The following is a 224,841-nucleotide window of genomic DNA, read 5'->3' as shown; positions in this document are numbered from 1 at the left end:
GCGCCTTGCGCCGCTTCCAGCAGCGACTGGGCGTTGGCCAGCCGCGTGTGGCTGGCATTGAGTTCGTCCCACTCGTCGGCGCCCGGCGCGAGCTTGTCCACTTCGCCGATCTGCCAGGCGAGGCGCTCGCGTTCGCGCTGCAGCGAGTCCTGCGCGGCGCGGGCCTCGGCCAGCGTCTTCTGGGCGTCACGCCAGCGCTGCCAGGCCTTCAACATGGGCTGTGTGTCCACGCCGGCGTAGGCATCGAGCAGGCCGCGCACGGCGTCGGGCCGGGTCAGGCTCTGCCAGGCGTGTTGCCCGTGGATGTCCACCAGCAGGTCGGCCAGTTCGCGCAGTTGCGTGGCGGTGGCCGGGCTGCCGTTGATCCATGCGCGGCTCTTGCCCTGCTTGTCGACGCTGCGGCGAAGCAGCAGCGCCTCGTCGTCATCGAAGCCGGCGTCCTGCAGCCAGGCCGCCAGCGGCGCGGGCACGCCATCGAATTCAGCGCTGATCTCGGCCCGGGCCGCGCCTTCGCGCACCACGCCGGCATCGGCGCGTTCGCCCAGCGCCAGCTGCAGCGCATCCACCAGGATGGACTTGCCGGCGCCGGTCTCGCCGGTGAGGACGGAAAAACCCGATTCCAGGTCGAGTTCGAGTTCGCGCACGATCACGAAGTCGCGCAGCGAGATACGGCGCAAAGCCATCAGGAATGTCCCTCGTTCCAGTGCATCTTCTTGCGCAGGGTGTCGAAATAGTTCCAGCCGTGCGGGTGCAGGAAGCGCACCCGGTGCTGCGAGCGCTTGACCGTGATGCGGTCGCCGTGCAGCAGCGAGGCGAGCGACTGCATGTCGAAATTGGCGCTGGCATCGCGCCCGGACACCAGCTCGATCGTGACCTCGGCGGCGTCGGGCAGCACGATGGGCCGGTTCGACAGGGTGTGCGGCGCGATCGGCGCCAGCACCCAGCCCGGCGCGGACGGATGAAGCAGTGGGCCGCCGGCCGACAGCGAGTAGGCGGTGGAGCCGGTGGGCGAGGCCACGATCAGGCCGTCGGCGCGCTGGTTGGCCACGAAATGGCCGTCGACCTCGACTCGCAGCTCGACCATACCCGAGGTCGTGCCGCGGTGCACCACGACGTCGTTCAGGGCGGTGGCCTCGAACACGCACTCGCCGTCGCGCACCACGCTGGCCTGCATCATGCTGCGGTGGTCCTCCTCGAACTGGCCCGCGAGCATGGGCTCAAGCGCGGTGCGGAAGCGCCCGAGCGGGATGTCGGTGATGAACCCGAGGCGGCCATGGTTGATGCCGATCAGCGGCACGCCGAAGCGCGCCAGCTGCCGCCCAATGCCCAGCATGGTGCCGTCGCCGCCGACCACCAGCACCAGGTCGCAGTGCTCGCCGATGCCCGGCACGTCCAGGCTGGCGTAACCGGTCAGGCCCGAGGCGGCGGCGGTCTCCCGCTCCAGCACCACCTCGCAACCCCGGGAGGCGACGAAATTGGCGATGTCCTCCAGCGCGGCGCGGATGGTCGCGGCCTGCGAACCCGCGACGGCGGCGGGGTACTTGCCGATCAGGGCCACCTGGCGGAACAGGGGTTTCATGGGCAAATTACATCATCAAACGGGCTGCCCATCTAATGGGAACCGTGGATTCATGCCGCCATTGGCTGACCCTGTCGCTAAAATCCTATCGACATGCTCGATGACCGCGCCAAGTTGCTGTTGAAAGCCCTGGTCGAGCGTTACATCGCCGAAGGCCAGCCGGTGGGTTCGCGCACCCTTTCGCGTGCGTCGGGGCTGGAGCTGTCCCCGGCCACCATCCGAAACGTGATGGCCGATCTCGAGGAGCTCGGGCTCATCGCCAGCCCCCATACCTCGGCCGGGCGCATTCCCACGGCGCGCGGCTACCGGCTTTTCGTGGACACCATGCTCACGGCGCAGCGCGAGCAGATGCAGGCGCCCAGCCTGCGGCCGGACCAGCCGCAGAAGGTGATCGCCAATGCGGCGCAGCTGCTGTCCAACCTGTCGCAGTTCGTCGGCGTGGTGATGGCGCCGCGCCGCACCTCGGTGTTTCGCCACATCGAATTCCTGCGGCTGTCGGAAAAGCGGCTGCTGGTGATCATGGTCTCGCCCGACGGCGACGTGCAGAACCGGGTGGTGTTCACCGCCACCGACTACACCCAGTCGCAGTTGATCGAGGCCTCCAACTTCCTGAACACGCACTATGCGGGCCTCGCCATCGAGGACGTGCGCGAGCGCCTCAAGGGCGAAGTGGAAAAGCTGCGCGCCGAGATCGCCACCCTGATGCAGACCGCGGTGCAGGTCAGCTCCGAGGCGCTGCGCGAGCAGGACGAAGTCGTGATTTCGGGCGAGCGCAACCTGTTGGCTGTGAGCGACTTCTCCAGCGACATGAGCCACCTGCGGCGCGCCTTCGAGCTGTTCGAGCAGAAGGCGCAGCTCATGCGCTTGCTCGACATCTCCTCGCAGGCCGCGGGCGTGCGCATCTTCATCGGCGGCGAGAGCCAGGTGGTGCCCTTCGAGGAGCTTTCGGTCGTCAGCGCCCCGTACGAGGTGGACGGCCAGGTGGTGGGCACGCTGGGCGTGATCGGCCCCACCCGAATGCCCTACGACCGCATGATCCAGATCGTGGACATCACCGCCAAGCTGGTGAGCAACGCGCTGAGCCACAAGCAGTAGCGACCTACAATCGCACCCGGTCGGGCCGTTAGCTCAGTTGGTTAGAGCAGGGGACTCATAATCCCTTGGTCGCAGGTTCAAGTCCTGCACGGCCTACCAATGATTTCAACGGGTTGCGTCGGGCCTCGTGGTGTAGCCCGTTTTCGCCTCACCCTGTTTCTGACCCCGAACGGGTCAACGGCTTGCGTGCCTCGCCCACGCTGGATCGCACATCACCTACACGGACGCAAGCGATTTGCTTCCAACGTGGCGGCGCAGAGCAGACTCGATCTCTTCTAGCACTGCGGCGATAGGATTTCCTGTCGGAGCAGCGGGACCCCATGGCTGGGAAGTCCATGAAATACCTGAGCATTAACGGAACGCTCTACGGGATGCCGGAAAAGAAGTGGACTTCGGTGTGTGTTATCGCGGCGGAGGAGGGTAAGTCAGTGCCCCAAGTCATTGACGAGAGATTCAGCCTGAAGCCTCTTGGCGAAGTGACCAATGTGACGAACTGGACGCCAGCCGATGCCACTCACGAACTCGTGTTGATGCGAACGCGTACTTGGGTCATCACGCGATGATCGCCTGCGTCAATACCTTGCCTTGTCGTTCAGCCCCTTGATCTCGTAAGCGCTACGCGTGTCGAAGGCGCCGGTACGGGTGGCGAACTCATTGGGCGACGAGCGGCGGCGGAAAGAAACTGCGTGCTGCGACAGCACCCTTGGGCCGATAGAACCGGAAGGTCAGGTTGTAGTCCTTGCCCTTGGGCGTGGGCAGCCAGTTGCCCTGGGGTGCATCCTTCGGCTGTGCATCGGCGAAGTGCAGTGTCAGTGAGCCATCCGGATCGTATTGCAGCTTCGACTCCTTGTTGAGCAAGTATCGCTTCAACGCATTGGGCAGCACGCGTCGCTCGACCGTGTCGACAGCGATCACCGACCAGAAGTGGGTCGCGAATTGCGCCGGCAGCTGTTCCTTCGTGAAGTGCAGGGTGTACGCGTGGTCGCCCGACAGCGGGCCGCCGGCCTGATCCGCGAATGCCTTGTAGTAGATGACCTCTTCGGGCGTGTTGGCCCAGATGCCGGCGTAGTTGACCAGCGTACGCACCAGCCAGTCGCCGCCGTAGGCACCCGAGGTCGACGGCAGTGCCCAGCCGTTGCTCACCTTGCCGTGCCCGACGTTGGGCAGTGCCTTCTTGAAATCGGCGAACGCTTTCGCGCGGATCACCTGGTCGATGCGCTGACGCTCGCTCGGGTCCTTGATGGCCTCGGCGATGGCGCGCGTTGCGGCCTGCAGTGCGTCCATGCCCGGGTTGATGTCGGCCTCGCTGTCGAGGGCCAGCACGGCCGAATCGAAGGCCTCGACACCTGGCAGGGCAGCCAGCTCGAACATCACGGTCTGCGGCACGGCCGGCAGTGCCGGCTGGCCGCTGGGGCGGATCTCGAACTGCCGCTGCAGCGCGACCGCCTCCTCCCAATTCGTGCCTAGTTCGACGCGCGACAGCACGCGCATGCATTTGACCGGCACATCGACGCGCTGAACGCCGGCGGGCAGATCAAGCTTGCTGCCCTTCAGGCACACGGCAAACTGTCCGTGCGGGTGCTGGGGAAACAGGCGTTCGTTGAGGTTGGCCACCGTTTCGCCCCAGCCGTTGAGGAATTGCACAGTGTAGTAGCGGCCGGTGACCTTCGGCACCGTAACCAAGGCGCAGCTTTTCTCATCGACGGCCACCCAGGCTTCGGAGTACGCGACATCGAGATTGGGATTGGGCCAGTCGACCTCGCCGGGTTTGCGGTGAATGAGCTGGTTCCACTGGAAGCCTTGCTTGAAATCCAGCTGCTGCTGCCGCAGCACGAGCAGGCGACTGAGCAGGTAGATATAGGCATCGCTGATCTCTTGATCCGTCGGTGCTGATTTCATCAATCTCTCCTATGGCAATGCCTTGGCACGCACCACGTTCGGCAGGCTGTAACTGCCTTCCAGCAGTGCTTTCGTGGGCACATAAGCCCGCACCAGCAGCGCGAACTGGTCTTCGGGCGCCGGCAGCCAGTTCGCCTGATCGTCCTTGCCGGAAGGCGCCGCATGGGACAGGTGCAATGTCAGCGAGCCATCGGCGGCGAACTTCAGCTCGTCGGCGTCGAGGTTCACCGTGCCGATGTTCGTGCGTCCGTTGGGGCTCCTGGCGAGCATGAAGTAGTGGCGGTCATACATCGACAGCGACCAGAAGCCGCCGAGGTCGCGATCGACCGGCGGCAGCGCACCCTTGGGGAACGTGATGGTGTAGCGGTAGCGCCCCTGCAGCAGGGCACCCTTGTCGTCGGTGCCCCGGATGAAGTAAATCGCCTCGTGGAAGTCGTTGACGTAGATGTAGATGACGGCCGCCTGGGCCCGGCCGAACCAGTCGCAGCCCCAGGCACCGCCGCTGTCCTGGCGCTGCCAGCCGCCGCCCGCGTCGACGCCGACCTGTTCGTACCTGGCACTGTCGTGCAGTTCAGCGTCGGCTGCGAGAGCGGCGCGGTCGAGCAGCGCGCCCCACGAGGCGTCGGAAGCCCGCAGCGCCAACAGCGTACGGGCCTGGGCCGCCATTGCTGCGTCATCGGCGCTGACCTCCGGGTTGGACGCGAGCGCTTTCGCGAGCTGGTCCCAGAACTGGGTGGGGTTCACCGGCCGGGCGCGAAGCATGTCGGGGTCGGCCGCCACCATCTCGGGCGTCACGCCGGGCGGGAATACCTTGTTGCGCGCGCTCGCCTCGCAATCGAAGTGCAAGGGCCCGGACTGGTCACGGCTTTGCGCGACCAAGCCGATCTGATTGAGCACGGCCCGGGCGCGTGCTTTCGCTTCGTCGGTGTGTGCCGCGAAGCTACGCCCGAAAATGCCGGCGATATTGGTCGGCATGCGCAGCACGTCGATGAATCCCTTGGGCTTCTCGCCCTTCCAGTTCGGACCCACCAACAGGAACTTTCCGCCGGGCGTCTTGCTGGCCGCCCCCAGCTGGTGGATCACCGTGGTGAACAGGTCGCAGATCTGGATCGTCCAGTAGTGGCCCTTGGGCACGTCGCTGGGCGTCTGAACCACCACCGCCTCCTCGGTGAGGTCGGCGAAGCTGGCGCCGTAGATGGTGTCGCTGTTGGGCGTGACCACCTTGCGCTGGGCCGGCGACATGTGGTCGTCGAGATAGCCCATCATGTTCTTCGGCGCCCCGGGGAACAAGCCCATCGTCGCGCCGGGCCCCGCAGCCTTCATCACTTCCCAGGCACTGGTCCGACCCAGGGCGTCCACCGCGGGATAGCCCCAGTAGTAGACGACCCGCGCGAGCGAGTCGACGTAGCGCTCGTTGGCCAAGCGCGCCGGGACTCCGGCCGCGTCAGCGAGATCGGGGTGCGCTGGCGTGAACTGGCGCGCAAGGTAGGGAACGCGGGATGCATGGGCCATGTACTGCTCGGTTCGACGGACACTTGCCCGGGCGTGCGATGGTCCGCACGCGCGAGGCAGCCGTCTATTGGCCCATGGTCCTACCTCCGGGTTGAAGGCCGGACAGGAACAGCCCGCCTCACCGCATGACGCCGAAAGTACTGCTTGTCAGCCCAGGCTGCGCGCGATTATCAGCTTCTGGATGTGGCTCGTGCCTTCGTAGATCTTGGTCACGCGCACGTCGCGGTAGTAGCGCTCCACCGGGAAGTCGGTGAGGTAGCCGTAGCCGCCATGGATCTGAATGGCGTCCGAACAGACCTTTTCGGCCATCTCGCTGGCAAAGAGCTTGGCCATGGAGGCCTCCTTGGCACAGGGAATGCCGGCCTCGCACAGGCGGGCGGCATGCAGCATGAACTGGTGCGCCACCTCGACCCGGGTGGCCATGTCGGCGAGGTCGAACGCCACGCCCTGCAGCTTGATGAGGGGCGCGCCATAGGCCTCGCGCTCCTTGGCGTACTTCACCGCGGCCTCCAGCGCCGCCCGCGCCGCGCCGATCGCCACCGCCGCGATGGCCACCCGCCCTTCGGACAGCGAGGCCATGATGCGCTTGTAGCCGGAGCCTTCCTCGCCGATGAGATCGTCCACCGGCACGCGGCAGTCATCGAGCTGGATCTGCGCCACATGGGCCGAACGCTGACCGAGCTTGTGCTCGACGCGAGCGACCTGGTAGCCCGGGGCCTTCGGGTCGACGATCAGCAGGCTGCTGCCGTTCTTGCCCGCGGCCTTGTCGGTCACTGCCAGCACCAGTCCCACGCCGGCTTCGCTGCCGTTCGAGATGAACTGCTTGCTGCCATTGAGCACGTAGTGCGAGTCCTCGCGGCGCGCGAAGGTGCGGAAGGCCGCGGTGTCGGAGCCGGCATGCGGCTCGGACAGCAGGAAGGCGCCGATGTGCTCGCCGGTCGCCAGCTTCGGCAGGTACTTTTGCTTCTGCGCCTCGGTGCCGGCTTTCGAAATCATGAAGCCGACCGAGTTGTGCACGTGCATCAACGTGGCAAAGCCGGCGTCTGCGGCGGCGAACTCCTCGATCGCCAGGCAGTACTCGACGAAGCTGGCGCCGGAGCCGCCGTAGGCCTCAGGCGTGAGCATGCCCAGGAAACCGAGCGCGCCCACGGTCTTCAGCTCGTCGCGCGGCCAGACGGCCGTGCGGTCGCGCTCGGCGGCGGTGGCGGCCACGACCTCTTGCGCGACCTTGCGCGCCGACTCGCGGATCATGAGTTCCTGTTCGGTCAGGAAGGTGGTGGATGTTTCGTTCATGTCGTACCTTGTCGTTCAGCGACTGCGCTTTCCCTTGAGTGTGAGCGCGACCGCGGGATACGCGCCCACCACATTGGGAGGGGGTGATGGGTTGGGGGTGCGCGTTTGGCGCACCCCCAAGCCCCTCGGCGCTAAGCCGCCTTGGCCCGCGGCGTGCCGCCGGCGTCGAGGACGGACGCGCGTGCGCTGCGCTTGCCCACGCGAGGGAGCAGAAAGTGCGACAGGGCCGGGATCAGCACCAACGCGCCCAGCATGTTCCAGAGGAACATGAAGGTCAGAAGAATCCCCATGTCGGCCTGGAACTTGATCGGCGAGGCGGCCCAGGTGATCACGCCGGCAGCCAGCGTCACGCCCACCAGCGCCACCACCTTGCCGGTGAAGCGCAGCGCGTGGCGGTAGGCATCAGCAAGGCTTGCTCCGGCGCGCTGCTGCGCGAGCTGGATGCTCAGCAGGTACAAGGCGTAGTCCACGCCGATGCCCACGCCCAGCGCGATCACCGGCAGCGTCGCCACCTTCACCCCCATGCCCAGCGCCACCATCAGCGCCTCGCACAGGATCGACGTGATGGCCAGCGGCACGACGGCCACGATCACCGCGCGCCAGCTGCGGAAGGTGATGAGGCACAGCACGATCACCGCCGCATAGACGTACAGCAGCATGGTGACGTTGGCCTGCTTCACAACGATGTTGGTGGCCGCCTCGATGCCGGCGCTGCCGGCGGCCAGCAGGAACTGGCGGTCCGGCGTGCTGTGCGCGCCGGCAAACTCGTCGGCCGCCTTGACCACGCGCTCGAGCGTCTCGGCCTTGTGGTCGGCCAGGTAGGCGATCACCGGCATCACCGAACACTCCCGGTTGAACAGGTCGGGGTTGCTGGTGACGGCGGTGCGTGCGCCGTAGTTCAGCACGTCCTGGTTGGGCGAGATGGTCAGCCACTTGGGGCTGCCCTCGTAGGAGCCGGCGGTGATCTTGCGCACCGCATCGGCCAGCGAGACGGTGGTCTGCACGCCCGGCACCTGCTGCAGCGCCCAGCCGAGGCGGTCGGCCTCCACCAGCGTCGGGTACTCCAGGCAGCCCTCGGCCTTGGTCTTGACGATCACCGCGAACTGGTCGCTGGACAGCGAGTAGTTGCCGGTGATGTAGGCGTTGTCGCGGTTGTAGCGCGAGGTGGGCCGCAGCTCGGACGCGCCGGGGTCGAGGTCACCGATCTTGAGTTTCGTGCTGACCGCAAAGCCGGCGGCGGCCACTACGGCAGAGACGGCCAGTGCTCCCAACGCCCAGCGCCGTTCGGTGAAGCGCTCCAGCAGCGTCCATGTGCCGCCGCCGGCCTGCTGCTGCTCGGCGCGCAGGCTGCGCTCGGCTGCCGCCGGGCTGACGCCCGTGTACGACAGCATCACGGGCAGCAAGACGAGATTGGTGAACACCAGCAGCGCCACGCCGAGGCTGGCGGTGATGGCCAGGTCCTGGATCACCGGGATGTCGATCAGCATCAAGACGGCAAAGCCCACCGCGTCGGCGGCCAGCGCCGTGAGGCCCGCCAGGAACAGCCGGCGGAAGGTGTAGCGCGCCGCCACCAGCTTGTGCGTGCCGCGCCCCACGTCCTGCATGATGCCGTTCATCTTCTGCGCGCCGTGCGACACGCCGATGGCGAACACCAGGAAGGGCACCAGGATCGAGTACGGGTCCAGCTGGTAGCCCAAGAGCGTCACCAGCCCCAGCTGCCACAGCACCGCCACCAGCGAGCAGGCCAGCACTAGGGCGGTGGACCGCACGCAGCGCGTCCAGGCGTACAGGATGGTCGCGGCAATCAGGGCGGCCACCGCGAAGTACAGCACCATCTGCGCCAGCCCATCGAGCAGGTCGCCCACCACCTTGGCAAAGCCGACGATGCGGATGTCGACGTCGGCGCCGCCGGGCGCCTTGGCGTACTTGGCGCGGATGTCTTCCAGCCGCTTGGACAGCTCCCAGTAGTCCAGGGGCTTGCCGCTGGCATCCTTGTCCAGCAGCGGCACGATGATCATGCTGGACTTGTAGTCGTTGCCCACCAGGCTGCCCAGGATCTGGGCGCGCGCGATGTTCTGTCGCAGCTGGTCGATCTGCCGCGGCGAGCCGGAGTAGTTGTCCGGCATGACGGGGCCCCCGGTGAAACCTTCTTCGGTCACCTCGTTCCAGCGCACCACCGGCATCCACAGCGACTTGACGTTGGCGCGGTCCACGCCCGGGGTCAGGAACAGCTCGTCGTTGATCTGCTTGAGCGTCTGCAAATACGCCCGGTCGAAGATGTCGCCCTGCCTGTTCTCCACCACCACCCGCACCGAGTTGCCCAGCCCCTTGAGCTCGTTCCTGTTATCCAGGAAGTTCTTGATGTAGGGCTGGTGCTGCGGGATGGTCTTCTCGAACGCGGCGTTCAGCGTCAGGCGCGTGGCCTGCCAGCCGAGCACGAGCGTGGCCAGCACGCAGGCCAGGACCACGAACAGGCGGTGGTTGAACACCAGCCGTTCCAGCCAGTTGCCCGAGGCGCGGTCGAAGTCCTTCAACTCGCGGACCACGGGCATGTCGATTTGAGTCGTCGTCACCATTTGCTTATTGCTTCACTTCAGTGATTCGAGCCGCACGCCGCCGAAACCGGCCATGGCCACGTTGCCGTTGCCGGCGTCGGCCAGCGTGAACACGGGCGCGGGGTTGGGAAGGGGGATGCGACGGAAGGTGGCGCCCTCGTCGACGCTCAGGAGCAGCTGGCCCGTCTGGCTGGCCAGCAGCACCGAGCCGTCGGTACGCACGACGCCGCTGGTCAGGCCTGCCTGCAGGCCGGTTTCGACCTTGGTCCAGCTGGCGCCAGCGTCGGTAGTGCGAAAGGCGTTGCCGCGCAGGCCGAACACGAGAGCCATGTTGTTGTTGCCGGTCACGCCGAACAGCGTTCCCTGGTAGGGCAGCGCCACCCGGGTGAAGCGCTGGGCCGCCCGGTCGAACTTGAGCACCAGGCCCTGCTCGCCAACCATGAACAGCGTGCCGGCCGCCGGCCGGATCGCGTACAGGTGCATGGCCTTCGGGTTGTCGACGCGATCGGCCCAGGAGGCCCAGGTCTTTCCGCCGTCCTCGGTACGCAGGATCAGGTTGAAGGCGCCGATGGCAAAGCCCTTCTTGTCGTCTTCGAACCAGACATCGAGCAGCGGCTGGTCGGGGCCGGCCGGCTGGCCGGTCTGCCTGGCCAGGAGATCGGCGATGCGCGCGCCCTCGAGCTGCTTGTGCCAGGTCGCCCCGCTGTCGGCAGTGTGCAGCACGCTGCCTTCGTGGCCCACCGCCCAACCCAGCTTGGGCGTGGGAAAGGACAAGCCCGTCAGGTCCGCGCTCAGGGGCACCGCGGCCTGCGCCCAGGTCTTGCCGTCATCGGAATGCAGGATGTGCCCGCGCTGGCCGGCCACCACCAGGCGTTTGCCCGCCATCGCAATGGAGTTCAGCGGCGCGCGGATGGCCAACCCGCTTGGGGTCGCCGGCAGCACGAGAGGGGATTGAAATGCGGGCTCGGCAGCCGCCGCGCCCGCCATCGTTGCGGCCCAGATGGCGATCTGGACCAGGGTCAGTTTGTTGCGCACGTGTTTGCTTTCGCGAACGTCGATCCGGAATGAAAAAACGCCGCGGCCCAAGCGTTTTGCGCTCTCGGCCGCGGCGCAGTCAGCGACTACCGCTGGTCAGCGATTGCCGCCGGTCAGCGGACGCCTTGCCCCGCCAATGCGTCGGCCGTCCACGCCAGATCGGGCGTGAGCTGCTCCATCACCTTGACGCCGCCGGCGCCCGGCCAGATGTTGGCGTAGTAGGTGCCGGCAATCAGGTCGTAGTGACTGGCCGTGGCACTGATGGTCGATGCGTCATACAGGGGCGCCAGGTAGTTGAAACCCGCGCGCCACAGTTGACCGCGGCCGTCGTACTGGTCGCTGGCGACCACGTGCCAGCTGTCCTCGTCGATGTAGAAGGTGCGGCGTGAATAGACGTGGCGCTGGCCTTCCTTCAGCTTCGCATCGACCACCCAGACCCGGTGCAGTTCCCAGCGAACCACCGAGGGATTGATGAACCTGGACTGGAACACGTCCTCCGGCTTGTCGTTGAACGTGAAGCGGTAGGTGTTGTAGGGAACGTAGATTTCCTTCTTGCCCACCAGCTTGAAGTCGAAGCGGTCCAGCTTGCCGTTGAACATGCTGGTGTCGTCGTAGGTGGCCATGCCCGAGGTGCCGGGGTTGGGCGTGTCATAGGCCAGGTCGGGCGCCAGGCGCACGCGGCGCTGCCCCGGCAGGTACGACCAGGCGCGCCGCCCGTTGTCCGAGTAGCTCACCGGATCCATCACCATGGCGGCCTCGCCGGCACGGCGCGCCGGACCGGTGTAGTTGGCACGCACCCGGGTCAGCCAGACGGGATCTTCCGTCTTGGTGTCGCCGTAGTAGACGCTTTCGGTCAGGTAGCTGCCCTGGTTCGACAGCACCAGCTTGCCGGCGGCATCGACGTTGTAGGCCGTGAACTTCGGCACGACGTTCGCGACGCCCTGGAAGCGCGCCGCGTAGTTGAGCATGACCTCGTTGCCGTTCTTCGGAATCGGGAACGGAATGCCGGCGCGCGCGCCACGCATGCTCAGGCCGTCATCGGAAGTCTTCGCGCGCGTGGCGTTCTTCACCGTGTTGTCGAGGACGAACTTCGGGAAGGACACGGTGCGGTGCGTGCGGTACACGTCCATGCGCCAGTCCGGGCGGGCCTTCATCAGGGCCTTGGCGCCTTCGGTCATCTTGTCGCCGTAGCGGTCCATGTTCTTGGCGTCCACCGAGAACAGGGGCTTCTCACTGGCGAAGGGGTCGGGCCGGACGGCACTGCCCTTCTGGAAGCCCGCCGGCGCCGTGGTGAGGCCGCCGGTGTACTCGGGAATCGTGCCGTCCTTGTTGCCGGCCTTCTCCGCGCCGATCGCGGTGAGCGTGGTGCCCAGCTGCTTGGCTTCGTCTGCCGTCACCGCCGCGTGCAGGGCGGTGAGGTGCGCGGCAAACAGGCCTGCGCCAATCAATGCCGTTGCGAGTTTTTTCATCCTGGAGCTCTCTTAGAAAGTGGTCTTGAAGGTGAAGAAGACCGCGCCTCGGTCTTCCAGCAGCGCCGGCGTGCCGTTGGGCACCGTGATGCCGCCGGCCGCGTTCTTCGTGGACTTGCCGAAGAAGTCGACGTACTTCAGGTCGAAGCGGTACCTGCTGTAAAGATCCAGGCCCAGGCCGATGGCCCAGTTGCCCGCATCCTTGTTGCCGCCCGAGGTGACTGCCGAGTTGCCCGACAGGCCCGCCGAATAGCTGACCGGCAGGGACAGGTCGGCCCCCGGGAACACCTGGAACCAGGTCGGCGTGAAGTTCAGCGCCAGGCCGACGAAGTCCTTGCTGACCTTGTCGATGGCCGTGTAGCTGGCGCGACCCTTGAAGACATTCATTCCCTGGGACACCGACAACCAGCGGTTCCAGGTCAGTTCGGCCGCGTAGGAGGCGCTGTCCCACAGCGGGGTGGCAGGCGCCGAGCCGATCGCGTTGAGGACGGCGTGCACGGTGTTGCCGCGTGCGCCCAGCATCTCACCCTGGGCAGGCAAGGCCGCCAGCGAGGTGACCGGGATCACGCTCTCGCTGACCAGGGGCATGTTCTTGCGCCAGTTCAGGTCAGCGCCGAAGCTGATGCCGGCGATCTGCTTGGCCAGGCTGATGCCGTACAGGTCGATGTCGTCGCCGTAGTTGAAGAAATACTGCCGCGGCGGGGCTGCCATCAGGATGGCCTGCGGCAACTTGTCGGAGAAGTTGCGCACGTAGAAGCCCATCGTGCCGTCCAGCCACTGCGGGCTCCAGCGCGCCGCCACGCCCCAGTCGCCGCGGTTCTTCGGCGTGAGGTCCTTGCCGTGGATGGCGCGCACGCCCGGCCCGACGATCAGCGACTCGCCGCCGTTCAGATAGTGGTCGGCGAAGCCCAGATAGGTGCCGCTTTCCGGCACGCGGCTGTTGTCCCACTCGAGGAAGTACTGCGCCGCGAAGGACAGCTCCGGCGTGGCCTGCAGGTTGGCCGAGATCTGGTTCAGCGGGCGGTACAGCTCCTTGGCCTCGATGCCGGGGGTGGCCAGTGCCTTGGCCTGGTCCAGCGGCGCCTGCGCGTAGGTGATGCCGTGGATGGCGCCGCCACCCAGCAAGGCCTCACCCCAGTTGACCGTGTGCCGGCCGGCCCGTACGCCCAGGGGCATGTCACCCAGCTCGAAGTTGCCGAAGACGAAGGCGTCGAGCAACTCGCCGGAAGCACCCTTGAAGTAGCGCTTGGTGACGTGGCTCAGGCCGAAACCCGGCGTGCTGCCCTCGAAGTGGTTGGTGGTGGCCAGGCTGGTGTTGTCGAAGCCACCGGCATAGGCCTGGTCGTACCACCCGGCGCCGGACACGCGAACGCCGAACTTCTTCTGGTAGACGGCGTCGAATTCGGTCAGCAGGTCGACCCGGTTGGTCACCGTGCTGCCCTTCTTGAAGTTGCGGTCGCCGTCGTCCGAGTTGACGGCACCCAGCACGCCGGGGCTCTGGGCTTCGACCCGGCGGCCGAAGTTGTAGCGCACGGTGTTGTCCAGCCGCAGCTGGACATCGTCGTTGCCGGTATCGAACTCGATCGCGTTCGCCGTCCCGCATGTTCCCGCGCAGAGCGCGATCACCGCAGCAGCCAATGCGTGTCGTCGCGGTGCCTTGAATCTGGTTTGACTGATTTCAGCCATTGGTTTCGTTCTCCTCACACTGTTGATGGAAAGTGCCCCTCAAATGGCGGCACACGGTCTCTCCGCATGCGCCGATGCATGTCTCGGTTAGTTCGTCATGCAGTTCCTTCCGGCACATGGCCTACCCATTCGGACAGCACGGTGTCGGTGTGCTGTCCGCGCACCGGTATGCCTGCCGGTGGCCCGGCCGGCGTGCGAGAGAAGCGCGGGGCCGGGTTGGCCTGCAGCACGCCGTCGATGCGGCTGTAGATGCCACGCGCCGCCATGTGGGGATGCGCGGCCGCGTCGTCGGGGTTCAACACCGGTGCAAAGCACGCATCCGAGCCCTCGAGCAGGGCGCACCATTCGGCACGGGTGCGGGTGGCAAAGAGTTCGGCGAACTGGCGATGCAGCTGCGGCCACGACGCGGGGTCATACGCGACGCGCGCGTACGCGGGGTCGTCTGCAAGCCCCAGCTTCTCCAGCAGCAGGCGGTGGAACCGGGGTTCGACCGATCCGACGGAGATGAATTCGCCGTCGGCGCAGCGGTAGCTCCGATACCAATGCGGACCGTCGAGCAGGCTGCGCCCGCGCTCGTTGTGCATCTGACGGGCCGACTTCAGGCCCAGCAGCAGGTTCATCATGTGGGCGCTGCCGTCGACGATGGCTGCATCGACCACCTGGCCCTGTCCAGTGGCGCGCGCGTTCATCACGCCGGCGAGCACGCCCACCGCGAGGTACATGGCGCCGCCGCCGATGTCGCCCACCAGGCTGGGCGGCGCCATGGGTGCTTCGCCCGGCTGGCCGGAATACCAGAGCGCGCCGGACAATCCGATGTAGTTGATGTCGTGGCCGGCCGCGTGGGCGAGCGGGCCGTCCTGGCCCCATCCGGTCATGCGGCCGTACACCAGCCTGGGGTTGCGAGCCAGGCACACGTCGGGGCCCAGGCCCAGGCGCTCCATCACGCCCGGGCGCATGCCTTCGATCAGCACGTCGCAGGCCTCGATGAGACCCAGCACCGTCTCCACGCCGGCCCCGGACTTGAGGTCGACGGCGATCGAGCGCTTGCCGCGGTTGTGGACGGCGTGGGCGCCGAGGTCCGTGTCTTCGGCGCCGGGCTGCAGGCGGTCGACCAGCACCACGTCTGCGCCCAGGTCCGCCAGCAACATGCCGCAGAAGGGCGCCGGGCCGATGCCGGCGATCTCCAGCACCCGCAGCCCCTGCAGCGGGCCCGTCCGCAAGCTCATGCCTTCAACCCGGCCATCGCGGCTTGGAGCAGCACCTGGACCTGCTGGTTGGAGTCTTCGTAGCCGCGTTGCGTGTCCCAGTCCGCGATCTGCGCGAAGTGCTCGGCCAGTGCCTCGGGCGAGACCTGGTCGCGGCGGAAATACACGGGCGCCGTGTCGACGATGCGGGCCGCGGAGAACGATCCCCCGCCCGCCGACACCGTGGCCTTGGTGGGCGCGTTCTCGCTGACCAGGAACAGTGCCGCCGGCGTCACCTGGTCGGGCGTGACCGCCTCGAGCACGGCCGCGGGGAAGATGTCCTCCGTCATGCGCGTCGCCGCGATCGGGGCGATGGTGTTGACGCGGATGTCGTTCTTCTTGCCTTCGATGCACAGCATGTGCATCAGGCCGACCAGGGCCATCTTGGCGGCGCCGTAGTTGGACTGGCCGAAGTTGCCGAACAGGCCCGACGACGAGGTCGTCATCAGGATGCGGCCGTAGTTCTGCTCGCGCATGATCTCCCACACCGCTTTCGTGCAGTGCACCGAGCCCATCAGGTGCACGTCCATCACCGCGCGGAAGTCGGCCATCTCCATCTTGGAGAAGGTCTTGTCACGCAAGATGCCGGCGTTGTTGATCAGGACGTCCACCCGGCCGAATTCGGCCTTGGCCTGGGCGACCATGGCCTGCACCTGCTCGAAGTCGCAGACGTTCGCGCCGTTGGCGATCGCACTGCCTCCGGCGGCGCGGATCTCCTCCACCACCTTTTGGGCGGCTTCGGAAGACCCGCCCTTGCCGTCGCGGCTGCCGCCGAAATCGTTGATCACCACCTTGGCGCCGCGGCGGGCGAGTTCCAGCGCATGCACGCGGCCCAGGCCATTGCCCGCGCCCGTCACGATCGCCACCCGGCCGTCAAATCGAATCGTCATCTCAATACCTTCAGCAAAAAATCAAAACAAACGCTTTCTCCCTCCCCCACCGGGGGAGGGCTGGGGTGGGGGCGCTGCGGCCTCAACGAAGCGCCCCCATCCCCACCTTCCCCCGGAGGGGGAAGGAGAAAAACCTAGAAGCGGCGCGTGATGGACTCCGCGACACACACCGGCTTGTCCGAACCTTCCATCTCCATGGACACCTCGATCGTCAGTTGCGCGCCGTTGTCGATCGCATCCCAGGCCAGCAGCCTGAAGTGGCCGCGCACACGGCTGCCCGCCGGCACCGGCTGGATGAAGCGCACCTTGTTGAGCCCATAGTTCACGCCCATCGCGCTCTTGCGGATTTCGAAGCCGCTGTAGAAGAACGCCGACATCAGGCTCAGGGTGAGGAAGCCGTGCGCGATCGGCTTGCCGAACGGGCCGGTCTTGGCGCGCTCCACGTCCACGTGGATCCACTGGTGGTCGCCAGTGGCGTCGGCAAACAGGTTGATGCGCTGCTGGTCGATCAGGATCCAGTCGCTGGTGCCGATCACCTCGCCCACGAGGGGTTTCAGGTCGGCCAGGGTTTCATAACTCTTCATTGAACTGCTGCCACATGGCTGGAAAGCGCGTCAGGTTATGGGCGGGGCTTCGCCCGCCACCCCACCTGATTTGGAGGGGGTCACAGGGGGGGCCACCCGGATCCCCCCCTTACCGGGTTGGCATGCACCTTTGGCTGGCTACCTAGACTGCCCGCATCGCCTAGCAACGCCGCCGCCAGTCACGCGCGCTGGCGTTCAGGGCTATTCAGGAGACATTGACTCATGAGCGTGTCGCACGCCAAAAACGGTCCGGTTGGCTGGATCACCCTGGAACGGCCGAAGGCCATGAACGCGCTGAACCGCGAGATGGCGGCCAGCATCACCGCCACGCTGACTGCTTGGCAAAGCGACCCGGAGGTCCGGGTCGTGGTCGTGACCGGTACCGGCCCGGCGTTCTGCGCCGGCGCGGACCTGAAGCAGGCCTCGGCGCCGGTCGGCCCCGGCGAGCCGGACTTCATGGACGTCCTTGCTGCCTTTTTCGACACGCTGCGGGCATTCCCCAAGCCGGTGATCGCAGCGGTCAACGGGCTGGCACTGGCCGGCGGCCTGGAGACGGTGATGGCGTGCGACTTCGTGATCGCGGCGCGCAGTGCCACCTTCGGCGACGCCCATTCCAACTTCGGTGTGTTCCCGGGCGGCGGCGGCGCGGCGATCCTGCCGCGCAAGGTGCCGGCGAACGTGGCCAAGTACATGCTCTTCACCGGCGACTCGCTGTCGGCCGAGGACATGAAGACCTACGGCCTGGTCAGCGAGGTGGTCGCCGACGCGGAGCTTTCCGCGCGCGCGCAAGCCATCGGCGAGAAGCTGGCCCAGAAGAGCCCGCTGGTGCTTGCCCGCATGAAGAAGGTCGCCAACGAAGCGACCGACAAGTCGACAGCCGATGCGCTGAGACACGAGTTGTTGGAGCTGCGCAATCACCAGCGCTCCTACGACATCCAGGAAGGCCTTCGCGCCTTCGCCGAAAAGCGCAAGCCGCAGTTCAAGGGGTATTGATATATGGAAAACATCTACATCATCGGCGCCGGCATGACGCCCTTCGGCCGTCACATGGACAAGAGCGTCAAGCAGCTCACCGCCTGGGCGGTGGAAGACGCGCTCAAGGACGCCGGCTGCGACCGCAAGCGCGTGCAGGCCGCCTTCTTCGGCAACACCACGCAAGGCCACTTCGACGGCCAGCACATGATCCGAGGCCACGTCGCGCTGCTGCCGCTCGGCCTGGACGGCATCCCGATCTACAACCTCGAAGGCGCCTGCGCTTCCTCCAGCTCGGGCTTCAACCTGGCCGTCAACCAGTTGCGCGCCGGCGCGGCCGACGTGGTGCTGGCCGTGGGCGCCGAGAAGATGTATTCCAAGGACAAGGCCAAGATGTTCTCGTGCTTCGAGTCGGCCTGGGACATCGAGACCACGGCAGACAACCAGGCCCTTCTGATGGAGCTGGGCAAGGACATCGTCCCGCCGGAAGGCTCGCAATCGGACAAGCCCTACAGCCCCTTCATGGACGTGTATGCGGCGCTGGGGCGCAACCTGATGAGCCGCTTTGGCATCACGCAACGCCAGGTCGCCGCGGTCGCATCCAAGAACCACGGCCATTCGGTGCACAACGAGCGCTCGCAATACCGCATGCCGATGAGCGTCGAGGAGATCCTGGCCGCCCCGCCGATCACCTATCCCTTGACGCTGCCGATGTGCTCGCCGATTTCCGACGGCGCGGCCGCCATGGTGCTGTGCACCGAGACGGCGCTGAAGAAATACGGCTTCGACCGCAGCCGCGCCGTGAAGGTGATGGCCAGCGTGATGCGTTCGGCATCGGCCCGTGCCGCAGACGACCACGAGAACGGCTGCACGCGGCTGGCCGCCAAGCAGGCCTTCGAGCAGGCCGGCATCGCACCGAGCGAAATCAACGTGGCCGAAGTGCACGACGCCACCGCGATCGGCGAACTGCTGGCCTTCGAAGCGCTGGGGCTGCGCGAACCCGGCATGAGCGGCATCCTGGCCGAGCGCGGCGAGACCACGGTCGGCGGTTCGATCCCGGTGAACCCGTCCGGCGGCCTGGAATCCAAGGGTCATCCCATCGGCGCGACCGGCCTCGGACAGGTGTTCGAGCTGGTGTCCCAGCTGCGCGGCGAATGCGGACCCCGTCAGGTGGAGGGTGCCCGCTTTGCGATCCAGGGCAATGGCGGTGGCCTGTGGCGGGTCGAGGAAGCGACCGAGCACATCGGCATCTTCACTCGCGCCTGATGACGGAAGTCCTGTCATGAATTTCCAGTCGCCCACCGAAGACCAGCGTCTTGCAGTCGAAAGTTTCCGCAAGTTCCTGGAAGCGGAGATCCGCCCTGTCGCGCGCCAATACCGCGACCGGCACATCCCCAAGGAGAAGATGCGCGAGATCACGCAGGCCATCGCCGAGTTCGGCTTGCCTGGCGCCTCGCTGCCCGAGAAGTTCGGCGGCATGGGCCTGTCGTACGTCACCGAGGCCATGCTGTTCGAGGAGCTGTGCACCGTGTCGGTGGACATCGCGCTGTGCGTGATGATCAACAAGGGCTTCGCGCTCGTGCTGTCGGAGCAGGCGCCGGCGATCCGCGACCGCTACCTGCCGGACTTCCTGGCGGGCCGCGCCTTCGGCGGCTTCTGCATCAGCGAGCCCGACGTGGGCTCGAACGTGGCCGACATCAAAACCCAGGCCCGGCGTGACGGCGATCACTTCGTCATCAACGGCGAGAAGACCTGGATCACCAACGGCGACTACTCCGACATCCTCATCGCCACGGTGCTGACCGGTCCGAACGAGCTGTCACATGTCCTGGTCGATCGCAAGGAGCACGGCTACGAGTCGCGCAACATTGAGAAGATCGCGCTGAACTCGCAGTCGACGGCGCAGATATTCTTCTCCGACACGCGCGTGCCCGTGAGCAACGTCGTCTGGGAGCAAGGCGCCGCGCTCAAGAACACCCTGCGCCTGTTCGAGAAGGCACGTGCCAACGTCGGGATGCTTTCGGTGGGCCTGATGCGCGCGTCGCTGCAGGAGTCCATCGCCTATGCCCAGGAGCGCAGGCAGTTCGGCAAGCCCATCGCGGGCCACCAGCTCATTGCCGAAAAGATCGCCGAGATGGCGACCCTGGTCGACGCCGCCCGCCTGATGTGTTTCCGCGCCTTCGCGATGATGGACGCCGGCGTCCGCTGCGACGTGCAGTCGTCCATGGCGAAGTGGTACGCGACCGAGATGGCCGTGAAGGTCTGCCGCGATGCGGTGCAGCTGCACGGCGGCAACGGAGTGACCAAGGAGTTCAACGTCGAGCGCTACGCGCGCGAGGCGATCGTCATCCCGGTGCCTGACGGCACGACCGAGATCCAGAAGCTGATGATCTCGCGCGCACTCACCGGCATCGGCGCGTTCGCCTGACACACACATCACAAGGAGACATGGACATGACGCGCAAGATCGTCGTTGCCGGGGTCGGCATGATTCCCTTCATGAAGCCGGGCGCCGCGGAAGCCTACCCCGTCATGGGTGCCAAGGCGGTGCGGCTCGCGTTGGCCGATGCCCAGGTGGGGTACGAGTCGATCCAGCAGGCCTATGCCAGCTACATCTATGGCGACTCCACGAGCGGACAGCGGGCGCTGTACGACGTGGGCATGACCGGCATCCCGGTCGTCAACGTCAACAACAACTGCTCCAGCGGCTCGACGGCCCTCTATCTGGCGCGACAGGCCATCGCCAGCGGCGAGGCGGACATCGTGCTGGCGTTCGGCTTCGAGCAGATGAATCCCGGGGCCCTGGGTGTCAACTTCCACGACCGGCCGTCTCCGCTGGAGCTGTTCGACCAGCAATGCGACACCCTGATGGGCCAGTCCGACGTGCCGATGGCGCTGCGCCTGTTCGGCGGCGGCGGCATGGAGCACATGAAGCGCTTCGGCACGCCGCTTTCGACCTTCGCGAAGATCCGCGCCAAAGCGAGCCGCCACGCGGCCAACAATCCGATGGCGGTGTTCAAGAAGGTCGTCACGGCGGAGGAAGTCATGGCCGACCAGGTGGTGTGGCCGGGCGTCATGACGCGCCTGATGGCGTGCCCGCCGACCTGCGGGGCTGCGGCCGCGGTGCTGTGCAGCGAGGAGTACGCGCGCAAGCACGGCCTGGATACGCGTGTATGGATTGCTGCCCAGTCACTGGCCACCGACGGCCCCGAGTCCTTCCAGTCCGGCGACATGCGCTACGTCTGCGGCTATGGCATGTCGCGCGCGGCCGCGAACAAGGTCTACGAGGCGGCCGGCATCGGTCCCGAAGACCTCGACGTCGTCGAACTGCATGACTGCTTCGCGCACAACGAGTTGCTGACCTACGAAGCCCTGGGCCTGTGCCCGGAAGGCGGTGCGCAGAAGTTCGTCGATGACGGCGACAACACTTATGGCGGCCGCTACATCGTCAACCCCTCGGGTGGGCTCTTGTCCAAGGGCCATCCGATCGGCGCCACCGGGTTGGCGCAGTGCACCGAGCTGGTTCAGCAGCTGCGCGGCCATGCGCAGCAGCGCCAGGTGGAAGGCGCGCGCATCGCGCTGCAGCACAACGTCGGTATCGGCGGCGCCTGCGTGGTCACCATGTACCGCAACTGATCGGTCATCCCGGAATTATTTCGAAATGGACTTTCTTCCTGATCCCGGCCTGGAGGCCTTCCGCCAGGAAGTGCGGCAGTTCCTGCAGGCCCATGTGCCCGCGGAGTTTGCCGCACGGCCGCGGGGCTTGCGCTCTTCGCGCGAGGAATTCGTGGCCTTTCAGCAGGCACTGAACAAGCGCGGCTGGGCGGCACCGTACTGGGCCAAGCAGCATGGCGGCACCGGCTGGTCGGTGGCCCAGATCCTCGTGTTCGATGAGGAGTGCACGGCCGCCGGCACGCCGCCCCTGGACACGTTTGCGCAGAAGCTGCTCGGTCCGGTGATGAACCAGTTCGCTACGCCCGAGCAGTTGGCCGAGCACATGCCGCCCATCTTCAACGGCGAACGCCTGTGGTGCCAGGGCTTCTCCGAGCCCGGTTCAGGTTCTGACCTGGCGTCGCTGCGCACGCGCGCCGAACGCGATGGGGATCACTACGTCGTCAACGGCCAGAAGATCTGGACGACCTATGCGCACCTGTCCGACTGGATCTTCCTGCTGGTGCGCACCGACCCCACCGTGAAGAAACAGGCCGGCATCAGCTTTCTGTTGGTCGATATGAAGACCCCGGGCGTCACCGTGCGCCCGATCCGCAGCATCGACGATGCGCACCACTTGAACGAAGTCTTCTTCGACGACGTGCGGGTGCCGGTGGCCAACCTGATCGGCAGCGAGGGCGGCGGCTGGAGCATCACCAAGTTTCTGCTGAACAACGAACACGCCAGCACCGCCGAGTTCCCGATGCTGCAGCGCTACCTGCGCCAGCTGGCGCAGCTGGGCGAGACGCAGCAGGTGGACGGCGAGCGGTTGGGCGAACGGCCCGAGTTCAAGCTCAAGGTCGCGCGCTTCAAGGCGCAGGTGCAGGCCATCGGCTGGATGACGCAGCGCGTCGCCGCGATGGAGCAGGACCACAACCCCGCGGCCCATGCGCTCGGTTCGATGCTGAAGATCCGCGGCACCGAGCTGCAGCAGCAGATGACCGAGTTTCTGGTCGACTGCCTCGGTGACCACGGCGCGGTGACCTATGCCGCGCCGCACAACGACCCGGCAGCCCAGCGCCCGCCGACACCGTCCGGCCTGCCGGACGGCATCGCGGCCGAAATGTTCTTCCGCCGCGCGTCGACCATCTATGGCGGCACGAGCGAAGTGCAGCGCGGGATCATTTCCTCGCTCCTGTTCAGGGCGTGACGCCCTTCTCGAATCACTGAATACGCAGGACCAGAAGCGTGGACTTCAATCTCAATTCGGAACAGCAGCTGCTGCAGGACAGCGTGCGCCGCTTCATCGACAAGGCCTATGCCTTCGAGGCGCGCGCCGCGATCGTCAAACAAGGGCAGGGCGGCAGCACCGCCCACTGGGGCACCTTCGCCGAGAACGGTTGGCTGGCGGCAGCGTTGCCGGAAGAGTGGGGCGGCCTGGGCGGCTCCATCGTCGAAACGGCCCTCATCGCGCACGAGTTCGGCCGCGGACTCGTTGTCGAGCCTTACCTCGGCTGCGCGGTCCTGGCCGCACAGACCGTGATGGCCGGCGGCACGGCGGCACAGAAAGATCGCCTGCTGCAAGTGCTGGCGGACGGTTCGCGCCGCATCGCGCTCGCCTACAGCGAGCCGGCCTCCCGCGGCATGCCGCTGCCGGTGGCGACGATCGCGCAGCGCAGCGACATCGGCTACGTCTTGCAAGGGCGCAAGTCCCTGGTGCTCGGCGCCGGCCAGGCCCACGAGTTCATCGTCTCGGCGCGCATGGCCGGGGCGGCGGAGGATGAGATCACCCTGTTCCTGGTGGGTGCAAACAGCCCGGGCCTGCAGCGCCACACGCTGCCGCTGCACGACGGCACCTGGGCCGAGGACCTGGTGTTCGACGGCGTCAAGGTGACGGCCGACAAGGTGCTGGGCTCGGCGGGCCAGGGCCTGGAAGCGTTGCGCACGGGCCTGGCGCACGGCACGGTCGCCCTGTGCGCTGAACTGGTCGGCGCGATGGAGAAGGCGATCGAAGTGACTGCGCTCTACCTCAACACGCGCAAGCAATTCGGGGTGGCGATCGGGAGCTTCCAGGCGCTGCAGCATCGCCTCGCGGACATGGCGGCAGAGATGGAGCTTGCCCGTTCCATGCTGTACGCCGCCTTGGCGTCGGTCCTGAATGACGACGCCGCGACACGGCAAGCCACGCTGTCCGCCGCCAAGACCCTGATCGGCCGCGCCGCGAAGACGGTCTGCGGCCAGGCGATCCAGTTGCACGGGGGCATCGGCATGACCGAGGAGTACCTCGTCGGCCACTATTTCAAGCGCGCCGTCGTCGCGGAGCTGTTGCTGGGCAGCAGCGAGCGGCACGAAGCCGCTTGCGCCTGAGTTCGCCAGATAGTCTCCGAGCAGTTCGAGAACGCATGAACAGCTATCGGTCCATCTTTCGGCCCGGACTGTTTGAAGGGCAGGTGATCATCGTCACCGGCGGCGGCAGCGGCATCGGCCGCTGCACCGCGCACGAGCTGGCCAGCCTGGGCGCGCGCGTCGCACTGGTCGGGCGCAAGCCCGACAAGCTGGCTCGGGTGCAGGCGGAGATCGAGGCCGGCGGCGGCCAGGCGAGCACGCACCTGGCCGACATCCGCGACGAGGCCGCGGTGGCCGCCACGGTCGAGGCTGTGCTGGCCAGCCGTGGCCGCGTCGACGGACTGGTCAATAACGCCGGCGGCCAGTTTCACTCGCCGCTGAAGGACATCTCGACCAAGGGCTTCGAGGCCGTGGTCCGCAGCAACCTCGTCGGCGGCTTCATCTTCATGCGCGAGGTCTACCAGCGCTGGATGGCGCAGCATGGCGGGGTTATCGTCAACATCACCGCGGATATGTGGAACGGCTTGCCCGGCATGGCCCATTCGGGCGCAGCGCGCGCCGGCATGAACTCGCTGACCGAGAGCGCGGCCTGCGAGTGGGCCGCCTCCGGCGTGCGCGTGAACAGCGTCGCGCCGGGCCTGATCGCCTCCAGCGGGTTCGACAACTACACCGGCGATGCCGTCGCCGGCATCCTCGGCTACGCCGCAAAGACCCCGGCGCAGCGCTACGGCACCGTGGCCGAAGTGTCCGCGGCGATCGTCTACCTGCTCTCGCCCGCAGCGGCCTTCATCACGGGCAGCTGCATTCGCGTCGACGGCGGCGGCCCGAACGCACGCGGCGGCTGGAAGCTGCAGCCGCCCCGGAACAGCAAGCCTTTCGACGGGTTCCACTTGGAATCCCTGCCCGAGCTGCTGCAAAAGAACATCTGACAGATCAATACGGAGACATCGATGAACGACAACACCTTGGTCGATCGCTTCCTGCGCTGGGAGCGGACCCAGCCCGACGCGGTGTACTTCACCCAGCCCTACCCTGACGGCTCGGTCGTCGACTACACCTGGCAGGAAGTCGGCAGGCAGGCCCGCAGCATGGCGGCCTACCTGCAATCGCTGCAGCTGCCCCCGGAAAGCAATATCGCGATCCTCGGCAAGAACAGCGCGCACTGGATCATGGCCGACCTGGCCATCTGGATGGCTGGGCACGTCTCCGTGCCGCTCTACCCGACGCTGAATGCCGAGACCGCGCAGTACGTCTTCGAGCACTGCAACGCCCGCGTGCTGTTCGTCGGAAAACTCGACGGCAAGACGGATGGCTGGAACGAGATCCGTCATGTGATCCCCTCGCACATGACCATGGTCGCCCTGCCCATGTCGCCGGCGATGCCCGAATCGCAGCATTGGGACGCCATCGCCGCCGCCCACCCGCCGTTGCAGGAGGTCAGCCTGCCTGCACCCACGCAGCTCGCCACCATCATGTACACGTCGGGCAGCACCGGCAGGCCCAAGGGCGTCATGCACAGCTTCGGCACCATGAGGGTCTATGCGAGCTTGGCCGGCGAATTTGCCGGGTTCAACACGAGCGACCGCCTCCTGTCCTACCTGCCCCTGGCGCATGGCGCCGAGCGCTCGTTCGTGGAATCCAATTCGCTGTTCCATGGACTACGGGTCTACTTCTCTGACACCCTGGAGAGCTTCGTTGCGGACCTGATGCGCGCGCGCCCCACGGTGTTCATCTCGGTGCCGCGGCTGTGGACCAAGTTCTACATCGGCGTGTGCGCCAAAGTGCCGCCGAACGCGCCCCTTTCGGACCAGGCCAGGAAAGCCATCCTCGCGCAGCTCGGCCTGGCCGAGGTCCGCCTGGCCTTCACCGGCTCGGCCTCGCTGCCCGCGCACATCATCGAGTGGTATCGCAAGCTCGGCCTGGAACTGCTGGATGCCTATGCCATGACGGAGGACTTTGCCTACTCGCACTACGCTCGCCCGGGCCAGGTGCGGGTGGGCTATGTGGGCACCCCCTTGCCCGGCGTGGAGCGCCGCATCGCGGACAACGGCGAGATCCAGGTCAAGTGCCCGACGCAGATGATGGGCTACTACAAGCAGCCGGAGCTCACGGCCGAAAGCCTGACGCCGGACGGCTTCTTCAAGACCGGTGACCGTGGTGAAACGGACGAACTCGGGCGCCTGAAGATCACGGGCCGGGTGAAGGAACTGTTCAAGACCAGCAAGGGCAAATACGTCGCGCCGGTACCCATCGAGAACAAGCTCACCCATCCGAAGATCGAGGCCGTGTGCGTGACGGGGCCGACCCAGCCCCAGCCCTTCGCGCTGGCGATGCTGGCAGCCGATGCCGTGAAGGAAATCGAGAACGCCGATGCGCGCGAGGCGCTGCGCGCCGAACTCCAAGCCCTGCTGGAGGAAGTGAACGCCACGCTCGAAAGCCACGAGAAGCTGGCCAGCCTGGTGGTCGTGAAGGAGCCCTGGTCCATCGACAACGGATTCCTGACGCCGACCATGAAGATCAGGCGCAACGTCATCGAGGAGCGCTACCTGGCCAAGGCCAACGGGTGGGGCGAACTCGGCGGCAAGGTCGTGATGGAAGCGGACTAGCGCTGAATTTCTCCCTCTCCCTCAGGGAGAGGGAGCTCAAGACAACTGACTTTTTCTGGAGGAGACTGATCATGATCACCCGTTCGCTGCGCGCGCTTACCTATGTTGGCGTCGCCCTCGCTGCCCAAGCCACCTGGGCGCAAAACGCCACGCCGAGCTCGCCCACCGTGGCGGTGACGGCCGAGAACTTCGTCCGCGCCGAGTCCGACAGGTACTTCAGCAACTTCGTCAGGCAAGGCGCGTTCGGCAAATTCATCCACTACCGCGACCTGCTGCCGATCGACAAGATCACCGTCGTCCGGGTCAATCGCGACACGCTCTACTCCTTCGGCGTGTTCGACCTGGACGCCGGGCCGGTGACGGTGACGCTGCCTGACGCCGGCAAGCGCTACATGTCCATGGTCACGCTGAGCGAGGACCAGAACGTGTCGGCCGCTACGTATGGCGCGGGCACCCATGTCCTGACGAAGGAAAAGGTCGGCACGCGCTATGTGGTGGCTCTCGTGCGCACGCTGCTCGATCCGGCCAGCGCCGAGGACCGGCGGCAGGCCAATGCGCTGCAGGACGGTATCCAGAGCAGCCAGGCGGCTGCCGGCCGCTTCGAGGTTCCCAATTGGGACCAGGCCAGCCTGAAGAAGATGCGCGAGGCGCTGATGGTGCTCGGGGCAACCTACCGCGACACCCGGGGCATGTTCGGCACCCGGGAGCAGGTCACGCCCGTGCGTCAGCTGATCGGCGCCGCGATCGCCTGGGGCGGGCTGGTGGAGAAGGACGCGCTCTACGAGTTCGTCAATCCCAGCCAGAACGACGGCGCGACGACCTACCGGCTCAAGGTGAAGGACGTGCCGGTCGACAGCTTCTGGTCGATCAGCGTCTACAACGCCGAAGGGTGGTTCATTCCCAACAAGGAGAACGCGTACACGATCAACAACATCACGGCGAAGCGGGGCGCCGACGGTTCGGTCGCGGTCCAGTTCGGCGGCTGTGACGGCACCGTGCCGAATTGCCTGCCCATCACCCAGGGCTGGAACTACATGGTGCGTCTGTACCGTCCGCGCGCGGAGATACTGAACGGCCAGTGGCGCTTCCCCGAGGCGCAGCCGGCCGCGCGTCCGTAAGCAACGGGGCCGTGGGGGCTCTGGCCCTCACGGCCGGGGAGACCTGCATGACCGCCGAATATCGACAGTACCTGATCCAACGATTCGACGAAGAGGTCGAGGGCGAGTCGTTCTTTCGCGGCTTGTCGGTGCGCGCTGAGGGCGCGGACCGCAAACACAAGTGGGCGGTGCTGGCGCAACTGGAAGCGGAAACCAGGGAGCACCTGCGCACGGCGTTGAAGGAATTGGGCGTGGAACCGGCCGATCAAGCCCATCGTGTCGAGCGCGGCCAGAAGCTGGCGGAGCGGTTCTCGGCCATGCCGTGGCTGGAGTTCCTGCTGATGTTCCGGACGACGTTGGAAAACTTCATGTCCCAGTTCAGTGCCGCCGAGAAACTGGCGCCCGAAGAGGGCAAGGAGCGCGCGCTGCTGCGCCACATCACCCGGCACGAACAGGCGCTGCTGGCGTTCGTGGTGCGCGAGATCGACGGGCGGGGCGACGTGTCGACCGACGCCGTGCTGGCGCTGCTCGGCAAGCCGATCCAATCCTAATCGCGTCGATCCACCGGCGGCGGGACCCACGACCCATCGACGACCGAGGTCTGCGGCCAGTACGCCCGGAGGTACAGGGAGAAGTCCCCCTTGGGCGCGGGCAGCCAGTTGGACCGTTGCGCCTGCGGCGGCGCTTCGGCTTGGACGCAGATCGTCAGCGCACCGTCGCCGTCGGTCTTCAGGTCCTTGTTCTTGGTGCCGAGCGAAAAGCGATGGAGCTCATTCGGCACGAAGAAGTGGTCGGCGTCGTAGAGGGTGAGCGACCAGAATCCGGAGGCGGGCGGCGTCTGGCCTTTGGCGAAGGTCACCGTGTAGCGGTGGGCTCCGTTCAGCCGCCGCCCTTGGGCGTCGAGGTCCTGGTAGATGTACTTGGTTTCGCGTGGTGCGTTGACCAGGATGTTGGACCTGGCGGCGGCCGTCCGCGAGAAATAGTCGGTGCCGAAGGCGGCCGTGTTGTCGAGCGAACTCCAGTGGTTGCCCATGGGAATGCCCCAGTTCCGGAACTGCAGCAAGGGCTTGACGAGCTCCTCCTCGCACTTCGTCGCCTCGTCGACCATCGCCGCCTCCAGCACCGGGTCATGCAGGGCGGCCTCGATCACGGCGAGGATCTGCGCGTAGCGGGCCTCTTCGCCTGGCAGCGGCGGGGCGTCGGCCATCACCTCGGGCAACTGCTGGAGGAATTTTTCCGGGAATACCCATCGCGATTCGCCCGCTTCTGAGCCCGCGGCAGCCGGCGGGGACTTGGGCAGTTTCGCCCAGTCGCGCAGCTTCATCTCGCCGTCGTACTCGGCCAGTGGATAGAGATCGATGCCCGCGATCGCCGACTGGATGGCCTTGCGGTCCTGGGGCGTGTCGTCCTGGAACACGCGAGGCACTACGAAGGCGGTATTCGTGCTCGAGCGGAACACCTGCGTGATGCCCCGGGGCACCTCGCCTTGCCACTGGGGCCCCACGAGTAGGTAAAAGCCGGGCGTGGTGCCGTGCATCTTGCCGATTTGGGCGAAGGAGTCGGTGCGCAGGTCCACCACCTGGTAGACCCAGAAGCGGTCCCCGAAGTCCGGCACCTGCACGACGACCGGCGAGAGGTCCATCGCCGCAATGCTGCCGCCGTACACCACGTCCTGGTTGGGACAGGCGACGAAGCGCTGCTCCGGCGCGATGTAGTCGTGCAGCATCGACAGCCTGTTCAGCGGCGCAGTCGGCAGAACGCCGTTCGCCAACATGGGCTCGGGGCAACGCGCGAAAGCCAGTCGGCGGTTGTAGATGTTGACCATCGGCCAGGCCCAGAAGTAGGCGTCGCGCGCGACCATGCGGGCGTAGGCCTCGGTGATCTTCACGCGCGCATCGGGTGCGGGGGCCATCGCCGCGGCCCAGGCGGGCGAGGGGGTGAGGGGGTTGGGCTTGGGGGCCGAACCCTTCTCGGCCTTGCGGGACGTCGCCATGACAATGCTCCTTTGTCCGTGCGACGGTCGATGTTCTGCAGCCTGCGGTTGCCGGCCATTGGACCAAGGTCCAATGTTGCTGCCCGCTCAGCACCAGTGCTCCCCTGGCAAACGCACGAACCACCCCGCAAAGGGGGGGTGCACGCGGGGATCTGGGGCCGGATCATGTTCTGTTTTCCCGAAGTGACTCGAATGCCGATCCAGAACCGACTTCTTGTAGCTCTTGCAGCCCTGGCCTGCCTGGGCGCGTGCAGCAGCCAATTGCCCAGGCCCACGCCTGCGAGCGAGGTGCCGGAGATCCGCCCGGGCGTCCTGGCCGGCTACTTGCCGCGCAACGCCTTGCCCAACAGCCTGACGCTATTGGCTGCGCCACCCGCATCAGGCACCGCCGCCTTCGCCGTTGACGAGGAGGCCTATCGCAGCACCCGCAGCCTGCAGGGTAGCGCGCGCTGGAAGCAGGCCAGTGAAGACGCCGTGCTGCGCTTCCCGCAGGCCGCAGCCGCATTCTCATGTGCAGCGGACTTGCCAATCACCGAGAAGGACACGCCGCACACCTACCTGCTGCTGCGTCGCACGATGGCCGATGCGGGGCTGGCCACCTACGCCGCCAAGGACAGCTACAAGCGCAAGCGGCCCTTCGCCACCTACAACGAGCCCACCTGCGCGCCGGCCGAGGAAGCGAGCCTGGCCAAGGACGGTTCCTATCCTTCCGGACACTCGTCGCTGGGGTGGGCCTGGGCCTTGGTGCTGGCCGAGATCGTGCCGGAGCGCGCCGATGCCATCCTCAAGCGCGGCGAGGCCTACGGCCAGAGCCGCGTCATCTGCGGCGTGCATTGGCAGAGCGACGTCGATGCGGGGCGCCTGGTGGCGGCTGGGGTGGTGGCGCGCGTGCACGCCGAACCGGCGTTCCTTGCCGAGGTCGAGGCCGCCCGCAAGGAGATTCGCGAGGCACGCAGCAAGAAGCTCGCTCCGTCGCGCGACTGCGGGGCCGAAGCGCAGGCGCTCGGCACACGCTGATTTGTCTTCCTCCTTCCCCCGGAGGGGGAGGGAGAGGGAGCCTAGGGTGCCTTCACGAGCTGGGGCGGGAAGTACTTTCCTTCCATCAGATCGTCCGTGGCCCCGTAGAACCGGTAGGTCAGGTTGTACTTGCCCTCCTCGGGGGTTGGCAGCCAGTTCGATTCGGGATGGTTGTCAGGCTTTTTCGGCGCGTACACCAGGGTGAGCGAGCCATCGGCGTTGAACTTCAACGGAGACAGGTTGCTGCTCAGGATGTGGCGCTTGAGCGGATTGGGAATGACGTGGAACTGCTTCGCATCGACGGCCGTAACCGACCAGTAGTACTTGGCCTTGCCGTTCGGCAGTGCCTCCTTGGGAAAGGTTTGCGTGTAGACGGCGCCGCCATCGAGCCCACGCGCCGCGTAGGCAACGTATTCCCGGGCATTGTTGGCCCAGATCCCGGCGATGTTGGTCAGGGTGCGGGCGGGGTAGCTGCTTCCATAGTTGCCGAGCGTGGGCTGGGACCAGCCGCCCTGCGTCTTGCCCAGCGTAGCGCGGTACTTGCCAAGCGCCGGCACGCCAAGTTCGCGGATCGCCTTCTCCACCCTCGCGCGGCCTTCGGGCCCCGACTTGACGATCGCCTCTGCCGCGCGCACGTACGCACGGACCGCGTCCATGCCGGGATTGATGTCGGATTCGCTGGCCAGGATCGCCGACGCCTGCTCGAACGCTTCCGCACCGGGCAACTGTGCGAAGGTGAACAAGGGCACCTGCGGCGGCGGCTCGATCTTCGGCTGGCCGAGCGGGGTGAGCTTGAACTGATGCTGCAGGCGCACGGCCTCCGCGGCATCCTTGCCCAGCTCGATGCGTGCCAGCACGCGACTCGTCCGGCTGGGCAGGTCGATGCGCAGCGCACCCGCAGGGACTTGCACATTCGCACCCTTCAGGCACAGGGCGTAGCGGCCATGCGGTTGCTGGGGGAAATTGCGGTCGTGGATGTTGAGGACGGTCTCGCCCCAGCCATTGAGCATTTGCCAGCCGTAGTAGCGGCCTGTGATCTTGGGGATCTCCAGCAGCACGCAAGACTGTTCGTCCACGGCGACCCACGCCTCGCTGTAAACGACGTCCAGGTTGGGGTTGGACCACTTCACGCCACCCGCCTCGCGGTGGACGAGCGTGTTCCAGGAAAGGCCCTCGCGCTCGAAGTCCAGGCGCTGCTGACGCAGAACCAGCAGCCGGCCGAGCAGGTACACGTAGGCCTCCGAGATCTCCTGGTCGGTCACGGCGGCCGGCGCGGATTGGCTTGCTGCCGTCCCGGCGTCACTCGGCTGCGGCGACGTGGCGGCATGGGCTGGGGCGAATGCCGCGAGCAGCAGCGCAGGCACGAGCAGCCGCTTGGGTGGCGTCGTAGTTTCCATTGTCATCGTTGGTTCCAAAGGGTTGTGGGTGCCGGAGAATCTATGGCCCGGTTGCGCCCTGCCGCCCCACCCAAAGCGAACTGGGGCGGGTTTACGATAGGTGGGGTCATGGCACTGTTCACCTTGCCCCTGGAAGTGCGTTCCTGATCGATGAATTTCGACAAGCTTTTCATTTCCACGAAGTTCGCGCCGCCGCAGATCGGCGCGCGATATATCCATAGAGGACATCTGCTGGAGTTGCTGCGCAGCGAGCAGCGCTGCACGCTCGCGCTGATCACCGGCAGCGCCGGCTTCGGCAAGACGGTGCTCCTGGCGCAGTGGCGCCAGGAGCTCATCAAGAACGGCGACGAGGTCTCCTGGCTGTCCCTGAGCCACGACGACAAGGATCTCGCGACCTTCTGTGCCTATCTGCTCGCGGCCTTGCGCCGCCTGGGCATTCCGGTCGAAGACGACGCGCTGCTTGACGGGGACATCGGGAAATCGACCGATGTCGTCGTCGCCGCCATCGTCAACGCCGCGGCCGCGAGTTCCTCATCCAAGGACCTGTACCTCATCGTCGACGACTACCACCATGTCAGCGATCAGCGCGCACATGGGCTGATGCAAAAGCTGATCGACCACTGCCCCCCGAACCTGCACGTCGTGATCGCCTCGCGCACCACGCCGCCCCTGACCGTCAGCCGCCTGCGGGTGCTGGGGCGCCTGGCGGAAGTGGGGTTCAGCGAGTTGCCCTTCAACCTGGAAGAAACGCGGTCCTTCTTTGACCGCAACCTCGGCGCGATGAAGCTGGGGCCGGACGAAGTGCGGCTGATCCACGACAAGACCAGCGGCTGGCCCGCCAGCCTGGAACTCATGGCGATCATGCTGCGCACGCGGCCCGAAACGCGCACCGGCCTGCGGCAATTGGGTGGCAATTCGAGCGAGCTTCAGGCCTACCTGGCCGAGGACGTCCTGGCCCACCTGCCGGCCGCATCGATCGACTTCATGGAGCAGACGTCGGTCTGCCGCCGCTTCAACGCCGACCTGGCGCAGGCGGTGACCGGGCAGTCGAACGCGGCAGAGCTGATCCAGCAGGCGGAGGAACAGAACCTGTTCATCTACCGCGTGGAGTTCGAGGACGACCTGCTCTGGTACCGCTTCCATCCGCTGTTCGGCGATCTCCTGTTCACGCGCCTGAAGCGTCGCGGGCGAGCGGTCGTCGAGCAAGCCAACCGGCGCGCCAGCCGGTGGTTCGCCGACCGCGGCCTGCTCATAGAAGCCGTTCGACACGCCATCCACGGCGGTGACCTGGACTTTGCCGTCGGGGCAATCGAGAACGCCGCCCCGGCCACCTGGAGCCTAAGCTACATCCGCCTCATGCTGAACCTGCTGGAACGCGTGCCGCAGGAAACCCTGCACGCGCATCCGAACCTGTTCTTTCTCGCGTGCCTCTCCTTCGCGTTCTCGGCCCGTCCCGCCGAGGGTGAACGATGGATCGCCAAGATGCGCGAGAGCGAGGCCGCGACGATACCGGCCATCTCGTCCAAGCTGCCCCTGGTGGATGGCGCCGTGGCCTTGCACCGCGACGATTCCAGGCGCGCCCTCGACCTGCTGGAGCCCATGAGGGACCAGGTGTTCGAGAACCGGTTCCTGCGCCACTCGTACCTGGTGCTGATGATGTCGGCGTATTCGGCGGTCGGCCGCTATGCCGACGCGTACCGGTTGCTCGACCAGAACCCGATCGCCCCCGAAGACCGCCTGAGCGACATGGCGATCCTGGCCGAAGCCACGCGCGCCTCCCTGATGCTGCAGGAGGGCAACGCCAGGGAAGGGGCACGCCTGATTACGATCGAGCTCGCCCGCAGCATCAGTGCGCATGGGCGCCAGTCCGCCTGCGCCGACATGTGCGCCGCAACGCTGGCCGATGCCTACTATGAACTGGACCGCATCGACGATGCGCGCGAGACGGTCTCCAACCGTGTCAGCATTCTTCGGTCGGCCATGCCCTCCCTGATGATCTCGGCTGCGCTTTGCCACGCCCGATTGGATGGCCTGCAGGAGTCGCCGGACAAGGCGCTCGCGTTTCTCGATTGGCACGCCGCGCACTATCACAGCCTGGGCCTGGACCGTCCGGTGGCCTACATGCTGGCCGAACAAGTCCGCGTTCTGCTGCAAAAGGGCGACCGCGCACGTGCCGCCGACCTGTCGGCCCGGCTGAACGGGCTGGGCGAACGCCACGCCAACGCCGAGGGACTGCGCGCCGAGATACCGGCGCTGGCCGCTTTGGCGCGTGCCCGCCTGTCCCTAGTCAACAGCGACCCCGAAGACGCGCTGCGCGGGCTATCGACGGTGCGCCAAGTGGCCCAGCGGTATGGGCGCGGCAGGATGGTGGTGTCGGCGGACATTCTTTCCGCGCTCGCACTCGACTATTTGAGGCGGGACTCTGAGGCCGACGAACTGCTGCTCCACGTGCTGCACGCGGGGGCTCGATTCGGCCTGGTGCGGACCTTTGTGGACGAAGGCCCGCGGGTCGGCCAACTGCTGGCCCGGCTTCAAGGACACGCCCAGCTCGATGCCCAGGCCTCCCAATACCTTGCCGATTTGCTCTCAAGATTCGGCGGCGGCAGCACCAAAGCCCCGGAGGCGGTGAAAAAGCAAGCGGCCTCGGCCCGCGTCGACCCCACGGAGGAGCGCGTCAGCCTGACACCGCGCGAGTTCGAGATCTTGACCTTGATCTCGAAGGCCATGTCCAGCAAGCGCGTGGCGCAAACGCTGAACATCGCCCCCGAAACGGTGAAGTGGAACCTCCGCAACATCATGGCCAAGCTGCGCGTGTCGAGCCGCTACGACGCGTTGGCCCGGGCGCGCAAGCAAGGGTTGATCGAGTAGCTTCGGCAGGCAGTACTCCACTTCAATGGTGTCATGACGCAGATCCCGATCATCGACATTGCCGCCTTGCAGTCGGCCGACCCCACCCGTCGCGCCGCCGTCGCGGGCGCTATCGGTGCAGCCTGCCGGGACACCGGCTTCTTCGCCATCACGGGCCACGGGGTGGCGGGGGAGCGGATCGCCGACACGTTTGCGGCGGCCGCGCAGTTCTTCGCCCAGCCGCTCGAAGCGAAGCAGCGGCTGGCCATCGGCACGCACGGCCACAACCGCGGCTACGTTGCGCTCGCAACCGAATCGCTCGACGAGAAGGCGCAGCCCGACCTGAAGGAGGCTTTCAACGTCATCTGGACCGACGAGGCGACCCGGCCGCCCAACGTGTGGCCGGCACTGCCCGGGTGGCGCGAGCGGGTCCAGGCCTATTTCGACGCCGTGCACGCCGTCGGCCGCCGGCTGCACGCGGCGTTTGCCCTGGACTTACGCTTGCCCGAGGACTTCTTCGCCGACAAGATTGACCGGCCACAGGCCACGCTGCGGCTGCTTCACTACCCGGCAGCCTTCGCATCCGACGCGCCGGCCGGCCAGGCGGGCGCCGGAACCCATACCGACTACGGCAACGTGACGCTGCTGGCAACCGACGGTGTCGCGGGCCTGCAGGTCCGGCGCCGCGACGGCGGCTGGATCGACGTGCCGCCGCTGCCGGGTGCCTTCGTCTGCAACATTGGCGACTGCCTGATGCGCTGGTCCAACGACGTGTACGTCTCCACGCCGCACCGCGTGCTGCCTCCGCGCCAGGAGCGCTACTCCATCGCTTTCTTCCTGGACCCGAACCCGGATGCACTGGTCAGCGCGCTGCCGGGCTGCGTGCCGCCGGGCGAGGCGCCGAAGTCCCCCCCGGTGACGGCCGCCGACTACCTCCAGCAGCGTTTTACCGAGACCTACAAGCATCTGTCCGGGAAACGCGCAGGCGCCTGATCTGACCTGCCCCGGCGCGCCGGAAGCCCGCGACACGCGAATCAGTAAATCATCACCGGTACCAGCGGCCGCGAGATGGGCATCAGCGTGTCGAGCAGCCTGCAGCCGTGCACATCGTCGAAGTCGTAGTCGATCTGGTTGATCGGCGTCTTGTAGCGGGTCTTGATGCCGCCGTCGAAGTTCGAGGGCGACAGGCGCTGGAAGAGCTCGAGACGGTTTTCGTACGGCAAGAGGTTGACGTAGGCGTCGCTGAACTTCGGCCAACTCGGCAGCCCCGAGCCATTGGGATTGCCGGTGCGGGCGAAGTTGCCCCAGTACTTTCGCATCTTCGCAGCCAGGTCCAGCTGCGAGGAGCTCAGGGCCGGCATCGGGTCGCCATTCAGGACGTTCCTGCCGTGATTGAACAGGTAGTGGAGTTCGTCGACATGCGCGGAGCCCGTCAGCCCGACGCGGGTCGGATGGATGCCCGGGGAGTTGGGATCCTCGAACTCGTAGCCATAGACGGCGGTTTGGGGCGCCAGGCGGCGACGGAACACTGCGGCGGGGCATGAGAAGTCGAAGCCGGACACGCCTTCCGACAACACACGGCCATAGTCGTTGCCATAGAAGGCAGGCGGGTACAGGGTGTAGACCATGGCTTGGAGGGAGAAGTCCACCAGCCCGTCCAGCGCATAGCCATGCACGAAGGCATCGAGTGCCTGGTCGACGTCGGCCTTGACGACCTGGCGGCCCAGGCCACGCTCCATCGTGGCGACGACCGCATGGCCTTCCCTGCGGTTGCTGCCGATGATCATCGGCACCTTGGCGATCTGGCCGGTGGTGATGGCATCCATCGGGTTGATCGGGAACACCACGCCATCGACCACCGGCGCATGTTTCAAGCCCTTGTTGGCCAGTGCGCTGCCGAGTGAGAACACCGCGGTGCTGGTGATCTCATCGGCGGTCCTGCTGCGCAGGCACGCCAACTTGGCAGCGTCGCCACTGACATTGCAGCCCATGGCCGCCGTCATCTCGTTGGCGCGTTCAACGGCCAGCCAACCTGGCAGCACGTTGCCGATGAGCAGTTGCGCCGGGCTCTGGGCGATCGCCTTCTGGAACAGGCCGCGCGACCTGGGCGACGAGAGATGCAGCATGACGCTGATGCCGCCGGCCGATTCCCCTGCGACGGTCACGTTGTTGGGGTTGCCGCCAAAGGCGCCAATGTTGCTCCTGACCCACTTCAGTGCCTCGACCTGATCGAGAAAACCATAGTTGCCAGTCGAGTGGTCCGGCGCCTCGCGGCCGAGTTCGGGCAGGGCGCTGAAGCCCAGGGGCCCCACGCGGTAGTTGATCGTGACCACGACCATGTTGTTGTCGGTCGCCAGCGTGGAGCGTTCGTAGAGGCCCCCGGTGCCAATGGCAAAGGCGCCACCGTGGATCCAGAAGAAGACTGGCAGGTTCGAACTGGCTGTGGTGCCGGCCGGGCGGGACACGGTGAGGTAGAGACAGTCTTCGTCGCCGACCGTGATCTCCTGCGTGGTGCCCGACGGCATGGCCTTCTGCTTGCACATCTTGAGGGACGGGTCGGAGCCGTTGTGGGTGCCACCTGCAAAGGCGCCGGCTGGGATCGGCGCCTTCCAGCGCAGGTTGCCCACCGGCGGCTGGGCGTATGGGATGTTGCGGTACACGTCCTGGCCGGTACTGTCGGTTCCCAGGACTGCGCCTTGGGCAATGAAGACCGACGGCGCGGCGTGGGCCAGCAAGCTGCCAGTCAGGGCGGCCGCAGCCACGATGCAGCGGGCATTGCGGATGATTCGACTCATGTCTCTTATCTCCATGGTGACCACGCCGGTTGTTTCGAAACCTCCAGTACTACTTTGGCGTAGCGGCGCACAGACTAAGAGGGAAGGCGGGACGGCCAAACCCCCCGAAACGGGTAGGCGAGTTAACCACTAGAAGCGACAGCCGACGGCCGTGGAAGGTCGTCACCGGCGATGTCAGACCACAGCGCCGGGCCCGTGTACTCGCGCCATCAGGGGTTGCCCGCCCCTCCAGAAAGGGGGGGCCTCGTTCAAAGGTGTATCGCCTAACGTTGCTGGCCGCACGTGAGGCGCGCCCTTTGCGCCCACGTCCAACGTGACTTGGAGCAAACCCATGAAACCCGTCATCGCCCTTCTGGGGCTTGTCCTCGCGCTGCCTGTCGCCGCCCTGGCCCAAACCCAGGGTGTCAGCAAGACCGAAATCCTCGTCGGATCGATCCAGGACCTCTCCGGCCCGGCGGCCGGCTTCGGCAAGCAAGCGCGTGCTGGCATGCAGCTGCGCGTGGACGAGCTCAACGAGCAGGGCGGCATCCACGGACGCAAGATCCGCCTGCTGGTCGAGGACTCGGCCTACGACCCGCGCAAGGCAGTGCTCGCGGCACAGAAGCTGGTCAACAGCGATGGCATCTTCATCATGGCCGGACACGTCGGCACGGCGCACAACATCGCCGTGATGCCGCTGCTGTTCGAGAAAAACATCGTCAACTTCATGCCGCTGACCGCCGCGCGCGAGATGTACGAGCCGGCGCACAAGCTGAAGTACGCCTTGAACGTGTCGTACTACGACGCGCTGTTCGTCACCGCGCCGATGCTGGCGAAGGAAAAGGGCCTGAAGCGGCCGTGCATGCTGTACCAGGACGACGAGGGCGGCCTGGAGATGCTGCGCGGGGCCGAGGACGGCCTGAAGAGCATCGGCCAGCAGCTCGTCGAGAAGACCTCGTACAAGCGCGGGGCCACCGATTTCTCGTCGCAGGTGGCGCGCATGAAGGCGGCCGGCTGCGACTTCGTCGTGCTCGGCACCATCATCCGCGAGACGGTCGGCGCGATGGCCGAGGCGCGCAAGACCGGCTTCAGCCCGGTGTTCCTGGGCACCACCGCCGCCTACACCGACCTCGTCCCGAAGCTGGGCGGCCCGGCCGTGGACGGTCTCTATGCCGCGATGGGCCCGCAGCAGCCTTATGTCGACGACGGCTCGCCGGCGCTGCGTGCCTGGGCCGGCAAGTACAAGACGCGCTTCAACGAGGACCCTAGCGTGGTCTCGGTCTACGGGTACGTGCTGATGGACCTGTTCATCAAGGCGGCCGAGAAGGCCGGCCCGAATCTCACCACCGACAGCTTCGTCAAGACCATGGACGGCATGAGCTTTGCGCCCGACATGTTCGGCACCGACGCGTTGACCTTCTCGCCGACCAAGCGCCTGGGCAGCGACGCCGCGCGCTTGTCACAATTGCAGAACGGGCGCTGGAAAGTGCTGACCGGCTACACCAAGCCGGCCCGCTGAAGACGACGCGAGGGAGGCCGGCTTGGAGGTGCTACAGACTTTCGTCAGCGGGATCGCGCAGGGCTGCATATACGGCCTCATCGCGCTCGGCTTCGTGCTGATCTACAAGGCCACCGAGACGGTCAGCTTCGCCCAGGGCGAGCTGATGATGCTCGGCGGGTTCGCCGGCCTGGCGCTGACCACCGTGCTGGGCCTGCCGTTCTGGGCCGCGCTGCCGATCGTCGTCGTGGCGATGGCCGGCTTCGGCATCGGCCTCGAGCGCGTCGCGCTGCGGCCGGTGCTCGGCCAACCGACCTTCGCCGTCGTGATGCTGACCATCGGCATCAGCTACATGGCACGCGGCGCCATCACGATGGTGCCCTCCATCGGCACCGACACGCACCGGCTCGCCGTGCCGTACAAGGACGAAGTGCTGCGCCTCGGCGGCATGGTCCTGGCAGTGGAGCAGCTGGCGGTGATCGTTGCCACCGCGCTGCTGTGCGGACTGCTGTACCTGCTGTTCAGCCGCAGCCGCATCGGCATCGCGATGCAGGCGAGCTCGCAGAACCAGCTGGCGGCTTACTACATGGGCATCCCGGTGCAACGCCTGAACGGGCTGGTCTGGGGCCTGGCCGCCGCCGTGGCGGCCGTCGCCGGGCTGCTGCTGGCGCCCATCACCTTCGTGCACGCCAACATGGGCTTCATCGGCCTGAAGGCCTTTCCGGCCGCCGTGGTCGGCGGTTTCGGCAGCCTGCCCGGTGCGATCGTCGGCGGGCTGCTGGTCGGCCTGGTCGAAGCCTTTGCCGGCTTCTACCTGCCCGAGGGGCTGAAGGACATCGCGGCCTACGTGGTCGTGCTTGTGATGCTGGTGATCAAGCCGAACGGCCTCTTTGGCGAAAAAACACTTAAGAAGGTCTAAGAACATGGGCCCCCACGCTCGTCACTTCGTGTACTTGCTGGCCTTGCAGGCCGCGGCGCCGCCCGAGGCAGCGCCTCTTCGGGCTGTCCAAGCCTGCGCGGGCAGGCCTGGAGCCGCAGTCCTCAGCCCCTCGGGGGCCTCAGCCTCCTTGAGGCGGCTCGGCGGAGGCTGAATGCGTTTCACGTTCAAAACGTCCTACGACCAGGACATCGCCCTCGCCAAGCATGGCGGGCATCGCTTCTGGTACGGCGCGCTGCTGCTGGCATTGCTGGCAGCCCCCTGGTGGCTGGGCAACTACGGCCTCGCTCAACTGAGCTTCATGCTGATCTATTCGATCGTCGGCCTGGGGCTGATGCTGCTGGCCGGCTACACCGGGCTGTTCTCGATCGGACACGCGGCCTTCCTGGGTGCCGGCGCTTACGTCGAGGCCAAGCTGGCGGCGGCAGGGGTGCCGTTTCCGGTGTCGGTCTCATGCGCCGCGCTGCTGTCAGCGGCGGTCGGCGTGGTGGTGGGGCTGCCCGCGCTGCGCGTCAAAGGCATCTACCTCGGTATCGCGACACTGGCCTTCGGCCTCATCGTCGAAGAGGTGTTCGCGCGGTGGGAGGGTGTGACCGGCGGCAACGCCGGCCTTTCCGTCGCCGGCCTCCAGATCTTCGGCTGGCGCGCCGACAGTGCGGCGTCGTTTTACTTCGTCTGCCTCGCGTGCACGGTGTTGGCGACGCTCGGCGTTCTGAACCTGCTGCGCGCGCCGGTCGGGCGCGCGTTCGTCGCCATCCGTGATTCGGAGATCTCGGCGCAGAGCATGGGCATCCGGCTGGCCTACTACAAGACGCTGGCGTTCGCGGTGTCCGCTGCGCTGGCCGGCATCGGAGGCGCCTTGTACGCGCACCAGATCCGCTTCATCTCGCCCGACCAGTTCGGCATCGTGCAGTCGATCGACCTGCTGCTGATGGTGGTGATCGGCGGGCTGGGTTCGATCCACGGCGTCTTCCTCGGCGCGATCTTCCTGATCGCCATGCCGCAGGCGATCGCCGCCGTGAAGGACCTGTTGCCGGCCGCGATCGGGCAGGCGCCGGGGCTGCAGGCCTTTGTCTACGGCGCGGTGCTGGTGGCCTTCGTGCTGTTCGAGCCGTACGGGCTGTACGGCCGCTGGGTGAAGGTGCGGACCTGGCTGCAGATGTTCCCGTTCTACCGGCGCGGCATGTTCGCGCGGCAGAAGAGTTTCCAGAAGTCCGAGAGGGTTCGATGAGCGGTGCTTCCCAGACGACCGCGCCACTGCTGTCGGTGCGCGATCTGTGCGTGCAGTTCGGTGGCGTGCGCGCCGTCGACGGTGTGAGTTTCGACGTGCAGCGCGGCGAGGTATTCACGCTGGTCGGCCCGAACGGCGCCGGCAAGACGACGGTTTTCAATCTGATCAGCCGGATCTACAACGCCAGTGCCGGCAGCATCGAATACGAAGGCCGCGCGCTCGGTCAGGTCGCCCCGCACGCCATCGCCCGCCTGGGTATCGCGCGCACCTTCCAGAACATCGAGCTGTTCGAGCACGCGACGGTGCTGCAGAACCTGTTGATCGGCCGTCACGTGCACCATGCGCACGGCTTCTGGAGTCAATTGGTCTTCAGCCCTGCCGTGCGGCGCACCGAACGCGCGACGCGGCGCAAGGTGGAGGAAGTGATCGAATTCCTCGACCTGCAGCACTACCGCGACACGCTGGTCACGGGCCTGCCCTACGGCGTGCGCAAGGTGGTCGAACTCGCGCGGGCACTGGCCACGGAGCCGAAGCTGCTGCTGCTGGACGAGCCGTCTTCGGGCCTGAACGTCGAGGAGACTGGCGACATGGCCTTCTGGATCCAGGACATCCGCAACGACCTCGGCATCACCGTGCTGATGGTCGAGCACGACATGTCGCTGGTCTCGCGGGTCTCGGACCGTGTGCTGGCGATGAGCCAGGGCAGGGTGCTGGCGCTCGGCACGCCGGCGCAAGTGCAGTCGCATCCCGGGGTGATCGAGGCCTACCTTGGCACGGCGGGCGAAGCCGAGTCGCTGCGGCGACCGAAGCTGGTGGCCGAGCCGGAACGCGTGCCGGAGGCGGAGGTGATGCAATGAACGACGCCATCCTCACGCTGTCCAACGTCGAAAGCGCCTACGGCCCGGTGAAGGCCCTGCGCGGCGTGAGCCTGCGCGTGCGTGAAGGCGAGGTCGTCACGGTGCTCGGCGCCAATGGCGCCGGCAAGTCGACGATCCTCAAGACCATCTCCGGCATCATCGACCCGCGCAAGGGAACGATTGAGTTCGCCGGCAATGACATCACAGCGCGCGACCCGGCCCACATCGTCGGCCTGGGCCTGAGCCACGTGCCCGAAGGGCGCGAGGTGTTTCCGCTGCTGTCGGTGGGCGACAACCTCGCGATGGGCGCGTTCACGCGCAAGGACCGCGACGGCGCCGCGCGCGATCTCGAGGCGGTGTATCGCTACTTCCCGATCCTGAAGGATCGGGCCAGCCAGCCGGCAGGCCTGCTGTCGGGCGGGCAGCAGCAGATGCTGGCGATCAGCCGGGCGCTGATGGCCGACCCGCGCTTGATCCTGCTGGACGAGCCCAGCCTGGGCCTGTCGCCCAAGCTCACGAAGGACATCTTCGAGATCGTCGTGCGCATCAACCGCGAGCGGGGCACCACCATGCTGCTGGTGGAGCAGAACGCCCAGATGGCGCTCAATGCCGCCGACCACGGCTATGTGCTGGAGAACGGCCGCATCGTCATGGAAGACCGCTGCGAGGTGCTGCGCGAGAAGGACGACATCAAGGAGTTCTACCTCGGCATGAAGGAAGCCGGTGCCCGCGGGGAGCGGCGCTGGAAGATGAAGAAGAACTGGAGGTAGCATGGCCCACATCGGTTCGTGCGCAGAGGGCGACACCATCACCGCGATGTTCTGGAACGGCGTGGCGCGCCGCGGCGAGCGCGTCTTCATGCGCGAGAAGGAACTCGGCGTCTGGCGCAGCTGGAGCTGGGACGAGACCGCGCAGGCCGTGCGCGAGACCGCGATGGGTCTCGCATCTCTGGGATTCATGCCGGGCGATTGCGCGTCCATCCTGTCGAACACGGTGATCGAATGGGTGATCGCCGATCTCGCGGTGCTGAGCGCCGGTGGCGTGTCCAACGGCATCTACCCCACCGACGCGGCGAGCCAGGTGCAGTACCTGTGCGCCGACTCGCGCACCACGGTGCTGTTCGTCGAGGACGAAGAGCAGCTGGACAAGGCGCTGGCCGCGCGCGAGGAACTGCCGCTGCTGCGCCACATCGTCGTCTTCGACACCACGGGCTTGCAGCACTGCGACGATCCGATGGTGATGAGCCTCTCGGCGCTTCGCGACCGCGGTGGCGCGCACGATGCGGGCCAGCCCGGCGAGTTCGACCGGCGCCGCCAGTGCCGCCAGCCGCAAGACCTTGCCATCCTGGTCTATACCTCCGGCACCACGGGCAAGCCCAAGGGGGCGATGCACAGCCACGCCGGGCTGATGCATTCCGTGCGCGGCGGGAACGCCGCGCTGCCGCAGCACGAGGGCGACCAGCGGATGTGTTTCCTGCCGCTGTGCCACATGGCCGAACGCCTGGGCGGCGAGTACATCGCCATCTACACCGGCACGGTGCTGAACTTCGTCGAGAACCCCGAGACGGTGCCGGAGAACGTGCGCGAGATCGCGCCGACCGTGTTCCTCGCCGTCCCGCGCGTGTGGGAGAAGTTCTATTCCGCGGTGAACCTCGCCGTGGCGGAAGCCGGCGCGGTGCAGCAGTGGGCCTGGCGACGGGCCATCGCCGTCGGCGAGCAGGTCGCCGATCGCCTGCTGGCCGGCCAGCGCCCCGCATGGGGCTTGCGGGCGCGCTTCGCCGTCGCCAAGGCGCTGGTGCTGAACAACGCGTGCCGGATGATCGGCATCCATCGCGCGCGCTTCCTTGTCACCGGCGCCGCGCCGATCTCGCCGAACCTGGTGCGCTGGTACCTTGCGCTCGGCGTGCCCATGCTCGAATGCTGGGGCCAGACCGAGTCCGGCGGTGCGGCGACCTCGATGCCCTTCGACCGCATCCGGCCCGGCTCGATCGGCCGCGCCTGCGCGCACAACGAGGTGAAGGTCGATCCTGCGACCGGCGAGTTGCTGATCCGGGGTCCGGGTGTGTTCATGGGCTACCTGAACCAGCCGGAGAAGACCGCCGAGACGATCGATGCCGACGGCTGGCTGCACACCGGCGACGTCGGCAGCGTGGACGACGAAGGATTCTTCAGGATCACCGACCGGATGAAGGACATCATCATCACGGCCGGCGGCAAGAACATCACGCCCAGCGAATTCGAGAACGAGCTGAAGTTCTCGCCCTACATCACCGACGCGGTGGTGATCGGCGACCGCCGCGCCTACCTCACGGCGCTGATCATGATCGACCAGGACAACGTCGAGACCTGGGCGCAGCAGCACGACGTGCCGTTCTCGAACTACCAGAGCCTGGCACGCGCTGCCGAAGTCCGGGCCCTGATCCAGGCCGAGGTCGACAAGGTCAACCGCAAGTTCGCGCGCGTCGAGCAGGTGCGCGCCTTCCGCCTTCTCGAGACGCGGCTCACCGCCGAGGACGAGGAACTGACGCCGACCATGAAGCTCAAGCGCAGCTTCGTGCAGAAGAAGTACGCTGCGGTGATCGATGGCATGTACCAGGGCCGATAGCGATAGCGATCGCGTGCTCGGTGCCCACCCCAAAGTGGAGGGGTAAACCCGAAGCAAGACCGCGTAAGCTGACTTCGATGAAGGAATTCACGTTCAGCACGCGGACTGTCAGGCAGCTTTTCGATCTCGAAGGCAAGACCGCGGTCATCACCGGCGGCTCGCGTGGGCTCGGCCTGCAGATCGCGCAAGCGCTGGGGGAACAGGGCGCGCGCGTCGCGATCACGGCGCGCAAGCAGCATGAGCTCGACGAGGCGGTGTCACTGCTTCGCGCCAAAGGGATCGATGCCTGCGCCGTGGCCGCCGACCTGTCCCGGGAAGCGGCAGTCGCGCCGCTGCTGGCGGCCATCATCGAACGCCTGGGGCATGTCGACATCCTGGTTAACAACGCCGGCGCCACCTGGGGTGCCGCGGCGGAAGAGCATCCGATCGAGGCCTGGGACAAGGTCATGAACCTCAACGTCCGCAGCGTGTTCCTGCTCACGCAGGCGGTGGGCAAGCAGTCGATGATTCCCCGCCGGCAGGGGCGGATCATCAATGTCGCTTCGGTGACCGGCTTGCGCGGCAACGCGCCCGGGACGATGAAGACGGCGGCCTACAACACGTCGAAGGCGGCGGTCATCAACCTCACCCGCGTCCTGGCGGGCGAGTGGGGACTCTACGGGATCACCGTCAACGCCATCGCCCCCGGCTTCTTCCCGACACGCATGACGGCCGCCCATCTCGAGAAGGAGTCCGACGGTTCGCTGCAGGATCGCGCGCCCTTGCAGCGGCTCGGCGACGATGAAGACCTGAAAGGCGCCGCCGTCCTGTTTGCGTCCGACGCCGGCAAGCACATCACCGGGCAGGTCCTGGCTGTCGACGGCGGCGTGACGGCGGTGCTGTGAACGAGCCCTAACGGCGCAACGCGTGGCGACGGTGTTTCAGCTTCGGTAGCTCGAATCGATCCGGTCGAGCTTGCGCAGCAGCGCCGCCCACTCCATGAGCCCGTAGGGCCGCCTCGTGCCGGGCTGGTAGTTGTTCCAGGTTTGCTCCAGCACGTGCGGAGGCACGTCCCGCAGCTTGGTGTTGCACGACATCGCGGCGATCTGCGAGCGGCATGCCAGTTCGAGCCGGTGCGTCCAGTTGAAGGCCTCGCCGCTCGTGCGGCCGACCACCAGCGCACCGTGGTTGCGCAGGATCAGCGCTTCACCGGTGCCGAGGTCGCGGACCAGTGACGCCTTCTCGGCCTCGTCCAGCACCACGCCCTGGTACTCGTGGTAGCCGACCTTCAGGAAGCGCATCGCCGTCTGGGTGATCGGCAGCAGGCCGCAGTCGAGCGCCGACACCGCCATCGACGCCCAGCTGTGCGTGTGGATCACGCAGCCCACCTCGGGACGCGCTTCGTGAATGGCGCTGTGGATCACGTAGCCGGCCTGGTTGATGCCGTAGTCCAGCGCGCCGAAGTCCGGTTTGGAAATGATGTTGCCGGCCAGGTCCACCTTGATCAGTGAAGAGGCCGTGATCTCCTCGTACATCATCCCGTAGGGGTTGATCAGGAAGGACTCCTCGCCGGGAACGCGCACCGAAATGTGGTTGGCCATCATGTCCGACATGCCGTAGAGGTCCACCAGGCGATAGCAGGCGGCGCAATCCACGCGCGCTTGCCACTCCCCGGCCGAGCAGCGGTCCTTCATCGACGGGATCTGCAAGACGCCTTCGCTCATGTCGGTCGCTCCTTGTCGTCAATCGCTGCCGAGCTGCAGCCGGTTGGGTTGCCTGCGCTCCACCGCCCATTTGAGCAGGGCTGCGCCGCGGTACACCGCGTGCGCGAACTTGCCGTAGGGCAGCGTGAGGAACAGGGCCAACACGGTCGCCAGGTGGATGGCCAGCAGCAGGCCCATCGCCCGCGTGTCGCGCAGGGCAAGCAGCAGCAGCCCGGTCAGGCTGGTGGCCAACAGCAGCACCATGAAGCCGCGATCCATCGCGCGCTGGCGCGGGTCGCCGTGCGACGGGTGCCGGCGCAGATGGAGCCACAGCAGTCCGGCGGGTCCGACCAGCAGCCCGATGCCGCCCGCCGTGCCGAGCAACACCGGCAGGCTGGTGACCGGATAAGGCGCGGGCTGGGCGAACACGTAGTGGTAGAGCGTCGCCACGCAGGTCGAGGCGAAGCACAGCATGAAGCCGTAGAACGTGAAGTGGTGGAACTGGCGGCGCGCGAGCGTGAACCGGTCGTCCGACTCGTTGCAGCCATCGCCGTGGCCACCGTCCAGGTAAGTCAGGGCCAGCGCGTGGCGGGCGGCCTCCGCCGCCGAGGCGCCGGACACCGCGCCGGGCGCCTGCCCGCGCCAGAAACGCATGGCGCCGATCGCAAGCGCCAGCACCGCCCAAGCGAAAGCCAGCCCGAACATCGTGATGAGAACGTTGTGCGGAAAGATGGCGTAGAAGTTGCCCGCCAGGGGTGGGTGGAACAGCGATCCACGCGCCGCCAGCAGCAGGACCAGGAACAGGGCCAGGCTGCCCGCCGTCGCCGTCGCCAGCGCGAGCGTCACGCCATTGCGCCGGTAGAGCGCGCCGAGCGGCGCCGGCCAGGCGTATTCCGCGTAGGTCTGCTGGCGCACCTGCGCCATCGCCTGCGGCACGTTCACGGCGAACTCGTGCGGCGGCGCGTATTGGCAGGCATGCAGGCAGGCCCCGCAGTTGTGGCACAGGTTGGCGAGATAGTGCGCGTCGCTCACGCTGAACTCGAGCCGGCGCGTCATCGCGGGAAAGACCGCGCAGAAGGTTTCGCAATACCGGCAGGCATTGCAGATCTGCATCTGGCGCGCGACCTCGGCGGTGGCAGCCTGTCCGTTGGCCAGGGCGACGGCGTCGCGGGTGAGCGCCTCAAGCGAGGGCATGCCGAGCCTCCTGCGTGGCGGCCTGGGCGGCTTCGTGGCCCGCGATGCGGCCGAATGCGGTGCCTATGCTCATGCCGACGCCGGCCGTGTAACCCTCGCCCAGCACGTTGCCCGCCATCATCTCGCCGGCGACGAACAGATTCTCACTGGGCTCGCCACCGAAGTGCACCCGGGCCCGAGCGTCGGTCTTGAGGCCCAGGTAGGTGAAGGTGATGCCGGGCCGCAGCGCATAGCCATAAAAGGGCGGCGTGGCTATCGGCCGTGCCCAGTGCGATTTCGGCGGCACCAGGCCTTCGGTGCGGCAATCGTCGAGGACGGTATGGTCGAAGCGGCCCACCCGGCAGGCCGCGTTGTAGCGGTTCAGCGTGTCCATGAAGGCTTGCTGGGGCAGTTCGAGCCTGGCCGCGAGTTCGGGGAGCGTGGCCGCTTTCACGCCGGGGAACACGGGCGGCATGAAGCGGCCGATCGCCTGGCGGTCGACGATGCAGAAGCCGATCTGCGCCGGCTGCAGCGCGACGAGGCGGCCCCAGATCGCGTAGCGCTTGGGCCAGAAGTCCTCGCCTTCGTCGTAGAAACGCAGACCCTCACGGTTGACCATGATCCCGAGCGACACGGCGTCCACCCGCGTGACGATGCCGCCGTCGTAAAGCGGTGCGCGGGCATCGATCGCCACGCAGTGCGCCTGGGTCGGATCGCCGATGATGTCCGCGCCCTGGCTCATCATGTGCCGGATCAGCACTCCCTGGTTGAAGCGCGTGCCGCGGATCAGGAAGTTGTCCGCCGGCCATTCGCCGCGTTCGTTGCGCCCCCAGGCCTCGCGCAGCCACTCGCGGTTGGACTCGAAGCCGCCGGCGGCGAGCACGCAGGATTTCGCCTCGATCCGCTCGCCCTTCACGACCGCGGCGACGAAGCGGCCGTCGCGCAGTTCGAGCGCATCCACGGGCGAGTCGTAGCGGATGTCGACCCCGAGCCTGGCCGCGCTGCGGTAGTAGGCGTTGACCAGGGCCTTGCCGCCGCCCATGAAAAAAGCGTTGGTCCGCGACAAGTGCAGGGTGCCCGGCAATGCAGGCTGGAAGCGCACCCCGTGGCTGCGCATCCAGGGACGGCAGGTCGAGGAGGCGCGGATCACCAGCCGCGCCAGCTCTTCGTTGGTATTGCCGCCGGTAACCTTCAGCAGGTCCTGCCAGAACTCCTCTTCGGGATAGGCGTCGACCAGCACGTCCTGCGGCTCGTCGTGCATGCAGCGCAGGTTGCGGGTGTGCTGGGAGTTGCCTCCCCGCCATTCGCGCGGCGAGGCTTCGAGCAGCAGGACGCGGGCGCCGGCCTCGCGGGCCATCAGCGCAGCGCACAGGGCGGCATTGCCGCCCCCGATCACCAGGACATCGTGCATCGCCCCGCAGATTACACCGTGGCTGGTCCGTGGACACCCCGGACGGCTGCGGAACTTCACCGTGGCGCGCCGCGCCGGCTTGTGCTTTGATCGGATGAAATCCCAAGCTGCAGGAGTGGAACGGATGAACAGACGAAAGACCCTGGCCGCTGCGGCCCTGGTGGTGGGAGCCCTGCTCGCCGCGGGCGGCGTGGCCGCGCAGGACTTTCCGCCGAAGAAGCCGGTGACCCTGCTGGTGGGCTTTGCCCCCGGCGGCGCGGCCGACTACGCCGCGCGCCTCATCGCGAAGCGGCTGACCGAGAACACCGGGCAGTCGGTGGTCGTCGAGAACAAGGCGGGCGCCGGTGGCAACATCGCGCACCAGCTCACCGCGCAGGGGCCGGCCGACGGCAGCTTGCTGCTGCTCGGATCGATCGGGCCGCTCACCATCGCGCCGCACATGATGAAGGTCGGCTACGACCCGTTCAAGGACCTGGCGCCGGTCTCCGGCGGGGTGCACTTCCCCAGCATCCTGGTCGTCAGCCAGCAATCGGGGATCAAGACACTCGCGGACTACGTCGCCGCTGCCAAGAAGGAAGCCGGCGCGGTGACCTACGCATCCACCGGGCCCGGGTCGGCCTCGCACCTGACCGGTGAGCTGTTCGCCAAGCGCGCGGGCGTCGAGATGACGCACGTCCCGTATCGCGGCGGCTCGGCGGCCATGCCCGACCTGATCGCCGGCCGCTTCACTTCCTACTTCGCGGCACCCCCGACGGCGCTGCCGCAGATCGAAGCCGGCAAGATCGTTCCGTTGGCCACCACCGGCCTGACGCGTCCCGCGAACATCCCCAACATTCCAACCGTGGCGGAGCTGGGGTTCCCGGGCTTCGAGGCGCTGAACTGGTACGCCTTCGTGGCGCCCGCCAAAACGCCCGCAAGCCTCCTCGATCGCTGGAACGCCGAGATCGTCAAGATCCTGAACGAGCCCGCCGTGCGCGAGGATCTCCTCAAGCACGGCGTGGCGCCTAATCCGACGACGCGCGACCAGCTCGCCGCGTTCATCCGCAAGGAATCCGCGCAGTGGGGCGCGATCGTCCGTGAGCGCAAGATCACGGGCGAGTGAGCCGGGAGCTAGTCGCTACTTCGCAACTGGCGAAAGCGTAGACCCACGGTCCCGGTCGGCAGGTGCGCCGGGTTCAGCACGCAGGTGCCTCGTCCCGAGCTTCCAGGCAAGATCGCTCTGCCACCAGCATGCCACGGCAACGACCATCGCCAGGACGGTCCAGACGCCATCCAGGCCCAGGAGCAGGTCTGACACCGAGTAGGCGCCAATCAGCACCAGCAGCGTCACGCTGCGGAAAATCAGCCTGGCGGTTTCGCTTCCCAATTGATCGATCTTCATGCCGTCTTTTTAGCAATGGGCGGCAACGCCGTCCTGGGACTTCTGTCCCAGCCAATGGAGGAGAACCCTCCCGCCTGCCGGACCTGCGTCAAGTCGCCTGGCCTTGCAGCGCCGTCCACTTGTGCGTGCTCGATGCCGACGCCAGCACCGCTTCGATGAAGTGCACGCCCCGCGCACCGGCTGCCACGTCGGGGTAGTCGGCCAGCAGCGGGTCGGGCACTTGCCGCCCTGCGTGCGCGCGGATGGCGGCCGCCACGCCCAGATACACGTTGGCAAAGGCCTCGATGAATCCTTCCGGGTGGCCCGGCGGTATCCGTCCGGCCAGGCGTGCGGACTCGTGCAGCCAGGGCGCGCCGCGCGTGAGCAGCCGCGGCGGACCATCGAGCGGGAAGTGGGTGAGCCGGTTCGGCTCTTCCTGCCACCACTCGATGGTGCCCAGGGTGCCCGCAACCCGCAGCCGCAACCCGTTTTCGATGCCGCTGTTGATCTGCGAAGCCACCAGAACGCCGCGGGCGCCGCCCTCGAAGCGCAGCAGCATGCTGGCGTCGTCGTCCAGCGTCCGGCCGGGCACGAACGATGTCAAGTCCGCGCACAGGCTCTCCAGCTTCAGCCCGGTGACGGTTGCCACGAGGTTTTCCGCATGCGAGCCGATGTCGCCGATCGCGCCGGCGCCGCCGGACTGCGCCGGGTCATTGCGCCAGGCGGCCTGCTTGTTGCCTTGCGCTTCCAGCCGCGTCGCCAGCCAGCCCTGGTTGTATTCGACGACCACCTTGCGGATCTCGCCCAGCTCGCCGGCGCGCACCATCTCGCGGGCCTGGCGCACCATGGGGTAGCCGCTGTAGTTGTAGGTGACGCCGAACACGGTGCCGCGCGCTTGGACTGCCGCGACCAGTTCGTCGGCCTGCGCGCCCGTGTGCACCAGGGGCTTGTCGCACACGACGTGAAAGCCCGCGTCGACGAAGGCCTTGGCCACTGGAAAGTGGATGTGGTTGGGCGCGACGATAGACACCAGGTCGATCCGGTCGCCCGAGGCGCGTTTCAGTTCGTCGGCCAGCAGGGCCGGCCAGTCGCCATGGTTGCGGTCATGCGCCAGGCCGAGTTCGCGGCCCGAGGCGCGCGCCTTGTCGGGCGTGGACGACAGTGCGCCGGCGACCAACTCGTACTGGCCGTCCAGCGCCATGGCCTGGCGGTGCACCGCGCCGATGAAGGCGCCCTGGCCGCCGCCGACCATTGCGTAGCGCAGCTTGCGTGCAGGCTGGGTCACTGCTTCTCCCGCGCGAATGCGGCGTCGAAGGCGCCGGCGGCCGGCTTGAAGTCGAGCCGGCGGCAGAAGGCCGCGCTCTCAGTCGCGCCGTGCACGCGGTCCATGCGGCTGTCTTCCCATTCCACCGACAGCGGGCCGGCGTAGCCGATGTCGTTGAGCGCGACGATGATGGCCTCGAAGTCCACCATGCCGCGGCCGACGCTGCGGAAGTCCCAGAACCGGCGCGCGTCACCGAAGCTGGTGTGGCCGCCGAACACGCCGACCGTGCCATCCCCCTTGCCCCACCAGACGTCCTTCATGTGGGCGTTGTAGATGCGGTCGGGGAAGCTGCGGATGAACTTGACGTAGTCCACGCCCTGGTAGGCGAGGTGGCTCGGGTCGAAGTTGAAGCCGAAGCGGCGATGGCCCTTGACCGCCTCGATGGCCCGCTGGGTCGAGGCGATGTCGAACGCGATCTCGGTCGGGTGCACCTCGAGCGCGAAATTGACATCCGCTTTCTCGAACACGTCGAGGATGGGCCCGAAGCGCAGGCCGAAGTCGGCGAAGCCCGCGTCCCAGAACTCCTGCGTCGTAGGTGGGAAGGCGTAGGTCGCATGCCAGATCGACGAGCCGGTGAAGCCCGTGACCGTCTTGACCCCGAACTTCGCTGCGGCCCGCGCGGTGTCCGCAAGCTCCCTGGCCGCGCGCTGCCGCACGCCCTCCGGCTCGCCGTCGCCCCATACGTGATCCGGCAGGATAGCCTGGTGGCGCGCGTCGATCAGGTCGCACACCGCCTGGCCGACCAGGTGGTTGCCGATGGCCAGCGAGGTCAGGCCGTGCTGCTTCAAAAGCGCCCATTTGTCGCGCACGTAGGCATCGCTCGCCAACGCCTCCTGCACGTTGAAGTGGTCGCCCCAGCAGGCCAGCTCCAGGCCGTCGTAGCCCATGCGCTTGGCCAGCGGGGCCAGTTCAGTCAGGGGCAGGTCCGCCCATTGGCCGGTGAAAAGAGTGACGGGTCTTGGCATGGTCGCTCCTGCAAAGGATCAAACTCCCTCTCCCGCTTGCGGGGGAGGGTTGGGGTGAGGGTGATGGCGCGCGTGCCCCTCACCCCTGTTCTCTCCCCAGAGGGGAGAGGGAGAAACCCCCTCAGAACGGAGAGTTGGGGAAGTAGAAGTCCTTCGCGTTCGCCTTCGTGATCAGCACCGATGGGACGATGTTGTTCGCGGGCAGCTTCTGGCCCTTCAGGCGCGCCTCGCCGGTCATCTTGATGGCGTCGTACATGAACTTGGGCGAGTACGACACGTTGGCCTGGATCAGCGGGTCGCTGCCGTCCATCAGCGTCTTGATCGCGCCCTTGGCTCCGGCGCCGCCGAACACCAGCTTGATGTCCTTGCGCTTGGCCTGCTCGATGGCCTTGAGCACGCCCACCGCCATGTCGTCGTCGGCGGCCCAGATGACGTCGATTTCCTTGAAGCGCGTCAGGTAGTCCTGCGTCACCTTGAAGGCGTCGTCGCGGTTCCAGTTGCCGTGCTTGGCGTCCAGCAGCTTGATGTTGGGGTAGTTCTTCATCACGGCGTTGAAGGCGTCCATGCGCTCGTTGTCGATCGTGGTCGGAATGCCGCGCAGCGCCACGATGTTGCCCTTGCCGTTCAGGAACTTGGCGATGTACTCGGCCGGGATCTTGCCGAAGGCGGTGTTGTCGCCGGACACGTACGCGTCCTGTGCGCTGGTGTCGGTCAGGCCCCGGTCGACCACAGTCACGTAGATGTTCTTGGCCTTGACCTGGGCCACGGGCTTGGTGAGCGCGGCGGACTCGAACGGGAACACCACCAGCGAGGTGATCTTGTTGACGGTGACCAGGTCCTGCAACTGGTTGGCCTGCTCCGAGGCATTGGCGGCCGTCTTCACGATCACCTGGATGTTGGGGTTGGCCTTCTCCAGGTCCTTCTTGGCCTCGTTGGCCCAATACACGGCCCCTGCCATGAAGCTGTGCGTGGCGGCAGGCATGGACACGCCCAGCACCTCTTTCTTTGCCTGTGCAAAGGCCGGCGCCATCGCCAGCATCGTCGCGGCGGCCGTGGCGGCCAGCGCCAGCCTGCGGGTCATTTTCAGCATGATGTCTCCTTGAGGGTGGATGGTGGCCTTTGCGGCCGGTGGAAGAACTCTGGCTTCATCGCCTGCCCCTTTGCAGGAAGGCGACGATGATGATCACGAAACCCTGCACCGCCGCGTTGAGGTACACGCTGATGATGCTGGTGAGGTTGAGGATGTTGCTGATGACCGAGAGCAGCACGGCGCCCACCACCGTGCCGGTCACGCTGCCCGCGCCGCCCTTGAGCGCGGTGCCGCCGACGATGACCGCCGCGATGGCCTCCAGCTCCCAGAGCAGGCCGGTCGTCGGGGAGGCGGAGCCCAGGCGCGGCACATACAGCAGGGTGGCGATCCCCACGCAGAGCCCCAGCAGCATGTACGTGATGATCTTGAACTTGTCCACGTCCACGGCGGCGTAGCGCGCCACCTGCTCGTTGGAGCCGATCGCCTGCACGTAACGGCCATAGGCCGTGCGATTGAGCACGAAGCCGCCCGCGAGCGCGACCACGGCGAACACCCAGACCGGGAAGGGTACGCCGAGCAGGCTGCCGTAGTAGACGGGGCTGTAGACATCCGCCAGCTCGTTGCCCAGCGTGATGGCGCCGCCGTTGGCGAAGTAGGTGAGGTAGGCGCGGAAGATGCCCAGCGTGCCGAGCGTCACGATGAAGGGCTCGATGCGGCCCTTGGTGATCAGCAGGCCGTGGGCCAGCCCGAACAGCGGCCCGAGCACCAGCGCGACCAGCATGCCAAGGCCGACGACCAGCACCGGCGACCCGATGGTGCCGGCGGCGTGGTTCATCACCAGGATCACGCAGCCGGCGATCAGCGCGGCCATCGAGCCGACCGACAGGTCGATGCCGCCGCTGATGATCACGAAGCACATGCCCACCGCGATGATCCCGATGAAGGCGGTGCGCGTCAGCACGTTCAGGCCGTTGTCGATGGTCGCGAATTCGGCATTGAGCAGGGTGCCCGCGACGCACAGCAGCGCCAGCCCCACGACGGGGCCGAAGCCGTGCAGCTTGCCCCACCAGGCGGCGGCGCGGCCCGGTGTGGCTTCAGCGATTGCCGGTGGCATGGGCGATGAGTTCCTCTTCGTTCAGGTCTTCGTCGGACAGGGTGGCAGTGAGTTGCCCGCTGCGCATGACGGCGACGCGGTGGCACAGGCCGATCAGCTCGACCAGCTCGGACGACACCACGATCACCGCGCGGCCTTCGCGTGCCAGCCGCTGGATCAGGAAATAGATGTCGCGCTTGGCGCCGACGTCCACGCCGCGGGTGGGCTCGTCCAGCACGACCACGCGGGGCTGCGGCTGCAGCACCTTCGCCAGCGCCAGCTTCTGCTGGTTGCCGCCGGACAGCGCCGAGGCCGGCTGGCGCGGGTCGCCGGTGCGGATGCCGAAGGACTTCAGCGATTCCGCCAGCGCCTGCAGCTCGCGCGCCGGCGACAGCACCGGCGTCGCATACGCCTTCAGGTTCATCAGCGTCAGGTTGGGCGCCAGGCCGAAGTCCACATGCAAGCCCTTGCCCTTGCGATCCTCGCTCAGGTAGGTGATGCCCTCGTTCGCGGCTTCGCGCGGGTTGCGCAGGCGCACGACCTTGCCGGCCACCGCCACCTCGCCGTGCGCGGGGCGCAGGCCCAGCAGGCCCTCGAACAATTCGGTCCGGCCGGCGCCGACCAGGCCGGCGAAGCCCAGGATCTCGCCCGGCCGCACTTCGAAGCTCACGCTTTGCGCCCAACCGGGCACCGTGAGTCCGCGCACGCGAAGGAGAGGCTCGCCTGCAGGAGCCGGTTCCTTCGCCGGATACAAGTCCGCGATCTCGCGGCCGACCATCAGGTTGGCCATGGTGTGGCGCGTGAGCGCCGCCGTGGGCTGGCGCGTGACGAAGCGGCCGTCGCGCATGACGATCACCTCGTCGGTGATGCGTTCCACTTCCTCCAGCTTGTGCGAGATGTAGAGCAGCGTGACCCCTTCGGCTTTTAGCTGCGCCATCAAGGCGAACAGCCGATCGGTCTCGCCGGGCGTCAGCGTGGCGGTGGGCTCGTCCATGATCAGCAGGCGCGCCTTGCGAACCAGCGCCTTGGCGATCTCGACCAGCTGCTTCTCGGCCACGATCAGCTGCCGCACGCGCGTGTCCGGGTCGGCGTCGAGTCCAACCTGGGCCAGGGCCTCGCGCGCCCCCTGCCGCATGGCGTCGTCGTCGAGCACCCAGCCGCGCTTCTTCTCGTGCCCCAGGTAGGTGTTCTGCGCGATCGTCAGGTCATCGGCCAGGTTGAACTCCTGGTGGATGAGGACGATGCCCTGGGCTTCCGCTTCGCGCGAGCTGCGGAACCGGCAGGGCGTCCCGTTCACCCGGATTTCGCCGCCGCCCGAGGGCTCGAGATAGCCGGCCAGCATCTTCATCAAGGTCGACTTGCCCGCGCCGTTCTCGCCGATCAGCCCGTAGACGCGGCCCGGCTCGAGCGCGAAGCTCACGCCGTGCAGCACCTCCACCGGCCCGAAGCTGTGGGTGATGTCGCGAAATTCGACCTGAAGGCTCATTCCCGCACCCCATGCAGGCGCAGCGACTCCTGCATCGCGAGCGCGCCGGCGCCCACCAGCCCGGCCTGGTTGCCCAACGGCGTGTACTGGATGTCGAGATGCCGCGTCGACAAGGCGAGCGAGCGGTGGTAGACGCTTTGGCGCACCGAGGCGAGCAGCAGCGGACCGATCTGCGTGACACCGCCGCCGATGAAGACGTGCGAGGGGTTGAAGAAGTTGACGACCGACGCCAGCATCTGCCCGATCAGGCTGCCCGAGCGCTGGATGATGGCGTTGGCCGCCGCGTCCCCGTTGCGGCTGGCCTGGCCGACCTCCATGGCCGTGAGCTTGCCGTTGGCCCGCAGCAGCTGCGCCAGCGCCGGGCTCTCGCCGGCCTGCGCCGCTTCGGTGGCCATGCGCACGATGGCCGGCGCCGCAGCCATCGCCTCGACGCAGCCGAAATTGCCGCAGTGGCAGCGCGGCCCGGCGAGGTCCACGCAGATGTGCCCCACGTCGCCGGCCGACCCGGTCGCACCGCGATAGACCTCGCCGTGGCAGACGATGCCGCAGCCGATGCCCGTGCCGATCTTGATGACCATGAAGTTCTGCAGGCTGCGCTGCAGCCGCCAGAGCTCGCCCAGGGCCATGAGGTTCACGTCGTTGTCGACAAAGACGGGCGCCGTGAAGGTCTCGCCCAGGTACTCGCGGATCGAGAAGGCGTCCCACTCGGGCATCAGCGGCGGGTTGACCAGCTGCGCGCTGGCGAAATCGACGGGACCGGGCACGCCCATCCCGATGCCGATCACTTTCTTGGGCGAGACGCCGCAGCGCGCGAGCAGTTCGCGGATCAGCTCGCGCACGCGCGCCAGGACGACGCCGGGACCGGCCCGCACGTCGGCATCCTCGGTGTGGTGGGCCAGGATGCCGAGGTCCGGCCGCATCACGGCGACATCGAGGCTGGTGGCGCCGAGGTCCACCCCGATCACCACGCCCAGGCTGCGCGCGAGCTGCAGCATTTCGGCGCGGCGGCCGCCGGACGATTGCTGGAGGCCGATCTCTTCGAGCAGGCCCTGTTCGATCAGGCCGGCCGTCAGGGCGTTGGCCTTGCTCTTGGAGAACTCCAGCCGGTCGGCGAGCGCATGGCGCGAGCTTCCCGTCGACCAGAATACGGTCCGGAGCAGGTGCATTTCTGCGCGCGAAAGCTGGTCCCAGCGGGTCACGCCGTTTGTCTCCTGCCCGGTCATGACCGCCGGGCTTGATGGGATGCTATTCGCGCTACTTTAGCCGGGCAAGGCTGATGTTTGGCCAAAAACAGGCCGAAGAGGCTGCAGAGCTGGTGCGTGTCAGCGCACCGCTTCCCACCATCGCGTCGACTTGAACTCCCGGTCGGCATCCACCCATTCGCCCAGGCGCGGCGTCACCAGCTCGATGCCGGCGCGCGTCGCTTCGTCCAGGGTGCGGCGGATCGGCTCGTCCCAGTCGTGGTAGGCGAGATTGAAGGTCGACCAGTGGACCGGGAACATGCGCTTGCCGCGCACGTCGCGGTGCACCTGCACTGCCTGCTCGGGCGGCATGTGGATGTCGACCCAGGAGGCGCCGGGTCCGTAGGCGCCGATCTTGATGAAGGCGATGTCAAAGGGACCCAGGCGCTCGCCGATGTCCTTGAAGTGCTTCGAATAGCCGGTGTCGCCGCTGTAGAAGAAGCGGTGCTGCGGGCCGATCACCGACCAGCTCGACCACAGGGTGGGGCTGCGGTGGCGCGGGTCGCGGCCCGAGTAGTGGCGCGTGGGCGTGGCTACGATCTGCACCTTGCCCAGGGTGCGCTGCTGCCACCACACCATCTCCTCGATCTGCGCGGCCGGCACGCCCCAGCGTTCCAGATGGGCGCCGATGCCCAGCGGCACATAGAAGCGGGCGCCGCGGCTGGCCAGCTGGCGCACCGCGTCCATGTCCAGGTGGTCGTAGTGGTCGTGCGAGATGAGCACCGCGTCGATGCGCGGCAGGTCGGCCAGCGCGATCGGTGGCGCATGAAAGCGCCGCGGGCCGACGGGCAGCGGCGACACCCGCTCGGCGAACACCGGGTCCAGCAGCAGGCGCAGCCCGTCGAGTTCCACGTAGGTGCTGGCATGGCCGATCCAGAACGCGCGCAGCCCGCTGGGGGCCGGCGCGGAGGCCAGCGCGGCCTTGTCGACGGCCAGCACCGGCAGCGGCGCCGGCGGCTCGCGCACCTCGTTGCCGGAGAACTGCCGGACGATGTAGTCGCCCAGCGCGGCCGTGCTGGTCGGGGTCTCCGGCTCCAGGTTGGTGAAGCGGCCGTCCTTGTACTGGGGATTGGCCAGGGCGCGGGCCAGCCGCGGGCCGGCCATGGGCGCGCCGAACTGCGGCAGCGACAACACCGTCCAGCCCGCCGCCACGAGCACCGCCACCAACGCCGCCAGGAAGACGGTCGCGCGCAGCAGCCAGCGTGCAAGACGGGATCTCATTCGTGGTGAAGTTGCTGCCGATGCCGTGGGGCACCGGCGCGCCCAGTGTGCCGCAGCCGAGGGCCTGGACTCAACCCCAACCGAGGGGCGCGAATCGGCTGGCGGGCCTAGGCGTTGCGACGCGCCACCCAGTAAACGGCACCCGCATCGCCGTAGCGCTCGGTGTGCGGGGTGCCCGCCGCCAGCTGGAAGGTGTCGCCCGGGACCAGGCGGCGCTCGACGCCGTTCTCACCGAGCCACATCTCGCCCGCGACGACGACGGCGTCGGCGTCGAAGGGATGCGTGTGCGTCTCCAGCACGGTGCCGGGCTTCCATGAGCGCTCCAGCGCCTCGTCGAAGCCACGGGCCAGGGCCTGCGCGCGGAACTCTTCGAAGGTGGGCAGCTTGTCCATGGGGCAAGTCTAGACCGCCGCTCCGGATGAGCACATCCGGTGGTCCTGTCCCGCTTGCATGGGCTTCAGCATGGGTCGAACATGTGCTGCGGCCCCTGAGGCTGCGGCTGACCTTGAAGTCCTAGGAGGTCCGATGAACGCGCAACTTTCGATGGCTGCCGGGTTGTTGGTGGCCGCAGCAGCGACAACGAGCTGGGCGCAAACGCCGCCACCGGCGGGTGCGCCGGCACCACGATCCGCCGTCGCCATGGTCCCGATGGACGGGGTGGACACGAACCGGGGCAACATGGCATGGGGATACTTGGTCGTGCGGCCGGACAGCAGCGACTTGATCGTGAAGGCAGGGAGGCCGGCTGACGTACTGGCGCCGGCGCACTTGTACACCTACGTGCAGCAGGGTTCGTGTGCCAGCCTCGGCCCGCCCGCGATCCGGGCCACGCGCCGCGTCCTGGCCTACTCCGACACGCTCGGGTTCTTGACCGTGTCGAACACCGTGCCGGGCAACCTGGACAAGCTGCGCACCGGCCCGCACGCGCTGACCGTGCGTTCCGCCCCGGCGGACGGGAACAAGCTTCTGTACTGCGGCGACCTGCGCCTGACCTGAGGCGGTTGGCGTCCGGCGATCCGGCCTTGCGCACTGGGGCGGGTACCCGGTGGGAGACGATTCGACCCACAAAAAACGACCTGAAAAGGTCTGGCCCGGCAGGTGCCCGTCCAGCTGATATAATCATGGGCTCAGCGCGGCTGTAGCTCAGTTGGATAGAGTACTTGGCTACGAACCAAGGGGTCGTGGGTTCGAATCCTGCCAGCCGCGCCAATTTCTACAGAGGGCCAGCACGTTCCACGCGTGCTGGCCCCTTTTCTTTTGCGGCTCAGCCGTAGACCACGCTGGAGCTTGGTCCAGTAGACGAAGGCACCGCCACCCCTCGCCATGAGGGGCGTCTGCTGCCCGAGCGCATTCCAGAATTTCGGGTGGCGTATGTCGCGCCTGAGGAGCATTCGTGAACGCCGTACCGGTCGGATCCACCGATGAACTGGCGCCCGGCCAGCGCAAACTGGCCTTCATCGATGGCCGCAGCATCGTCCTCTTCAACATCGACGGGCAGCTGCACGCGATCGACAACTCCTGCCCGCACAACGGGGCGTCGTTGGCCAGCGGCGAGCTCGACGGCCATCTGTTGCGCTGTCCGGCTCACGGCCTGCGCTTCGATGTGAAGACCGGCTGCATGCCGGGCGCGCCCAGCATGTGCCTCGAGACCTTCCCGGTGCAGGTCAGCGAAGGCCGCGTGCTGGTGGATCTCCGTCCGTCGTCGTAGGCCGAGGCGCGCCAATCCCCTGACATCCCGGGACGCGATTCAGGCTCCGGGGACACCGATGGTTCAGACGGGGCGCTCGTCAATCTGCTCCCGTCGCGACAACATCGGTGATCTCACTAAGTGGAACGGGCTGCGCCACGGGTCTAATCCAGGCTCAGCTAGCCCGTCCATCGACCGAGGAGCGCCCATGGGGAAATTCATCGAAAAAGCCAGGCAGGCCACGATGCTCGTGTGCGCAGCCGCGCTCCTCGCCGGATGCGCCGTGCCCCAGCACGCGAAGCCGGCCGATCCTCCGCCGTTCGATCTGCAGGGCCACCGCGGCGCACGCTGGTCGTACCCCGAAAACTCCTTGCCCGGCTTCGCCTATGCGCTGGGGGTGGGCGTCAGCACGCTCGAACTCGACATCGCGATCACCAGGGATCGCGTCCTGTTCATCTCGCACGACTCGCGCCTGAATGCCGACATCACGCGGGACGCGGACGGCAAATTCCTGGCCCACCAGGGAGCGGCGTTCGTCAGCCTGAACGCCGCCGACTTGGCGAAGTACGACGTGGGCAGGATCAAGCCCTCGTCCAACTACGCCAAGACGTTCAGCGAGCAGCAGCCGATCGACGGCACGCGCATTCCCCGGTTCGCCGAGCTCGCCGCGCTGGTGAAGAGCGCCGGCAACGAGGAGGTGCGCTTTGCCATCGAGACCAAGATCACGCCGCAGGCGCCTGCCGATACGGTCGGCCCCGAGGAATTCGCGCGGCTGGTCATCGCCGCCATTCGCCAGGCCGGGCTCGCCCGGCGCTCGTCCATCCTGTCCTTCGACTGGCGCACGCTGCAGGTCGTGCAGAAGGAAGCGCCCGAGATCCCCACCGTCTACCTGACGATGCAGCAGTCGCGTTCCATCGACAACATCATGGTGGACAACCCGGCCGGCTCGCCCTGGACGGCGGGCTTCCAGCACAAGGACTTCGGCTCGGTCCCGAAGATGATCAAGGCCGCGGGCGGCCACACCTGGTCTTGCTTCTGGCGGGACCTGACTCCGGAGCAGGTGAAGGAAGCGCAGGCGCTGGGCCTGAAAGTGCTGGCCTGGACCGTCAACGATGCGGCGCAGATGAACCGGATGATGGACATGGGCGTCAACGGGATCGTGACCGACCGGCCCGAACTGCTGCGAGCCGAGATGCAGCGCCGGGGCCTCGCGCTGCCGCGGCCCACGCCGGTTGCCTTGCCCAAAGACCTATAGGGGCTGATATCGTGAACTAGGGCCTAGCGCCCCAGTCTGCGAAGTAGATGGCTGCCGCCAAGGTCAGGCCCATGGCCGCGAGGCTCAGGGCGATCACGCCGAACAGGGTTTCGGGCGGGGCTGCAAGGATGTGCACCGCGGCATAGCCGGCAATGGCGACGATCAGCAGCCGCACGGTGCTGGCCAAGAGCGGCCACGCGAGCCGGCCGGCGCCTTGGGAGGCGAAGAACAGCGCGAGCCCGAGCCCGAAAAAGCCGTAGCAGCCGCCCACGATGCGCAGGTAGGTACTGCCCGCGGCCTGCACCGCAGCATCGGAGGTGAACAGCGTCATCCACGCCTGCGGCCAGAGCGCGGCCCAGACCCCGATCAAGCCGGTGACGGCCCACACCATGCCGGCGCCGGCCCAGGTCACGCGCTTGGCCCGCGCCGGCTGGTTGGCGCCCAGGTTGGCTGCCACCATCGCAGTGAGCGCACCACCGAAGCCGAAAGCGATGGGCACGAGGATGTATTCGAGACGCGCGGCGATGCCGTACGCGGCGACGCTCAGGCTGCCAAAGGTTGCGACGAAGGCGGTTGCGAGCGCGATCGAGCCGTTGCTCAGAATCGGGCTCATGGCGGACGGCAGCGCGATCCGCAGTACGTGCTGGAACGCCGCGCGCTCCACCTGCCAGCGCGCGCCGAGTATGCGCACGGGCTTGCCCGGGCGAGAAAGCCACGCCAGGAGGCCCACGGCCGACACGGCATTGCAGGTCACGGTGCTCGCCGCGGCACCCGCCACGCCCAGAGGTGGCAGGGGACCAGCGCCGAACACCAGCAGTGGGCACAGCGTGAGGTGCATCGCCGTGGTCGCGACCAGCGCGAGCGCCGTCGCGCCCATCTGCCCCGTGCCGCGTGCGATGCCGGCCAGCACGTTCACCGACCAGATCGCCACCGCGCCGGCGAACAGCACGCCTGCATAGCTCGCCGCCTGCGCCAGCACGCCGCCGCGGGCGCCCAGCAAGACATACGCCGCAGGACCGGAAAACAGCAACGTGAACAGCAGCGCTGCTCCGATCCCCAGCAGCAGCGCGTGCTGCGCGAGGCGCGTTGCCTGGTGTGTGTCGCCGGCACCCAGCGCGCGCGCAACCACGGAAGTCGTGCTGCCGCCGAGACCGCCCGCCGACATCTGCAACATCAACATGGCCAGCGGCAGCACCACGGCCACACCCGCCAGCGCTTCCGGTCCGAGCCGGCCGACGATGTAGCCGTCGAAGCCGATCACCACGGTATTGGCGAACAGGCCCAGCACATTGGGCGTGGCAAGACCCAGCAGGGTAGGCAAGACCGGACCGCGCAGCATGCGCTGCGTCGCGGCCGATGCGGGCAGGGCGGCGGCGCTCATGATGCTGCGAGGTAAGCGGCCTGGGCGCTCGCCAGCGACTGCTTCGTCTGGCGCGTGGTTTCGTCGGCGAGCACTTCCGCCAGCCCCGCCTCGAGGCCATCGTAGCGGGCGGCCGCATAGACGAGGCGCGCCCCTCGGGCGAGGGCCCCGCGCGCGAAGGCGAGGCCAATGCCCCGGTTGGCCCCGGTGATCAGAACGGTGGCGTTGGCGATTTGCATGGTGTTTTCCTGGTTCATATGATGTTCGTCATATTCGTGGCCGTAGGTAACTCGCGTCCTGGCAGCGCGCGTTTTGATTTAGTCGAATTGCTCCAGCAGGAAGCGGCGCACGGCCGCCAAGTGTTTGCGGCCTCGGGCGTTGTCGCCGAGCGTGCGGGCCAGCTGAAGAGCCCCTGCGAGCTGGCTCGTCACTACGGCTGCGGTGTCCGTATCGTGAGCGGGTGGCAGGCACTCTTGCACGTAGGCGACCAGGGACTGCACGCGATGCGCAGCCGCCTCTCGCACCAGGTCCGACTGCCGCGGCATCTCCGAGGCGAGGGCGGCCACAGGGCAGCCGGAATCCGGCGCCTTCAGGTGTCTATCGGAGAGGTAGCTCTCGACCAGCGCCCGGAAACGGCTCATGCCCTTGGCCTCAGCGGCCGCGATCGACTTTTGCAAACGCAGCCGGCTGTCCGCGCCGGCACGCTCCAGCGCTTCCGCCAGCAAAGCCTCGCGCGAGGGGAAGTGCGCGTAGAAGCCGCCGTGCGTCAGCCCGGCTTTTTTCATGATGTCCGCCACGCCTATGCCGTAGAAGCCTGTATCGCGCAGCGCGCGCGCGGCCGTGTCCAAGATCCGGTCGTGCGTCTGCTGCTTGCGGCTGGGGATGGCGGTTTTGGTTTCCATGGCGGCAGTCTACGCCGAAATATGATGCCCGTCATATGATAGTCGTCATACGAACAGGGTCAAGCGGAAACCTGGCTGGGTGCGCCCCTGAGCTTCAGGCGCGCAAAAGCTGCGCCTCGAGCCCGCGTCGCGGCGCCGGCGCGATGTCAGGCCCGTAGCCCAGGCGGGCCCACATCTGCACTGTTTCGTGCAGGGGTTGCGCGCCCAGCAGAGCGTGAATGGCCGCATATGGCCCGGCTTGTTCCGGATACTCCTGCAGGGCCTGCGAGAGCGGCTGCATCGCCAGACCCTGCGCGGTGGCGGCCAGCTGGGCCCGAGCGTAGGCGCGGCCGGCGTTGACTTGGGTGCGGCGGTCGTTGCCCGCCGTCACCAGCCAGAAGAAGGATGGCGTGGCCTGCAGCTTCGCGTTGAAATCCTCGATCTGTTGGCGGGTGACGCGGCTGCCGGGCGCCGGCGCGCGGCTGCGGTCGAACAGTCCGACGGCATCGGCCAGGCGCACCATCGGCTCGTTGATGGAGAGGCCGTCGCGGTGTTGCGCGATCTCGGAAGGGCCGATGCGCATCCAGCGCAGCGATTCGAGGATGGTGCGGGGCGTTTGCAGCTCGATGCGCCAGGCTTCGGCGGCGATGGCGCGGTGCCGCTGCAGTTCGGCTGGATCGCCAGCCGCGAATCCGACCCGCACGCCCGGGCCGGCAGCCTGCGCGATCGCCTGCAGCGCCGCCGCGGAAGGCTGCCGCGGCGCATAAGCCTCGCGATTGGTACGGCGGCGCGGGATCTGGGTGAAAAGCGGGTCGCGTGCGATGCCGGGCGCCTCGTGCAGGCGGATGCGCGCCACCGGCCGCTGGTCCGGCCACTCGGGGCCGAACTCGCCCTGCGGGAACAGCACGACCTCGGCTCGCTGCCCCCGTTCGCGCGCGGCCAGGTCGAGCAGCTCCAGGAAGGTGCCGTGGCTCATCATGATCTGTCGCGCCTGCGGATCGGTCTGCGGCAGCAGCCGCTGCAGATCGCAATGGAGCACGATCTCACCTGGCGTGCGCAGGTCGGCGATCCAGGATTGCAGGTTGTGCGAGTGCGGCGCCAGGATCGCGTGTGCGAGCGCCCAGCGGCGCGGGTCGGCCTCGCCGGCCCCTGGCTCGCGCCAGGCAACTGTCGCGCTCTCCGGCATCGCGCTCGAGCCGCTCGAGCAGCCGGCGGCTGCCGCGAACACCACGCCACCACCGGCAATGCGAATGAAGTTGCGACGGTCCATGATGCGCTCTCTGGAAGTGGTGAGCGGATTGTGCGAAGCAAGCCGCTTGGCCACAATTGCACAGGACGCAATATCAGCTATGCAATTGTGAATACACCCTTCGATTGGAACCTGGTGCGCTCCTTCCTGGCCGCGCTGGATCATGGCAGCCTGCTGGGGGCGGCGCGGGTGCTGGGCGCCAGCCAGCCCACCCTGGGCCGCCACATCGAGGCGCTGGAGGCGCAGCTGGGCGCGGTGCTGTTTGAGCGCACGGGGCGCGGCCTGGTGCCGACTGCCACCGCGCTGCGGCTGGCGGAATCGGCGCGCCAGATGGAAAGCGGGGCTGAGCAGCTGGCCCGACAGCTTGCGTCGGCCGACGCCGATGAAACCGGCACGGTGCGCATCAGTGCCAGCCAGCCCCTCGCCTGCTTCCTCCTGCCGGCGGTCCTGTCACAGATGAGGCTGGCGCTTCCGCAGGTGCAGGTCGAACTCGTGGCGAGCGATGCGGTGAGCAATCTCTTGCGACGCGACGCGGACATCGCCCTGCGCATGGTGCCCCCAGAACAAGCCAGCCTGGTGGCGCGGCGCATCGGCAAGGTGACCCTGGGCGCCTACGCCCACCGCGACTACCTGGCTCGGCACGGCAAGCCGCGCGAGTTGGCGGACCTGCTGCAGCACGACGTGATTGCCGGCGATCGCAACGAAGACGTCTTGTTCGGCTACCGCCAATCCGGTCTCACGGTCGGCAAGGAGGCCTTCAGCTTGCGCAGCGACGACCTCGTTGTTCAATGGCAGGCAGTGCGCGCCGGGCTGGGCGTGGGATTCATTGCCGACTTTGTGGCCGCCACCGACGCGAACGTGCTGCCGGTTCTGCCACTACTGAAGATTCCGCCGATTCCGATGTGGCTGGTGGTGCACCGTGAGATCCGCAGCAATCGCCGGATCCGCGCGGTCTACGACTTCCTGGCACGGTCGGTGCCAAGGGCCCTGTGAGCGCGGTCGTGCCCTGGGTCCTGATCTCAACGCAAGTTATCGCCCTGGGCTTGGGCGGGCTCTGCGTTGTTCGACGGATCGTTGGCTGCTGCGGTACAGGCTGGCCATCACGATGTGGCCGGTTCCGAAGGTGACGGAGAGGCCTTCGAAACCGTCCTCGGGGTGCTCGGCCGTGTACTTGACCTTGATGTCGCAGCTGTGGCCGGCTGCCAGCGTGGAGGGACAGGCTTTCGAGTCGACGGTGAAGCCGCCATACCCGGGCCAAACCTTGGCCAATTCCAACGCCGCTTTGCCATTGTTCGACAGCTTCAGTGTTTCCCATCGCGTGGGGGCCATCACGGGATCGCCGAACTCGACCAGGCTGGGGGTGAGGCTGACCTCCGCCGGGGGGTCGGAGGATGTTCCATGGATGCCGGACACGAGCACCACGCCGCTGGCGGGGTGGTCAGAGTCGGAAAGGATGCGCCGCACTGTGCTGAGGGCGCCGGCATCGGTCGGCGAATACACGGTCTCGAACGTGCAACTGGCGCCGGCGGCCAGGGGCTTGCCTTGGCAGGTGTTCTTGCCTGACGCCGCGAACTCGACCCAGACCTTGGCAGCCGCCACCTTGCCGAAGTTCGTCAACGTCTGCGTGATGCGTGCCGTCTGACCGACAGGGGTGTGCGCGAACACGGCCTGCGGCGGATCCAGGGACAGCAGCACCTGGGGCGTAGTCTGCGCCCAGGAGCCGAGGCTGAGTGCAGCCATGGCAAAGCCGGCGAGGCGATTCAAACGGGGCATGTGGTGTGAGGAATGAAGTGGAGTTCTGGGTATAGAGGCGAATGTCGGCCGCCGCTTTGCGCCGCATCAGCAAAACGTTTGGAAAGGCTGTCCCGCAAGAAGCCAGAGCGCTGGCGGCCAAGGTGCAGGGCGAGATCGCGGGTGAGCTCAAGCATGGCGGGGACGCAACGCCTATGCGCGTCTACCTTTCGGCAGCGCTCAGCAAGCTGTGCATCACTCCCGCCGTTGCGCTCAAGTCGCCAGGCTGGCGCGCGCCGTAGCGGGCCGGAGCGCGTCCAGGAATGCGCCCATCGACGCGCCGCGACGGTGCCTATGTTCCCGATGCGTGATAGATGCTCGCGATGGATGCGTCCAGAGCCCGGTTGAACGCTCCCTCGCTCTGCTGCGCAGTGAGCCCTTCGGTCAACGCCCGTGAAAAACTCGCAATCACGCCATGGTTACGCGCCAGCAACGTGTTCGCCTCCTCGCGCGAGTAGCCTCCCGAGAGGGCGACCACGCGCAGCACATTCGGATGCGCCACGACATCCGCATATAGGTCGTCGACGGAATCGTGAGCTTCAGCATCAGCTGTTGCTCCGGCCCGAGCGTGTCGAGGTGTCTGAGTATGGCCGCCTTGAGCCGACGCTCGGCGCCTGGCTTGTCCGGAGCGTGGATGTCGACTTCTGGTTCGAGGATGGGCATGAGGCCCGCAGCCCGGATCTGCTTGCCGACTGTGAACTGCTGGCCGACCCAAAGTAGCCCAACTTTGCGAGGACGCCAGGCCGCAAAGGACGGCGGCTCATCCCCCAGCGAATTTCGCCAGAGCATCACCGGCAAGGCGGTACCGCACCCATTCGTCCAAGGGCACCGCGCCGATCGATCTGTAGAACGCGATGGCAGGCTCGTTCCAGTCTAGGACGCTCCACTCGAAGCGACCGCAGTTGTTCGATAGAGCCAGGCGCGCCAGGTATTGCAGCATGGCCTTCCCGGCTCCCGCGTTTCGGTGGGCAGGCGAGACGTAGAGGTCTTCGAGGTACAGCCCTTGCCGGCCTTGCCAGGTGGAGTAGTTGAAGAAGTAGACGGCAAAGCCAGCGTCCACACCCGCCACTCGGCAGACCAGGGCACGTGCTCGAGCCCCTTCCCCGAACAGTGACGCGCGGAGACTAGCCTCGGTCGCTACAACTTCATGCTCAGCCTTCTCGTACGCGGCAAGTTCCTTGATGAAACGAAGAATCAGCGCAACGTCCCCGACGCTGGCCGGGCGGATGTCGATATGCGGTGAGCCAAGCATGGACGAATTATGTTTGGATGCGGCGGCAGGGCCGCTTCTGGCCGAAAGCGGACGTGCACACGACGGAGCCCAAGGCCTTGGGTCAGCATGAGAACTTCGTACAAACCATCGCACCTGACCGCGCTGGCTACTCTTGCGCAGGCGGCGCGCAGTACCATTGCCGATTCAGCGGCTCAACGGCGTCGAAGATCCGAGCGGACGGTGCCTGGGGTGCTTCGCACGCCCACTGCCGCTCATGTCGAACGTTGGGTCCTACAAAGATGTCCAAGTCTTCAGCGCTTGATCCATTCTTGGCCAAGTATGACGAAGGCATTGCGACGCAAACTCGCGCAGTCCGCGAGCACTTGGTTAAGCTCTTTCCGCGCGGCTACGAACTTGTCTACGACAACTACAATGCCTTGGCATTTGGCTTCAGTCCCACGGATCGCGCAAGCGACGTGGTGGTTTCCGTTGCCGCCTACCCAAAGTGGGTGACCCTATTCTTCCTCCACGGCGCATCGCTTCCTGATCCGCACCGTGTGCTGCAGGGGACCGGGAGTAGGGTGCGTAGCGTTCGGCTGGCGCCTGCTTCAGTACTGCACTCTGCTCCCGTTCAGGAGCTGCTTCGGCTGGTCGTCGCGGACGCTCGCTCGGCGTTCGCACTTGCGCCAACGTTAAGCAGCGTGGTGAAGTCCGTATCCGCCAAGCAGCGCCCGCGCAAGCCGTCTGCCGCAAAGGCTCGCTCATCGAGTGTCCCTAAGAGGGCTAAGCGCAGCGGGGCCTAACCAGTCGTTGCAGCCGACGTCCGGCTCGTTGCCTCGCTCCACACCGGCCGCGTCAGGGGCCGGCCGTCTTGGGCAATAGAACTGCGCACGCCGCTTCCGGAAGCACAAGTTCCACAACGGAGCTGGTGGCGAGTCGATCGATGGTGCTGGGCCGAGAGCGACCCAAAACGAGGATGTCAGCGGGTAGACGACTCACTTGCGCCAGAATTTCCTTCGCAGGGTCACCAATCAAGACTTCCAACTGAAGGGAAAAGCCTGCGCGGAGCGCCATCGGCTCTAGGCGCCGCAGTCTCTGCAAAGCAGACCGCCGCTCCGCCTCCAACTCCACTCCATTCGCATACGCCGACTGATCGATCACCGTCAGGACTTGCAACGTTGCCCCGAGACCGCGAGTGAGGTCGCAGGCCAGGTTCAGCGCGTCTTCCGAACTTGGACTCCCGTCGTACGCAAGCAGCACCTGACGCAACATGTGGCCTCCTAGATCGCATCCCGGCTCGCACGCTTGGTGAGTCCTCACTCTATTTGCGCTCGACAGCTTCGAATGATGGCTCCTTCATTCGACGCCTGAAGATACGTGAGAGGACAATGCCCGCGACGCTGCACCTGTCATTCGGCTGGAGCGCCGTGCTGCGGGCCATCCATTGTCGGCGCTCACAGGCAATCGTGGTAAGCGCAGCACCGAGGACGGCACGCATAGCTGAGAATGCGGCCCAGGATCAGCCGGTGTCCGACGCGCGCAGCGCCGTCACGAATTTTCTGAATCTGTCCTCGCTCAGGTCCAGCGGCTGAGTCCGCCCCGACGCCAATGAGCAATCCGGAACCCCTGGTCGGCGGCAAACCGGGGAGGCAATTCGGTGCCGATCGATTTCATTCAACACGGCCGGATCCTTTATGCCGGCGGCCGCACTGACCGCTTCGAAACTCCCTCCGCGCTGCAAGGCTCGCGACACCTCCAAAGACTGGCGGCGGGGCCGGGGCGGCCCAGGAGTTGTGTTGTCCCAACGGCCCCGGGGTTTATTGGCGGCCGCCTTTCATCAACTTGTCACCAAGTTGTCACCAACTTGTCACAATGGATGAGCCTGAAGGGGAGGAAGCCAAGTGAAGCAGTGGATCGTCGTCTGTCTCGTCGCCGGCCTGGCTGGCGTTCTCCACGCACCGATTGCGGCGGCCCAGACGCTGAGTGGCGCGGGCTCCTCCGCGGCGGCGCCTATCTACCGGGCGTGGGCGCGTCAGTACCAGAAGGCCGTGGGCACGGCGGTAGCGTATGAGCCGGCCGGCTCGAGCGCCGGCGTGAAGATGGTGCGGGCCGGGGAGGTTGCCTTCGGGGCGTCCGACGTCGCTCCCGACGAAGCGGAGCTTGCGGCCAGCGGCCTTGCCATATTCCCGGTGGCGATCACCGGCATCGTGCCCGTGGTGAACTTGCCGAAGGTCTCCGACGGCCAATTGCGGCTCTCGGGCGAGGTGCTGGCGCGCATCTACATGGGCGAGATCGACAAGTGGTCGGCGCCGGAGATCGGCCAGCTCAACCCCGGGGTCGCGCTACCGGAGCTGCCGATCAAGCTCATCGTACGTTCCGACGGGTCCGGCACTACCTACAACTTCGCCGACTACCTGGCCAAGGTCCATCCGGCGTGGAAATCACGCTTTGGCGTCAAGACGACCATCGCCTGGCCCGCCTCCGTCATCGGAGTGAAAGGCAGCGAAGGCGTCGTCAGGGCGGTGGCGCAGACCGCCGGCGCCATCGGCTACGTCGACTTCGGCTACGTGGCCGACAACAAGCTGGCCGGTGTGCAGATGCGCTCGGCGGACGGCGAATTCGTGCGCGCTGGCGTGCTGGCATTCAAGGCGGCTCTCGCGCATAGCGACTGGTCCAGCCGCGGCACCTTCGGCGCCACGCTCACCAACGCGGCGGGCAAGAGCAGCTGGCCGATCACCATGGGCACCTTCGTGCTGGTGCCGCGCGTGACGGACAAGCCCGAGCAGACGCTGGCCGCGCTCAAATTCTTCGCCTGGGCGTTCAACCACGGTGACGCGCTGGTTCAGGAAGCCAGTTTCGTGCGCCTGCCCGACCGCGTGCAAGCCGCCGCCTTCAAGGTGATCACCGGCGTGCGCGACAAGAGCGGGCGGCCAATCGGGCTGAACGTGCTCTAGGGCGGTGCTCCAGGCTCCCACAAACACGCTTGATCCGTTGCAAGCGGGCGAAGCTCCAGTCGAGTCCTGAGAGCGACCCTCAGCCTCCATTTTTCAGAACGAACTGCCTCGCCTTGCCTTCGCGAGCTCGATGAACTCGCGCGTCTTCTTCGGCGGCTCGCCTTGTCCCGGCCAGGCAGCATAGAGCGTCACCTGCGGCAGCTTGACGTTCGGCAACACGCGCACGAGCCGGCCGGCGGCGACCTCGGCCTCCAGCACGAAACGCGGCGCAGCGTAGATGCCCAACCCCGCCAGCGCCAGCGCGCGGCCGCCCGCGGTGCTGGACGTGCTGACCGTGCGCTGCAGGCGCACCGATTCCTTGCCGTCCCGGGTCTGAAGCGTCCATGGATGAGGGATGGGCGTGAAGGCGATCCACGCATGCGAGGCCATGTCCGCCAGGCGCCGCGGTGTACCGCGCTCGTGCAGGTACTCCGGCGACGCCACGCTCCAGACGTCGAACACCGCGAGGTTCACCGCCCGCAAGCTGGAGTCGCGCCGGCCGGTCGTGCGCAGGCTCAGGTCCATGCCTTCGGCCACGAGATCCAGAAGGCGGTCGCTGGGCCGGTATTCGACGTGCATGCCCGGATGGCGCCGCACATACTCAGCAACCACGGGTGCGACCCAGCTGGCGGTGTCTTCCGCGGACGTGAGGCGCAATACGCCGCTGAGCTGCGCCGACTGGTGCCGGGTGCGCTCCGCCAGCCGCTGAGCCTGTTCCAGCAGGGCTCGCGCTTCGTCGCGCAACGTCGTGCCGGCCTCCGTCAAGGTGAGACGGCGCGTGGAGCGGTGCAGCAGCTGAACGCCAAGCTCCCGCTCCAGCGCGGCGACGTGCTGGCTCGCCGCGGACTTGGTGATGGCCAGGTGGTCGGCGGCCCGCGTGAAGCTGCCGGTAGCGCACACGTTGACGAAGACCTCCAGGCGCGCAAGGTTCATCTGTCCAGTATCCACGAACAATCGATTCCGGAAAAGGCACTTTTTCCTGACGATGCGAACGGCCACGATGCGAGGCATCCACACCCTCCTCGAAAGGAACCGCCATGTTCGTCCTGCTCGGATCCAACGGTCAGATCACGTCCAAGCTCGCCCGCCTGTTGCTGGCCGGAGGACACCCCATCCGCGTCGTGGGACGCAATGCAGACGCTCTCGCGCCGCTCGCCAGCATCGGTGCGGAGGTTGCTGCCGGCGACGTCGGAAACGCCGCGTTCCTGGAGCGTGCCCTCGCCGGTGCGAAGGCCGCCTACACGATGATCCCGCCGTGCTACGGCGAGGACGACATGCGTGCGGCGCAGGACCGCATTGGCGCAGCCATTGCGCGCGCCCTGGACACGGTGCGGGTGCCCCGCGTCGTGAACCTGTCCAGCATCGGCGCGGAGCTGCCCCGGGGCACCGGCCCCGTCGAGGCGCTGCACGCCCAGGAACAGCGGCTGCTGGCGGTCCGCGGCATCGACCTGCTGCACCTGCGGCCGGGCTCGTTCATGGAGAACCTGCTGCCCGCGGCGGCGGTGGTGGCCGCCGAGGGCGCGCTGTCTGGCATGGAGGCGCCGGACGCAGCGATTCCCATGGTCTCCACTCGGGATGTCGCGGCGGTTGCCGCGCGCGAGCTGGTGACGCCGCGGCACCACGGCGTGTTGCTGCTGCACGCCGCCCGGCACGTGACCATGCGAGAAGCGGCTGCCGTGCTCGGTGCGGCCATCGGCAAACCTGGGCTCGCCTACGTTCAATCCACGCCCGCCGAGGGCAAGGCGGCGCTGCGCGCACACGGCTTCTCGGCCAGCGCCGCTGACCAGATCGAAGCGCTCGCCTGCTGGCTGTCGACGTCGCCGCTCGCGTCGGCAAGCGTGGCGCCTGTCGCAGTGCAGCCGACCACGATGGAAGCGTTCGCGCGCGAGGAGTTCGCGCCGGCGTGTGCGCGGCTGGCCATGGGTGTGGCTTGAACGCGCGCTGGTGAGCGAGGCCCGAGGCAATCAGGTGTTCGGCTCAGGGAGTCATCATCGCTGTGTAGCGTCGCTGCATCTCGTCGGGCTCGATCTTCTCGATCGAGTGCCCGAGCAGCCAGGTGTGGCCGAATGGATCGCGCAGCCGGCACGACCGTTCGCCGTAGAACTGGTCGCTGGGCGGCATCAGCATGGTGGCGCCGGCCGCGACCGCTCGTTCGCCCATCGCGTCGGCGTCGTCCACATGCAGGTGGATCGTGCAGCCGGTGAACTGGTCGCCTTGCGGCCCCAACATTCCGTATTCGGGGAATTCGTCGCACACCATAAGGACCGAGGGGCCCAGCTGCAGCTCCACGTGGCCGACGCGGCCTGAAGGCTCGACTAGCCGGAACAGCTCTGTCGCGCCGAAGGCCCGTTGGTAGAACGCGATAGCGGCCTTGGCGTCACGCACCATCAGGTATGGAAAGACTTCGTGAATCTCGTCCATCGGGTTCTCTCCTTCATGCGGCGACATGCCGCCAGAACCACAGCCTATGCGGCCGGGGGGCAGGCCGTATTGGATATTTTTTCGGCTTGGGTTCAGCGCTCCACGGCCACGTGCGTCGGCTGGTCGGCTTGCACCGGCACATAAGCCCCCGGCGCGATGCCAGCCAGCTCGCGGAACTCGCGGATCAGGTGGGATTGATCGTAGTAGCCGGCGCCCGCCGCGATCTGTGCCCAGTCGCGCGGCCCGCAGCGCACCAGCGACGGCAGCAGCACGCCAAAGCGCAGCACGCGCGCATAGCGCTTGGGCGTGAGCCCCACTGCCTGCTCGAAGCGGCGGATGAATTGCGCCGGCGTGCAGCCGCTGCCCTGCTGTACCGGCTCGACCCGCGCGCGGGCCGGGTCGCGGTGGAACGCAACGATCGCAGCGGAGACCAGCGGATCGGGCGGTGCGGCATCATGAAGGCGCTGCAGCAGGTACCCTTGCAGCAGTTGCAGCGCGCGACGCGCCGACCCGGCGTCCTGCAACTGCTCGCGCAGATCGCGTGCGGCCAGTCCCCACAGGTCTTCCAGCAATTCGGTGCGATTGCGCAACTCGGGCAGCGCGCCGCCGAAGAAGGCCGCCGCGCCGCCGGGCTTGAAGTGCACGCCGATCACGGCCGACGGACCTTCGGTGCCGCGCACGCCGAAGCGGTCGCTCGCACCCTGCACGACGGCGCCGCGCAGCCACCGCGCATGGGAGACCGCCGGTTCGGGGTCGTAGCGGATCAGGTGGTCCTGCAGCAGCGGCACGACGATGTCGGCGCAGCCGGTGGGCAGGCTGCGCTCGCGCGTGTGCGGCAATGCTCCGCGCTCGCTGTACCAGAGGCTGTCGACGCAACGGGCCAGCAGGCCGGAAGGACGGTGACGCAGGAGCATGGCTTCTTGTAGCGCGGATGTCATCCTGGAGCAAGTGCCGCAGCGCGACAGCGAGCGTAGCATCCAGATTTCGGGGAACAGCACCACGTCGCCTGTGGCGCTACCTGCGGGACGGCAAGACCATGGTAGCTGTGTGGCCCGCGCCGACCGTGTAGCGATTCACACCGTCATCGATGCTGATCTGCCATTGTTTGTCGCCGAGCTTTAAGCTCATGTACAGAGCGGTCAGCTTCTCGCCGCTCCGGCCGCACCGCGCTCAGGCCGCATCAAGGGCTGGGGCCTCCAGCCAATGAGGAGGTGCCACCCCAGCGAAGCATTCCAGGGCCTGCTGGTCCAGGCTTTCTACCCGGCCATGGCGCAGCGTAATCAGCCCCTTCTCGTGCAGTGCCCGCAGCGTGCGGTTGGCGGTCTGCCGCGACATACCCGCGAGGGCGGCCAATTCGTCCTGGCTCAGATTGAGCTTGCGCAGCCCCGGCCAGAAGTGGCGGCTCAGATAAATGGCGAGCCGCTGCTCGGGCGAGCGCCTGCGGTCGGAATCGATGACCGCCATGGCCTGGGCAACACGCTGGTTCATGCGTTGAAGCACAGCACGGTTGAAGGGGATGCTCGTCGCCAGCAACTCGTGGAACAACCCGCGCGGCAGACAAAGAAGCTCGGAGTCGCGTAGCGCGCGCACTTCGTAGCGACGCGGCGCGGACTGCAGCACGCTGCCCTCGCCGAACCATTCGCCACCGGACAGAGCGAGGTAGCTCGTGCGCGAACCGCCGCCGGCACTCTGCAATTCGACTAGTCCCCAGAGCACCGCATACCAGCCGTCCGCGGGCTCGTTCGCGGGAATCACCACGTTGCCCTTACGAGCGCGCAGCGTGCGCATGGTGCGCAGGGCCTTGTCCTGGGCCTCGACGGACAAGTGCGTGAACCAGGATTGTTGCTGGAGGAATCGCGCGGCCACCAGCCGATCGATGGAGGTGATGCTCATGCCCCCGATTTTCTGTGTGGCGAGCACACACGCAAGGGCGTTGCACGCCACTTGACTGACTTTGCGCGCCGCGGTGAGAAACGCCAGCAATTTGGCCAAGTCAGGTCATTGAGGCTGGTGGGGGGCCGGCCTAGAGTGCGCCGCAGTCCCGCGCCGCGGGACGCAACCAGGAGACAACGATGCAGATCCACACGCTGGCACGCAGGCTGGCCCTCTGGCTGATTCCTGTCGCCACGCTGCTGGCCGCAGGCCCCGCCATGGCGGGCAACTGGGTATTCGGCACCTACGCCAACATCTGGGGCGCCCGCGAATTTCAGGCATGGATTCCCTCGAACTACCGACCGGATGTTCCGGTGCCGGCCGTGCTCATGCTCCACGGCTGTCTGACCGAGCCCAACAGCATGGCCGCGGTCTCGCGGTTTAACGAGCTGGCGGACCTCGAAAACTTCATCGTCATCTACCCGAGGCAAAACGTCACGTCTAATCCCGAGCGCTGCTGGAACTTCATGCTGTCGATCAACCAGTCGCGCGGTGCCGGCGAGCCGTCGATCCTGGCAGGCATCTTGGGCTGGGTGCGTGGCCGCTACAACATCGACCCGACGCAGATGTATGTCACGGGAATTTCTGCCGGCGGGGCCATGACTTCCATCATGGCAGCTTGCTACTCGGATCTTTTCGCCGCGGCTGCCGTCCATTCGGGCGGCATGTACAAGGGCGGGGTCGGGCTGGCCACGAGCGCGGAGTCGCTGCTGGCTGGCAGCCCCTACGACCCGGACCAACGCGGCCGCGACGCCTGGAACTGCGGGGGCGCGCCGCGTCGGCTGATGCCGATGCTGGTCTTCCACGGCACCTCGGACATCGTCGTGAATCCCGTCAATGGCGACCAGACCGTGCGCCAGTTCGTCCAGACCAACGACCTGGGCGACGATGGCCTGGACAACGACACTGCGCGCTATTTCGCTTCGAGCATCACGCGTGAGACCACGCCTGTGCCGGGCGGCCGCAGCTACACCGTCGCGACCTTCCGCAACAGCGCGGGCGTCGTCGTGGCGCAGAAGTACACCGTGGAAGGCATGAATCACGCGTGGAGCGGCGGGCCGCCGCTCTGGCCGTTCAGCGACGAGCTTGGCCCGGACGCGACCGGGATCACCTGGGCGTTCTTCCGGAACTACCGCCGGTGAGGGTGCTGGCGGCTGCCGCGCTGGGCACGGTGTTGTGCCTGCCCTGCGTCATCCCGGCACCGCACCTGGCCGCCGACGGGGCCAGTGCGCCGACCGGACCGGTCCAGGTGAAGCAGTGGCCTCCCGCTACCGAAGCGCAGGCGGGAGCCACGTCCCTTGCACACCGCGCCTCGGCGTCGCCGGGACCGGCGGCTCCTATGGTGATCGATCACCGGACCGGTGAGTGGATCGACGCCGCGCTGGAACGCTCGGACATCGATCCCGGCTTGACAGACGTGAGGCTCACCGCGGGGCTGTCGCCTGAGTCCGCCACGCGGCTGGCTGCGCTGATCGTGGCCTTCCGGGAGTACCGCGCGCAGCGGGCGGAGCTGCTGGCCGCGTCACGGGCCGCGGAGGATCTCGCGTCGGCTCGCGAACGGTTTGCCGCACTCCAGGTGCTTCGGCGGCGCCTGTTCGGTGAAGAAGTCGCGCAGGTGCTGTTCGGCGACGACGAGAGGCGCACGCTCGAGGCGCTGCAGCGGCTGGCGGCCGAAAGCTCGTGAAGCGCAGCGTCAGTCGTCCTCATTTGCGGGCTGGGCGATGATCCGGCGCCGATACTGGCCGGGCGGCTCGCTGAACCAGCGTTTGCATGCGCGAAAGAAATTACTCTGGTCAACGAACCCCAGCAGGTCCGCGACCTGGTTGAGGGCGTAGCGTTCCTCAGCGAGATACTTGCGCGCCAGTTCGCGCCGGGCTTCGTCCAGCAGATGCTGGAACGACGTGCTTTCCTCCTGCAGTCGCCGCTGCAGCGTTCGATCGGCGAGCGCGAGGCTGGCCGCGATCTGTTCGCGCCGCGGCTCGCCGCGGTGCAGCCGGCGCACGATCTCCTCACTCACCCGGTAGCTGATGCTGGTGTTGCCCAGGGCTGTGATCCGTTCTCGCAGGACGTGCTCGTGCATTGCCAGCATCTTCGGATTGCGCGAAGGCACTGGCGCGGCCAGGTCGTCTGCCGCCAGCAACATGCGGTTCTCGGCTTGGTCGAAGCGCAAGGGACACCGGAATGCCTCGTGATAACGCTGCACTTCGGGCGGGCGCGCGAACTTGAATTCGACGGCCAGCGGCTCGACCGGCCTGCGAGTAACCCATTGACAAGTCGTCACCAGCGCCAGCATGCCGAATGCGTAACGCTGGCGCGGCACGGGCCGGCTGTTGCCAACGCTGCCCAAGACCAGCCAGGCATTGGGGCCCTCCGGCAGCAGTTCGAAGGTGGCCGCGTCGGAGACGACGGCCATGTAGCGCGCGACGGCCCGAAGCCCAGCGCGCAGGTCGGGACTGGACGCCATCGCGAAGGCCAACACGTCGGCGTTCACGTACTTCGAAGTCAGCTCGCGGTCGAGCCCCAGCGCGGCGTCGCCCGTCTCGGCCACGGCCAGCTCCCACAGGGCGCTGACCTCGTCGGCACCGAATCGCTCGTTGGGATTCTCGAGCCGCACGGGATCGATACCGGCACGCCAGACGGCCGCGGGCACGTCGACACCGCGCGCGGCGAACATCTCCAAGACGCCCTTGACCCAGGAACAAGAACTCGTGCGCTGCATTGCTTCGTGGCTTCGTGCGGTCAATAAATTGGCCGCGTTGCGATAGCGCCGACTCCCTGGCCCGTGCCTACACTTTTTTCAATCGATTGGCCGGCGGCACGGAAGCATTCGAAAGGATTTCCACCGCTCGCACAAGCGAGATTTTCCCGATTGAGGAGACAGACATGGATGTGGGCGGGCTGAAGCGGCTACTGGGGGCGGGCGTGTGCGCATTGTTGATGGCGTGCGGCGGCAATGGCGGGGACGACCCGACGGTTCGCCTACTGCCTCAAGGGGCGGTAGCGGGATCGAGCGACGCCGCGAGCGGCACGTACTCGTGGAAAGGCATTCCGTACGCCCGCCCACCGGTGGGTGCGCTGCGCTGGCGCGCCCCGGCCGAACCTGATGCCTGGGGCCGCCTGGACGCCACGCGCTTCGGCAGCGCTTGCATCCAGAACGGCCGTATCTACGGGCCGGGCTTGAACAACACCTACGACGCGACGATCGCCACCTCACTCAACACACCGGTAGGCAGTGAAGAATGCCTCACGCTCAACGTGTGGCGCCCGGCGAACGATGGCGCGGGCCTGCCGGTCATCTTCTTTGTGTATGGGGGAAGCAACATCTCCGGGTATTCGGCCGACCCCGTGTACGACGGCGCGGCGCTGGCCAAAGCCGCAAATGCCATCGTGGTAACTGCGAACTACCGCGTAGGTCCGCTTGGGTTCTTCAATATGCCTCAGCTCAAGACCGGGAATGCGGCGGAAGATTCGGGCAACTTCGCGCTGCTGGACATCATCCAGGCACTGAAGTTCGTCAAGAACAACATCGCGACGTTCGGCGGCAACGCCTCGAACGTGACCTTGATGGGTCAGTCGGCCGGTGCGATCAACACCTGGGCTCTCGTTGCATCGCCCATGGCTGCGGGCCTGTTCCATCGCGCCATCCCGATCTCAGGCGGCATCTCGCTGGCATCGAACCTGCCCGCAGGCTCGATTCCCACGCTCAACCCGGCCAGCACCTACGCCGCGCAATCGGGCGCGCTGCTGACCCGGCTGCTGATCGCCGACGGGCTGGCCACCGACGCCGCGAGCGCCCAAGCCTATGTCGCGGGCAAGAGCAGTGCCGAAGTCGCGACGTACATGCGCGGCAAGGATGCCAGGGTGATCCTCAACACCTTGCTGGCCGCCGGGCTCACCGGCTCGGGGCCCATCCCCGATGGTTCGGTGCTGCCGGCCGACCCGATTGCCGCCATCGCGGCGGGCAACTACAACAAGGTACCTGTGCTTGCGGGCAACACGGCTGAAGAGGGCAAGCTGTTCGCGCCGTTCCTGACCCTGCTGGGTGGCCCGCCCGGGTTCAAGATCGGCGACGCGGCGCGTTTCAACATGATGGCGACGTTCAATCCCGACGCCGCACCGACGCTGACCGAAGCAGACATTCTCGACCCAGGCTACGTTCCGTCCAGCGCTCCCGGCACGGGCTGGACTGCGAAGGCGAATCTGCTCGGTTCCGTGTTCATGGCACCGAGCCGCGACAACGTACTCAATACCCTCAAGTCGCGGCAGGCGGAAGTCTGGTACTACCGCTTTGACTGGGCGCAGGAACCCGCGCCTTGGAACACCGTGTATGGCGCGGCGCATGCGTTCGACCTGCCCTTCCTGTTCGGCAACTTCGGCCCCTCGCTGTTCAGCAATGCAACCAACAGCACGACCAACCGACCGGGTCGCCTGGCGCTGTCGGCCGCAATGATGGCCACCGTCGCCGCTTTCGCGAAGAACGGCGACCCCAACAACGCGTCACTCGGCCGTACCTGGGCGTCCTGGCCGTCGCGGCTGGTCTTCGACGCCACGCCGACACAGGCCGTGATCTCGACCCAGTGAATCGGGCCGGCGGCGCCTCGCGGTGCGACGTCCGCCCGGCAACAGTGGAGCGAGAGCGCAAGCACCTGTCCTGACCATAAGGAGTATCGAGTTGGACACCATGAAGAGACGCACATTCTGTGCCGCCGCGATGGCTGCATCGCTTGCGCCAGCAGCGCGGGCGGCCGAAGCTGGGATCAGTGACCGCGAGATCGTGTTGGGCCAGATCATCGCTTTGTCAGGGCCGCTTGCGGCTTTGACGCCTGACATCGTGCAGGGATCGGCGGCCTGGTTCAACTCGGTGAACGAGAAGGGTGGTGTGCACGGCCGCAAGATCCGCGTCATCACCCTGGACGACGGCTACGTGCCCGCCAATACCGTGAAAGCAGCACAGCAACTGATCGAGGAGGAGCAGACCTTCGCCCTGCTGAACCTGACAGGGACTGGCAACGTGGCGGCCATCCTGCCGTTGCTTGAGAAGGAGGGCATGCCCCTGCTTGGCCCGATCACGGGCGCCAATGCCCTGCGCAGCCCGACGCCGCCCAACGTATTTCATTTGCGCGCAAGCTACGGCGACGAGACAGAAAAGATCGTGCAGCATCTGGTGACTGTCGGGATCCAGCGTATCTCTGTGGCGTACCTCGACAACGGCCTGGGCAAGGACGGGCTCGCCGGCGTCGAGCGGGCCATGCAAAAGCGCGGGCTGAAGGTCTACTCGAGCGCTTCGGTCCAGCAGGACGCGTCCGACGTCGACAAGGCCGTGGCCGCGCTGCATCACACCCGGCCGGAGGTGGTCATCATGATCACCACGGGCAAGGCGACGGTGGACTTCATCAAGAAGTACAACGCGACACGGCGCGGGATGCGCTTCTACGCGCTATCAGTGATGGGCACCCAATCCACCCTGAGAGCGCTCGGCCCGGACGGGGTGGGAGTCATAGTCACCTCCGTGGTGCCGTTCCCGTGGAGTGCGAGCAGCCCGTTGGCACGTGACTTTCGCGCCGCCATGCTGAAGTCCGGCTACGAGAACATCTCTTTCGCCGGCTTCGAGGCCTACCTGAACGCGCGGACCATGACCGAAGGGCTGCGCCGCGCCGGCCCCAACCCCACACGAGCGCGCTTCGTCGCGGCGCTGGAGTCCATGAAGCAGGTGAATTTCGGCGGGTTCGAGGTGGGATTCTCGAAGGAGAACCACCAGGGATCGCGGTATGTCGAGCTGACGATCATCGGCCCTGGGGAGCGTTGGACGAAATAGCCGGAGGCGGACACTGAAGGGTTCAGCACCAGCCGGACGGCCAAGGCCGCTGAGCTACGCGCCCAGGCAGCCGCATGGCCTATAGCGTGTGATCAATGAGGCGAGGCTCTGTCAAAGGGGTGATCAGCCCGATGGGAGTGCGAGCCATGATTGGACGCGGCGAATCTTCGAGGAAAACGATCTCCGCATCGATCATTCCAATGTCTTGCCGCAGATCGCGGCGTCTGAACTCGAACTCCCATATGGGGACTCCATAGAGCCAGACGTGTGCGAGAAAGAGTTCTCGGCGCGTCTGCCTTCCCGGGAGCACTTGCACCCAGCCGGACAGAAGCATCTCACGGTCCCGCTCGAGTGATAGCTGCAATATCAGTACGGCCCGCTGCAGAGACCATAGCGCGCTTCGAGCAGCCAATGCCAAACTCGCTAGTGGCCGTGCGCGGAGGAGTTCTTGAACAGGGGTTACTTGCATCAAGGGCTCTGGCACAGTGCCCCATTGCTGGGTTAAGGCTCGATGTCTTGAAGCAGCGAAGACGCTGAATACTGCGTCTTCTGCATGACATATTGATGACAGTTGTTGTCCGCAAGGTGGATTGATCCAGCGATTCAGCGGCATCCACCCGGACGATGGACACCGCCTGACACGCTGCGGACGAACCGAGCGGGACGCGCGCGAGGTCGGTCGGATTTCATCTGAAATGAATACCGGCCGCCGCTGCAACGATCGGGCAACCGGTCGAATTGAAGCTGTGGCGAGCGAAGGACAAACCTGCCGTACGTCAGCGGTCAACGCCTGCCGGTGGCTCGCAGCCTGTTCGCCCCCGAACACCATCTGGAAGGCGCCAACCACATGCCCGCACCCGTTAGACAACCAACATCTCGCTGGAAGGCGAGTACGGTCCGCGCGGCATTGCTGCACGCGGCGATCGTACTGGCGAGCCTCATCGCCGCGTCCATCACGCTGGTCGCCTGCGAACCCAGCGCTTCGCACGCGCAGGGCCCCCCCGGCGCGGGCGGACCGCCGCCCGCGCCGGTGGCTGTGACGTCGCTGGTTGCCACCAACCTGGCGATGAACTACGAATACGTGGGCCAGACGGCCGGCTCGCGCGACGTGGAAGTGCGTGCGCGAGTCGCGGGCATCCTGCTGACGCGCAACTTCACCGAGGGCGGCAGCGTCAAGAAAGGCCAGTCCCTGTACAGCCTGGACGCGGCGCCGTTCCAGGCCGCGTTCAATCGCGCAGACGCCGAAGTGGCCGCCGCCGAAGCCAGGCTTGCGCAGACCACGCGCACCTTGAATCGCCTGAAGCCGCAGTGGGAGGCGCACGCGGTGAGCCGGCGCGAATACGACGATGCGGCATCGGCCGAGCAGGTGACGCGCGCAGAACTCAAGGGCGCGCAGGCGCGCCGCGCCGAGGCCGCGTTGAACCTGGGCTACACCAAGGTCGAGGCACCGGTCTCCGGCGCCGCGGGCCGCTCACAGGTGAGCGAGGGAACGCTGGTGGCCGGCCCAGGCACGCTGCTGACAACGCTGACGCAGACCGACCCGATAAAAGTACGCTTCGGCATCGCCGACACCGATCAGATGAAATGGCGCGGCGAAGTGGCCGCGGGCCAGCTGCAACTGCCGCCGCACGAAGCGTTCACTGTCGAAATCAAGCTCGCGGACGGCAGTGTGTACCCGCGCAAGGGGAAGCTGCTGTTCTCCGACACGCGGGTGTCGGGCGTCACCGGCACGGTAGAGGCGGAGGCCGAGGTGCCCAACCCGGACGGCGTGCTCAAGCCCGGCCAGTTCGTGCGGGTGCGCCTGACCGGCGCCACCAAGCCCAGGGCGTTGATGGTGCCCACGCGCACGGTGCTCGAGGGGCCGCAGGGCAAGTTCGTCTATGTGGCGGTCGATGGCAAGGCTGAACCCAAGCCGGTGCAGGTGGGTGACCAGATCGGCGGCGACTGGATCATCAACTCCGGGCTCTCCGAGGGCGACCAGGTGATCGTCGACGGCATGGCGCGCATCTTCTTCCCCGGTGCGCCGATTCAGATCGCGCAGGCTCACGCGGGCGGCGCGAACGCGGCTGCAGGTGGTGCGCCGGCACCTGCGCCGGCCACCCAGTCCTCCAAGTAGGACCCAACTGAACCGTCAAGGGACCGCGCATGTTCTCGCGTTTCTTCATCGACCGGCCGATTTTCGCGGCTGTGTTGGCGCTCTTCATCGTCATCGCTGGCCTGTCGGCAATCCGTTCGCTGCCGATCGCGCAATACCCCGAGATCGCGCCTCCAGTGGTCACCGTCAGCGCCATCTACCCCGGCGCGAGCGCCGAGGTGATAGAGCAGACGGTGGCCGCGCCGCTCGAAAACGCCATCAACGGCGTGGAGCACATGATCTACATGAGCTCCACGTCCACCAGCAATGGCGTGGTGCAGATCCAGGTCACGTTCGACATCGCCAGCAATGCCGACCAGGCGGCCCAGGTCGTGAACAACCGGGTCAAACAGGCCGAGACCAAGCTGCCGCCAGAGGTGCGCCGGCAGGGCGTCACGGTCGAGAAGGGTTCGTCGTCGTTCCTGCAGGTGTTGGCCTTCTATTCCGACGACGGGAGCAAGGACGACCTGACGATCAGCAACTACGTGACGCTCAACGTGCTCGACGCGCTGAAGCGTGTGCCGGGGACGACCAACGTGCAGATCTTCGGCGCCAAGGACTACGCGATGCGCATCTGGCTGCGGCCAGACCGGCTGGCGCAGCTGCGCCTGACCACAGGCGATATCGCGCGTGCGATCAACGAGCAGAACGCGCAGTTCGCCGCCGGCAAGGTGGGCCAGGCGCCCACCGGCGGCGCGCAGGAGATGGTCTACACGATCACCACGCAGGGGCGGCTGGCGGACCCCAGGCAGTTCGAAGAGATCATCTTGCGGGCCAACCCTGACGGCAGCACGCTGCGCCTGAAAGACGTGGGCCGCGTCGAGCTCGGCTCGAAAGACTACGACTTCATCGGGCGCGTCAATGGCAGATCCGCCACGCTGGTGGGCATCTTCCTGCAGCCAGGCGCCAATGCGCTCGAGGTCGGCAAGGAGGTCCAGCGCACGGTCGAGGGTTTGAGCAAGAGCTTCCCCAAAGGCATCGTTCAGTCGGTGGTGTACGACACCACACGCTTCGTGAAAGTGTCGATCAAGGAAGTGGTCATCACGCTGGCTGAGGCGATGATCCTCGTCGTCCTGGTCGTGTACCTGTTCCTGCAGAACTGGCGTGCCACGTTCATCCCGGTGGTGGCGGTACCGGTGTCGCTGATCGGCACGCTGGCCGGGTTGCTTGTGATGGGCTACTCGATCAACACGCTGACACTGTTCGGCATGGTGCTGTCGATCGGCATCGTGGTCGATGACGCCATCGTCGTGCTGGAGAACGTCGAACGCATCATGCACGAGGAGAGGTTGAGCGCGCGCGAGGCGGCGCTGAAGGCGATGCGCGAGGTCTCGGGCCCGGTCGTTGCAATCGTGCTTGTGCTGTGCGCGGTGTTCGTGCCGATCGCCTTCCTGGGCGGCCTGTCGGGTGAGCTGTACCGGCAGTTCGCGGTGACGATCTCGATGTCGGTGGTCATCTCGGGCATCATCGCGCTCAGCCTCACGCCGAGCCTGTGCGTGCTGATCCTGAAGCACGAGCACAAGAACCCGGGGCGCTTGTTCCAGGCATTCAACCGCTTCTTCGCGCGTGTCACCCAGCGCTACGTTGGCGGCGTCGGCTTCATGGTGCGGCGCGCCGGCATCGGGCTGGCGCTGTTCGCCGGCATGGTGGTGCTGGCGGCTGGCTTGTGGCGCACCACGCCAGGGTCCCTGGTGCCCGACGAGGACCAGGGGTGGTTCTTCTCGGCCGTGATCCTGCCCGACGGCGCATCTCTCGAGCGCACCGACAAAGTGGTGCGCCAGGTCAGCGAGATCATCAAGTCCAACACTGCCAATCAGGACGTCATCGCCTTCACCGGCTTCGACTTCCTCGGCGGCGGGTACCGCAACAACGCGGCGACGATCTTCGTCACCCAAAAGCACTGGGACGAACGCACACAGCCGGTGCCGGCACTGGTGGGCGAGGTCTTCATGAAGACGGCGGACACCAAGGAGGCACTGGTGCTGGCTTTCAACCCGCCGCCGATCTTCGGCCTTGGCACCGCGGGCGGCTTCGAGTTCTACCTGCAGCAGCGCGGCGAGGGCGGTGCCAAGCGCCTGGCGGAAGTGTCGCAGCAACTCCAGGGCGCGCTCGCGCAGAGCAAACTGCTCGCAGGTGGCGCCCAGACCTTGTGGCGCGCCACGGTGCCGCAACTGCATGTCGAAGTCGACCGCGAACGCGCCAAGGCGCTCGGCGTTCCGGTGGACGAGCTGTTCAATACGCTGTCGGCAACGCTTGGCAGCTATTACGTGAACGACTTCAACAAATATGGGCGCACCTGGCAGGTGTTGATGTCGGCCGAAAGCGGCTTTCGCAAGCGCCCCGATGACATCGGCCGCATGTGGGTGCGTGCTGGCTCGGGCGAGATGGTGCCGGTGTCGGCGCTGGCCACCGTGAAGTACTCTGCGGGGCCGGAGATGCTCGATCGTTTCAACAACCAGCCCGCGGTGAAGCTGATCGGCCAGGGGGCGCCGGGCGTCAGCTCCGGCCAGGCGATCGCCGAGGTGGAACGCATCGCGCGGGAAGTGCTGCCCCCGGACTTCGGGTTCGACTGGGGCGGCGCTTCGTATCAGGAGAAACGCGCGTCGGGCACTTCGGGCCTGGCGCTGCTGCTGGGCGCCCTGATGGTGTTCCTGATCCTGTCGGCGCAGTACGAGAAGTGGTCGCTGCCGCTATCCGTGATGCTCGCGCTGCCGTTCGGCACGTTCGGCGCGCTGGCGGCGGTGTGGCTGCGCGGCATGAGCAATGACGTGTACTTCCAGATCGGCCTGGTCACGCTGCTGGGCCTCGCGGCAAAGAACGCGATCCTGATCGTCCAGTACGCATCGCACAAAGTCCACGAGGGAATGAGCGCGTCGGCAGGGGCGCTCGAGGCGGCGCGGCTGCGCTTCCGGCCGATCATCATGACCTCGCTGGCGTTCATCCTCGGTGTGCTGCCGCTGGCATTCTCCACTGGCGCGGGCGCTGGTGCGCGGCGCTCGGTCGGCACGGGCGTGATGGGCGGCATGCTCGCCGCCACCTTCCTGGCGATCTTCTTCGTGCCGATGTTCTTCAGGATCATCACGGCGCGCCGGCTGCGCGAACAGCGCAGCACCGAAGAGATCCAGGCCGAGGCCGAGGCGCATCAGGCGCACCCGCACCGCAGCCCGCCCGGGTCGCACCGTCATCCGCATCACGAACAGCCTGGCGCGGGCGGGGAGCTGGCGTGAAGCCCCGTCACGTCACGACCCGCGCTGTCGCGTTTGCGGCGACTGTGGTGGCCGGGTGCGCCGTGCCGCCGGACGCGCGCCACGAGACGCCGCAGCTCGAGCTACCCGTAGTCGCGGCGTTGGTGCCCGACGTCCCTATCGAGTGGTGGAAGAGCTTCAACGACGTGCGGCTCGATGCCTTGGTGGCCGAGGCGCTGACCAACAACCGCGACCTGGCCCGCGCGATGGCGCGCATCGACGAGTCACGCGCCGTGCTGCGCTTGGCAAAGGCCAACCAGCTGCCCAGAGTCGATGCCAATGTGTCGGGCAGCCGGCAGCGCTTCGGCGAGAACGCACCGCTGACGATCGGCGGCAATCAGTTGACCTTCAACGATTTTCGCGCCAACCTGAGCGTGGCCTATGAGGTCGACCTGTGGTCGCGCGCAGCCAACTTGAGCGCGGCGGCGCGTGACGAACTGCTGGCCAGCGAGTACGCGCGCGACACACTGCGCACAGCCTTGGCGGCGCAGGTGGTGCAGTCGTATGCCACGCTGCAGTCGCTCGACGCGCAGCTAGTGCTGTACGGCCAGGCAGTGCAGGCGCAACGCGACAGCCTGAGCCTGCAGCGCCTGCGCTTCAGCGCCGGAGACATCTCCGAGCTCGACATCCAGCAGCTGGACGCCGAGCTGATCGACAACGAATCACGGCTGCCCAAGCTCGACCGCGCACGTGGCGAGGCCGAGCGCGCGTTGGCGCTGGTGCTCGGCCGTTCGCCGAAAGACCTGATCGAGCAAGGCGTCGTGCGCAGCGAGACGCCAACACTGCGCGCCGGCGGCGTCCCCGAAGGTTTGCCGTCCGACCTGCTGCTTCGCAGGCCCGATGTGCAGGCCGCTGAAGCGCGGCTGCGCGCAGCCGGTGCGCGCGTCGACGCAGCGCGCGCGGCGTATTTTCCCGGCATCACGCTGACCGCCGCCTACGGCTTCGAGAGCACGGAACTGTCCAACCTTTTCGATGGGCGCTCGCTGGCCTGGAGCATCTTTGCCGGGCTGACGCAGCCGATCTGGGACGGCGGGCGCATTGGCGCGCAATACGACGCCACGCAGGCGCGCCGCCGGCAGGTGGAGCTGGACTACCGCGAAAGCGTTGCGACAGCCTTCAAGGAAACGCGGGATGCGCTCGGTGCCTACGGCGAGGCCAACGTCTCGCTGCAGAGCGCGCAGCTGCGCTCGCAGGCATTGGCGCGCGCCGCCGACCTCACCCGCGTCCGGTATGACGGCGGCCAATTGAGCCGGCTCGACGTGATCAACGCCGACCGGCTGGCGCTGACCGCCCTGGCGCAGAGTGCCGATGCGACCCGCGCCCTGACCGAGGCACAGGCCAATGTGTTTCGCGCGTTAGGTGGTGGATGGCAGGTTTCGTCGTTGCGTTAGGCTGCCTACCAGTACTGCGCCACCGGCCGCACCTCGATCGCGCCTCCAAGACGCGCCGCCGGAATCCGCGAAGCGAGTTTGACGGCCGCGGTGAGGTCGTCGGCCTCCAGGAGGAAATAACCGCCCACGGCGCCACGCTCATCGACGTAGGGCCCGTCGCTGACCTGCGCGCTCCCGTTCGTCGCGCGCACGGTCTTCGCGTCCTTCGGCAATCCGAGCGGAAGGCCGGGTGTGACGCCGGGCGCCTTGTTGAGTTGGCCGTACTCCGCATAAACGCGCCTTTGCTCTTCCTCGGGAAGCGCGTTCCAACGATCGGTTCCCGGCAGAGGAGTCGTCCCTTGATAGATCAGCAGCACGAATTGCATCTTCATCTCCTCGGAAATCGGCCCGGGATGGGCCTCCCCCGCATGACGTGCCGGCGAGGCAAACTGTGACCGGTCACGTTTCCCGCCTCTGATTCGTCATATCTCAATGAACAACGGTAACGACTGGCTGGCGCAGCGGTTCGAGGCCCATCGCGGACACCTGCGGCGTGTGGCCTACCGGATGCTGGGCTCGCTCGGCGAGGCCGAGGACGCGGTGCAGGAAGCCTGGCTGAAGCTCGCACGCTCCGAAGCCAACGACATCGACAACCTCGGCGGCTGGCTCACGACGGTGGTCTCGCGCGTGTGCCTCGACATGCTGCGCTCGCGCAAGGCGCGCGGCGAGATATCGCTCGACGAGACTCCTGCCGTAAGCGCTGCGGCGATCGAGCCTGCCGCGGATCCCGAGGAGGAAGCGCAGCTCGCCGATTCGGTGGGGCTCGCGCTGCTCGTGGTCCTCGAGATGCTCGAACCCGCCGAGCGGCTCGCCTTCGTGCTGCACGACATGTTCGACTTGCCGTTCGAGGAGATTGCCGCGATCGTCGGCCGTACGCCGACCGCGGCGCGGCAGCTCGCGAGCCGCGCGCGGCGGCGCGTCCGCGGCGTGCAAGCATCCGACTCGGCCAGAATCGGGCGCGAGCGCGAGCTTGTCGACACATTCATCAAAGCGCTGCGTGCGGGCGACTTCGAAGGCCTGGTGGCGATCCTCGACCCCGACGTGGTGTTCCGCGTCGAGGCGGCTGGCCGCCCGGGCGCACCCGTCGAAGTCCGCGGGGCGCGCAACTGGGCGAAGGGTGCAATCGCCTACGCCCAGGCAGCGCGCTTCATGCGGCCGGCGCTCATCAACAGCGCCGTCGGCCTCATTCTGGCGCCACGAGGACGGTTGCAGCGCGTGCTCGTCTTCGAATTCGACGCCGAAGGACGAATCCGGGCGGCCGAAATCATCTCGGATCCCGCGCGCCTCGGCGGGCTCGACCTCGCCGCGCTGCCATGAAGCTCCAATCGATTGGCTGGATTCAATCGTCGCTGCGCGACGTCGCTGCCGCGCCGAAGCAAGGCTCCGAGGGTGCGCCGGATGCGTGGGTCGAAGTCAATGCGCCCTTCGCGCGAGCCCTCGCCGGATTGAAAGCCGGAGACGAGATTGTCATCATCACGTGGCTGCACCTCGCCGATCGCAACACGCTCGATGTCCATCCGCGCGACGATCCGCGCAATCCGCTGACCGGCGTCTTCGCGACGCGCTCCCAGGACCGGCCAAATCCGCTGGGTTTGCATCGCGTGAGTCTGCGCGAGATATCCGGCACGCGCCTGCGCGTGGGCCCTATCGAGGCGGTGGACGGCACCCCGGTGGTCGACATCAAGCGGCCGGCATGACCTTCCCCCGCCTCAACAACCATCGATTGACGAACAGCGCGATGGCGCGAGGCGGAAGTTCGCCGGAGAAAGCGAACAACTTCGCGGTGAACCCCGGAATAACCGTCAGACGCCCTTTCATCAGCGCGCGGTACCCAGCCTTCGCCACCGAGTCGGGCTTTGTTTGCGGCACAAATCGATAGAGATACGTTTGGCTCGCCCCGGCCCTTTCTTCGAAAGCGGAAACCGTCACGCCGGGGCAAAGCGCCGTGACCGAGACCCCGGTTCCAGAGAGCTCCTTGGCAAGGCCTTTGGTGAAGGACAGGACGTAGGCCTTGGTGGCGTAGTACACAGCCATCCCCGGACCTCCGGGCTGATAGCCCACGATCGACGCCACGTTCAGGATCCGGCCGCGCCCGCGGGCGACGAGACCCGGCAGCACGAGCCGGGTCAAGGTAGTGAGGGCCACGACGTTGAGCGTCTGCATTCGCGTCAGCTCATCCACCGGCTGCTCATGAAAGTCTCCGTATAGACCGACGCCAGCGTTGTTGATCAGGACGTCGACGGCGTGCCGACCTGACACGTCTGCCCAAAGTTGTTCCGCGGCGCCCGGCTCTGACAAGTCCTTTGTGTAGACACTGACTTGCACGCCGTACTGGAGCTCCAATTGCTTGGCCGCAAGGTCGAGTTTCTCGCGATCCCGCGCGACCAATACGAGGGCATGGCCGTGAGCGGCAAGCTCACGAGCAAGTGCCAGCCCGATACCGGATGATGCCCCGGTGATCAGCGCAGTATTCATGGTGCCTCCCCGAGTCGATCGACGAGCGACCCACGCGTTTCATTGCGCGTCGCTGGAAGCAGCTTGTCGGACGGCACTGCGCGCATCCCGCCTGCACGTGGCATCGCAAGAATCAATTGCGCAACCTGCGCAGGCTCATCCATCTGGACAAAGTGCCCTGCACCTGGAACAAGAAACAGCTCAGATGCCGGAAACAACTCATGGAAACGCTGTGCGACACCTTTGTTCAAGTACGGATCCGCGTCGCCAAAGATGATCCGGACCGGCCGTCCGAACTCCCTGAGCTTCGGAACCTGCTTAGTTCCCGACCTGACAGTGCGCAACAAGTCTTCGTTCAAACGAAAGAAGGCCGGACGGGCGCTTGGCGTGGCATCGAACTGTCGGTAAAGCAGTGGCACGAATTTGTCCCTGACTTCCGCGTCCCTGAAGAATCTCCCAACCTGCCACCGATACATGCGACGGAAGATCCAGTGACCAAACATCTGCGACATGGGCCGCGCGATGTTCCTGACCACCGGCGTCGAAAACAGCCAAATGGCTTCCGGCGGGCGAAGCGTCGGCATTGCACAGTAATAGGTGTTCAACAGCACCAGCCCCGCTACGCGATCGGCGTTGGCAAGAGCCCAGTCGATCGCAGGCGGCCCCGAAGCATCGTGCGCGACAAGGATGACTTGCTGAAGGCGAAGTTGGGCGATGACGGCATCAAGGTCGTCGACCTGACTCGTCGCGGTGTACGCAAAGCCAAGGGGTTTGTCCGAAGCACCCCACCCCAGGAAGTCGAAGGCAATGACTCGACGAGGTGGCGAAAGATAGGAATACAGGCGGTCGTAGAGATGCAGATTGTCCGGGAACCCATGCATCAAGATGATCGTCGGCTCCTGTCCCGGGTACTCGCGGACGTGGATTCGATGTTGGTCCCGACGTACAAAGCTCTCTCGGTAATCCATCATTCCCTCCGGATGGGATGTCCCGCCGCCACGATCAGCTAGAGATCTTGGACTCGACGAGCTTGGCCAGTTGCTCGAGTGACTGCTGCCAGCCCAGATAGCACGTCTCCACTGGAATGACCTCCGGAATTTCCTCCTGAACGATGGCCAGCTCGGTGTTGCACGAAACCTGCCGCAACGAAATGGTTGTTCGCATTTCTCCGGGGAGGTTTGGATCGTCAAAGCTATCGGTGTAGCCAATTCGCTCATTCGGAACCAACTCGCGATACTCGCCGCCGAACGAGTGCCTATTTCCGGTAGAGAAGTTCGTGAACGACATCTTGTAAGTTCCGCCGACTCGCGCGTCGATGTGATGAACCTTGCAAGTGAATCCAAACGGCGGCAGCCACTTGGCCATGGCATCCGCGTCCAGGAATGCGCGGTAGACGCGCTCGGGGAGCGAACGAAGCACCCGATGAAGACGAACGGTGCCGGTAGTCATGAGGGACGGTCCTTTCGCCGGTACAGTGTGTCGATCGGCTAGCTCCGCGCGAGGCCGTCGATGAACGCTGCGAGCGCGGCGGAGACGATGACGGCACAGACGGCGCTGGCCACGCGTTGCGCCGGATGGGACAGGCGGAACTGGTTCAAGAGCTCGCGGCGCGAACCATGCGCGAGCTGACCGTAGCCGCCACCGATGTGCAGGAATTCGCCTGGCTCGAGCCGCGTCCGCCGCTTGTCGAATTGCCGGTCCATCTGGACTCCCCTTGCTGAATGCCGTTCTGGGCATCGTCACGGGGAGCCATGACGCCGGTGTTTCAAGCGGCGGCGCGGGGATTTCAGGTGCAACCGCGCCGCGTTCCAGCCACGTCTGTGGCGGCGTGGTTTCAGCGCACGGCCTGTACGTCGGCGTCGAACAGGTACCCGGCGCCGCGCTCGGTCTTGATGTACGTGGGCTTCGCAGGGTCCGGCTCGATCTTGCGCCGCAGTCGCAGGATCTGCACGTCGATCGAGCGGTCGTACACCTCGGCGTTGTGCAGGCGTGAGAGTTCGAGCAACTGATCGCGGGTAAGCACCCGCTGGGGTGCAGACAGGAATGCGGTCAGCAAACTGAACTCGCCGTTCGTCAACTCAACGATTGAGCCATCGATCGCCTTCAGCCTGCGCAGCCCGATGTTGAGTTCCCAGTTCCCGAAGCGGTAGCAGCGCACGCGCGCGATAGCGTCGGCCACCGTGGCCTGCGCGCCGGCGCGGCGCAGCAAGGCGCGCACCCGCGCCAGCAGTTCGCGCGGACTGAAGGGCTTGGTCAGGTAGTCATCGGCGCCGAGTTCCAGCCCCATCACGCGGTCGGCCTCTTCGGAGCGACCGGTGAGCATCAGGATCGGGAGCGACGAGGTGCTGTCGCGCAGGCGCCGCGCGATCTGCATGCCGTCCTCGCCGGCCAGCTTGAGATCGAGTACGAGCAGGTCGATGGGGTCGCGTGCGAGGGTCGCGTCGAGTTCACGCCCGCTGGCCAGCGTCGTCACCCGCAGGTCGTTTTCGGACAGGTATTCGGCCAGGAGTTCGCGCACAGCGGGATCGTCGTCGAGCGCAACGATGTGCGGCTGCCAATGCGAAACGGCTGGCATAACAAATGCTACCTGCGAGACTGCCATGCTAGCGCGATTTCAAACGTAATGCCGGCGATTCGTTTCGGCATGCGACGGCGGGCACAATGATCCCATTCTCAACAAACGGCCACCGACCGAAGGGACGCGATGCCGGATGCGCGCAACGTGCTGGTGCTCGTAACCGACCGGGCAACCCGCTCGCTGTTTGTCGAGTGGTTGAACGGTGAGGGCTGGCAGGTCGTCGATACCTCGTCGGCCGACGCGGCTGCGCCGTTGTCGCTGATCGTGCTCGAGCTGGCATTTCTGCGCGAGGGTGGGCTGCAGCCACTGGCCGAAGCAAAGCGCCGCTACCCCGGGGTGCCGATCGTCGTCGTCTCGCCCACGGTCTTCGCCAGTGTCGGCTGCTGCGGCCCTTGTGCGGCCGCCCTGGGCGTCGCCGGCGTGCTGCCCAAGCCGATCGAGCGTGCGGCACTGATCGAAGCGGTGCATCATCTGGCGCGCGCGGCATCATCATGAGGGTAAGCCCCCACCGGGTAGCGCCGACGAATGGCTCAGTCGTGCAATGCATCGGCCAGGCTGCGCGCGATGTCGCGTGCTGCCAGCGGCTTGGCCAGCACATCCTTGATGCCGATCTGGCGCGCGCGGTCAATCAGCGCCGGCGTCACGTAGCCGCTCATCAGCACGATCGGGATGTCGGGCCGGATGCGGTGGATCTCACGCGCCAGTTCGGAGCCTGTCATCCCGGGCATCGCTTCGTCGGACAACACCGCGTCGAAACGTTGCGGCGAATCGCGGAAGGTCTCCAGCGCCGCGGCGCCTGATGCGAAGCCCACCGGCTCGTAGCCAAGCTCGGCCATCATCTCCTCGCCCAGCCGTACCAGCGCTTCCTCGTCGTCGATCAGCAGGATCGTCTCGCCGGTGCCGCCGGCGATCGGTTCGTTTCGTGCCTCGGTCGCCTGCGCGCTGCCCTTCCACGGCAGATAGACGGTGAACGTGCTGCCGGCGCCGACTCGGCTATGGACATCGACACCGCCGCCCAGGTCCGCCACGATGCCATGCACCAGCGACAACCCCAGCCCTGTGCCCGTGCCGGCGGCCTTGGTAGTGAAGAAAGGATCGAAGATGCGCTCGACAACCTGCGGCGCGATGCCGCTGCCGGTGTCGCGCACCGCGAGCGTGACGTAGCCGCCGGCCGCCAGCTGCGTGGTCGACACGCACCTGGCTTCGGCCAGGTGGCTGGTGTGCAGGGTCACGACCAGCGTTCCGCCCGCACGCATCGCCTGCACCGCGTTCGCGCACAGATTCATCACCACCTGATGAATCTGTGTCGCGTCGCCGAGCACCGCAGCATCACCAGCGCTGAGGTCACACTCGAGCCGCACCTGCGGCGGCAGCGACGCGGCGGTTGCCACCAGCGCTTCGTCGACGACCGATTGCACATTGACCCGCACGCGTTCACCGACGCCGCTGCGGCTGAACGCCAGGATTCTCTCGACCAGCGACTTGGCGCGCAACGCGGCGCTCATCGCGGCATCGATGTGCCGCCGCAGCGGCGTCCCTTCGGCGCACTCGCCCTGCACCATCTCGCCGTAACCGAGGATTGCGGCGAGGATGTTGTTGAAATCATGCGCGATGCCGCCGGCCAGGGTGCCCATCGCCTCGAGCTTCTGCGACTGGCGCAGTTGCGATTCGAGCCGGTCGCGCTCGGCCTCGGCGTTCTTGCGCACGGTGACGTCTTCGAGCGAACCGGCCATGCGGTACGGCCGGCCCTGCTCGTCCCGCAGTGCGACGCCCCGCTCGCGGAACCAGCGCCAGCTGTCCGAACTGTCGTGGTGGAGCCGGTATTCGACCTCCCAGTGCGCAGCACTGCTGCCGTCAAGGTAGGCTTTCAACCCCTCGTGCACGCGCTTCTCGTCGTCCGGGTGGTAGTGGAACAAGCGCCACCATCCCTCGCACGGGCGCATCGGTTCGCTGGGCTCCAGGCCGAGCAGTTCCTGAGCGCGGGCGGAGAAGAAGAAGGTCTCGTTGCGCATGTCCCAGTCCCACATGCCTTCATTCGAGCCGGCGACCGCCAGTTGGTAACGCTCCTGCGACTCGCGCAGCGCCTGCTCGGTGCGCTTGTGCGCGTCGATGTCGCTGATCGACCCCGACCAACGCGTCGCCCGACCGTTCGAGTCGCCCATGTGGCGGCCGCGAATGCGCACCCAGCGCCAGCTGCCGTTGCCCTGGCGCACCCGGCAGTCGGCCTCCTGCGCGTCAAGGCCGCCTTTCGGCTGACGGCGAAAGATCCGTCTCACGGTGGGCTTGTCGTCCGGATGGATGTCGAGAAGCGCCAGCCACTCGTCGTGCGTGCGCACGGCGAAGAACGAGTCAATACCGGCGATGCGCATCGCGCGCTCGGAGGCGAACATCTGGTCGTTCGTGATGTCCCAGTCGAGGATGCCGTCGTTGGAGCCTTCGACCGCGCGTGCAAACCGCTCCTCGCTCTCGCGCAACGCCTGCTCGGCGCGCTTGCGTTCGGTGATGTCCAGCGTCGAGCCTGCCACGCGGTCGGGCCGGCCGTCGGCGTCCCGGAAGCACTGGCCGCGGCTGTCGATCCAGCGCACCTCGCCGTTGGCCGGATCGATGATGCGGTATTCAACACTCAGGCGCGGCGTCACCCCGGCGAGGTGAAGGTCGACTGCATGCTGCGTGCGTTCGCGGTCGTCGGGATGCATCGGCACGCGCGCTCTCCATTCGCTGCGTGTCGCCGGGGGCTCGCCGTCGATACCGGTCAGCCGGTGCAGTTGCGGCGACGAGAACAACTCGTCGGTCTTCACGTTCCAGACCCAGTGGGCCTCGTCGGAACCGGTCATTGCAATCGCGTAGCGCTCCTCCGACAACCGCAACGTCTCCTCGGCGCGGCGCTGCGCGTCGATGTCGACCACCGAGCCGGCCATGCGGTACGGCTGGCCTTGCGCGTCGCGGATGCACAGCGCTCGCACGCGCACCCAGCGGTACTGGCCGTCGTCGTGCCGCACGCGGTAGTCGACTTCGTGGGCCGGGGTTTCGCCCGCGAGGTGTGCGCGGATTCCCTCGGCGCGCCGCGGCGCGTCGCCCGGATGCACGCGCAGCGACGCGACCAGTTCGTCCAGCGGCTGCAATTCGGGTCCGGGCGGCAGGCCCTGGATCTCGCGCGCGCGAGCCGATTCGAACGCCAGGCCGGCTTGCAGGTCCCAGTCCCATATTCCGACGCCCGAGCCGGCGACGGCAAGCGCGAAACGCTCCTCGCTCACGCGCAGCGCCTCTTCGGCGCGCCGGCGTGTATCGATATCGCTGACCGACCCGGCCATGCGCAGTGCCACGCCGCCGGCGTCGCGCACGCACAGACCGCGCGCGCGCAACCAGCGGTACTGGCCGTCCTGATGCCGCACCCGATACTCGAACTCGTACAACGGCGTCTTGCCTGCCATGTTCGCTTCGATCGCGGCGAGCCGGGGCGCGACGTCGTCGGGGTGCACCTGCACTTGCTCGAGCCACTCCTTGCGTGGTGTCGTCTCGGGCCCGGGTGGCAGACCATACAGCTCGCGCGCCCGCGGCGATGCGAAGATCGCGTCGCTCTCGCGCTCCCAGTCCCAGATGCCGTCGTCGGAACCGGCCACGGCGAGCGCGAAACGCTCGCGCGAATCCTTCAGGGACTCGTGCGCGGCGTCGAGCCGGCGCAACTGGCGCGCAAGAATCGCCAGCAGAAGCGCCGCCAGCAGGCTGAGCGCGAGCGTGCGCAGTGTGGTGCCGATTGCCTGGGCGCGCCATTCGGCAAGCGCGGGCTGAACGTCGCGCAAGACGACAACGGCCAGCGGGTAGTCGGGCACGTCCCGCACGACGACGAAGTGCTCGACGCCGTCGATGGGACTTCGCGCGCGCAAGGGCCCGGCATCGCCGGTGCCACGCGCCGCGAGCCTCGCATTGATCGCCGGGTACGCCTTTCCGAGCGAGCCCTCGACCGGCGGGTAGCGTGCGAACAAGCGCCCGTTGCGGTGGAGCAGGGTCACCTTCGTTCCGGGGTTGACCCGAATGTCGCGGTAGAAGTCCTGGAAGTACGAAACCAGCCCACGTGCGCCGACCAACCCGTCGAATTCGCCCGACGGCTTCTCCAGGCGCCGCCCGAGCGGCAGCGCCCACACGCCGTCGTCGGCGCGCATGACGTTGGCAATGCCCAGTTCGGCCTGCGGGTCGGCGCGCATTGCGTGAAATCCCGGCAGGTCGGCGATGCTGCGCATGGTCGTGTCCGACGGCCCCCACGACAGCGCGACCGCGTTGCCGTTGGCGTCGTACAGTCCGAAGCCGTCGATCTGCTTCAAACCGACCGATAGCTCGCGCAAATAGTGGTGCAGTTCGTCGGGGCTCAGCCGGGCGAGGCGGCCGCGCTTGTACTCGGTGGCGACGTGGCGTAGCACCACGTCGACGGCCTGCAAGCTGCGCGCGGTCTGTTCGGCGATCACGCGCGCCTGCGTCTCCAACTCGCGATCGGTGTCCTCGGCCGCGACGTGATAGCCGCGCACGACGTCCCACACTGCCATTGCCGCGATCGCGGCAATGAACAGGCCGCCGAACCAGGGGATGAGCTGCCACGACCGGCCACGCGGCTTCAACGTTTCGGTCGACTCGGCAAGGCTCATCTCGCGGGGCGCCGGCAATTTTGGCGAATTCTCCTGCACGCGACGGCTTCTAGAGAATCACTTGCGATGCAGCCACCACGGTCTGCACCCGTCTCATCGATTGCGCGTTGCGGCCCTTGCATTCGGCATTCTCCGCGCGGCGCGGTTGCGCTCACGTTTCGACGGGCGGTATTTGCATTACATCTGTAATTTGATGCGCGCGCGGCGACCCGCAACTCCGTCCAGACGCCGCCGATGAGTTCGGCTCTCGCGCCCGGACATGTTGCCGTATTGCAATCGAAATTGGCGTGGCAGCGCGGCGAAACCGTCACGCAATGGGGCCCCCTTGCAATAAAGGCCTGTTCCAATCCTTTGGGGGATGTCGTGAAGGACGAGATCTTGCGTGCCGGCAGCGGCGTCGTGCTCCACTTCGTAGCGCCGCCCGACGGCAGGTCGCGCCCCGAAGCGGCAACGGGACCGATCGAGCGCGTCGTGGCAACGCTCAGGCAATGGCGCCAACGTGCGCGCTCGCGCCGCGAGCTGGCCGGTCTCGACGGCTACCTCCTTCGCGACATAGGAGTGTCGTGGTCGCAAGCGCAGTTCGAGAGCGGCAAGCGCTTCTGGCAAGCCTAGACACCGCTCCACGCCAGTGGCCCACGCATCAGCGATTGGCGTTTCCAAAGAGGAGAGCCATGGATCCATTGACCGCCGGTTTGCTTGCATGGATCGGCGTGAGCGTGATCAGCCTCGCGGCTGTCGCGCTGATCATCGTGGCCGAAACGCGCGATCATGCTCGGCTGTCTGGCGGGGCGAGCGCCGCCTCCGCAAAACAGCGGCGGACACCAGCCGACGTGCATGGTCATGATCGCCATGTCGGCGCATCGAATCCATCCACCTTCACCCCAGGAGCGCACATCATGCCCACTACCCTGACCCCCTACTTGAGTTTTGGCGGCAACACCCGCGACGCCTTCGCCTTCTACGAGAAGGCGCTCGGTGCCAAGATCGAGACGATGATGAGCTATGCCGAGATGCCCAGATCGGCCGCAGGTGACAGCGGTTGCGGCGACGGTCCGCCACCTGGCGGCGACAGCATCATGCATGCTTGCCTGGCGCTGCCCGGCGGTGCGAAGCTGTTTGCCGGCGACACCCCGCCAAGCATACCGTACGAGGGCGTGAAAGGCGTGATGCTCGCCATCGAGTACGACACCATAGCCCAAGCACACAGCGCCTTCGATGCGCTGTCGCAGGGCGGCCAGGTGACGATGCCGCTGGCGCCCGCGTTCTGGGCCAAGACTTTCGGCATGCTCACCGATCGCTTCGGGGTGAGCTGGGCCGTCAATGGCGAACCCATCAAGTTCGCCTAGTTGCGTGGCAGGAGAACGCGGCGCTCGACCCACCATGCCCTCACAGTCCGACAAGCGTTCCGCGATGGCGACCTCGACATCCGCCCACCGGGCCACCCGCCGCGAATGGATCGGCCTGGGCGTCATCGCGCTGCCCTGCCTGGTCTATTCGATGGACCTCACGGTCCTCAACCTGGCGTTGCCCGCGCTCAGCGCCGAGCTCAAGCCGACGAGCTCGCAGCTGCTGTGGATCGTGGACATCTACGGCTTCCTGGTGGCTGGATTCCTGATCACGATGGGCACGCTGGGGGATCGCATCGGGCGTCGCAAGCTGCTGCTGATCGGCGCGGCGGCGTTCGGCGCCGCGTCTGCCATCGCAGCCTACTCGCGCAGCGCCGAGATGCTGATCGCGATGCGCGCGCTGCTTGGCATTGCCGGAGCGACGCTGGCACCCTCGACGATGTCCTTGATCCGCAACATGTTCCACGACGAACACGAGCGCCAGTTCGCGATCGGTGTGTGGATCGCGAGCTTTTCGGTCGGCGGTGCGATCGGGCCGCTGGTGGGCGGCGTGCTGCTGCAGTTCTTCTGGTGGGGTTCGGTGTTCCTGGTCGCCGTGCCCGTGATGGCTCTGCTGCTGATGGTCGGGCCCGTGCTGCTGCCCGAGTACCGCGATCCGCAAGCCGGCCGGCTCGACCTGCCCAGCGTGGCGCTGTCGCTGTCGGCTGTGCTGCCTGTCATCTACGGTCTCAAGCAGATCGCGGAGCACGGCACCGTGTCGGCGGTGCCGGCGGTCCTGGTGCTCGCCGGGCTGGCTTTCGGTGCGGCCTTCGTGCGCCGGCAATCGCGCATCCCGTACCCGCTGATGGACCTGAAGCTGTTCCGGCAGGCGCGCTTCAGCGCGGCGATAGCCGCCTATGGCCTGTCGTGCCTGGCGATGTTCGGCGTGTACATCTTCATCACGCAGTACCTGCAGCTCGTCCTCGGCCTTTCGCCTTTGTACGCAGGGTTGGCGACCGTTCCGTGGGCGCTCGCGTTCGCAGTCGGTTCGCTGCTGGCGCCCCGGCTGGCACGGCACCTGGCGCCGGTGTCGGTCCTGGCGTGGGGACTGCTGGCGTCGGCTGTTGGCTTCGGCCTGCTCACGTTGGCCGACAAGAGCTTCGGGCTCGCGGCCCTGGTGGCGGGGACCGTGGTGATGAGCCTTGGCATGGCGCCCGTGTTCACGATCGGCAACGAGATGATCATCACCGCGGCACCGCCCGCACGCGCCGGTGCGGCATCGGCGCTGTCGGAGACGGCCTCGGAGTTCAGCGGCGCTCTCGGGATCGCGGTGTTCGGCAGCATCGGGACGGCGCTCTATCGCTCCACCTTGTCCGGTTCGATGCCGGACGGTGTGCCGTCGCAAACGGCTGCCGAGGCGATGGCGACGCTCGGCGGCGCCATGGCAGCGGCGCAGTCGGTGAGCGCCCCCTACGGCGATGCCTTGATCGACGCATCGCGAGCAGCTTTCGTCAATGCCCTGCAGCTCAACGCCTGGATCGGAGCGGCCGTCGTCGTCGTGGCGAGCGTACTGTCGGCGCGCATTCTTCGACGCGCCGCGCGTGATCAAGCTGCAGCACATTGATGTTCGTCTTGCATCGACGCAGTCTCGTTCTTGGAGATCTTCTATACCGGAGTATCCGCATGATGAACACTCTTCACTCCGTCGTGACTGGCCATTCCTTGTCATCAGACGGGCCTTGGATTTCCGAAGGCCCGGGAAAGTGGTCGCGACCCCTGCGCTTCCTGAAAAACGGTCGAGGCTGGGTGGAACTGATGCGCCTCGACCCGGGCGTCAAGATCACGCTGCACCGCCACACGGGCGAGGTCCACGCGTACAACCTTCGGGGGCAGCGCCGGCTGTCCTCCGGTGAAGTGATTGCTTCCGGCGACTACGTGCACGAACCCGCCGGAAACGTCGACTGGTGGGAAGCCATCGGCGATGAGCCCCTGGTGGTAATGGTCGTCGTCATGGGGGCCGTTGAATACATCAGCTACGACGGTATTGTGAAACAACGCATCACGACGGCCGACCGCATCGCGGACTATCGGCGCTGGTGCGAAGACACAGGGACGTCGCCGCTGAACAACCTGTTCGAATGACATCATGTTGTTGGGACGCCCAAGAGCCGACTCGGAACGATCAACATCGACGCAGCTAGCAAGCGGCAGACGAACCGGCCCCCCGGAATCGGGCACAAGGAAGGCGCGGCGTACGGGCCCAGGCACCCAAGGCTGCGCAGCGTCGCTTCCACCGCCGCCTCGTCGTTCCGGTTCATCGTGTCGCCGAGCTGTTCCTGTCGGTGTTTCCCAAAAAAACTGCCAGGCGGGTTGTTCCGCCTGGCCGAACGCGTATCTGTTCGATGAACTTACAGCGACGCGAGACGTCGATGAGACGCCTTGGAGAACTCAGTGCACGAGCGGCTCGTCGAGGGCTTTGGGCGGCGTCTGCCACAGCGATTGACGCAGCAGCCGAATGCGCCGGTTCAGAAGGGCGGTGCTGATGCTCCAACTGGCCTGGTCAGCCCAGTGCATCCGCGGGCACAGCCCGCGTTCCGCCAGTTGAGCCGTGTCGTCATACGGCCCCAGGTCGGCTACGGGCACGCTGGTCGGATCGTGAACGTTGAAGGACCCCAGGGCATCGGCTGTCCCGTCCCAGGCGACCTGGCCGTTCATGTGGACGCCAAAACCCATCCTGCGGCCTTCCCGCAGCAGGCGGGCCCGCGCGGCCAGACCCAATGGCACGTCCACGCAGTAGGCGTCGACGCGCATCCAGCGGCCTTCTAAGTAGACTTCGCTCAGCGCGTGGCTGACGCTGCGACCGCCGGTGTCGAGCAGGCCGTTCAGAAATGCCGGCCCCAGGTGGACCAATCGAAGCCGGGCCGGGATGCCCAGGCACCGCAGCATGGCGATGAACAGCAGCCCCTTGGTGTGGCTGTCCCCCCAACGCATGGTCAGGACGTCGATAGATGTGACGCCCATGGGATCTGGCAGGGTCTTGAACGGCAGCGCCCTGACGAAGTGGAAGCAGGCCAGCGCCATATGCTGTGCCGTACTGCGAAGCTGCGTGAGCTTCATCACCTGGATCCGGAGCTTTGGGTGGCCAAGCTGCAGCCGCGGGGTGTCGTGCAGCCATCGTTCAGGCTTGTCCTCGTCCAAGGCACGCCAGGGTCCGCTGCTTCTGTTTTCGACGGTGAGGAGCATGAGCTTTCCCCTTTCTGGTCAGTCGGTCAGCGGTAGCCGGGGACCTGGGCGCCCTCCGGCTGCAGCCGGCTGTGGATGTAGTCGCGGAGCTCGTGCAGGAAGACGTCGATGTGGGAGGCAAGCCGGTCGAAGTTCGCCGTCTTCTCGAACGTTGCTTCGTTCATGTAGATACCGCGGTTGATCTCGATCTGAACGCTGTGCCGGTTTTGCAGGGGCTTGCCGACCCGCCGGATGATCTCGCCGCCCTTGTACGGGTGGTTGACAGCGACCTGGTAGCCCCACTTTGCCTGCCAGACGTCGGCAACCCACTGCGTGAATGCCGGGTCGCAGGAAGTCCCCTCGGCATCGCTGATCACAAGGTCGGGCCGCGACTGGCCGGCGTCGGCGTTCATGGCGTTGCCGACGCTCTTCATCGAGTGACAGTCGATATGCCATGCCTGTCCGAAGCGGGCGACGGCTGCATCCATTGCGGCGTTCAGCCGCTCGTAGTAGGGCGTGTGAAAGGCATGAATGCGGTGCTGCACCTCGCGCACGGTGAGCTTGCGGTCGTACATGGGCACACCCGGCAACGCGAAACGGCGAATCAGGCCCATGCCGCGCCGGGCCTCATTGGATGTCTGGGTCAGCGTGGGCCACGGCGTTTCCAGCATGTCCTGATCGATGTCCAGGGCGCTGCGATTGGCGTCGACGAAGCAGCGGTGGAAGTTCGCGCAGAGCAATTCCCCGCCGACATAGGGCACCGACGACCAAAGCTCGTCGACGTAGGCGTCGACGCCCGTCATCAACGCAGTTTCCGGGGCGATGCATCCGATGACGGGGGGCATTGCGCGGCAGCTGTGGGGTGAGTCCACGACCAAGGGAAGCGCGTCATCCGTGGCCGATGGGTACAGCGAGTAGGCGGCGGTCGATTTCTGTGGAAGCCTGGGGAGCCTGGAGTTCATGCTTGTGCCGCGGCGTTGATTGAGGTGGCACTCTGACAAGTGATGCTCCTTCGCGCCACGCGCCCGCATCGACGCGACTCTTCGCCCGTTCGCTTGTCCCTTCGGATTTCTGACATCTCGTTCACTCCGGTTCGTGAGCCAGACCGGGCCCACGCAATTGCACCCACGGCCTGCCACACAGGCGGGCCCACTTGTCCACGTCGCCGCGTCGCCATCGACCGACTCGCCGACTTGTCGGATTGCGCTTGACAGCTCAACCGCGTTTATGGTCTAGTCGTTTTGTCGTTCGAGACAGTGTATCAAGGAGCGATACGAAAGACAAGCGATTGTTTTTCGGGAGAACCAGACGGTTGGGGGAATACCGGGCGTTGGAGGGGCAACCGCAAGAACGTCCTGGCGTGCCAATGGGTGGCGCCGAACCCGCCAGAAACAAACCAGGAGTGAGCAATGAAGAGAAAACTGACCAGCCTTGTCGCGCTGGCCGCTTGCGCAGGCGCCCCGATGGCTGCCCAAGCCCAGAGCAACACCGCTGCACAGAACGGCAATGGCGATCCACCCAAGGAAGTGAGTCGCGTCGGTCAAAGTGCGACCATCTACGGCCGAATCGATCTCAGCGCGGACTATTCGAAGAACGGTTCGGTGTCGCAGATGCAGTTGCGCGACAACGCGTCGCGCCTGGGCTTTCGCGGCACCGAAGACCTCGGCGGCGGCCTGGTGGGCACGTTTGGACTGGAGATGGGCATCAATGCCGACAGCGGCCTCCCGACGACCCCCTTCTTCCGCAACTCGTACGTCGGACTGGTGGGTGGCTTCGGCGCGTTCGCGATGGGGCGCCTGGACTCGGCCAACCCGACTGGCTCGCCGATCTACACACTCGTGACACGGCACAGCGAGTTCGTGATCCACGATGCCGGCGCCACGGCGGTCGGCACGTCGGTTCTCAACGCCCGCAACCGCGTGTCGAACGCGTTCGGCTACCAGAGCCCCTATTTCGCCGATCTGGTCTTCCGGGCGCGCTACTACATGAACGGCGAGGGGGTCACCGAATCGGCGACCGGGCCGATCCGGTTCGAAAGCGACTTCAAGCAGTTCGATGTGTCGCTGAGTTATGAGCCCCAAGGGCCGCTGGGCCTGGGCATCGGCTACGGCAAGGACGACCGCCGCGGCGGCATCCCCACGAACGGTTTCAAGGACAAGTGGCTCGCAGTGGCCGGGTACAACTTCGGACCGGTCCGGGCCTGGGCCATCGTCGGCCAGGACAACTACAACGGCACAGCCACGACACGCAACAAGGTGGACATCCGCTACATCGGGGCGTCGGCGCCGCTTCCCATCGGAAAGGTCAGCGCCAACTACAGCACGCGCGATGTCCAGACCGATCGCAACGGCCAATTGACGAAATTCTCCATCGGCTACTCGTACCCGCTGAGCAAGCGCACGCAGCTCTTCGCGATCTATGACCAGCAGGACCCCAACAACAAGGTGGTGGACAACACGCTTCGCACGGTGAGCCTGGGCATCCAGCACAACTTCTGATCCACGCTGGTGATCGGGACGGGTCCCGGTCGCCAGCTTCGGTGGCCCAGGTGCGCCGCTCGACCTGGACAGTAAAATGCTCGGTTAATTCGATGCATTCGATTGACGGGGAGGGATGATGGCTTACACCGTCGAGTCTGTGGACGAGGCACTGGGCCTACTCAGTCTGGTCGCCCAGGCGCCAGGGCTGGGCGTGACGGAGCTGTCCAAGCGTTCGGGAATCACCAAGGCCCGGGCCTTCCGGCTTCTCACAACTTTGGAAGAACGCGGGTTCGTGCAACGCCAAGCCGAAGCTGCCACCTATCAGTTGGGCAGCGCCTCTCTCCTGATCGGGATGGCGGCCGTGGAGCAGGTCAGTCTGGTGCGCCAGGCTGTCAAGCACCTCGAGCAACTGGGCGCGAAATTCAACGAAGACGTGCAGGTGCGAATCCGTAACGGGCTGGAGACCTTGTGCGTGGCGCGCTGGGAATCCACGCACGACCTTCGCTTCCACACTCCAATCGGCTCGCGGCGGCCCTTGCATGCGGGCGCCTCCGGCAAACTCCTGCTGGCCTTCGCCCCGGAAGCGGTTGCCGCGGAGATCCTGGCGGCGGATGTTCCCAGGTACACGCCGCAGACCCTTTCGCGGACGAAACTCTCGCAGGAGCTGGGCCGCATTCGCAAGCAGGGCTACTCAGTGTCCCACGGCGAAATATCGGCCGATGTGGTCGCAATCGCGGCACCGGTGCGTGACGGCAGCGGCCAGGTGATCGCGGCCATCAGCATCGCGGCGCCGGCGAGCCGGGCACCCGACAAGGGCGAAAAGTTCATCCAGCCCCTGTTGGGAGCCGCCCAGGCGCTGTCCGCGGAACTCGGCTTTCGCGCGCCTGCATGAGTCGCCTGGCGGCCACAGCAGGCGAAGCGGTCCTTACTCGTCGATGCTGAGTTTCTTTTCCTTGATCAGCTTGCTCCACGCGTTGATGTCGTCCTGAATCATCTTCGCGAACGCCTTCGGCGAAGATCCCGCCGGGTCGGCGCCCTGGATGCGCATCTGCTGGACGGTGCTCGGTTCTGCCAGCACCTTTTGGATGTCTGTGCTGACTTTCTCGACGATCGCGGCCGGTGTTTTGGCCGGAGCGAATATGCCGTACCAGATCAGGTATTCGAAGTTGGGAACCCCCGATTCGGTTGCCGTCGGAACATTCGGCAATGCGGGATCGCGTTTCGCGCTGGCGACCACGATGGCTGTCAGCTTCCCGGTGTTGATGTACTGCAGCACGGTGGGCGTGGCATTGACGCCCAGCTGTACATGGCCTCCCATCAAATCCTGGACGGCAGGTGCGCCGCCCTTGAAGGGCACATGTGTCATGTCCGTGCCCGTCAGGTCGGTGAACATTTCCATCATCAAGTGGCTGGGGCTTCCCTTCCCTGCCGAGCTGTAGGCCAATGCGCCGGGCTTGCTCTTGGCCAGGGCGATCAGCTCCTTCAGCGTGCGGACCTTGAGGGAGGGGTGCACGGTGAGCACCGGGGTGTTCGTGAGCAGCAGGCTGACGGGCGCGAAATCCCGCTGCGGGTTGTACGCGAGCTTGGGATTCATCAGGGGCGCAGTGACGATGTGGGAGCCGGCGCCCAGCAGCAGGGTGTAGCCATCCGGTGCAGTGTTCGCCGCGAACACCATTCCAGGGGCGCCCGGCCGGTTCTCGACGATCGTGGGCTGCCGCCATATCTCTCCGAGCCGCTGTGCCACCGTGCGCATGGTGTTGTCTGCGGGGCCGCCCGCCGGAAAGGGGACGACGAATCGGACGGGTCGCTCCGGCCACGCGGCCTGGGCGGCGAATGCAAGAAAGCCCAGGGCCAGGGCCAGCAAGCGGCTGGATTGACGTTTCATTGGAACTCCAGTGTTTCAGTTTGGTGGTTAGTAGGCAAACGCGGGTGAGGTGCTTCGATGGCGGCGGCTAGGTCCTTTCCGCCTTCGGCACGATGGGAAGCACGACATACGAAGGGCTTCCCGAATCCATGTGGATGCGATTGCTGGCCGGCTGCGTTCGCTGTGCCCGCGCCTCCGCTTCACCGGTGTTCGGATTGACGTCGAACTTGGGGAAGTTGCTGCTGGAGATGTCCAGCCTGATGCGGTGGCCTCGCTTGAAGAGGTTGCTGGTCGGCAGCATGCGCACCGTGACCCTGTAGATGGCGCCTGGCTGCAGCAGCTCGGGGCTCTCCCAGGAGTCGCGGTAGCGGGCGCGAATGATGCCGTCGGTCAGGTTCAGGGCATAACCTTGGGGATAGTCAGCGCTGGGTGGATAGACGTCGATCAGCTTTGCAGTGAAATCCGTGTCCGGGCAATTGGTTGAGACGTGCAGCACGACTTCGATGTCGCCGGTGACCTCGAGATCCTGTTGCAGCGGTGCCGTCTGGAACACGAGAACGTCATGGCGATCCGCCAACGGGCGCCCGGGCGATTTGCAACCGAAGAAGTCGGCGCGTTCCACCTGGTCGAAACCGCCCGCGAAGATGGCAGGGGGGCGTGAGACCACACTGCCGCCGATCGTGGGCACGGGGTCCAGCGGATCGAACACGTATTCGCGCGCGGCTCGCGGCTCCGTAGGCCGCGTGGTGGCGAGCGTCCCGTCCGCGTGCAAGTGGAGCGTCGTCTTCTCGGTGCTCGGGATGGGCCATTGCTCTTCAGCACGCCAGCAGCCTCCGTGGTCCAGCCGGCCGTCCGCGTTCTTTCGACCTGTCCCGCCGCCCATTACGAACAGCATCACGGGCGGCTCATGGTTCGCCCCGTTGCAGCATCCCTTGAGCCAGCGGTCGAACCAACGCCGCCGGAATTCAAGAAGGCTGGGCGCCAGGTTGCCCTCGAAGCGCGCCGCCGGTCCGAAGTCCACATCGCCGGCGTAGGTTTCCCATCGGTTCCCGTGGGTCCAGGGCCCCAGGATCAGGCGCTTGGGCGCGCCATCCGCGATCGTTCCGCTGAAGTTCTCGATCGCCGTGCGTGAGTACACGTCATACCAGGACGAGATGTGGATAACCGGCAGGTGCCACAACTGCGGGTAGTAGCCTTGGGCGTAGATGCCGGGCTGCTTCCAGAACTCGTCGAAGCTGCCACGCTCCCATTGGTCGAACAGGAATTCCTCGTACTGCGGGGTGGGCGTCAGTGGAGAGTGTCCGCGGCGCCAGGGCATCCGTTTGAACCAGCGGTCGAGGTCCTCGGGGCTTAGCTCCAATCCGGCATGCTCGGCAGCGAACATGACGGCCCACGCTGCCTGCTTGAGCTCATAGGCGCCGCCCTGGCGGATTCCGCTCTGGAAGCCGTTGGAGAACCCTCCCGAGTCGACGACCATCGCGCGCAGACCCGGGGCGCCGGCGCTCGCGGCGGCCATCTGGGTGTGCGCAGCGTAGGAAAGCCCTTTCGTTGCGATCGTGCCGTCCGACCAGCCCTGCGAAGTGATCCAGCGGCAGGTGTCGTAGCCGTCGTTTGCATCATCGAGGTACTTGGTGAATTCGCCACCCGACTTGTGTCGTCCCCGGCAATCCTGGTAGATCACCACATACCCGTTTTTCACGAAGTACCCGGCGACCTCGCGTCGCGTCAGCGGCTCCGTGTCCGTTGAATCGCGCTCTGACCGGCTGGGCTCGCCTTTTCCGTACGGGGTCCGCTCCAAAATGCAGGGATAGCGCCCCGGCGCGCGCTTGCCATCGGTCGTGGGAAAGTAGATGTCGGTGGCCAGCGCGATGCCATCGCGCATCGGGACCATCACATCGGACTCGACGCCCACGCCGGCTTCGAACTGCCCCCCAGTTGAATTTCTCATCTTCTTCTTCGAAACGGGACAGGCCCTAGTTCATGAGCCTGCCGTCGTTGGCGAGGATGCCGATGTTGACGTATGAAGCGCCCGAGTGGCTCTTCGGACTGAAGTGGATGACGACGCCTCCGGCATCGAAGTTGCGCAGGGTCTCAAGGCCGGCCCGCAGGCGGGCCGGGGTTGGATTCGGCCCCGCCCTGCGCATGCCCTCGACCAGCACCTTGGCGGCGAGATAGCCCTCCATGGCGCCCTGTGTCAGCTCGAATTTGTCGTCCCTGAGTTTCCTGGCGTGGTCCTGGAACTCCCGCACGAGGGCTGACTTCCGGTTGGCGGGATCAGGCACCACTTGCGCGATGCCCATACCGCGCGCGTCGCTGCTTCCGATCAGTTTCACGACCGTGGATGCATCGACCGTGGAGAAGGCGAAGACCTGCACCCGTGGCGCGCCGCTGTTCCGCAAGCTCTTGTACAGTTCAGCCACCGCAGGGCTGAGGCCAGCCGCGACTACTGCATCGGGTGCCACGGCGGACAGCGAGCGGATCGCCGGCTGGACGTCGGTGCTGTCCGTCTCATAGGTGGACGTCGCCAGTGGCCTCATTTTCGCTCGCTCCAGTGCCGCCAGGGTGTGCTTGAGCGCCTCCTTGCCGAAGGCGGAGTTCTCGTGAAACACCGCGACCCTTTTCAGGCCGATGGTGCTCAGGTGGCGCACGATCTTGTCAGCCTCGGCGGCATAGCTCGCCCGGGTGTGGAACAGCCAGGGGTTCGTCGGCTCGTGCAGCGAGCTTGCGCCGGTGCGTATGCCCACGATGGGCAGGCCGATCTTGTCGACCACGCCTTCCTTGATCAGCGCCTCCATGGGGGCCGTCCCCGGAAGGCCGATCAGCGCGATCGGCTTGTGTTCATCGACAAGGTCCTGGGTCTTGGCGATGGCGTCAGCGGCCGCCGTCTTCCGTTCCCTCGCCACCAGGCGGATGCTGTTGCCGTGAACGCCTCCGGCCCGGTTGATCGCCTCCAGGTACAACTCGATTCCGCTCTTCATCTGGTACCCCGGCAAGAGCGGGTCCTGAAGGTTCGCCGCCACTTGGCCTACCACCAGTTCCTTGCCACTTGCCTGAAACGCCAACAGGGCGCAAAGGCAAGCCAAGCACTTCCATCCGTTCATGGGAACTCCTCGAATCGTTTTGTACAATGATACAGTGTATCAACTAACAATACTACTTCAAGATGAGCATCACCAGGACAGCACGTGCCGGCCCCGGTCGGGGCACCGGGGTGGCAACAACGTAGCAATGGAACCCCAGCCAAGGTCGCGCAGCGAAACAGAAGCGATGCACGGTTCCCCTGATAGGCTTTGGTTTTCAACCAGCCGTGGTCCCTCACGACGACACGCCCGCGGCCAGTGCAACTGCGTCCGCCCCCGCAGGAAACCGCAGCTGTCCCGACGTGTCGTTCGCCGCGCGCCACACGGCCTCGGCGACGTCACTCTCCGTGGTCACCGCCGCCGTCTGCGCCAACGCATCGAAGATGGATTGCGCGAATGGCGCATACGACTCGGGAATCAAGCCTCGCATGCGCTCACCGCCGTTTTCGGTTAAGCGGGTCGTGGGCGCGTACCCCGGCTCGACCAGCTTCGCCCGAACCTGGAAGGCGGCGAGTTCATGGGCGAGCGAGGCAGTGAATCCCTCGATGGCTGTCTTGCTGGCGGTGTAGACGGCGACCATCGGCATCGGCGCCAGCGTCGCGCTCGACGTCACGTTCACGATCGTGCCGGACTTCCGGCCACGGAACAGGGGCAACACGGCCTGCGTCATCGCCATCACGCCGAAAGTGTTCGTCTCGAAGAGCTCGCGCGCAGTCGCCATCGGCGTCGCCTCGAACGCGCCGAAGAGACCGATGCCGGCGTTGTTGACGAGCACATCGATGGGGCCACTCGCTTCGAGCGCGGCGGCGATGCTCGAGGGCTTGGTCACATCGAGCGGCACCACGCGCATGCGGGGTGAAGCCGGGAAGAGGTCGTCGCGCGGCGTGCGCATGGTGGCGACCACGTTCCAGCCCCGGGCGTGGAAGTGGCGCGCGGTCTCCAGGCCGTAGCCAGACGAGCAGCCGGTGATCAGGACGGTTTTCATGGGAGTTCCTTCAGTGGGGGTGTGGGTGAAGCCGCCACGATATCGGTCACTTGCCGGACGATCTACAATTTGGAGTCCTGCTCACGTTTGCGAGAGTCCAGCCATGGCCATCGACCCGCTGTCGGAAGTGATCGCGCTGCTCAGTCCGCGGACGGTGTTCTCCAAGGTGATCAGTGGCGCAGGCCGGTGGGCCGTGCGCTATTCGGACTTCGGCCAGCCGAGCTTCTGCGCCGTGCTCGACGGCAGCTGCCTGCTCGCGGTGGACCGACAGCAACCCCTCACGCTGGGGGCCGGCGACTTCGTGCTTCTCCCTGCTACGCCCAGCTTCACCATGACCAGCTTCGAGCCCGGGACACCCGTGCACATCGATCCGCGGGCCGCGGCCGCGGGCACTGGCGAAGTCCGGCACGGCACGCGCGGCGGCCGCCCCGACGTGCGGATGCTCGGCGGCTATTTCGAGTTCGACTCGCCGGACTCCGCGTTGCTCGTGTCGCTGCTCCCCGCCGTGTTGCATGTGCGTGGCTCGGAAAGTCTGCCACTGCTGGTCGGGCTTGTCCGGGAGGAGTCGCTGGACCGGCGGCCGGGGCGCGACCTCGTGCTCACCCGCCTGGTGGAAGTGCTGCTCATCGAAGCGCTGCGAGCCACGCCGGCAGAACAGGCCACACCGGGACTCTTGCGCGGCTTGGCCGACAGGCGCCTCGCCGTCGCGTTCCGGCACATGCACGGTGACCCTGCGCGGGCCTGGACCGTGGAGCAGCTGGCGCAGAAGAGCGCGCTATCGCGCTCGGCGTTCTTCGAACGTTTCACCCGTGCTGTGGGCCTGCCGCCGATGGAGTACCTGCTGGCCTGGCGGATGGCGGTGGCGAAGAGACTTCTTCGCCGGAAGGATCTGGCGATTGCCGAAGTCGCCGAGCGGGTCGGCTACGGGTCGGCCAGCACGTTCAGCACCGCATTCAGCCGGCACGTGGGCCAGCCGCCGGGCCAGTACGCGCGCACGCCTTGAAGCACTTAGAGCGCGCTCACGGCCCCGGTGGGGGCCGGCGGGCTGGACCTATAGGAACCAGCCGGTTCCGTCGAGGGCGATCTCGTCCTTCGTGCGCGGCAGGTACTGGTCGAAGAACAGCCGCGACACGAGCTCGCTGCGGCTGCGCACGCCCAGCTTCTCGTAGCACTTCTTCAGGTGGTCCTCCACCGTGTAGCGGCTGACGAACAGCAGCTTCGCGATCTCTTCGTTGCCGCAGCCCGCCGCGACCAGCCGCGCGACTTCCGCCTCGCGCGCCGTGAGGCCGTACGCGCCGGTCAGGACCTGCGCAATCTCGTGCGGCCGGCTGGGCTGCAGGATGAGCGAGATGGCCTCGGAGGGCGCGGCCGCCTCCGCATGCGCGGTGAGCCAGCGCCCGGCGCGGGTGCGGATGCGCGCCACGGCGTGGCCGTCGCGGCTGGCGTTGATGGCGAGGGAATACAGCGCATAGGGCAGCGGCCCGGCGCTGCTGTCGTCGACCTGTTCGATCCAGTGCTGCGCGGTGGCGCTTGCATGCCGCACACGCAAGCCGCTGTCCGCTCCGGCCTGCGGGTCGGCGCGCTCGAGCAGGATCAGCGCCGGCGCTCCTGGGTCGGCGTGCGCATGCATCTCGGCCAGCAGCAGCAGGCGCCGCAGCGCCCGCGTGACCGGCTCGTTGACCGCCGCCAGCAGCTCGACTTCGCCGGCGTCGAAATCCGGGCGGTCGCCCGCGCGCAGCAGGACCATGGCCGCCCACGGACCGTGCGCGTCGCGGAACACGGCGCGCAGCTCGTGCCGGATGCCTTCCGGCGCGAGCACTTCGCGAAAGCGCGCGCTCGTTTCGACGCGGCCCTGGGTGGCCGCCGACAGCGTGTTCACGGCCGTCTTGCCACGCGCCAGCGCGGCCAGCTTGATCGCGTCATCCGGTCCGCCGAATTCGAGATGCAGCAGGCGCTGCCCGCCTGCCGGGCTGAAGCCGCGCTCGTGCACGCCGCCGGTCGGCAGCGAGGTCGCGGGGTCGAGCGTCATCGCGCACCAGCGATCCACCGGCAGCTGCGGCTGCAGTGCCTGCTGCACGGCGGTGAACAGCCCGGCCGGCGTCGTCGCCTGCCGGCAGGCGTCGAGCACCTGCCGCTGGGCTCGATCGGACGCGGAGCTCGCCTTGGCCATGCGGCGCATTGTGGACCAGGCTCGTGTGCGCGCAAAACCCCAGATTTCAGGGATGGTGCGGCTGCGGTGGGCTGTCGATCATCACGGCCCATGAACACGCCCACCACCTTCATCGCTTCCCGCACCGCCAGCCTGCTCGGCGAGGTGCTCCGACCCGGGGATGCCGGGTATGACGCCTCGCGCGCCCTCTGGAACGGCGCGATCGACCGCCGCCCGGCGTTCATCGTGCGCTGCCGCAGCACGCGTGAAGTCGCCGCCGCCGTACGCTTCGCCGCCGACAACGGCCTGCTGCTTGCCGTGAAGGGCGGCGGCCACAGCATCCCCGGCTGGTCCGTTTGCGAGGGCGGGCTCATGATCGATCTCTCGCCGATGAAGGCGGTGCACGTCGATGCGCAGCAGCGCATCGCCACGGCCGAGCCGGGGCTGCTGCTGCGCGAGTACGACGCGGCGACCCAGGCGCACGGCCTCGCGTCCCCGGGCGGCGAGATCTCGCACACCGGCGTGGCTGGGCTGACGCTCGGCGGCGGGCTGGGCTGGCTCTCGCGCAAGTACGGCCTGGCCTGCGACAACCTCATCGAGGCGGAAGTGGTGCTCGCCGATGGCTCAGTCGCGGTGGCCAGCGAGCGGCAGAACGCGGAGCTGTTCTGGGCACTGCGCGGCGGCGGCGGCAATTTCGGCGTGGTCACGAAGTTCAGTTTCCGCCTGCAGCCCGTCGCGCCGATGTTCGCGGGCTTCGTGATGTACCCGGCGGCGCAGGCGCCCGAAGTGCTGGCGCACTACGAGCGGCTCACGCGCAGTGCACCTGATGAGCTTTCGCTGATGACCGCGCTGCTGAGCGCGCCGCCGGCACCCTTCGTGCCGCCAGCGCTGCACTTCCAGCCGGTCGTGGGCATCGCGGCCTGCTACGTGGGGCCCGTCGAGGAGGGAGAAAGGGTACTGCAGGCGGTGCGCGGCTTCGGGCAGCCGGCCGTGGACACCTTCGGCGTGCAGCCGTACACGGCGATCCAGCAGTGGTTCGACGCCAGCGTGCCGCACGGCCTGCACTACCACTGCCGCTCGGAGTGGCTCAAGCCGCTGGAGGACGGCGCGCTGCAGGCGCTGGCGCGGGCTGCCACGGAGCGCAGCTCGCCGATGTCGCAGGTGCTGGTGCGGCACATGGGCGGCGCCACCGCGCGCGTCGATCCGGCGGCGACCGCCTTCCGCTTCCGCGACGTGCGCCACATCCTCACGGTGGCGGCGTGCTGGGAGCCTGGCGATCTCCGCGCGGAAGAGCACCGGCAGTGGTGCCGCGATGCCTGGGCCGGGCTGCGCCCGTGGTCGGCCGGCGGCAGCTACGTGAACCACCTCACCGAGGAAGGCGCGGATCGAACCCGCGAAGCCTATGGCGCGGAAACCTGGGACCGGCTGGTGGCCGCCAAGCGCAGGTACGACCCGGCCAACCTGTTCCGGATGAACCAGAACATCGATCCGGGGATCTGAGCAATACAGGGTGGAAGGGAACGCGACGGGTGAGCCGGCACTCCAATCGCGGAAGGAGACCGCGTGATGACACGACATTCTTTTGCAACCGCCGCCCTCGCGATCGCCGCATCCAGCCTCGCCTTCGCCGCCGAGCAAGCGGTGCCCTTGCCGGCGCCCGCACACGATGTCACCAGCACCGCGGCCACGGAGACGGCCGTCTTCGCCGGCGGCTGCTTCTGGGGCGTGCAGGCGGTGTTCCAGCACACCCAGGGCGTGCTCAATGCGGTGTCGGGCTATGCGGGCGGCGACCAGGCCACGGCGCACTACGCGGTCGTCGGCTCGGGCCTGACGGGCCATGCCGAGTCCGTGCAGGTCACCTATGACCCCAAGCAGGTTTCGTACGGCACGCTGATGCGGGTGTTTTTCTCGGTGGCCCACGACCCCACACAATGGAACCGCCAGGGGCCGGATAGCGGCCCGCAATACCGCTCGGCCATCTTCTTCGCGACGCCGCAGCAGAAGGACGCGGCGGAGAAGTACATCGCGCAGCTCGAGACCGCGAAGGCCTACCCGAAGAAGATCGTGACCCAGGTCGCGCCGCTCAAGGGCTTCTACCCGGCCGAGGCCTACCACCAGGACTACGCCACGCTGCATCCCGATTCGCCGTACATCGCGAGGTTCGACCTGCCGAAGATCGCGAACCTCAAAGCGGCGATGCCGAAGCTCTATCGCGCCAAGCCGGTGCTGGTCTCGCAGACGAAAGGCTGATGCCGGCCGGCGGCGCTGCGGCCTCAATTCAACGCCCGAGCGCCCCCATCCCAGCCTTCCCCCGGAGGGGGAAGGAGCAAGACCTTCAGGCGGTCGCCTCAGGTGCAACGTGGACGAAGCGTGAGTGCTGCGGCTTGCCCGCACGCGCGCTCGCTGGCAGACTCGGCTCAGCAGCAGGGGCGCAAGTCTCGCCCGCATCACTGCACTGAAAGGGGCTCCATGTTCATCGCCGCACCCGAAGACTCCGCGGAGACCGGGAAGTTGTACAAGTCCAGCACGGACTCGCAAGGCTTCGTCATGAACCTGATGCGGGCCTGGGCTTGGCGCCCCGAGGTCTTCGACGGCTTCACGGCCCTGCGCAGCCAGCTCACGAGCAAGTCTTCGCTGAGCAAGCGCGAACTGGCGGTCCTGGTGTGTGCGGGAGCTTCTGAACTCGGCGACTCGTACTGCTCGCTGGCTTTGGGCAAGACACTGGCACGCGAGGCCGGCGCGACGGCCGCCGCCGCAGTGATCGCGAACAAGGCGGCCGAAGAGCTGACCGAGCGCGATCGCGCCCTGGCCGCCTGGGCGCGCAAGATGGTCGCGAACCCGAACGCCACGACACCGGCGGACGTCGATGCCTTGCGCCAGGCCGGCCTCAGTGAAAGAGAAATTTTCGAGGCCACGGTGTTCGTGGCATTCCGGCAGGCCTTTTCCAGCGTCAACGACGCGCTCGGCTTGAGTCCGGACCGGATATTGGCCGAGCAGGTCCCCCCGGAAGTACGCGCAGCGGTCACCTACGGCCGTCCCGTTGCCGATGTTTAGGACGCGTGGCATTCGTCATGCGAAAAGGCTTTCCGGCATGGAACGATCGGCCGGTGCGTCACCCATGATTCAGCGGCTGTGACCATGGAGGCATTGATCTTGAGGCCGCTTTTGCTGCCCGCCCGGAGGAACGTGTAATGGCACTTCTCGGCCGCGCGGCACTCGCCATGTGGTGGGACATGGCACCGGCGATGCGCAGCGAGTTCCAGCAGTGGCATTCGCAGGAGCACTTCCCGGAGCGCCTGGCGCTTCCGGGATTCCTGCGCGCCACCCGCTGGGCCAGCGCCGATGGCGGGGAGGGCTTCTTCGTGATGTATGAGGTCGCGGACCTGGGGGCGCTGGAGTCCCCCGAGTACCTTGCGCGCCTGAACGCGCCTACGCCATGGTCGACCCAGCTGATGCCGCATCATCGCAACATGGTGCGCTGCATGAGCACGGTGGTGGAGAGCCACGGCGCCGGGGTGGCCCGCCACGCGCTCACGATCCGCAGCAAGGAGGGGCGGGCCGAGGGCGACGCCGACCTCCAGCGCTGGCGCGAGGCGGCGGGGCGCTGGTGCGATCAGCCCGGTGTGGCCGGCGTGCACCTGTTGCACACGCAGAAGCTCACGCTGGACGTCACCGCCGAGCAAAGGATCCGCGGCCTGGCGGATCGCACGGTCGACGCCATCCTGGTCGCTTGCGCCTGGGAGTCCGAGGCCCTGACGGAAATGCAGGCGAGTCTCCAGTCAGCGTGGCCTGAAGCGAGCTTCGCGCGCTACGAGCTGGCGATGTCCCGGCACGCGAGTGAAGTCGGCCAGCCCGGCCAGCGCTGAATCCCGAAGCGCTTTACGCCCGCAGGAACGACAGCAAGGCCTCGTTGAATGCCTGTGCGTGCGACACGTTCAAGCCGTGCGGCGCACCGTTGACCAGCACCAGTTGGCTGTGCGGGACGGCAGAGTGCGTGCGCAGGCCCGAGCCCTCGACCGGCACGATCGCATCCGAGTCGCCGTGAATCACCAGCGTGGGCACCTTGATCATCTTCAGGTCTTCGCGGAAGTCGGTGGTGGCGAACGATTCCATGCAGGCCAGCGCCGCATGCTGTGCAGACTGGTGGCACAGCGCGACCGCCTCGCCGCGCAGCGGCTCCGTGACCTGCAGTGCGCCGTTGGCCGAGAAGAAGTCCCGGGTGAACTGGTTGAAGAAGGCACTGCGGTCCTGCTCGAGCGATTGCGCCATCTGTTGCGCCTTCTCGGGGCCGAGCGGGCCTTCGGGGTTGTCGCCCGTCTTCATCAGGTAGGGCGGTATGGCCGCGGCAAACACCACGCTGTGCAGGCGCGTTTGGCCGTGGCGTGCGATGTAGCGTGCGACTTCGCCGCCGCCCATCGAGAAGCCCACCAGGGTCGCGTCCTGTAGCCCGCATTGCTCCATGACGCGCTGCAGATCGTCGGCCAGCGCCTCGTAGTCGTATCCGGACTCCGGCTTGTCCGACCTACCAAAGCCTCGTCGGTCATAGGCCACCACGCGGTAGCCGGCGGCGCGCAACACGGAAACCTGCGGCTCCCAGGCCTGGGCGGACAGCGGCCATCCATGGATCAACACCACGGGTCGGCCGGGGCCACCGCTATCCTCGATGTGCAGGCGCACCACGGAGTCATTCGGGTTCATCATGCTGCCGGCCGCAGCGGCGCCCAGTGCGCCCGCGACGGCACCCGCAGCGCCGCCCACGACCACACCGACCGGACCGGCCACCGCGGCGCCGGTGGCAGCGCCGGTGGCAGCGCCGGCCAACACGCCGCCACCCATCAGTGCCGACTTCGACTCGCGCTCAGCCTCTTCGGGTTGCAGTGGAACCTGTGCCGCGGGACTGGGATCCTGCGACGGAACGCCGTGGCCGGGGCGGGCTTGCTCGGCCAGGTCCGGGTCGGCCGGCGTCGGGCGGGACGGAGGGGTGGCGGGTGAGTTCATTTGCATCTCCCAAAGACAAGTGACGATGAAGCGAGCTTCCCCCCAACACATATCACGCTGTATCGCGCCGATGGCGCCATCCCTCGAGCCGCGACGGTGTAGGACATGGCTTGCCCGGCTGACCGGCGATGAGGACTGACACAAGACCTGCCATCTCGCCGCTGCTCCCTGGCACTCAGGCTTGCATGACACAGCGGCCCGTGCCTACCGGCAATGGGGGCGGCGGCGTTCATCCGTCACCTGGCCCGCAACCTAAGCTGCGTACATCTCAATGGAAGGAGATTCCAAATGCCTGTCATCCTCTGGCTTCTGGGTGTCCCGCTGGTGGTCGTGGTGTTGCTGATGCTGTTCAACGTCATCTGAGGCGGCATCGGACGAGCGCGGTTCAGTCTTCGGGCACGGCGCTTTCAGTGGCGCTTGGCGAACTTGCCTCGGGCCCGGCCCTGCCCGCGCTCGCGTTCAACATCAGCATTTCCTTCATCCAGTTGGTCAGCAAAGACGTGTACGTCAGCTGCCAATCCTTTTCGCTCAGGCCGTGGTCGGCAGTGGCAATGACGCGGTACGTGACCGATTGCGCCATGGAGAAAGCCTCCACGTAGTTCTGGATGGTCTGGTGCGGCACGACCCAATCGTCCTCGGACTCGACGATGAGCACATCCCCCTGGAACTCCGAACACGCTGCCAATGCCCGGTTCTCCGTGGGATGCAGCCTGGTCCGTCGCAGCGCGTTCAGGCGGTCGCGCTCCAGCTGACTTTTCGGAACCTGCCAGTCGGCATCCTCATAGAGCGCGGGCACGCGCAACGCGAGCCAGCGGATGTCGCGCATGGACGTCAACAGGGCCGCCAGGTAGCCGCCATAGCTGCTGCCCACCACTGCAATCGCATTCGGGTCGACTCCGGGCTGGGTGGCCAGCAGATCGTACGCGGCCAGGAGATCGCGCAGGTTCTCCTCGCGCGAGACCTTGTCGCGATCGGCCCGGTGGGCCGCGTGCCCCCGCAGATCGAAGGTCAGGCAGATGCAGCCCATGCTGGCGATCCCGTGGGCTCGCTCGACGTACTCCTCCTGGCTGCCGTCCCAGCCGTGCACGAGCACAACGCCCGGCACCATGGCGTCCGGCTGCACCAGGGTGCCGGCGAGGTGCTTGCCGTCCACCGGGATCGCGACCAGGTCAGCGCGGGTTGTCATCGGGTCGAAGCACCGTGTACTTGGTCAGCGCGCCGGCGTCGGGATCGATGCCCCGGAAATACACCACGGCATGCGGCGGCGGCAGCGGGCTTGCGCCAAAGATCTCGAAGCAGGACGCACGCACCCGGCGCTTCGCCGGATCCGCGAGAAAAACCTCGAGCGCCGCGATCTCGGCACCGGTGGCGCCTCCCACGCGCCAGGATTGTTCCAGCACGGCGGAGCGCTGCGCGCCCTGTGCATCTCGTCCCATCAGGATGTCGTAGTTGGCGCGTGACATGTACAGGCCGGGAAAGCACGCCTGTGCGGCCACGTGAAATCGCATCGCCTGTGCTATGGCCTGGCGGATCTCCGGACTGGCAACCACCTCAAGCAGCTCGTCGAATCCGCCCCGCACGAGCATGAGATCGGAGCCGCCGTACACCGTCGCGCCGCGGTTGTTTCGGGTCTGCCGCTGGGTGCCGACATAGCTGGCCATGAGCCGGGGTACCCTGACCTGCCCGACGCTGAAGGTGCTCATTTCACACAAGTTTTCCTCGAGCACGAGCCCGTGCTGGGCGGTCTCGTCCGGGTCGAGTGCGCGCAGCACCGTTTCGAGCGATGCCAGGTCCGATGCCACGAACTGACCGCGCCCCGCATTGGCTCGTGTTTTCTTCACGCGCAGGGGTCCGCGCGCAAGCAAGCGCTCGGCCGCGATGCGCGCGTCGTCCACGGCGAAAACGGTAAAGCCGGGAAGGACGATGTCCTCGATCGCCGGGGCGAAGGCGTCGTTCCAGCCGATCACCGCGGCAGCGCCGGAGCCCACGAGCGGATGGCTGATCGCCTTGGAGGCGACGAATGAATGAGGCACGACGCCACCGAACAAGTCGTCGACGCAGGTGATGCCGAGTTGCGCGGCCTCGGCGGTCGTCAGCGTGCTGATGGGGACGAAGTATCCTTGCCCGCCGCCCCCGTGCAGGCCGCCATCTTCGGATCGGAGCAATGCCGCCAGTCGCGCTGCGAAGCCCAGCAGAGAACTGCGCTCGTGCTCCGCTGTTGTTGCCACATCGGACACATGCGCATACACGACGGGAGGGAGGCGCCTGGATTGCTCGATGCCGTTCATGCTTTCGCGCCGGCCGTGCCTCCGCGGCCGCTGGGAGGCACGCTTCCGAACATGGGGGCGAGTTGGGCAATTCGCATGGCCACATCCTCTGCCCGTCGGCCCTTGCGCTACGTAGTACATCCCGCCGAGGTTGCCGCGGAAATCGACTCGCGCGAGATTCAGAAGCCGGCTGACAGGGCCAACGCACAGTCGGCGTTATCGAAGGGGACATCGAAGACGCAATAGGCGCCATCGGTAGGCGCACACCGACCATGCATGCGACGCTGCTCCTACCGCGGCGCACCTGGCAAGCCGTTAACTTGAAAACAGGTTCGCGACTGACGCGGCCATAGAAGGAGTTTTCTTATGAACGAAGATCGAGTGGAAGGTGCCTGGAAGCAGGTCAAGGGAAAGGTCAAGGAACAGTGGGGCAAGCTCACCGACGATGACCTGGATGTGATTGCGGGCAAGCGTGACCAGCTGTTGGGACGCATTCAGCAACGCCACGGCTTGGCCAAGGACGAGGCCGACCGGCAGGTCAAGGATTGGGAGCGGCGCAACCCCGACTACAAACTCGAAAAGTAGACAGGTGTCATTCGGCCGGCGCTCGTCGGCCGGGCTTAACAACCGCCGGCACAATCTGTGCGCAGGTCGGGCGTGACGCCGAATCCGGGCCGCCGAGGGTGACTGCACCCTCGGCAAGCCTGGCAAGCGGGCCCATGATCTCCTTGCGTAGGAGGTTCGGGTTCGCGTGATCTCGTCGCCCCTCGGCTGGGACCGAACTGTCCCCCTTCAGTGAGGCGGTCCTTCGGCGGCGGCCAGCGGAGGCTCCGGACGGATCCGAAGTGCCCAGACGACGCCGGCCACCAGCAGCGCGATTCCGGCAATGGTGGTCGCTGGGGGGGACGAACCTCGAAGGACGAACGCGTAGGCGAGCGCCGCGAGGGTCTCGAAGACGATCAGTTGCCCCACGAGCGTTGTTGGAAGCCGCTGGCTTGCCTCGTTCCAGCAAAGCGTGCCCAACCAGGACGCGAACAGCCCGAGCGCAGCCATCAGCCCGAGAAAGCGCCAGGGCGTCGGTCCGAAGGGCAGCGCGAAGCCGGTATCACTGGCAGTCTGCCAAGCGAGCCAGGCTGCGTAGCCGCCCGCGGCGATGGGCAAGGTGGCTAGGCCCTGGGCAGTGGCCCAGGTGCGCGGCGAGCGGTCAGCGTGGGCGCGCAGCCAGTCGGCATTGCGCAGCGGGTACCAGGTCCAGCAGGCGACGGCCCCGATCGCCAGAAGTGCCCCGCTGGAATACCGGCCCAGATCCACGTCACCCAAGGCGCGCAAGGCGTGCAGTTCCCCTATGTTCACGAGACCGATGCCAGCCGCTATCAAACCCAGGGTGGGCGCGAGTCTCAACCAGGGCAGCCGACCGTCGCGCGCGGCATCACGCCGGTTCGAGACCAGCGCGATGACCACCGGCAGCGTGCCGATGATCATGGTGGGCAGCGGACCGCCGGCGCGCTGGATCGCGCCGGCGAGGCAGAGGTAATACAGCAGATTGCCGATGAGCGACAGTTTCAGCGCCTCGATCCAGTCCGCCCGCGACAGCGCCGCAAGCCCGCGCCGATCGGCTGCCGCAAGCGGAAGTGCAATGAGTCCGAACGCGAGATAGCGTCCGAACGACAGCAATACCGGTGGATACTCCGGCAGCAGAAGCGGTGCGACGAAGACCAGGCCCCACATGAGGCCGGCGGCGAGGGCGAAGGCAGTCCCGGTCCACATGGCGGCGCGAGGCGAGCGGTAGCCAGAGTTGTCTATTGCGCGGGACAGGCGCCGTCCAGGCCCGCCAGACCGGCCAGCTTCTGCAGGCGCGAGCGCTGCTCCAGGCAGGCTTGGCGCTGCGCTTCGGCCGCCTTTTGCTGCGCGAGGCGGGTGGCCTGTTCGCGCGACGCCTGCAGCTGCGCGATGCGCTCGCGGATCTGAGGCATCGCAGCCAGGGCGGCTTTTTCGCCTTCCAGAATGGCGTTGGCACGCTGCGTGAAGTCGGCCCCGCCAATGTCGAGTACCTGCGGGCGCACGATGACATCGGCTCGAGCCAGTTCGGCCTGGCCGAGCTTCTGTCCCATGATGGCAATCGACTGGCCGAGCGTCCCCAGCATGCCGGCGGGCGTCTGGCCGCGCGCCTTGCTCGAGATGTCCACCGCGACCACAACGTCCGCGCCCAGCTGGCGCGCCGCATCGACCGGCACGGGGCTGACGACGCCGCCATCGACGAAATGGTATTTGCCGATGGCCACGGGCTGGAACACGCCTGGCACGCTGCTGGAGGCCCGCACGGCCTGGCCGGTGTTGCCCAGCGCGAACACCGTGCGATCGCCGTCCTCCAGCCGCGTCGCGACGGCCACAAACGGTTTGGCAAGCCGCTCCAGCGGTTGGCGGCGCACCTGCTCGTTCACGTAGTCTTCGAGTTTTTGCCCCAGCAACAGCCCGGCGGAGGACAGCTGCAGGTCGCGGATCTTGGCTTCATCGAGCGCGATGGCCTTTTCCTGCAGCTCGAACGCGTTCATGCCGCTGGCATACAGGGCGCCGACCACGCTGCCAGCGCTGGTGCCTGCCACCACGGCAGGGGCGAAGCCGTTGGCCTCCAGCATCTTGATGACGCCGATGTGCGCGAAGCCCTTGGCTGCGCCGCCGCCCAGGGCGATGCCCACCTTGATGGCTGGCATGGGAGAGGCGACCGGTGCGGGCGCCGGGGCGGCCTGGGCTACGGTGGTGCTGGCGGGTGGGGTGCTGCTACAGGCGGTTACAGCCAAAACACTCATGAGGCCCAGTGGGCGACACAGGGCGGCCAGGGCGGAAAAGGCGGTCGGAACGGTCAGGCGCATGCCGGGAAGGACGCTGTGGGGCAAACGCAGGAGTTTATCGGCCGCCCGAAGGCGACCGACCGCGCAGCGCTCAAACGGACCGTGTCAGCCCGCCGTCCACGCGCAAGTTCTGGCCCGTGATGTAGGCCGCACCCTCCGAAGCGAGGAAGGCGATGGTCGCGGCGATCTCGTCGCTCGTTCCGTAGCGTTTGAGGGGGACACTTTCGCGCCGCGCCTCGGTGGCCGGAAGGCTGTCGATCCAACCGGGAAGGATGTTGTTCATCCGGACGTTGAACGGCGCGTGGGTATCGCTGAAGACCTTCGTGAATGCGGCCAACCCCGCCCGGAAAACACCGGAAGTCGGAAACTGCTCGCTTGGCTCGAAGGCCCAAGCCGTGGAGATGTTGATGATCGCGCCGTTGTGCTGCGCCTTCATGATCGGCGCGACCAGCCGCGTTGCGCGCACCACGTTCAGCAGGTAGGTTTCCATGCCTTTGTGCCAATCCTCGTCGGAGATCTCGAGGATCGGCCCTTTGGGCCCATGACCGGCACTGTTGACCAGGACATCGACTCGGCCCCAGCGTGAGAACGCCAGGTCGACGAGCCGGCGAAGCGCCTCGGTCGACTGATTCGAGCCCGTGACGCCCACGCCGCCCAGTTCGTGGGCCAGCGCCTCGCCCTTGCCGGACGATGACAGCACGCCCACATTGAAACCGTCAGCCGCAAGGCGGCGTACCGCGGCAGCGCCCATGCCGCTTCCGCCGGCGGTGATCAATGCAACTTTGTTCGTCATCTTCGAATCTTGCTTGTCGATGGCCCGGCAACCTTAGCCGGGCCGGCGATTCAACCGCCCATGGCCTCACCTGGGCGTGGTTGCCGGATGGCTAGTCAGTCAATTCGCCGCGAAGCAATAGAGCCGCCCATCCCCGCCCGTTGGCCGGATGCGCTCCATGCTGCAGCCAATCGTCGGGTGGCTCGAATTCCAGGACTGCGCCCACGGTATGGCGAGCGGGCCGGCTTTGTCGAAGTGGCCGAGCATCGCGGCGCCTTCGTTCGTGCCTTTCGTCCAGTTGCCGCAGGTCATGTCGGGGAAGGGCTGGCCGGCGACCACACCGCCGGGAAAGGCCGTTCCGTCGGGTCGCGAGCCGGTCAGCACGTCGTGATGGGACGGCTGCTTGGTGCGGTCGTTCACCGGGTTGCCCTTCTCGTCGAGGGCGGTGTCCTTGTTCACGTTGTTCGCATCGGAGTGCAGCTCAGCGACGTTGCGCGCGATGAGCACGCCCTTGACGTTGTACCAGGGGCCGGAGCCAATGCGGTCGCGCGCGTTGACGAACGCCGGACTGTTCAGTGCAGGCCCCTGCGTGCTCAGGTAGGCGCGCCAGGTGCGATTGCCCGCGCCGGCGGCTTGCGCGAGCGACTGGCAATGCCTGTCGGCGCCTTCGAGGCCGCCGAGGTCTCCGCCCTTGCCGGGGTTTGAGCTGGTAAGAAAGAAGCTCATGGGGCCCGTGGCGGGCGTGGTGGGTCCGCTCGGGGCCGTGCTGCATCCTGCGATGCCAATGGCGGTGACAGTGGCTGCGAGTGCGATCCCATGAATGCTGCGCATGGCGTGGCTCCTTGTTGTTGGGGGCGAACTGCCATCGTAGGACAGCCGTGGCGAACCTGGGCCGGGGTTCCCCCTAGGCGGCGGCACAACGGAGGCGGAACTGCTCGACGTCCGTAGACTCTGCAATTGATGCGCTGGCCGCAGTGCGACGAGCTTGGTTGTCGGCCGGATGCCTTCAGTCAACAAGTGCAGCCCTCGCCCTCATCATCCAACTGGCGCACCAGCGGCGACCGAGGCAGGCATTCCAAACCGGTCGAAGTCTCACAAGTCGATTGATCCAGAAGATTCAACCGTATGGCGGTCAGCGTCTGAGCGGAAGCGACGGCCCGTCCATCGGTCTGCGCTCCTTCTCGCGACGGTGCCCCACCGCCAAGCTGAAAGCCTACAAGGAAAATGGCCAGCGAAGCGAGGACCGCTGGAGCAGCAGCCGTCCCACGGGGCAAGGAAGATTTCAGATTGCAGTTCATGGCGATCTCCTGTGAGGGAGGATCGGCATCCAGACACAGCGGCGGGGCCGCTCGGGGCCCGTCTGTCCATCCGGTGCCAATCACCAGGGGAGGGAAATGACAGGCAAAGTATGGAAGCTGGTTCTCGATTCGCAATCCCACCGACGTCTAGCCGAAAGGCATTGCCAGCGCCCATCTTGGCTTAGCGGCGGGTGGCCGATGAGTGGCGAACCTGATCGGCACTTCTTCAAATCCTCGCTCGGCCGTGCTGCGGCCGACGAGCTTCGCTCCGCGGGAGCGCTCGATGTCCGCCCCTGCCGCTCAGCGCCTCCTTTGTCGCTGCGGGGGCACCGGCGAGGTCCACCTCCTATAGTCGTGCCCAGACACAGGAGAACATCATGGACAGGATGCGCGACCTCGGCACGCCGGCTGCCGTCATCGACATCGGGCGGATGCAGGCCAACATCGAACGCATGCAGCGGCACATGGACGCGCTGGGCGTGCGGTTCCGCCCGCATGTGAAGACGTCCAAGTGCCTGCCCGTCGTCCAGGCGCAGATCGCGGCAGGTGCTCAGGGCATCACCGTGTCCACACTGAAGGAAGCCGAGCAATTCTTCGCTGCCGGCATCACGGACATCCTCTATGCCGTGAGCATCGCCCCGACGAAGCTGCCGCAGGTCCTCGCCCTGCGCCGGCAGGGCTGCGACCTGAAGATCATCACCGACAGCGTGGCCGGTGCGCAGGCGGTGGCCCGCTTCGGCAAGGAGCAGGCCGAGGTCTTCGAAGTCTGGATCGAGATCGATGTCGACGGCCACCGTTCCGGCATTCCACCGGAAGGCGAGGCGCTGCTCGCGGTCGCTCGCGCGCTGCACGATGGCGGCATGCGGCTCGGGGGCCTCATGGCGCATGCCGGCGCCAGTTACGACTGCGACACCCCCAAGGCGCTGCGCCACATCACCGAGCAGGAGCGGGGCGGGACGGTGCGGGCCGCGGAGCGCCTGCGGCAGGCGGGCCTGCCCTGCCCGGTGGTCAGCGTCGGGTCGACGCCGACCGCGCTCTCGGCCCAGGACCTGCGCGGTGTGACCGAGGTACGCGCGGGCGTCTACGTGTTCTTCGACCTGGTGATGCACAACGTGGGCGTCTGCGCCATGGAAGAGCTCGCACTCTCGGTGCTTACCACCGTCATCGGCCACCAGGAGGAGAAAGGCTGGGCCATCCTCGACGCCGGCTGGATGGCGATGAGCCGGGACCGCGGCACGCAGAAGCAGAAGCACGACTTCGGCTATGGTCAGGTGTGCACCGAGGACGGGGAGCCGGTCGCCGGCTATGTCCTCGGCAGCGCGAACCAGGAACACGGGATCCTGTGCCGCGCGGAAGGCGTCGATCGCGAGATCGCTGCCCGCTTCCCCGTCGGCACGCGCTTGCGCATCCTGCCGAACCACGCCTGCGCCACCGGTGCCCAGCATCCGGAGTACCACGCCCTGCGGGCAGACGGCTCGGTCGAAACCTGGCCTCGCTTCTATGGATGGTGACGCCCCATAGCAATGGGGTCCGAGCTGCAGGAACACGTTCATGAACACGATCACTCACGTCAATCCCAGCGGGAGCGCGGCGCCCGGCGGCCATTACTCGCATGGCACCGTCGCCAACGGCTTCGTCTTCGTTTCCGGTCAGCTGCCCATCTCGCCGGCCGGCGAGAAGCTCGCACAGGCCAGCTTCGCAGAGCAGGCCAGGCAGGCGCTAGCCAACGTGGAGAGCGTGCTGAGGGCATGCGGCAGTGGCATCGACCGGCTGGTGCAGGTGCGCGTTTACGTCGACAGTGTCGAGAACTGGCCGGAGTTCAATGTCATCTATGCGCAATGGGCCGGCACCAGTCGGCCGAGTCGCGCGGTCGTTCCGACCGGCGAACTTCACTACGGGCTGAAGATCGAGGTCGAAGCCATCGCCGTGCAGGCTTGAACAGCGCCAGATGGGGCCCCTGAGCGGCAACGGGGGACATTGGCGTCGTGACCAAGGATGCTCGATCGATGTATTGAGCCGCGGCGGCGCCCATCGAAACTGCCGGAGACATCAGCAGGCCTGCACGTGGACCTGAGCTCTGCCGCACCGGCGGTTGATGTTTCGCGGCAATCGGCGCCCAATGGCGGTCAAGAAAAACCGTCAGGAGATTCGCATGGCGATCTCGCGCCGCTACCTCGTCGCATTGCCCGCGGCCCTGTGGCTGCCGGCTGCGCTGGCACAACAAGCACGGCCGCTCACGGTCGGTGTTTTGGTCAACGGCGCGGCGGGCACGCCGTTGGCCGCACGGGTGCGGGATTTGCTCCAGGACGCATTCACTGCCTTGGGCTATGGGCCGGAACGCGTGGCACTGAAATTCAGCCACGCCGACGGCAAGCTCGAACGCCTGCCTGCCCTGGCGCGTGAGCTCGCCGCAGCGGGGGTCGACATGATCTTCGCCCTTGGCGGACCGGCGTCCCGTGCGGCGGCGGATGCCACCAGCACGATACCGGTGGTCTTCTCCATCGTCACGGATCCGGTGGCGCTGCGGCTGGTCGACTCGATGCAGGCCCCGGGGCGCAACGTCACCGGGGTGACGAACCTGGACCGCGGACAGGCGACAGCGCAGATGCAGTTGCTAAAGGAAGCCGCGCCGCTGGTGAGCCGCGTCGCCGTCCTCAGCGACGCGGATATCCCCGGTAGCGACAAGGACGGCCATGCCCCGATCGATCGCGACAACCTGCAGGCGGCGCAAGGTGCCGGCCTGGCGGCCACCGTGATCAAGCTCAAGGGCCCCACGCCCGACCTGGACGCGGCCTTCGCAGCTCTGGCGAAGGAAGGTACGCAGGCGATCATTGCCCTGGAGGTGCCGGTGGTGCTGTTCCATCGGGAGCGCATCGCGCGGCTGGCCTCTTCCCACCGGATGGTGAGCCTGTTCCCGGGCGGGACTTCCGATGCGGGCGGCGTGCTCACTTTCGGGACCACGGTCATGGACACCTGGAAGCGCATGCCGGCGATTGCCGATCGCATCGTCAAGGGAACGCCTCCCGCCACGATCCCTGTGGAGACCGTCATGCGACGCGAGCTGGTGGTCAACACCAAGGCGGCCAGCGAGATCGGCTTGACCTTGCCGCAGCAACTCATAGCACGCGCCGACAAGAGGCTCGATTGATCTGGCCGGGTCCCGGCGCTCCCATTTGTCGCAGATCAAAGGTTGGGCCCCTGCCGCCCAGTGCCGGGGCCTGCCGCCCGGTTGTAATAGCTCCGAGACCATGAAACTGAAGCAGACCCTCATCACCGTCCTGGGCGCCGCTTGCGCGGGCGTCACCCTCTTCGCGCTCGAGGCCGGCGCCACCGGACCGGTCGTGCAACCGCCCGCTTCTGCGCCCCGCGCCATCACGACCGCGCTCGGGGTGCCGCCCGTGCCGGACCCCGGCAATGTCTATTCGGAAACCGGCGCCGGCCGCCTCAGCGAAGCCGTCAAGGGCCACCTGGAGCGGGTCTACGTGCCGCTCCTGCGCGCCAACGAGGTGTGGGTCATCGACCCGGAAACCGCCAAGGTCGTGTCCAAGTTCAAGGTGGGCCGCGCTCCGCAGCACGTGGTGCCCTCGTGGGACCTGCAGACGCTCTGGGTCGGCAACAACGCCGAGCGCCACAAGGACGGCAGCTTGACGCCCGTCGATCCGCGCACGGGCAAGCCGGGCCCGGCCGTGCCCGTGGACGATCCGTACAACATGTACTTCACGCCAGACGGCAAGTCGGCCATCGTGGTGGCGGAGGCGGAAAAGCGGCTGGACTTCCGCGATCCCCAAACGATGAAGCTGCAGTATTCGATCAACACGCCTGGCTGCGGCGGCATCAACCATGCCGACTTCTCGATGGACGGCAGCTACGCGATCTTCACCTGCGAGTTCAGCGGCCAGATCGCCAAGATCGACCTGGTGCAGCGCCGGGTGACGGGCTACCTGAAGCTGAAGATGCCCGCGACGCGGCTGAAGGAGGGCAGCTCGGTGGCCGATCCGCAGACCGAGATCTGCACCGCCACCAAGGGCATGCCGCAGGACATCCGCATCTCGCCGGACGGCAAGCGCTTCTACATCGCCGACATGGACGCCGACGGCCTGCACGTGGTCGATGGCGAGTCCCTCAAGGAAGTGGGCTTCATCGCCACCGGCCTGGGCGCCCATGGCCTGTACCCCAGCCGCGACGGCAAGAAGCTGTACGTGGCCAACCGCAGCACGCACAAGATCCATGGCAAGAAGGGCGGGCCGGGCAGCGTCGCCGTGGTCGACTTCGCCACCGAGAAGGTGGTGGCCCGCTGGCCCATCCCGGGCGGCGGCAGCCCCGACATGGGCAACGTCAGCGCCGACGGCCGCTGGTTGTGGCTGTCGGGACGCTACGACGACGAGGTCTACCGCTTCGACACCACGAGCGGCACCGTCACCAAGATCAAGGTTGGCGCGGAGCCGCACGGCCTGACGGTGTGGCCCCAGCCCGGGCGCTACTCGCTGGGCCATACCGGCAACCTGCGCTGACCCAATCCTCTCCGCGGCCCCGGCCGGGGCCACATGGCAAGGGCGGCAAGACATTGCCGCCCTTTATCGTTGGGCGGCGGTGGCGCGCTGGATGCTCGAAACCGAGGCGTCGATGATCTGCTGCACGCCCAGCTGGCCCAGCTCGGCGGTGGCGCGGCGCGGGTCGCCATGGACGCCGTGGGCAGCATCCAGCTGCGCGCCACGCGCCAGCGCCTCGGCGCGCACCAGCGACTTGTCGACTGCCAGCGCCAGCGCGGTGTCGCTGAGGCCCGCGTGGGTGCCGATCTCCGCCGCCCCGTAGCCCTTCTGCCGGAGGGCGTCGACATAGCCGGTCTGCGCCACCTCGTAGTAGTCCAGCAGGGCGTGCACGCGGCAGGCCGGATCGTTCTTCCACTCGCGATTGAGCTTGTCGGCCACCCGCTGCTCGCTCTTCTGGTAGCCGCCGTGGTCGCCCAGGAAGAACACGTCGCGAAAGCCATGCTGCTTGAAGCTGCGCGCCGTGGCCTCCAGTAGCGATTCGAAGGTGGACTCCGGGATCGAGATGGTGCCGGTGAAGCGCATGTGCGCGGCCGGGGGCGTGATGGCGCCCTCGGGCACATAGGCGATGACCGGCGCGACGACGGCGTTGCCCAGGCGGCGCGCGATCTCGCCGGCCAGCAGCCGCGCGCGTACGTTGTGCTTGCCCAGCACCATGTGCGGTCCGTTCTGCTCGGTCCCGCCGATCGGCACCAGCACCGTGCCGGCACCGGCGGCAATGCGAGCCTTCAGCTCCGGCCAGGTCATCTCCTCGATCTCGACCGGGCCCGGCCCGGCGGCCTGCGCCTGGGCCGCCGCCAGCGCGGCCACCATCAGGCCGACGCGCACGGCGTGCAGCAAGCGAGAAGGGGGGCGGTGCATCGCCGCGAGTTTAGACCCGGTGCGCGCCCGCTTGCAGCCAAGGCGGTCGTCCTGCATCCTTTCGGCGCCGGTTGCCGGCATCCATCAACAGGTCCCGGAGATGCACACATGATCCGAACCCGTCCGCTGTTCGAAATGCGGCTGCAGGTGCCCCAGATCGTCGACATGGGAGACACGCCGCTCGGCCGCCGGCGCATCGCCACCGTCACGGGCGGCAGTTTTCACGGCGAACGCCTGCGGGGCGAGGTGGTCGGCGCGCCCGCCGGCGACTGGCTGCTCCAGCGCAAGGACGGCGTCACCGTGCTGGACGTGCGCCTGCTGCTTCGCACCGACGACGGCGAGCACATCTACATGTCGTACCGCGGCGTGCGGCATGGCCCGGCGGACGTGATGGCGCGGCTCGCCGCCGGCGAACCGGTCGATCCGGGCAGCTACTACTTCCGCATCGTGCCGGTGTTCGAGACGGCGGCGACCCAATACGAGTGGATCAACAAGATCGTCGCGGTGGGGACGGGCAGACGGGAGCCCAGCGGGCCGGTCTACGCCATCGAGGAGCTGCTGTAGCCGCCGCCTTCGGTGCGATGATCGCAGGATGAAGCCTCCCCGCCTGGTCGACCTGTCCGGCCTCGAAGCCGCCCTCCAGACGTTCGCGGACGAGCGGGACTGGAACCGCTACCACTCTCCGAAGAACCTGGCGATGGCGCTGACCGGCGAACTGGGCGAGCTCGTGGAGCTGTTCCAGTGGCTCACCGAGGACGAATCGAAGCGCGCGGGGCAGGATCCGGCGACGGCGCAGGCCGTGCGCGATGAACTTGCCGACGTCCTGATGTTCCTCGTTCGGCTCGCGTCCGTGCTCGAGGTGGATCTCGACGAGGCTGTCCGGCAAAAGCTGGCCGCCAACGCGCAGAAGTACCCGGCCGGCGACTCGACGCCGTCGCGCTGAATCGCCGCGCTGGGCGTCCACCACCGGCGCGCCTTGTACGCGCCCATCTGCCGCGGGGACAACCGATCAGTCGTCGCCTCTCATGTCCGCGAGATGGCGACCTACAGTCAAGCAACCGGGTTGCCGCCATATTGGCGCCATGGACGCGTTCGAGCCAGGTGCGAGCAGCTTGAAGAAGGCCGCAAGCGAACTGCACTGCCTGGTCGCCGCGCTTGCGCGCGGGCCGGTCCCGGTGGAGGTGCCGGCCGCGGTCGACCCGTCCCAGTTGCAGGAGGCTAAACGATAGCTGCGTCGACGCCGCTGCCGGGAGCCGGGGCGAAGCCCCGCGCCAAAGACGGGCGGAGTCCGCGTATGGCCGCGACGAGGTTCCGATGCCTGCCCTCATGAAGCCATCGGTGGCACACCCTCACTTCCTGCAAGGTGGCGGGAAAGTGGGTGCCTTGATGCGTGCCCACGACTGGTCGGACTCGCCGCTGGGGCCACCGGAACAGTGGCCGCAGGCCTTGCGCACGGTCGTCGGCCTGCTCCTGCAATCGCAGTTTCCGATGTTCGTCGCGTGGGGCGAGGAACTGGGTTTTCTCTACAACGATTCCTACGCCGAGATCCTCGGCGCCAAGCATCCACGGGCACTGGGGCGGCGCTTCCATGACATCTGGGCGGAGATCTGGACGGACATCAGCCCGCTGATCGATGCAGCGATGGCCGGGAAGTCGAGCTATCGCGAAGACCTGCCGCTCGTGATGAATCGCAAGGGTTACGACGAGCAGACCTGGTTCACCTTCTCGTACTCGCCCATCCGTTGCGACGACGGGAAGGTGGCCGGCATGTTCTGCGCCGTCTCGGAGACGACCCGCCGCGTCCTGGCGGAACGCGGACAGCGCGAGCTCAACGAGACGCTGGAACGCCGCGTGAACGCAGCCCTGGCGGAACGCAAGCTCCTGGCCGACATCGTGGAAGGCACCAACGCGTTTGTCCAGGTGGCTGACCTCGAGTATCGATGGCTCGCGATCAACCGGGCCGCGGCCGACGAATTCGAGCGCATCTTCGGCATTCGCCCCCGGGTCGGCGACAACATGCTGGAGCTGCTGGCGTCGCAGCCGGAGCATCAGGCTGCGGTCAAGGCAGTGTGGGCTCGCGCATTGGCGGGCGAGGAGTTCGTCGAGATCGCGGAGTTCGGGGACCCGGCCCGGGATCGCCGGTTCTACGAAATGCGCTACAACGCCCTGCGCGATCGCGCAGGCCAGCGCATTGGCGCCTACCAGTTCGTCTACGACGTCACGGAGCGCCTGCACGACCAGGAGCGGCTGAGGCGCGCGCAGGAGGCGCTTCGTCAGTCGCAGAAGATGGAATCGCTGGGGCAGCTGACCGGCGGCGTCGCACACGACTTCAACAACCTGCTCGCGGTGTTCGCAAACGGTCTTCAGCTGCTGGAGCGCGATGTGCCCGCCGAGCAGCGGGAGCGGGTGTACGCCAGCATGCGCCGCGCCGTGGCGCGGGGCAGCGGACTGACGCACCAGCTCCTGTCGTTCTCGCGCCGGCGCCCGATCAATCCCGAGGCGATCGATCTCGCCGCTTGCCTCGATGGCATGCGCGCGCTGCTCACTCAATCCCTGCGCGGGGACATCCAGTTCAGGATGGAGCTGAAGGACGGCCTTTGGCCCGTGGAGATCGACGTGGGCGAGTTCGAGCTCGCGATGTTGAACCTGTGCGTGAACGCGCGGGACTCCATGGCAACGGGGGGCGCACTCACGATCTCTGCCGAGAACGTCTCTGAGCCGGGCGAACAGCGCCTGCTCGACGACTTCGTGCGGCTGTCCGTGCAGGACAGCGGGTGCGGCATGCCGCCCGAGATCCTGGCCCGCGTCTTCGAGCCTTTCTTCACCACCAAGGACGTCGGCAAGGGCTCGGGCCTGGGTCTGCCGCAGGTCTATGGTTTCGTGCAGCAATCCGGAGGCCGGCTCGCCGTCGACAGCAAGGTGGGCGAGGGGACGGTGCTGACGCTGTTGCTGCCCCGCTCCTTGCGGCAGCCCGTCGAGGCGTCCGATGAATCGAACGCGGGTGTCGCTCCCAGCGATCCACCGCGGCGCGGACATGTGCTGCTGGTCGAAGACGACCCCGAGGTCGCCGCGCTGACGCGGGAAATGCTGGGCGAACTGGGCTTTGCCGTCATCCACGCCGCCAGCCCCGCGGCCGCGCTGGGAGCGCTGGCCAATGCCCGGACCGTCGACGTGGTGCTCTCGGACATCATGATGCCCGGGGGCATGAGCGGGCTCGAGTTGGCTCGCGAAATCAGGCGCCGCCAACCGGGCCTGCCGGTCGTGCTGACCACCGGCTATTCGGAAGCCACTGCGGGGGCGGGGAGCGCGGAGTTCAGGTTGCTTCTGAAGCCCTACAGCCTTGACGGCCTGTGGAAGGCGCTGAGCGTGCAGCGGAACTAGACCACTGCAGGCCCTGCCCGTGGCGGGTGCGCGCCCGCCACGAGTCGCGAGCTTCAAGGCACCAGTGGGTACTGCTGCGAGACGAGCTGCGAGCCGACCTGGGCCAGGACGACGAAGCCGCCGTCGGCCGTGGCCGCCACACTGCCCGGCTGGACCTGCATCACGGCGGAGTTCGCTTGTCCGTTCGCGTCGAAGGCCTGGGCCGTGCTGCCGGATGCGACCAGGAAGCCACCGCCGGCCAGGGCCATGACGCGCGCGCCCGGCGCTGCGTTCGGGAACGTGAGCAGCCCCGAAACGGCCCGCGCGCCCGAGGGCGAGCTCGGGTCGGCCGCGAAGAGCTGCCCCTGCACCTGGTTGACGCCCTGGACGGTCCAGAGGGCCATGAAGTTGCCGTTGACCAGGCCCGCCACGCCCGGCTGGGTGTGGCTGCTTCCGAGCTGGCCCAGGCTGACGCCGAACAGCGGGTTCAGCCCCGAGTCGAACACGGTGGCGCCTTGCAGACCCGCGCCCGAGCTGTGGGTGAGCATGGACGCGGCCACCAGGCGGCTGCCGGGCGCCGCGGCGCTGGCCAGGTCGTCGACGACGGCCGTGTCCCTCAGCAGGACCGGGCCGCCCACCGCAGCGCCGCCCGCGTCGAACTTCTGCGCATGCAGCGCCGTGGGGACGTCGGTCGGGATCGTCGCGGTGTGCTGCACGATGTAGCTCGCGGCATAGCTTCCATCCTCGAACGCGTACACGCCGCCGCCGCCCACGAGCACCGGATTCGCATTCGGAATGCCCGCATAGTCCAGCGTGACCTGGGCCAGCGTGCGCACGACCGAGGCCGGGCCGGCCGGGTCGCCCGCGGCGGTCACGGCCTGCACGAACACCGCTTGCGGCGTCTGGTATTCCACGACGAAGCCGCCCGCCGGCAAGGCGGCCACGCCCGAGAAGGTGCCACTCGCCGCCACGGGCACGACCCCTTGCACCAGCGCGCCCGACGCATCGAAACGCTGCGCGTGGACGCCGCTCGCATCGCTCCAGGCCGCCACGCGCGCTCCGCCGCTGAGCACGGCCACGCCCCTGGCGTTGCTGATCGTGTTGGCGATCACCTGCGCCCCACTGGGTGCGGGCGCCGGGGCTGGAGCCGGAGCCGGTGCTGGTGCTGGTGCTGGTGCTGGTGCTGGTGCTGGTGCTGGTGCTGGTGCTGGTGCTGGTGCTGGTGCTGGTGCTGGTGCTGGTGCTGGTGCTGGTGCTGGTGCTGGACCCGGCGCCGGAGCCGGAGCCGGAGCCGGGGCGGGTGAAGGGGCGTCGGAAGGCGCCGTGATGGCGCCATCACCACCACCACCACCGCCGCAAGCTGCAAGCACCAGCGCCGACAACACGCCGGCGATGCGCAATCTCGTCGAACTCCACACGCTGCGCTCCTTGTTCCGATGCGTTCATTGTTGTGGCGCAAAACGGTGGATGTCAGAACGCTTTCGCCTCATTCGTCGCAAACCTTAACCGTGCGACCCGGCGAGTTCCAGTGAGTGGCGCCCTCGCGCGGCCCGCTCTTTCCCGCGCGTTCACGGCGAGTTGGACCGCAATAGGCCTCCAGCGCCGCGATGTTCTTCCCAATGTCGGCGCAGCTCCGCCTGCTGATGAGAAAACAATTGCTAGAGCTTTGAGCGGGGCCGATACTTTTGCGCCGGTCCTCGAACAACTGCGGACCCGCGCGGCTGATATAAGCACAGGCATGCGCAGCGCGGAAGCGGCTGCGCCTTCCGCGCGCGCGTGCTGTCGCTTCTGCCGGGTGGGCGCGCCGTGCGTAGGTCCTGAATGATCGTGCAAGGCTCACCGGCCTTGCTGGCCGGCGCGGCCAGCGCGGGCAAGCGGCGGATGAAATCGGACTTGGGGGAGTTCATGCAGCCTCTCCCGGCTGCATTGAACCGATTCTTCACTGGGGGCAACCCATGGGCGGAGGGCGAGCATCCCGCAAGCCCCACGCGCTCACTCCCAGGAGAACATCATGCAAGTCGCCCGCAAAGCCCATATCACCATCGCCCTTGCCCTGGCCTTCGGCGCTGCCATGGCCAGCGAGGACAACGCCGCATTGATCCAGGCGCAGAGCGGTGCTGTCATCCAGCCGCTCCTCGCCCATGCGACGGATGCGACCATGCTCAAGCCCCTGCCGCCGCCGCCGAAGCCCTATCCGCTGCCGTACCCGCGTCCGCGTCCGCCGATCCCGCCGACGTTCCCGTATTGACGTGAGCCCATCTGCCGGCCCATCGCCGGGCTCGAGGTCTGTCTCGCCGCCCGGCGCTCTGGCTGGCACTTTTCGGTTCCCTGACTAAAACGTTGCGAAGCTCGGCCGAGCAAATTTCGAGCTTAGGTTGTATGCTTCACAGCCACCGCACAGCCACCGCCGCATGGACAACGACGAGGTCAATCAGCTGCTCGTGCGCATCGGTCGAGAAGACCAGGCAGCGTTTCGTCAGCTGTACAAGGCGTTCAGCCGAAAGGTCTACGCCTACGTGCTCAACATGCTGAACGACCATGCGCGGTCCGAAGAAGTCGTGGCGGACACTTTTTACGAGGTCTGGCGCTTCCCCCTGCGCTTCCGCGGCGAATCGAAGTTTTCCACCTGGCTCATCGGCATCGCGCGCAGGAAGGCGCTGATGGTTCACCGCGCGCGCCGGCCGGACGAGTTGCACGACGGCCTCGAGGACATCGCCGAGACCACCCCCTCGGACTCCCCCGACGGTTATGCCGAGCTGGCAGACAAGCAGCGGCGCGAGGGCGTCGCGCACTGCATGGGCAAGTTGTCGGAAGAGCATCGGGAATGCCTGCACCTGGTGTTCTACGAGGGCATGGGCGTGGCTGAGGTAGCGCAGGTGCAGAACTGTCCCGAGGGAACCGTCAAGACGCGCCTGTTCCATGCCCGCCAGAAGATCAAGAATTGCCTGCAGGCTCTGCTGCGCCGCGAGGGGTCCGCGCCGGACGCCAAAGGCGCGCTGGCATCCTGATGGGTTGGGGGAGACCAGCGTGCAAAAATTCTTTGAACCGTTCGCCGGCCTCACGCAACACAAGGCCGATATGGGCAATGTCCCGTACAGCTAAATGGCAGAGGCATCATGAAAGAACGTTTCGAAGAGCTGCTTCCCTGGTATGTCAACGGTTCGCTGGAAGCCGAGGACCGCGCCTTCGTCGAGACCTACCTGGAACAGCATCCCGAGTCGCGCAGCGAGCTGGAGTGGTACCGCTCGCTCCAGCAGCGCGTGCAGGAGAACGCCCCGGCCGTGCCCGCGACGATCGGCCTGGCCCGCACCATGCGCCTGATCCAGGGCGACCGTCCGACCCTGGGCGAACGCATCGGCGCCTTCTTCGGCAACCTCGGGCTGCGCCCGAGCTACGCCATCGCCGCGCTGGCCATCGTGGCGGTGCAAGGTGGCGTCATCGTGAACCTGCTGGGTGACGTCCGCGAGAACGCCGACGAAATCCGCGCGCTGCGCGCGGTTCGCGTCGAAGAGGGGCCGATGCTCAAGGTCAACTTCACGCCCGAAGCCAAGGAGACCGACATCCGCATGCTGATGGTCCAGGTTCGCGGCGAATTGGCCGGCGGCCCCGGCCAGCTCGGCGACTACTACCTGCGTGTGCCGGCCGGCAGCGAGGGCGCGGCGCTTGCCAAGGTGCAAGCCGCGCCCATCGTCCAGGCCGCCTCGCTGGCCCCCGGCGTGCCTCCGCGGGAGTAGCGCCATGCTGCTGAACCGTCGAACGCTGCTGTGCGCACTGGGCGCGGCGGCCCTGCCGGTCGCACCCGCCATCGGCGCGCCGGTCAAGGCCGAGGGCACCGGATCCCGCATCGCCCTGGTCATCGGCAACGGCGCGTATCGCGCGGCCCCGCTGAAGAACCCGACAAGCGATGCCAACGCCGTTGCGACGGCGTTGCGCGGCCTGGGCTACGAGGTCACCCTGCGCCAGAACACGCGGCTCAAGGAACTGATCGAATCGCTGCGCGAGTTTTCGCTGCGCGCGCCGAAGGCCTCGGTTCGCATGCTCTTCTACGCCGGCCACGGCGTGCAGGTGAAGGGCCGCAACTACCTGGTGCCGGTCGATGCCGACCCGAAGTCCGAAGAGGACATCCAGCGGCAGAGCGCCGACGTCGGTGAGTTCGTCGATCGGCTGAGCGCCATCCGCACTGGCACCAACATCGTGGTGCTCGACGCCTGCCGGGTGAACCCGTTCGCCGGCGGCGTCATCGTCGGCCCGGACGGGCGGCGGCTGAAGTTCCGCGGGGCGACGCCGAGTGGCCTGGCGACGCTCGACGCGCCGGTGGGCACCCTGGTGGCCTTTTCGACCGCGCCCAACGGCGTGGCGCTGGACGGCTCCAGCGGCGAGCACAGCGTCTATACGCGTCACCTGCTGGCCAACATGCCGACGCCGGGCTTGCAGATCGAGCAACTCTTCAAGCGGGTGCGCATCGCGGTGGCCGACGACACGGGTCGCGTGCAGGTGCCCTGGGAATCATCGAGCCTCACGGCCAACTTCTGCTTCAAGCCGGACGATCAGGGGCGTTGCGGATAGTCCCTTCTCCTTCCCCTTCCCGGGGGAAGGTCGGGATGGGGGCGCTCGGAGCTTTCAATTCGGCCGCAGCGCCCCCACCCCAGCCCTCCCCCGGCGGGGGAGGGAGCAGCGTTCATGCATGGTCGTCGATGAATCGCTGCAGTTCGCGCGCGAAGCGAAGCGGCTCGCTCACATGGGGTGAATGGCCGCCACGCGGGTAGATCGAGATCTGCGCGTGCTTCACCGTGTCGCGGTACCAGGCATCGAGCGGCACGCCGGCGTAGTGCGGACTGCGCGCCCCCAGCACCACCAGCAGCGGGGCGTCCAGGCGTGACAGCGAAGCGCGGAAGTCCGCCTGGGCCATCGACTCGGCGAGATCCAGCAGCGGCCGGACGTCGATGCGGCTCAGGCGCCGCCGCAGCATGCGGCCGAGCGCTTTTTCGACACTGAGCTGCTTGCGCAGCCAGGCGCCCCCGAGCGCGCCGACCTCGTTCAGCAGCGTCTCGGCCAAGTCCTGTCGCGCACCCGCGATCAGCCCCGACAGCATCGCCGCGCTGCAGCCGCCGAACAAGCCGAGGCGCCAGCTGTCGTCGGTCACGATGCGCGGCGACTGGTCGACCAGTGTCACTGCCGCCACGCGCTGCGTGCCATTCGACTGCAGGTATTGCATCAGTATGAGGGCGCCCATGGAGTGTCCGACCAGCACCGGCCGCTCCAGCCCGAAGTGGTCCAGCATCTCGGCCAGGTCACGAGCCAGCCGCTCCAGCGTGATGGAGCCGAGTACCGGGCGGCAGCGGCCATGACCGCGTGCGTCCCAGGCCAGCACGCAATGGCGCCGCGCCAGCCGCCGCGCCACCGGCAACCAGTCGCGATGCGAGCAGCCGACGCCATGCACCAGCACCAGCGGCGGGCCGTGGCCCAGCACGCAGACGGGAACCACCTGCCCATCGCTGGCGGTGAAGCTGTCGTAGTCGCCGGCTGTAGGAGCGGCCCCGCCCGCCAGCCCCAGGTTTCGCAACGCGACCCAGACGCCGCGCAGGCCGGTGAGCCGCGGCGGACGCGAAGGTGGTTCAGGCGGCGCACTGTCGAACATGGGGGTGTTTCCACGCCGGCGCCCAGGTGGGTCGAACTCAGCTCCCGCCAAGCTCAGGCACAGCCGCCGGCATCCCTCACTATGCGCCCGCCGGCAAACCTCGTGCAAACCAAACAGCCTCCTGCGCAGCAGCCGTCGATCGTTTGAACCGATTCGGGAGTGGCCGCAACCCATGGAGCGGAAGGCAAGCATTTGCAAGCCTCCACTCCCTCCCAACCACCACTCTCAGGAGATCAACATGAAAGTCCGCAATGCTTCCCTCGTCCTCGCCCTCGGTCTCGCCTTCACTGGCGCATTCGCCGGCGAAATCCTGGGCACCACGGTGAACTCCTCCGGCGCCTCCAACACGTCGGCCGGCATCTCGTCCACGGCGCGCCAGAACATCGGCTTGGCCGAGCAACAAGGCCGGCTCCTCGGCGGCAGCGTGACCGCCAACAACGTATCGAACACCGCCGCCGGCATCAGCAGCACCGCCGTGCAGGAAGTGGGCTTCGCCAGGGGCAATGGCGTCGTCCAGAACTCAACGGTGGTCGCCAACGGCGCACGCAACCTCGCAGCAGGCCTCGGGGCCACGGCAATCCAGCAGATCGGCGGCGCAGAAGGCAACGGCAGGCTGACGAACGCGACGGTCATTGCCAATAACGCCAGCAACACCGCGGCCGGCTTCAATTCCGACGCCACCCAACGTATCGGCGTTGCCCGGTAAGAACGATAGCTCCCCCGCCACCCGACCCGCCCGCCCAGGCGGGTCTTTTTCATGGTTGGCGTGGCCCCGAGCGCCGCTGCGACTGCAAATCCGCTTGAACCATTTCCCCATCCGCCGCAACCCATGGAGCGCCGGCAAACCAGCCCGCCACCGGAGACACGCCATGAACTCAACGCTCGCCCGCACATGCCGCTTCGTCCTCGTTGCCATCAACCTGACCGGCAGCGTCCACGCATTCGCGGGCCAGGAACTGATCGACCTCGACGCGTCGTTCCGCGCGAGGATCGCGAAGGAGAAAGTCCGCAGCGCGGCCCTGCAGCGCAAGATGGAGGCACAGGAAAAGGCTCTCGGTCTAAGCGGCAAGTCCCTGGACGAGAGCAACTGCGGCAGCCAGAACATCGGCAACGTCGACACCGGCGAGCGCGGAGCCGCCAACGCACCGCCGCGCGACGTGTTCGTGTTCGCTCCCAATGCCATCAACATCGTCGGCCAGGGCGGTTGCCGCTGAGCTGAGCGTCGCATTCCCACGAAACCGGAGATCCCATGAAGCCGCCCCATATCCTGCGCCACCTCGCGCTTGCCGCCCTGGCGACGCTTGCCGGCTGCTCGACGCTCGAAGTGAAGCAACCCACGGTCGAACAGACCGCAGAGATCCGCAAGGGTCCCGAGGACAAGCCGCAACGCTCGATCACCGGCTTTTCGCAGGCGCTGCGCTGCATGGACACGCTGATGCTCGACTACGGCGTGCATGACGTGACCATGCTGACCGAAGAAATCACCGACGAAACGAAAAAGATGAATGCCGGGACGCGCGACATGCTGATCTCGGCGGTGTCGGACATGTCGCGGCGCAGCCGCGCGGTGCGCCTGGTGGCCTTCGGCAAGGACACGGTCAACGTGATCGGCTACCTCGCCAGCGCGCAAAGCGCGGCCGTCTACCAGGCGATCCCGCTGTACGACATCAAGGGCTCGGTGTCGCAGTTCGACGAGAACATGATCAAGAACCAGAAGGACCTCGGCTTCGGCATCTCGCCCTACCTCAACCTCGGCGTCGCGCGCGATGCGGCCTCCAGCATGCTTGCGCTCGACCTGAGCGTGATGACCACCAGCAACATGTCCGTGCTGCCGGGCGTCACCTCACGCAACTCGGTTGTGATCCTGAAGCAGGGCAGGGGTTTCACCGGCGATGCCGCGTACGAGAAGTTCGGGATCAACTACAGCATGAACCTGGCGCGCTCGGAGGGCCAGACGCAGGCGCTGCGTGGGCTGGTCGAACTGGCGGTGGTGGAGCTCGTCGGCAAGTTGACGAAAACGCCGTATTGGAGCTGCCTGAACGTGCCGGATCCCCGGGCGAACGAGGAAACGCGTCTCGAGGTGTTCGACTGGTATCACTCGATGGCGGCGACGCGCGTCGAGCTGGTCGCCTACTTCCAGAATCAGCTGCGTCGCCGCGGGTTCTACGAAGGTCCGATCGACGGCGAATTCAATCCGGCCATCGACGAGGCGATCTCGAACTACCGCGGCGCGCTCGGCCTCAGCCGCGAGGCCGTGCTCAGCGAGGACTTCTTCTATGCCTTCCTGGCTGCCGACCACACCAAGATCAAGCGCCCGGCGCAACCGGCCCGCTACGTCGCGGTGCCCCCGGCTGTGACGGCCTCCGGATCGCCGCCCGCTCCTGCGCCTGCGGCACCGGCGCCCCTGAAACTGTCACTGACGACCCCGAAGCAGCAGACGCGCTTTGCCCGCGGCGAGTCGATCAGCCTGGCCCTCGCGCCTTCGCAGGATGCGCATGTGTACTGCTATCTGCAGGATGAGAACGCCAAGGTCATCCGCTTCTTCCCCAATCGGTTTTCCCGCGACTCACGCATCGCCGCCGCCCAGCCGCTCACCTTGCCCGGCACGATGCGCTTCCAGCTCACGATGAACCCGAAGGGTGTGCCCGAGACCATCTCATGCTTCGCCACGCCGGACGACGTGATGGCTTCGCTGCCGCAGGGCGTCATTGGGACCGATTTCGAACCCCTGCCCGGCGTCACCCTCGACCTGATCCGCGTCGCCTTCGACAAAGCCAGTGGCGGCAAGCTCGCCCAGGAGAACTTCCGTGCTCAAGCCAAGTGATTCCGCTCTCACCCGCGCAAAGCGGCTCGGCGGCCGGGTGGCCGTGATGACGGCGGCAGCTGTGGTCGCTGCCACCGGCCTGCTGCTGCAGCTACCGCTCGGCGCGGCGGTAGGCATCGCCGGCGACCGCGGCGCGCCCCGCGACCCGCCCCGGCCTCCCGCGCCGAGCCAGAAGGCGCCGCCCGCCTACCAGCTGCGCTGCTGGCAGCACGGCCGCCTGCTCTTCGATGAAGCGCCGGTGACGCTGGGCCCCGAGGTTCGGCAGGGAGCGAGGCTGGTGGCGATCGACCGCAACGGCGCGCCGCTGATGGTGACCGTGGCCGGTGAGACCACCTGCCAGGTCCGCCCCTACCTCAATGTGCCCAACCTCGCGCTGCCGCACTGAGCCAGGAGCCGCACCATGGACGGATTCACCCGTGCGACTGCCCCCAGGCGCACGCGCCGCGCCATCGCCCTGACCGCAGTCGCGGCGGCGCTGATGGCCTCGCCGCTTTCGCAGGCGGCGCTGATGGCCACGGAAACGCGCAGCGTCGCCGACTTCGACACCGTGGTTTTCGCCGTGCCCGGCGAAGTCCGCATCGAGCAGGGGGCCCGTGAAACGCTGACCCTGGAGTGCGAGAGCGCCGTGCTGCGCAAGCTGACGAGCGAGGTTCGCGGCCGGCAGCTGATCATCGGCGTTGCCGCGCCCGGCCGCATCGAGACGCAGCAGCCGATCCGGATCAAGCTGGGCGTGCGGACCCTGCGAGGCCTCGAGTCACGCGCCCCCAGTGCGATTCGCACCGGGCCGCTGCGCACCGATTCGCTCGCGCTGGTATTGGCCGGCGGCGGCTCGATCCGCGTCGAGCACCTGGAGAACGCGAGCAGCCTCGACGTCAAGATCACCGGCGCCGGCGACGTCGCCGTCGGGGGCGGCCGCGTGAAGGACCAGCAACTGGCCATCCGAGGCATCGGCAGCTATGCGGCATCCCGGCTCGCCAGCGAAAGTGCCGACGTCGCCATCGATGGCAACGCCGACGTCCAGCTCGCCGCCAGCAGCACGCTGGCCGTGCGCATCGGCGGCATCGGCCATGTGCGCTACCACGGCAACCCGGTGGTGGCGCGGTCCATCCGCGGCATCGGATCGATCGAGAAAGATTGAACCGGCCGCACGGCGCGTGCAACCCAATGGTGTCTGCGAATCCATTGCCCAAGGAGCCCGACATGACCCGCAACACCGCCATCCGCTGCCCCGGCATGACCCGCTACTTCGGCACGCTGGCCCTGGCCCTCGCTGCCGCCGTTTTGACTCCCGAGGCGAAGGCCGAGAAGGTGGTCGTCTATCGCGAAGGCCAACTGGTGGAGCCGCAGGATGTGGCGGCCGTGCTCGGCAACAACACCCGTTCCATCCGCCTGCTCGATGAGGGGCCCGCGGCGCCCAAGACCTTCACCGCGGTGCCACCGTCCTCGCTGGCCAAGACTTCGGCAGCCTCGCCGGCCCGGGCGCCCAAGGCGCGCCCCGATTCGAAGGCCGACGCCTCGGCGCTCTCGCTGCCGGTGCGCTTCGACTTCGACTCGGCTGAGATCCTGCCGGCGGCGCGCGCTCAGCTGGACGCGCTGGCCGAAGGCATCAAGCTGCTCAAGCCAGACCGCATCGTCACGGTCGAAGGCCACACCGACGCCGTCGGCAGTGAGGCCTACAACCTCGAGCTGTCGCAAGCCCGTGCCCGCGCAGTGCGCGACTACCTGGTCCAGCGCCACGGCATCGAGGCGGCGCGCCTGAAGACCGTGGGCTACGGCAAGGACCGTCCCATCGAATCCGATCCCTACGCCGCCGTCAACCGGCGCGTGCAGTTCCAGGGTTCTTGAGCCGTTGCCGGCGTTCGGCCGAAGACGCTGGCGCGTTGAGCTGACGCTCGATTCATTCACAACGCCTGCGAGGGGTGACGAAATTCACCCCTCGCGCTCTTTGGTCCGACGCCCCGGTCCTTGCTGCTGGCTCGTGATGCTCTTCCATGGGCGCCCGGTGCAGGCGCCGCCTCTTGTGCCGCCGCAGAGCGGTACCCACAATGGATGTCCCGCCGCCGCACCTTCATTGCCGCATGAGCCCCGACCGGCCGCCCGAAAGGGCTCGCACCGCTGTGCGAAGCACGGAGCTCGTCCCATGAGTCGCCGTCGCCTGCTCGCCTGCTTCGCCCTCATGCCCGTGCTGTGGCGCGGGGTCGCCCACGCGCAGGCTCAGGCGCAGGACAAGGTCGCGGCCAGCGGGCAACGCCGCGTCGCGCTCGTGATCGGCAACGGGCGCTACCCTGAGCTTCCGCTGAACAACCCCGAGCACGATGCGCGCCTGGTCGCGCAGACCTTGCGCTCGCTCGACTTCGAAGTGGACGAGCACCTCAACCTCACTGCCCGCGACTTCAAGCGCGTGCTGCGCGAGTTCGCGCGCCGCATGGACGACGACCAGGTGGCGTCGGTCTTCTACTACGCCGGCCACGGGGTGCAGATCGGCGGGCGCAACTTCCTGCTGCCGGTCGATATCGCGCTGCGCGACGAGGCCGAAGTGCGCGACGAGGCCATCGACCTGCAGGAAGCGCTGCTGGCGCATGTCGACCGGGTGCGGCCACGTGCCCGCATCTTCATCATCGACGCCTGCCGCAACGACCCCTTCGCGGCGCGGGGGCGGGGGTCGCGCAGGGCCGACGGCCTGGCCGAGATGGCGGCGCCGGGCGCGCTCATCGCCTTCTCCGCGTCTCCCGGCCGGGTCGCCGAGGACGGCCCGATCGGCGGCAACAGCATCTACACGCGCCACCTGGCCACCGAGCTGCGCACCGCCGGCGTCGAGGTCGAGGAAATGATGAAAGCGGTGCGCGTCAAGGTGCTGCGCGACACCGCCCAGCGCCAGATTCCGTGGGTCAACACCTCGATGGTCGTGAACTTCATGTTCAACCCGGGCGCCGCGCCGGCGCTGGCCAGGCCCAGGCGCAACCTGCAGCTGCACGTGCAGGCGCAGCGCAGCCTGAACACCGATGCGCGCAATGCCTCGGCCTCGCTGGCGCTGCGCATCTACGTGCTGCGCGACGCGAGCGCCTTCGAGAAGGCGAGCTTCGACAGCCTGTACGACGACGATGCGGCAACCCTCGGCTCGAACATGCTGGTGCGCGAGAGCCTGCACCTGCGCCCCGGCGAAGCGCGCGAGCTGACGGTCGAGCTCAGCGGCGACGCGCGCGCCGTCGCCGTGTTCGGCGCCTTCCGCGAAATCGAGCATTCGCAGTGGCGAGCCGTCCTGCCCGTGCCCGAGGGGACGGTGGCGCCGCGCGCGCGCGTGGAGGCGCAGGCCCGCCAGCTGCAAGTGGGGTGGGCCAAATGACGGGGCGCGGCGCCGCGCCCGGCGAGCCGGACGGCGTCGACGAGCCGTCCGCCGCGCGGGCGCTGCGTGCCGAAGCGCTGCCGCTGGTCGCCCTGTTGGCCCGGCTGCGGGACTCGAGTCCCGCCGACCCGGCGCAACTGCGCCGCACGCTGGCCGTCGCGGTCGACCGTTTCGAAGCCCATGCACGACTGGCGGGTGTCGCCGAGTCCGGCATCGCGGCCGCGAGCTACCTGCTCTGCGCCTGGGGCGACGAGCAGTTCGCTGCCGCGCCCTGGGGCGCGGGGGGCGCCGGGCTGCTGCAGCGCTTTCACGACGAGGAGCAGGGCGGCGACAAGTTGTTGCGCCTGCTGGCGCGGCTGGCCGAAAGCCCGCGCGAGCACCGCGCGCTGCTGGAACTCTTTCACACCTGCATGAGCCTCGGACTGCGCATGGGCATGGCGCCGGGCGGCGTCGAGCACGAAACGCTGCGCGCGCGTGTGCATCTCGCGCTGCAGCAGGCGGCACCGGCCCCGCCGCTGGTGGCGCCCTGGCATTGCGCGCCTGCCGCCGCCCGCCCGCCGCGGACGCCACGCGCCGCCCTGCCGGCCGTCCTGCTGCTGGGCGTGCTGGCGCTGGGCATCTACAGCGCCAGCCAGCTGCAACTGGCCGCGCGCGTGGACGGTGTGCTGGCGTCGCTGCAGCGGCTGATACCGGCGCGTCCCGCCGCGGCGTCGCCCGTCGCGGCCCAGGCCGCGCCCGCGCGGCTGGCCGCCAGCCTGCAAGAGGACATCGCGGCCGGGCGGCTGGCGGTGCGCGACGAGGCGGTGCGCAGCGTCGCCGTGATCGCGGTCGGCGCAGATGCGCCGGGCGAGGGCACGAGCGCCTTGACGCGGCTCGGCGCCGCGCTGGCGAAGCAGCCGGGCAAGGTGCTGGTGGTCGGCTACACCGATGGCAGCGACTCGCCGACGGCGCGAACGCCTTCGTCCTGGCACCAGGCGATGGAGTGGGCACGCGGCGCCGCCGACGCGCTGCGGCCCCAGGTCGGCGACGCGCGGCTGGCGGTCGAGGCCCGCGTGGACGCCAGCGGCGGCCAGCCGCGGCGCCGCGTCGAGATCGTGCTGTTCCCGGAATGAAAGCACCGGCCCGCTTCCTGCAAAGCGCGGTGAACCTCGGCGCCGCCGCGGGCTTGCTGTGGTTCGCGGCGCCGCTGGTCGCCATCGGCAGCTGGCATCCTTTCGACGATGCGCGCGCGCGCATCGCCTTGCTGGCACTGGCCTCGCTCATGCTGGCGGGCCTGCGCGGGCTGCGGGCGATCTGGGCCCGCCGCCGCAACACGCGCCTGCTGAAGGGCCTCGAGTCCGGCGATGCCGGTCCCGAACTGAGCCAGCGATTCCGCCAGGCGCTGGCGATGCTGCGGCAGGGCATCGAGGCGCAGGGCTCGGCGGGGTGGTGGCGCCGTCGCCGGCAAGTGCAGCAGCTGCCCTGGTACCTGATCATCGGCGCGCCGGGTGCGGGCAAGACCACGGCGCTGCTGCATTCGGGCCTGCGCTTTCCGCTGGCCGAAAAGCTGGGGCGCGACCCACTGGCCGGCGGCGGCACCCGCCAATGCGACTGGTGGTTCAGCCAGGACGCCGTGTTCATCGACACCGCAGGCCGCTACACGACGCAGGACAGCGACGCGGCAGCCGACGCCCGTGAGTGGCAGCAGTTCCTCGCGCTGCTGCGCCAGCACCGGCCGGTGCAGCCGATCAACGGCGTGATCGTCAGCGTGAGCGTGCCGGACCTGCTGCAGGGCGGCGCGGAACTCGCGCGTCAGGCGGATGCGGTGGCGGCGCGACTGCAGGAGCTGCGCCGCCGGCTCGACCTGGCCTTTCCGGTCTACCTGCTGGTCACCAAGGCCGACCTGCTGGCCGGATTCATCGAAACCTTCGGCGATCTCGATGCCGTGCAGCGCGAGCAGCTCTGGGGCGTAGTGTTCGACCCCGACGTCACCGGCATCCCGGCCGACCTCGGGACGCGCCTGGCCGACCTCGGGCAGCGGCTGGCGCGGCGCGGCCCGGACGCGCTGCAGCATGAACGCGCGGCGGCGCGCCGTCTGCCGGTCTACGCTTTCGCGGCACAGTTCCAGGCCCTGCTGCCATCCCTGGAAGCCTTCGCCCGCCAGGCCTTCGCCGGTATCGCGGCCGAACCGGCGCAGCGTTTGCGCTCGGTCGCGCTCACCAGCGGCACCCAGGAGGGCAATCCGATCGATCGGGTGATCGGCGAACTCGCGCGCAGCCACGGCCTGGCGCTCACCCCGCTGCCGCGACCCGATGCCGGCGGCAAGTCCTTCTTCCTTGGAGCGCTGCTCAAGCAGCTGGTGATCGCCGAAGCGCCGCTGGCCGGCCAGCGGCTCGCGCGGCTGCGCTGGCGCCGCCGCGCCGCGCTGCTGGGCGCGGGTCTGGCCGGCGCCGTGCTGCTGTCCGCCTCGGCCCTGTGGTGGCAGAGCTTCCGGCGCAACCTCGACTATGTGGACGCCGTGCGCACGCGGGTCGAGCAGCTGACCCAGCGGATCGGATCGCTCGAATCGGCCGGCCTCGAGCAGATGTTGCCGCTGTACTCGCTGCTCGAACGGTTGGCCGCCAACGACGGCATCGATCCGGCCGAGCCGCCCGCGGGCTTCGGCTTCGGGCTGTTCCAGGGGCCGCGGCTGGCCCGCTCGGCCGAGCAGGCTTACCGTGAGATGCTGGATCGCAGCCTGGCGCCGCTGCTGATCCAGCGCCTGCGCCGCGACCTGCGCGAGGCGGCGGACAGCGCCGCGCGCTACGAGGCGCTGCGCGCTTCACTGATGCTCGCCAACCCCAGCCGGCTGGTGCGCGGCGATGTGCGGCGCTGGGCCGAGCAGGCGCTGGTGCAGGCCGGCGGCGCGGCCGAGCGTGCCGAGTGGTCGCGCCATGTCGGCAATCTGCTCGAGCGCAGCGGCTTGCCTGAGGCCATGCGCGCCGACGATGCCGGCGTGCAGGCGGCGCGCAGCGCCTTGGCGGCGCTGCCGCTGGCGCAACGCGTGCATGAGCGCTTGCTGCGCCGCGTGCCCGACCCCGAACCGCCGCAGGACCTGCCGGCGCGACTCGGACCGGGCGCCCCCCTGGTGTTCGCCGCGTCGAATGCCGGGCCGATGCCGGCGCATTCGAGCGCCAGCGACTGGCGCCGCAACCTGTTGCCGGCGCTCGATCCCACGCTCGATGAACTGGGCAACGAGGCGGACTGGGTGCTGGGCGATACCGGCGGCCAGGTGCGGCGGCTGCAGAAGGACCGCGCCTGGCGCGACGAGATCGCGGCGCAGGTCGGCAAGCGCCATGCCCAGCGCGTGAGCGCCGCCTGGTCGAAACAACTCGAAGCCCTGGCGCTGGCCCCCGCCACCGATGCGCCGGGCGCCTCGCGCCAGGCGACCGAGCTCACGGGACCCGATTCGCCGCTGCGTCGCTTGTTGACGCGTCTGGCCGACGAGTTCAGCGCGGCGCCGCGCGGCGCCGGCACCGCCGAGGGGGCCTTCGACACCGAGTTGCGCGGGCGCTTCGGGCCGCTCGGCGATTACGCGGCTGGCGCCGGCCCGCAAGCGCTGGACCGGCTTCACGCCCTGGCCAGCGGCAAGCGCGACGAGGCGGCCGACGCCGAGCTCGACGCGGCCTTGCGCGCCGAAGCGGCACGCGCCCCGCCCGAGCTGCGCAGGATCCACGGCAGCCTCGGCACCTGGATTCGCACGCGCCGCGGCGCCAAGCCCGGTTTCGACGCCGCGCTGGCCGAACTCGCCCAGGCCTGCAGCGCGTTGACGCGCGAGCGCTTCCCCTTCGCCGCCACCGCGTCTCGTGACATGGCGCCGGCCGACTTCGCCCGCCTGTTCGGCCCCGGCGGCCTGTTCGACGAGTTCCGGCGCAACCAGTTGAACGAACGCGTGGACACCTCCAGCCGGCCGTGGAAGGCGCGCAGCACCGAGGCCAGCCTGCCGGGCGCGTTCGAGCAGGCGGCGGCGATCGGCGCGCTGTTCTTCCCGGGCGGCGCGCCGCTGCCGGCGCTGAAACTGCGCCTGACGCCGCTGCACATGGACGCCGAACTGCTGCAGTTCAGCGTGGATGTCGACGGCCAGCTGCTGCGCTTCGAAAACGGCCCGCCGCGTGCCAAGGAACTGGCTTGGCCGGGACCGGCGTCGACGCAGAAGGTGATCCTGCGCATCCTGCCGCCTGGCGCCGGCGGCGTCGGCGCCGAAATCCATGAGGGTCCCTTTGCCTGGCTGCGCGTGCTGCTGCGCGGCGACTGGAAGGGCGAGGCGGGCGCGCCGGCACGGCTGGCCCTGGTGGTGGACAAGCGCGCCCTCGAGGTGGAAGCGAGCGCACCGGCCAGCCCCGAGGCCGATGTCTGGACCTTGCAGGAGCTGGCACGTTTTCGTTGCCCGCAAGCACGATGGTAAAGCCGATGGCGAAGCCGCCGCCGCGTCGCGTGTCCTGGTGGGGGAAGTTGCCCGCGCGCGGGGACTTCGTCGGCCGTGGCCTGCCGCCGCGCTGGCGCAGCGATTGGGACGGCTGGCTGCAGGGCGGCCTCGCGCTGGCCGCCACGGTGCTGGACGGCGCCGCGCTGCGCGAGCGCCTGGGCACCTTCGCGCCATGGCGCTACCTGGCGCTGTCCGCGTCCGGCGAGACGTGGTGCGGCATCATCGCGCCGTCCTGCGATCGCGTTGGACGCGCATTCCCATTGACGCTGGCCGAGCGGCTGGCCGCGCCGGCATCACCGCGCGACGCCGCCGCGCGTCTGGCCTCGCTGCTCGGCGCAGCGGCGGAAGGACCCGAAGCGCTGGAGGCCCGGATTGCCGCCTTGCCGCCGCGCTCCGCGCCGGCCGCCCCGCCGGCGCAGGCCTGGCCGCCGGGGCCGTGCAGTCTGTGGTGGCCGCTCGAAGCCGCGGATGAGGCCGCTGCCCGCGCCGCGGCCTGGCCGCCGGGGCCCGAGCTGCTGCTTGAACTGCTCGACATTCAACCCGCTGCGCACCAGATCGCGAGCGCGGAATAGTTGTCCTGGTCGCTGCGCCCGGCCTGCTGCACGCCCGCTTCGAGGCGGTCGACCCAGGCCTGCACGCCGCTGCAGCCGGCCATGGTGGAGGTCATCGCGGCATCGTCGAGGGCCGACCACAGGCCGTCGCTGCACAGCAGCAGCGCATCGCCGGAAGCGAGCACCTGCGGCCGGTCCAGCACTTCGAAGTCGAAGCCTTCGGCCGAGCCAAGCGCCGAAGTCAGTGCGCCCGCGGCGGCGGCGCTCGCGCGCAGGCCGGCGTCGCGCAGGCGCTGTTCCAGGCTCTGGTCGCGCGTGTGGCCGAGCAGCCGGGCGTCGCGCCAGCGGTACAGGCGCGAATCGCCGGCGTGGGCCCAGAGCGCCGCGCCGGTGCGAAGGTCGAGCAGCAGCACGACGATCGTGGTGCGCATGTCGGCCGTCAGGGTGCCGGCCACCTGCTGTGCGACCACCGCGTCGTTGGCGCCGCGAACCAGCCCTTGCAGCGCGTCCACGTTGACCTCGGGGTGGGGCGCGAAGGCATCCAGCACATGCGTCACGGCGATGCGCGAAGCGGCCTGGCCGCCGCCTTGACCACCGACGCCATCGCAGAGGACGGCGACCAGGGCGCCGGCGCCTTCCCAGTAGCCGTAGGCGTCTTCGTTGCACTCGCGCCGGCCGGGTCGCGACAGCGCAGCGAGCGACACGGTCAGCGCGCGCCCGTCCATGGCGGCTCGGGCAGGGTGGGGTTGGCGCCGGCGTCGGCGCGCGACTGCGCTTCATAGGCGCGCAGGAATTCGCGCCCGAAGATGGTGTCGAAATCGTCGTCCAGATGTTCGAGCAGCTCGGCATGCTGCAGGCGGTGGCGCTCCCAGAGCGCCTCGGCGCGCAGCCACGGCAGGCGCGCCATGCCGTGCGCCGGCCCTTCCGCTTCCTCGGCCGCCTCCGGACCCAGCCGGGAGAACAGCTCGAACACCGCCGCGCGCATGCCGGCCACCATCGCCACCTGGTGCACCAGCAGGTCGCGGTGCGCGTCGTGCAGCGCGGCCACGGGCTCGAGGAAGCCGGGGCTGCCGTCCCGCTGCAGCATGCGGGTCAGGGCCTCGGTCGCATCCGGCGAGAACTTCAGCGGGTTGTTCTGGCGCGGCGCGATGTGCGTGCCCTCGGCGCGCATGTGCCGCTTGGCGATCGCACGGCTCTGCAGCAACGCCAGCGTGCCTTCGGCCGTCGCCCGCATCAACGCGCCCAGGTGCTCCATCCATTCCGGCGTGAGCTGCGCCACATCGGCGCGCAGGCCGGCGCCGCGGCCGAACGCCGCGGCCAGCTCACTCAGTTCGGGCGACAGGTCTGGCGAACGGCGAGGCCCTCGCCGCGCGGCAGGTGCGCCCGCGGCCACCGCGCCTTTGGCCGGTGCGGGGGGCAGCGGCACCGTCGTTGCCGCAGCAGTCGCCGGCGGGGTCAGCGCCTGCGGCGCCGGGGGCGCCGGGGGCGCGGCGGCGTCGACCGTTTCGGCCGACGCCATGGCCGCGCCCTTGGGCAGCACATGCCGGCTCGTTTGCCAGGACACCACGGCGCCGGGCGCCGGTGCCTGCGGCGAAGCTGCCAGCGGCGGCAGCGAAGATCCGGCCGCCAGCGGATCGGGCGCGCCATCCAGGTCGAACCAGCGCTCCAGGCGCGAGCGATGCACGGCCTCGGCGGCCACCGGCTCGACGGCGAGATCGAACCGGCCGATGCGCAGGCAGTCGCCGACGGACAAGGGCCGCTCCGCGCCGGGTTCGAGCTGCTGGTCGTTCACCCACAAGGGCGCGCTGCTGCTGACGCAGCGCACGCGTGCCGAATCGCCGTCCACCATCACTTGCGCATGCTGGCGCGAGACCAGGCGCAGGGGGTCGGCCAGCACCAGCCCGCAATCCTCGGCGCGGCCGATGATGAGGTCTCCGGGCGGCAGCGGCAGCGCCGTCGCGTCGGGTTCGGAGGCGCCGGGCCGGCGCGTGACACGCAGCGCGATCATGTGGAACTCAACCGAGTGCGCGCCACAGGTCGGCCTGCACGCGGCGGGCGTCGACGCTGGGCGCGAGCTGTTCGAGCACGCTGGCGACAAATTGCTCACGGGTATTCGAGGTCGCGGCGCAGCGTTTGGCGACGACCCGCGCGATCGGTCCCAGCGAAGGAAGGAGCGCGGCGGCCGCCTTGTCGACGTCGCCGCCTTGCATCGGCAGCCCGCTGACCGGTTCCCCTCCGGCCGTCGAGGCAGGGGCCTGGCCGGCCGTGGCCGGGACTGCGCTCTTGCGCAGCGCGCCCGCCTTGGCCAGGAAGCGCTCGCGCGCGTCGATGTCGATGATCGTGGCCGCGACGGCGTGCCGGACCGCCGCCACCGAGCTCAAGCCCCGCGCCGCGCGGCGCACCACCACGCGAGCCACCGGGCCGACATGCACGGCCAGCTCGCGTTCGATCTCGGCCAGCGCCTCGCTGTCCCAGCCGGTCGGCACGGGCGCCGAAGGCGGGCCGGTGCCGGGCTGCGACCTGGCCGCGGAAGGCGGCGCCGAGCCGGGCTGCGAGGCGACCGGCGGCGCCTGGCGGGCAGGGCCGGACGAGTCGCCCGGCCTCGCCTCGAATCCATCGAGCGCAGGCGGGAGCACGATCTCGGCCGGAAGCAGGTCCGGCACGCCATCCGGGGCGAGCAGCTTCAGCGCCGTTCGCATCGCCAGGGCGCTCGAATAGCGCTGCGCCGGATTCTTCGCCAGCGCCAGGTCGATCACCGCATCGAAGGGCTGTAGCGCGGCGTCCTTCGTCACCTCGGTCAGGGGCTTGTGCGGCTCGTAGACGATCTTGTACATGATCGCCTCGTCGGTGCCGGCAAACGGCGTCGTGCCGCTGAGCATCTGGTAGAGCAGCACGCCGGCCGAGAACACATCGACGCGCCGGTCCACGCTGCGGTCGGTGTACTGCTCGGGCGCGATGTAGCCGGGAGAGCCGACGACGAAATTGGCGCGGGTGAGTTGCGACGATTCGGTGCGCGCGATGCCGAAGTCGGTGATCTTGAGCCGCCCGTCGTCCGCGATCAGCAGGTTGGCCGGCTTGATGTCACGGTGCACCACGCCGCGCTCGTGGGCGTAGTGCAGGCCGTCGAGGAGCTGCAGCATCACGCACAGGACCTGCGGCACGTCGAGCTTGCGCGGCGCATGGATGTAGTCACGCAGGTTCCGCCCGGGGACGTACTCCATCACGATGTAAGCGCAGTCCTCGTCTTCGCCGAACTGGTAGACCGAGACGATGTTGCGATGCGTCAGCCGCCCGGCCGCCTGCGCTTCCACCCGGAAGCGCGCGGCCACGCCCGGTTCGTCATCGCTCGATTCGAGCAGCCGCCGATGGATGGTCTTGATCACCACCGCGCGGTCGATGGCCGGGTCGTGCGCCAGGTACACCACGCCCATCGCGCCCGAGCCGATCACCCCGCGGATCAGGTACGGACCGACATGCGACGGGACGGGTGCGGGCATACGCGGCGTGGACCTCAGGCGTCGAGCATCTTCATCGCCTGGTCGAGGCTGTGGCGCATGCGCTCGAAGGCCTGCGCCAGCTTGCCGATCTCGTCGCGCCGGCGGGTCGCGAAGGGCGGCACGTCCTGTTCGCCCAGGCTCACGCGGTTGGCCAGCTTCGACAGCGCCGTCACCGGCCGGATCACGAGCAGGTAGAGCATCAGGTTCAGCACGATGCCGATGGCCACGAAGATGCCGATGAGCGAGGCCATGAACACCCGGAACGCCTGCTCGGCGCGCGCCAGCGGCACCGACATGGGCACCGACACCACCTGCGCGCCGATCACTTCGTTCATCTGCCAGCCGAAGCCGTTGGCCGGACCGTACTTGTCGATCAGGGTGCGCGGCGCCGCCTCGACCGTGCTGTGGCAGGCCAGGCAGGCGGGGTTGGTGATGCGCAGGGGGCGCGCGATGTAGAGCGTGCGACCGGTGCCCGATTCGCGCTCGCCGACGAACTCCTTCTGGTTGGCCTGGTTGCGAAAGCGGTTCACGATGTCGGCCTCCCAGTCCACGGCCCGGTCGCGCGGGTTGGTCGGGTTCAGGGTCGCTTCCTTGTACGTGTAGTCGGGGAAGGTCTTGGCCAGCGTCGCCAGCACTTCGGTGGCGGAGTAGGCCGGCACCGTCTGCGGCAGGAAGGTGTACTTCATCTGCGTTTCGAGCAGCGGGCGGATCTGTTCCTGGGTATAGGCGCGGATCGCCGTCGCCTTCTCCATCGTCAGGCGCGCGTGGTCCAGCACTTCCTGTTTGGCATTGCTTTGCAGCATGTCATGGGAGACCTTGCCGGCGCCGAGCACGCCGGCGACGAAGACAAGCAGGAAGATCAGGTTGAACTTGAGCAACAGGCGCATGGCACGCCCTCCAGTCTGTGGTTTGGCTACTCCCTGTGTTGCTGCGCGACGCGTGGCGGTTCACGGAGATTGGCTCCCGTCGACGCCGCCGGCCGGGGCGCGCTGGCTGCCGAGGCGGCCCGCTGGGCTTGCCGCGCCGCCTCGCGCTCGCGCCGCCGCTCGGCTTCCTCGGCCATTCGGCGGGCGTAGCCTTCGGGATCGGCATAGGGCTCCCATTCGGGGTGCAGCGCCAGGTTGGACTTGGCTGCCGCGCGAAACGTCAGGTCAGAGGCGCGCGCCTTCCACAGCGGCAGCAGCGGCAGGCGCAGCCCGGGCTCGGTGCGCAGCCAGGGCGCCACATCGGTGTAGGCGATCTCGCCGAGCGCCTTGGGTGCGACGTTGCGCTTGGCCAGCTGCTCGCCGCGCGCGGGCAGCCGGTCGCGGAACTGCCGCGGCAGCGCGGCCAGGAACTCGGGCGCGGGACGGCGCCCGGCCGCCGGCGCGGCGCCTTCACGCCGCTGAGCGAAGTCGCCGCTGGCCAGCTGCAGCGTGTGCGCGCGATCGCGCGACACCAGCTTGGCGCTGCCGCTCTCGAGGAAGACCGCGTATTCCGTGCCTGTGGCGTGGACGACCGTGGTGGCAGCCTGGGTCGCGATCTCGAAGGCCGGGCTGGTGTAGCCGAAGGCCCCGCTGCCGCTGGTCTTGAGCCAGCCCTGGAGCAAATACAGCGGCATCGCAGCCAGGCCCTTGGCGACGCGAGGCCGGAACATCACCTTCGTCGATTCGCCGAGGCCGACCAGGAGGCCCCCCGGAAGCTCGACCTGCACGAAGGCGCCGGGTGCCGTCTCGACGATGTCCTGCTCATTGAGCACCACGCCCTCGGCGAGCGTGTAGCGCATCGTCTGGCGGATCAGGGTGGCGTTGCCTTCGACGATGCCGACGACGCTGGTGGACTGTGCGCCGGCCAGCGAGGACGCGAGCAGGCCCGCGACCCAGAGCAGCATGGACCTGAACCAGATTTCCGTGGGCCGCACGACGTACCTCCGCTGGCAGAGGGCATCATTGAACTCCGGCTGTAGGCCAGAGGATGGCATTGATGGTAGGTCAAGTCCTCGCGGAGCAATTCATCTTTTTGCAACCCATGAGTTCGCTTGCAGATGAGGCGTGGCTCGGTGCACGGCGGCGCCAACGGCTCATCAGGACTGGCTGAACCGGGTGGACGAGCCGAACCCGTCTCCGCTCGCGGTCGCCGCGTAAGGTGACTGAACGATAGGCTGCATGCCGCGGCGGTGCCGCAGAGCAAGACCGCGCTGCTCGCGCGCGCCGTCACTCAGGGATGCCAGCGCGAGACGGCCGCGGGTGTCGCCGCTGACCGGCTTCCCGCCAGCGCATAGGACAGCTGGTTCGCGGCCCGCATGACGACTTTCGCGTGTTTCTCCAGCTTGGCTTTCGTCAGGCGCGAACTGGGGCCCGATATGCACATCGAGCCGAGCAGGCGCCAGTTCAGGCTGAAGACCGGCGCGGCCACGCTGGCGACCTCCGCCTCGCGCTCGCCGAGCGAGATGTGAAAGCCGCGCTCCCGGATGGACTCGTAGGGCTCTCCGGCGGCGCCGCTGAACGCGAGGATCACGCGGCCGGGAGCGCCCTTGTTCAAGGGCAAGCGCTCGCCGATGCGAACGTTGTGGCGCACGGACTGGGGCCCTTCCACGCGGGCCACGCAGGAGCGGATGTCGCCTTCGCGCACGTAGAAGGAGGCGCTTTCCCCCGTCTCCTTCACCAGCTGGTGCAGCGCCGGCTCGACGACGTTGTTCACGTCGAAGCCGGCGTGGTAGCGCGCACCCAGCCAGCCGGCCGCGGGGCCGAGCCGCCACTGGCCGTCGTCGGTCTGCACCATGTAGCGTGACAGAGCGAGGGTGCGGGCCAGCCGCAGCGCGGTCGTCTTGTGCATGGCCGCGCGCCGGCTCAGTTCGGCCAGGGTCAAGGTCGATTCGCCCACTTCGAACGCTTCCATCAGGGCCAGCGCCCGCGTGACCGCGGCCACGCCTGCTTCCGCGCCGGCGGCGTCCCCTTTCCTGGCTGTCGTGTTGCGCATGCCGCACCGTGGTCCGTTGTATGAAACGGCATTGTATGCTGCGCAACGCCGATCTACAGTGCTTCCATGGCGCCGCAAGCGCCGCCACTGGAGACACACCCATGCAGCTTTCACGTCGTGCGGCCTTCGCCATCGCGGCCGCCTCGCTCGTCACCTCGACCGCCTTCGCGCAGGGCTGGCCCAGCCGGCCGATTCGCCTGATCGTGCCTTTCCCGCCCGGCGGCGGCACTGACATCATCACGCGCGAAGTCGCCAACAAGGTGGGCGGCCCGGGCTACACCTTCGTCATCGACAACAAGCCGGGCACCGGCGGCAACATCGGCGTCGATGCCGTGGCCAAGGCGCCCGCGGACGGCTACACGCTGGTGATGGGCCAGACCAGCAACCTGGCGATCAACCCCACGCTGTATCCCAAGCTGCCCTATGACCCGCTGAAGGACCTGACCCCGGTCAGCCTGGTGGCCAGTTCGCCGCTGGTGATCGTCGCCAGCGCCAATTCGCCGTTCCACACCCTGGCCGACGTGGTGAAGGAAGCCAAGGCCCATCCGGGCAGCATCAACTTCGCGTCGGCCGGCAACGGCACCGTGGGCCACCTCGCGGCCGAGTCATTCCAGAAGGTCGCCGGCGTCAAGTTCACGCACATCCCCTACAAAGGCGCGGCGCAGGGGGCCACCGACGTGATCAGCGGCCAGGTGCAGCTGTACTTCTCCACCATTCCCACGCTCATCGGGCACATCAAGAGCGGCAAGGTGCGGGCGATCGCCGTGACCTCGTCGACGCGCGTCGACGACCTGCCGCAGGTGCCGACCATTGCCGAATCCGGCTACAAGGGTTTCGAGGCCGTCACCTGGTTCGGCATCCTCGGCCCGGCCAAGCTGCCGAAAGACGTGGTCGACAAGCTGAATGCGGACATTAACAAGGCCCTGAAGGATCCCGTGCTGGCGAAGAAGCTGGGTGCCCAGGGCGCGGACGTGGCCGGCAGCACGCCCGAGCAGTTCGCCAAGCTGATCCAGGACGACATCTCCCGCTGGGGAAAGATCGTCAAGGAATCGGGCGCCAAGCTCGACTGACTTCCGGCGGCCGCCTGGCAGAGCGGCACACGCTTCCCGCCCCCCTCCCATGCCGGCCCGCAGCGGCGCCGGCGGGGGTGCCTTCACCCAGGAAAGACCCGTATGAACACAGACATCGTCCGCGACTTCGAGCGCGTGTCCCCGGACCTGGTGCGCCAGGCCGCCCAATTCCAGGCTGCCGTCCTCGCCGACGTGGCGGGGCGCCGCGGGGCTTTCCACGGCCGCATCGCGGCGCTGCGGCCGCGCATGAAACTGGCCGGCCCGGCGCTGACGGTGGATGTGCGCCCCGGCGACAACCTGATGATCCACGCCGCCATCGCGCTCGCCCGGCCCGGCGACGTGCTCGTCATCGACGGCAAGGGCGACCGGACGGCGGCCCTCATGGGCACCATCATGATGAGCGCCTGCCAGCAGCGTGGACTGGCCGGCGTGGTGATCGACGGCGCCGTGCGCGACACCCTCGAGATCGACGAGATGGACTTCCCGGTGTTTTCGGTGGGCACCAATCCCAACGGCCCGACCAAGAACGTCCCCGGCCGCATCGGCCATGCGGTGTCCTGCGGCGGCGTGACGGTGCGTTCGGGTGACCTCGTGCTGGCCGATGCCGACGGCGTGGTGGTGGTGGAGCGCGAGCGTGTCGAAGGCCTGTTGCCGCTGGCACGCAAGAAGGTGGAGGACGAGTCCGCCCGCATCGCCCAGATCAGGGAGGGCAACACGAGCGCTGCCTGGCTGGCCGCGGCGCTGCGCACGGCCGGCGTGCTGAAGGAAGGGGAAAGCCTGTGAGCCCGCGCCGCGCCGTCCTCGTCACCGGGGCCGACCTGGCGCCCCAGGCCCTGGCCCTGCTGGCGGACTTCGACGTGGTCTATGCGGGCAAGACGCCGCAGGAAGCGGACCTCGTTGCCCTGTGCCGCCAGCACGACCCGGTGGCCATCATCGTGCGATACGGCGGGGTCGGCGCCGCGGTGATGGACGCCGCGCCCTCGCTGCGCGTCATCTCCAAGCACGGCAGCGGCACGGACACCATCGACCAGGAAGCCGCCAGGGCTCGCGGCATCGAGGTGCGCGCGGCGGCGGGCGCGAACGCGGCAGCGGTTGCCGAGCAGGCCCTGGCGCTGCTGCTCGCCTGCGCCAAATCGGTCGTGCGCCTCGACGCCCGCATGCGTGCCGGCCACTGGGACAAGGCGACGCACAAGAGCGTGGAACTGAACGGCCGCACCATCGGCCTGGTGGGACTCGGCGCCATCGGCCAGCGCTTCGCGCGCATGTGCGATGCGCTGGGCATGAAGGTGATCGGCCACGACCCGTTCGCGCGGGACCTGCCGCCGTTCGTCCGCGCCGTGGACCTGGCCACCCTTTGGTGCGAGTCCGATGCGATCTCGCTGCACTGCCCGCTGACGCCGGTGAACCGCGAGCTGGTGAATGCACCGGCGCTGCGGGCTTGCAAACGCGGCGTGCTGCTGGTGAACACGGCGCGCGGCGGTCTCATCGACGAAGCCGCGCTGCTGGCAGCCGTCCGCTCGGGGCAAGTCGCCGCCGCGGGCCTGGACAGCTTCGCCGTGGAGCCCCTGGCCGTGCCGCATCCGTTCCAGGCTGAGCCGAACATCATCCTCAGCCCCCACATCGGCGGGGTGACCGGCGACGCCTACGTCAACATGGGTCTGGGCGCAGCGCGCAATGTGCTCGCTGCCCTCGAACTGGCCGGCGCCGCCGGTTGACGGCGCTCTGCTCTAAGGCGGGGCCGCCGGCACGGGCTCCCCAGCCCGGCGGGTCACTGGCCCGGCGAACCGATGGCGGTCGCGGCCGCGGGTTGCGCGAACCCGCCGAGCACACCCACGGTTGCGGCGCGGTAGGTCGGCGAGGAGGTCGACACGCCGTCCCACACGGCCGATGACACCGCGCTGCCGCCGAAGGCGGCGCCCGCATGGTTCGGCATCGTGGCGGTGACGCCACTCGACGCGCCGGCGGCGCCGATCGCGGTGCCGTCGCTCGCGGTCTTGGAGCCGCCGCTGTAGTTGAACCAGGTCACGGCCTTGCCGCTCGTGTCGAACAGTACGATCATGTCGCCGTTCCCCAGGCCCGGGCCGCCGGTGCCGATCACCGGGACCGAGGCGCCCAGGCCCCATGCGGCCCGGAAGGCGGCGACGTCGGTGGTGTTCACGACCACCAGGCGCGCGCCGGCCGGAAGCGTCACGGCCGGGAAGGCGGCGTTGCCCGCATCGGAGAACGAGGCGGAATCGTCGTCCCACTTCCAGCCGGTGAGGTCGATCGGCGTGGTGCCGTAGTTGTACAGCTCCATGAAGTCGCCGCCGTTGGCGTTGGAGTTCACCTCCGTGATCAGCACCTTGGGCGTGGCGTCCGGCGCCGCGGCGGTCGCGAAGTTCAGCGTCGTGGTCGAGGTGATGCCGGCGAACGGGTTGCCGGCGGCGTCGCGGATGACCCCGCTGGCAAGCGTCACGCTGTAGGTCGTGCCCTTGAGCAGGTCGGCGCCCGGGTTGATGTTGGCGGTGTTGCCGCTGAAGCTGACCTGCGTCGCGTCACCCACGGCAATGGTGCGCGTGTCCGTGCCGTTGCTGATGATGATGTTGCCGCTGCCGGCGACCACCCGCTCGTTGAAGTTGAGCAGGATCCGGCTGCTGGTGATGCCGGTCGCGTTGTCGACGGGGCTGGTGGACACGAGCGTCGGCGGCGTGCTGTCCAGCGATCCGGCGGCGGTGAAACTGAAGGTACTGGTGCTGGCGACGGCCGGCGCGGTATTGCCCAGGCTGTCCTTGAACACGCCGGCAGCGTAGGTGAGGCTGTAGCTGGAGCCGGCCTGCAGGTCGATGGCGGGATTGATCGTTACCGTCTTGCCGGAGATCGTGACCTGGGAGCTGTCGGTGACGGCGATGGTGCGGGTGTCGCCGGCGCCGTTGCTGATCGTGATGCTGCCGGTGCCGGCGACCACGTTCTGGTTGAAGGTCAGGTACAGGTTGGACCCCAGGCCGATCGCGGCCTTGCTCGCCGTCGGCGCGAACACCAGCATCTCGGGCTTGCCGGCGCCGCCGCCGACTTCGCTGACGACGTAGAGGTTGCCGCTGGCGTCCATCACCATCCCTTCGTTCTGGGCGGCCGAGCCCACGTCCAGCGTGCCGAGCAGGTTGCCGCTGCGGTCCATCTTCACTACCTTGCCGGCCGGTGCGCTCAGGATCAGCAGGTGGCCGTAGTCGGGCGCGCTGGACGCGACGATGTTGGACAGCGCGAACACATCGTTGATGGCGGTGAATCCGATCTTCGCCGGATCGAACAGGTTGATGGCGTTTTCCGCGCTGGCGGAGCCGTTCGACGCCGCGCCCGTGGCGAAATCGATGGTCGTGTGGAACACGCCCATGGGGCCCGATTCCTTGACGGCCACATAGCCGTTGGTGGACGGATCGAAACTGATCCCCTCGATGCCGATGTTGCCGATGGTCGTGCCGAGCTTGGCCGTGCGCACCTTGCTGCCGTCGAGGGTCGTGTTCGGCACGTAGGTGAACTCGTTGACCTGGCGGAAGCGCTCTTCGACCAGCACGAACTTGCCGTTGCCGATGTAGGCGATGCCCTCCGGGTCGTAGAAGTAGGTGCCCTGGCAGCACTCGGCCTTGGACGGGTCTTGCGCCAGCGTCATGGAGTCGACCAGCACGCCCTGCTTGGTCACCTGGGCGATGGAGGTGCCGCCATCGCCCACGACGAACAGCGTGTCGGTGTCCTTGTTGTAGGTCACGCCCGAGGCTTCCTCGGCCAGCAGGTTGGTCCCACTGCCGACCGGCAGGCTGTAGCGGCCGGTCTGGATGTAGTTCGAGATGTCGTAGGTCTGGTTCGGCGCGGTGAACGCGAGGGCGGGAGTATCGAAGGGGACCGCGGCGAGCGCCGGCGGTGCATCGTCGCCGCCGCCGCAGGCGCCGAGCAGCGCCAGCAGGGACACGGCCACGAGCGGCCGCAGCTTGGAAGGAGAGGGCATCATGTGTATCTCAACCGTTACGAAGTAGCTGAACGGTATGCAGGCGGTGTGACAGCGCCGTGACGATCCAGGGACAGCCCTTCAGCCCCCTCGCTGACGCTCGCTGGCGCCCGGACGCCGTGCCATCTCAGCCCGTTGCAATGTGCGGTGTCGCGCTGATTGGCGCGGCGCTCTGGACGTTGCGGTGCCCTGAGTAACTCAGCGCCGTGCCATGGGGTGCCGGTGCGCGATCAGCAGGTACAGCGCGGCGCCAAGCACCAGCAGCCCGGTGGCGATCCACAGCGAGGTGCTGAATCCTGCGGCCGCGCTCGCACTGCGCGCCACCAGCCCGGCGGCCAGCGGTGGCCCCAGGATCTGGCCGAGCCCGTACGAGGCGGTGAGCAGGCCCATGAAGCTGGTGGCTTGCAAGGGCTGCACCCGGCGCGCTTCCTGCATCGCAAAAAAGGAAATGGCGGTGAAGGGCAGTCCCAGCAACAGGCTGCCGGCCGCGAAGCCGGCCAGCGTCGGGCTCACGAGGCTGGCAGCCACCCCGGCGGCCTGCAGCAGGTAGCAGACCGCCAGCCGCAAGCGCAGGTCAGCCTGGGGCTTCAACCTCGACGCGCCCAGCGCCCCGAGCATCACGCCGACGCCGAACAAGGGCCAGAACAGGTCCAGCCAGTGCGACCCGGGCAAGGTCTGGCGTGCAATCACGGGCAGGAAAGTCGCAGTGATGATGTAGCCGATGCCGGCGAGTCCGTAGGCCAGCGTGAGCAGGCTCATCTCGCTGGCGCCGGCGGAGGCTTGCGGCAAGTCCTGGCCGTGGGCCGCATGCCCGGCGGCCGGTGCCGGCGCCGCGAGGCCGCGGGTCAGGTCGAAGACGCGCCACACGGCGGCCGTCAGCAGCGCGGCCAGCAATCCAAAGGTGAGCCAGCCTGCGGCGGCGGGCGCCTGCAGCTGCACCAGCACGGTTGCTGCCAGCCCGCTGGCGACGATGCCCAGGCCGGGCCCGACATAGATCAGCGCGCCCATGGCCGGCACGCCCCGGCGCGCCAGCTGCTCGAGGCAGAAGCCCGAGGTGTAGAGGAAGACGACGGCGCTGGCCACGCCGGCGGCGAAGCGCAGCAGGGTCCACGCCGCCGGCAGCTGCAGGGCCATGCCCAGCGTCAGCAGGACCGTGGCGACCAGCCCGCCGCGCACCAACCGGGGCCCGTTGACGGTGCTGGCCCATCCGCAGCGGCGCCAGATCCAGGGCTGGGACGTGCAGGCCACGGCACCGATGAGATACCCCAGGTAGTTGGCACTGGCCAGCAGGCTGGCGCCGGTGAGGTCCACCGAGTGCTCTGCCAGCATCAGGGGCAGGAGCGGCGTGAACGCGAAGCGGCCGATGCCCATCGCCACGCCGAGCGCGATGAGGCCGGCAAAGGCAACAGTGAGGGGCGTCAGCGGCCGGGCGGTCGTCATCCGGCGGGCAGTGTCTCAGCTTTTGCGACAGCGCGTGCCCGCCCGTTTACATGTCCGCGCGCGGACATGGCCTGAACCGTGCCGGGTTGGCCTACAGTGGCTTTCCGTCCCACCATGAGGAACCGCCAAATGCCGATTCGTACTGCATCGTTGACCAAGCGGATTTCTGAGAACGGCCAAGCGCTGCATCGGGCCATGATGAGCCGTACGAAGGCCGACCAGCCGTCGGAGGCCGAGCAGGCCCTGACCGAGGAGCGCCGGCTGCTGAAGGAAGAGCGGGACAAGCGCCAGGCGCAGGCGTCGCAGCCCAAGCCCAGCGCCGCCGACCGGATGCTGCGCACGCATCACGCGCAGGCCAAGGACAAGCCGAAGGCTACCAAGGAAGCGAAGGATGCCAAGGACGTCAAGAAGCCCAAGCCGCGCAGGACGCGCGCCGAGAAGCATGCGGAGAAGGCCGCCGCGCTGGAGGCCGCGCGCAGGTCGCCGAAGAAACCGGCGAAGTGAGCAGACGTCCTCAGCCGCGTTCGCCCGGCGGCCTTCGGCTGTCGAGCAGCGTCGCCCCATAGATCGCCTCGACCCGTTCGCGCTGCGCCGGGTCGAGCAGCTCTTGAAGCTTGGCCCAGCGCGCCATCAGATCGGACGAGGCTTCGGCCTATTCGCGCGCGTAGGCCTGCGATTCGGTCAGATCGCGCTTGAGGTCGACGGCGGCGTGCACCGTCCGCATCAAGCCCACGCGGTCCCGAACATGCCGGTCATCCAGCGCGGCGAAGTCCTTGAGATCGCGTACGAAATCGCTCGTGGCCGCCGCGGCTGCGGGCGTGAGTGCCAGCGAGGGTGCTTCCTTCGCGAGCGCCGCGGCGAAAAGGCCCAGGACGTGCGGCCGCAGCGCCGGTTCGCGCATCCCGGCTGCATCACCGCGCGGGTCCGCGTGGTTGATGCTGCGACTGTGGTTCATCCCGCCGCCGCCAGGGTAGCCTTGCGAACTGGCTGCCAGCGCCAAAGCACCGAGCGTGAGGGCGACCGCGATCGATCGCATGCGGATGACCTTCTTCATGCACGGATGCTAGCGGCCAAGCGTCGGCCGAATGTGAGGGGCAGGTAAAGACCGGCCCGGCGTGCTCGGGATTCAGTGTCCGAAGCACGGCTCGCGTAGCCGCGGCCGGGCGCGGCGTGAACCGCGCCGGCGCTCAGCCCATCTGAACTTCCTTCTTCAGGCTGGAAGCTTCCTGGTGTGCCCGTTGCACGGCCTGCTGCAGGCGCGAATCGACATCGCGCGCCTGGCGGCAGGCGTCCATGGCGCGGTCGCCGGTCTCTTCGAGCTGCGCGACCATGTCGCGCAATCGGCTCGCGTCGCCTTGCTGCTGTCCGCCGCTGCTGCTGCAAGCCTGCTGCAGTTGCCTGGCCTGTTGGTGCATCGTGTCGACGCGCTGGCGCAGGTCCGCCGGCACCGATCCGGCTCGCATGGCCTGTTCGGCGTCATCGGCGCATTGCTCGATACGGTCGACCCGTTGCTTCAGTTCGCTCATCTGCATGGAATCCTCCTTGAAGTGCGAACAGTCAGCCTAAGCACTTGCCGGGTGACGCCGCGCCGTCCAGGGGCTATTGCGATGTAGGAGAGGTGCCGACACGGCCGCACGCCGCCGATGGGTTCAACTCGAGAAGCTTGGCTCGAATCCGCGCAGCATCAGGTTCGTCAGGAGATCCACGACGACGGGCCGCTCGACGTTTTCGTTTTCGATCCACCACTTCGCCAGCTGTTCTGCCGCTCCAGAGAGTGCGTGGGCCTGCATCTGGACCTCGGTGAGCGCGATCTGGGGCATGAGCGGGGAGAGTAGGGCCGTGATCTTTGCCACCGTGTCGAACCGCAGTTGCCTGGCCTCGCCGACGACGGGCCCGGCCACCGCGGCGCCGCCCCCGAACAGCAGGCGCCACGCCGCGCGGTCCTGTTCGACGAAGCGAAAGTAGCCGTCGATGCCCGCGCGCAAGCGCGCCTGGCCATTGGCGTGCGCGCTGGCCGCCTCCGCCAGGCGCTCATCGAGCTGTTGCCGGGCATCCCGCAGGCAGGCCAGGTAAATGGCGTCCTTCGAGCCGAAGAGGTTATAGACGATGGGGCGGGAGACGCCGGCAGCCTCGGCGATGTCTTCCATCGACGTGCCTTGGTAGCCCTTGGAGATGAACAGTTCGAGCGCAACGCCCATGATCTGCAGCGCACGCTCGGCACGCGGCAGTCTGATCTTCTTTGGCCTGGGGGGATTCAATGAGGCGCTTTCGAATGGGGCGGTCCGGGTCGGTATTGTGTCAGGCCGCAGGATCGCGACTTCGCGCCTGCTGTCTGCCAGGAGCAGCGACGGATTCCCCTGGCGGCGGTTCCGAACGTCATCGGCCTCGCTCAAAAGAAAAGAGCCGGGATCGAGTGCTTTCCACCCGATCCCGGCCCGGCTTGGGGCTTACTTCGTTGCGAACATCTTCACGGTTGCAGCCCAGAGGTCATCCACCAGGTCCCATCCGGCGGCATTGGTTTCCTCATAGTGGCCGGCCGGCTTCGCGATCTGGGAGCCCACGACCTGCCCGTAGTAGCAGATCGCCTTGACGGCCGGACCGTCCGCGCCCAGCGCGGCGAAGAATGCCGGGTCATCGAACACCTTCTGGCACTTGAGGCCACCGATCCAGGTGGGCGACTCGATGACACCGCGAGCCGCCAGGTCGGCGCAGCTGGCGCCCGGCACCGCGGAAAGGGAAATCGCGTGGCACTGCAGGCGGTAGTCCGAAGCCGGCACGAAGTAGCCCAGTTCGTCCGTACCCAAACCGACGAAGAACGTGACGGGCTCCTTGACGAGCGACAGGTAGTTGCCGGGAATCGCGAACTTGTCCGCCGCGACATGCTCGGCCGGTGCCGTGAAGTACTTGGAGGACGCGGTCGTGAAATCGCTCGGCAAACCCACCACCAGTTCGCCGGGCAGTTCACCCGGGACGAACAGCATGCCCACGTCACCGAAACTGACATGCGCCACGCGCGACTTCAGGACGTCGCCCTTGGACAGGCGCAGGCCCATGGCCGGCGTCAGCACCGGATCGCTGACCGTCTCGGTCGCCGCCGCGGCGACGCAGTTGGCATCGGTGAACGGCTTGCCGGTGCAGTTGTAGGACGGCATGGGCTTCCAGCCGAGCCCGCCCGTAGCGATCAGCGCGCGGAAGCCGAGGTTGGTCAGGCGGCTGTAGAACTCCTGCTTGCGAACCGTGATGGTCTGGAAGGGCGTGACGCGACGGGTAGCCAGCAGCGCAGTGACGGCGTTGGCCAATTCGTTGCCGACGGACTCGGTCTTGGCAAAGGACTGGCACTCATACTGGTTGGTCTTGGTGCAGGTGGCCAGCGGGACCGCCCCGGCCGGAACAGTCGTTCCGTTGCCCACCGGGTGGTCCTTGTCAACCACCCAGGTCGAGGCATGCAGCGGGCTCGCGAGGACGCCCAGGGCACCGTTGAAGTACGCGACTTCCCCGCCGCGACTTGCCTTCAGTCGTGTTTCGAGTACACCGACGAAGTCGCCGGTGAAGTACCGGTCCTTCGTCGTGCACTTGCTTCCGGTCCAGCCCTTGGTGGCGCAAGCTTCGGTCAGACCGGCGGGGGCAGGCGGCGTCCATCCCAGGGTGGTCTCGGGATGCGAGTTCCACTGCACCATGGTGGCGATCGACCTGCCCGTCGCGCTGGAGTCGAACGCCAGCACGTTGAGCCGGTTGTCATAGATGAGCGGATCGCGCTGATCGAACGTTCCGTAGTTGTGCACGCCGTTGGCCACCGAGGCCGTCGCCGGTTCGACCGCTGCCGCAGCAGCCACCGCCGCCTTGACGAACTGCCCTGCCGCCATCTCGAACCACTTGGGGTTCGGGCCGAACGCCGTTTCGGGACCGTGGTGGTTGTGCGAGGACGAGATCAGCACTTCCGCGTCCGCCCACTTGGTGGGCAGCGCGGCATGGATGCGCTGCGAGATTTCGTCGACGTCCGCCTTCAGGATCATGTAGGTGTTGTTGGTGATCAGGATCAGGCGCTTCCCATCACGCTCCATCGCAACGGCAGTGACGCGAATGTCGTCATGAACCCACGATCCGTCGCTGTTGCCATTGCCGACATTGATCACCCCCTGGTCCCATGCGGGGACGAACACGCCGGGGTTGTCCGGGTTCAGCTTGGAGGCTGCAGGCCAACCCGGCGCGCTCGCGAGATAGGCGCGCCCGCCATTCACCGTCGGCAGAAGACTTTCGCTCGCGGCCCCCACGAGAAGGGGCGGTGTGGCAGGTGCGGCTGCGACTGGCGGTTCGCTGCTGCCACCGTTGCCACCGCAACCGGCGAGTGACGTCAGCACGAGGCAGCCTAACAAGGCGGTGAGCTTTCTCAATTTCAGTTCCTACTTGAATGCACGCCCTCGCTTCCCGAGGGCCAGGGTCAAAACTCCGACTGGGCCAATCCTTTGGGCTTACAAGTTGCGAACCTGTAAGTTACACAACTGTAAGTTCAAAGCTCATCAGCAGGAATCGGAGAAAACCCGACCAGGCAGCGCTGGCAGGGCGGGAATTCCTGACCCAGCCTGCTCGCGGAGTTGAAGTAGAGCCAGCGTCAGGAATCGACGCTCTTCGGCGGCTCGATCTTGATCAGCTTGGGCACAAAGCTCACCAGCACTGCCATGCCGATGCCGAGCACCGTTTCGGCGAAGCGAAACAGCGCGTACACCCAGGGCTGGTCGCCGTGTTCGAGCACAACGATGCCGCAGACGTAGCCGGCAATCTTGGCGGCCGGCTGCAGGCGGAGCAGGCCGCTGATGAACATGGCCACCAGGATGCTGGCTCCGATGGCGATTGGACCTGCGGGGAGGAATTGAGTGAACACGGCGCCCGCGACTGCCCCCACCACCGTCCCCGCCAGCCGCCGCCAGGCCAGTTCGCGCGTTTGCACCGGCGAGATGTCGGTGACGATCACTGCGCCGACCAGCGCATAGAGCGGGTACTGCAGCCGGAGAAGGTGTGCGATGGCCACGCCCAGCGCCGCCGCCAGGGACGCGCGCACGGCCAATTGCAGGGCGGTCAACAGAGTGGGGGACAGGATCACTTCACGACCTCCGCGCAGGATCAGCACAACTGACGCCGGCGAATCAGCCTTGACAATGCAGCCCATGACGGATGCATTGACGCGGCTGGTGCAGGTGCAGATGCCTTACGGCAAGCACAAGGGCACTTTGATTGCCGACCTGCCGGGAGGCTACCTGAACTGGTTCGCGCGCGAGGGGTTTCCGCCGGGGGAACTGGGGCGCCTGCTCGCCCTCATGCATGAGATCGACCACAACGGGCTGAAGCACTTGCTGGCGCCGCTCCGGAAGGGCGGGGGCGGGGAGTCCAGGTAGATCTGCGCGATCCGCCTGTTCGACGGCCCCGCAGCAAGCCGCAGGGCCGCCTTTTATTGGCATCGACCGTTGAACGGCGTCTCAGAACTGCGGTGGCATGGGCTCGATGGGGGCTGACCGTTGTTCTTCGACGAAGAACGACGGCAGGTAGGCTGCCTGCGCGTTGGTGTCCCCGGGCCCTTCGTGTGATCGCTCGCTCTGCACGTTCGGTTTCGGAACTTCTGCATCGGTGTGATGCCAGCTGGCAATGGCCGTGGCAGCGAGGGCAGCGGCTACGGCTGTGAGGGTAAAGGCCTGGTAGGTCAGCATGTCCTTGACTCCTTTGCCGCTCCTTGTCTCTGGGACTGGCCAACGTGGCGGCGGCTTCGTGGCAGGTCCTTGGTCACATTCACCGTCAGCAGACCTGGCAGTCCCGGTCGGAGAGTTGGCTGGGACTGCCGGGCGTTTCAGCGCTGGGAGCCGGCCATCATCAGGTCGTGGCGGGCGGGCTTGGAGGCGAGGTAGGACGAGCCACTGTCCTCACCGGTGAGCGCCCTCACTTCGTCGCGCGAGCCGATGTACTCGTCGCGCACTTGTTCGCGCGAGAGGCTGCTCTGGAAGGGCGTGTCGGCCGGCGCTTCGCCATAGGCCATCCGGAGTTGTTCCGCTTGCCCCATGACCTCGGCGCGGACTTCCGCGCGGGTCTTCGAGCTGACGAAGGGCGCGGTGTCGATCGTGATGTCTTCGGCGTAGGCGCCGGCGCTCGTCATCGCGGCGAAGGCGAGGGCAGCAGCGGCCGTTCCGGTGATGATCAGGGCAGATTCGAGATTGCGGTTCATGACGATCTCCTGCGAGCGGTTTGACATCTAGACATTGGCGGGCCCGCTCTATCGCCCGTCCGTCCGCCCTGGTGGGTATCACCACGGGAGAGAGAAATGACAGGCGAAGTATGGAAACCGGCTCTCGAATCTCAATCCCACGGACGTCTATCCAGAAGGCATGGCGGCGCCGGCCAAGGTTTGGCAGATGGCCGGCGGGTTGGGTGATTGCGGACTCGATCAGCAATCCAATGAGCCCGCGCAAGGGGCGGCGTGCGTGCGCCGGCCGAAGTGGCCTGGGTGGGTTCCCTCCGAACCGAACCGGTTTGGCCAAAGGTTTAGGCGCGCCGAAAATGGATTAGCTCGTCGGGCCGAAGGTTTATTTGTTATCCAGTGCGCGCTGCCTATCATTGGTTAGCCCCTGACGGGCGACCGAGGCTCGCGATGCACATCCTGATCGTCGATGACCATCCGCTCTTTCGCGAAGGGTTGAAGACGCTTCTCACCGCGCTGGATCCGGCTGTGCGAATTTCGGATGCCGGCAGTGTCGACGAAGCGGTTGCGTTGCCGGCGGCGGAGGCGCCTGACCTCATCCTGCTGGACATGAACCTGCCCGGGGTCAGTCGGCTGGACGCCCTGCAGCAGGTGAAGGCCGCCCACGAGGGGGCTTCGGTCGTGGTGGTCTCGGGCGACGAAGACCCGCTGCTGATTCGCAGTGTCGTCGATGCCGGCGCCGCCGGATACATCCCGAAGACCACCGATACCTCGCTGACCATCCAGGCGCTGCGACTGGTGCTGGCCAACGGCATCTACCTGCCGCGCATCGCATTGAGCACGGGCGGATCCGCCGCGCCGGCAGCGCCGTCAGCGAAGGCCGCCAATGTGCCCGAGTTCAGCGGCCGGCAGCTCGCCGTGTTGCGATGCCTGTTGCAGGGCAAGGCCAACAAGGTGATCGCGCGCGAACTCAGCATTGCCGAGGGCACGGTCAAGGCCCATCTGTGGTCCATCTACCAGGCCCTGGGCGTCAACTCGCGGGCCCAGGCCATGTACCGCGTTCATGAGCTTCACATCGGCGGCCTGGCCACCTGAGGCCGCGATGAAGTCCAACGGCCAGGCCGGCACCGAACGCATCGGTCCGGAGCCCGCCCAGGAGTTGATCGAGCTGCTCGCTCGCGAGGCCCGGCGGGTTCCCGTGCCGGTGTTCCTGTCTTCCCTGCTGATCGCCGCCATGGCGTGGCAGCGGCTCGGCGGCGTGCTCCCCTGGATTTGGCTCGGCGTGGTGGCCGTCGTGCTGATCCTGCGCTGGAAAATTCTGGGCGGCCTGCCCACGGCTTCGCTGAACCTTCCCGACAAGCTGCGCGTGGCCGTGCTGATGAGCGCAGTCAACGGCCTGGTCCAGGGAACCTCGGTCGGTTTCGGCGTGGCGCTCGACACGCCCGAGCGCGCGGTGCAGTCCATTCTTCTCCTGACCCTGTGCGTCGGCTCGGTCGCGACGACCGGCGGCTACCGCCCGGTGTTCCTGGCATTCATCGCGCCGACCCTCCTGCCGCTAAGCGTCATGTGGGCGCTAGGCACCCCGGTGGGCTCTCCCCACTGGGTGGACTTCTTCGTGGCCTCGCTGGTGCTTGTTTTCGGGGGGCTGATGCTGCAGCTGGCCCGCGACACGTTCCGGCTGCTGAAGGAGTCGTTCGCGATCCGGCGGGAACAGGCGGAGCTCAACCGCCAGCTTCGCTCCGCGCTGGAGGAAGCCGAAGCCGCCAACCGCGCGAAGACGCGCTTCCTGGCCTCGGCCAGCCATGACCTGCGCCAGCCGATGCACACGCTCTCGCTGTTTGCCGCGGCGCTGACGATGCGGCCCCTGGACGAGCCGACGCGCCAGATCGCGAACCACATGAACACGGCATTGCAGACGCTCAACGCCCAAGTCGACACGCTGCTCGACGTGTCCAAGCTCGATGCCGGGGTGGTCCCCGTCAACCCGACGACTTTCTCGATGTCCGATTTCCTCGCGCGCTTGCGCGATGAGTACCTGGAGGTGGCGGGGGCGAAGCACCTGGCACTCACGACGCAATGTCCGCCCGATGCCTATGGCGAGACGGATGAGGTCCTGCTCGCCCGCATCGTCAGGAACCTGATGGAGAACGCCATCAAGTACACACCAAGCGGCGGCATCGCGGTGCGCGTCGCGGCGGCGGGCGACTATCGTTGGCTGCTCAGCGTGGAGGACACCGGGATCGGGATCCCCGAGGCCGAACACCACCGCGTGTTCGAGGAGTTCTATCAGCTCCACAACCCGGAGCGGGACCGCACCCGTGGGCTCGGGCTGGGGCTTTCGATCGTCCGCCGCCTGGCACAGCTGCTTGAGCTCACGATCGAGCTGCATTCATCGCCGGGCCTCGGGACGAGATTCGATATCACGGTGCCCAGGGGCCGCCGGACGAGGGCGGCTGCCGCGGGCGCCGGCCGCCCCTTGGACGCATCGCATCCGAGCGCGTCGCTGGCAGGAACGCGAGTGCTGGTGCTGGACGACGAAGAGGCCGTCCGGACGGGAATGGAAACCTTGTTGCAGGCCTATGGCTGCGAAGTGCGGTTGGCGGGCTCCATCGCCGAAGCCGTCACGCAGTGCCAGTCGATCACGCCCGACATCCTGCTGGTGGATCTGAGGCTGCGGGGAGAAGAGAGCGGCATCACGGCCATCGAGCAGCTGCGCGCCCTGCATCCGGCCGTGCCGGCCATCCTGATCAGCGGGGACACCGCCCCCGATCGCATCAAGGATGCGCATGACGCGGGGATCGCGATGCTGCACAAGCCCGTCTCGCCGGAGACGCTGCACCAGGCCATCACCTTCGAAGTCAGTGCAAGGAGCGCGAACCATGAGCAAGAAATCGCCGCCCGGCAGCATGGACACGCCTGAGCCGAGAGCCACGCGCTGGCTCTCGAAGGGCTTTGAAACGCTGGTGGCGCGGCTGGAGCAAGATTCCGGGCGCACGGTGGACAGCATCGACTTCGACGTGGTCATCGTCGGCACCGGCTACGGCGGCTCCGTCGCCGCCGCGGAACTGGCGAAGACTCGAGGGGACCGGCGCATCTGCGTGCTGGAGCGTGGCAGCGAGCATCTTCCGGGGTCGTTTCCATCCCGGATGGCCGAGCTTCCGGGCCATGTTCGCTTCTCCACGATGAAGGCGCACCATGCGCGCGGCATGCATAAGGGGCTCTTCGATGTGCGCATCGGCGATGACCTCTGCGCCGTGGTGGGCAACGGGCTGGGTGGTGGGTCCTTGATCAACGCGGGCGTGATGGCGCTGCCGAAGAAGGAGGTTTTCGCTTCCCTGCGCTGGCCGGCAGCGCTCCGCCAACAGGGGACCGTTGACAGCCTGCTCAAGACTGGAGAGGCCCTGCGGCAGCGCCTGGGCGCAATGCACACGGTGAAAGACGTGGCCGGCCCCCCGCCGCTCAAGTACCAGGCCATGGGCAAGTTCCACGAGGGCGTGCGGGTGGATCCCCTCCCGATCACGGTCGCCCTGACCGATACGCCGGCCCAGGGATTCCACACCGATGCGGGCATCCGGATCGATGCGTGCGTCCGCTGTGGCGATTGCGCGACCGGCTGCAACCACAACGCCAAGGTCTCGCTCGATGTGACGCTGCTGGCGGAAGCCAGGCAATACGGAGCTGAACTGTTTACCGGCGCGACCGTCCTGAAGATCGACAAAAAGCTCGACCTGGCAGAGAAGCCCGTGTGGCAGCTGCACGTGGTTCACACCGACCGCCAGCTTCGGCGCCGACAAGGGGAAGCGACGGTGATTCGCACCCGCCGCGTCGTGCTGGCGGCCGGAACCTTCGGCTCGACCGAGATCCTGCTGCGCTCGCAGGGCGAAGGCCTCAGGCTGTCCAACAAGCTCGGGCACCAAGTGTCGTCCAACGGCGACCTGATCGCCGCTGCCTACGACGGCCCCGAAAAAGCCAACTGCGCAGGCAACGAAGACGAGGACCCGTCCTCGGTCCCCGCTGCCAGGCAAGTCGGCCCGACGATCACGGGGATGGTCGATCTTCGCGACCGCGATACCGACGGCATGGTCATCCAGGACCTGGCGGTGCCCGGCCCGCTGCGGTCCCTGTTCGAACAGGTCGTCACCACGTCGGCCGCGGTTCACCTCCTGGCGAAGTCGGACGAAGACCGGCACAAGCAAGATATGCCGGATGTTGTTTGCGCCGTCGACCCCGCGAAGATCAACAAGACCCTGGTCGTCGCCATCATCGGCCACGACAGCGCAGACGGTGTGATGAAGCTCAATGCGAGCGATGCCTGGGACAACGGCGACGGTGCCGCGACCATCCAGTGGCCCACGCTCAAGAACGATCCGCAGCTGCTGGCCCGGCATGAGCGATACCAGAAGCTGTTGAAAATCTCGCGCCCAGGCGCCTCGCCCGCCCGCGCATTGCCCAACCCGATGTGGCGAATGCTTCCCGCGGAACTCAACGATCTGCTGGGGGGTGAGTCCGGCCCGCTGCTGACCGTGCACCCGCTTGGCGGGTGTCCGATGGGCGATGACGCTGCTTCCGGCGTCGTCGACGCATGTGGCCGTGTCTTCGACGCCGCGTCGCGCGCGACGGGCGCGGTCCATGAAGGGCTGGTCGTCCTCGACGGCTCCATCGTCCCCGCCTCGCTCGGCATCAACCCCGCGCTGACGATCGCCAGCCTGGCACTCAGGGCAATGGGGCAACTGCGAAGCGAGTGGGGCTACACAGCGACGACCCCGAAGGACGACAAGATCCGCTGCCGCCCCTATTTCATCAAGGCGCCGGGACTCAAGGCGCCGGGACGTGCCGAGGCTCCGCAGGACACCAAGGTCGAAGTGCTCGAGCGCCTGTCCGGCCCGGTGGCCATCCGGGGCATCCCGGGCTCCGGCGGCTCGGCCCCGCACGTCGAACTGACCTTGCGCTTCGACCCGATCGCCATCAAGGACCTGATGTCCGGGACCCAGGCCGCCACACTCCACGCGCAGGCCGCTCACGGGCTGCTGCGCGTATTCGCGGAAAAGCAGCCCGAGGACAGCGAGCCGCCGAAAGACAAAGCCCTCCTGACCGCGACGGTCGAGGGATCGCTCAGGGTCTTCAGTTACAAGCCGACATCGCCCTTGCGCCGCCGTTGGCGAGGCCTTTGGGCATGGTTGCTCAATCGAGGCCTTCGCGACTCGGTGCTCTGGACCATCGATCGATGGAAGGCCGGGGGTCCCGCGCCGGAGAATGACAAGGGCCTTGCGCAGGAGGTCATCGAGCGGGTCAAGAGCCTGTGGGCCTTGAGTTCACGTGCAGGCGGCGCGCGCCTGTTCGAATACAAGCTCCGGATCGTCAAGGTTGAATCGCCGACCTTGCCGGCCGATGTCCGACAGTGGTTCGAAGGCAAGCCGATCGAGGGCACCAAGGAGCTGACCTACTCGAGGCGCGCGAATCCCTGGCGGCAGTTGTCGGAGGTGTCGCTGACGAAGTTCCCGCGCATGCGGGGCAGTCCTGTCCTCACGCTGGATCTGGGCTACCTGGCGCGCCAGCAGGTCCCCTTGTTCAGGATCGTGCAGCAGCAGGACCACGTGAAGGCGCTGGTCGATGTGGCCTCCCTCGGCCTCTACCTCACCAGGATCCTGCTTCACATCCACGCCTGGAGTTTCAGGCTGCCGGACGAGCCGCAGCCGCGCGACATTCGCCGGCTTCCGGGCTACGTGCCGGGCCTGCCGCAGCCGCAGATCCACGAGTTTCCGGTCGACGGTCCGCGCAACGGCCAAGCCGTGATGGTGCGGCTGACGCATTACCCGCACTCCGGCCGCAAGCGGGCGCAAGCGATCAAGGCCAACCGGGCCGCGCAGCAGGCGATCGAGACACCGATCCTGCTCATTCATGGATACAGCGCGAGCGGCACCACGTTCGCCCACCATGCGGTGCAGCCCAACATCGCCACCTCCCTTTGGGAACGCGGCCGCGACGTCTGGATCGTCGACATGCGCACCAGCGCCGGCATGCCGCATGCCAAGGCGCCGTGGAACTTCGAGCAGGTCGGAATGGCCGACATTCCGGTGGCGGTACATCAGGTTTGCTCGATGACCCGTGCCAAACAGATCGACGTGTTCGCGCACTGCATGGGTTCGGCGATGCTGGGCATGGCGCTCCTGGGCAACAAGGGCTCGCGCTACGACCGTTTCCCGGAACTGCGGCAAGAGCTGCCGAACAGGATCCGGCGCCTGGTGATGTCGCAGGTGGCGCCCGCCGTGGTGTTCACGCCGGCCAATACCTTCCGCGCCTACGCGATGCAGTATCTCAGGCACTTCCTGCCGCTGGGCGACTACGAGTTCCGGCCGACCGGCCAGCGCACGCAGTTCGACCGGATGGTCGACCGGCTGCTGGCCACCTTGCCCTACCCGGAAGAGGAGTTCGACCGCGAGAACCCGTTCTGGCCACCCTGGCGCCGGACGCCCTGGGTCGGCACGCGCCATCGCATGGATGCGCTCTACGGCCGCGATTTCAACGTCAACAACGTCACGACCAGGATGCTGGACTACATCGACGACCACTTCGGTCCCCTGAGCATCGAGACGGTGTCGCAGGCGGTGCACTTCGCGCGCGTTCGGGCCATCACGACCAAGCAAGGCTTCAACGAATTCATCCGGCCGGATCGACTGTGCGACAGCATCCGCTTTCCCGTCATGCATGTGCACGGCTCGAACAATGGCCTGGCGTCGAACCGCACGCCGGAGCGCTATCGGAAGGTTCTGCTGGACAGTGATGCCAGGTTCAACGGCAGCTTCCTGCGCAAGCTGTACGAAGCAGGGCACCAGGACCTGCTGATCGGCAGTCCCGCCACGGGCATGCTCAAGGACGTGAACGGCTTCTTCGAAGGCGCGTTCGATGCCATCACGGCAGCCGAGCCCGCGGTCGTCCAGGACGCCTTTGCGGCACGCATCCCTGCCTATGGCGTACGCGCGCCCCTTCCGTTGGCCGGCGGCGAGCGCTGCTCTCTGCGCGACGAGAGCGCCAGCGGCGCTCCGGTGGCGGCGCTGCTGGTTCCGGTGAGACGGAGCGTAGACCGGAGCGGAGACCGCTATCTGCCGGTCGACGCCAACGGGCAGGCGGTGGAGCCCACCTCGGATCGGCTCGTCGAACTGGTCGCATGGAGGGCGCTCGAACCGGTGTCCCGGAACAATCCGGCGACCCGCTACACCTTCGAGCTGAATGACTACGCCCTGCCGGCGGGCGCATCCGGGATTCTGGTCCTGGTCCTGTACAGCCAGTCGGCCGCCATTCAGCCCGGCATCGACCACGCCAGCGATGCACTGGCTGCCCACATTGCCGGGACGAAGACAGGTGGCATGGGGCTGGCGGGCTTGGCTGCGATCGCCGCCGATCCAGAAGGTGTGACCCTGACCGACCGCGGCGTGTCGAAGGAGCTGGCCGGCATGGCGCTGGAGATGGCGGATTCGGTGCAGCGCACGCTGCGCAGCGCGAGCAGCGTCGAGCTTGGCCTGGGCGTCCTGTACCTGACCCACCGCCGTCTGTCGCAGGCATCCACCTCGCCCAGAAGCTTCGCGCTCGCGAGCTGCCAGTACCCTGGGGGCATCCTGGATCGCACGCCTCCTGGCACACCGGACAAGGCGCCGGGAGGCCCGAGCGACGCTTCCTACCGGCGCCTGCTGGACTGCCTCGAGGACAAGCGCGCCGCGGGCGGGGAAGCCGAGCCGCCGAAACCCGATTTCCTGGTTCTGGCGGGCGACCAGATCTATGCCGATGCGACGGCGGGCCTGTTCGATGTCCGGCGGCTCGATGACCGGTATCGCGTTTCCTATGAGGCCTTCTTCGGGGCGAGAGGTCCGCGATCGGTCTTGTCCCGGCTGCCGACGGTGATGCGGCTCGATGACCACGAGATCGATGACAACTGGGAACCCGACCCGGCCGGCGCCCATGACGGCAGGGAAACCGAGCGCCTGAAGCGCAGGGGCATCCGGGAGTTCCTTCGCAACCAGTGCGACACGGAGTTCGACGCGGCGTCACCACCGAAGCTGTGGGATGACAAGCTGGTCCACGGATTTCCCTTCTTCTGGGCCGATGCGAGAACGTCGCGCGATCCGCGCACGGCCTGCTCGGTCGGCACCGCGAGCATGCTGGGTGACGATCAGACCCTGGCCCTGGACCGGTGGCTGGCGGACAAGAGCGTCCCGGGCCCGCGCTTTTTCGTCTCCGCGCCGATGGTGCTTCCGCGTCATCTGGAGACGCGCGGCGCCGGCGTCGCCGCGGCGCTCCGTTCGGACGGCTGGGATGGGTTCCCGGCATCGCTGCATCGCCTGCTGGCCAGGGTCTATCAGCGCGGGATCGACGATGTCATCTTCCTGTCGGGGGATGCGCACGTGTCCAATGTCGCCCGCATCGAGATCAGCAAGGTGGGAGTCCCCGGCGTGGCGGTCGTCGCGCACTCGATCCACAGCTCGGCGCTGTACGCGCCCTATCCGTTCGCCAACGGCATCGAAGAGGACTTCGCGGGCAGCGAGACATTCGATTTCTCGCATGAAGGGCAGGACTACCGGTGCTGCGTCGAGACCTGGTCCCCGTCGCGCGGCGACGGCTTCGCGGTGGTGACCGTCTCACACGATTGCGACGGCTGGCTGGTGAAGGTGCGCTTCGATCGCGCCAAGGGCTCGCCCTGGGATCCGGCGAACCGGATCGGATTCTGTGTCGGCGCGGCGGCGGCGCCGGCGAAAGGCTCGAGGGTGCACGGAAGGGACAAGCTGCCTGTTTGACCCGGCGCTGGCCTTCGACCCGGCTGCCTTGCTTGCAGGAGCCGATCACGACCCCGCGCGACTTCAGGGACTCGCGAACCTTGTCCGTGCGGTCGCCGACGGCCCCGGCGACGCTTGTACGAACGGCCCTCGCAGGGCACACTGCGCTTGAGCCCGCCGTGGCGACGCACGGGGTGTGACTGTCAGCCAAGGACCCATCGGACCATGTTCGCCGACATCAACGGTACACGCTTGTACTTCGAGCGCCAGGGAAGCGGTCCGACCCTGCTCTTCATCCACGGCACGACGCTGGATCACCGGATGTGGCGCCGGCAGGTCGAGGCGTTCGCGTCGCGCTACGACGTGATCACCTACGACGCACGGGGCTTCGGGCAGTCGGCGCTCCCGACCGGGGCGTTCTGCCACTACCAGGATGCCGGGGCGCTGCTCGATCACCTGGGCGTCCAGCGCGCAGTGGTTGTCGGCCACTCGAGCGGCGGCCTCTATGCGCTGGAGCTCGCGCTCGCGCGGCCCGAACAGGTCGCCGCTTGCGGCCTCATCTGCGCTGGGATCGGTGCCGGCGCGCCGTTTCCGGCGGATCTCCAACTGCTGGTGGCTCAACTGCGCTCGGCCGCTGCCGAGCGCGGCGTCGACGCGGCCAAGGCGATCTGGCGCTCGTGCAGCCTGTTTGCCCCACTGCGCGGGATTCCTGCGGCGCGCGACGAGTTCGACGCGATGATCGCCGACTACAGCGGCTGGTATTGGCTTCACGGCAGTCCCGCCGGCAACCTTGCACCGCCGGTCCACGAGCGTCTCGAATCGATTGCGGTTCCTGCGCTGGTGGTGGATGGTGGCCGCGATCACGCCTACAACAACGCCATCGCCGATGTACTCGCGGCCCGCATCCCGGGCGCGACGCGCCTGCGGCTGCCGCAGGCCGGTCACATGGCCAGCATGGAGGAGCCGGCAGCCGTCACCCGGGCGCTTGCCGAGCTGGCCGAAGTCGCGTTCGCCTGATCGGCGCGTGGCCCACCAGGGCGCGGGCGCTGCGCGGCCGAGCGGCCGCTAGACGCCGCCGTGCGGGTGCGTCGGGTCCACCCAGAGCACCTGCTCGGGCTGCTCGGCAGGCTCGATGTCCAGGCTCACCGCCACGGCCTCGCCGTCGCTGCGGCACAGCACGCATTCGAGCGTTTCGGTCGGGCTCGCGTTGATCTCCTGGTGCGGCACGTAGGGCGGCACGTAGATGAAATCGCCCGGGCCGGCCTCGGCTGTGAACTCGAGGTGCTCGCCCCAGCGCATGCGGGCGCGGCCCTTCACGACGTAGATGACGCTTTCCAGGTGGCCGTGGTGGTGCGCCCCGGTCTTGGCGTTGGGGTGGATGCTGACGGTGCCGGCCCAGAGCTTCTGCGCCCCCACGCGGGCGAAGGTGATCGCCGCCTTGCGATCCATCCCCGGCGTCTGGGCCGTGTTCGGGTCGAGCTGGTGGCCGGGAATGACGCGCACGCCGTCGTGCTTCCACCGCGGGTCGCCATGGTCATGGCCATGGGAGGGGGCTGCTTCGGTGTTCATCGAGAAAGCCTAGTGTCCTGTCTCAGAAATAGCTTGCATTTCGCGGCGCCGTATCGGGGCGCAGGCAAGGCGCGGGTGCGGGTCAAGCCTGGGCGGCTTGACCCGTGGCCGCAACGCGGCATGCGCCCCGATACGGCGCCGCCCGAAGGGTTCGGCACCTGCGGGGCCCTCGGCGTGCGTCCAGAGGGGGTCAAGACGCCCAGTCTTGACCCCCTCTGGCCACCCACCGATCATCCCCGCAGGCATCCGAACGAAATGCAAGCTATTTCTGAGACAGGACACTAGCATCGCATGGCCTTCCGCGCCGATTGCTTGTAACATTTGAATGCCGCCGACGCGAAGGAGGCAACATGAAGAAGATCCTGGCCGGCCTGGCGCTGGTCGTGATTGCGCTGGCCGCCTATCTGGCGCTCTGGCCCCTGCCGGTGGAACCGGTCGGATGGCCCGCGCCCACCGCACCCGGCTACGCCGGCGCGCATGCCGCGAACCAGGGCCTGGCCCGGCTGCAGCACATCGACCTGAAGGGTGAGACCGGTCCCGAGCACGTTGCCATCGGGCCCGACGGCAAGCTGTATACGGCGGTGGACGGCGGCAAGATCCTGCGCATGAACGCCGACGGCAGCGGCCAGGAGGTGTTCGCGCGGACCGGGGGTCGTGTCCTCGGCTTCGATTTCGACGCGGCAGGCAACCTGATTGGCGCCGATGCGTTCCGGGGCCTCGTCTCGATCGCCGCGGACGGCAAGGTGACTTTGCTGGCCGACAAGGTGGATGGCGACCCGATCCGCTTCGCGGACGCGGTGGCCGTGGCGCGCAATGGCCGGATCTATTTCAGCGATGCATCGACCCGATTCGGCCCGCGCGAGGGCGGCGGGATCATGGAGGCGAGCATGCTGGAGCTCATCGAGCAAGCCGCCTCCGGCCGGGTGCTGGAGTACGACCCGGCGACGAAGGCCACGCGGGTGATTGCCCGCGGATTCTCGTTCGCCAACGGCATCGCGCTGAGCCAGGACCAGCAATCGCTGTTCCTGGCGGAGACCGGCCGGTTCCGCATCTGGAAGCTGTCCCTGCAGGGCGACAAGCCGGCGCAGGTGGCGCTGCTGGAGAACCTGCCCGGGTATCCGGACAACCTGATGCGGGGGCTGGACGGAAAGATCTGGGTCGGCCTGGTCAAGCCGCGCAACCCCGACGCCGACAAGCTGTCTGACCAGCCTTTCATGCGCAAGCTGATCCTGCGCCTGCCGCGGGCGCTGTGGCCGTTGCCCAAGGACCATGGGCACGTCTTCGCGTTCACCGAGGACGGCAAGGTGGTGGCCGACCTGCAGGATCCCACCGGCGCCTATCCGGAGACCACGTCCGTCACGGAAACCCCGGACCGGCTGTACATCCAGAGCCTGCACGGCAAGACGCTGGCCTGGATGCTCAGGCCGACGGTCCAGGCCGGCCAGTCGAAGTAGTCAGGCCCTAAACGTATAGTGGGCGCATGCTGATCCTGCAGAATGACCGGCACCGCGAGCATGCCGGCCGCCACGAGATGTACCGTGGCCGGCTGGTCGAGTGCGTCGAGGTGCCCGAGCGCGCGGAGCTGGTGCTGGGCGAGTTGCATCGCCGCGGTTTCGCGCGGGTGGAGCGTCCTGCGGTCCGCGCCGACATGACGGTTGTCGAGTCGGTGCACGACCTCCGCTACCTGGCGTTTCTGCGCCAGGCGTGGGACCACTGGATTGCGCTGGACTCGGCCAACGCGTCCTTCGACATACTGCCTTCGGTGTGGCCCAACCAGGGGCTGCGACGCGACGCACCCACGCAGAATTTTTCCGCGCAGGTAGGCCGCTATGCATTCGACGCCGGCTCACCGATCACGCGCGGCACCTGGGACGCCTGCCTGGCCGGCGCGGCCAGCGCGATCGAAGCCGCGCGCCGCGTGGCTTCCGGCAGCGAGCGCGGCGCGCTGGTGGTGACCCGTCCCCCCGGACACCATGCCGGCCGCGATTTCTTCGGCGGCTACTGCTTCCTGAACAATGCGGCCCTGGCCGCGCAGACGCTGCGTGATGCCGGACACGCGCGCGTTGCCATCCTCGACGTCGACTATCACCATGGCAACGGCACGCAGAGCATCTTCTACCGGCGCGCCGACGTGCTCACCGTCTCGATCCACGGCGACCCGGCCACCGAATACCCGTTCTACCTGGGCTACGCCGACGAACGGGGCGAAGGCGAAGGCGAAGGCTTCAACCTGAACCGGCCGCTGCCCAAAGGCACGGCGTTCGATGCATGGCGGCGCGAACTGGACATCGCGCTCGAGGCGGTGGCCCGCTTTGGCGCCTCGGCACTGGTAGTGGCGCTGGGCGTGGACGCCTACAAGGCCGACCCGATCTCCGGCTTCCTGCTGGACAGCGCTGACTTCACGACGATCGGCAGCCTGATCGCTTCGGCCCGCTTGCCGACCGTCTTCGTGCTCGAAGGCGGCTACGCGGTGGCCGAGATGGGCATCAACGTCGCCAACGTGGCAGAAGGCTTCTCGCTCGCGGGTTAGTTCCCTGTCCCACAGGACACTGGCTACTTCACCCGCTGCTTTTCCAGTTTGCGGGCCAGCGTGCGGCGGTGCATGCCCAGGCGCCGCGCCGCTTCCGAGATGTTGAAGCCGGTCTCGGCCAGGATCTCGTGGATGCGTTCCCACTCCAGGGTCTTGATCGAGGTCTTGCGCTCGGTCAGCCCCACATCGGGATCACCCTCGGCGCGGCCGAAGGCCGCCTCGATGTCGTCGGTGTTGGCCGGCTTGGCCAGGTAGTGGCGGGCGCCCAGCTTGATGGCCTCGACCGCGGTCACGATGCTGGCGTAGCCGGTCAGCACCACGATCACCATCTCCGGATCCTGCCCGTTCAGGTACTCCACGCAGGCCAGGCCCGAAGCGTCGCCGGCCAGCTTGAGGTCCACCACGGCATAGCCCGGGGGGTCGTCTACTGCCATCAGACCCTTCACGTCTTCCAGGCTCGCTGCGCGCAGCACGCGGTAGCTGCGCCGCTCGAACGAGCGCTGCAGCGTGCGCGCGAAGGCGTCGTCGTCCTCCACGATCAGCAACACGCGCTCAGCTTCCATCGCTCATTTCAATGATTCGGCGGACAGCGCCGCCAGCGGCAGGGTGATCACCACCTCGGCGCCGCCGTCGGGCCGATTGTGCGCCTGGATCTGTCCCCCCAGCACGCGTGCGACATTGAAGGCCAGGAACAGGCCCAGCCCGCGGCCCGGCTTGCCCTTGGTGGACTGGTAGGGGCGGCCCAGGCGCTGCAGGATGGCGGCGCTGAAGCCCGGACCGCGGTCGCGCACGCACAGCCTCAGCGCGTCGTCGTCGCAGCTCACTGCCAGCTGCAGCGGCGCGCCGGCCGGCGCCGCCTCCAGCGCGTTGTCCAGCACGTTGTGGATCATCTGCTTGAGCGCCGCGTCGGAGATGAAGGGCATGTCAGGCAGATCCTGGCGCTCATAGGCGAGGGACGCGACGCTGCGCGTGCGGCGCCAGTCTTCCACCAGGCCGTCCAGGAAGGCATGCAGCGTGGTCTCGGCGGCGGCCTCGCCGCGCGTTTCGCCGGCGGCCGTGAGGATGCCGCTCACGATCGACTTGCAGCGCTCGATCTGGCGCTGCATTTCCTCGATCTCCTCGCGCAGCTCGGGTTCGCCCGCGAACGGCGCCATGCGGGCCCAGTCGCCCAGGATCACCGACAGCGTGGCCAGCGGCGTGCCCAGTTCGTGCGCCGCACCGGAGGCCAGCAGGCCCATGCGCACGATGTGTTCTTCCTCGGCGGCCCGCTGGCGCAGCTGGGCCACCTTGGTATCGCGCTGGCGCAGGTTGCGGCTGATGCGGCCGATGAAGACCACCAGCAGCGAGGCCACGATCACGAAGCACAACAGCAGGCCGCCCAGGTAGTCGGTCGACAGGTTTTCCGCGGCCAGCCCCGGCACGGCCAGTGGGCGGTGCCATTGCGTCAGGGCCACGAAGCACAGGACCGTGGCGGCCACCATTGCCCACACGTAGCGGCGCCGCAGCAGCACGGAGCCCAATACCACCTGCAGCAGGTAGAGGAAGATGAAGGGATTGGTGATGCCGCCGGAGTAGTACAGCTGCCCGGTCAGCACCGCCACGTCGACCAGCAGCGTGCCGAACAGCTCGCCGTTGCGCAGGGGAAGGGACAGGCGCGCGCGCAGGATGCTGGCCACGTTGAAAATGGCCAGCCCCGCGAGCAGCGTCAACATCTCCACCAGCGGCAGCCGCACGCCCAGCGAGAAATGCACGAGCAGGATGGTGGCCAGCTGGCCGGCCACCGCCAGCCAGCGCAACTCCGCCAGCTGCAGCAGGTTCTTGCGGCCCGCAATCCGCTCGGGCGCGCTGCCGGGCGGGGGACGCAGCATCAGCGCGCTCCCGTCAACCGGCGCAGGCGCCGCTCGTCGATCACCAGGTAGGTCATGGCGCCGGCCATGATAGCGGCCAGCGCGAACCAGGTGAGGGCGTAGACGAGGTGGTCGTTCTTGAACTGGACGACGGTCAGCCCCGGCCGCGGCCAGGCGGCTGCCGTGGCCGGCGTGGCCTGCAGGTCGATGAAGAAGGGCGCGACCGGGCCGGCCAGGCCTTGCGCCTGCGCGATGGAGGCGACGTCGCGCGAATACCAGCGGCCCTCGGCCGGAACATTGGCCTGCAGCACGCTGCCGCCCGGCTCGCTGAGGCGCAGCAGGCCGGTCACCGACGCGCTTTCATCACTGCGGGGAATCTGAGCGCGTTGTTCCGGCGGCACGAAACCCCGGTTGACCAGCAGCCAGGAGCCGTCGGCGCGCTGCAGCGGGGTCAGCACCCAGTAGCCGGTGCCCAGCGCAGTGGCCGCTCGCACCGTCACTTCGCGGCCGTAGTCGAAGCGGCCCTGCGCGCTGACGCGGCGGTATTCGTCGGCTTCGCGCGTCAACGTGGCGTTGGAGGAAGGCGCGGGCACGGGCGCGGCCCGCAATTGCCGGTCGACGCGGTCGATCAGCGCGTCTTTCCAGCCCAGGCGCTGCAGCTGCCACATGCCCAGCGCCACGAAGCCGATGAACGCCAGCAGCGCGAAGCCCAGGACCAGCGCCAGCGTGGCGTTGGACCGCGGGCCGCGCGCTTCGGCGTCCATCGTCAGGGCATGCCTTAAGGCATGTTGCGCATGGTCTGCATGTCGTGCACCGGCATCATGTTGGTGTTCATGTGGTACATGACCCAGATCGAGCCGGCCAGCATGATGACCACCAGCGCCACGGTGAACACCATCGCCAGCAGCGACCAGCCGCCTTCCGCCTCGGCGTTGAGGTGAAGGAAGTAGATCATGTGGACCACCATCTGCACGGCGGCGAAGCTCAGGATGACGGGCGCGGTGAAGCTGGCCGGCAAGATCTTGCCCATCACCAGCCAGAACGGGATGGCGGTGAGGATCACCGACAGCGCGAAGCCAATGGCGTAGCCCTTGACGGTGGCGTGGTAGCCGATGTCGCCGTCGTGGTGATCGTGGTGCTCAGTGTGTTGCCCGCTCATTGCAGCACTCCCATCAGGTAGACGAAGGTGAAGACACCGATCCAGACCACGTCCAGGAAGTGCCAGAACATCGACAGGCAGACCAGGCGGCGCTTGTTCTCGTGCGTGAGGCCCAGTTTGCCCACCTGGAACATCAGTGTCACCAGCCACACCACACCGAAGGTGACGTGCAGGCCGTGCGTGCCGACCAGCGTGAAGAAGCTGGACAGGAAGGCGCTGCGCTGCGGGCCCGCGCCTTCGTGGATCAGGTGCGCGAACTCGTAGAGTTCCAGCGACAGGAAGCCCAGGCCCAGCAGGCCGGTGATGCCCAGCCACACGAGCAGGTGCTTCTTCTTGCCGTGCTGCATGCCGATCATGGCGAAGCCGTAGGTGATCGACGAGAGCAGCAGCAGCGCCGTGTTGACCGCCACCAGGGGCAGGTCGAACAGGTCGGCGCCCGAAGGGCCTGCGGCATAACTGCGTCCCAGCACGGCATAGCCGGCGAACAGCAGGGCGAACAGCAGGCAATCGCTCATCAGGTAGAGCCAGAAGCCCAGCAGCGTGCCCTGCTGCGGGTGGTGGTCGCCGTTGTCGTAGAAGACCGGCGCGCCGTGGGCGGTGAGGGTGGTCGTGGATGCCATCTTGTCGTTCCCGGGCGATCAGGCCGCGGCCAGGGCCGCGGTGCGCGCGTCTTCGCTGCGCGTCACGTCGTCGGCCGGGATGTGGAAGTCGCGGTCGTAGTTGAAGGTGTGGATGATCGACGCGGCGAGCATCGCCAGGAAGCTGATGCCGGCCACCAGCCACATGTGCCAGATCAGTGCGAAGCCCATGGCCGTGGCGAGCATGGCGATCACGAAGCCGGCCGCGGTGTTCTTCGGCATGTGGATCGGCTTGAAGCCGGTCGTCGGGCGCTGCGCGCCGCGCTGCTTCATGTCATGCCAGGCGTCGCTGTCGTGCACCACCGGCGTGAAGGCGAAGTTGTAGTCGGCCGGCGGCGAGGCCGTGGCCCACTCCAGCGTGCGGCCGCCCCACGGGTCGCCGGTGACGTCGCGCAGCTGGTCGCGCTTGAGGTAGCTCACCAGCAGCTGCATCAGGAAGGCGCCGATGCCGATGGCGATCAGGCCCGCGCCGACGGCGGCGACCTGGAACCAGATCTGCAGCGACGGGTCGTCGAACTGGCTCATGCGACGCGTCACGCCCATCAGGCCCAGGATGTACAGCGGCGTGAAGGCGACCCAGAAGCCGACGAGCCAGAACCAGAAGGAGACCTTGCCCCAGAACTCGTCGAGCTTGTAGCCGAAGGCCTTGGGGAACCAGTAGTTGATGCCGGCGAAGATGCCGAACACCACGCCGCCGATGATCACGTTGTGAAAGTGCGCGATCAGGAACAGGCTGTTGTGCAGCACGAAGTCGGCCGCCGGCACGGCCAGCAGCACGCCGGTCATGCCGCCGATCACGAAGGTGACCATGAAGCCGACCGTCCACAGCATGGGCAGCTCGAACTTGATGCGGCCGCGGTACATGGTGAACAGCCAGTTGAAGATCTTCGCCCCGGTCGGGATCGAGATGATCATGGTCGTGATGCCGAAGAACGAGTTGACGCTGGCGCCGGAACCCATCGTGAAGAAGTGGTGCAGCCACACCAGGTACGACAGGATGGTGATCACCACCGTGGCGTACACCATCGAGGCGTAGCCGAACAGGCGCTTGCGGCTGAAGGTGGAGACCACCTCGGAGAACACGCCGAACAGCGGCAGGATCAGGATGTAGACCTCCGGGTGGCCCCAGATCCAGATCATGTTCACGTACAGCATCGGATTGCCGCCGAGGTCGCTGGTGAAGAAGTTGGTGCCGACGTAGCGGTCCAGCGACAGCAGCGCGAGCGTGCCGGCCAGGATCGGGAAGGTGGCGACGATCAGCACGTTGGTGCACAGCGCCGTCCAGGTGAAGACGGGCATGCGCATCATCTTCATGCCGGGGGCGCGCATCTTGATGATCGTGACGATCAGGTTGATGCCCGACAGCGTCGTTCCCACCCCCGCGACCTGCAATGCCCAGAGGTAGTAGTCCACCCCCACGCCCGGACTCTGGAGGATCCCCGACAGCGGCGGATAGGCCAGCCAGCCGGTGGTGGCGAACTCGCCGATGAACAGCGAGACCATCACCAGCACCGCGCCGCCCACCGTCATCCAGAAGCTGAAGTTGTTCAGGAAGGGGAAGGCCACGTCGCGGGCTCCGATCTGCAGCGGCACCAGGTAGTTCATCAGGCCCGTGACCAGCGGCATCGCCACGAAGAAGATCATGATCACGCCGTGGGCGGTGAAGATCTGGTCGTAGTGGTGCGGCGGCAGGAAGCCGGCTTCGCCGCCAAAGGCGACGGCCTGCTGCATGCGCATCATGATGGCGTCGGCGAAACCGCGCAGCAGCATCACCAGGCCCAGCACCATGTACATGATGCCGATCTTCTTGTGGTCGATGCTGCAGATCCAGTCGCGCCACAGCGGGGTCCACAGGCGGAACCGGGTGAGCAGCGCGATGACCGCGATACCGCCCAGGACGACGCCGGCGAAGGTGGCGAGCAGGATCGGCTCGTGCAGGGGAATCGCCGCCCAGCTCAGGCGGCCGAAGATCAGTTGGCTCAGGTCGGACATTTCTTGCGAGGCGGAAATCAGTTGCGGGCGGCCGCTTCGGCCGGCTCGGACTGCGGCAGGCCGAGGGGGTTGTCGACGGTGCACAGGGCGGCGACCACGGCGCGCTGCTGCGCGCCGGCGAAGGGACGCTGGGTCAGGCCGGTGACGCCGCCCTTGCCGCCGCCGCCGGCGGCATCGATGGCCATCATCTGGCTCTGGCACATCTGTTCGCCATCGACGCAGCGGTTCAGCACGGCCTCGTACAGGCCGCCTTCCACCTTCCCGTAGCGGCGCACGGGCTCGCGCTCGCTCGGCTGCTCCAGCTTCAGGTAGGCGGCGCGGGTGAGGTCCTGGCCGCTGTCGCGGTTGGTCTTGACCCACTGCTCGAAGTCGCCGTCCGACATGCCGAGGAACTTGAAGCGCATGCCGGAGAAGCCGGCGCCGCTGTAGTTGGACGACATGCCTTCATAGCTGCCGGGACGGTTGATCACGGCATGCAGCTGGGTCTCCATGCCCGGCATCGCGTAGATCATGCCCGCCAGCGCGGGCACGTAGAACGCGTTCATGACATTGGAAGAGGTAATTCGGAACTGGATCGGCCGGTCCACCGGCGCCGCCAGCTCGTTGACCGTGGCAATGCCCTGCTCGGGGTAGACGAACAGCCACTTCCAGTCCAGCGCCACCACGTGCACCACCAGCGGCTTGACGTCCGCCGGCACTGGACGCTGCGCATCGATGCGCTCCAGCGGACGGTACGGGTCCAGCTTGTGGGTGCTGATCCAGGTGATCGTGCCCAGGGCGATGATGATCAGCAGCGGGGCGCCCCAGATCACCAGTTCCAGCCGGGTGGAGTGGTCCCAGTCCGGGGCGTACTCGGCCTTGGTGTTCGACTGGCGGTACTTCCAGGCGAAAAACAGCGTGAGCGCGATCACCGGCACGATGATCAGTAGCATCAGGAAGGTGGAGGTCAGGATCAGCTGGGCCTGCTGCCGGGCGATGTCGCCGTGCGGGTTCATCACGATCCAGTCGCAGCCGGTCAGCGACGCGGTGGCCAGGGCAATGGCGGCCGCGCGGGCGGCCAGGGAACGGAGCGGGAAAATCATGGGCTTTGTTACAAGCGCAGGGGAAACACCAGTTGCGCTTTGGCCCGCAATGTAGCGACATTGACGCAGGTCAACCATTGGACATTTTGTCCAAGGGGCCTTGGGATTTGTTGAGCTGTATTCATGACTTTTGCTGGCACCGCGACCCTGACTTCTGCCCCCTCTCCCCTCGCAGGCGCCCACGGCGCAACCCCCGACAACTCCCCCGATGAAGCCCGCGTCGCGCCGGCCGACATCGCCGTGGGCGTGGTGATCGGGCGCGCCTCGGAGTACTTCGACTTCTTCGTTTTCGGCATCGCCTCGGTGCTGGTCTTCCCGGCGGTGTTCTTCCCGTTCGCGGACCGGCTGAACGGCACTCTGTATGCCTTTGCATTACTGGCGCTGGCTTTCGTGGCCCGGCCGATCGGCACGCTGGCCGGCATGGCGATCCAGCGCCACTTCAGCCGCAGCGTGAAACTGACGGTGGCCCTGCTGCTGCTGGGCAGTTCCACGGTAGGCATCGCGCTGCTGCCCGGCTTCGCCAAGGCCGGCATGCTGGCCGTGACCCTGCTCACCGTCTGCCGGCTGGGCCAGGGCCTGGCGCTGGGCGCGTCCTGGGACGGCCTGCCTTCGCTGCTGGCGTTGAACGCGCCGCCCGGGCGCCGCGGCTGGTACGCGATGCTGGGCCAGCTGGGCGCGCCGCTGGGTTTCCTGGTCGCCTGCGGCGTTTTTGCTTACCTGTGGGCCAACCTGTCGCCGGCCGACTTCCTGGACTGGGGCTGGCGCTACCCCTTCTTCGCGGCCTTCGCCATCAACGTGGTGGCGCTGTTCGCGCGCCTGCGGCTGGTGGTGACGCACGAGTACGAGCGCCAGCTGGAAGCGCATGAACTGGAACCCTGCGACGTGCGCGAGCTGGTGTCGGCTCAGGGCTCCAATGTGGTGATCGGCGCCTTTGCGGCGCTGGCCTCCTATGCGCTGTTCCACCTGGTCACGGTGTTCCCGCTGTCCTGGGTGGCGCTGTATTCGCAGCAGGAGATCGCGCAGTTCCTGCGCGTGGAACTGGCGGGTGCCGTCCTCGGCGCGCTTGCGATGCCGGTATCGGGCTGGCTGGCCGACCGCATCGGCCGCCGCCGCACGCTGGGCGCGCTGGCCATCGCCATCGGTGCGTTCAGCCTGGCCACGCCCTGGCTGCTGGGTGGTGGCGACGCCGGCCAGAACCTGTTCATCCTGGTCGGCTTCGTGCTGCTGGGGTTGTCCTATGGGCAGGCGGCCGGCGCGATGGCATCGAACTTCCAGCCGCGCTTCCGCTACCTGGGCGCGGCGCTGAGCACCGACCTCGCATGGCTGATCGGCGCGGCCTTCGCGCCGTTGGTCGCCCTGGGCCTGTCGGCCCGGTTCGGACTGGGCGCAGTGAGCCTGTACCTGCTGTCCGGCGCGGTCTGCACGCTGGTGGCACTGCACACCCACCAGCTGCTGCAACAGCGGGACTAGCGCCTGTCACGCAAGGGCGCCTTTGGTGCATGCTTGGCGCATGCAGCTGCAGTACCTGGAGTTCGACTTCACGGACGAGGAGTCCGGGCGCGGCAGTCTCGATGCCATGGCCTCGGTACGGCTGGAGCGGCTGCCCGCGCTGCTGGCGGAGATCAGCGCCGTGCTGCGCTGGGCGGGCCAGACGTTCGGGCCGGCTGGGGTGCAGGACGATGGCGAGTGGGGCTACGAGTTGCAGGGCACCCTGGAGCCCGATTTGCCCTTGCGCGTCGTCTACGACGAACACCGCAGCGAGATCGCCATCAGCCCAACCCCGGCCGAGCCGCACCGGGTCACCTTGACCCTCACGCTGGCCGGCACGCCTTCGTTTTGTCAGGCCTTCCGCGAACGCTTCGAGGTCGGCGCCTGAGGCGGGCGCCGTGACCGCGCCGCCTGCCGGAAGGTCGCATCAGCCGCGCAGCGAGGGCAAGGGATACGCCGGGTCGCTGTAGCCGGGCGTGGACGGATGCCCCGGCGGCACCAGCGAATCGACCAGCGCCTCGTCCTCCCGCGAGAGTTGAAACTCGAGGGCCGGCGCGTAGTCCTGCCATTGCGAGAGCGTGCGCGGCCCGGCGATCACGGCGCTCACGGCACGATGCGCGAGCACCCAGGCCGTGGCGAACTGGGCGAGGGTGACGCCGCGCGCCTGGGCATGCGCCTGCAGCTGCTGCGCGATGCGCAGCGACTCCTCCCGGAACTCGGTCTCGGCGATGCGCCGGTCGCCGCGGCCCGCGCGCGTGCCGGCGCCCGGCGCCTGTCCCGGCAGGTACTTTCCGGTGAGCACGCCACGCGCAATGGGGCTGTAGGGCGTGACGCCGATGCCGTAGTGGGCGCAGGCGGGAAGGATCTCGACCTCCGGCATGCGATTGAGGAGGTTGTAGTACGGCTGGCAGACCGCAGGGCCCGGCATGCCGACCTCGCCGCAGATGCGCATGATCTCTGCGATCCGCCATCCGCGGAAATTGGACACGCCCCAGTAGCGGATCTTGCCGGCTCGCTGCATGGTGTCGATCGCGCGCAGCGGCTCTTCGAGGTCCATGCCGTCCCAATCGCGATGGAGGTACAGGATGTCGACATGGTCCATGCGCAGGCGCGAGAGGCTCGCGTCGAGCTCGCGCAGCATCCAGGAACGCGAATACTGGCCCTCGTTCGGGCGGTCGGACATGCGGTTCCCGAGCTTGGTCGCGACCACCCAGCGCTCCCGCTGCCCCTGCAAGAGCTCACCGACCATGCGCTCCGATGCGCCCTGGGTGTACACATCCGCCGTGTCGATGTAGTTCACTCCGCGCGCCTGCGCGTCGTCGACGATCTCCCGCGCTTCGGCCAGCGCGGTCTGGTCGCCGAACATCATGGTGCCCAGGCACAGGGCGGAGACCTGCAGGTTGCTCTTTCCGAGCCTTCGATACTGCATAGTGCTTCCTCACTTGAACAGATCGTTCCGGCACTTTAATCGCCCCAGCCTCGCCCGTAAGGCCTGGGGGCATGCAGCGCTAGTAGCGCTGCAGCTTTTGATTGAGGTCCGGGAAGACCTTGCCGACCTTGGCCGTCACGTAGTCGCCGTAGGTGCCCTGGAAGGACTGCAGGTTGGCGCCGTCCCAGCGCCGGCCGCTGTCGTCCTGGCCGGGGCCGGCGCCCGGCACCGGTTGGATCACGGTGTCGAAGTCGGGATCGAAGAACAGCGGGATGGACAGCCGGTCGCGGCCGCTGGTGTTGACGGCGACGCGGTGCGGCACGGAGCGGTAGCGGCCGCCCGTCATCCGATCGAGCATGTCGCCGATGTTGCAGACGAAGGTGCCGGGGACCGGTGGCGCGTCCACCCAGCCGTGGTCGGTGCGCACTTGCAGCCCGCCGACCTCGTCCTGCCACAGCATGGTCAGCAAGCCGTAGTCGGTGTGCTCGCCGACGCCCCAACTCGCCGGCACGCCGGCTGGAACCGGCCGCGCCGGATAGTTGAAGAAGCGCAGCAGCAGCAGGGGATCGCGCGTGCCGTGTTCGTCGAACCATGGCTCGGGCAGTCCCAACCCCAGCGCGCAGCCGCGCATCAGCGCGTGGCCCAGGGCCTCCAACGCGTCGATGTAGGCCAGCACGGTGGCGCGGAAGCCCGGGATGTCAGGCCACAGGTTGGCGCCGTGCAGGATCACGCCCTCGCGCACGCGCGGGTGGTCCGGTCCCAGCTCGCTGCCGAGGTACAGGCCCTCCTTCCAGTCGGGCCGCCCGGACGTGAGCTCGCCGCCGGTGGGAAAGAAGCCGCGCCAGGCGGTGCCGCCGGCGGACATCGGGATCCGCATCTTCACCGCCTCTTTCTGCGCGAAGAACGAACGGGCCAGGCGCACGACCTCGGCCACGAGCGATTCATCCACGCCGTGCCTGGCGGCATAGAAAAAGCCCCAGGCGCGCGCGGCGGCGTCGATCTCGCGCGCAACCGCCACGCGCTGTTCCGCGGTACTTGAGGGATCGACGAGGGCGCCGACGTCGATCAGGGGAGGACCGTCCATGGATGCAGTGTGCATCAGGCGTGGCGCACGCGCACGGACCGGGCGCTGGACCCAGGCCAATACACGGCACCGTCCCGCTCGCTTAGGCCGGCTGCACCGCGTGCGCCGTGATGTCGTATGACTTCATCCGCGCCTCGTGGTCGAAAATCTGCGAAGTGATCATGAGCTCGTCCGCGCCTGTGCGTTCAACGAACGCTTGCAGCGCCTGGCGCACGGTGGTGGGCGAACCGATGGCGCTGCAAGAAAGCACGTCGTCCAGCATCGCCCGTGCTTGCGCAGGCAAGCTCTCGAGGTAGCCGGGAACCGGCGGCTGAAGTTTCGACGGGCGGCCTGTTCGCAGGTTGACGAACGCCTGCTGCATCGACGTTGCCAGCACGCGCGCCTGCTCGTCGCCAGGCGCGGCAAAAACGTTGAACCCCAACATCACGTACGGCTGCGCCAACTGCGCAGAAGGCTTGAACTCGGTCCGGTAGAGCGCGATCGCCTGCATCATCTGAGCCGGGGCAAAGTGGGACGCGAAGGCAAAAGGCAGGCCCAGCATCGCCGCGAGTCGTGCGCCGAACAGGCTGGACCCCAGGATCCACACCGGGACTTTGGCGCCTTGGCCAGGAACCGCGTGCACCGCCTGGCGCGGCTCGTCCGACATGAAGTCCAACAATTCCAGAACGTCCCGCGGAAACTCATCGGGGTGGCTGGCCAAGTCACGCCGCAGCGCCCGGGACGTCGCCTGGTCGGACCCCGGTGCACGGCCGAGCCCCAGGTCGATGCGCCCGGGATAAAGCGCTTGCAGCGTGCCGAACTGCTCTGCGATCACCAGTGGCGAGTGGTTGGGAAGCATGATGCCCCCCGCGCCGACACGGATCGAATGCGTGCCCCCCGCAATGTGCCCGATCAGCACCGCCGTCGCGGCACTGGCGATGCCCGGCATGCCGTGGTGCTCAGCCAGCCAGAAGCGACGGTAGCCGAGTCGCTCGGCATGCTGCGCGAGGGCCAGCGAGTTGCGGAATGAAACCGAGGCGTCACTGCCCTCGGTGATGGGAGCCAGGTCGAGGACGGAAAGTGGAACGGGCATGTTGGTTTGGTCGAGAAAGCCGTAGGTAAGTTGAGGCCGTGCGCGCCAACTTCAAGCGGTGGCCAGCGAGGACGCCGATTGCCCGGCATACTCGGCCCAGCCAAACGCCCGGAGCGCGGCGGCCAAGGAGGAGTGCAGGCATGCGCAGGACCAGCGAAACGCATTCACAACTGAGACGCGCCATGCTGGGCGCCGCCGGCGCCATGGTGGCGCTTTCGAACATCCGGCCCGCACAGGCATCGGCCACCTTCCCCTGGCAGGCGGCCGATGCGGAGAGTCTCGGCATCGCCGCGGACCTGCCGGCGCGCCTGGACCAAGGCGTGCGCAGCGGCGAGCTGGCCAACCTGCATGCCGTCTTCATCGCCCGGCGCGGCAAGCTGGCGGTCGAACGCTACTACGAGGGCACGGATGACCGCTGGGGCACGCCATTGGGCAAGGTGGCCTTCAACGCCACGACCCTGCATGACCTGCGCTCCGTCAGCAAGAGCGTCGTGGGCCTGCTGTATGGCATCGCGCTGGCCGAACGCCGGGTTCCCGCGCTGGACACTCCGGTCGTACAGGCATTTACCGCCTATGCGGACCTTGCGCGAGACGAGAAGCTGCGCGGCATCCTGGTCTCGCACGTGCTCTCCATGACGATGGGCCTGGAGTGGAACGAGGACCTGCCCTATAGCGACTCGCGCAACAGCGAGATCGCAATGGAGCGCAGCGCGGATCGCTACCGCTACGTGCTCGGACGGCCCGTCGTCCTGCCGCCCGGGCAGCAGTGGCGCTACTCCGGCGGCGCCACGGCCCTCCTGGGCCACCTGATTTCCAAAGGCAGCGGCATGCCGCTGCTGGAGTTCGCGCGCTCAAGGCTCTTCTCGCCGCTGGGGATCGAGGAAGTCGAATGGACGCCCGGGACGAATGGCGAAGCGGCCGCCGCCTCCGGCTTGCGCATGCGCGCGGGGGATCTCGCGAAGATCGGGCAGTTGGTACTCCAGGAAGGCGTTTGGAATGGCCGCAGCGTCGTGACCAAGGGCTGGATCGCCGCCGCGCTCACTCCCCGCACCGAGGCCTTTGAAGGCGTGCAGTACGGCTACCACTGGTACCTGGCCCGGCGGCGTGATGCATCGATGGCCTACATGGCTTTCGGCCTGGGGGGCCAGAGACTCGTCGTCATTCCGTCAATGGATCTGGCGTACGTCATCTTCATGGGCAACTACTACCGGTCGGACCAGCTGAAGTCGGTTTTTGCCGTTCAGAACGTCATTCATTCGGCGATCCGCTAGGGTCCGCAGTTGCTGGATCCCGCAGCGCTTCGGTCCGGGTGAGTCCGACGTCGCTTCCCCACGCTTTCACTCTGTGACGCCGCGCGGGCTGTTCGCCTTTCCTTGCAGACGAAGCCGCGCAGATCGAGCCTGACGCTCGCGCATCCACGGGCGGGATTGCTGCGTATTGGGTGAGACGGCGCGCGTGCCGTTGACGACCACCGGCACGGCGGTTCACTACCTTCGGCCGCCGAGCCTTGGCGGCCGCTCATCACTACCGCAGGAGTTGCAAATGTCTCTTTTCACCACCCGTTGCGGATCCCCCGCGCAACAGCACCGCTCGATGCATCTGCTCTTGGTCGCTGCCGGCGCCGCGGCTGTCCTGTCTGTGCAACCGTCTGCCCGCGCCGAAGACGGCGGGGCGCTCGACCCCGTCAGCACCGTTGAGACTGCCACCAGTCGACGGCTGACCGTGTTCGGGCTCACGGCAGACCAACAGCTCGTGAGCTTCCGGGTAGCCAATCCGGCGCACCATCGTGTGGTCGGGACGATCTCAGGGCTGAGTGGGGACACGGCGCTTGTCGGAATCGACTTTCGCGTGCAAGACGGCAAGCTCTACGGAGTCGGAAATGCCGGCGGCATCTACGCCATCGACACAGAGTCCGCGACCACTACCCGCGTTTCCCAGCTGACCGTGCCGCTGAACGGCGCATCGTTCGGTGTCGACTTCAACCCCGCGGCAAACGCGCTGCGCATCGTTAGCGATGCGGGTCAGAACCTTTCGCACAGCGTCGACGCCAACACGACCACGACACAAACGGCGCTGACCTTCCCGGGCCGCACCGCCTTCGCGGTGACCGGCGCCGCGTATGTGAACAACGATCTCGACGTTTCAACCGCCACGACGCTGTTCGACATCGACTCTGTCAACAACGTCGTCGCGATTCAGTCGCCGCCTGCAGGTGGCGTACTGGTGACTGCAGGTGCACTCGGCGTCGATGTCGACGCACCGGTCGGCTTCGACATCTATTCGACTTTGCGCAATGGCTTGACGGTGCACAACACGGGCTTTGCGGCGCTGACGGCCGGTGGCCAGGGCGGGCTGTACGTCGTGAACCTGCTCACCGGCCACGCCAGGCTCGTGGGACAGTTCAGCACGCGGGTGGTCGATCTCGCGCTGCCGCTGGACCAGTGAGCTGGGCAAGGCGCCGTCGCCGCCAGGCAGTCGGACCATTCAAACCGAATCCTCGCGAGTGGCAACTCATTGATTGACAGGCCATCCCAAGGATTTGGATCGGGTGGTCGGAAGCAGGAGAACGACCGTGACAAACTACCGGATCGGGCGCGTAGCCCTCCACCTGATGTGCATCCTGCGCGGCAGCGCCTTTCGGATGCACATGGCGGGCGTGGTGCGGGAACTGCAGCGCAAATGAAACGCCTGGGCTTTCCCTCGCACAAGACGGCAAAAATCGGCCAGGTGCGGACACTGCGCCCGACTTCGGCCCTGAGCGGCTATCCTGCAAGGCTGATCTTTGAAAGCCATGGACGATTTCAACCAGATAGAAGTGCCGCCTTCGTTCACCGCGCTCTTCACGTCGCCCTCCGGGAGTCGTCTGACGGAGCCCATGACGACTGTGCGCCAGCGATACGAGCTGTGCGAAGACCTTGCGCAGCTTCTGACAGAGCAAGCGTCGAGCGCCCGATTCAAGTCTGGTGGAACTGAGCTCCAGGTGCTCGAGACAATTGAGCTCGGGCTCTCAGCAAGCGAGTCGCCAGTGCAGCCCATCGAGGCGGGTTGGGTAGTCAGGCGCTTGGCCGAACTTCTTCATTGGGAAGTTGAACAGCGCAGCGGAAGAAGAGCGTGAACGACTCAAGTTGATGGAGGAGGAAGAGCTTTGGCAGTTTCGCTCCTCCTTTCTCCGTCGCGTGCGGACCGAACTTCGGCTTTGGGAGGCGACCGAAGATTTGGGCGCGGCAACGCAGCGCGGCACGCCTCAGTGGCGCGCGCCACGCATCCAGGACTCATACTCGATCGCGCCGGCACCCGCCGCCGGCTGCGACTTCGCCTTCTCGCGCAACGCGCGCAGCGTTTCCGCGAGCACCTGCTCGATGGCGGCGATCGTTTCCAGTGGAATCGGGGTCGGGAAATCGCCAGGGATCGAACTGGAAACCTGGGGTGATTCTTGGTGGACAGTCATGGTCGCTCCTTGATGCGCCTAGTGCGCGCTTGCAGGCACCCCTTGCACCTGCTGGCGCAAGGATCCCGCCTCGGCGTTCCCGAAACGTTCCCAGGCTCAGGCGCGGCGCAAATCCTGTGCGGCCGTGGCGCTGCAGCGAGCTTCATCCAGAGGCTGGCCTGCCTGGCGGAAACCATGCGCGGCCATGGCGAAGTCCCGCTGGGCAGACCCCTTGTCGCCCGCGGCAAGCTCCACATGACCACGCGCCTCGTGCAGGGCGGCGTGCCAGGCCGGCAGCTTCATCACCACATTCGCCAGGTACTCGGACGAGCCAAGGTGGCGCGCCGCCAGCTCCATCTCCCGCGCTCGGGCCGAGGCGATGGTGGCAGGGATCGCGAAGGTGATGCGGCAGCCCGGGCAGGTTTCCAGCGGGCCGCGCACGGACATCTCTGCCTCTTCGAGCACCGCCAGCGCGGCGTCCGGATTGCGCGCGATCGCGATTCGGGTGCCATAGATGCGGTCCAGCAGGTGGAAGCCGACGTCGGACTGGCGTGCGACGTCCAGCGCCTCGTCCAGCAGCCCACGCGCAAGGTCCAGCTGGCCGCGGTACATCGCGAGTTCGGACCGCCTCTGCAGCGACAACGCTTCGCCGGTGGCGCCGCCGATGGCGCGATGCAACCGGCCGCCTGAGATGAGGTCTTCTTCCGCGGCCTCGAGCTGGCCGCTGAGCAGCCTGGCCTCGCCGCGCAAGGTGACGGCGAACGCATGCCCGCGGTCGGCGCCGAGCCGCCTCGCCTCGGTTGCCAGTGCGTCGGCGAAGGCGATCACCTCCGCATACGGCCGCGAGCCATAGAGGAACCGCTGCGTGATGCACAGGTGGCCGTCGAACACGCGTACCGCGAGATGCGGCAGATGGCTGGTTTCCCGCAGGTCGGCCCACACGCTGCCGTGCAGGTCGCCGCGCGCGTGCGCCGCCGCAGCTTGCGACCACGACGCGATCACCAGGGTGCCCTGGTCCCCGGTTTCCAGCGCCAGGCGGCGCACCTCGGCCGAGCGCCGGGCGCCCTCGGCAGGGTCGCCGAAGCCCAGCGCGGCCGCGCCGCTGTAGGCGAGCGCTTCGGCCAAGCGGCCCGCGACGGTGGTGGGGTGCACGTCCTTGAGGTACTGCAAGGCGCCTGATGGGTCGCTCGTCTTGACTTGCGCGAGGGCCCGCTTGGCCCGCAGCTCTTGAGCGAGTTCAACGGCGGCGACCTCGGCGGCCGCATCGTAGGCCGCCAGCGTGCCCGGTCGGCCGAGCGCGTCCATGGCTTCGGCGCGCAGCGCCATCGCCTCGGGCACCGCGCTGCGATGCTGAAGCAGCGGATTGACATGCCGCAGCACGTCCTCGTAGGCGCCGAGCCGGAACGCCTCGCGCGCAGCGGCCAGCGAGAAGGGCTCGGCCCGGCGCGCGTCGCCGGCGGCCAGCCAGTGCTGGCCCACCAGCCCCGGTGCGGCGCCGGCCTGGCCGAGCCGGGTGGCCACTTCCCGGTGCATGGCCAGGCGGCGATGCGGAGGCACGGCATCGACCAGCGCCTGCCGCAACAGCGCATGGCGGAAGCGATAGCGGCCGTCCTGCACCACCAGCACGCCCGCTGCCAATGCACGGTCCAGTCGAGCTTCCGCGTCCTCGCCCGGATCGGAAGAGAGGGCGAGCGCCCCGGCCACGTCGAAATCTTCGGCCGCCAGCGCGAGCCGGCGCAGCGCGTCCAGGCTGCCTGCCTCCACGTCGGCCAGGCGCTCTGCGATGGCCGCGGAGATGGTGAGCGGCAGGCGCACGCGGGCGGCGCTTTCGTTCGAGGCGTTCGCACGGGCGAGTTCCACTACCGCGAAAGGCAGTCCCTCAGCCATGCGTGCAATCGCAGCCACCGCTTCCGGCTGCAGCGTGCCACCCGCGGCGCGCTGTGCCAGCAACATCGCCTCGTCTTCTTCGAGCCCTTGCAAATCCACGGCCTCGAGCGTGCCCGCTCGCAGCATGCGCGACACATGCCCCTGCAGTAGCTCCGGCAGCTGCGGCCGGCACGACAGCAACACGAAGACCGGCGGTCCGCTTGCTGCAAGCTGCACCAGCAGTTCGGCACTGCTGTCGTCGGCCGCGTGCGCCTCATCGACGATGAGCAGCACCGGCTTGGCGTCCGCAGTCGCGAGCAGCAACCGCCGCACGGCGCCCACGACCTGGTGGCGGCCGATCGGCAGCGCCAGCTCTTGCCGCGCACCGGCGGCCGGCGTCATGGCTGACAGCACGGCCTGCGCATGGGCGCCGATCGCCTGCCGCGCGGCATCGCCGCCCTGGTGCAGCAGCGGCTCCACCAGGTCGCCCGCAACTCCATAAGGACGCGTCCAGTCGCCGGCCTGCACCGACCGGACTTGCCAGCCGAGGCCGCGAGCCTCGTGCGCGAGCCGCCGGCAGAAGGCCGTCTTGCCCATTCCAGCGGGAGCGCGCAGGATCGCGCCCGTCGGCTTGCCCGCGGGGGCGTTGCGCAGCAGCGCGAGCACACGCACCAGTTCCAGCGCGCGGCCGACGAATGCCGGCGCGTCACCCTGCACTCCGGCCACGCACTCGCGATACAGCGCCTGCGCCTGCGGTCCGAGTTCGACGCCGAGGGACTGCTGCACATGGTCTCGCAGATGCCCGTACCATCGCAGCGCCGCCGAGCGCCGGCCGGCGGCGAGCTCTGCGCGTATCAGCGCCAGGTGCGCGGCCTCGTCGCTGGGCTCTTCCTGCACCAGCCGCTCCAGATCGCCCGCCTGCCGCAGGAGGCGCAGGTACTTGTCGCGCAGACGCAGCCTCGGTGCCTCAGTCCATGGCTCGTAGCGGGCGTCCGGCAGCAGGTCGCCACCATAGAGAAGAGAAGCCGCGCGGCACGCCTGGGCGTCGCCGCAGGCCAGCGCCTCGTCGGCCGCGCGCTCGAAGCCCAGGGCGTCGCATTCCACCTCGCGCCCCGGCAGCAGGAACACCCGTCCGCCGCGCAGCACCAGTGCATCGGCCGCGCCGATGAACTGCCGGGCATGGTGGGCCGCCTTGCGGAGGTTGGCGCTGCCGGCCTCGGGATCGAGGTGCGGCCAGAGCGCATCCACGACCTGTTCGTTCAGCAAACTGCGCTGCGGCTGCAGGCTCAATAGTTGCAACAACTCGCTTGCACGGCGCGTGAGTTGCGCGACCGGCGAAGGTCGAACCGGGCTGCCTTCGATGTTGAACCCGAACTGCCCGAGCAGCCGAATCGTCACTGGCCCGGGCGCTTGCGAGACCGCCATCGCTCTTCCTCCGATCCGGCGCGTGCCGGGAACGTATCAGGAACGCCTCTGAGAGCATGCCTCGATCCGTCCTCCGCCATAAGGAGTTTTCGCCATGCAAGCCGCCGAAACCGTATCCCTTTATGACCGCCAGGGCCGCGAAGGCTGTCTCGGCTTCGTGGCCTCAGGGTGCTAGCGTAGGAGAACTACCGTAGAGCTCTGTTGAAGGCCGGTCGCTTCGAGCAGTATGGGACAGATCTGTCCGTCGGCGTCGTTACTGTTGAGATGAGCTCCAGCAAGCGCGAGATCGAGAGCAGGTGAAGTGAACCAGACGCCTATCGAACGCGCGGGCCGATCGAACTCCTCCGTGATGCGCTACGGACAGAAACGCCCACCCTTGGTTGACGGCTACCCTGCCCAAGCTGCATGGTACCCAAACGGAATCACCTGTGGCGCCTTCACCATCGCCAGGCATTCCATCGTCTCGGCATCAAGCACGGCGATCATTGAGCCAACATCGCCGTCGGCCAGCGTGGGTACCAGCAGCACGCCGTCGTCTTCATTGTCCGCCCCGGGGCGCGGAACGAACAGCGGCTCGAGCTGCACCGCAGTGCCGCGACGCCACGACCTGCGCTCGCCGCTCGCCAGGTCGATGCGTTCCGTTGCATCGAAGAACGGGCTACTGGGGTTGCCAAGCAAGGTGCCCCACGCCACGGTGGCCTTGGCCCGGGCCCAGCGAGCGGGATGCACCTGGGGCAGCTCGAGACCTTGCCCGAAATTCTCCATGGTGACCTCGCCGCGGGCGCGCAACCGGTAGCGCATCAGGCGCGGCGTCACGCCGAGCGGGGCCCCGCTGCGCAGCCGCTCCAGCAGCAGTGCATCCATGATTTCCGGGTCGTCGTAGACGATGAGTTCGAGCACCGTCTCGTCGCCCTGCTCGTACGCCTGGATCGCATGGAAAGCGACCATCGGCGGGACCTCCCAGCTGCGAACGCTGCCGTCGCCCACCGAGACCGCGTGCAGCATGGACCCATGCACAGGGTCCCACTTGAAGTTGTGGATGTAGGAGCGACCCGTCAGGAGAAATCCCAGCGGCTGTGCGCGCAACGCCGTTTCCCAGACCAGCGCATGGCGTGGTGTCATCGCGAACGCATGGGTGTAGCCCGGCTTGGGGAGGCGCACCTGGCCGATCAGCTCGCGCCTCCTGGCGCCGGGCTGGAGGCGAAAGAGCTTGTACGCGCACTTCGGTCCAAGCGTTACTCCCACATTCCAATAGCTGCCCTTGCTGTCGGTGATGCCGTGTGCGGCCATGAGCTGCACGCCCAGGTCGTCTTCCAGCGCCAACGTGGGCCGTGTCTGCAGCGTCTCGGGGTCGAAACCCACGAGCAGCGGCCCCTCCGTGGTGGCGAACCACCGATCGCCGATGCGCGACATCACGACTGCCGCGTTGTCTGTGACGCGCGGCTTTCCAAAGTGTTTGAGCCGCTCGAGGAAGCTTTCGGGATCGCGGGTATCGAACGCCGCGAAGGCCGGCGCGCTTGACGCGATGCTCCGCCGATAGTCTTCGGTCTGAAGGAAGCGGCTGCGGTAGCTGACACGCCCCTCATCGAACTGCACCCGATGCAGCATGGCCAGCCCGTCGAACCAGTGGCGATAGCTCGCCTGGGGCAGATCCCACAGCGCAGGGCCATTGAGCAGCAGGCTGCCGCGCAACCAGACGGGCAGCCGGCCTTCCACCTGAATGTCGGCTGCATCGAACTCGCGCGCTCCACTTTGGAAGCCCCTCAAGCGCGCGGGCGCTGCGACGGCGGTGCGTGGAACCGTTGCGGGTTGCATAACAGCGGTCATGGTGGCCTCGTGGGCGAGTGGGCGGGCAACTATCGTCCTACGGGCGATGCGTCGATGCAAGGCTGATGATGCGGCTACTCGAACGCGTTTCGGTCGCGCCATGCAACTGTCAAGCTCAGCAGGGAGCGGAGCAGTCCGCGGCACTTGTTCTCTGTCTGGATCAGCACCCCAAATCCTCACCATTGCGCAGCACAGCCATGGCGTTCTCATGAACTCCTCTATGTGCGTTCGGCGAATGCGCAGTAGATTCGCTTCAGCCAACATCGCTTATGGCCGCCGCGTTCGCATCGATCATCGACTTCGTTCTGACCTTGGTGGTAGCACCCATCGACCAGGAGTCCAGCAATCGTGTCTCGGTGGAGGGGCTCACATTGGGCTCCAGGGACGACGGCGCGCTCGAGATCGGGGTTCGAAAGTTCGAGGCGGCGGCGTTCCACCTTGCATCCGGTTCGCTCATGCTGGAGCTTGGCCACCTGGCCTTGCACCAGATGGTGGCGCTGGTGCGCATGGAAGCAGGCAGGCCGCGCCTGTGCGCTTTGGAGGCGGCCAGCGCCCAACTCTCAGGTGTGAAAGTCAATGGCCCTTTGATCCTCTCTCGGCAACCGAAGGGCGACGCATCTGGCAACAGCACGACAGGCCAGGTGGCCGTCAGTTCCTGGTGCCTCGCCCCGCTCGCTGCTGCGAACGGCAGAATCCGCGCGGAAATCATCGATGCGCACCTGCTGTTCGACGCGGACGTGACCGTGCCGATACTCCAAGGCCAGGTCAACTTCAACGACGCGACCGTCGAGCACTTGGGGCCGGATTCGCGCATGGGCGTCAGCCGCCGTGGGATTTATGTCGATGCTCCCAACGGGCGCAGCTATCTCTATCAGTTCTCGTCAGCGCCGGCTGCCGGTGTGGAGTACGAGCAGCGGGGCGCCATGCTGGGACCGCGGGTCAAGAACCGCGGCAATCTGCAGTTGCAGGCATTCGCGGAGGGGCTGCTGCGTCAACCTCGGGGCGGACTGGCACAGGGCTTCACCGAGCAAACGCGCCTGCTGTTCGACCGCACAGCGGTCTCGGGTGAAGTGCGACTCGGCGATGGCAGGTTCGCCGCGACTGGCGTGCAAGCCGATCTTGTGGGACGTGCCGATGGAAGCAACGAGGTCCGTCTTCACTCGGAAGCCGTCGGCCGCGGGCTCACCGTTGAAATGGCTTCAATGGCCGTTCGCAACGCGCAATTTAGCTCAAGGGACAGGCAGCTGAGCTGCGACCAGATCGCGGGGGAGCTCTTGCTGCGGTCTTTCGTCGAGGGCGGGCAGTTGCGCTTCGCGTTCGAACTCGCGAACATGAATGCCTCAGGGCTGCGTCTCCAATTAGACGACCCCAAGAGCGGGGGAGCTTCTTGAACCCTCTGGTTACGGCCGCCGGCGATCGCCACCCTGTAACGGCCGCCACCCGCGGACATCCGCGGGCGATGATTGGACTACTCGAGCGCGACCAGGTGGCTGGCAGTGGCAACTGTGGGCACCTTCAGGCTTCAGCCGATGGGCACCGATGCCTCCAGCACGCCGGCAGACTTCAGATCCGACCACACGGCCGCCGGCACCTCCTGCTGCGCATCGGCCACGTTGGCCGCGACCTCGGACGGATTGGCGGCTCCGAGGACGACCGTGACGACCGCCGGATGCGCCATCGCGAAGCGCAACGCGGCACGCCGGACCGACGTGCCATGGCCGGCGCAGATGGCTTCGATCTTGCGTACCCGCTCCAAGACCTCGGGCGGCGCAGCCGCGTATTCGAACTTCGCGCCCGCCACCGGGCCGGTCGCGAGGATCCCCGAGTTGAAGACGCCGGCCAGCAAGACCCCCATCTTCTTCGCGACGGCCAGCGGCAGGAGTTCGGCCAGGCCGCTCTGGTCCAGCAGCGTGTAGCGCCCGGCCATCATGGCCACGTCGAAATCGCCGGCGCGCGCGAACTTCACGCACGTGGCCGCCTCGTTGATGCCGAACCCGATGGCCGCGACGGTCTTCTCGCTACGCAGCTTGTCCAGCGCGCGATATGCGCCGTCCATCGCTTCCTTGAAGCGCGCGCCGGCCTCGGCGCCATGGGTCCAGACGTCGCAATCGTGGATCAGCAGGACGTCAATCTCGCTCAGGCCCATGCGCAGCAGGGATTGCTCGACGGAACGCATCGTGCCGTCGTAGGAGTAGTCGAAGCTCGGCCCATGCGCGTACCCGCCGACGAACCCCGGCGAATAGACGTCGGGGTTCCGCGGCGCGGGCTTCGCGAAGGGATTCATCACCCGCCCGACCTTGGTCGACACGATGACCTCGCCGCGCGGCGCGCGACGCAGCCCCGCGCCCATGCGGGATTCGGCGATGCCGTTGCCGTAGTGGGGTGACGAGTCGAAGACGCGGATGCCGTTCGCGAACGCCTGCTCGACCGTCGCGATGGCCGCCTTCTCGTCGACCAGTTCGTAGACCTCGCCGATCGGCACCGAGCCGAAGCCGATGACCGAGAAATTCAGGTCCCGCCCGTTGCGGGTCCGGAATGCACGCATTTCCATGGCGTTCTCCTCAAGGATCGCACCCTCTCCAGCGGAGTCAAGTTGGACGGGTCGCTGCGTCGGAAGCGTACGCTGCAAGTCGGGCCGAGAGTTCGTCCGGTTGACTGAGTGCCACCAGATGCCCGCCCGGCATGTCGTCAGCCGAAATGCCGAGGCGATCACGTGCTACACGCCGTTGGAACTCGGCCGGAAAGAACCGGTCTGCTCTTCCCACTAGAACGCGTGTCGGGACCGTCGGCCAACTCGTGAAGGTGCAGGGTGACGAGAACACGGTGTCAGATTGGCGCGGCTCGCCCTGCGCCCACGCCTCGTCGACCACCGATTGGGGTACGTCGTGAAAGAAGTCGACGAGCGGATCGAATGGAGCATCCGCCGGACGACCGTCGCGCAAATTCTGCTGGCGCTTCGCCTCATCATGGCAGGTGTTTGCCCACCAGGCGCCGGGAGTTTCGCCGGGCTTGGGGATCATGGCATTGACCAGCACCAACAATGCTGCTGGAACCCGTTGGCAGACGAGAGGTGCGGAAAAACCACCCAGGGATTGAGCAACGATCACGACATGTCGTGGCTCGCGCTGGCCGATCGCACGCACGACGGCGTCCACATACTCGGGCAGACCGGCGGCATCGTCGGCCGCCGGCAGCGAGACAGTAACGGCCTCATACCCGCGCCGCTCGAGTCTTGGCACGACCAAATGCCAATACCAGGCGCTGCCGCCCGCGCCAGGGATGAGAATGAATGTGTTGTGCGTCATCGCCATGAGAACTCCCATGCACTGGGAGAAGCTCAAGCCATCTTCACGGCAGTGCCGCTGACGGTCACCATCATCATGCCGTTGTTCTCTCCCAGCACCTCGTAGTCAAAATCGATACCAACGATGCCGTCGGCTCCAAGTTCTTTCGCCGCTGACATCATGTCCTCCAGTGCCGCATCGCGCGCACCGGATAGTGCCCTCTCGTAGCCGCCGGCGCGTCCGCCGACCACGTCGCGAATCGACGAGAACATGTCTCGGAAGATGTTGGCGCCGATGATCGCCTCCCCGTTGACCACGCCAAGAAACTTGTCGACTCGAGCGCCTTCACCATTGGGCATGATCGTGGCAAGGAAGAAGCTTTCGTCCGTCTTCGAGAACCAACCCATACCAAACTCCTTGTCAATAGGACCGAAAACGCTGTCCTCATCGTAGTTCCATGCTTGTTCCTCGTCGAGTCATCAGGGCCGACGAGTGGCACGCGACACGTTGCGAACAGGTCCTGGGTTGCATCAGCGGCGCTTCCACGATGCCCGGTCCAGCCGGTCCGCCGCTCCGTCACAATAGGCATCGCCATGCATCGCCGCCTGATGATCACGGCTCTTGCCTGTTGGCCGGCGTTGGTGCTGGCCCAGGATGAGGTCCAGCGACCACGCCACAAGGTCTCCGCCGGAGAGCTGTCCGAAACGCTGGCCTCGCGGTTTCCAGTGCGCTTGGGAGTTGCGGGACTCTTGGAACTGCGGGTCGGCCGGCCGCGCTTGCTCCTTGTGCCCGCGCGCAACAAGCTTGGGGCAGGTCTGCTGTTGCAGGTCAGCGGCGCCCAAGTCCCGCAACTGCCTGCCGGAGAAATGGAAGTCGTTTTCGCCTTGCGCTACGAGGCTTCCGACCAAACCATACGCGCCCACCGGGCGGAGATCCTGGACCTCCGTTGGCCCGGCATGCCGCCGGAAATCCTGCCAACCATTCAGGCCATGCTGCCTGAGATGACGCGAAACCTGGGAGAGGTCGTCCTGCACAGGCTCTCGACGCGCGAACTCGCGCTTCCGGACACCATGGGACTCGAGCCGCAGGAGCTCCAGGTGGTGGACGACGGGCTGCTGATCCTGTTCGGTCCGAAGCGGCGGAGTTGATTCTCGGTGCTTGCGCCGCCGGTCGCTACCAACCCTCCTCCCACGGCGGTACGGGACCGAAGCGCGCGATGAGGAAGTCAATAAGGACCCGCACCCGTGACGGCTGCGTGCGATTGGGCAGATAGACCAGATAAATGCCGCCCTCGGGCACCGGCTGGAACTGCCGCAGCAAGGGCACGAGGGCCCCTTGCCGCACGTCTGCGCCCACCATGTGGCGCGGCAGCAGACCCACACCAAGGCCGGAAAGGATGGCCGCGCGGACGGCCTCCAGGTCATCGGTCTCGAATGAAGCCGGAACCTTCACCGCATATTTCTGCCCGCTGCGCCGGAACGTCCAGATCCCCTTGGGCGCGAGCATCGGGAAGAGCACGCAGTCGTGCTTTTCCACGTCCTCGATCCGGCGCGGCGTGCCGCGCTGCGCCAGATACGCCGGCGAGGCGAGCAAGACGAGTCGGCTGACCGCGAGCTTTCTTGCGACCAGATTCGGTGCGGGGGGCGACGAACGAATGCCGAGGTCGAAGCCCTCGGCGCCCAGGTCCACCGTGCGATTGCTGCAGGAGAGCCTGACCTGGATCTTTGGATACTGCTGCTGGAATTCGACGATGGCAGGCAACACGTGCCGCACCGCGAACGCCGGGATCGCGGTCATCTTCACGACTCCGGCCGGCTCGGACTGCGCCTGCGTCACGCGCCGCTCGGCGAGTTCCGCTTCGTGCAAGATGTTCACGCAGTGCTCGTAGAAGATGCTGCCGGCTTCGGTCAGGCTCAGCTTGCGCGTCGAGCGGTTCAGCAGCTTCACCGCCAGCGAGCGCTCCAGCGCGCTGACCTCCCGGCTCGCCAGCGATTTTGAGATGCCGAGCTTGTCGGCGGCGGCGGAAAAGCTCTTCGCGCCCACCACCTCCGCGAATACGTTCATGCCGGCCAGCCTGCTTTTCATTAGCTATGTTATTGCAACAGTGGGTTGAACTAGACACTATTTATCGAATTGGTGCAACGACCTACATTGTTCGCACCGGTCCCGATACCCGGTCCGGCAACGAACCCAGGAGAGCGTCATGAGCGGCGAATTGATCAAGGTAGGCCAACTCGAGATCCGCTATCTCGTCGATGGTGCGGAAACGGGCGGGTTGGGCGTGTTCGAGATGACGGTGCCGGCGGGGGCCATCGTTCCCCCGCCACACAGCCACACCGACAACGAGGAGTGCGTCTACGTCCTGGAAGGCCTGCTCCGCTATTCCGTCGACGGGGTATCGCGCGACCTCGAGCCGGGCGACTGGATGTCGACGCCGCGGGGCTCGACCCATCACTTCATCAACAAGACCGATGCCGCGGTGCGCGCGCTGGTCATCATGACGCCGGACATCGGGCCGCAGTACTTCCACGATGTCGGCGCCGTCGTGAACGCGGGCGGGCCGCCTGATCGAGTGAGGTTGGCTCAGGTGATGGCGCAATACGGACTGGTTCCGGCGCGGCCGCCGGCACCGGCAAACCAGCCGGTCGAGCAGTTCCCCGGCTGACATGCCGCAGAGACGTTATCCCCGCATGTCAACCAGTCTTGAGGCGTTGCGGCGACACCGCGCCATCCACGCCGATGATCCGGAGTCGCACCGGGTGTGGCTGTTCCACTCCCACGCGTACTTCGATCACGGCGTGCCGGAGCGGGTCGCCGAGGCCCGTGCGTTCATGGATCTCGTCATCCGGACTTTTGCCGGGACGGATCACCTGGAGGTCCATGGCTTCACCCCATTCCCTGCAGGGCCGCACCGGTGCGGCAGCTTCGAAGTGTTGTTCACACGTGAAGCGTTCGCCGACTATGTGTCGTGGCTGATGTTCTCCCGGCCCCCCGGGCTCGACATCCTCGTCCATCCGCTGACAGGCTCGCAGTTGCTCGACCACACGCGACGCGCCCTCTGGCTCGGCACCCCGCTTGCGATCGACTGCGCGCTCTTGAAGGAGGCCGACGACAGGCTCCTCGCCGCCGGACGAAGCGAGGAATCGATCATCGAAGGCACCAAGACACACGGGCGCTGGGGTGGCCGCTGCCGTTGACGGTGACGAGGTGCGTGGTGCGGTTTACGATACCGGTCCTTGGCACGAGGAGGTCCCATGCGACACGATTCCGATGGCCGCCGCCTTCCCATCAAGCTGGACTCGACCTCCAACGGCGAGGTCGCGCCGATGCCGCTGGAGCGCGTGCACCTGCACGCCAACGCGCTCGCGCACCAGGCGGCCGACGCCAACGCGAAGCGGCTCGGCCTCTCGCGCCGGCGCCTGCTGGTCTCCGCGGCGGGCGCGGCCGGCACGCTGCTCGCCTTCAACGAGGCCTACGCCGCGGCCGGGCGCACCGGCGGCTTCTACGAGATCGAGCGGACGGCGGCGCTCGACGTCGAGCAGGCGGCGCAGCGGCTCGGCTCGCGCGAGTTCATCTTCGACGTGCAGGGCCATTTCGTCGGCAAGAACTGGCAGGGGCGCCACGGCCTCGGCGGCGTCGACCAGTTCGTGAAGGACGTGTTCCTCGACTCGGACACTGACATGATGGTGCTTTCCTTCATCCCGTCGCGGCGCGAGAACGAGTACCTGCCGATCGCGGAAGCCGCCGCGGTGCAGGAGATCGTGTCGCGTCTGCCGCGTGGCCGGCGCCTGCTGATCCACGGCCGCGTCAACCCAAACCAGCCCGGCGACATGGAGGACATCGACGCGCTGGCCAGCCGATGGAAAGTGTCGGCGCTCAAGTGCTACACGCAATGGGGGCCGGACGGCCGCGGCTTCTACCTCACCGACGACATCGGGGTGCGGATGATCGAGAAGGCGCGCAGCGTTGGCATCCGGAACATCTGCGTGCACAAGGGCCTGCCCTTCGGCCGCCAGTCGTACGAGCATTCGACCTGCGCCGACATCGGCCGCGTCGCGAAGATGTTCCCCGACGTGAACTTCCTGGTCTATCACGCGGGCTACGTGCAGACCGCGAAGGAAGGGCCGTACGACCCGACGCGCAGCGATGGCGTCGACCGGTTGATCCGCTCGGTCGAGGAAGCCGGCCTCGGCAAGGGCAGCAACGTCTACGGCGAACTCGGCAGCACCTGGCGGATGCTGATGCGCGACCCCGACCAGGCGGCGCACGTCGTCGGCAAACTGGTGAAGCAACTGGGCGAGGGCAACGTGCTGTGGGGGTCGGACTCCATCTGGTACGGCTCCCCGCAGGACCAGATCCAGGCGTTCCGCACCTTCCAGATCTCGAGCGAATACCAGGAGAAGTTCGGCTACGCGGCGATGACCCCGCGGCTGCGGGCGCGCATCTTCGGGCTCAACGGCGCGCAGGTGTACGGCCTCGATGTCGAGGAAGTCACCCGCCGCGCGGCCGCCGACGAGATCGGCCGGGCCCGTGCCGCGTACGAGCCCGATCCGCACTTCCTCACGTTCGGGCCGAAAACCCGGGCGCAGTTCCTGCGGTTGCGCGCCGCGCACGGCAACCAGCCGGGGTAGGGGTGACCTGGACCACGTGGTCGCCCTGGTTGAGTAGCGAAGCCGGAGATAGCGCCAACTTCTCCTTGGCCCGGTCGACCTGAAACTCGCTCGCCTGCTCATCATCGAGCAGTTGGGCAGTTGGTCGATGCCAGCGCAAAGGACTATCGAAGGATTTCACTGCTGACTCGCAGGGGTAGCCCGAAGGGGTCATTGACACCTATGGAAGCAGCCGCTCCCATTCCCGTAGCGGCGCACCTCAATCTCCAGGACTCCGTTCGCCGAACGGTATATCGATGAGGTGCGGGCGAGGACGTGCTTCAGTACGAAAGGAGTGAACATGAACAAGCTTGCGGTTGTGACGGTGTTGTCCGTCGTATTGACCGTGCCCATCGCAGCCCGCGCTGAGCGTATCCGAGCCACTCTTACTGGCTACGAGGAGGTGCCCTCGGTGTCCACAGTCGCCAGCGGCGAGTTCGTGGGCATGATCAGCCGCGACGAACAGTCCATCGACTACCAGTTGACCTACACCGAACTGCAGGGGACGGTGACACAGGCCCACATCCACGTGGCCCAGCCGAGCGTGAACGGCAGCATCGTCATCTGGCTTTGCCAGACGGCGACGAACCCCGGTCCGACAGGGACCCAGCCCTGCACGCCCGGGTCCGGCACCCTGACCGGGACGATCACGGCCTCAAACGTCGTGGCCGGAGCCACCACAAGCCAGCAACTCGCGGCAGGCGAGCTCGCCGAGGTGATCGCCGCCATGCGAGCTGGCGCCGTCTACGTGAATGTGCACACGAACCTGTCGCCGGGCGGCGAGGTTCGCGGGCAGATCCGCGCTTCCAACCGCCAGTAGTTTTTCCGTTCTGCCGGTCGGCTGCAGCCGTTCGGGGCTAGGTCAGCGCCGTGGCTCGAACTTCGGCGACGCAAAGACTGGGGCGCTCGGCACCATGCTTGGCTCCGTGGTGGCAGCCTTTCCTGCGTCCTTGCAGTAGCCGGGTTTGCACAGGGTGCCAGACGAACCGGCCACACATACCAACCTGCCAGCAAAAATGGTGTACGTGCCAGTCCTGCCCTTGTTGTCTCCTGCGGTGACGGTGCAAGGCGAGTTGAGCGCAGCCTTAACGTTTTCACCGATGGTCGCTTGGGCAAAGGCAGGCTCGGCCATTCCAAAGCTGAGGGCTGCGACAGCCGCGAACGCCAGAGGAAAGCGGCGCGTCGAGTTGGTCTTGAAGTTCATGGCGGTTCTTCTCCTTGTTGGGCGATGAACGCGGACCGGATGCCCGCCTTCGACTTTTGGGTTGCCGCCGGACCACGAACGGTTCAAAGAGATTTCGCCCAACTTGGAGCAAGTGCGCCGCGGCATGGCGCGGCACTAGAAGACTCACGAGTGCGAGCAGGCGTCAGCAGGCCATCAACGCTGGGTTGGGGTAGTTCCGGGTGATCTTGCTGACGTCTATCTCTACCATTGCGTAGACGTTCACTGAGACAAAGATCAAAGACATGGGCAACATTTCGGTCGCCAACGTGCTGCTGCCGCTCGCACTCGCCTTCATCATGTTTTCGCTCGGCCTGGGGCTGCGGCTGGACGACTTCAGCCGCATCGTGCGACAACCCACGGCATTCCTGATCGGCGTGGTGTGCCACTTCGTGATACTGCCGCTCGTGTGCTACGCAATGTTGGGGCTATGGGGCCTGGGCGGGGCGTTCGCGGTAGGCTTCATGATCCTTGCGGCCTGCCCGACAGGCTCGACGTCGAACTTGCTCACCTACATCGCGCGGGGTGACGTCGCACTGGCGGTGAGTTTCACCGCGGTGGCGAGCGTGATGACGATCGTCACGTTGCCGATCGTCGTGGCCTGGTCGCTGCAGCACTTCATGGGCTCATCCCGTGCTGTGTCAGTGCCTGTCGGCATGATCATGGGCCAGGTTTCGCTCATGCTGGGCCTGCCGGTTGCACTGGGGATGCTGACTCGCCATGTCGCACCCGGCCGCGCCGAGCGGCTGGAACCCCGCGCAACGAAGATCGCGACACTGCTGTTCATCGTGATCGTGATCCTCGCGGTCATCAAGAATTGGGCCGTGCTGAAGGCGAGCTTCGGCGAGCTGGCACCCTTCGCCATCGCGCTGAACGTGACGATGCTGGCTATCGGCTTCGGCGCCGCGCGCCTGGCGCGCCTGCCGCAGCGGCAGGCCGTGACGCTCGGGATCGAGACGGCAGTGCAGAACGCGACGCTTGCGCTGGTTGTCGCAAGCACAATGCGGAAACTGGATCAGGAGAGTCCTGTCAGACAGCCTGTAGCCGACTCGATCGGCTGAGAGGCCAGACTTACCGTCAAGTCCTTGCTCGGATGCCCCGATGTCTGCTTTCGGCGGCGGAAGCGGTCGCGTGCTCAATCTGTTCAGAAATCTGGGTTTGGCACCTTTGGCGGGTCCCGGCTGCACTCACCCATACTATTCCGATTGGTTGGTGCAACTGGATGTCGCTTTGGGCCAGGATCATGTTGGCTTCTTGGGCGCGGAGACGAGTGGAATGGCGCCGGAGGGAACGCCCACAGTGAATGGCGGACCTGGGCAAATGCCAAGGCAATACTGGCATTCCCCCTCCACTTTCCCAGTGAGGGTGTTCGACTAGTCTGCGCGATGTTCGGGCTTCAGCATGCGGAGCTTGGCCAGTCAGTCACCGTTCCCTCGCCTAGTCTCGAACCGAGGAACGCTTGCCGTGAGCGGGGGGTTCCGTAGCCTGACCGCGGTCCAAGCACGCCTACTGAATGAAGCTGGCTTGGTGACGCACCCAAAATGGCGGTTTATGTCCCTCTACCGCATCCTAGAGAATGGATATCTAGCAAACATCAAAGCCACGCTAATGCAGGACTTTGAGGCTGACGCTGTTAGGGCCCTGAAGGATGCCCAAGCGAAGGTTAGCAACGAAGTCAACCAACTTGTCTCGCTTGCAGACGTGCTTCACCTGGATGCCGATTTCGACGCTTTTGGTTCGGTCGTAGACGGGCTGATCGCCGCCAATAACCAGTTCATGATCGCGCTTGATCGGAACGCAGCTGGCGACCAGCTGTATCGGTCAGCAATCCCACATCACAAGAGCGTCCTTAGGTTCTACAAGCTCCGCTGTGCAATCGCCCATGCTGGCACATCCAGCGTTGTTTATGAGCAATTCATAGATGCCGATGCAGCTGTGACTACGTTGCTACCCACGACAGAGCTCATTGCGCTCAAGTGTCTGAAGATCAGCTAAAACATGATGAGACCAGCGACAGCGGCAAGTTTCGCTGGTGCCGTCCAGACGAATCCGCTCGCCACAGCGGTCGGGATTTGACCGGGGAGTCGCTCCTTTCGCGGTTTCGGACATGAGCCGCCGAGCTTGAGGGGAGGCAGCGCGAATGGGCAAAGTACACTGATGAGCTAATGCGGAATTTCCGGGTGAGCTCGACTGTCACATGAGGCAAGTCTCACGCCCTCCGCTTAGATGTAACGAGCGGAATGAGAATGAGCATGTCCCAAAACGAATGGCGTCCCAACCAAGCTGTTCCGTGCCGCACTCGCGTCGTGGTGAGCTGCACACTCTCGGCATTGTGGCTGGTAGCGTGCGGAGGCGGCGGAGGTAGCGGCGATACAACGAGCCCTCCAGTGGCGCTGGCACCAGCGCCCGCACCCGCACCCGCACCCGCACCCGCATCCGCATCCGCATCCGCACCGGCACCGGCACCGGCACCAGGACAACCAGTGCAGGTCACTGCCAACACGCAGTTGGCAGTCAACACCAGCTACAGCGTCACAGCCCCCATCCAAGACGTTGTAGGTCCGAAACGTGCAACAGTGACGCTCACCTTGCCCGCGCTGGCCAGCCTCAACGACACCGTGACTATCAGCGCGACCAGCACCTCGTGGCTTTGGGCCATCGCGCAGAACGCCGGCCAGAGCATTCTCACATCGGGCATGAACGGCACGGCGCCACTAGGCACGGTATGGCAAGCGCGGCTGACGTCGAGCTGGTCTTGTGGGACCCCGTACCACGGTGGACCCGCGTATTGGTATCCGTGTATCGCGTATAGCCCCATCACGAGTGTCTCGTCGGACGCCACGGGCGACGTGCTGATAGCCGACGCTGCGGTGGGAGGGTCGGATAGCGCATACGTGCTCAAGGTATCGCGTGATGGCGGCCACACTTGGACCGCGGACAACAGCCCGAGCGGCGGGGGCTGGATTTCTTCAGACATGACCCCTAGCGGCAGCCGCATGGTGGCCGTGCAAGTTGGAGGCGGCATGTTCACGTCCACCGACTTCGGCGCCACCTGGAACCGTCTGGCCGATCCGCTGGTGGACAACACGGCGGGCTTGAACTTCCAATCCGTGACCATCGCGGCAGACGGCCAACATTTAGCGGCCGTCATCGCGCCGAACTCGGACACCACCCCGACGGGGCGCCTCCAGGTCAGCAACGACGGCGGCACGACGTGGATTGCAGCCAAGCTGCCGCCGGGCACATACGAGTGGCGCAGCGTGGACAACTCGGCTGACGGGCAAGTGATCGTGGCCGTGGCCCAAACATCGGAAACGTTCATTTCAATCGATGCCGGGGCGACCTGGAAGCCGCTGCCGGTCGTGCTCACCGGTGAGACCACCCCTCGGCTTGAGCCTTGGTACCGGGTCAAGATGACGGCTGACGGGAACACAATCGCACTCGTGGGCAGGGTCGCTGCAACGTGCGCGTCGACCGACGGCCCCCAGGGCAGCGGGGTCTTCTTGTCACACGACCGCGGCGCGACCTGGACGCGCCTCGGGGGGCTGCGCAATTACGCCAGCGTCGCGATGAGCAGCAACGGCAACATCATTGCCGTTGGCAGCACCTCCTGGTCTCGCTGTGACGGGACCGAGTTGGACTCGGGGAGCATGCTGATGTCAACGGACGGGGGCGCCACGTTCGCACCGCTTACCGCCCAACCTGCGAGTGCTCTTGCCATGTCTGCAGACGGCAACATGCTTGCGGCAGTTGCCGGCAGCGGCCTCTCCGCGAGCGTGGACAACCGCACCTCTAAAGGAACCTGGGGCGGGATCACAGCAGGCGAGCGCGAGCCGAACGACAGCATTACTCTGAAGTTCATCGGTAATGGGCAATGGGCGGTGCAGAACTCAACGGGCGGTCCGTTCACCATCCGCTGATGCGCGGGATGTCCGGTGGTTCGACTCGGAGGGCATCCCGTCGGCGCGGTCTTGACTGTTAAGCTCAGCTGACGGCCGACATCACCTCAGCGTGGCTCAGTCCAACCCTGAAGTCCCCGTCCGGCGTCAAAGGTTGCATCACCTCCCGCGGGGTATACCCAGCGGCTAAAACTCGGATAGACGTTGACCTGCTGTGGCTCACCCAAAATGGAACGTACGTCGCCCTCTGTCATACCCCGCGTAAGGGAACGCCAATTCTCTCGATGCCGCCAACCGTCCGGCTGTCTGGATGCGGGCTTAGGGGCGCTGACGGATGACGCGGGCTGCGCAACTTGCTTTTCAAGCTGCTCGACGCGACGTTCGAGCTCGCGAACCCGATCGTCCAGGGATTGCGCAAACGCTGCGGCGCAGGTTACGGTGCCGACTAAGACGACAGCTACCCATTTGACCATTTCGACTCTTCGGTCCGCTTGACGACGTTGGACTCGATTGTGATCGATCAAGCCACATGAAGTGAGCTATCCCGCTGAGAAGGCACGTGGCCGCGTCAAGTGGCCCGGTCGAGCTATCATTGAAGCCATCCAAACCGTGAACCAGACCGTGTAATCGCGAGCGTTCCCGGCGACCTTTTCCCTCTGGAGGGCGGCGTGGCAGGGCTTGTCCCGTCCACTCCGCCAGAAGTCCGCTCTTTTGGAATAAGCGGGGGTCACCGACCAGGACTCGCGTGGGTGTCCCTTTGTCTTCGCCGATCGCCAGCTCGGCACGGGCTTCGACCGCCGGCGGCAGGGAGCTTCTCCTCGCCCCCTTCAGCTCGCGGCGGCCACCTCGTGAACTCTCGGGTGGCCGTGTTTTTCCCAGATATCGTTGGCCAGCGACAGCTCCTTTCCTGCGATCCAGCGCTCAAAGCTCTGGACACCTGCGTCTTGAAACCTGCGGCTCACCTCCAGACGGTACTCGAACAGTCGGGCCACTCGCTCCCGGCCGGCTCGACCAACGGCGTCCAGTCCGATAGCGCGCGGGTTGTCGCGGGCAAGTTTCGCCAGCCGCAGGTAGGTATCCTGGAAAACGCCTTCCTTCGTCGACGCCGCGGTTGAAGTCGGTGAGACCACCTGGCAGTACCCGAACGGGACCACTGGGGAGGGACCGTGCCTGGCCAGCAAGGTGGCCGCGTGCAGGGTGTCCTCGCTCAAGAAATCGTAGTACGCGACCTCGAGAGACCGGTGCGCCATGGGTCGCACCGAACAGGCAGCAATTGCAAACCTCTCGATGTCCAAAGAGGCCTCCATCGGCGGAACCCTGATTGGCTGCAGGTCCTGGTCCACCGGGTTGGACCGGCCAAAAGCCAGGCCGCGCCTCTCCGCCTGTTCAAGCAGGGCCCCAAGGTATCCCGGTTGCCACAGGTCATCGTGGTCGAGGACCGTAATGAAGTCTCCCTTGGCCTCATAGAGGGCTCGGTTGCGAGCGGCGCCCGGACCACTGCGCACTGCTGCAGAAGGGATGACCTTCACCTCCCGATAGCGATGCGCCAGCCGACTGTAGTCCTGCCCGTCGTCTGGTGCCACCAGGATCTCCACGGCAGGATGGCCCTGTTCAAGTACGGATGCGATCGCACCCTCGATCAGCAGCGACGCCTTGTAGGCCGGAATCAGGACCGAGACAAGCGGCTGCGCTTTCTGGAGCATTTCTTATTGGAGTCGACAAGGCAGGCGGGTACTGCTAGGACAAACAGCGATGCGGATTTGATTGCGCCGTTGTCGAAGTCGCAATGGCGATCCTGCCCGAGCTCATTTCACCACCTTGACCGCTTGCCCGGGCTTTGGATCAGCGCCACCACCGTACACGCCATTCATCAGCTTCAGCTGCGCCTCGGCCCTTTCCGCCGGCAGGGGTGTCGACTTCGCCAGCTCGCCGAAACCCCCGCGCGGATAGGGCACCGCCTGCACGCTCCACGGCCTGGCCGCCGCGCGGTCGGCCGGTGACATGGGGCGAAAGGAGGACTCGGCTTCCATCAATCCGGCCTGGGCACGCTGGCGCGCGTCGGCGTTGCTGGCCGCTTGCTGCAGCCAGTAGGTACGCCCGGCCGGGCCGCTGACCAGGGTCAGCGCGACCTGTCCGGTCTGCCCCTGCTGGTTGCGAACCGTCCCCGAGAAATGAGTGGCGGCCAAACCATGAATGGTGCGTCGGTCGATCCGGCCGTCGAGCGGCTTGAGAACATTGCGGATCACCTCCTCGTGCGTGTTGCCGGCCTTCGGTGGCACGAGGCGCACCACCAGGCCCGCGTCGCCGGCGGCATTGACGAGCGCGATCGCCTCGGGGGCATTCTGGATCTGCCAGCCTTGCGGCGCCGTGAGCGCGATGCCTAGGCCCTCGTGATAGAAGTTGCGCCCCCGGACCAGTCCCTGTTCGGGACTGTCGCCGAAGGCCATGCCGGCGATGGCTTGCAGGTAGCGCGCGCGTCCGTCGTCGGCATAGCCTTCCTGGCTCTTGTACTTGGCAGCGAACGCTTTGATGTCGGCGAGCCTTTTGTCATTGGCCGGATGCGACGAGAGCCAGTTCGAGGCCGACGGCACCCGCCTGCCTTCAGCCTTGGCCATGTCGGCGGCGAACTGTTCCTGGCTCTTCAGCACCTGGATCACTTCGACCATGTTCTGCGGGTTGTAGCGGTTGCGCGTCAGGTACTCAGCCCCCAACTCGTCAGCCTGAGATTCCTGGTCGCGGCTGTAAGACGCGATGTAGCCCGCCGCGGCCGTCTGCGACACCTGGCTCGCGAGGCCGGTCGCGCCACCCACGCCGCCCGCCTCGAGCACGGCGCCAAGCACCGTGGCGGCGAGGACGCCGATGCCCGCAGTCTGTTGGCGCGTTGCGCGCTGCGCGCCGTGCCGCGCGGTGACATGGCCGATCTCGTGGCCCATCACCCCTGCCAGCTCGGCCTCGCTGTCGAGGTAGGCCATGATCCCGCGCGTGACGTACACGTAGCCTCCGGGCAATGCGAAGGCATTGATCTCGGGGCTGTCGAGCACCGTGAAGGTCCACTTCAGGTTGGCCCGGTGCGACTGCCTGGCGAGTTTCTGGCCCACCTCGTTCACGTAGGCCTGCAATCCGGGGTCCGCGTAGGCGCGGTACTCCTTCATCACGTCCTGATGTGCCTTGGCGCCTTCCTGGATCTCGGCGGCCTCGTCCATCGCCGAGAGCTCGGTGCGACCGGTGACCGGGTTGACCACCTGGGAGACGCAAGCCGACAACAGCAGCGCAGCCAGCAACAGCGGGCGAAAGGGATGCATGCTCATCTCTGACCTCCACCGGGCCCATCTTGGGTGCAGTGACTGGACCGAGGGTACCCCCTCCAGCCTAAAGAATGAAAGGGACTTCCCCGTCCTGGCCGGCGCGGCGGCGCCTCACGGTATGCTCGCGCCGGATGAGCGATCCCATAGAAATCACAATCCGCAGCGTCGACCGCTTCGAGGAACCTGCGTTCACCAGGATGCTTGACGCGATCCTGCACGATCCTGATCGCCAAATCGTTCGCGAGCGCCTGTTTGGCACGACTGCGTCAGCCCCGACCAAATCCGGAGCTCACCAGGTGCGAGTCGGCGCATTCGAGGGCGACGTGCTGGTCGGTTGGAGTCACGGCTGGTTGTTGCCCGGGGAAGTCCTGCACGTCGGGAACTCGGGCGTCCTGCCCGAGCATCGCCATCGGGGCGTGTACAAGCGACTGATGGCGGGCATCGAGGAAGAGGCGCGAGCACTTGGCTGCTCGCGCGTCGAGTCGCATCACCGTGCAGCCAACAACGCAGTCCTCATCGCCAAGCTCAAGGCGGGGTACACGATCATCGGATCGGAATTCTCGGCTGAGATGGGTCTCCTCCTGAAGATGTGCAAGTATCTTGACCCTCGCCGGGAGGCCGTGTTTGTCGCTCGTCTGGGAACCGTTGAAGGTGTGCTTCGGCGTTTCGGGACGTCATCCGCCTAGCTGGCCGTCGAGGGAGTCCGCTCCTGGCTGGAAGTGGCAATCCAGCCCGTAGACGCCTTTCGTCCTGCGCATGCAGCCCGACACAGCGATGTCACGAGTCGCCGCGATCCAGTTTCACCGCCCCGGCGGCGGCCGCCGCGCGCAACTTGTCTTTCTTGCTGGGTCTCTTTCCCTTGACCCCACCGACGCCTGCTTCGGCTGTGGCCTTGCTATCCGCTACCACCTCGACGGGTTCGAAGCCCGCCACCTGCTCGCGTTGCAGCGTCAGGTGCTGCCGCTTTTCGATCAGCCGAAAGTGCGCTTCCGTGCCTGCGCTCACCAGGCTCACGGCGACCCCGCTCGCGCCCGCCCGTCCCGTGCGGCCGATGCGGTGCACATAGTCGTTGGGTGAGCGCGGCAGGTCGTAGTTGACCACCACCTCCAGCCCGGGGATGTCGATGCCGCGGGCGGCGAGGTCGGTGGTCACCAGCACGTCAAAGCCACCGTCCTTGAAATTGTCCAGCACCTCGGTGCGCCGCGACTGGCTCAAGTCACCGTGCAGCGGTGCGGCGTAGATGCCGCGGTCGTACAGCTTGCGCGCCACGTGTTCGGTGGCGTAGCGGGTCGCGACGAACACCAGCACGCGCTGCCACCCGCCCTGCTGCACCAGGTGGCGCAACAACTCGGTACGGCGCCGCGCATCGACCGAGATCACCCGCTGGATGATCGCCGGCTCGGCGCTGGGTGGGGATGTTGCCTCGACTCGCACTGCGTCGTGCAGGAGGCTGTCGGCCAACTCCTGCACATCCGGCGGGAAGGTGGCAGAGAACAGCACGCTTTGCCGCCTGGCAGGCAAGGCAGCAAGCACACGCTCGCGCTCGGCGGCAAAGCCGAGGTCCAGCAGGCGGTCGGCTTCGTCGAGCACCAGGGCCTCGACGGCGTCCAGGCGCAGCGCATTGCGATCCAGCAGGTCCAGTAAGCGGCCCGGCGTGGCCACCACGATGTCGGCGCCGCCCCGCAGGCCCATCATCTGCGGGTTCACGGACACCCCGCCATGGAGCACTGCGACCTTCGGCGGGCGGGTGAAGAACGTGCCGAGGCGGCGGAACACCTCCCCGACCTGCGCCGCCAGTTCGCGCGTCGGCACCAGCACGAGCACGCGCACACGCCTGGGCGCGTGCTGCCGGCCGGCGACCAGCCGCTGCAGCAGCGGCAGCGCGAATGCCGCGGTCTTGCCGGAGCCGGTCGGGGCCAGGCCGAGCAGGTCCTGCCCGCCCAGCAGGGACGGGATGGACTCCACCTGGATCGGGGTGGGAGCGGCGTAGCCCGCCGCCTTGCACGCGTGCGAGAGCTCGGCGCAGAGCCCCAGCGACGCAAAGGTTCCGGTCATGGCGACCGGTGCAGCCGAGGCGCGGAGAGCGCCTGCTGGCTTTCGGCGATGGCGACATCGACGTCGCGCCACCTTCCTGCCAGCTGGGCGGCGGCAAGCGCTTTCTCCAGCGCCTGCAGCTCGCGCACGCTGGGCGCCACCTTGATCTGGGCGATCGCGGCCGCCGGGTTGCCGGCGCGCAGTAGCGCCATGACCTTCTCAGGCCAGGGAGAGGGGCGTGCCAAGACAGTTTTCCATGGGTGCAGCGAAGAGCGCATTGTCCGCCGACCCATGGAGGAAGAAGGCACTGGTGAGGAAACTCCTGTTCGGGCAGGCAGCTGGCTGATCTACCGCCTCCGATGACGTCAGCGTGCCCGTGAAGTCCGGATCCGGGCCAGCAGGGGCCCGGTCACCAGGCGGCTGGTGTGACGCTCTGCGTGAGTGGCCGGCGTTGCAGCTGGAGCGCGAGCGGGGAGTTGGGCGCCAGCCAACTCGAGGCCTGCATCAGCACATCGTTACCAAAAAGGCGAGCAGGCACGCGCGAGAACGCCTACAACTCGCGCCGCGCTGCGAAGGGTGCGGCTCTCGTTGGGCCCGCGCGCAGCGCGGGCGCTGCGGGGTCGCTCGGTTCACGGCTCGCCCCTTGTCGAGTCGGGCTTCGACCGTGTTGGCTGGCGGTGGTGTGTGTCTGCTCTTGCACCATACTCGCGGCGCCCACCAAGCCATCGGTACTGGTGCTCAGTCAATGGCTTGTCAGCCGCTTGACACCTTCTCCCGTTGCTTCACTGCTGGGGGTACCGCGCTCGGCGGTAACTTGCGTAGCCAGGACTGAGCGAAGTCGGCCTGGGTACCGAAGGCGCCGAACTCGGTCACGAGCCCTTCGCCATGGCAGCGCCATATACGTCCGTGCTCGCTGTGCTCGCCGCGCAACTCGCCCACCGTCACTTGCTTGCCGACGTTCGGCCCCTTGATTCCGAGGGCGCCGGCAATGACTTCGCAGCGATCGCCGGACTTGATCGGTTCGTTCATGCCGCATTGTCCTCCTGATTGAAGCTGACGAGCCCCGCGGGCGCTCACGCTCGCGGGATCCGATGTCCGCGCCGCCTAGGGCCTGTCCTAGCTCGAGGTCGAGCGCACTGCAGAAGGCAGCGCTTCGCCATCCTCGAATACTGGGATAGAGTGGCCACGATCTGGAATCCCGCGCTCAAGCAATCGCAACGCGTGCCATGGGTAGTCGGCCGAATGATCGGGGGAAGATGGACGAGAGCGATGGCTTTCTGCTCAACCGGCAATCCTGGTTGCGCTGGCGCGAGATGGTGAGTTCGTTCGCGCGCTCGCCGGAAGCCGGGAGTCGCGCGAAGCGCCTGTTTGTGGCATTGCTGGCGCTGCTGCTCGCGATCAACGGCCTGAATGTGCTGAACAGCTATGTCGGCCGCGACTTCATGACCGCGATCGAGCGGCGCAGCATGCCGGTCTTTCTCACGATGGCCACCATCTACGTGGCAGTCTTCGCGGTATCCACCGTCGCCGCGGTCGTCTACCGCTACACCGAGGAGCACCTTGCGCTGCTTTGGCGCGGGTGGCTCACGCGCAGACTCGTCGGCGAGTACCTGGAGGAAGGCACCTACTACTGGCTGCGCGAGAGCGGGATCGAGAACCCGGACCAGCGCATTGCCGACGACGTCCGCGCCTTCACGGCGACGACGATTTCGCTGATGCTGGTCTTGCTCAACACCACCTTCACGACCCTCGCGTTCTCCAGCGTGATGTGGTCGATCAGCCCCCTGCTGTTCGGTGTCGCGGTGGCCTACGCGGCGCTAGGCTCATGCCTGACTGTGCTGTTCGGTCGATCGCTGCTATGGCTGAATTACCGGCAGGCCGACCGCGAAGCCCATCTGCGGGCTGATCTCGTTCACTTGCGCCAGAACGCGGAATCGGTCGCGATGCTGCGGCGCGAAGGCCGCATCGGCGCCCTCCTGCGGCGCCGGGTCGACGACCTGGTCTCGAACGCCGAGCGCATCATCGGCGTCAACCGAAACCTGGGCTTCTTCACCACCGGCTACAACTACCTGATCCAGATCATCCCGGTGCTGATCGTGGCGCCGCTGTTCATACGGGGCGAGGCGGCGTTCGGCGTGATCACCCAGTCAGCCATGGCGTTCTCGCACCTGATCGGCGCATTCTCCCTGGTCATCACGCAGTTCCAGCAGATTTCGGGCTATGCGGTCGTGCTTGCACGGCTGTCGGCCCTGCAGGACGGAGCCGAGCAAGCGGCGGCGCCACGCCCAAGCGGCATCGAGATCCGGGAAGATGGCATGCAGCTCGCGTGGCAGGCGCTGTCGCTGCGCTCGCGACACGACGACGCCACAGTACTGCGCTCGCTCACATTCACCGTCCCCCCCGGTACACATGTGCTGGTGATGGGTCCGAACGAAGCGGCTCGCGTCGCGCTGTTCCGTGCGAGCGCGTCACTGTGGAGGGCGGGGGAGGGGCGCATCGTGCGGCCTGCGCCCGGCGCCATCCTGTTCCTGCCCGAGCGGACCTACCTGCCGCCGGGGACCTTGCGCGAAGCGCTGCTGCGCACCCAGCAAGAGCACGAGGCCGACGAAGCCCAGATCGGCGCGGTGCTGAGCGCCGTAGGGGTGGAAGACGCGGTCTCGCGCGCCGGTGGCCTCGAGGTCCAGCACGATTGGGACGACGTGTTCTCACTGGCGGACCAGGAGCGCCTGTCGTTTGCCCGCGTTCTGCTCGCCACCCCGCGCTTTGCCGTTCTCGACAGGCCCAGCAAGCTGCTCGGCGTCGATGAGACGGCGCGCTTGATCCGCCTGCTCGCCACGCGCTCCATCACCGTGGTCACGTTCGAGTCCGATGAAGCGCTCAGCACGTGCCATGACCAGTGCCTCACGCTCGAGGCAGGCGCGACGTGGAGCGCCCACTCCGTCCACCGCGAGACCTACACAGCATGAGCCGCCCGGCCGCTCCGAAGGCTCATAGCACCGCAGCCCGCAGGGCGGAGGTTATCCAATGAGCCGCCCGGCCGCTCCGAAGGCTCATAGCACCGCAGCCCGCAGGGCGGAGGTTATCCAATGAGCCGCCCGGCCGCTCCGAAGGCTCATAGCACCGCAGCCCGCAGGGCGGAGGTTGTCCAATGAGCGAGACAGGACCGCTGCGCCTGGCCAGCCCGAGTGGACTGGCGGTGGAGTTGAATCGGAACGGGTCGATCCGCCGCATCGATTACCGCGACGTGATCGTCAACGCCTTTCTCGGCAATGAAGTCGAGGGCGGTCCGGCCAATCTGTATCTGCGTCGCCACGGCGCGCACGTCGACTGGACGCCGTTGCTCGGCCCGCGCAGCCCCGGGCTGGTTCGGTTCGGCACACAGGGCCTCGCAATCTCTGGCGACTGGAGCGGCATCCGCTTTCGCGTGTCGCTGGTCCTGGCCGCGTCCGCACCGGCGTGGTTCTGGCACGTGGCGCTGGAGATCGCCGGCGATGGATCGGCCATGGTGGATCTCGTCCATGCGCAGGACGTCGCGCTCGC

At 67.2% G+C, this 224,841-nt stretch carries 207 protein-coding genes, 2 tRNA genes and 1 pseudogene (2 of these 210 cut by a window edge); 106 read left to right on the top strand and 104 right to left on the bottom strand.

Annotated elements, in window-relative coordinates; translation table 11 throughout:
• Positions 1-683 carry the 5' end (the start) of a DNA repair protein RecN gene (gene recN, locus UC35_RS07475; protein WP_061497670.1) on the bottom strand. The gene continues 991 nt to the left of window position 1, outside the view, so 683 of the gene's 1,674 nt are visible here — the first part of the coding sequence; its start codon is at positions 681-683; its stop codon lies off the left edge, out of view.
• Positions 683-1,579: an NAD kinase gene (locus tag UC35_RS07470; protein ID WP_061497668.1), complete on the bottom strand. Its 897-nt coding sequence runs from the start codon at positions 1,577-1,579 to the stop codon at positions 683-685. The genes recN and UC35_RS07470 overlap by 1 nt, the downstream gene beginning before the upstream one ends.
• A 93-nt stretch (positions 1,580-1,672) precedes the next feature.
• Here UC35_RS07470 and hrcA point away from each other — a divergent pair, with 93 nt between their 5' ends.
• The 3 genes from hrcA to UC35_RS07455 all read left to right on the top strand — a co-directional run bounded on the left by hrcA (position 1,673) and on the right by UC35_RS07455 (position 3,237).
• Positions 1,673-2,674 (top strand): heat-inducible transcriptional repressor HrcA, encoded by a 1,002-nt coding sequence (hrcA, locus tag UC35_RS07465; RefSeq protein WP_061497666.1) that lies wholly within the window; start codon positions 1,673-1,675, stop codon positions 2,672-2,674.
• 22 nt (positions 2,675-2,696) lie between these two features.
• Positions 2,697-2,773 (top strand) — tRNA-Ile (locus UC35_RS07460).
• 236 nt (positions 2,774-3,009) lie between these two features.
• The gene (locus UC35_RS07455; RefSeq protein WP_145979373.1) at positions 3,010-3,237 is read left to right on the top strand and encodes a hypothetical protein; all 228 of its coding nucleotides are present in this window, start codon (positions 3,010-3,012) and stop codon (positions 3,235-3,237) included.
• 88 nt (positions 3,238-3,325) lie between these two features.
• On the opposite strand, the gene UC35_RS07450 is transcribed toward UC35_RS07455, so the two are convergent.
• The 10 genes from UC35_RS07450 to UC35_RS07405 all read right to left on the bottom strand — a co-directional run bounded on the left by UC35_RS07450 (position 3,326) and on the right by UC35_RS07405 (position 16,841).
• The gene (locus tag UC35_RS07450; RefSeq protein ID WP_061497662.1) at positions 3,326-4,573 is read right to left on the bottom strand and encodes a DUF1214 domain-containing protein; all 1,248 of its coding nucleotides are present in this window, start codon (positions 4,571-4,573) and stop codon (positions 3,326-3,328) included.
• Positions 4,574-4,582: 9 nt separating this feature from the next.
• Positions 4,583-6,085: a DUF1254 domain-containing protein gene (locus tag UC35_RS07445; protein ID WP_061497661.1), complete on the bottom strand. Its 1,503-nt coding sequence runs from the start codon at positions 6,083-6,085 to the stop codon at positions 4,583-4,585.
• A 147-nt stretch (positions 6,086-6,232) separates the two neighbouring features.
• Positions 6,233-7,378, bottom strand: a complete 1,146-nt coding sequence (locus UC35_RS07440) for an acyl-CoA dehydrogenase family protein (protein WP_061497659.1) — start codon at positions 7,376-7,378, stop codon at positions 6,233-6,235.
• Positions 7,379-7,509: 131 nt separating this feature from the next.
• Entirely contained in the window at positions 7,510-9,954 is a 2,445-nt protein-coding gene (locus UC35_RS07435) for an efflux RND transporter permease subunit (RefSeq protein WP_061497657.1), read from the bottom strand.
• Positions 9,955-9,966: 12 nt separating this feature from the next.
• The gene (locus UC35_RS07430) at positions 9,967-10,968 is read right to left on the bottom strand and encodes a WD40/YVTN/BNR-like repeat-containing protein (protein ID WP_227820491.1); all 1,002 of its coding nucleotides are present in this window, start codon (positions 10,966-10,968) and stop codon (positions 9,967-9,969) included.
• Between the two features lie 113 nt (positions 10,969-11,081).
• On the bottom strand, positions 11,082-12,437 hold the full coding sequence (locus UC35_RS07425; protein WP_061497655.1) for a DUF1329 domain-containing protein: 1,356 nt from the start codon (positions 12,435-12,437) through the stop codon (positions 11,082-11,084).
• Positions 12,438-12,449: 12 nt separating this feature from the next.
• Positions 12,450-14,123, bottom strand: a complete 1,674-nt coding sequence (locus UC35_RS07420; RefSeq protein ID WP_061497653.1) for a DUF1302 domain-containing protein — start codon at positions 14,121-14,123, stop codon at positions 12,450-12,452.
• A gap of 95 nt (positions 14,124-14,218) precedes the next feature.
• Complete coding sequence (locus tag UC35_RS07415) at positions 14,219-15,349, bottom strand: CaiB/BaiF CoA transferase family protein (protein ID WP_061497652.1); 1,131 nt, start codon at positions 15,347-15,349, stop codon at positions 14,219-14,221.
• The gene (locus UC35_RS07410; RefSeq protein ID WP_061497650.1) at positions 15,346-16,257 is read right to left on the bottom strand and encodes an SDR family NAD(P)-dependent oxidoreductase; all 912 of its coding nucleotides are present in this window, start codon (positions 16,255-16,257) and stop codon (positions 15,346-15,348) included. The genes UC35_RS07415 and UC35_RS07410 overlap by 4 nt, the downstream gene beginning before the upstream one ends.
• Positions 16,258-16,391: 134 nt before the next feature.
• Positions 16,392-16,841, bottom strand: a complete 450-nt coding sequence (locus UC35_RS07405; protein ID WP_061497647.1) for a MaoC family dehydratase — start codon at positions 16,839-16,841, stop codon at positions 16,392-16,394.
• Positions 16,842-17,063: 222 nt separating this feature from the next.
• Here UC35_RS07405 and UC35_RS07400 point away from each other — a divergent pair, with 222 nt between their 5' ends.
• From UC35_RS07400 to UC35_RS07355, 10 genes are all read left to right on the top strand, one after another.
• Positions 17,064-17,834: an enoyl-CoA hydratase/isomerase family protein gene (locus UC35_RS07400; protein WP_061497645.1), complete on the top strand. Its 771-nt coding sequence runs from the start codon at positions 17,064-17,066 to the stop codon at positions 17,832-17,834.
• Between the two features lie 3 nt (positions 17,835-17,837).
• On the top strand, positions 17,838-19,079 hold the full coding sequence (locus UC35_RS07395; protein ID WP_061497643.1) for a thiolase family protein: 1,242 nt from the start codon (positions 17,838-17,840) through the stop codon (positions 19,077-19,079).
• 16 nt (positions 19,080-19,095) lie between these two features.
• Entirely contained in the window at positions 19,096-20,241 is a 1,146-nt protein-coding gene (locus UC35_RS07390) for an acyl-CoA dehydrogenase family protein (protein WP_061497641.1), read from the top strand.
• Positions 20,242-20,267: 26 nt separating this feature from the next.
• Entirely contained in the window at positions 20,268-21,449 is a 1,182-nt protein-coding gene (locus UC35_RS07385; protein WP_061503726.1) for a lipid-transfer protein, read from the top strand.
• Between the two features lie 25 nt (positions 21,450-21,474).
• Positions 21,475-22,674 (top strand): acyl-CoA dehydrogenase family protein, encoded by a 1,200-nt coding sequence (locus tag UC35_RS07380; protein ID WP_061497639.1) that lies wholly within the window; start codon positions 21,475-21,477, stop codon positions 22,672-22,674.
• Between the two features lie 38 nt (positions 22,675-22,712).
• The gene (locus UC35_RS07375; protein ID WP_061497637.1) at positions 22,713-23,831 is read left to right on the top strand and encodes an acyl-CoA dehydrogenase family protein; all 1,119 of its coding nucleotides are present in this window, start codon (positions 22,713-22,715) and stop codon (positions 23,829-23,831) included.
• Positions 23,832-23,866: 35 nt separating this feature from the next.
• Complete coding sequence (locus tag UC35_RS07370) at positions 23,867-24,739, top strand: SDR family oxidoreductase (protein WP_061497634.1); 873 nt, start codon at positions 23,867-23,869, stop codon at positions 24,737-24,739.
• 21 nt (positions 24,740-24,760) lie between these two features.
• Positions 24,761-26,416 (top strand): AMP-binding protein, encoded by a 1,656-nt coding sequence (locus tag UC35_RS07365; protein ID WP_061497632.1) that lies wholly within the window; start codon positions 24,761-24,763, stop codon positions 26,414-26,416.
• Positions 26,417-26,487: 71 nt separating this feature from the next.
• The gene (locus UC35_RS07360; RefSeq protein WP_082792922.1) at positions 26,488-27,534 is read left to right on the top strand and encodes a DUF1214 domain-containing protein; all 1,047 of its coding nucleotides are present in this window, start codon (positions 26,488-26,490) and stop codon (positions 27,532-27,534) included.
• Positions 27,535-27,581: 47 nt separating this feature from the next.
• The gene (locus UC35_RS07355) at positions 27,582-28,064 is read left to right on the top strand and encodes a hypothetical protein (RefSeq protein WP_061497630.1); all 483 of its coding nucleotides are present in this window, start codon (positions 27,582-27,584) and stop codon (positions 28,062-28,064) included.
• Here the strand turns inward: UC35_RS07355 and UC35_RS07350 are convergent.
• The gene (locus UC35_RS07350) at positions 28,061-29,506 is read right to left on the bottom strand and encodes a DUF1254 domain-containing protein (protein ID WP_227820490.1); all 1,446 of its coding nucleotides are present in this window, start codon (positions 29,504-29,506) and stop codon (positions 28,061-28,063) included. The two genes, UC35_RS07355 and UC35_RS07350, sit on opposite strands and share 4 nt — an antisense overlap.
• A gap of 192 nt (positions 29,507-29,698) precedes the next feature.
• Between UC35_RS07350 and UC35_RS07345 the strand changes: the two genes are divergently transcribed.
• Positions 29,699-30,523 carry an acid phosphatase gene (locus UC35_RS07345; protein ID WP_061497628.1) on the top strand — a complete coding sequence of 275 codons (825 nt, stop codon included), beginning with the start codon at positions 29,699-29,701 and terminating at the stop codon, positions 30,521-30,523.
• Between the two features lie 41 nt (positions 30,524-30,564).
• Here UC35_RS07345 and UC35_RS07340 read toward each other — a convergent pair whose 3' ends face one another.
• On the bottom strand, positions 30,565-31,887 hold the full coding sequence (locus UC35_RS07340) for a DUF1214 domain-containing protein (protein ID WP_227820489.1): 1,323 nt from the start codon (positions 31,885-31,887) through the stop codon (positions 30,565-30,567).
• A gap of 183 nt (positions 31,888-32,070) precedes the next feature.
• Between UC35_RS07340 and UC35_RS07335 the strand changes: the two genes are divergently transcribed.
• Positions 32,071-34,788, top strand: coding sequence for a LuxR C-terminal-related transcriptional regulator (locus tag UC35_RS07335; protein ID WP_061497626.1), 2,718 nt, complete (start codon positions 32,071-32,073; stop codon positions 34,786-34,788).
• A gap of 33 nt (positions 34,789-34,821) precedes the next feature.
• Positions 34,822-35,760: an isopenicillin N synthase family dioxygenase gene (locus UC35_RS07330; protein ID WP_061497623.1), complete on the top strand. Its 939-nt coding sequence runs from the start codon at positions 34,822-34,824 to the stop codon at positions 35,758-35,760.
• A gap of 41 nt (positions 35,761-35,801) precedes the next feature.
• On the opposite strand, the gene UC35_RS07325 is transcribed toward UC35_RS07330, so the two are convergent.
• Complete coding sequence (locus UC35_RS07325) at positions 35,802-37,562, bottom strand: carboxylesterase/lipase family protein (RefSeq protein ID WP_061497621.1); 1,761 nt, start codon at positions 37,560-37,562, stop codon at positions 35,802-35,804.
• 331 nt (positions 37,563-37,893) lie between these two features.
• Between UC35_RS07325 and UC35_RS07320 the strand changes: the two genes are divergently transcribed.
• The 7 genes from UC35_RS07320 to UC35_RS07290 all read left to right on the top strand — a co-directional run bounded on the left by UC35_RS07320 (position 37,894) and on the right by UC35_RS07290 (position 45,552).
• Positions 37,894-39,060: an ABC transporter substrate-binding protein gene (locus UC35_RS07320; protein WP_061497620.1), complete on the top strand. Its 1,167-nt coding sequence runs from the start codon at positions 37,894-37,896 to the stop codon at positions 39,058-39,060.
• Between the two features lie 22 nt (positions 39,061-39,082).
• Positions 39,083-39,958 (top strand): branched-chain amino acid ABC transporter permease, encoded by an 876-nt coding sequence (locus UC35_RS07315; RefSeq protein WP_061497618.1) that lies wholly within the window; start codon positions 39,083-39,085, stop codon positions 39,956-39,958.
• Positions 39,959-40,130: 172 nt separating this feature from the next.
• Positions 40,131-41,207, top strand: coding sequence for a branched-chain amino acid ABC transporter permease (locus UC35_RS07310; RefSeq protein WP_061497617.1), 1,077 nt, complete (start codon positions 40,131-40,133; stop codon positions 41,205-41,207).
• Complete coding sequence (locus tag UC35_RS07305; RefSeq protein ID WP_061497615.1) at positions 41,204-42,064, top strand: ABC transporter ATP-binding protein; 861 nt, start codon at positions 41,204-41,206, stop codon at positions 42,062-42,064. Before UC35_RS07310 ends, UC35_RS07305 begins: the two co-directional genes overlap by 4 nt.
• Entirely contained in the window at positions 42,061-42,834 is a 774-nt protein-coding gene (locus UC35_RS07300; protein ID WP_061497613.1) for an ABC transporter ATP-binding protein, read from the top strand. Before UC35_RS07305 ends, UC35_RS07300 begins: the two co-directional genes overlap by 4 nt.
• A 1-nt stretch (position 42,835) precedes the next feature.
• Positions 42,836-44,668 carry an AMP-dependent synthetase/ligase gene (locus UC35_RS07295; RefSeq protein WP_061497610.1) on the top strand — a complete coding sequence of 611 codons (1,833 nt, stop codon included), beginning with the start codon at positions 42,836-42,838 and terminating at the stop codon, positions 44,666-44,668.
• Between the two features lie 77 nt (positions 44,669-44,745).
• Positions 44,746-45,552 (top strand): SDR family oxidoreductase, encoded by an 807-nt coding sequence (locus tag UC35_RS07290; protein WP_061497608.1) that lies wholly within the window; start codon positions 44,746-44,748, stop codon positions 45,550-45,552.
• A 36-nt stretch (positions 45,553-45,588) separates the two neighbouring features.
• Here the strand turns inward: UC35_RS07290 and UC35_RS07285 are convergent, their stop codons facing one another.
• From UC35_RS07285 to tcuA, 3 genes are read right to left on the bottom strand one after another with little or no spacing between them, the layout of a single operon-like run.
• Positions 45,589-46,371, bottom strand: a complete 783-nt coding sequence (locus UC35_RS07285; protein WP_061497606.1) for a class II aldolase/adducin family protein — start codon at positions 46,369-46,371, stop codon at positions 45,589-45,591.
• 18 nt (positions 46,372-46,389) lie between these two features.
• Positions 46,390-47,544 (bottom strand): tricarballylate utilization 4Fe-4S protein TcuB, encoded by a 1,155-nt coding sequence (gene tcuB, locus UC35_RS07280; RefSeq protein WP_061497603.1) that lies wholly within the window; start codon positions 47,542-47,544, stop codon positions 46,390-46,392.
• Positions 47,531-48,934: an FAD-dependent tricarballylate dehydrogenase TcuA gene (tcuA, locus tag UC35_RS07275; protein ID WP_061497601.1), complete on the bottom strand. Its 1,404-nt coding sequence runs from the start codon at positions 48,932-48,934 to the stop codon at positions 47,531-47,533. Before tcuA ends, tcuB begins: the two co-directional genes overlap by 14 nt.
• A gap of 124 nt (positions 48,935-49,058) precedes the next feature.
• Here tcuA and UC35_RS07270 point away from each other — a divergent pair, with 124 nt between their 5' ends.
• A complete protein-coding gene (locus tag UC35_RS07270) occupies positions 49,059-50,036 on the top strand; it encodes a Bug family tripartite tricarboxylate transporter substrate binding protein (RefSeq protein ID WP_061497599.1) in 978 nt (325 codons plus the stop codon).
• A gap of 15 nt (positions 50,037-50,051) precedes the next feature.
• On the opposite strand, the gene UC35_RS07265 is transcribed toward UC35_RS07270, so the two are convergent.
• The 9 genes from UC35_RS07265 to UC35_RS07225 form a co-directional block, all read right to left on the bottom strand.
• Complete coding sequence (locus UC35_RS07265; RefSeq protein WP_061497598.1) at positions 50,052-50,315, bottom strand: hypothetical protein; 264 nt, start codon at positions 50,313-50,315, stop codon at positions 50,052-50,054.
• A gap of 88 nt (positions 50,316-50,403) precedes the next feature.
• The gene (locus tag UC35_RS07260) at positions 50,404-51,546 is read right to left on the bottom strand and encodes a Gfo/Idh/MocA family protein (RefSeq protein WP_061503722.1); all 1,143 of its coding nucleotides are present in this window, start codon (positions 51,544-51,546) and stop codon (positions 50,404-50,406) included.
• A gap of 29 nt (positions 51,547-51,575) precedes the next feature.
• Entirely contained in the window at positions 51,576-52,583 is a 1,008-nt protein-coding gene (locus UC35_RS07255) for a sugar phosphate isomerase/epimerase family protein (RefSeq protein ID WP_061497596.1), read from the bottom strand.
• Between the two features lie 121 nt (positions 52,584-52,704).
• Entirely contained in the window at positions 52,705-53,622 is a 918-nt protein-coding gene (locus UC35_RS07250; protein ID WP_227820552.1) for a substrate-binding domain-containing protein, read from the bottom strand.
• A gap of 106 nt (positions 53,623-53,728) precedes the next feature.
• On the bottom strand, positions 53,729-54,727 hold the full coding sequence (locus UC35_RS07245) for an ABC transporter permease (protein WP_061497591.1): 999 nt from the start codon (positions 54,725-54,727) through the stop codon (positions 53,729-53,731).
• Positions 54,708-56,192, bottom strand: a complete 1,485-nt coding sequence (locus UC35_RS07240; protein WP_061497589.1) for a sugar ABC transporter ATP-binding protein — start codon at positions 56,190-56,192, stop codon at positions 54,708-54,710. The genes UC35_RS07245 and UC35_RS07240 overlap by 20 nt, the downstream gene beginning before the upstream one ends.
• On the bottom strand, positions 56,189-57,358 hold the full coding sequence (locus UC35_RS07235; protein ID WP_061503721.1) for an ROK family protein: 1,170 nt from the start codon (positions 57,356-57,358) through the stop codon (positions 56,189-56,191). Before UC35_RS07235 ends, UC35_RS07240 begins: the two co-directional genes overlap by 4 nt.
• A 156-nt stretch (positions 57,359-57,514) precedes the next feature.
• Positions 57,515-58,654, bottom strand: coding sequence for an MBL fold metallo-hydrolase (locus UC35_RS07230; protein WP_061497587.1), 1,140 nt, complete (start codon positions 58,652-58,654; stop codon positions 57,515-57,517).
• 107 nt (positions 58,655-58,761) lie between these two features.
• Positions 58,762-59,046: a cupin domain-containing protein gene (locus UC35_RS07225; RefSeq protein ID WP_061497585.1), complete on the bottom strand. Its 285-nt coding sequence runs from the start codon at positions 59,044-59,046 to the stop codon at positions 58,762-58,764.
• 133 nt (positions 59,047-59,179) lie between these two features.
• Here UC35_RS07225 and UC35_RS07220 point away from each other — a divergent pair, with 133 nt between their 5' ends.
• From UC35_RS07220 to UC35_RS07205, 4 genes are all read left to right on the top strand, one after another.
• Positions 59,180-59,650 carry a hypothetical protein gene (locus tag UC35_RS07220; RefSeq protein ID WP_145979372.1) on the top strand — a complete coding sequence of 157 codons (471 nt, stop codon included), beginning with the start codon at positions 59,180-59,182 and terminating at the stop codon, positions 59,648-59,650.
• A 136-nt stretch (positions 59,651-59,786) separates the two neighbouring features.
• Positions 59,787-59,863, top strand: a tRNA-Arg gene (locus tag UC35_RS07215).
• A gap of 184 nt (positions 59,864-60,047) precedes the next feature.
• The gene (locus tag UC35_RS07210; RefSeq protein ID WP_061497580.1) at positions 60,048-60,362 is read left to right on the top strand and encodes a Rieske (2Fe-2S) protein; all 315 of its coding nucleotides are present in this window, start codon (positions 60,048-60,050) and stop codon (positions 60,360-60,362) included.
• 187 nt (positions 60,363-60,549) lie between these two features.
• A complete protein-coding gene (locus tag UC35_RS07205) occupies positions 60,550-61,596 on the top strand; it encodes a glycerophosphodiester phosphodiesterase (RefSeq protein WP_227820488.1) in 1,047 nt (348 codons plus the stop codon).
• A gap of 16 nt (positions 61,597-61,612) precedes the next feature.
• Here UC35_RS07205 and UC35_RS07200 read toward each other — a convergent pair whose 3' ends face one another.
• The 4 genes and pseudogenes from UC35_RS07200 to UC35_RS07185 all read right to left on the bottom strand — a co-directional run bounded on the left by UC35_RS07200 (position 61,613) and on the right by UC35_RS07185 (position 65,107).
• Positions 61,613-62,977: an MATE family efflux transporter gene (locus UC35_RS07200; protein WP_061497577.1), complete on the bottom strand. Its 1,365-nt coding sequence runs from the start codon at positions 62,975-62,977 to the stop codon at positions 61,613-61,615.
• 104 nt (positions 62,978-63,081) lie between these two features.
• Positions 63,082-63,195 (bottom strand): annotated as a pseudogene (locus UC35_RS24465) (short-chain dehydrogenase); the annotation flags it as partial.
• A gap of 78 nt (positions 63,196-63,273) precedes the next feature.
• On the bottom strand, positions 63,274-63,858 hold the full coding sequence (locus tag UC35_RS07190; RefSeq protein WP_061497574.1) for a TetR/AcrR family transcriptional regulator: 585 nt from the start codon (positions 63,856-63,858) through the stop codon (positions 63,274-63,276).
• A 94-nt stretch (positions 63,859-63,952) separates the two neighbouring features.
• Entirely contained in the window at positions 63,953-65,107 is a 1,155-nt protein-coding gene (locus UC35_RS07185) for an Acg family FMN-binding oxidoreductase (protein ID WP_061497571.1), read from the bottom strand.
• Between the two features lie 30 nt (positions 65,108-65,137).
• Here UC35_RS07185 and UC35_RS07180 point away from each other — a divergent pair, with 30 nt between their 5' ends.
• Positions 65,138-66,079 (top strand): LysR family transcriptional regulator, encoded by a 942-nt coding sequence (locus tag UC35_RS07180; protein WP_321572380.1) that lies wholly within the window; start codon positions 65,138-65,140, stop codon positions 66,077-66,079.
• A gap of 36 nt (positions 66,080-66,115) precedes the next feature.
• Here UC35_RS07180 and UC35_RS07175 read toward each other — a convergent pair whose 3' ends face one another.
• On the bottom strand, positions 66,116-66,850 hold the full coding sequence (locus UC35_RS07175) for a choice-of-anchor D domain-containing protein (protein WP_061497568.1): 735 nt from the start codon (positions 66,848-66,850) through the stop codon (positions 66,116-66,118).
• Between the two features lie 50 nt (positions 66,851-66,900).
• Here UC35_RS07175 and UC35_RS07170 point away from each other — a divergent pair, with 50 nt between their 5' ends.
• Entirely contained in the window at positions 66,901-67,119 is a 219-nt protein-coding gene (locus UC35_RS07170; protein ID WP_061497566.1) for a hypothetical protein, read from the top strand.
• A gap of 50 nt (positions 67,120-67,169) precedes the next feature.
• On the opposite strand, the gene UC35_RS23465 is transcribed toward UC35_RS07170, so the two are convergent.
• Positions 67,170-67,379 carry a hypothetical protein gene (locus UC35_RS23465; RefSeq protein ID WP_145979371.1) on the bottom strand — a complete coding sequence of 70 codons (210 nt, stop codon included), beginning with the start codon at positions 67,377-67,379 and terminating at the stop codon, positions 67,170-67,172.
• Positions 67,380-67,429: 50 nt separating this feature from the next.
• Here UC35_RS23465 and UC35_RS23895 point away from each other — a divergent pair, with 50 nt between their 5' ends.
• Positions 67,430-67,597: a hypothetical protein gene (locus UC35_RS23895; RefSeq protein ID WP_158513872.1), complete on the top strand. Its 168-nt coding sequence runs from the start codon at positions 67,430-67,432 to the stop codon at positions 67,595-67,597.
• A gap of 40 nt (positions 67,598-67,637) precedes the next feature.
• Here UC35_RS23895 and UC35_RS07165 read toward each other — a convergent pair whose 3' ends face one another.
• Complete coding sequence (locus UC35_RS07165) at positions 67,638-68,129, bottom strand: GNAT family N-acetyltransferase (protein ID WP_061497564.1); 492 nt, start codon at positions 68,127-68,129, stop codon at positions 67,638-67,640.
• A gap of 816 nt (positions 68,130-68,945) precedes the next feature.
• Positions 68,946-69,362 (bottom strand): universal stress protein, encoded by a 417-nt coding sequence (locus tag UC35_RS07160; RefSeq protein WP_061497562.1) that lies wholly within the window; start codon positions 69,360-69,362, stop codon positions 68,946-68,948.
• A 629-nt stretch (positions 69,363-69,991) separates the two neighbouring features.
• Between UC35_RS07160 and pstS the strand changes: the two genes are divergently transcribed.
• A complete protein-coding gene (gene pstS / locus UC35_RS07155) occupies positions 69,992-71,044 on the top strand; it encodes a phosphate ABC transporter substrate-binding protein PstS (protein WP_082792916.1) in 1,053 nt (350 codons plus the stop codon).
• A 93-nt stretch (positions 71,045-71,137) separates the two neighbouring features.
• On the opposite strand, the gene UC35_RS07150 is transcribed toward pstS, so the two are convergent.
• Complete coding sequence (locus tag UC35_RS07150; RefSeq protein WP_061497560.1) at positions 71,138-72,016, bottom strand: LysR family transcriptional regulator; 879 nt, start codon at positions 72,014-72,016, stop codon at positions 71,138-71,140.
• Between the two features lie 104 nt (positions 72,017-72,120).
• On the opposite strand from UC35_RS07150, the gene UC35_RS07145 reads away from it, so the two are divergent.
• A complete protein-coding gene (locus tag UC35_RS07145; RefSeq protein ID WP_061497559.1) occupies positions 72,121-73,017 on the top strand; it encodes an NAD(P)H-binding protein in 897 nt (298 codons plus the stop codon).
• Positions 73,018-73,060: 43 nt separating this feature from the next.
• Here the strand turns inward: UC35_RS07145 and UC35_RS07140 are convergent, their stop codons facing one another.
• The 3 genes from UC35_RS07140 to UC35_RS07130 form a co-directional block, all read right to left on the bottom strand.
• Positions 73,061-73,504, bottom strand: coding sequence for a VOC family protein (locus tag UC35_RS07140; RefSeq protein WP_061497557.1), 444 nt, complete (start codon positions 73,502-73,504; stop codon positions 73,061-73,063).
• A gap of 92 nt (positions 73,505-73,596) precedes the next feature.
• Positions 73,597-74,418: an AraC family transcriptional regulator gene (locus UC35_RS07135; protein ID WP_061497555.1), complete on the bottom strand. Its 822-nt coding sequence runs from the start codon at positions 74,416-74,418 to the stop codon at positions 73,597-73,599.
• A gap of 256 nt (positions 74,419-74,674) precedes the next feature.
• Entirely contained in the window at positions 74,675-75,397 is a 723-nt protein-coding gene (locus UC35_RS07130) for a Crp/Fnr family transcriptional regulator (protein ID WP_061497553.1), read from the bottom strand.
• A 179-nt stretch (positions 75,398-75,576) separates the two neighbouring features.
• Between UC35_RS07130 and UC35_RS07125 the strand changes: the two genes are divergently transcribed.
• The gene (locus tag UC35_RS07125) at positions 75,577-76,578 is read left to right on the top strand and encodes an alpha/beta hydrolase family esterase (RefSeq protein WP_061497551.1); all 1,002 of its coding nucleotides are present in this window, start codon (positions 75,577-75,579) and stop codon (positions 76,576-76,578) included.
• Positions 76,579-76,775: 197 nt separating this feature from the next.
• A complete protein-coding gene (locus tag UC35_RS07120) occupies positions 76,776-77,120 on the top strand; it encodes a lipase secretion chaperone (RefSeq protein WP_061497550.1) in 345 nt (114 codons plus the stop codon).
• A gap of 9 nt (positions 77,121-77,129) precedes the next feature.
• Here the strand turns inward: UC35_RS07120 and UC35_RS07115 are convergent, their stop codons facing one another.
• A complete protein-coding gene (locus UC35_RS07115) occupies positions 77,130-78,110 on the bottom strand; it encodes an AraC family transcriptional regulator (RefSeq protein WP_082793533.1) in 981 nt (326 codons plus the stop codon).
• 209 nt (positions 78,111-78,319) lie between these two features.
• On the opposite strand from UC35_RS07115, the gene UC35_RS07110 reads away from it, so the two are divergent.
• The 5 genes from UC35_RS07110 (at position 78,320) to UC35_RS07085 (ending at position 88,021) form a co-directional block, all read left to right on the top strand.
• Entirely contained in the window at positions 78,320-80,017 is a 1,698-nt protein-coding gene (locus UC35_RS07110) for a carboxylesterase/lipase family protein (RefSeq protein ID WP_061497546.1), read from the top strand.
• A 100-nt stretch (positions 80,018-80,117) separates the two neighbouring features.
• Positions 80,118-81,251, top strand: a complete 1,134-nt coding sequence (locus tag UC35_RS07105) for an ABC transporter substrate-binding protein (protein ID WP_227820551.1) — start codon at positions 80,118-80,120, stop codon at positions 81,249-81,251.
• A gap of 847 nt (positions 81,252-82,098) precedes the next feature.
• The gene (locus tag UC35_RS07095; protein WP_082792909.1) at positions 82,099-83,367 is read left to right on the top strand and encodes an efflux RND transporter periplasmic adaptor subunit; all 1,269 of its coding nucleotides are present in this window, start codon (positions 82,099-82,101) and stop codon (positions 83,365-83,367) included.
• 29 nt (positions 83,368-83,396) lie between these two features.
• On the top strand, positions 83,397-86,612 hold the full coding sequence (locus tag UC35_RS07090) for an efflux RND transporter permease subunit (RefSeq protein WP_082792907.1): 3,216 nt from the start codon (positions 83,397-83,399) through the stop codon (positions 86,610-86,612).
• Entirely contained in the window at positions 86,609-88,021 is a 1,413-nt protein-coding gene (locus UC35_RS07085) for an efflux transporter outer membrane subunit (protein WP_082792905.1), read from the top strand. The genes UC35_RS07090 and UC35_RS07085 overlap by 4 nt, the downstream gene beginning before the upstream one ends.
• A gap of 5 nt (positions 88,022-88,026) precedes the next feature.
• Here UC35_RS07085 and UC35_RS07080 read toward each other — a convergent pair whose 3' ends face one another.
• The gene (locus UC35_RS07080) at positions 88,027-88,386 is read right to left on the bottom strand and encodes a YciI family protein (RefSeq protein WP_061503718.1); all 360 of its coding nucleotides are present in this window, start codon (positions 88,384-88,386) and stop codon (positions 88,027-88,029) included.
• Positions 88,387-88,492: 106 nt separating this feature from the next.
• On the opposite strand from UC35_RS07080, the gene UC35_RS07075 reads away from it, so the two are divergent.
• On the top strand, positions 88,493-89,377 hold the full coding sequence (locus UC35_RS07075; RefSeq protein WP_061497536.1) for a sigma-70 family RNA polymerase sigma factor: 885 nt from the start codon (positions 88,493-88,495) through the stop codon (positions 89,375-89,377).
• Complete coding sequence (gene tsaA / locus UC35_RS07070) at positions 89,374-89,757, top strand: tRNA (N6-threonylcarbamoyladenosine(37)-N6)-methyltransferase TrmO (RefSeq protein WP_061497534.1); 384 nt, start codon at positions 89,374-89,376, stop codon at positions 89,755-89,757. The genes UC35_RS07075 and tsaA overlap by 4 nt, the downstream gene beginning before the upstream one ends.
• Here the strand turns inward: tsaA and UC35_RS07065 are convergent.
• The 5 genes from UC35_RS07065 to UC35_RS07045 form a co-directional block, all read right to left on the bottom strand.
• Complete coding sequence (locus tag UC35_RS07065; RefSeq protein ID WP_082792904.1) at positions 89,741-90,535, bottom strand: SDR family NAD(P)-dependent oxidoreductase; 795 nt, start codon at positions 90,533-90,535, stop codon at positions 89,741-89,743. The genes tsaA and UC35_RS07065 overlap by 17 nt on opposite strands.
• Positions 90,532-91,485, bottom strand: coding sequence for an alpha/beta fold hydrolase (locus UC35_RS07060; protein WP_082792901.1), 954 nt, complete (start codon positions 91,483-91,485; stop codon positions 90,532-90,534). The genes UC35_RS07065 and UC35_RS07060 overlap by 4 nt, the downstream gene beginning before the upstream one ends.
• A 31-nt stretch (positions 91,486-91,516) precedes the next feature.
• The gene (locus UC35_RS07055; RefSeq protein WP_061497530.1) at positions 91,517-91,963 is read right to left on the bottom strand and encodes an SRPBCC family protein; all 447 of its coding nucleotides are present in this window, start codon (positions 91,961-91,963) and stop codon (positions 91,517-91,519) included.
• Positions 91,964-92,001: 38 nt separating this feature from the next.
• Complete coding sequence (locus UC35_RS07050) at positions 92,002-92,217, bottom strand: hypothetical protein (RefSeq protein ID WP_061497528.1); 216 nt, start codon at positions 92,215-92,217, stop codon at positions 92,002-92,004.
• Between the two features lie 131 nt (positions 92,218-92,348).
• Positions 92,349-93,116, bottom strand: a complete 768-nt coding sequence (locus tag UC35_RS07045) for a response regulator (RefSeq protein WP_227820487.1) — start codon at positions 93,114-93,116, stop codon at positions 92,349-92,351.
• 102 nt (positions 93,117-93,218) lie between these two features.
• Here UC35_RS07045 and UC35_RS07040 point away from each other — a divergent pair, with 102 nt between their 5' ends.
• Complete coding sequence (locus tag UC35_RS07040; RefSeq protein WP_061497524.1) at positions 93,219-93,587, top strand: response regulator; 369 nt, start codon at positions 93,219-93,221, stop codon at positions 93,585-93,587.
• A gap of 35 nt (positions 93,588-93,622) precedes the next feature.
• On the opposite strand, the gene UC35_RS07035 is transcribed toward UC35_RS07040, so the two are convergent.
• On the bottom strand, positions 93,623-97,768 hold the full coding sequence (locus UC35_RS07035; protein WP_145979369.1) for a PAS domain-containing protein: 4,146 nt from the start codon (positions 97,766-97,768) through the stop codon (positions 93,623-93,625).
• 195 nt (positions 97,769-97,963) lie between these two features.
• Between UC35_RS07035 and UC35_RS07030 the strand changes: the two genes are divergently transcribed.
• The 4 genes from UC35_RS07030 (at position 97,964) to UC35_RS07015 (ending at position 101,196) form a co-directional block, all read left to right on the top strand.
• Positions 97,964-98,341: a DUF1127 domain-containing protein gene (locus UC35_RS07030; RefSeq protein WP_082792899.1), complete on the top strand. Its 378-nt coding sequence runs from the start codon at positions 97,964-97,966 to the stop codon at positions 98,339-98,341.
• Between the two features lie 59 nt (positions 98,342-98,400).
• Positions 98,401-99,075, top strand: coding sequence for a VOC family protein (locus UC35_RS07025; protein WP_227820486.1), 675 nt, complete (start codon positions 98,401-98,403; stop codon positions 99,073-99,075).
• A gap of 64 nt (positions 99,076-99,139) precedes the next feature.
• On the top strand, positions 99,140-100,678 hold the full coding sequence (locus UC35_RS07020) for an MFS transporter (RefSeq protein ID WP_061497516.1): 1,539 nt from the start codon (positions 99,140-99,142) through the stop codon (positions 100,676-100,678).
• Between the two features lie 59 nt (positions 100,679-100,737).
• Positions 100,738-101,196 (top strand): cupin domain-containing protein, encoded by a 459-nt coding sequence (locus tag UC35_RS07015; RefSeq protein ID WP_082792897.1) that lies wholly within the window; start codon positions 100,738-100,740, stop codon positions 101,194-101,196.
• Positions 101,197-101,502: 306 nt separating this feature from the next.
• Here the strand turns inward: UC35_RS07015 and UC35_RS07010 are convergent, their stop codons facing one another.
• Both UC35_RS07010 and UC35_RS07005 read right to left on the bottom strand, forming a co-directional pair.
• Positions 101,503-102,297, bottom strand: a complete 795-nt coding sequence (locus tag UC35_RS07010; RefSeq protein ID WP_061497514.1) for a transglutaminase-like domain-containing protein — start codon at positions 102,295-102,297, stop codon at positions 101,503-101,505.
• Positions 102,298-102,323: 26 nt separating this feature from the next.
• On the bottom strand, positions 102,324-103,238 hold the full coding sequence (locus UC35_RS07005) for an N-formylglutamate amidohydrolase (RefSeq protein WP_061497512.1): 915 nt from the start codon (positions 103,236-103,238) through the stop codon (positions 102,324-102,326).
• Positions 103,239-103,685: 447 nt separating this feature from the next.
• On the opposite strand from UC35_RS07005, the gene UC35_RS07000 reads away from it, so the two are divergent.
• Both UC35_RS07000 and UC35_RS06995 read left to right on the top strand, forming a co-directional pair.
• Entirely contained in the window at positions 103,686-104,774 is a 1,089-nt protein-coding gene (locus tag UC35_RS07000; protein WP_061497509.1) for a porin, read from the top strand.
• A 118-nt stretch (positions 104,775-104,892) separates the two neighbouring features.
• The gene (locus UC35_RS06995) at positions 104,893-105,648 is read left to right on the top strand and encodes an IclR family transcriptional regulator (RefSeq protein WP_061503716.1); all 756 of its coding nucleotides are present in this window, start codon (positions 104,893-104,895) and stop codon (positions 105,646-105,648) included.
• Positions 105,649-105,681: 33 nt separating this feature from the next.
• Here the strand turns inward: UC35_RS06995 and UC35_RS06990 are convergent, their stop codons facing one another.
• The 4 genes from UC35_RS06990 to UC35_RS06975 all read right to left on the bottom strand — a co-directional run bounded on the left by UC35_RS06990 (position 105,682) and on the right by UC35_RS06975 (position 110,685).
• Positions 105,682-106,641, bottom strand: coding sequence for a Bug family tripartite tricarboxylate transporter substrate binding protein (locus tag UC35_RS06990; RefSeq protein WP_061497507.1), 960 nt, complete (start codon positions 106,639-106,641; stop codon positions 105,682-105,684).
• Positions 106,642-106,708: 67 nt separating this feature from the next.
• Positions 106,709-108,532, bottom strand: a complete 1,824-nt coding sequence (locus UC35_RS06985) for a CocE/NonD family hydrolase (RefSeq protein WP_227820485.1) — start codon at positions 108,530-108,532, stop codon at positions 106,709-106,711.
• Between the two features lie 61 nt (positions 108,533-108,593).
• Positions 108,594-109,721 carry an ABC transporter substrate-binding protein gene (locus UC35_RS06980; RefSeq protein ID WP_082792895.1) on the bottom strand — a complete coding sequence of 376 codons (1,128 nt, stop codon included), beginning with the start codon at positions 109,719-109,721 and terminating at the stop codon, positions 108,594-108,596.
• Between the two features lie 214 nt (positions 109,722-109,935).
• Positions 109,936-110,685, bottom strand: a complete 750-nt coding sequence (locus UC35_RS06975; protein WP_061497502.1) for an SDR family oxidoreductase — start codon at positions 110,683-110,685, stop codon at positions 109,936-109,938.
• 103 nt (positions 110,686-110,788) lie between these two features.
• Here UC35_RS06975 and UC35_RS06970 point away from each other — a divergent pair, with 103 nt between their 5' ends.
• Positions 110,789-111,688, top strand: a complete 900-nt coding sequence (locus tag UC35_RS06970; protein WP_082792893.1) for an AraC family transcriptional regulator — start codon at positions 110,789-110,791, stop codon at positions 111,686-111,688.
• Between the two features lie 48 nt (positions 111,689-111,736).
• Here UC35_RS06970 and UC35_RS23890 read toward each other — a convergent pair whose 3' ends face one another.
• On the bottom strand, positions 111,737-112,855 hold the full coding sequence (locus UC35_RS23890; RefSeq protein ID WP_158513871.1) for a helix-turn-helix transcriptional regulator: 1,119 nt from the start codon (positions 112,853-112,855) through the stop codon (positions 111,737-111,739).
• A 90-nt stretch (positions 112,856-112,945) separates the two neighbouring features.
• On the opposite strand from UC35_RS23890, the gene UC35_RS23885 reads away from it, so the two are divergent.
• The 4 genes from UC35_RS23885 (at position 112,946) to UC35_RS06945 (ending at position 116,700) form a co-directional block, all read left to right on the top strand.
• Positions 112,946-114,334, top strand: coding sequence for an FAD-binding oxidoreductase (locus UC35_RS23885; protein ID WP_061497498.1), 1,389 nt, complete (start codon positions 112,946-112,948; stop codon positions 114,332-114,334).
• 66 nt (positions 114,335-114,400) lie between these two features.
• Positions 114,401-115,084: a peptide-methionine (S)-S-oxide reductase MsrA gene (msrA, locus tag UC35_RS06955; RefSeq protein WP_061497496.1), complete on the top strand. Its 684-nt coding sequence runs from the start codon at positions 114,401-114,403 to the stop codon at positions 115,082-115,084.
• Positions 115,085-115,303: 219 nt separating this feature from the next.
• The gene (locus UC35_RS06950; protein WP_227820484.1) at positions 115,304-115,888 is read left to right on the top strand and encodes a carboxymuconolactone decarboxylase family protein; all 585 of its coding nucleotides are present in this window, start codon (positions 115,304-115,306) and stop codon (positions 115,886-115,888) included.
• A gap of 137 nt (positions 115,889-116,025) precedes the next feature.
• Complete coding sequence (locus UC35_RS06945; protein ID WP_082792889.1) at positions 116,026-116,700, top strand: DUF4286 family protein; 675 nt, start codon at positions 116,026-116,028, stop codon at positions 116,698-116,700.
• A 13-nt stretch (positions 116,701-116,713) separates the two neighbouring features.
• Here the strand turns inward: UC35_RS06945 and UC35_RS06940 are convergent, their stop codons facing one another.
• The 3 genes from UC35_RS06940 to UC35_RS06930 form a co-directional block, all read right to left on the bottom strand.
• Entirely contained in the window at positions 116,714-117,832 is a 1,119-nt protein-coding gene (locus UC35_RS06940; protein WP_227820483.1) for an alpha/beta fold hydrolase, read from the bottom strand.
• A gap of 385 nt (positions 117,833-118,217) precedes the next feature.
• Positions 118,218-119,018, bottom strand: a complete 801-nt coding sequence (locus UC35_RS06935; RefSeq protein ID WP_061497493.1) for an alpha/beta hydrolase family protein — start codon at positions 119,016-119,018, stop codon at positions 118,218-118,220.
• Positions 119,002-120,120: a DUF3182 family protein gene (locus UC35_RS06930; protein ID WP_227820482.1), complete on the bottom strand. Its 1,119-nt coding sequence runs from the start codon at positions 120,118-120,120 to the stop codon at positions 119,002-119,004. Before UC35_RS06930 ends, UC35_RS06935 begins: the two co-directional genes overlap by 17 nt.
• Positions 120,121-120,465: 345 nt before the next feature.
• Here UC35_RS06930 and UC35_RS06925 point away from each other — a divergent pair, with 345 nt between their 5' ends.
• Positions 120,466-120,684 carry a CsbD family protein gene (locus UC35_RS06925; RefSeq protein WP_061497489.1) on the top strand — a complete coding sequence of 73 codons (219 nt, stop codon included), beginning with the start codon at positions 120,466-120,468 and terminating at the stop codon, positions 120,682-120,684.
• A gap of 207 nt (positions 120,685-120,891) precedes the next feature.
• On the opposite strand, the gene UC35_RS06920 is transcribed toward UC35_RS06925, so the two are convergent.
• From UC35_RS06920 to UC35_RS23460, 5 genes are all read right to left on the bottom strand, one after another.
• Positions 120,892-121,866 carry a DMT family transporter gene (locus UC35_RS06920; protein ID WP_061497487.1) on the bottom strand — a complete coding sequence of 325 codons (975 nt, stop codon included), beginning with the start codon at positions 121,864-121,866 and terminating at the stop codon, positions 120,892-120,894.
• 32 nt (positions 121,867-121,898) lie between these two features.
• Positions 121,899-122,969 (bottom strand): patatin-like phospholipase family protein, encoded by a 1,071-nt coding sequence (locus UC35_RS06915; protein ID WP_061497485.1) that lies wholly within the window; start codon positions 122,967-122,969, stop codon positions 121,899-121,901.
• A 70-nt stretch (positions 122,970-123,039) separates the two neighbouring features.
• Complete coding sequence (locus UC35_RS06910; RefSeq protein WP_061497483.1) at positions 123,040-123,741, bottom strand: SDR family oxidoreductase; 702 nt, start codon at positions 123,739-123,741, stop codon at positions 123,040-123,042.
• A 99-nt stretch (positions 123,742-123,840) separates the two neighbouring features.
• The gene (locus UC35_RS06905) at positions 123,841-124,551 is read right to left on the bottom strand and encodes a hypothetical protein (RefSeq protein ID WP_061497481.1); all 711 of its coding nucleotides are present in this window, start codon (positions 124,549-124,551) and stop codon (positions 123,841-123,843) included.
• A gap of 179 nt (positions 124,552-124,730) precedes the next feature.
• Positions 124,731-125,018 (bottom strand): hypothetical protein, encoded by a 288-nt coding sequence (locus tag UC35_RS23460; protein WP_145979367.1) that lies wholly within the window; start codon positions 125,016-125,018, stop codon positions 124,731-124,733.
• A 377-nt stretch (positions 125,019-125,395) separates the two neighbouring features.
• On the opposite strand from UC35_RS23460, the gene UC35_RS06900 reads away from it, so the two are divergent.
• From UC35_RS06900 to UC35_RS06885, 4 genes are all read left to right on the top strand, one after another.
• A complete protein-coding gene (locus UC35_RS06900; RefSeq protein WP_061497478.1) occupies positions 125,396-126,529 on the top strand; it encodes a DSD1 family PLP-dependent enzyme in 1,134 nt (377 codons plus the stop codon).
• A 40-nt stretch (positions 126,530-126,569) separates the two neighbouring features.
• Positions 126,570-126,956 carry a RidA family protein gene (locus tag UC35_RS06895; RefSeq protein WP_061497476.1) on the top strand — a complete coding sequence of 129 codons (387 nt, stop codon included), beginning with the start codon at positions 126,570-126,572 and terminating at the stop codon, positions 126,954-126,956.
• 214 nt (positions 126,957-127,170) lie between these two features.
• Positions 127,171-128,166 (top strand): ABC transporter substrate-binding protein, encoded by a 996-nt coding sequence (locus tag UC35_RS06890; RefSeq protein WP_158513870.1) that lies wholly within the window; start codon positions 127,171-127,173, stop codon positions 128,164-128,166.
• A 100-nt stretch (positions 128,167-128,266) separates the two neighbouring features.
• Positions 128,267-129,529, top strand: a complete 1,263-nt coding sequence (locus UC35_RS06885) for a YncE family protein (protein ID WP_061497473.1) — start codon at positions 128,267-128,269, stop codon at positions 129,527-129,529.
• A 63-nt stretch (positions 129,530-129,592) separates the two neighbouring features.
• Here the strand turns inward: UC35_RS06885 and UC35_RS06880 are convergent, their stop codons facing one another.
• Positions 129,593-130,426 (bottom strand): creatininase family protein, encoded by an 834-nt coding sequence (locus tag UC35_RS06880; RefSeq protein WP_061497472.1) that lies wholly within the window; start codon positions 130,424-130,426, stop codon positions 129,593-129,595.
• 108 nt (positions 130,427-130,534) lie between these two features.
• On the opposite strand from UC35_RS06880, the gene UC35_RS06875 reads away from it, so the two are divergent.
• The 4 genes from UC35_RS06875 to UC35_RS06865 all read left to right on the top strand — a co-directional run bounded on the left by UC35_RS06875 (position 130,535) and on the right by UC35_RS06865 (position 133,807).
• Entirely contained in the window at positions 130,535-130,990 is a 456-nt protein-coding gene (locus UC35_RS06875) for a DUF3237 domain-containing protein (protein ID WP_061497471.1), read from the top strand.
• A gap of 28 nt (positions 130,991-131,018) precedes the next feature.
• Positions 131,019-131,369 (top strand): nucleotide pyrophosphohydrolase, encoded by a 351-nt coding sequence (locus UC35_RS06870; RefSeq protein ID WP_061497470.1) that lies wholly within the window; start codon positions 131,019-131,021, stop codon positions 131,367-131,369.
• 139 nt (positions 131,370-131,508) lie between these two features.
• Positions 131,509-131,655, top strand: a complete 147-nt coding sequence (locus tag UC35_RS23880; protein WP_158513869.1) for a hypothetical protein — start codon at positions 131,509-131,511, stop codon at positions 131,653-131,655.
• A 97-nt stretch (positions 131,656-131,752) separates the two neighbouring features.
• On the top strand, positions 131,753-133,807 hold the full coding sequence (locus UC35_RS06865; protein WP_158513868.1) for a PAS domain-containing protein: 2,055 nt from the start codon (positions 131,753-131,755) through the stop codon (positions 133,805-133,807).
• A 53-nt stretch (positions 133,808-133,860) separates the two neighbouring features.
• On the opposite strand, the gene UC35_RS23875 is transcribed toward UC35_RS06865, so the two are convergent.
• Positions 133,861-134,898, bottom strand: a complete 1,038-nt coding sequence (locus UC35_RS23875; RefSeq protein ID WP_061497467.1) for a hypothetical protein — start codon at positions 134,896-134,898, stop codon at positions 133,861-133,863.
• 14 nt (positions 134,899-134,912) lie between these two features.
• On the opposite strand from UC35_RS23875, the gene UC35_RS24375 reads away from it, so the two are divergent.
• The 5 genes from UC35_RS24375 to UC35_RS06835 all read left to right on the top strand — a co-directional run bounded on the left by UC35_RS24375 (position 134,913) and on the right by UC35_RS06835 (position 138,352).
• Positions 134,913-135,113, top strand: coding sequence for a hypothetical protein (locus tag UC35_RS24375; protein WP_061497465.1), 201 nt, complete (start codon positions 134,913-134,915; stop codon positions 135,111-135,113).
• 684 nt (positions 135,114-135,797) lie between these two features.
• Positions 135,798-136,034, top strand: a complete 237-nt coding sequence (locus UC35_RS06850; RefSeq protein WP_061497463.1) for a hypothetical protein — start codon at positions 135,798-135,800, stop codon at positions 136,032-136,034.
• A gap of 163 nt (positions 136,035-136,197) precedes the next feature.
• Positions 136,198-136,794, top strand: coding sequence for an RNA polymerase sigma factor (locus tag UC35_RS06845; protein ID WP_061497461.1), 597 nt, complete (start codon positions 136,198-136,200; stop codon positions 136,792-136,794).
• A 108-nt stretch (positions 136,795-136,902) separates the two neighbouring features.
• Positions 136,903-137,520, top strand: a complete 618-nt coding sequence (locus tag UC35_RS06840; protein ID WP_061497460.1) for an anti-sigma factor family protein — start codon at positions 136,903-136,905, stop codon at positions 137,518-137,520.
• A 4-nt stretch (positions 137,521-137,524) separates the two neighbouring features.
• Positions 137,525-138,352, top strand: coding sequence for a caspase family protein (locus UC35_RS06835; RefSeq protein ID WP_061497458.1), 828 nt, complete (start codon positions 137,525-137,527; stop codon positions 138,350-138,352).
• 112 nt (positions 138,353-138,464) lie between these two features.
• Here UC35_RS06835 and UC35_RS06830 read toward each other — a convergent pair whose 3' ends face one another.
• Positions 138,465-139,424 carry an alpha/beta fold hydrolase gene (locus UC35_RS06830; protein WP_061497456.1) on the bottom strand — a complete coding sequence of 320 codons (960 nt, stop codon included), beginning with the start codon at positions 139,422-139,424 and terminating at the stop codon, positions 138,465-138,467.
• Between the two features lie 238 nt (positions 139,425-139,662).
• On the opposite strand from UC35_RS06830, the gene UC35_RS06825 reads away from it, so the two are divergent.
• The 10 genes from UC35_RS06825 (at position 139,663) to tagF (ending at position 150,607) form a co-directional block, all read left to right on the top strand.
• A complete protein-coding gene (locus UC35_RS06825) occupies positions 139,663-140,130 on the top strand; it encodes a hypothetical protein (RefSeq protein ID WP_061497455.1) in 468 nt (155 codons plus the stop codon).
• Positions 140,131-140,293: 163 nt separating this feature from the next.
• Positions 140,294-140,638, top strand: coding sequence for a hypothetical protein (locus UC35_RS06820; RefSeq protein WP_061497453.1), 345 nt, complete (start codon positions 140,294-140,296; stop codon positions 140,636-140,638).
• Positions 140,639-140,673: 35 nt separating this feature from the next.
• Positions 140,674-142,248, top strand: a complete 1,575-nt coding sequence (locus tag UC35_RS06815) for a DUF4384 domain-containing protein (RefSeq protein ID WP_061497451.1) — start codon at positions 140,674-140,676, stop codon at positions 142,246-142,248.
• Positions 142,232-142,633, top strand: a complete 402-nt coding sequence (locus UC35_RS06810; RefSeq protein WP_145979366.1) for a hypothetical protein — start codon at positions 142,232-142,234, stop codon at positions 142,631-142,633. The genes UC35_RS06815 and UC35_RS06810 overlap by 17 nt, the downstream gene beginning before the upstream one ends.
• Before the next feature lie 15 nt (positions 142,634-142,648).
• A complete protein-coding gene (locus tag UC35_RS06805; protein WP_061497447.1) occupies positions 142,649-143,386 on the top strand; it encodes a GIN domain-containing protein in 738 nt (245 codons plus the stop codon).
• A gap of 62 nt (positions 143,387-143,448) precedes the next feature.
• Complete coding sequence (locus UC35_RS06800) at positions 143,449-144,093, top strand: OmpA family protein (RefSeq protein ID WP_158513867.1); 645 nt, start codon at positions 143,449-143,451, stop codon at positions 144,091-144,093.
• 295 nt (positions 144,094-144,388) lie between these two features.
• Positions 144,389-145,591, top strand: coding sequence for a type VI secretion system lipoprotein TssJ (tssJ, locus tag UC35_RS06795; RefSeq protein WP_158513866.1), 1,203 nt, complete (start codon positions 144,389-144,391; stop codon positions 145,589-145,591).
• Entirely contained in the window at positions 145,588-146,703 is a 1,116-nt protein-coding gene (gene icmH / locus UC35_RS06790) for a type IVB secretion system protein IcmH/DotU (protein ID WP_061497442.1), read from the top strand. The genes tssJ and icmH overlap by 4 nt, the downstream gene beginning before the upstream one ends.
• Complete coding sequence (tssM, locus tag UC35_RS06785; RefSeq protein WP_061497440.1) at positions 146,700-150,014, top strand: type VI secretion system membrane subunit TssM; 3,315 nt, start codon at positions 146,700-146,702, stop codon at positions 150,012-150,014. The genes icmH and tssM overlap by 4 nt, the downstream gene beginning before the upstream one ends.
• 5 nt (positions 150,015-150,019) lie before the next feature.
• Positions 150,020-150,607, top strand: coding sequence for a type VI secretion system-associated protein TagF (gene tagF / locus UC35_RS06780; RefSeq protein ID WP_061497438.1), 588 nt, complete (start codon positions 150,020-150,022; stop codon positions 150,605-150,607).
• Here tagF and UC35_RS06775 read toward each other — a convergent pair.
• The 6 genes from UC35_RS06775 to UC35_RS06750 form a co-directional block, all read right to left on the bottom strand.
• Positions 150,571-151,311: a PP2C family protein-serine/threonine phosphatase gene (locus UC35_RS06775; protein WP_061497437.1), complete on the bottom strand. Its 741-nt coding sequence runs from the start codon at positions 151,309-151,311 to the stop codon at positions 150,571-150,573. The genes tagF and UC35_RS06775 overlap by 37 nt on opposite strands.
• The gene (tagH, locus tag UC35_RS06770; RefSeq protein ID WP_061497435.1) at positions 151,293-152,594 is read right to left on the bottom strand and encodes a type VI secretion system-associated FHA domain protein TagH; all 1,302 of its coding nucleotides are present in this window, start codon (positions 152,592-152,594) and stop codon (positions 151,293-151,295) included. The genes UC35_RS06775 and tagH overlap by 19 nt, the downstream gene beginning before the upstream one ends.
• Positions 152,595-152,601: 7 nt before the next feature.
• Positions 152,602-154,083, bottom strand: coding sequence for a serine/threonine-protein kinase (locus UC35_RS06765; RefSeq protein WP_061497433.1), 1,482 nt, complete (start codon positions 154,081-154,083; stop codon positions 152,602-152,604).
• A gap of 14 nt (positions 154,084-154,097) precedes the next feature.
• Positions 154,098-154,970, bottom strand: coding sequence for a DUF3365 domain-containing protein (locus UC35_RS06760; protein WP_061497431.1), 873 nt, complete (start codon positions 154,968-154,970; stop codon positions 154,098-154,100).
• A 26-nt stretch (positions 154,971-154,996) separates the two neighbouring features.
• Complete coding sequence (locus UC35_RS06755; protein WP_061497428.1) at positions 154,997-155,953, bottom strand: hypothetical protein; 957 nt, start codon at positions 155,951-155,953, stop codon at positions 154,997-154,999.
• A 326-nt stretch (positions 155,954-156,279) separates the two neighbouring features.
• Positions 156,280-157,041, bottom strand: coding sequence for an IclR family transcriptional regulator (locus tag UC35_RS06750; RefSeq protein WP_061497427.1), 762 nt, complete (start codon positions 157,039-157,041; stop codon positions 156,280-156,282).
• A 101-nt stretch (positions 157,042-157,142) separates the two neighbouring features.
• On the opposite strand from UC35_RS06750, the gene UC35_RS06745 reads away from it, so the two are divergent.
• The 3 genes from UC35_RS06745 to UC35_RS06735 all read left to right on the top strand — a co-directional run bounded on the left by UC35_RS06745 (position 157,143) and on the right by UC35_RS06735 (position 159,826).
• On the top strand, positions 157,143-158,111 hold the full coding sequence (locus UC35_RS06745; protein ID WP_061497425.1) for a Bug family tripartite tricarboxylate transporter substrate binding protein: 969 nt from the start codon (positions 157,143-157,145) through the stop codon (positions 158,109-158,111).
• 102 nt (positions 158,112-158,213) lie between these two features.
• Entirely contained in the window at positions 158,214-158,894 is a 681-nt protein-coding gene (locus tag UC35_RS06740) for a methyltransferase (protein WP_061497423.1), read from the top strand.
• Complete coding sequence (locus UC35_RS06735; protein WP_061497421.1) at positions 158,891-159,826, top strand: NAD(P)-dependent oxidoreductase; 936 nt, start codon at positions 158,891-158,893, stop codon at positions 159,824-159,826. The genes UC35_RS06740 and UC35_RS06735 overlap by 4 nt, the downstream gene beginning before the upstream one ends.
• 53 nt (positions 159,827-159,879) lie before the next feature.
• Here the strand turns inward: UC35_RS06735 and UC35_RS06730 are convergent, their stop codons facing one another.
• Both UC35_RS06730 and UC35_RS06725 read right to left on the bottom strand, forming a co-directional pair.
• Complete coding sequence (locus UC35_RS06730) at positions 159,880-162,090, bottom strand: SdiA-regulated domain-containing protein (protein ID WP_227820481.1); 2,211 nt, start codon at positions 162,088-162,090, stop codon at positions 159,880-159,882.
• 195 nt (positions 162,091-162,285) lie between these two features.
• On the bottom strand, positions 162,286-163,527 hold the full coding sequence (locus UC35_RS06725; protein WP_061497419.1) for a YbfB/YjiJ family MFS transporter: 1,242 nt from the start codon (positions 163,525-163,527) through the stop codon (positions 162,286-162,288).
• A 195-nt stretch (positions 163,528-163,722) separates the two neighbouring features.
• On the opposite strand from UC35_RS06725, the gene UC35_RS06720 reads away from it, so the two are divergent.
• The gene (locus UC35_RS06720; RefSeq protein ID WP_145979364.1) at positions 163,723-164,031 is read left to right on the top strand and encodes a hypothetical protein; all 309 of its coding nucleotides are present in this window, start codon (positions 163,723-163,725) and stop codon (positions 164,029-164,031) included.
• 148 nt (positions 164,032-164,179) lie between these two features.
• Here UC35_RS06720 and UC35_RS06715 read toward each other — a convergent pair whose 3' ends face one another.
• The 5 genes from UC35_RS06715 to UC35_RS06695 form a co-directional block, all read right to left on the bottom strand.
• Positions 164,180-164,581, bottom strand: a complete 402-nt coding sequence (locus UC35_RS06715) for a hypothetical protein (RefSeq protein ID WP_061497415.1) — start codon at positions 164,579-164,581, stop codon at positions 164,180-164,182.
• Positions 164,582-164,714: 133 nt separating this feature from the next.
• Positions 164,715-165,059, bottom strand: coding sequence for a hypothetical protein (locus tag UC35_RS06710; RefSeq protein ID WP_061497413.1), 345 nt, complete (start codon positions 165,057-165,059; stop codon positions 164,715-164,717).
• Positions 165,060-165,176: 117 nt separating this feature from the next.
• A complete protein-coding gene (locus tag UC35_RS06705) occupies positions 165,177-165,725 on the bottom strand; it encodes a TetR/AcrR family transcriptional regulator (RefSeq protein WP_061497412.1) in 549 nt (182 codons plus the stop codon).
• Positions 165,726-165,974: 249 nt separating this feature from the next.
• Entirely contained in the window at positions 165,975-167,687 is a 1,713-nt protein-coding gene (locus UC35_RS06700) for a hypothetical protein (RefSeq protein WP_145979363.1), read from the bottom strand.
• Positions 167,688-168,136: 449 nt separating this feature from the next.
• Positions 168,137-168,652: an FUSC family protein gene (locus UC35_RS06695; RefSeq protein WP_061497408.1), complete on the bottom strand. Its 516-nt coding sequence runs from the start codon at positions 168,650-168,652 to the stop codon at positions 168,137-168,139.
• Positions 168,653-168,689: 37 nt separating this feature from the next.
• Here UC35_RS06695 and UC35_RS06690 point away from each other — a divergent pair, with 37 nt between their 5' ends.
• Positions 168,690-168,917, top strand: a complete 228-nt coding sequence (locus UC35_RS06690; protein ID WP_145979362.1) for a DUF3820 family protein — start codon at positions 168,690-168,692, stop codon at positions 168,915-168,917.
• Between the two features lie 81 nt (positions 168,918-168,998).
• Here the strand turns inward: UC35_RS06690 and UC35_RS23455 are convergent, their stop codons facing one another.
• Together UC35_RS23455 and UC35_RS06685 are read right to left on the bottom strand one after the other, a co-directional pair.
• The gene (locus UC35_RS23455) at positions 168,999-169,226 is read right to left on the bottom strand and encodes a hypothetical protein (protein WP_145979361.1); all 228 of its coding nucleotides are present in this window, start codon (positions 169,224-169,226) and stop codon (positions 168,999-169,001) included.
• A gap of 137 nt (positions 169,227-169,363) precedes the next feature.
• Positions 169,364-169,735, bottom strand: coding sequence for a DUF4148 domain-containing protein (locus UC35_RS06685; RefSeq protein WP_158513865.1), 372 nt, complete (start codon positions 169,733-169,735; stop codon positions 169,364-169,366).
• A 372-nt stretch (positions 169,736-170,107) separates the two neighbouring features.
• Between UC35_RS06685 and UC35_RS06680 the strand changes: the two genes are divergently transcribed.
• The 4 genes from UC35_RS06680 (at position 170,108) to UC35_RS06665 (ending at position 179,490) form a co-directional block, all read left to right on the top strand.
• Positions 170,108-170,803 carry a response regulator gene (locus UC35_RS06680; RefSeq protein WP_145979360.1) on the top strand — a complete coding sequence of 232 codons (696 nt, stop codon included), beginning with the start codon at positions 170,108-170,110 and terminating at the stop codon, positions 170,801-170,803.
• Positions 170,772-172,628, top strand: coding sequence for a hybrid sensor histidine kinase/response regulator (locus UC35_RS06675; protein WP_082792751.1), 1,857 nt, complete (start codon positions 170,772-170,774; stop codon positions 172,626-172,628). Before UC35_RS06680 ends, UC35_RS06675 begins: the two co-directional genes overlap by 32 nt.
• Positions 172,588-178,494 carry an alpha/beta fold hydrolase gene (locus tag UC35_RS06670; RefSeq protein WP_061497398.1) on the top strand — a complete coding sequence of 1,969 codons (5,907 nt, stop codon included), beginning with the start codon at positions 172,588-172,590 and terminating at the stop codon, positions 178,492-178,494. The genes UC35_RS06675 and UC35_RS06670 overlap by 41 nt, the downstream gene beginning before the upstream one ends.
• A 204-nt stretch (positions 178,495-178,698) precedes the next feature.
• On the top strand, positions 178,699-179,490 hold the full coding sequence (locus tag UC35_RS06665) for an alpha/beta fold hydrolase (protein WP_061497396.1): 792 nt from the start codon (positions 178,699-178,701) through the stop codon (positions 179,488-179,490).
• Between the two features lie 48 nt (positions 179,491-179,538).
• On the opposite strand, the gene UC35_RS06660 is transcribed toward UC35_RS06665, so the two are convergent.
• Positions 179,539-180,042, bottom strand: coding sequence for a cupin domain-containing protein (locus UC35_RS06660; protein WP_061497394.1), 504 nt, complete (start codon positions 180,040-180,042; stop codon positions 179,539-179,541).
• Positions 180,043-180,392: 350 nt separating this feature from the next.
• Between UC35_RS06660 and UC35_RS06655 the strand changes: the two genes are divergently transcribed.
• Both UC35_RS06655 and UC35_RS06650 read left to right on the top strand, forming a co-directional pair.
• On the top strand, positions 180,393-181,496 hold the full coding sequence (locus UC35_RS06655; protein ID WP_061497392.1) for an SMP-30/gluconolactonase/LRE family protein: 1,104 nt from the start codon (positions 180,393-180,395) through the stop codon (positions 181,494-181,496).
• A 26-nt stretch (positions 181,497-181,522) separates the two neighbouring features.
• On the top strand, positions 181,523-182,572 hold the full coding sequence (locus UC35_RS06650; RefSeq protein WP_061497390.1) for a histone deacetylase family protein: 1,050 nt from the start codon (positions 181,523-181,525) through the stop codon (positions 182,570-182,572).
• 23 nt (positions 182,573-182,595) lie between these two features.
• Here the strand turns inward: UC35_RS06650 and UC35_RS06645 are convergent, their stop codons facing one another.
• The 7 genes from UC35_RS06645 to cyoA are packed head-to-tail and all read right to left on the bottom strand — an operon-like array spanning position 182,596 to position 189,290.
• Positions 182,596-183,135, bottom strand: coding sequence for a response regulator transcription factor (locus UC35_RS06645; protein WP_061497389.1), 540 nt, complete (start codon positions 183,133-183,135; stop codon positions 182,596-182,598).
• Between the two features lie 3 nt (positions 183,136-183,138).
• Positions 183,139-184,440, bottom strand: coding sequence for an ATP-binding protein (locus tag UC35_RS06640; RefSeq protein WP_061497387.1), 1,302 nt, complete (start codon positions 184,438-184,440; stop codon positions 183,139-183,141).
• Positions 184,440-185,183: an SURF1 family protein gene (locus UC35_RS06635; protein ID WP_061497385.1), complete on the bottom strand. Its 744-nt coding sequence runs from the start codon at positions 185,181-185,183 to the stop codon at positions 184,440-184,442. The genes UC35_RS06640 and UC35_RS06635 overlap by 1 nt, the downstream gene beginning before the upstream one ends.
• A gap of 14 nt (positions 185,184-185,197) precedes the next feature.
• Positions 185,198-185,578 (bottom strand): cytochrome o ubiquinol oxidase subunit IV, encoded by a 381-nt coding sequence (gene cyoD / locus UC35_RS06630; protein ID WP_061497383.1) that lies wholly within the window; start codon positions 185,576-185,578, stop codon positions 185,198-185,200.
• Entirely contained in the window at positions 185,575-186,198 is a 624-nt protein-coding gene (gene cyoC, locus UC35_RS06625; protein ID WP_061497382.1) for a cytochrome o ubiquinol oxidase subunit III, read from the bottom strand. The genes cyoD and cyoC overlap by 4 nt, the downstream gene beginning before the upstream one ends.
• Before the next feature lie 18 nt (positions 186,199-186,216).
• On the bottom strand, positions 186,217-188,208 hold the full coding sequence (gene cyoB, locus UC35_RS06620; protein WP_061497380.1) for a cytochrome o ubiquinol oxidase subunit I: 1,992 nt from the start codon (positions 188,206-188,208) through the stop codon (positions 186,217-186,219).
• Between the two features lie 17 nt (positions 188,209-188,225).
• Positions 188,226-189,290, bottom strand: coding sequence for a ubiquinol oxidase subunit II (cyoA, locus tag UC35_RS06615; RefSeq protein ID WP_082792747.1), 1,065 nt, complete (start codon positions 189,288-189,290; stop codon positions 188,226-188,228).
• A 123-nt stretch (positions 189,291-189,413) separates the two neighbouring features.
• On the opposite strand from cyoA, the gene UC35_RS06610 reads away from it, so the two are divergent.
• A complete protein-coding gene (locus tag UC35_RS06610; RefSeq protein ID WP_061497378.1) occupies positions 189,414-190,760 on the top strand; it encodes an MFS transporter in 1,347 nt (448 codons plus the stop codon).
• Between the two features lie 40 nt (positions 190,761-190,800).
• The gene (locus tag UC35_RS06605) at positions 190,801-191,166 is read left to right on the top strand and encodes a hypothetical protein (protein WP_061497375.1); all 366 of its coding nucleotides are present in this window, start codon (positions 190,801-190,803) and stop codon (positions 191,164-191,166) included.
• 39 nt (positions 191,167-191,205) lie between these two features.
• Here UC35_RS06605 and UC35_RS06600 read toward each other — a convergent pair whose 3' ends face one another.
• The 3 genes from UC35_RS06600 to UC35_RS06590 all read right to left on the bottom strand — a co-directional run bounded on the left by UC35_RS06600 (position 191,206) and on the right by UC35_RS06590 (position 194,363).
• The gene (locus tag UC35_RS06600; protein ID WP_061497373.1) at positions 191,206-192,207 is read right to left on the bottom strand and encodes an aldo/keto reductase; all 1,002 of its coding nucleotides are present in this window, start codon (positions 192,205-192,207) and stop codon (positions 191,206-191,208) included.
• Between the two features lie 79 nt (positions 192,208-192,286).
• Entirely contained in the window at positions 192,287-193,291 is a 1,005-nt protein-coding gene (locus tag UC35_RS06595) for an isopenicillin N synthase family dioxygenase (protein ID WP_227820480.1), read from the bottom strand.
• 82 nt (positions 193,292-193,373) lie between these two features.
• Positions 193,374-194,363, bottom strand: a complete 990-nt coding sequence (locus UC35_RS06590) for an LLM class flavin-dependent oxidoreductase (protein WP_061497368.1) — start codon at positions 194,361-194,363, stop codon at positions 193,374-193,376.
• A 140-nt stretch (positions 194,364-194,503) separates the two neighbouring features.
• Here UC35_RS06590 and UC35_RS06585 point away from each other — a divergent pair, with 140 nt between their 5' ends.
• The 3 genes from UC35_RS06585 (at position 194,504) to UC35_RS06575 (ending at position 197,478) form a co-directional block, all read left to right on the top strand.
• On the top strand, positions 194,504-195,634 hold the full coding sequence (locus tag UC35_RS06585; protein WP_227820479.1) for a serine hydrolase domain-containing protein: 1,131 nt from the start codon (positions 194,504-194,506) through the stop codon (positions 195,632-195,634).
• A 271-nt stretch (positions 195,635-195,905) separates the two neighbouring features.
• Positions 195,906-196,808, top strand: coding sequence for a DUF4394 domain-containing protein (locus tag UC35_RS06580; RefSeq protein WP_145979359.1), 903 nt, complete (start codon positions 195,906-195,908; stop codon positions 196,806-196,808).
• A 346-nt stretch (positions 196,809-197,154) separates the two neighbouring features.
• Positions 197,155-197,478: a hypothetical protein gene (locus UC35_RS06575; protein WP_061497364.1), complete on the top strand. Its 324-nt coding sequence runs from the start codon at positions 197,155-197,157 to the stop codon at positions 197,476-197,478.
• 129 nt (positions 197,479-197,607) lie between these two features.
• On the opposite strand, the gene UC35_RS06570 is transcribed toward UC35_RS06575, so the two are convergent.
• From UC35_RS06570 to UC35_RS06560, 3 genes are all read right to left on the bottom strand, one after another.
• Positions 197,608-197,811 (bottom strand): hypothetical protein, encoded by a 204-nt coding sequence (locus UC35_RS06570; protein ID WP_061497363.1) that lies wholly within the window; start codon positions 197,809-197,811, stop codon positions 197,608-197,610.
• A 96-nt stretch (positions 197,812-197,907) separates the two neighbouring features.
• The gene (locus tag UC35_RS06565; protein WP_061497361.1) at positions 197,908-201,081 is read right to left on the bottom strand and encodes an ATP-binding protein; all 3,174 of its coding nucleotides are present in this window, start codon (positions 201,079-201,081) and stop codon (positions 197,908-197,910) included.
• Between the two features lie 387 nt (positions 201,082-201,468).
• Entirely contained in the window at positions 201,469-202,908 is a 1,440-nt protein-coding gene (locus tag UC35_RS06560) for a carotenoid oxygenase family protein (RefSeq protein ID WP_158513864.1), read from the bottom strand.
• A gap of 269 nt (positions 202,909-203,177) precedes the next feature.
• Between UC35_RS06560 and UC35_RS06555 the strand changes: the two genes are divergently transcribed.
• The gene (locus tag UC35_RS06555) at positions 203,178-204,299 is read left to right on the top strand and encodes a hypothetical protein (protein ID WP_061497357.1); all 1,122 of its coding nucleotides are present in this window, start codon (positions 203,178-203,180) and stop codon (positions 204,297-204,299) included.
• Positions 204,300-204,430: 131 nt separating this feature from the next.
• Here the strand turns inward: UC35_RS06555 and UC35_RS06550 are convergent, their stop codons facing one another.
• Genes UC35_RS06550 through UC35_RS06545 form a run of 3 tightly spaced genes read right to left on the bottom strand, consistent with a single transcriptional unit; the run spans position 204,431 to position 206,551 of the window.
• Positions 204,431-205,453, bottom strand: coding sequence for an aldo/keto reductase (locus UC35_RS06550; RefSeq protein WP_227820478.1), 1,023 nt, complete (start codon positions 205,451-205,453; stop codon positions 204,431-204,433).
• Positions 205,454-205,496: 43 nt separating this feature from the next.
• Complete coding sequence (locus UC35_RS22955) at positions 205,497-206,219, bottom strand: alpha/beta fold hydrolase (RefSeq protein WP_227820477.1); 723 nt, start codon at positions 206,217-206,219, stop codon at positions 205,497-205,499.
• Between the two features lie 26 nt (positions 206,220-206,245).
• A complete protein-coding gene (locus UC35_RS06545) occupies positions 206,246-206,551 on the bottom strand; it encodes a heavy metal-binding domain-containing protein (protein WP_061503708.1) in 306 nt (101 codons plus the stop codon).
• A 234-nt stretch (positions 206,552-206,785) separates the two neighbouring features.
• Here UC35_RS06545 and UC35_RS06540 point away from each other — a divergent pair, with 234 nt between their 5' ends.
• Positions 206,786-207,340: a hypothetical protein gene (locus UC35_RS06540; RefSeq protein WP_061497354.1), complete on the top strand. Its 555-nt coding sequence runs from the start codon at positions 206,786-206,788 to the stop codon at positions 207,338-207,340.
• A 25-nt stretch (positions 207,341-207,365) separates the two neighbouring features.
• On the opposite strand, the gene UC35_RS06535 is transcribed toward UC35_RS06540, so the two are convergent.
• Positions 207,366-208,277 carry a LysR family transcriptional regulator gene (locus tag UC35_RS06535; protein WP_061497352.1) on the bottom strand — a complete coding sequence of 304 codons (912 nt, stop codon included), beginning with the start codon at positions 208,275-208,277 and terminating at the stop codon, positions 207,366-207,368.
• A gap of 118 nt (positions 208,278-208,395) precedes the next feature.
• On the opposite strand from UC35_RS06535, the gene UC35_RS06530 reads away from it, so the two are divergent.
• The 4 genes from UC35_RS06530 (at position 208,396) to UC35_RS06515 (ending at position 211,661) form a co-directional block, all read left to right on the top strand.
• Positions 208,396-208,857: a cupin domain-containing protein gene (locus UC35_RS06530; protein ID WP_061497350.1), complete on the top strand. Its 462-nt coding sequence runs from the start codon at positions 208,396-208,398 to the stop codon at positions 208,855-208,857.
• A gap of 25 nt (positions 208,858-208,882) precedes the next feature.
• Complete coding sequence (locus UC35_RS06525) at positions 208,883-209,389, top strand: DOPA 4,5-dioxygenase family protein (RefSeq protein WP_061497348.1); 507 nt, start codon at positions 208,883-208,885, stop codon at positions 209,387-209,389.
• Positions 209,390-209,446: 57 nt separating this feature from the next.
• Positions 209,447-210,823, top strand: coding sequence for an amidohydrolase family protein (locus tag UC35_RS06520; protein WP_061497346.1), 1,377 nt, complete (start codon positions 209,447-209,449; stop codon positions 210,821-210,823).
• A 319-nt stretch (positions 210,824-211,142) separates the two neighbouring features.
• Entirely contained in the window at positions 211,143-211,661 is a 519-nt protein-coding gene (locus tag UC35_RS06515) for a CHRD domain-containing protein (RefSeq protein WP_061497345.1), read from the top strand.
• A 42-nt stretch (positions 211,662-211,703) separates the two neighbouring features.
• On the opposite strand, the gene UC35_RS23450 is transcribed toward UC35_RS06515, so the two are convergent.
• Entirely contained in the window at positions 211,704-212,045 is a 342-nt protein-coding gene (locus UC35_RS23450) for a TrbC/VirB2 family protein (protein WP_145979357.1), read from the bottom strand.
• Positions 212,046-212,308: 263 nt separating this feature from the next.
• Here UC35_RS23450 and UC35_RS06510 point away from each other — a divergent pair, with 263 nt between their 5' ends.
• The 3 genes from UC35_RS06510 (at position 212,309) to UC35_RS23445 (ending at position 215,983) form a co-directional block, all read left to right on the top strand.
• Positions 212,309-213,124: a bile acid:sodium symporter family protein gene (locus UC35_RS06510; RefSeq protein WP_061497342.1), complete on the top strand. Its 816-nt coding sequence runs from the start codon at positions 212,309-212,311 to the stop codon at positions 213,122-213,124.
• Between the two features lie 490 nt (positions 213,125-213,614).
• Positions 213,615-214,058 carry a hypothetical protein gene (locus tag UC35_RS06505; RefSeq protein WP_061497340.1) on the top strand — a complete coding sequence of 148 codons (444 nt, stop codon included), beginning with the start codon at positions 213,615-213,617 and terminating at the stop codon, positions 214,056-214,058.
• A 488-nt stretch (positions 214,059-214,546) separates the two neighbouring features.
• Positions 214,547-215,983 (top strand): WD40/YVTN/BNR-like repeat-containing protein, encoded by a 1,437-nt coding sequence (locus UC35_RS23445; protein ID WP_162493031.1) that lies wholly within the window; start codon positions 214,547-214,549, stop codon positions 215,981-215,983.
• A gap of 806 nt (positions 215,984-216,789) precedes the next feature.
• Here the strand turns inward: UC35_RS23445 and UC35_RS06490 are convergent.
• Entirely contained in the window at positions 216,790-217,665 is an 876-nt protein-coding gene (locus tag UC35_RS06490; protein WP_061497334.1) for a glycosyltransferase family 2 protein, read from the bottom strand.
• 102 nt (positions 217,666-217,767) lie between these two features.
• Entirely contained in the window at positions 217,768-219,243 is a 1,476-nt protein-coding gene (locus UC35_RS06485) for a M48 family metalloprotease (protein WP_227820476.1), read from the bottom strand.
• Between the two features lie 155 nt (positions 219,244-219,398).
• On the opposite strand from UC35_RS06485, the gene UC35_RS06480 reads away from it, so the two are divergent.
• The gene (locus UC35_RS06480; RefSeq protein ID WP_061497330.1) at positions 219,399-219,953 is read left to right on the top strand and encodes a GNAT family N-acetyltransferase; all 555 of its coding nucleotides are present in this window, start codon (positions 219,399-219,401) and stop codon (positions 219,951-219,953) included.
• Positions 219,954-220,044: 91 nt separating this feature from the next.
• Here the strand turns inward: UC35_RS06480 and UC35_RS06475 are convergent, their stop codons facing one another.
• The 3 genes from UC35_RS06475 to UC35_RS06465 all read right to left on the bottom strand — a co-directional run bounded on the left by UC35_RS06475 (position 220,045) and on the right by UC35_RS06465 (position 222,330).
• On the bottom strand, positions 220,045-221,322 hold the full coding sequence (locus UC35_RS06475) for a DEAD/DEAH box helicase (RefSeq protein ID WP_061497328.1): 1,278 nt from the start codon (positions 221,320-221,322) through the stop codon (positions 220,045-220,047).
• The gene (locus UC35_RS06470; protein ID WP_061497326.1) at positions 221,319-221,546 is read right to left on the bottom strand and encodes a hypothetical protein; all 228 of its coding nucleotides are present in this window, start codon (positions 221,544-221,546) and stop codon (positions 221,319-221,321) included. The genes UC35_RS06475 and UC35_RS06470 overlap by 4 nt, the downstream gene beginning before the upstream one ends.
• Positions 221,547-222,054: 508 nt before the next feature.
• On the bottom strand, positions 222,055-222,330 hold the full coding sequence (locus tag UC35_RS06465; protein WP_061497324.1) for a hypothetical protein: 276 nt from the start codon (positions 222,328-222,330) through the stop codon (positions 222,055-222,057).
• A 227-nt stretch (positions 222,331-222,557) separates the two neighbouring features.
• Here UC35_RS06465 and UC35_RS06460 point away from each other — a divergent pair, with 227 nt between their 5' ends.
• Both UC35_RS06460 and UC35_RS06455 read left to right on the top strand, forming a co-directional pair.
• Entirely contained in the window at positions 222,558-224,267 is a 1,710-nt protein-coding gene (locus UC35_RS06460; protein WP_061497322.1) for an ABC transporter ATP-binding protein/permease, read from the top strand.
• Between the two features lie 182 nt (positions 224,268-224,449).
• On the top strand, positions 224,450-224,841 hold the 5' portion of the coding sequence (locus tag UC35_RS06455; RefSeq protein WP_061497320.1) for a GH36-type glycosyl hydrolase domain-containing protein. Its footprint extends 2,977 nt past the window's final position; 392 of the gene's 3,369 nt are visible here — the first part of the coding sequence; its start codon is at positions 224,450-224,452; its stop codon lies beyond the right edge, outside the window.

Source organism: Ramlibacter tataouinensis (assembly GCF_001580455.1).
GTDB classification, from domain to species: domain Bacteria; phylum Pseudomonadota; class Gammaproteobacteria; order Burkholderiales; family Burkholderiaceae_C; genus Ramlibacter; species Ramlibacter tataouinensis_B.
This window is presented reverse-complemented; position numbering and strand designations above follow the sequence as displayed.

Excerpts from the sequence above, each read along its gene's own strand:
- UC35_RS06815 (WP_061497451.1), top strand. The coding sequence starts at position 140,674 with ATGAAGCCGCCCCATATCCTGCGCCACCTCGCGCTTGCCGCCCTGGCG.
- tagH (WP_061497435.1), bottom strand. The coding sequence starts at position 152,594 with ATGATCGCGCTGCGTGTCACGCGCCGGCCCGGCGCCTCCGAACCCGAC.
- UC35_RS06870 (WP_061497470.1), top strand. The coding sequence starts at position 131,019 with ATGAAGCCTCCCCGCCTGGTCGACCTGTCCGGCCTCGAAGCCGCCCTC.
- UC35_RS07325 (WP_061497621.1), bottom strand. The coding sequence starts at position 37,562 with ATGAGTCGAATCATCCGCAATGCCCGCTGCATCGTGGCTGCGGCCGCC.
- UC35_RS07205 (WP_227820488.1), top strand. The coding sequence starts at position 60,550 with ATGGGGAAATTCATCGAAAAAGCCAGGCAGGCCACGATGCTCGTGTGC.
- UC35_RS07040 (WP_061497524.1), top strand. The coding sequence starts at position 93,219 with ATGCCGGATGCGCGCAACGTGCTGGTGCTCGTAACCGACCGGGCAACC.
- UC35_RS06920 (WP_061497487.1), bottom strand. The coding sequence starts at position 121,866 with ATGTGGACCGGGACTGCCTTCGCCCTCGCCGCCGGCCTCATGTGGGGC.
- UC35_RS07220 (WP_145979372.1), top strand. The coding sequence starts at position 59,180 with ATGAACGCGCAACTTTCGATGGCTGCCGGGTTGTTGGTGGCCGCAGCA.
- UC35_RS07240 (WP_061497589.1), bottom strand. The coding sequence starts at position 56,192 with ATGAGCCTTCAGGTCGAATTTCGCGACATCACCCACAGCTTCGGGCCG.
- UC35_RS06650 (WP_061497390.1), top strand. The coding sequence starts at position 181,523 with ATGCTGATCCTGCAGAATGACCGGCACCGCGAGCATGCCGGCCGCCAC.
- UC35_RS23880 (WP_158513869.1), top strand. The coding sequence starts at position 131,509 with ATGGACGCGTTCGAGCCAGGTGCGAGCAGCTTGAAGAAGGCCGCAAGC.
- UC35_RS07060 (WP_082792901.1), bottom strand. The coding sequence starts at position 91,485 with ATGATGGATTACCGAGAGAGCTTTGTACGTCGGGACCAACATCGAATC.
- UC35_RS06475 (WP_061497328.1), bottom strand. The coding sequence starts at position 221,322 with ATGACCGGAACCTTTGCGTCGCTGGGGCTCTGCGCCGAGCTCTCGCAC.
- UC35_RS06945 (WP_082792889.1), top strand. The coding sequence starts at position 116,026 with ATGGCACTTCTCGGCCGCGCGGCACTCGCCATGTGGTGGGACATGGCA.
- UC35_RS06760 (WP_061497431.1), bottom strand. The coding sequence starts at position 154,970 with ATGCGCCTGTTGCTCAAGTTCAACCTGATCTTCCTGCTTGTCTTCGTC.
- UC35_RS06550 (WP_227820478.1), bottom strand. The coding sequence starts at position 205,453 with ATGCGTGCATTCCGGACCCGCAACGGGCGGGACCTGAATTTCTCGGTC.
- UC35_RS07425 (WP_061497655.1), bottom strand. The coding sequence starts at position 12,437 with ATGAAAAAACTCGCAACGGCATTGATTGGCGCAGGCCTGTTTGCCGCG.
- UC35_RS06970 (WP_082792893.1), top strand. The coding sequence starts at position 110,789 with ATGGCCATCGACCCGCTGTCGGAAGTGATCGCGCTGCTCAGTCCGCGG.
- UC35_RS07030 (WP_082792899.1), top strand. The coding sequence starts at position 97,964 with ATGAGTTCGGCTCTCGCGCCCGGACATGTTGCCGTATTGCAATCGAAA.
- UC35_RS07245 (WP_061497591.1), bottom strand. The coding sequence starts at position 54,727 with ATGCCACCGGCAATCGCTGAAGCCACACCGGGCCGCGCCGCCGCCTGG.
- UC35_RS07390 (WP_061497641.1), top strand. The coding sequence starts at position 19,096 with ATGAATTTCCAGTCGCCCACCGAAGACCAGCGTCTTGCAGTCGAAAGT.
- UC35_RS07355 (WP_061497630.1), top strand. The coding sequence starts at position 27,582 with ATGACCGCCGAATATCGACAGTACCTGATCCAACGATTCGACGAAGAG.
- UC35_RS07320 (WP_061497620.1), top strand. The coding sequence starts at position 37,894 with ATGAAACCCGTCATCGCCCTTCTGGGGCTTGTCCTCGCGCTGCCTGTC.
- UC35_RS07005 (WP_061497512.1), bottom strand. The coding sequence starts at position 103,238 with ATGAACTCCAGGCTCCCCAGGCTTCCACAGAAATCGACCGCCGCCTAC.
- UC35_RS07260 (WP_061503722.1), bottom strand. The coding sequence starts at position 51,546 with ATGGTCGGCGGCGGCCAGGGCGCCTTCATCGGCGCGGTGCACCGCCAG.
- UC35_RS06545 (WP_061503708.1), bottom strand. The coding sequence starts at position 206,551 with ATGCCCAATGGTGAAGGCGCTCGAGTCGACAAGTTTCTTGGCGTGGTC.
- UC35_RS07350 (WP_227820490.1), bottom strand. The coding sequence starts at position 29,506 with ATGGCGACGTCCCGCAAGGCCGAGAAGGGTTCGGCCCCCAAGCCCAAC.
- UC35_RS06635 (WP_061497385.1), bottom strand. The coding sequence starts at position 185,183 with ATGGACGCCGAAGCGCGCGGCCCGCGGTCCAACGCCACGCTGGCGCTG.
- UC35_RS06865 (WP_158513868.1), top strand. The coding sequence starts at position 131,753 with ATGAAGCCATCGGTGGCACACCCTCACTTCCTGCAAGGTGGCGGGAAA.
- UC35_RS07115 (WP_082793533.1), bottom strand. The coding sequence starts at position 78,110 with ATGTTCGCCGCGCGCGGTGTCGACGTGCCCGCGGCCGTCTGGCGTGCC.
- UC35_RS06720 (WP_145979364.1), top strand. The coding sequence starts at position 163,723 with ATGATGAGCCGTACGAAGGCCGACCAGCCGTCGGAGGCCGAGCAGGCC.
- UC35_RS06605 (WP_061497375.1), top strand. The coding sequence starts at position 190,801 with ATGCAGCTGCAGTACCTGGAGTTCGACTTCACGGACGAGGAGTCCGGG.
- UC35_RS06940 (WP_227820483.1), bottom strand. The coding sequence starts at position 117,832 with ATGAACTCACCCGCCACCCCTCCGTCCCGCCCGACGCCGGCCGACCCG.
- UC35_RS07185 (WP_061497571.1), bottom strand. The coding sequence starts at position 65,107 with ATGGACCGTCGCAACTTCATTCGCATTGCCGGTGGTGGCGTGGTGTTC.
- UC35_RS07130 (WP_061497553.1), bottom strand. The coding sequence starts at position 75,397 with ATGAGCATCACCTCCATCGATCGGCTGGTGGCCGCGCGATTCCTCCAG.
- cyoB (WP_061497380.1), bottom strand. The coding sequence starts at position 188,208 with ATGTCCGACCTGAGCCAACTGATCTTCGGCCGCCTGAGCTGGGCGGCG.
- UC35_RS07455 (WP_145979373.1), top strand. The coding sequence starts at position 3,010 with ATGAAATACCTGAGCATTAACGGAACGCTCTACGGGATGCCGGAAAAG.
- UC35_RS06875 (WP_061497471.1), top strand. The coding sequence starts at position 130,535 with ATGATCCGAACCCGTCCGCTGTTCGAAATGCGGCTGCAGGTGCCCCAG.
- UC35_RS07080 (WP_061503718.1), bottom strand. The coding sequence starts at position 88,386 with ATGCAATTCGTGCTGCTGATCTATCAAGGGACGACTCCTCTGCCGGGA.
- UC35_RS06595 (WP_227820480.1), bottom strand. The coding sequence starts at position 193,291 with ATGGACGGTCCTCCCCTGATCGACGTCGGCGCCCTCGTCGATCCCTCA.
- icmH (WP_061497442.1), top strand. The coding sequence starts at position 145,588 with ATGACGGGGCGCGGCGCCGCGCCCGGCGAGCCGGACGGCGTCGACGAG.
- UC35_RS07020 (WP_061497516.1), top strand. The coding sequence starts at position 99,140 with ATGGCGACCTCGACATCCGCCCACCGGGCCACCCGCCGCGAATGGATC.
- UC35_RS06900 (WP_061497478.1), top strand. The coding sequence starts at position 125,396 with ATGGACAGGATGCGCGACCTCGGCACGCCGGCTGCCGTCATCGACATC.
- UC35_RS07420 (WP_061497653.1), bottom strand. The coding sequence starts at position 14,123 with ATGGCTGAAATCAGTCAAACCAGATTCAAGGCACCGCGACGACACGCA.
- UC35_RS06800 (WP_158513867.1), top strand. The coding sequence starts at position 143,449 with ATGACCCGCAACACCGCCATCCGCTGCCCCGGCATGACCCGCTACTTC.
- UC35_RS06640 (WP_061497387.1), bottom strand. The coding sequence starts at position 184,440 with ATGCTGCGTCCCCCGCCCGGCAGCGCGCCCGAGCGGATTGCGGGCCGC.
- cyoA (WP_082792747.1), bottom strand. The coding sequence starts at position 189,290 with ATGATTTTCCCGCTCCGTTCCCTGGCCGCCCGCGCGGCCGCCATTGCC.
- tssJ (WP_158513866.1), top strand. The coding sequence starts at position 144,389 with ATGAGTCGCCGTCGCCTGCTCGCCTGCTTCGCCCTCATGCCCGTGCTG.
- UC35_RS07310 (WP_061497617.1), top strand. The coding sequence starts at position 40,131 with ATGCGTTTCACGTTCAAAACGTCCTACGACCAGGACATCGCCCTCGCC.
- UC35_RS07015 (WP_082792897.1), top strand. The coding sequence starts at position 100,738 with ATGATGAACACTCTTCACTCCGTCGTGACTGGCCATTCCTTGTCATCA.
- UC35_RS07065 (WP_082792904.1), bottom strand. The coding sequence starts at position 90,535 with ATGAATACTGCGCTGATCACCGGGGCATCATCCGGTATCGGGCTGGCA.
- UC35_RS06910 (WP_061497483.1), bottom strand. The coding sequence starts at position 123,741 with ATGACGAACAAAGTTGCATTGATCACCGCCGGCGGAAGCGGCATGGGC.
- UC35_RS07025 (WP_227820486.1), top strand. The coding sequence starts at position 98,401 with ATGGATCCATTGACCGCCGGTTTGCTTGCATGGATCGGCGTGAGCGTG.
- UC35_RS07125 (WP_061497551.1), top strand. The coding sequence starts at position 75,577 with ATGCAGATCCACACGCTGGCACGCAGGCTGGCCCTCTGGCTGATTCCT.
- UC35_RS07190 (WP_061497574.1), bottom strand. The coding sequence starts at position 63,858 with ATGGAAACCAAAACCGCCATCCCCAGCCGCAAGCAGCAGACGCACGAC.
- UC35_RS07225 (WP_061497585.1), bottom strand. The coding sequence starts at position 59,046 with ATGGACAAGCTGCCCACCTTCGAAGAGTTCCGCGCGCAGGCCCTGGCC.
- UC35_RS07200 (WP_061497577.1), bottom strand. The coding sequence starts at position 62,977 with ATGAGCGCCGCCGCCCTGCCCGCATCGGCCGCGACGCAGCGCATGCTG.
- UC35_RS07370 (WP_061497634.1), top strand. The coding sequence starts at position 23,867 with ATGAACAGCTATCGGTCCATCTTTCGGCCCGGACTGTTTGAAGGGCAG.
- UC35_RS06830 (WP_061497456.1), bottom strand. The coding sequence starts at position 139,424 with ATGTTCGACAGTGCGCCGCCTGAACCACCTTCGCGTCCGCCGCGGCTC.
- UC35_RS07135 (WP_061497555.1), bottom strand. The coding sequence starts at position 74,418 with ATGCTCCTGCGTCACCGTCCTTCCGGCCTGCTGGCCCGTTGCGTCGAC.
- tcuA (WP_061497601.1), bottom strand. The coding sequence starts at position 48,934 with ATGCACGATGTCCTGGTGATCGGGGGCGGCAATGCCGCCCTGTGCGCT.
- UC35_RS06710 (WP_061497413.1), bottom strand. The coding sequence starts at position 165,059 with ATGCAGATGAGCGAACTGAAGCAACGGGTCGACCGTATCGAGCAATGC.
- UC35_RS06580 (WP_145979359.1), top strand. The coding sequence starts at position 195,906 with ATGTCTCTTTTCACCACCCGTTGCGGATCCCCCGCGCAACAGCACCGC.
- UC35_RS06975 (WP_061497502.1), bottom strand. The coding sequence starts at position 110,685 with ATGAAAACCGTCCTGATCACCGGCTGCTCGTCTGGCTACGGCCTGGAG.
- UC35_RS07330 (WP_061497623.1), top strand. The coding sequence starts at position 34,822 with ATGACGCAGATCCCGATCATCGACATTGCCGCCTTGCAGTCGGCCGAC.
- UC35_RS06775 (WP_061497437.1), bottom strand. The coding sequence starts at position 151,311 with ATGGACGGGCGCGCGCTGACCGTGTCGCTCGCTGCGCTGTCGCGACCC.
- UC35_RS06835 (WP_061497458.1), top strand. The coding sequence starts at position 137,525 with ATGCTGCTGAACCGTCGAACGCTGCTGTGCGCACTGGGCGCGGCGGCC.
- UC35_RS06560 (WP_158513864.1), bottom strand. The coding sequence starts at position 202,908 with ATGACCGCTGTTATGCAACCCGCAACGGTTCCACGCACCGCCGTCGCA.
- UC35_RS06840 (WP_061497460.1), top strand. The coding sequence starts at position 136,903 with ATGAAAGAACGTTTCGAAGAGCTGCTTCCCTGGTATGTCAACGGTTCG.
- UC35_RS07145 (WP_061497559.1), top strand. The coding sequence starts at position 72,121 with ATGTTCGTCCTGCTCGGATCCAACGGTCAGATCACGTCCAAGCTCGCC.
- UC35_RS06705 (WP_061497412.1), bottom strand. The coding sequence starts at position 165,725 with ATGGGCGTTGCGCTCGAACTGTTCATCTCCAAGGGCTACCAAGGCACG.
- UC35_RS22955 (WP_227820477.1), bottom strand. The coding sequence starts at position 206,219 with ATGGCGATGACGCACAACACATTCATTCTCATCCCTGGCGCGGGCGGC.
- UC35_RS07445 (WP_061497661.1), bottom strand. The coding sequence starts at position 6,085 with ATGGCCCATGCATCCCGCGTTCCCTACCTTGCGCGCCAGTTCACGCCA.
- UC35_RS06925 (WP_061497489.1), top strand. The coding sequence starts at position 120,466 with ATGAACGAAGATCGAGTGGAAGGTGCCTGGAAGCAGGTCAAGGGAAAG.
- UC35_RS07230 (WP_061497587.1), bottom strand. The coding sequence starts at position 58,654 with ATGAGATCCCGTCTTGCACGCTGGCTGCTGCGCGCGACCGTCTTCCTG.
- UC35_RS06820 (WP_061497453.1), top strand. The coding sequence starts at position 140,294 with ATGAACTCAACGCTCGCCCGCACATGCCGCTTCGTCCTCGTTGCCATC.
- UC35_RS06585 (WP_227820479.1), top strand. The coding sequence starts at position 194,504 with ATGCGCAGGACCAGCGAAACGCATTCACAACTGAGACGCGCCATGCTG.
- UC35_RS07120 (WP_061497550.1), top strand. The coding sequence starts at position 76,776 with ATGGTGATCGATCACCGGACCGGTGAGTGGATCGACGCCGCGCTGGAA.
- UC35_RS07415 (WP_061497652.1), bottom strand. The coding sequence starts at position 15,349 with ATGAGCTTGCGGACGGGCCCGCTGCAGGGGCTGCGGGTGCTGGAGATC.
- tagF (WP_061497438.1), top strand. The coding sequence starts at position 150,020 with ATGGCGAAGCCGCCGCCGCGTCGCGTGTCCTGGTGGGGGAAGTTGCCC.
- UC35_RS07285 (WP_061497606.1), bottom strand. The coding sequence starts at position 46,371 with ATGAGCGAAGGCGTCTTGCAGATCCCGTCGATGAAGGACCGCTGCTCG.
- UC35_RS07235 (WP_061503721.1), bottom strand. The coding sequence starts at position 57,358 with ATGCACCTGCTCCGGACCGTATTCTGGTCGACGGGAAGCTCGCGCCAT.
- UC35_RS06755 (WP_061497428.1), bottom strand. The coding sequence starts at position 155,953 with ATGCTGCTCTGGGTCGCGGGCCTGCTCGCGTCCTCGCTGGCCGGCGCA.
- msrA (WP_061497496.1), top strand. The coding sequence starts at position 114,401 with ATGACACGACATTCTTTTGCAACCGCCGCCCTCGCGATCGCCGCATCC.
- UC35_RS07090 (WP_082792907.1), top strand. The coding sequence starts at position 83,397 with ATGTTCTCGCGTTTCTTCATCGACCGGCCGATTTTCGCGGCTGTGTTG.
- UC35_RS06665 (WP_061497396.1), top strand. The coding sequence starts at position 178,699 with ATGTTCGCCGACATCAACGGTACACGCTTGTACTTCGAGCGCCAGGGA.
- UC35_RS07295 (WP_061497610.1), top strand. The coding sequence starts at position 42,836 with ATGGCCCACATCGGTTCGTGCGCAGAGGGCGACACCATCACCGCGATG.
- cyoC (WP_061497382.1), bottom strand. The coding sequence starts at position 186,198 with ATGGCATCCACGACCACCCTCACCGCCCACGGCGCGCCGGTCTTCTAC.
- UC35_RS07435 (WP_061497657.1), bottom strand. The coding sequence starts at position 9,954 with ATGGTGACGACGACTCAAATCGACATGCCCGTGGTCCGCGAGTTGAAG.
- UC35_RS06505 (WP_061497340.1), top strand. The coding sequence starts at position 213,615 with ATGTCCCTCTACCGCATCCTAGAGAATGGATATCTAGCAAACATCAAA.
- UC35_RS07050 (WP_061497528.1), bottom strand. The coding sequence starts at position 92,217 with ATGGACCGGCAATTCGACAAGCGGCGGACGCGGCTCGAGCCAGGCGAA.
- UC35_RS23450 (WP_145979357.1), bottom strand. The coding sequence starts at position 212,045 with ATGAACTTCAAGACCAACTCGACGCGCCGCTTTCCTCTGGCGTTCGCG.
- UC35_RS06520 (WP_061497346.1), top strand. The coding sequence starts at position 209,447 with ATGCGACACGATTCCGATGGCCGCCGCCTTCCCATCAAGCTGGACTCG.
- UC35_RS06570 (WP_061497363.1), bottom strand. The coding sequence starts at position 197,811 with ATGACTGTCCACCAAGAATCACCCCAGGTTTCCAGTTCGATCCCTGGC.
- UC35_RS06610 (WP_061497378.1), top strand. The coding sequence starts at position 189,414 with ATGACTTTTGCTGGCACCGCGACCCTGACTTCTGCCCCCTCTCCCCTC.
- UC35_RS06730 (WP_227820481.1), bottom strand. The coding sequence starts at position 162,090 with ATGATGCCCTCTCCTTCCAAGCTGCGGCCGCTCGTGGCCGTGTCCCTG.
- UC35_RS07160 (WP_061497562.1), bottom strand. The coding sequence starts at position 69,362 with ATGTTGCGTCAGGTGCTGCTTGCGTACGACGGGAGTCCAAGTTCGGAA.
- UC35_RS06510 (WP_061497342.1), top strand. The coding sequence starts at position 212,309 with ATGGGCAACATTTCGGTCGCCAACGTGCTGCTGCCGCTCGCACTCGCC.
- UC35_RS06670 (WP_061497398.1), top strand. The coding sequence starts at position 172,588 with ATGAGCAAGAAATCGCCGCCCGGCAGCATGGACACGCCTGAGCCGAGA.
- hrcA (WP_061497666.1), top strand. The coding sequence starts at position 1,673 with ATGCTCGATGACCGCGCCAAGTTGCTGTTGAAAGCCCTGGTCGAGCGT.
- UC35_RS07105 (WP_227820551.1), top strand. The coding sequence starts at position 80,118 with ATGAAGAGACGCACATTCTGTGCCGCCGCGATGGCTGCATCGCTTGCG.
- UC35_RS06685 (WP_158513865.1), bottom strand. The coding sequence starts at position 169,735 with ATGAACCGCAATCTCGAATCTGCCCTGATCATCACCGGAACGGCCGCT.
- UC35_RS07385 (WP_061503726.1), top strand. The coding sequence starts at position 20,268 with ATGACGCGCAAGATCGTCGTTGCCGGGGTCGGCATGATTCCCTTCATG.
- UC35_RS06540 (WP_061497354.1), top strand. The coding sequence starts at position 206,786 with ATGCATCGCCGCCTGATGATCACGGCTCTTGCCTGTTGGCCGGCGTTG.
- UC35_RS06460 (WP_061497322.1), top strand. The coding sequence starts at position 222,558 with ATGGACGAGAGCGATGGCTTTCTGCTCAACCGGCAATCCTGGTTGCGC.
- UC35_RS07095 (WP_082792909.1), top strand. The coding sequence starts at position 82,099 with ATGCCCGCACCCGTTAGACAACCAACATCTCGCTGGAAGGCGAGTACG.
- UC35_RS06465 (WP_061497324.1), bottom strand. The coding sequence starts at position 222,330 with ATGAACGAACCGATCAAGTCCGGCGATCGCTGCGAAGTCATTGCCGGC.
- UC35_RS06890 (WP_158513870.1), top strand. The coding sequence starts at position 127,171 with ATGGCGATCTCGCGCCGCTACCTCGTCGCATTGCCCGCGGCCCTGTGG.
- UC35_RS06575 (WP_061497364.1), top strand. The coding sequence starts at position 197,155 with ATGGACGATTTCAACCAGATAGAAGTGCCGCCTTCGTTCACCGCGCTC.
- UC35_RS06690 (WP_145979362.1), top strand. The coding sequence starts at position 168,690 with ATGACGGATGCATTGACGCGGCTGGTGCAGGTGCAGATGCCTTACGGC.
- UC35_RS07470 (WP_061497668.1), bottom strand. The coding sequence starts at position 1,579 with ATGAAACCCCTGTTCCGCCAGGTGGCCCTGATCGGCAAGTACCCCGCC.
- UC35_RS06660 (WP_061497394.1), bottom strand. The coding sequence starts at position 180,042 with ATGAACACCGAAGCAGCCCCCTCCCATGGCCATGACCATGGCGACCCG.
- UC35_RS07300 (WP_061497613.1), top strand. The coding sequence starts at position 42,061 with ATGAACGACGCCATCCTCACGCTGTCCAACGTCGAAAGCGCCTACGGC.
- UC35_RS07380 (WP_061497639.1), top strand. The coding sequence starts at position 21,475 with ATGGACTTTCTTCCTGATCCCGGCCTGGAGGCCTTCCGCCAGGAAGTG.
- UC35_RS07395 (WP_061497643.1), top strand. The coding sequence starts at position 17,838 with ATGGAAAACATCTACATCATCGGCGCCGGCATGACGCCCTTCGGCCGT.
- UC35_RS07140 (WP_061497557.1), bottom strand. The coding sequence starts at position 73,504 with ATGGACGAGATTCACGAAGTCTTTCCATACCTGATGGTGCGTGACGCC.
- tssM (WP_061497440.1), top strand. The coding sequence starts at position 146,700 with ATGAAAGCACCGGCCCGCTTCCTGCAAAGCGCGGTGAACCTCGGCGCC.
- UC35_RS07345 (WP_061497628.1), top strand. The coding sequence starts at position 29,699 with ATGCCGATCCAGAACCGACTTCTTGTAGCTCTTGCAGCCCTGGCCTGC.
- cyoD (WP_061497383.1), bottom strand. The coding sequence starts at position 185,578 with ATGAGCGGGCAACACACTGAGCACCACGATCACCACGACGGCGACATC.
- UC35_RS23455 (WP_145979361.1), bottom strand. The coding sequence starts at position 169,226 with ATGCTGACCTACCAGGCCTTTACCCTCACAGCCGTAGCCGCTGCCCTC.
- UC35_RS23460 (WP_145979367.1), bottom strand. The coding sequence starts at position 125,018 with ATGAACTGCAATCTGAAATCTTCCTTGCCCCGTGGGACGGCTGCTGCT.
- UC35_RS06515 (WP_061497345.1), top strand. The coding sequence starts at position 211,143 with ATGAACAAGCTTGCGGTTGTGACGGTGTTGTCCGTCGTATTGACCGTG.
- UC35_RS07255 (WP_061497596.1), bottom strand. The coding sequence starts at position 52,583 with ATGCCAAGACCCGTCACTCTTTTCACCGGCCAATGGGCGGACCTGCCC.
- UC35_RS07000 (WP_061497509.1), top strand. The coding sequence starts at position 103,686 with ATGAAGAGAAAACTGACCAGCCTTGTCGCGCTGGCCGCTTGCGCAGGC.
- UC35_RS07265 (WP_061497598.1), bottom strand. The coding sequence starts at position 50,315 with ATGAAGATCGATCAATTGGGAAGCGAAACCGCCAGGCTGATTTTCCGC.
- UC35_RS06600 (WP_061497373.1), bottom strand. The coding sequence starts at position 192,207 with ATGCAGTATCGAAGGCTCGGAAAGAGCAACCTGCAGGTCTCCGCCCTG.
- UC35_RS07410 (WP_061497650.1), bottom strand. The coding sequence starts at position 16,257 with ATGACGATTCGATTTGACGGCCGGGTGGCGATCGTGACGGGCGCGGGC.
- UC35_RS06715 (WP_061497415.1), bottom strand. The coding sequence starts at position 164,581 with ATGAAGAAGGTCATCCGCATGCGATCGATCGCGGTCGCCCTCACGCTC.
- UC35_RS07365 (WP_061497632.1), top strand. The coding sequence starts at position 24,761 with ATGAACGACAACACCTTGGTCGATCGCTTCCTGCGCTGGGAGCGGACC.
- UC35_RS06885 (WP_061497473.1), top strand. The coding sequence starts at position 128,267 with ATGAAACTGAAGCAGACCCTCATCACCGTCCTGGGCGCCGCTTGCGCG.
- UC35_RS06850 (WP_061497463.1), top strand. The coding sequence starts at position 135,798 with ATGCAAGTCGCCCGCAAAGCCCATATCACCATCGCCCTTGCCCTGGCC.
- UC35_RS07165 (WP_061497564.1), bottom strand. The coding sequence starts at position 68,129 with ATGCTTGGCTCACCGCATATCGACATCCGCCCGGCCAGCGTCGGGGAC.
- UC35_RS07055 (WP_061497530.1), bottom strand. The coding sequence starts at position 91,963 with ATGACTACCGGCACCGTTCGTCTTCATCGGGTGCTTCGTTCGCTCCCC.
- UC35_RS06905 (WP_061497481.1), bottom strand. The coding sequence starts at position 124,551 with ATGCGCAGCATTCATGGGATCGCACTCGCAGCCACTGTCACCGCCATT.
- UC35_RS07405 (WP_061497647.1), bottom strand. The coding sequence starts at position 16,841 with ATGAAGAGTTATGAAACCCTGGCCGACCTGAAACCCCTCGTGGGCGAG.
- UC35_RS06480 (WP_061497330.1), top strand. The coding sequence starts at position 219,399 with ATGAGCGATCCCATAGAAATCACAATCCGCAGCGTCGACCGCTTCGAG.
- UC35_RS06950 (WP_227820484.1), top strand. The coding sequence starts at position 115,304 with ATGTTCATCGCCGCACCCGAAGACTCCGCGGAGACCGGGAAGTTGTAC.
- UC35_RS06825 (WP_061497455.1), top strand. The coding sequence starts at position 139,663 with ATGAAAGTCCGCAATGCTTCCCTCGTCCTCGCCCTCGGTCTCGCCTTC.
- UC35_RS07360 (WP_082792922.1), top strand. The coding sequence starts at position 26,488 with ATGATCACCCGTTCGCTGCGCGCGCTTACCTATGTTGGCGTCGCCCTC.
- UC35_RS23890 (WP_158513871.1), bottom strand. The coding sequence starts at position 112,855 with ATGGCCAAGGCGAGCTCCGCGTCCGATCGAGCCCAGCGGCAGGTGCTC.
- UC35_RS07170 (WP_061497566.1), top strand. The coding sequence starts at position 66,901 with ATGTCGGCCGCCGCTTTGCGCCGCATCAGCAAAACGTTTGGAAAGGCT.
- UC35_RS07110 (WP_061497546.1), top strand. The coding sequence starts at position 78,320 with ATGGATGTGGGCGGGCTGAAGCGGCTACTGGGGGCGGGCGTGTGCGCA.
- UC35_RS06915 (WP_061497485.1), bottom strand. The coding sequence starts at position 122,969 with ATGCGCCTGACCGTTCCGACCGCCTTTTCCGCCCTGGCCGCCCTGTGT.
- UC35_RS07400 (WP_061497645.1), top strand. The coding sequence starts at position 17,064 with ATGAGCGTGTCGCACGCCAAAAACGGTCCGGTTGGCTGGATCACCCTG.
- UC35_RS07305 (WP_061497615.1), top strand. The coding sequence starts at position 41,204 with ATGAGCGGTGCTTCCCAGACGACCGCGCCACTGCTGTCGGTGCGCGAT.
- UC35_RS06555 (WP_061497357.1), top strand. The coding sequence starts at position 203,178 with ATGGCCGCCGCGTTCGCATCGATCATCGACTTCGTTCTGACCTTGGTG.
- UC35_RS06525 (WP_061497348.1), top strand. The coding sequence starts at position 208,883 with ATGTCAACCAGTCTTGAGGCGTTGCGGCGACACCGCGCCATCCACGCC.
- UC35_RS06655 (WP_061497392.1), top strand. The coding sequence starts at position 180,393 with ATGAAGAAGATCCTGGCCGGCCTGGCGCTGGTCGTGATTGCGCTGGCC.
- UC35_RS07045 (WP_227820487.1), bottom strand. The coding sequence starts at position 93,116 with ATGGCAGTCTCGCAGGTAGCATTTGTTATGCCAGCCGTTTCGCATTGG.
- UC35_RS06645 (WP_061497389.1), bottom strand. The coding sequence starts at position 183,135 with ATGGAAGCTGAGCGCGTGTTGCTGATCGTGGAGGACGACGACGCCTTC.
- UC35_RS07150 (WP_061497560.1), bottom strand. The coding sequence starts at position 72,016 with ATGAACCTTGCGCGCCTGGAGGTCTTCGTCAACGTGTGCGCTACCGGC.
- UC35_RS06765 (WP_061497433.1), bottom strand. The coding sequence starts at position 154,083 with ATGCCCGCACCCGTCCCGTCGCATGTCGGTCCGTACCTGATCCGCGGG.
- tsaA (WP_061497534.1), top strand. The coding sequence starts at position 89,374 with ATGAAGCTCCAATCGATTGGCTGGATTCAATCGTCGCTGCGCGACGTC.
- UC35_RS06750 (WP_061497427.1), bottom strand. The coding sequence starts at position 157,041 with ATGCGCAACACGACAGCCAGGAAAGGGGACGCCGCCGGCGCGGAAGCA.
- UC35_RS07250 (WP_227820552.1), bottom strand. The coding sequence starts at position 53,622 with ATGCTGGCGATGGCGCCGGCCTTTGCACAGGCAAAGAAAGAGGTGCTG.
- UC35_RS06590 (WP_061497368.1), bottom strand. The coding sequence starts at position 194,363 with ATGCCCGTTCCACTTTCCGTCCTCGACCTGGCTCCCATCACCGAGGGC.
- UC35_RS07010 (WP_061497514.1), bottom strand. The coding sequence starts at position 102,297 with ATGCTCCTCACCGTCGAAAACAGAAGCAGCGGACCCTGGCGTGCCTTG.
- UC35_RS07450 (WP_061497662.1), bottom strand. The coding sequence starts at position 4,573 with ATGAAATCAGCACCGACGGATCAAGAGATCAGCGATGCCTATATCTAC.
- UC35_RS06675 (WP_082792751.1), top strand. The coding sequence starts at position 170,772 with ATGAGCTTCACATCGGCGGCCTGGCCACCTGAGGCCGCGATGAAGTCC.
- UC35_RS06995 (WP_061503716.1), top strand. The coding sequence starts at position 104,893 with ATGGCTTACACCGTCGAGTCTGTGGACGAGGCACTGGGCCTACTCAGT.
- UC35_RS06990 (WP_061497507.1), bottom strand. The coding sequence starts at position 106,641 with ATGAAACGTCAATCCAGCCGCTTGCTGGCCCTGGCCCTGGGCTTTCTT.
- tcuB (WP_061497603.1), bottom strand. The coding sequence starts at position 47,544 with ATGCCCTCGCTTGAGGCGCTCACCCGCGACGCCGTCGCCCTGGCCAAC.
- UC35_RS07290 (WP_061497608.1), top strand. The coding sequence starts at position 44,746 with ATGAAGGAATTCACGTTCAGCACGCGGACTGTCAGGCAGCTTTTCGAT.
- UC35_RS06490 (WP_061497334.1), bottom strand. The coding sequence starts at position 217,665 with ATGCTCCAGAAAGCGCAGCCGCTTGTCTCGGTCCTGATTCCGGCCTAC.
- UC35_RS06725 (WP_061497419.1), bottom strand. The coding sequence starts at position 163,527 with ATGACGACCGCCCGGCCGCTGACGCCCCTCACTGTTGCCTTTGCCGGC.
- UC35_RS06535 (WP_061497352.1), bottom strand. The coding sequence starts at position 208,277 with ATGAAAAGCAGGCTGGCCGGCATGAACGTATTCGCGGAGGTGGTGGGC.
- UC35_RS06880 (WP_061497472.1), bottom strand. The coding sequence starts at position 130,426 with ATGCACCGCCCCCCTTCTCGCTTGCTGCACGCCGTGCGCGTCGGCCTG.
- UC35_RS06980 (WP_082792895.1), bottom strand. The coding sequence starts at position 109,721 with ATGAACGGATGGAAGTGCTTGGCTTGCCTTTGCGCCCTGTTGGCGTTT.
- UC35_RS06530 (WP_061497350.1), top strand. The coding sequence starts at position 208,396 with ATGAGCGGCGAATTGATCAAGGTAGGCCAACTCGAGATCCGCTATCTC.
- UC35_RS07270 (WP_061497599.1), top strand. The coding sequence starts at position 49,059 with ATGAACAGACGAAAGACCCTGGCCGCTGCGGCCCTGGTGGTGGGAGCC.
- UC35_RS06740 (WP_061497423.1), top strand. The coding sequence starts at position 158,214 with ATGAACACAGACATCGTCCGCGACTTCGAGCGCGTGTCCCCGGACCTG.
- UC35_RS06930 (WP_227820482.1), bottom strand. The coding sequence starts at position 120,120 with ATGAACGGCATCGAGCAATCCAGGCGCCTCCCTCCCGTCGTGTATGCG.
- UC35_RS06805 (WP_061497447.1), top strand. The coding sequence starts at position 142,649 with ATGGACGGATTCACCCGTGCGACTGCCCCCAGGCGCACGCGCCGCGCC.
- UC35_RS07440 (WP_061497659.1), bottom strand. The coding sequence starts at position 7,378 with ATGAACGAAACATCCACCACCTTCCTGACCGAACAGGAACTCATGATC.
- UC35_RS06845 (WP_061497461.1), top strand. The coding sequence starts at position 136,198 with ATGGACAACGACGAGGTCAATCAGCTGCTCGTGCGCATCGGTCGAGAA.
- UC35_RS07335 (WP_061497626.1), top strand. The coding sequence starts at position 32,071 with ATGAATTTCGACAAGCTTTTCATTTCCACGAAGTTCGCGCCGCCGCAG.
- UC35_RS06895 (WP_061497476.1), top strand. The coding sequence starts at position 126,570 with ATGAACACGATCACTCACGTCAATCCCAGCGGGAGCGCGGCGCCCGGC.
- UC35_RS07075 (WP_061497536.1), top strand. The coding sequence starts at position 88,493 with ATGAACAACGGTAACGACTGGCTGGCGCAGCGGTTCGAGGCCCATCGC.
- UC35_RS23885 (WP_061497498.1), top strand. The coding sequence starts at position 112,946 with ATGAACACGCCCACCACCTTCATCGCTTCCCGCACCGCCAGCCTGCTC.
- UC35_RS06935 (WP_061497493.1), bottom strand. The coding sequence starts at position 119,018 with ATGACAACCCGCGCTGACCTGGTCGCGATCCCGGTGGACGGCAAGCAC.
- UC35_RS06565 (WP_061497361.1), bottom strand. The coding sequence starts at position 201,081 with ATGGCGGTCTCGCAAGCGCCCGGGCCAGTGACGATTCGGCTGCTCGGG.
- UC35_RS06745 (WP_061497425.1), top strand. The coding sequence starts at position 157,143 with ATGCAGCTTTCACGTCGTGCGGCCTTCGCCATCGCGGCCGCCTCGCTC.